The sequence below is a fragment of the Oceanobacillus aidingensis genome, from assembly GCF_042654105.1.
In the GTDB taxonomy this organism is placed as follows: Bacteria; Bacillota; Bacilli; order Bacillales; family Amphibacillaceae; genus Oceanobacillus; species Oceanobacillus oncorhynchi.
Genome location: NZ_JBHSFT010000007.1, coordinates 1 through 230,686, shown reverse-complemented (window position 1 = coordinate 230,686; position 230,686 = coordinate 1). Strand labels below are relative to the sequence as shown.

Annotated in this window: 209 protein-coding genes, 1 pseudogene, 3 riboswitches and 1 other annotated feature (1 of these 214 cut by a window edge); of the genes and pseudogenes, 75 read left to right on the top strand and 135 right to left on the bottom strand. The window is 40.1% G+C overall.

Features of this window, described 5'->3' with window-relative positions:
- From ACFO3P_RS05465 to ACFO3P_RS05435, 7 genes are all read right to left on the bottom strand, one after another.
- On the bottom strand, window positions 1-191 hold the 5' portion of the coding sequence (locus ACFO3P_RS05465) for an acyl-CoA dehydrogenase (protein ID WP_379542226.1). Its footprint begins 949 nt before the window's first position; 191 of the gene's 1,140 nt are visible here — the first part of the coding sequence; it begins with the start codon at window positions 189-191; the stop codon falls past the left edge of the window.
- Window positions 192-193: 2 nt separating this feature from the next.
- The gene (locus ACFO3P_RS05460; protein WP_374705737.1) at window positions 194-1,327 is read right to left on the bottom strand and encodes an acyl-CoA dehydrogenase; all 1,134 of its coding nucleotides are present in this window, start codon (window positions 1,325-1,327) and stop codon (window positions 194-196) included.
- Between the two features lie 19 nt (window positions 1,328-1,346).
- The gene (locus tag ACFO3P_RS05455) at window positions 1,347-2,204 is read right to left on the bottom strand and encodes a 3-hydroxyacyl-CoA dehydrogenase family protein (protein ID WP_368901271.1); all 858 of its coding nucleotides are present in this window, start codon (window positions 2,202-2,204) and stop codon (window positions 1,347-1,349) included.
- A 45-nt stretch (window positions 2,205-2,249) separates the two neighbouring features.
- A complete protein-coding gene (locus ACFO3P_RS05450) occupies window positions 2,250-3,443 on the bottom strand; it encodes an acetyl-CoA C-acetyltransferase (protein ID WP_042529441.1) in 1,194 nt (397 codons plus the stop codon).
- Between the two features lie 88 nt (window positions 3,444-3,531).
- Window positions 3,532-5,640 carry a (Fe-S)-binding protein gene (locus ACFO3P_RS05445; RefSeq protein ID WP_379542225.1) on the bottom strand — a complete coding sequence of 703 codons (2,109 nt, stop codon included), beginning with the start codon at window positions 5,638-5,640 and terminating at the stop codon, window positions 3,532-3,534.
- Between the two features lie 475 nt (window positions 5,641-6,115).
- Window positions 6,116-7,786 carry an arginine--tRNA ligase gene (gene argS / locus ACFO3P_RS05440; protein ID WP_379542224.1) on the bottom strand — a complete coding sequence of 557 codons (1,671 nt, stop codon included), beginning with the start codon at window positions 7,784-7,786 and terminating at the stop codon, window positions 6,116-6,118.
- A gap of 182 nt (window positions 7,787-7,968) precedes the next feature.
- Entirely contained in the window at window positions 7,969-8,400 is a 432-nt protein-coding gene (locus ACFO3P_RS05435; protein WP_379542223.1) for a YwiB family protein, read from the bottom strand.
- 302 nt (window positions 8,401-8,702) lie between these two features.
- Here ACFO3P_RS05435 and ACFO3P_RS05430 point away from each other — a divergent pair, with 302 nt between their 5' ends.
- Window positions 8,703-10,715, top strand: coding sequence for a transglycosylase domain-containing protein (locus ACFO3P_RS05430; protein WP_379542222.1), 2,013 nt, complete (start codon window positions 8,703-8,705; stop codon window positions 10,713-10,715).
- A 63-nt stretch (window positions 10,716-10,778) separates the two neighbouring features.
- Here ACFO3P_RS05430 and ACFO3P_RS05425 read toward each other — a convergent pair whose 3' ends face one another.
- The 10 genes from ACFO3P_RS05425 to ACFO3P_RS05380 form a co-directional block, all read right to left on the bottom strand.
- Entirely contained in the window at window positions 10,779-12,140 is a 1,362-nt protein-coding gene (locus ACFO3P_RS05425) for an MmgE/PrpD family protein (RefSeq protein ID WP_052484872.1), read from the bottom strand.
- Window positions 12,133-13,275 (bottom strand): amidohydrolase, encoded by a 1,143-nt coding sequence (locus tag ACFO3P_RS05420; protein ID WP_042529431.1) that lies wholly within the window; start codon window positions 13,273-13,275, stop codon window positions 12,133-12,135. Before ACFO3P_RS05420 ends, ACFO3P_RS05425 begins: the two co-directional genes overlap by 8 nt.
- On the bottom strand, window positions 13,268-14,017 hold the full coding sequence (locus tag ACFO3P_RS05415) for an amino acid ABC transporter ATP-binding protein (RefSeq protein ID WP_368901265.1): 750 nt from the start codon (window positions 14,015-14,017) through the stop codon (window positions 13,268-13,270). Before ACFO3P_RS05415 ends, ACFO3P_RS05420 begins: the two co-directional genes overlap by 8 nt.
- A gap of 12 nt (window positions 14,018-14,029) precedes the next feature.
- Complete coding sequence (locus tag ACFO3P_RS05410; protein WP_042529427.1) at window positions 14,030-14,707, bottom strand: amino acid ABC transporter permease; 678 nt, start codon at window positions 14,705-14,707, stop codon at window positions 14,030-14,032.
- Between the two features lie 150 nt (window positions 14,708-14,857).
- A complete protein-coding gene (locus ACFO3P_RS05405; RefSeq protein WP_368901264.1) occupies window positions 14,858-15,640 on the bottom strand; it encodes an amino acid ABC transporter substrate-binding protein in 783 nt (260 codons plus the stop codon).
- Between the two features lie 19 nt (window positions 15,641-15,659).
- A complete protein-coding gene (locus tag ACFO3P_RS05400; protein WP_042529423.1) occupies window positions 15,660-16,172 on the bottom strand; it encodes a GNAT family N-acetyltransferase in 513 nt (170 codons plus the stop codon).
- Window positions 16,165-17,529, bottom strand: coding sequence for an adenylosuccinate lyase (gene purB, locus ACFO3P_RS05395; protein ID WP_256705233.1), 1,365 nt, complete (start codon window positions 17,527-17,529; stop codon window positions 16,165-16,167). Before purB ends, ACFO3P_RS05400 begins: the two co-directional genes overlap by 8 nt.
- A gap of 316 nt (window positions 17,530-17,845) precedes the next feature.
- Window positions 17,846-18,355 (bottom strand): YwhD family protein, encoded by a 510-nt coding sequence (locus ACFO3P_RS05390; protein WP_256705234.1) that lies wholly within the window; start codon window positions 18,353-18,355, stop codon window positions 17,846-17,848.
- Window positions 18,356-18,419: 64 nt separating this feature from the next.
- Window positions 18,420-18,926: a YwgA family protein gene (locus ACFO3P_RS05385; RefSeq protein WP_042529382.1), complete on the bottom strand. Its 507-nt coding sequence runs from the start codon at window positions 18,924-18,926 to the stop codon at window positions 18,420-18,422.
- 6 nt (window positions 18,927-18,932) lie between these two features.
- Window positions 18,933-20,234, bottom strand: a complete 1,302-nt coding sequence (locus ACFO3P_RS05380; protein ID WP_042529381.1) for an HD domain-containing protein — start codon at window positions 20,232-20,234, stop codon at window positions 18,933-18,935.
- A gap of 167 nt (window positions 20,235-20,401) precedes the next feature.
- Between ACFO3P_RS05380 and ACFO3P_RS05375 the strand changes: the two genes are divergently transcribed.
- Window positions 20,402-21,241: a lipoate--protein ligase family protein gene (locus tag ACFO3P_RS05375; protein WP_256705235.1), complete on the top strand. Its 840-nt coding sequence runs from the start codon at window positions 20,402-20,404 to the stop codon at window positions 21,239-21,241.
- A gap of 116 nt (window positions 21,242-21,357) precedes the next feature.
- Here ACFO3P_RS05375 and pta read toward each other — a convergent pair whose 3' ends face one another.
- On the bottom strand, window positions 21,358-22,332 hold the full coding sequence (gene pta / locus ACFO3P_RS05370) for a phosphate acetyltransferase (protein WP_042529377.1): 975 nt from the start codon (window positions 22,330-22,332) through the stop codon (window positions 21,358-21,360).
- A gap of 387 nt (window positions 22,333-22,719) precedes the next feature.
- On the opposite strand from pta, the gene hemQ reads away from it, so the two are divergent.
- The 4 genes and pseudogenes from hemQ to ACFO3P_RS05350 all read left to right on the top strand — a co-directional run bounded on the left by hemQ (window position 22,720) and on the right by ACFO3P_RS05350 (window position 24,867).
- Complete coding sequence (gene hemQ, locus ACFO3P_RS05365; protein ID WP_379542221.1) at window positions 22,720-23,469, top strand: hydrogen peroxide-dependent heme synthase; 750 nt, start codon at window positions 22,720-22,722, stop codon at window positions 23,467-23,469.
- A gap of 128 nt (window positions 23,470-23,597) precedes the next feature.
- Window positions 23,598-24,021 (top strand): annotated as a pseudogene (locus ACFO3P_RS05360) (cell wall hydrolase).
- A 63-nt stretch (window positions 24,022-24,084) separates the two neighbouring features.
- Window positions 24,085-24,525 carry a spore coat protein GerQ gene (gerQ, locus tag ACFO3P_RS05355; RefSeq protein WP_379542220.1) on the top strand — a complete coding sequence of 147 codons (441 nt, stop codon included), beginning with the start codon at window positions 24,085-24,087 and terminating at the stop codon, window positions 24,523-24,525.
- A 90-nt stretch (window positions 24,526-24,615) separates the two neighbouring features.
- On the top strand, window positions 24,616-24,867 hold the full coding sequence (locus ACFO3P_RS05350) for a hypothetical protein (protein ID WP_379542219.1): 252 nt from the start codon (window positions 24,616-24,618) through the stop codon (window positions 24,865-24,867).
- 45 nt (window positions 24,868-24,912) lie between these two features.
- On the opposite strand, the gene ACFO3P_RS05345 is transcribed toward ACFO3P_RS05350, so the two are convergent.
- The 6 genes from ACFO3P_RS05345 to ACFO3P_RS05320 all read right to left on the bottom strand — a co-directional run bounded on the left by ACFO3P_RS05345 (window position 24,913) and on the right by ACFO3P_RS05320 (window position 27,602).
- Window positions 24,913-25,284 carry a DUF423 domain-containing protein gene (locus ACFO3P_RS05345; RefSeq protein ID WP_339180464.1) on the bottom strand — a complete coding sequence of 124 codons (372 nt, stop codon included), beginning with the start codon at window positions 25,282-25,284 and terminating at the stop codon, window positions 24,913-24,915.
- Window positions 25,285-25,334: 50 nt separating this feature from the next.
- Complete coding sequence (locus ACFO3P_RS05340) at window positions 25,335-25,652, bottom strand: YwdI family protein (RefSeq protein WP_379542218.1); 318 nt, start codon at window positions 25,650-25,652, stop codon at window positions 25,335-25,337.
- Between the two features lie 104 nt (window positions 25,653-25,756).
- Window positions 25,757-25,912: a hypothetical protein gene (locus tag ACFO3P_RS05335; RefSeq protein WP_175296994.1), complete on the bottom strand. Its 156-nt coding sequence runs from the start codon at window positions 25,910-25,912 to the stop codon at window positions 25,757-25,759.
- 229 nt (window positions 25,913-26,141) lie between these two features.
- Window positions 26,142-26,735, bottom strand: coding sequence for a lysophospholipid acyltransferase family protein (locus ACFO3P_RS05330; protein WP_193064726.1), 594 nt, complete (start codon window positions 26,733-26,735; stop codon window positions 26,142-26,144).
- Between the two features lie 113 nt (window positions 26,736-26,848).
- Window positions 26,849-27,184 carry a CHY zinc finger protein gene (locus tag ACFO3P_RS05325; protein ID WP_042529363.1) on the bottom strand — a complete coding sequence of 112 codons (336 nt, stop codon included), beginning with the start codon at window positions 27,182-27,184 and terminating at the stop codon, window positions 26,849-26,851.
- A gap of 82 nt (window positions 27,185-27,266) precedes the next feature.
- The gene (locus ACFO3P_RS05320; RefSeq protein ID WP_193064738.1) at window positions 27,267-27,602 is read right to left on the bottom strand and encodes a phasin family protein; all 336 of its coding nucleotides are present in this window, start codon (window positions 27,600-27,602) and stop codon (window positions 27,267-27,269) included.
- Between the two features lie 337 nt (window positions 27,603-27,939).
- Here ACFO3P_RS05320 and ACFO3P_RS05315 point away from each other — a divergent pair, with 337 nt between their 5' ends.
- Entirely contained in the window at window positions 27,940-29,283 is a 1,344-nt protein-coding gene (locus tag ACFO3P_RS05315; protein WP_332094103.1) for a YjiH family protein, read from the top strand.
- A 59-nt stretch (window positions 29,284-29,342) separates the two neighbouring features.
- Here the strand turns inward: ACFO3P_RS05315 and ACFO3P_RS05310 are convergent, their stop codons facing one another.
- The 3 genes from ACFO3P_RS05310 to ACFO3P_RS05300 form a co-directional block, all read right to left on the bottom strand.
- Entirely contained in the window at window positions 29,343-30,353 is a 1,011-nt protein-coding gene (locus ACFO3P_RS05310) for an acyltransferase family protein (RefSeq protein ID WP_042529357.1), read from the bottom strand.
- A 245-nt stretch (window positions 30,354-30,598) separates the two neighbouring features.
- A complete protein-coding gene (locus tag ACFO3P_RS05305; protein WP_332094102.1) occupies window positions 30,599-31,048 on the bottom strand; it encodes an OsmC family protein in 450 nt (149 codons plus the stop codon).
- Window positions 31,049-31,200: 152 nt separating this feature from the next.
- Window positions 31,201-32,022 carry a TerC family protein gene (locus ACFO3P_RS05300; RefSeq protein ID WP_042529354.1) on the bottom strand — a complete coding sequence of 274 codons (822 nt, stop codon included), beginning with the start codon at window positions 32,020-32,022 and terminating at the stop codon, window positions 31,201-31,203.
- Window positions 32,023-32,424: 402 nt separating this feature from the next.
- On the opposite strand from ACFO3P_RS05300, the gene ACFO3P_RS05295 reads away from it, so the two are divergent.
- Complete coding sequence (locus ACFO3P_RS05295) at window positions 32,425-33,519, top strand: AI-2E family transporter (protein ID WP_193064731.1); 1,095 nt, start codon at window positions 32,425-32,427, stop codon at window positions 33,517-33,519.
- Window positions 33,520-33,530: 11 nt separating this feature from the next.
- Window positions 33,531-33,716 carry an SE1832 family protein gene (locus tag ACFO3P_RS05290; protein WP_042529350.1) on the top strand — a complete coding sequence of 62 codons (186 nt, stop codon included), beginning with the start codon at window positions 33,531-33,533 and terminating at the stop codon, window positions 33,714-33,716.
- A 135-nt stretch (window positions 33,717-33,851) separates the two neighbouring features.
- Here ACFO3P_RS05290 and ACFO3P_RS05285 read toward each other — a convergent pair whose 3' ends face one another.
- The 4 genes from ACFO3P_RS05285 to ACFO3P_RS05270 all read right to left on the bottom strand — a co-directional run bounded on the left by ACFO3P_RS05285 (window position 33,852) and on the right by ACFO3P_RS05270 (window position 38,826).
- Window positions 33,852-34,913 (bottom strand): dipeptide epimerase, encoded by a 1,062-nt coding sequence (locus tag ACFO3P_RS05285; protein WP_042529348.1) that lies wholly within the window; start codon window positions 34,911-34,913, stop codon window positions 33,852-33,854.
- Between the two features lie 43 nt (window positions 34,914-34,956).
- Window positions 34,957-36,114, bottom strand: coding sequence for a DUF819 family protein (locus tag ACFO3P_RS05280; RefSeq protein WP_379542216.1), 1,158 nt, complete (start codon window positions 36,112-36,114; stop codon window positions 34,957-34,959).
- Window positions 36,115-36,293: 179 nt separating this feature from the next.
- Window positions 36,294-36,623 carry a DUF3870 domain-containing protein gene (locus ACFO3P_RS05275; RefSeq protein WP_042529344.1) on the bottom strand — a complete coding sequence of 110 codons (330 nt, stop codon included), beginning with the start codon at window positions 36,621-36,623 and terminating at the stop codon, window positions 36,294-36,296.
- A gap of 397 nt (window positions 36,624-37,020) precedes the next feature.
- On the bottom strand, window positions 37,021-38,826 hold the full coding sequence (locus tag ACFO3P_RS05270) for a cation:proton antiporter (protein ID WP_042529341.1): 1,806 nt from the start codon (window positions 38,824-38,826) through the stop codon (window positions 37,021-37,023).
- A gap of 520 nt (window positions 38,827-39,346) precedes the next feature.
- Between ACFO3P_RS05270 and recQ the strand changes: the two genes are divergently transcribed.
- The gene (gene recQ / locus ACFO3P_RS05265) at window positions 39,347-41,509 is read left to right on the top strand and encodes a DNA helicase RecQ (RefSeq protein WP_379542215.1); all 2,163 of its coding nucleotides are present in this window, start codon (window positions 39,347-39,349) and stop codon (window positions 41,507-41,509) included.
- Window positions 41,510-41,578: 69 nt separating this feature from the next.
- Here the strand turns inward: recQ and ACFO3P_RS05260 are convergent, their stop codons facing one another.
- Entirely contained in the window at window positions 41,579-42,817 is a 1,239-nt protein-coding gene (locus ACFO3P_RS05260) for an aminopeptidase (RefSeq protein WP_042529336.1), read from the bottom strand.
- Between the two features lie 225 nt (window positions 42,818-43,042).
- Between ACFO3P_RS05260 and ACFO3P_RS05255 the strand changes: the two genes are divergently transcribed.
- The 3 genes from ACFO3P_RS05255 to ACFO3P_RS05245 all read left to right on the top strand — a co-directional run bounded on the left by ACFO3P_RS05255 (window position 43,043) and on the right by ACFO3P_RS05245 (window position 46,048).
- Window positions 43,043-43,375: a winged helix-turn-helix transcriptional regulator gene (locus tag ACFO3P_RS05255; RefSeq protein WP_193064735.1), complete on the top strand. Its 333-nt coding sequence runs from the start codon at window positions 43,043-43,045 to the stop codon at window positions 43,373-43,375.
- A 737-nt stretch (window positions 43,376-44,112) separates the two neighbouring features.
- Window positions 44,113-44,595, top strand: a complete 483-nt coding sequence (locus ACFO3P_RS05250) for a PH domain-containing protein (protein WP_289584446.1) — start codon at window positions 44,113-44,115, stop codon at window positions 44,593-44,595.
- Window positions 44,588-46,048, top strand: coding sequence for a PH domain-containing protein (locus tag ACFO3P_RS05245; protein WP_289584447.1), 1,461 nt, complete (start codon window positions 44,588-44,590; stop codon window positions 46,046-46,048). Before ACFO3P_RS05250 ends, ACFO3P_RS05245 begins: the two co-directional genes overlap by 8 nt.
- 65 nt (window positions 46,049-46,113) lie before the next feature.
- Here ACFO3P_RS05245 and ACFO3P_RS05240 read toward each other — a convergent pair whose 3' ends face one another.
- From ACFO3P_RS05240 to megL, 3 genes are all read right to left on the bottom strand, one after another.
- Window positions 46,114-46,629 carry an acyl-CoA thioesterase gene (locus ACFO3P_RS05240; RefSeq protein WP_042529327.1) on the bottom strand — a complete coding sequence of 172 codons (516 nt, stop codon included), beginning with the start codon at window positions 46,627-46,629 and terminating at the stop codon, window positions 46,114-46,116.
- 29 nt (window positions 46,630-46,658) lie between these two features.
- Complete coding sequence (cls, locus tag ACFO3P_RS05235) at window positions 46,659-48,098, bottom strand: cardiolipin synthase (protein WP_042529325.1); 1,440 nt, start codon at window positions 48,096-48,098, stop codon at window positions 46,659-46,661.
- 186 nt (window positions 48,099-48,284) lie between these two features.
- Entirely contained in the window at window positions 48,285-49,463 is a 1,179-nt protein-coding gene (gene megL / locus ACFO3P_RS05230) for a methionine gamma-lyase (RefSeq protein WP_042529323.1), read from the bottom strand.
- 249 nt (window positions 49,464-49,712) lie between these two features.
- On the opposite strand from megL, the gene rarD reads away from it, so the two are divergent.
- The 4 genes from rarD to ACFO3P_RS05210 all read left to right on the top strand — a co-directional run bounded on the left by rarD (window position 49,713) and on the right by ACFO3P_RS05210 (window position 54,620).
- Window positions 49,713-50,624, top strand: coding sequence for an EamA family transporter RarD (rarD, locus tag ACFO3P_RS05225; RefSeq protein WP_289584448.1), 912 nt, complete (start codon window positions 49,713-49,715; stop codon window positions 50,622-50,624).
- Between the two features lie 196 nt (window positions 50,625-50,820).
- Window positions 50,821-50,919: riboswitch (SAM riboswitch) on the top strand.
- 93 nt (window positions 50,920-51,012) lie between these two features.
- Window positions 51,013-52,671, top strand: a complete 1,659-nt coding sequence (locus ACFO3P_RS05220; RefSeq protein ID WP_042529319.1) for an O-acetylhomoserine aminocarboxypropyltransferase/cysteine synthase family protein — start codon at window positions 51,013-51,015, stop codon at window positions 52,669-52,671.
- Between the two features lie 372 nt (window positions 52,672-53,043).
- Window positions 53,044-53,943 (top strand): SGNH/GDSL hydrolase family protein, encoded by a 900-nt coding sequence (locus ACFO3P_RS05215; protein WP_244882322.1) that lies wholly within the window; start codon window positions 53,044-53,046, stop codon window positions 53,941-53,943.
- Window positions 53,944-53,960: 17 nt separating this feature from the next.
- Window positions 53,961-54,620 carry a YpmS family protein gene (locus ACFO3P_RS05210; protein ID WP_042529315.1) on the top strand — a complete coding sequence of 220 codons (660 nt, stop codon included), beginning with the start codon at window positions 53,961-53,963 and terminating at the stop codon, window positions 54,618-54,620.
- A gap of 65 nt (window positions 54,621-54,685) precedes the next feature.
- Here ACFO3P_RS05210 and ACFO3P_RS05205 read toward each other — a convergent pair whose 3' ends face one another.
- Window positions 54,686-55,264 carry a hypothetical protein gene (locus tag ACFO3P_RS05205; RefSeq protein WP_042529313.1) on the bottom strand — a complete coding sequence of 193 codons (579 nt, stop codon included), beginning with the start codon at window positions 55,262-55,264 and terminating at the stop codon, window positions 54,686-54,688.
- Window positions 55,265-55,953: 689 nt separating this feature from the next.
- On the opposite strand from ACFO3P_RS05205, the gene ACFO3P_RS05200 reads away from it, so the two are divergent.
- On the top strand, window positions 55,954-57,579 hold the full coding sequence (locus ACFO3P_RS05200) for an ABC-F family ATP-binding cassette domain-containing protein (RefSeq protein ID WP_042529311.1): 1,626 nt from the start codon (window positions 55,954-55,956) through the stop codon (window positions 57,577-57,579).
- A 264-nt stretch (window positions 57,580-57,843) separates the two neighbouring features.
- On the opposite strand, the gene ACFO3P_RS05195 is transcribed toward ACFO3P_RS05200, so the two are convergent.
- Complete coding sequence (locus ACFO3P_RS05195) at window positions 57,844-58,992, bottom strand: DUF418 domain-containing protein (RefSeq protein WP_042529308.1); 1,149 nt, start codon at window positions 58,990-58,992, stop codon at window positions 57,844-57,846.
- 205 nt (window positions 58,993-59,197) lie between these two features.
- Here ACFO3P_RS05195 and ACFO3P_RS05190 point away from each other — a divergent pair, with 205 nt between their 5' ends.
- Window positions 59,198-59,785: a TetR/AcrR family transcriptional regulator gene (locus ACFO3P_RS05190; RefSeq protein ID WP_042529306.1), complete on the top strand. Its 588-nt coding sequence runs from the start codon at window positions 59,198-59,200 to the stop codon at window positions 59,783-59,785.
- 154 nt (window positions 59,786-59,939) lie between these two features.
- Here the strand turns inward: ACFO3P_RS05190 and ACFO3P_RS05185 are convergent, their stop codons facing one another.
- Window positions 59,940-60,890 (bottom strand): L-threonine 3-dehydrogenase, encoded by a 951-nt coding sequence (locus ACFO3P_RS05185; RefSeq protein WP_256705242.1) that lies wholly within the window; start codon window positions 60,888-60,890, stop codon window positions 59,940-59,942.
- 545 nt (window positions 60,891-61,435) lie between these two features.
- Window positions 61,436-62,626, bottom strand: coding sequence for a glycine C-acetyltransferase (locus ACFO3P_RS05180; RefSeq protein ID WP_193064778.1), 1,191 nt, complete (start codon window positions 62,624-62,626; stop codon window positions 61,436-61,438).
- 317 nt (window positions 62,627-62,943) lie between these two features.
- On the opposite strand from ACFO3P_RS05180, the gene ACFO3P_RS05175 reads away from it, so the two are divergent.
- A complete protein-coding gene (locus tag ACFO3P_RS05175) occupies window positions 62,944-63,081 on the top strand; it encodes a hypothetical protein (protein WP_175296993.1) in 138 nt (45 codons plus the stop codon).
- A gap of 562 nt (window positions 63,082-63,643) precedes the next feature.
- Here ACFO3P_RS05175 and ACFO3P_RS05170 read toward each other — a convergent pair.
- Complete coding sequence (locus ACFO3P_RS05170) at window positions 63,644-64,540, bottom strand: 3D domain-containing protein (RefSeq protein WP_193064779.1); 897 nt, start codon at window positions 64,538-64,540, stop codon at window positions 63,644-63,646.
- 257 nt (window positions 64,541-64,797) lie between these two features.
- Window positions 64,798-65,679: a DUF1002 domain-containing protein gene (locus ACFO3P_RS05165; protein WP_042529298.1), complete on the bottom strand. Its 882-nt coding sequence runs from the start codon at window positions 65,677-65,679 to the stop codon at window positions 64,798-64,800.
- Between the two features lie 979 nt (window positions 65,680-66,658).
- Here ACFO3P_RS05165 and ACFO3P_RS05160 point away from each other — a divergent pair.
- Together ACFO3P_RS05160 and ACFO3P_RS05155 are read left to right on the top strand one after the other, a co-directional pair.
- Entirely contained in the window at window positions 66,659-67,867 is a 1,209-nt protein-coding gene (locus tag ACFO3P_RS05160) for an MFS transporter (protein WP_193064807.1), read from the top strand.
- A gap of 76 nt (window positions 67,868-67,943) precedes the next feature.
- Window positions 67,944-68,189, top strand: coding sequence for a YuzB family protein (locus tag ACFO3P_RS05155; RefSeq protein WP_042529296.1), 246 nt, complete (start codon window positions 67,944-67,946; stop codon window positions 68,187-68,189).
- A 42-nt stretch (window positions 68,190-68,231) separates the two neighbouring features.
- Here ACFO3P_RS05155 and ACFO3P_RS05150 read toward each other — a convergent pair whose 3' ends face one another.
- The 8 genes from ACFO3P_RS05150 to ACFO3P_RS05115 all read right to left on the bottom strand — a co-directional run bounded on the left by ACFO3P_RS05150 (window position 68,232) and on the right by ACFO3P_RS05115 (window position 76,190).
- Complete coding sequence (locus ACFO3P_RS05150; protein WP_193064780.1) at window positions 68,232-69,401, bottom strand: iron-containing alcohol dehydrogenase; 1,170 nt, start codon at window positions 69,399-69,401, stop codon at window positions 68,232-68,234.
- A gap of 11 nt (window positions 69,402-69,412) precedes the next feature.
- Window positions 69,413-69,790: a RidA family protein gene (locus ACFO3P_RS05145; RefSeq protein WP_042529292.1), complete on the bottom strand. Its 378-nt coding sequence runs from the start codon at window positions 69,788-69,790 to the stop codon at window positions 69,413-69,415.
- A gap of 174 nt (window positions 69,791-69,964) precedes the next feature.
- On the bottom strand, window positions 69,965-70,627 hold the full coding sequence (locus ACFO3P_RS05140) for a lysozyme family protein (protein WP_042529290.1): 663 nt from the start codon (window positions 70,625-70,627) through the stop codon (window positions 69,965-69,967).
- Window positions 70,617-71,048: a hypothetical protein gene (locus ACFO3P_RS05135; RefSeq protein ID WP_289584451.1), complete on the bottom strand. Its 432-nt coding sequence runs from the start codon at window positions 71,046-71,048 to the stop codon at window positions 70,617-70,619. Before ACFO3P_RS05135 ends, ACFO3P_RS05140 begins: the two co-directional genes overlap by 11 nt.
- 17 nt (window positions 71,049-71,065) lie before the next feature.
- Window positions 71,066-72,406, bottom strand: a complete 1,341-nt coding sequence (locus ACFO3P_RS05130) for an MATE family efflux transporter (RefSeq protein ID WP_193064782.1) — start codon at window positions 72,404-72,406, stop codon at window positions 71,066-71,068.
- A 172-nt stretch (window positions 72,407-72,578) separates the two neighbouring features.
- Window positions 72,579-74,573 carry a TRAP transporter permease gene (locus ACFO3P_RS05125; protein ID WP_193064783.1) on the bottom strand — a complete coding sequence of 665 codons (1,995 nt, stop codon included), beginning with the start codon at window positions 74,571-74,573 and terminating at the stop codon, window positions 72,579-72,581.
- Window positions 74,566-75,108: a DUF1850 domain-containing protein gene (locus ACFO3P_RS05120; RefSeq protein WP_042529282.1), complete on the bottom strand. Its 543-nt coding sequence runs from the start codon at window positions 75,106-75,108 to the stop codon at window positions 74,566-74,568. Before ACFO3P_RS05120 ends, ACFO3P_RS05125 begins: the two co-directional genes overlap by 8 nt.
- 92 nt (window positions 75,109-75,200) lie before the next feature.
- Entirely contained in the window at window positions 75,201-76,190 is a 990-nt protein-coding gene (locus tag ACFO3P_RS05115) for a TAXI family TRAP transporter solute-binding subunit (RefSeq protein WP_042529280.1), read from the bottom strand.
- A gap of 271 nt (window positions 76,191-76,461) precedes the next feature.
- Here ACFO3P_RS05115 and ACFO3P_RS05110 point away from each other — a divergent pair, with 271 nt between their 5' ends.
- A complete protein-coding gene (locus ACFO3P_RS05110) occupies window positions 76,462-77,250 on the top strand; it encodes a serine hydrolase (protein WP_289584452.1) in 789 nt (262 codons plus the stop codon).
- 57 nt (window positions 77,251-77,307) lie between these two features.
- Window positions 77,308-78,570: a hypothetical protein gene (locus ACFO3P_RS05105; RefSeq protein WP_289584453.1), complete on the top strand. Its 1,263-nt coding sequence runs from the start codon at window positions 77,308-77,310 to the stop codon at window positions 78,568-78,570.
- A gap of 69 nt (window positions 78,571-78,639) precedes the next feature.
- On the opposite strand, the gene ACFO3P_RS05100 is transcribed toward ACFO3P_RS05105, so the two are convergent.
- The 3 genes from ACFO3P_RS05100 to ACFO3P_RS05090 all read right to left on the bottom strand — a co-directional run bounded on the left by ACFO3P_RS05100 (window position 78,640) and on the right by ACFO3P_RS05090 (window position 83,673).
- Window positions 78,640-81,792, bottom strand: a complete 3,153-nt coding sequence (locus tag ACFO3P_RS05100; RefSeq protein ID WP_289584454.1) for a DEAD/DEAH box helicase — start codon at window positions 81,790-81,792, stop codon at window positions 78,640-78,642.
- 5 nt (window positions 81,793-81,797) lie between these two features.
- Window positions 81,798-82,991 carry an MFS transporter gene (locus tag ACFO3P_RS05095; RefSeq protein WP_139088981.1) on the bottom strand — a complete coding sequence of 398 codons (1,194 nt, stop codon included), beginning with the start codon at window positions 82,989-82,991 and terminating at the stop codon, window positions 81,798-81,800.
- 166 nt (window positions 82,992-83,157) lie between these two features.
- Window positions 83,158-83,673 carry a DoxX family protein gene (locus ACFO3P_RS05090; RefSeq protein WP_289584455.1) on the bottom strand — a complete coding sequence of 172 codons (516 nt, stop codon included), beginning with the start codon at window positions 83,671-83,673 and terminating at the stop codon, window positions 83,158-83,160.
- 673 nt (window positions 83,674-84,346) lie between these two features.
- Between ACFO3P_RS05090 and ACFO3P_RS05085 the strand changes: the two genes are divergently transcribed.
- The 5 genes from ACFO3P_RS05085 to ACFO3P_RS05065 all read left to right on the top strand — a co-directional run bounded on the left by ACFO3P_RS05085 (window position 84,347) and on the right by ACFO3P_RS05065 (window position 90,294).
- Window positions 84,347-85,273 (top strand): ABC transporter ATP-binding protein, encoded by a 927-nt coding sequence (locus ACFO3P_RS05085; protein WP_042529268.1) that lies wholly within the window; start codon window positions 84,347-84,349, stop codon window positions 85,271-85,273.
- Window position 85,274: 1 nt separating this feature from the next.
- On the top strand, window positions 85,275-86,504 hold the full coding sequence (locus ACFO3P_RS05080; protein WP_289584456.1) for an ABC transporter permease: 1,230 nt from the start codon (window positions 85,275-85,277) through the stop codon (window positions 86,502-86,504).
- Window positions 86,505-86,974: 470 nt separating this feature from the next.
- Window positions 86,975-87,517: a flavodoxin family protein gene (locus ACFO3P_RS05075; RefSeq protein WP_042529265.1), complete on the top strand. Its 543-nt coding sequence runs from the start codon at window positions 86,975-86,977 to the stop codon at window positions 87,515-87,517.
- Window positions 87,518-87,756: 239 nt separating this feature from the next.
- A complete protein-coding gene (locus tag ACFO3P_RS05070) occupies window positions 87,757-88,911 on the top strand; it encodes an N-acetylmuramoyl-L-alanine amidase (protein ID WP_379542213.1) in 1,155 nt (384 codons plus the stop codon).
- Between the two features lie 123 nt (window positions 88,912-89,034).
- A complete protein-coding gene (locus ACFO3P_RS05065) occupies window positions 89,035-90,294 on the top strand; it encodes a hypothetical protein (RefSeq protein WP_193064788.1) in 1,260 nt (419 codons plus the stop codon).
- Between the two features lie 90 nt (window positions 90,295-90,384).
- Here the strand turns inward: ACFO3P_RS05065 and ACFO3P_RS05060 are convergent, their stop codons facing one another.
- From ACFO3P_RS05060 to ACFO3P_RS05040, 5 genes are all read right to left on the bottom strand, one after another.
- On the bottom strand, window positions 90,385-91,428 hold the full coding sequence (locus ACFO3P_RS05060; protein WP_042529258.1) for a ribonucleotide-diphosphate reductase subunit beta: 1,044 nt from the start codon (window positions 91,426-91,428) through the stop codon (window positions 90,385-90,387).
- Window positions 91,409-91,855 carry a flavodoxin gene (locus ACFO3P_RS05055; RefSeq protein ID WP_042529256.1) on the bottom strand — a complete coding sequence of 149 codons (447 nt, stop codon included), beginning with the start codon at window positions 91,853-91,855 and terminating at the stop codon, window positions 91,409-91,411. The genes ACFO3P_RS05060 and ACFO3P_RS05055 overlap by 20 nt, the downstream gene beginning before the upstream one ends.
- Window positions 91,840-94,068, bottom strand: coding sequence for a ribonucleoside-diphosphate reductase subunit alpha (locus ACFO3P_RS05050; protein WP_042529254.1), 2,229 nt, complete (start codon window positions 94,066-94,068; stop codon window positions 91,840-91,842). The genes ACFO3P_RS05055 and ACFO3P_RS05050 overlap by 16 nt, the downstream gene beginning before the upstream one ends.
- A 1,220-nt stretch (window positions 94,069-95,288) precedes the next feature.
- A complete protein-coding gene (locus ACFO3P_RS05045; RefSeq protein WP_042529252.1) occupies window positions 95,289-95,813 on the bottom strand; it encodes a hypothetical protein in 525 nt (174 codons plus the stop codon).
- A gap of 12 nt (window positions 95,814-95,825) precedes the next feature.
- Window positions 95,826-96,992, bottom strand: a complete 1,167-nt coding sequence (locus tag ACFO3P_RS05040) for a ParM/StbA family protein (RefSeq protein WP_042529250.1) — start codon at window positions 96,990-96,992, stop codon at window positions 95,826-95,828.
- A gap of 603 nt (window positions 96,993-97,595) precedes the next feature.
- Between ACFO3P_RS05040 and ACFO3P_RS05035 the strand changes: the two genes are divergently transcribed.
- Entirely contained in the window at window positions 97,596-98,843 is a 1,248-nt protein-coding gene (locus ACFO3P_RS05035; protein WP_042529248.1) for a GGDEF domain-containing protein, read from the top strand.
- A 68-nt stretch (window positions 98,844-98,911) separates the two neighbouring features.
- On the opposite strand, the gene ACFO3P_RS05030 is transcribed toward ACFO3P_RS05035, so the two are convergent.
- Together ACFO3P_RS05030 and rlmN are read right to left on the bottom strand one after the other, a co-directional pair.
- Window positions 98,912-99,397 (bottom strand): GNAT family N-acetyltransferase, encoded by a 486-nt coding sequence (locus ACFO3P_RS05030; protein WP_276325289.1) that lies wholly within the window; start codon window positions 99,395-99,397, stop codon window positions 98,912-98,914.
- Window positions 99,398-99,480: 83 nt separating this feature from the next.
- Window positions 99,481-100,548, bottom strand: coding sequence for a dual-specificity RNA methyltransferase RlmN (gene rlmN / locus ACFO3P_RS05025; protein WP_042529247.1), 1,068 nt, complete (start codon window positions 100,546-100,548; stop codon window positions 99,481-99,483).
- A 298-nt stretch (window positions 100,549-100,846) separates the two neighbouring features.
- On the opposite strand from rlmN, the gene ACFO3P_RS05020 reads away from it, so the two are divergent.
- Window positions 100,847-101,866 (top strand): LLM class flavin-dependent oxidoreductase, encoded by a 1,020-nt coding sequence (locus tag ACFO3P_RS05020; protein ID WP_042529245.1) that lies wholly within the window; start codon window positions 100,847-100,849, stop codon window positions 101,864-101,866.
- 124 nt (window positions 101,867-101,990) lie between these two features.
- Here ACFO3P_RS05020 and ACFO3P_RS05015 read toward each other — a convergent pair whose 3' ends face one another.
- The 8 genes from ACFO3P_RS05015 to ACFO3P_RS04980 all read right to left on the bottom strand — a co-directional run bounded on the left by ACFO3P_RS05015 (window position 101,991) and on the right by ACFO3P_RS04980 (window position 109,247).
- A complete protein-coding gene (locus ACFO3P_RS05015) occupies window positions 101,991-103,229 on the bottom strand; it encodes a cytochrome P450 (RefSeq protein ID WP_042529243.1) in 1,239 nt (412 codons plus the stop codon).
- A 113-nt stretch (window positions 103,230-103,342) separates the two neighbouring features.
- Window positions 103,343-103,738 (bottom strand): Na+/H+ antiporter subunit G, encoded by a 396-nt coding sequence (locus ACFO3P_RS05010; RefSeq protein WP_244882410.1) that lies wholly within the window; start codon window positions 103,736-103,738, stop codon window positions 103,343-103,345.
- 19 nt (window positions 103,739-103,757) lie between these two features.
- The gene (locus ACFO3P_RS05005; protein ID WP_042529239.1) at window positions 103,758-104,042 is read right to left on the bottom strand and encodes a Na(+)/H(+) antiporter subunit F1; all 285 of its coding nucleotides are present in this window, start codon (window positions 104,040-104,042) and stop codon (window positions 103,758-103,760) included.
- Complete coding sequence (locus ACFO3P_RS05000) at window positions 104,042-104,524, bottom strand: Na+/H+ antiporter subunit E (protein ID WP_042529237.1); 483 nt, start codon at window positions 104,522-104,524, stop codon at window positions 104,042-104,044. The genes ACFO3P_RS05005 and ACFO3P_RS05000 overlap by 1 nt, the downstream gene beginning before the upstream one ends.
- A 90-nt stretch (window positions 104,525-104,614) precedes the next feature.
- A complete protein-coding gene (locus tag ACFO3P_RS04995; protein WP_289584458.1) occupies window positions 104,615-106,096 on the bottom strand; it encodes a Na+/H+ antiporter subunit D in 1,482 nt (493 codons plus the stop codon).
- Entirely contained in the window at window positions 106,089-106,421 is a 333-nt protein-coding gene (locus ACFO3P_RS04990) for a Na(+)/H(+) antiporter subunit C (RefSeq protein ID WP_042529233.1), read from the bottom strand. Before ACFO3P_RS04990 ends, ACFO3P_RS04995 begins: the two co-directional genes overlap by 8 nt.
- A gap of 2 nt (window positions 106,422-106,423) precedes the next feature.
- On the bottom strand, window positions 106,424-106,846 hold the full coding sequence (locus ACFO3P_RS04985) for a Na(+)/H(+) antiporter subunit B (protein ID WP_193064790.1): 423 nt from the start codon (window positions 106,844-106,846) through the stop codon (window positions 106,424-106,426).
- Window positions 106,833-109,247 carry a Na+/H+ antiporter subunit A gene (locus ACFO3P_RS04980; RefSeq protein ID WP_289584459.1) on the bottom strand — a complete coding sequence of 805 codons (2,415 nt, stop codon included), beginning with the start codon at window positions 109,245-109,247 and terminating at the stop codon, window positions 106,833-106,835. The genes ACFO3P_RS04985 and ACFO3P_RS04980 overlap by 14 nt, the downstream gene beginning before the upstream one ends.
- 1,300 nt (window positions 109,248-110,547) lie before the next feature.
- Between ACFO3P_RS04980 and ACFO3P_RS04975 the strand changes: the two genes are divergently transcribed.
- On the top strand, window positions 110,548-111,240 hold the full coding sequence (locus tag ACFO3P_RS04975; protein ID WP_289584460.1) for a universal stress protein: 693 nt from the start codon (window positions 110,548-110,550) through the stop codon (window positions 111,238-111,240).
- Window positions 111,241-111,330: 90 nt separating this feature from the next.
- Here the strand turns inward: ACFO3P_RS04975 and ACFO3P_RS04970 are convergent, their stop codons facing one another.
- Window positions 111,331-112,125, bottom strand: a complete 795-nt coding sequence (locus ACFO3P_RS04970; RefSeq protein ID WP_289584461.1) for a carbon-nitrogen family hydrolase — start codon at window positions 112,123-112,125, stop codon at window positions 111,331-111,333.
- 204 nt (window positions 112,126-112,329) lie between these two features.
- On the opposite strand from ACFO3P_RS04970, the gene ACFO3P_RS04965 reads away from it, so the two are divergent.
- Window positions 112,330-112,959: an NUDIX hydrolase gene (locus ACFO3P_RS04965; RefSeq protein ID WP_042529223.1), complete on the top strand. Its 630-nt coding sequence runs from the start codon at window positions 112,330-112,332 to the stop codon at window positions 112,957-112,959.
- Between the two features lie 58 nt (window positions 112,960-113,017).
- On the opposite strand, the gene ACFO3P_RS04960 is transcribed toward ACFO3P_RS04965, so the two are convergent.
- Entirely contained in the window at window positions 113,018-114,886 is a 1,869-nt protein-coding gene (locus ACFO3P_RS04960; RefSeq protein WP_193064793.1) for an ATP-dependent DNA helicase, read from the bottom strand.
- A gap of 611 nt (window positions 114,887-115,497) precedes the next feature.
- On the opposite strand from ACFO3P_RS04960, the gene ACFO3P_RS04955 reads away from it, so the two are divergent.
- A complete protein-coding gene (locus tag ACFO3P_RS04955; RefSeq protein ID WP_256705262.1) occupies window positions 115,498-116,559 on the top strand; it encodes an NAD(P)/FAD-dependent oxidoreductase in 1,062 nt (353 codons plus the stop codon).
- 41 nt (window positions 116,560-116,600) lie between these two features.
- Here ACFO3P_RS04955 and ACFO3P_RS04950 read toward each other — a convergent pair whose 3' ends face one another.
- From ACFO3P_RS04950 to ACFO3P_RS04910, 9 genes are all read right to left on the bottom strand, one after another.
- Window positions 116,601-117,467, bottom strand: a complete 867-nt coding sequence (locus tag ACFO3P_RS04950) for a Cof-type HAD-IIB family hydrolase (RefSeq protein ID WP_042529220.1) — start codon at window positions 117,465-117,467, stop codon at window positions 116,601-116,603.
- 119 nt (window positions 117,468-117,586) lie between these two features.
- Window positions 117,587-118,978, bottom strand: a complete 1,392-nt coding sequence (gene argH, locus ACFO3P_RS04945) for an argininosuccinate lyase (RefSeq protein WP_042529218.1) — start codon at window positions 118,976-118,978, stop codon at window positions 117,587-117,589.
- Window positions 118,975-120,228, bottom strand: a complete 1,254-nt coding sequence (locus tag ACFO3P_RS04940; RefSeq protein ID WP_193064796.1) for an argininosuccinate synthase — start codon at window positions 120,226-120,228, stop codon at window positions 118,975-118,977. Before ACFO3P_RS04940 ends, argH begins: the two co-directional genes overlap by 4 nt.
- Window positions 120,229-120,560: 332 nt before the next feature.
- Window positions 120,561-121,208, bottom strand: coding sequence for an SDR family oxidoreductase (locus ACFO3P_RS04935; protein WP_042529214.1), 648 nt, complete (start codon window positions 121,206-121,208; stop codon window positions 120,561-120,563).
- A 92-nt stretch (window positions 121,209-121,300) separates the two neighbouring features.
- The gene (locus ACFO3P_RS04930; RefSeq protein WP_042529212.1) at window positions 121,301-121,561 is read right to left on the bottom strand and encodes a hypothetical protein; all 261 of its coding nucleotides are present in this window, start codon (window positions 121,559-121,561) and stop codon (window positions 121,301-121,303) included.
- Window positions 121,562-122,137: 576 nt separating this feature from the next.
- The gene (pstB, locus tag ACFO3P_RS04925; protein WP_042529210.1) at window positions 122,138-122,971 is read right to left on the bottom strand and encodes a phosphate ABC transporter ATP-binding protein PstB; all 834 of its coding nucleotides are present in this window, start codon (window positions 122,969-122,971) and stop codon (window positions 122,138-122,140) included.
- A gap of 49 nt (window positions 122,972-123,020) precedes the next feature.
- Window positions 123,021-123,911, bottom strand: coding sequence for a phosphate ABC transporter permease PstA (pstA, locus tag ACFO3P_RS04920; RefSeq protein WP_042529208.1), 891 nt, complete (start codon window positions 123,909-123,911; stop codon window positions 123,021-123,023).
- Between the two features lies 1 nt (window position 123,912).
- Complete coding sequence (gene pstC, locus ACFO3P_RS04915) at window positions 123,913-124,857, bottom strand: phosphate ABC transporter permease subunit PstC (protein ID WP_193064798.1); 945 nt, start codon at window positions 124,855-124,857, stop codon at window positions 123,913-123,915.
- An 81-nt stretch (window positions 124,858-124,938) separates the two neighbouring features.
- Window positions 124,939-125,898 carry a PstS family phosphate ABC transporter substrate-binding protein gene (locus ACFO3P_RS04910; RefSeq protein WP_042529204.1) on the bottom strand — a complete coding sequence of 320 codons (960 nt, stop codon included), beginning with the start codon at window positions 125,896-125,898 and terminating at the stop codon, window positions 124,939-124,941.
- 416 nt (window positions 125,899-126,314) lie between these two features.
- Window positions 126,315-126,584: a binding site (T-box leader), on the top strand.
- Between the two features lie 159 nt (window positions 126,585-126,743).
- Here ACFO3P_RS04910 and ACFO3P_RS04905 point away from each other — a divergent pair.
- From ACFO3P_RS04905 to ACFO3P_RS04890, 4 genes are read left to right on the top strand one after another with little or no spacing between them, the layout of a single operon-like run.
- On the top strand, window positions 126,744-127,595 hold the full coding sequence (locus ACFO3P_RS04905) for an SAM hydrolase/SAM-dependent halogenase family protein (RefSeq protein ID WP_042529202.1): 852 nt from the start codon (window positions 126,744-126,746) through the stop codon (window positions 127,593-127,595).
- A gap of 49 nt (window positions 127,596-127,644) precedes the next feature.
- Complete coding sequence (locus ACFO3P_RS04900; protein ID WP_042529200.1) at window positions 127,645-128,199, top strand: ECF-type riboflavin transporter substrate-binding protein; 555 nt, start codon at window positions 127,645-127,647, stop codon at window positions 128,197-128,199.
- A gap of 56 nt (window positions 128,200-128,255) precedes the next feature.
- Window positions 128,256-129,971: an ABC transporter ATP-binding protein gene (locus ACFO3P_RS04895; protein WP_289584464.1), complete on the top strand. Its 1,716-nt coding sequence runs from the start codon at window positions 128,256-128,258 to the stop codon at window positions 129,969-129,971.
- Window positions 129,962-130,792: an energy-coupling factor transporter transmembrane component T family protein gene (locus ACFO3P_RS04890; protein ID WP_042529196.1), complete on the top strand. Its 831-nt coding sequence runs from the start codon at window positions 129,962-129,964 to the stop codon at window positions 130,790-130,792. The genes ACFO3P_RS04895 and ACFO3P_RS04890 overlap by 10 nt, the downstream gene beginning before the upstream one ends.
- 52 nt (window positions 130,793-130,844) lie before the next feature.
- Here ACFO3P_RS04890 and ACFO3P_RS04885 read toward each other — a convergent pair whose 3' ends face one another.
- From ACFO3P_RS04885 to ACFO3P_RS04865, 5 genes are all read right to left on the bottom strand, one after another.
- Window positions 130,845-131,534: an ABC transporter ATP-binding protein gene (locus ACFO3P_RS04885; RefSeq protein ID WP_042529194.1), complete on the bottom strand. Its 690-nt coding sequence runs from the start codon at window positions 131,532-131,534 to the stop codon at window positions 130,845-130,847.
- A gap of 6 nt (window positions 131,535-131,540) precedes the next feature.
- A complete protein-coding gene (locus tag ACFO3P_RS04880; protein WP_042529192.1) occupies window positions 131,541-132,608 on the bottom strand; it encodes an ABC transporter permease in 1,068 nt (355 codons plus the stop codon).
- Window positions 132,609-132,689: 81 nt separating this feature from the next.
- A complete protein-coding gene (locus ACFO3P_RS04875) occupies window positions 132,690-133,628 on the bottom strand; it encodes an aminoglycoside phosphotransferase family protein (protein WP_193064803.1) in 939 nt (312 codons plus the stop codon).
- 32 nt (window positions 133,629-133,660) lie between these two features.
- The gene (gene def, locus ACFO3P_RS04870) at window positions 133,661-134,218 is read right to left on the bottom strand and encodes a peptide deformylase (protein WP_193064804.1); all 558 of its coding nucleotides are present in this window, start codon (window positions 134,216-134,218) and stop codon (window positions 133,661-133,663) included.
- Window positions 134,202-134,402, bottom strand: coding sequence for a helix-turn-helix transcriptional regulator (locus tag ACFO3P_RS04865; protein WP_193064805.1), 201 nt, complete (start codon window positions 134,400-134,402; stop codon window positions 134,202-134,204). The genes def and ACFO3P_RS04865 overlap by 17 nt, the downstream gene beginning before the upstream one ends.
- Before the next feature lie 1,231 nt (window positions 134,403-135,633).
- On the opposite strand from ACFO3P_RS04865, the gene ACFO3P_RS04860 reads away from it, so the two are divergent.
- A complete protein-coding gene (locus ACFO3P_RS04860; protein WP_379542212.1) occupies window positions 135,634-136,746 on the top strand; it encodes a YibE/F family protein in 1,113 nt (370 codons plus the stop codon).
- Window positions 136,743-137,525 carry a YibE/F family protein gene (locus tag ACFO3P_RS04855; RefSeq protein ID WP_042529182.1) on the top strand — a complete coding sequence of 261 codons (783 nt, stop codon included), beginning with the start codon at window positions 136,743-136,745 and terminating at the stop codon, window positions 137,523-137,525. The genes ACFO3P_RS04860 and ACFO3P_RS04855 overlap by 4 nt, the downstream gene beginning before the upstream one ends.
- A 76-nt stretch (window positions 137,526-137,601) precedes the next feature.
- Here the strand turns inward: ACFO3P_RS04855 and ACFO3P_RS04850 are convergent, their stop codons facing one another.
- Window positions 137,602-137,877 (bottom strand): YolD-like family protein, encoded by a 276-nt coding sequence (locus ACFO3P_RS04850; protein WP_042529180.1) that lies wholly within the window; start codon window positions 137,875-137,877, stop codon window positions 137,602-137,604.
- Entirely contained in the window at window positions 137,874-138,089 is a 216-nt protein-coding gene (locus tag ACFO3P_RS04845; protein WP_042529178.1) for a hypothetical protein, read from the bottom strand. Before ACFO3P_RS04845 ends, ACFO3P_RS04850 begins: the two co-directional genes overlap by 4 nt.
- A 252-nt stretch (window positions 138,090-138,341) precedes the next feature.
- A riboswitch (SAM riboswitch) is annotated at window positions 138,342-138,458 on the top strand.
- A gap of 97 nt (window positions 138,459-138,555) precedes the next feature.
- Here ACFO3P_RS04845 and ACFO3P_RS04840 point away from each other — a divergent pair.
- From ACFO3P_RS04840 to ACFO3P_RS04825, 4 genes are all read left to right on the top strand, one after another.
- Window positions 138,556-139,656 (top strand): iron-containing alcohol dehydrogenase family protein, encoded by a 1,101-nt coding sequence (locus tag ACFO3P_RS04840; protein WP_256705268.1) that lies wholly within the window; start codon window positions 138,556-138,558, stop codon window positions 139,654-139,656.
- Between the two features lie 23 nt (window positions 139,657-139,679).
- Complete coding sequence (locus ACFO3P_RS04835; protein ID WP_042529174.1) at window positions 139,680-140,495, top strand: MetQ/NlpA family ABC transporter substrate-binding protein; 816 nt, start codon at window positions 139,680-139,682, stop codon at window positions 140,493-140,495.
- Window positions 140,496-140,552: 57 nt separating this feature from the next.
- Window positions 140,553-142,151 carry a glutathione ABC transporter substrate-binding protein gene (locus ACFO3P_RS04830; protein ID WP_042529173.1) on the top strand — a complete coding sequence of 533 codons (1,599 nt, stop codon included), beginning with the start codon at window positions 140,553-140,555 and terminating at the stop codon, window positions 142,149-142,151.
- Between the two features lie 276 nt (window positions 142,152-142,427).
- On the top strand, window positions 142,428-143,081 hold the full coding sequence (locus ACFO3P_RS04825; protein ID WP_042529171.1) for a lysoplasmalogenase: 654 nt from the start codon (window positions 142,428-142,430) through the stop codon (window positions 143,079-143,081).
- Window positions 143,082-143,324: 243 nt separating this feature from the next.
- Here ACFO3P_RS04825 and ACFO3P_RS04820 read toward each other — a convergent pair whose 3' ends face one another.
- The 3 genes from ACFO3P_RS04820 to alr form a co-directional block, all read right to left on the bottom strand.
- Window positions 143,325-143,882, bottom strand: coding sequence for an NADPH-dependent FMN reductase (locus tag ACFO3P_RS04820; RefSeq protein WP_042529169.1), 558 nt, complete (start codon window positions 143,880-143,882; stop codon window positions 143,325-143,327).
- Window positions 143,883-144,157: 275 nt separating this feature from the next.
- A complete protein-coding gene (locus ACFO3P_RS04815) occupies window positions 144,158-144,466 on the bottom strand; it encodes an MGMT family protein (RefSeq protein WP_193064503.1) in 309 nt (102 codons plus the stop codon).
- A 25-nt stretch (window positions 144,467-144,491) separates the two neighbouring features.
- On the bottom strand, window positions 144,492-145,622 hold the full coding sequence (alr, locus tag ACFO3P_RS04810; RefSeq protein ID WP_289584468.1) for an alanine racemase: 1,131 nt from the start codon (window positions 145,620-145,622) through the stop codon (window positions 144,492-144,494).
- Between the two features lie 277 nt (window positions 145,623-145,899).
- Here alr and ACFO3P_RS04805 point away from each other — a divergent pair, with 277 nt between their 5' ends.
- Window positions 145,900-146,823: a YitT family protein gene (locus ACFO3P_RS04805; RefSeq protein ID WP_052484869.1), complete on the top strand. Its 924-nt coding sequence runs from the start codon at window positions 145,900-145,902 to the stop codon at window positions 146,821-146,823.
- Window positions 146,824-147,030: 207 nt separating this feature from the next.
- On the opposite strand, the gene ACFO3P_RS04800 is transcribed toward ACFO3P_RS04805, so the two are convergent.
- The 5 genes from ACFO3P_RS04800 to htpG form a co-directional block, all read right to left on the bottom strand.
- On the bottom strand, window positions 147,031-147,561 hold the full coding sequence (locus tag ACFO3P_RS04800; RefSeq protein ID WP_379542211.1) for a hypothetical protein: 531 nt from the start codon (window positions 147,559-147,561) through the stop codon (window positions 147,031-147,033).
- 242 nt (window positions 147,562-147,803) lie between these two features.
- Window positions 147,804-148,106, bottom strand: coding sequence for a hypothetical protein (locus tag ACFO3P_RS04795; protein ID WP_042529162.1), 303 nt, complete (start codon window positions 148,104-148,106; stop codon window positions 147,804-147,806).
- 77 nt (window positions 148,107-148,183) lie between these two features.
- Complete coding sequence (locus ACFO3P_RS04790; RefSeq protein ID WP_042529160.1) at window positions 148,184-148,594, bottom strand: Spx/MgsR family RNA polymerase-binding regulatory protein; 411 nt, start codon at window positions 148,592-148,594, stop codon at window positions 148,184-148,186.
- 58 nt (window positions 148,595-148,652) lie between these two features.
- Window positions 148,653-149,276 carry a TetR/AcrR family transcriptional regulator gene (locus tag ACFO3P_RS04785; RefSeq protein WP_042529158.1) on the bottom strand — a complete coding sequence of 208 codons (624 nt, stop codon included), beginning with the start codon at window positions 149,274-149,276 and terminating at the stop codon, window positions 148,653-148,655.
- A gap of 480 nt (window positions 149,277-149,756) precedes the next feature.
- On the bottom strand, window positions 149,757-151,634 hold the full coding sequence (htpG, locus tag ACFO3P_RS04780; protein WP_289584469.1) for a molecular chaperone HtpG: 1,878 nt from the start codon (window positions 151,632-151,634) through the stop codon (window positions 149,757-149,759).
- Window positions 151,635-151,791: 157 nt separating this feature from the next.
- Here htpG and ACFO3P_RS04775 point away from each other — a divergent pair, with 157 nt between their 5' ends.
- Window positions 151,792-152,502, top strand: coding sequence for an NAD-dependent protein deacylase (locus tag ACFO3P_RS04775; RefSeq protein WP_289584470.1), 711 nt, complete (start codon window positions 151,792-151,794; stop codon window positions 152,500-152,502).
- Between the two features lie 116 nt (window positions 152,503-152,618).
- On the opposite strand, the gene ACFO3P_RS04770 is transcribed toward ACFO3P_RS04775, so the two are convergent.
- The 3 genes from ACFO3P_RS04770 to ACFO3P_RS04760 form a co-directional block, all read right to left on the bottom strand.
- Window positions 152,619-153,206 carry a YpjP family protein gene (locus tag ACFO3P_RS04770; protein WP_042529152.1) on the bottom strand — a complete coding sequence of 196 codons (588 nt, stop codon included), beginning with the start codon at window positions 153,204-153,206 and terminating at the stop codon, window positions 152,619-152,621.
- 169 nt (window positions 153,207-153,375) lie between these two features.
- Window positions 153,376-154,044, bottom strand: coding sequence for a thiaminase II (gene tenA / locus ACFO3P_RS04765; protein ID WP_289584471.1), 669 nt, complete (start codon window positions 154,042-154,044; stop codon window positions 153,376-153,378).
- 38 nt (window positions 154,045-154,082) lie between these two features.
- Window positions 154,083-155,351, bottom strand: coding sequence for an acetylornithine deacetylase (locus tag ACFO3P_RS04760; RefSeq protein WP_289584472.1), 1,269 nt, complete (start codon window positions 155,349-155,351; stop codon window positions 154,083-154,085).
- Between the two features lie 81 nt (window positions 155,352-155,432).
- Window positions 155,433-155,536, bottom strand: a riboswitch (TPP riboswitch).
- Window positions 155,537-155,715: 179 nt separating this feature from the next.
- On the opposite strand from ACFO3P_RS04760, the gene ACFO3P_RS04755 reads away from it, so the two are divergent.
- Complete coding sequence (locus ACFO3P_RS04755; protein WP_289584473.1) at window positions 155,716-156,777, top strand: MFS transporter; 1,062 nt, start codon at window positions 155,716-155,718, stop codon at window positions 156,775-156,777.
- A gap of 99 nt (window positions 156,778-156,876) precedes the next feature.
- Here the strand turns inward: ACFO3P_RS04755 and ACFO3P_RS04750 are convergent, their stop codons facing one another.
- On the bottom strand, window positions 156,877-157,701 hold the full coding sequence (locus ACFO3P_RS04750; RefSeq protein WP_289584474.1) for a helix-turn-helix transcriptional regulator: 825 nt from the start codon (window positions 157,699-157,701) through the stop codon (window positions 156,877-156,879).
- Window positions 157,702-157,940: 239 nt separating this feature from the next.
- On the opposite strand from ACFO3P_RS04750, the gene ACFO3P_RS04745 reads away from it, so the two are divergent.
- Genes ACFO3P_RS04745 through ACFO3P_RS04735 form a run of 3 tightly spaced genes read left to right on the top strand, consistent with a single transcriptional unit; the run spans window position 157,941 to window position 159,954 of the window.
- Window positions 157,941-158,198, top strand: a complete 258-nt coding sequence (locus ACFO3P_RS04745; RefSeq protein WP_289584475.1) for a hypothetical protein — start codon at window positions 157,941-157,943, stop codon at window positions 158,196-158,198.
- Between the two features lie 55 nt (window positions 158,199-158,253).
- Window positions 158,254-158,877 (top strand): hypothetical protein, encoded by a 624-nt coding sequence (locus ACFO3P_RS04740; RefSeq protein ID WP_289584477.1) that lies wholly within the window; start codon window positions 158,254-158,256, stop codon window positions 158,875-158,877.
- A 42-nt stretch (window positions 158,878-158,919) separates the two neighbouring features.
- Window positions 158,920-159,954 carry a S66 family peptidase gene (locus ACFO3P_RS04735; protein WP_289584478.1) on the top strand — a complete coding sequence of 345 codons (1,035 nt, stop codon included), beginning with the start codon at window positions 158,920-158,922 and terminating at the stop codon, window positions 159,952-159,954.
- 77 nt (window positions 159,955-160,031) lie between these two features.
- On the opposite strand, the gene ACFO3P_RS04730 is transcribed toward ACFO3P_RS04735, so the two are convergent.
- Entirely contained in the window at window positions 160,032-160,289 is a 258-nt protein-coding gene (locus ACFO3P_RS04730) for an AbrB/MazE/SpoVT family DNA-binding domain-containing protein (RefSeq protein WP_256705271.1), read from the bottom strand.
- Between the two features lie 503 nt (window positions 160,290-160,792).
- Here ACFO3P_RS04730 and ACFO3P_RS04725 point away from each other — a divergent pair.
- Window positions 160,793-161,089: a DUF2653 family protein gene (locus tag ACFO3P_RS04725; RefSeq protein WP_193064488.1), complete on the top strand. Its 297-nt coding sequence runs from the start codon at window positions 160,793-160,795 to the stop codon at window positions 161,087-161,089.
- A 379-nt stretch (window positions 161,090-161,468) separates the two neighbouring features.
- Complete coding sequence (locus ACFO3P_RS04720) at window positions 161,469-162,128, top strand: TerC family protein (RefSeq protein ID WP_289584479.1); 660 nt, start codon at window positions 161,469-161,471, stop codon at window positions 162,126-162,128.
- Window positions 162,129-162,181: 53 nt separating this feature from the next.
- On the opposite strand, the gene ACFO3P_RS04715 is transcribed toward ACFO3P_RS04720, so the two are convergent.
- A complete protein-coding gene (locus ACFO3P_RS04715; protein ID WP_042529136.1) occupies window positions 162,182-163,387 on the bottom strand; it encodes an MFS transporter in 1,206 nt (401 codons plus the stop codon).
- A gap of 166 nt (window positions 163,388-163,553) precedes the next feature.
- On the opposite strand from ACFO3P_RS04715, the gene ACFO3P_RS04710 reads away from it, so the two are divergent.
- Both ACFO3P_RS04710 and ACFO3P_RS04705 read left to right on the top strand, forming a co-directional pair.
- A complete protein-coding gene (locus tag ACFO3P_RS04710; RefSeq protein WP_042529135.1) occupies window positions 163,554-164,135 on the top strand; it encodes a TetR/AcrR family transcriptional regulator in 582 nt (193 codons plus the stop codon).
- A gap of 60 nt (window positions 164,136-164,195) precedes the next feature.
- Window positions 164,196-165,431, top strand: a complete 1,236-nt coding sequence (locus ACFO3P_RS04705; protein WP_368900998.1) for a serpin family protein — start codon at window positions 164,196-164,198, stop codon at window positions 165,429-165,431.
- Window positions 165,432-165,569: 138 nt separating this feature from the next.
- Here the strand turns inward: ACFO3P_RS04705 and csaA are convergent, their stop codons facing one another.
- Window positions 165,570-165,902 (bottom strand): chaperone CsaA, encoded by a 333-nt coding sequence (gene csaA, locus ACFO3P_RS04700; RefSeq protein WP_042529133.1) that lies wholly within the window; start codon window positions 165,900-165,902, stop codon window positions 165,570-165,572.
- 218 nt (window positions 165,903-166,120) lie between these two features.
- On the opposite strand from csaA, the gene ACFO3P_RS04695 reads away from it, so the two are divergent.
- From ACFO3P_RS04695 to ACFO3P_RS04675, 5 genes are all read left to right on the top strand, one after another.
- Window positions 166,121-166,828 (top strand): ABC transporter ATP-binding protein, encoded by a 708-nt coding sequence (locus ACFO3P_RS04695; protein WP_289584481.1) that lies wholly within the window; start codon window positions 166,121-166,123, stop codon window positions 166,826-166,828.
- Window positions 166,825-168,072, top strand: coding sequence for an ABC transporter permease (locus tag ACFO3P_RS04690; protein ID WP_289584482.1), 1,248 nt, complete (start codon window positions 166,825-166,827; stop codon window positions 168,070-168,072). Before ACFO3P_RS04695 ends, ACFO3P_RS04690 begins: the two co-directional genes overlap by 4 nt.
- A gap of 70 nt (window positions 168,073-168,142) precedes the next feature.
- On the top strand, window positions 168,143-168,820 hold the full coding sequence (locus ACFO3P_RS04685; protein ID WP_193064484.1) for a response regulator transcription factor: 678 nt from the start codon (window positions 168,143-168,145) through the stop codon (window positions 168,818-168,820).
- Window positions 168,820-170,205, top strand: a complete 1,386-nt coding sequence (locus tag ACFO3P_RS04680) for a sensor histidine kinase (RefSeq protein ID WP_042529127.1) — start codon at window positions 168,820-168,822, stop codon at window positions 170,203-170,205. Before ACFO3P_RS04685 ends, ACFO3P_RS04680 begins: the two co-directional genes overlap by 1 nt.
- Window positions 170,206-170,276: 71 nt before the next feature.
- Window positions 170,277-170,666 (top strand): hypothetical protein, encoded by a 390-nt coding sequence (locus ACFO3P_RS04675; RefSeq protein ID WP_193064483.1) that lies wholly within the window; start codon window positions 170,277-170,279, stop codon window positions 170,664-170,666.
- Window positions 170,667-170,781: 115 nt separating this feature from the next.
- On the opposite strand, the gene ACFO3P_RS04670 is transcribed toward ACFO3P_RS04675, so the two are convergent.
- A complete protein-coding gene (locus ACFO3P_RS04670) occupies window positions 170,782-172,722 on the bottom strand; it encodes a sucrose-specific PTS transporter subunit IIBC (protein WP_193064482.1) in 1,941 nt (646 codons plus the stop codon).
- Window positions 172,723-172,919: 197 nt separating this feature from the next.
- Between ACFO3P_RS04670 and ACFO3P_RS04665 the strand changes: the two genes are divergently transcribed.
- The 4 genes from ACFO3P_RS04665 to ACFO3P_RS04650 all read left to right on the top strand — a co-directional run bounded on the left by ACFO3P_RS04665 (window position 172,920) and on the right by ACFO3P_RS04650 (window position 177,373).
- Window positions 172,920-174,419: a sucrose-6-phosphate hydrolase gene (locus tag ACFO3P_RS04665; protein WP_289584483.1), complete on the top strand. Its 1,500-nt coding sequence runs from the start codon at window positions 172,920-172,922 to the stop codon at window positions 174,417-174,419.
- Between the two features lie 21 nt (window positions 174,420-174,440).
- On the top strand, window positions 174,441-175,421 hold the full coding sequence (locus tag ACFO3P_RS04660; RefSeq protein ID WP_289584484.1) for a LacI family DNA-binding transcriptional regulator: 981 nt from the start codon (window positions 174,441-174,443) through the stop codon (window positions 175,419-175,421).
- 232 nt (window positions 175,422-175,653) lie between these two features.
- Window positions 175,654-176,682, top strand: coding sequence for an ABC transporter permease (locus ACFO3P_RS04655; RefSeq protein WP_193064480.1), 1,029 nt, complete (start codon window positions 175,654-175,656; stop codon window positions 176,680-176,682).
- 1 nt (window position 176,683) lies between these two features.
- Complete coding sequence (locus ACFO3P_RS04650) at window positions 176,684-177,373, top strand: ABC transporter ATP-binding protein (protein ID WP_289584485.1); 690 nt, start codon at window positions 176,684-176,686, stop codon at window positions 177,371-177,373.
- A 43-nt stretch (window positions 177,374-177,416) separates the two neighbouring features.
- Here ACFO3P_RS04650 and ACFO3P_RS04645 read toward each other — a convergent pair whose 3' ends face one another.
- Window positions 177,417-178,139: a GntR family transcriptional regulator gene (locus ACFO3P_RS04645; protein WP_042529115.1), complete on the bottom strand. Its 723-nt coding sequence runs from the start codon at window positions 178,137-178,139 to the stop codon at window positions 177,417-177,419.
- Between the two features lie 220 nt (window positions 178,140-178,359).
- Here ACFO3P_RS04645 and ACFO3P_RS04640 point away from each other — a divergent pair, with 220 nt between their 5' ends.
- Window positions 178,360-179,805: a processed acidic surface protein gene (locus tag ACFO3P_RS04640; protein ID WP_289584486.1), complete on the top strand. Its 1,446-nt coding sequence runs from the start codon at window positions 178,360-178,362 to the stop codon at window positions 179,803-179,805.
- A gap of 164 nt (window positions 179,806-179,969) precedes the next feature.
- Window positions 179,970-180,332: a DUF488 domain-containing protein gene (locus ACFO3P_RS04635; RefSeq protein ID WP_042529107.1), complete on the top strand. Its 363-nt coding sequence runs from the start codon at window positions 179,970-179,972 to the stop codon at window positions 180,330-180,332.
- A gap of 47 nt (window positions 180,333-180,379) precedes the next feature.
- Here the strand turns inward: ACFO3P_RS04635 and ACFO3P_RS04630 are convergent, their stop codons facing one another.
- The 18 genes from ACFO3P_RS04630 to ACFO3P_RS04545 form a co-directional block, all read right to left on the bottom strand.
- Window positions 180,380-181,087 (bottom strand): GntR family transcriptional regulator, encoded by a 708-nt coding sequence (locus tag ACFO3P_RS04630; protein ID WP_042529105.1) that lies wholly within the window; start codon window positions 181,085-181,087, stop codon window positions 180,380-180,382.
- A 186-nt stretch (window positions 181,088-181,273) separates the two neighbouring features.
- Window positions 181,274-182,392: an amidohydrolase/deacetylase family metallohydrolase gene (locus ACFO3P_RS04625; protein WP_042529103.1), complete on the bottom strand. Its 1,119-nt coding sequence runs from the start codon at window positions 182,390-182,392 to the stop codon at window positions 181,274-181,276.
- Between the two features lie 96 nt (window positions 182,393-182,488).
- On the bottom strand, window positions 182,489-183,103 hold the full coding sequence (locus tag ACFO3P_RS04620) for a YesL family protein (protein WP_289584487.1): 615 nt from the start codon (window positions 183,101-183,103) through the stop codon (window positions 182,489-182,491).
- Between the two features lie 34 nt (window positions 183,104-183,137).
- Window positions 183,138-184,034 carry a carbohydrate ABC transporter permease gene (locus ACFO3P_RS04615; protein WP_042529099.1) on the bottom strand — a complete coding sequence of 299 codons (897 nt, stop codon included), beginning with the start codon at window positions 184,032-184,034 and terminating at the stop codon, window positions 183,138-183,140.
- Window positions 184,035-184,049: 15 nt separating this feature from the next.
- On the bottom strand, window positions 184,050-184,985 hold the full coding sequence (locus ACFO3P_RS04610) for an ABC transporter permease (RefSeq protein ID WP_040978049.1): 936 nt from the start codon (window positions 184,983-184,985) through the stop codon (window positions 184,050-184,052).
- Window positions 184,986-185,162: 177 nt separating this feature from the next.
- Window positions 185,163-186,779 (bottom strand): extracellular solute-binding protein, encoded by a 1,617-nt coding sequence (locus ACFO3P_RS04605; RefSeq protein WP_289584488.1) that lies wholly within the window; start codon window positions 186,777-186,779, stop codon window positions 185,163-185,165.
- Window positions 186,780-187,046: 267 nt separating this feature from the next.
- Entirely contained in the window at window positions 187,047-188,060 is a 1,014-nt protein-coding gene (locus ACFO3P_RS04600; RefSeq protein ID WP_042529095.1) for a lactonase family protein, read from the bottom strand.
- Between the two features lie 12 nt (window positions 188,061-188,072).
- Window positions 188,073-189,980 carry a beta-N-acetylhexosaminidase gene (locus tag ACFO3P_RS04595; RefSeq protein WP_042529093.1) on the bottom strand — a complete coding sequence of 636 codons (1,908 nt, stop codon included), beginning with the start codon at window positions 189,978-189,980 and terminating at the stop codon, window positions 188,073-188,075.
- A 253-nt stretch (window positions 189,981-190,233) separates the two neighbouring features.
- Window positions 190,234-191,481, bottom strand: a complete 1,248-nt coding sequence (locus ACFO3P_RS04590; RefSeq protein WP_193064476.1) for an oligosaccharide MFS transporter — start codon at window positions 191,479-191,481, stop codon at window positions 190,234-190,236.
- A gap of 64 nt (window positions 191,482-191,545) precedes the next feature.
- Window positions 191,546-192,970 (bottom strand): glycoside hydrolase family 32 protein, encoded by a 1,425-nt coding sequence (locus ACFO3P_RS04585; protein ID WP_193064475.1) that lies wholly within the window; start codon window positions 192,968-192,970, stop codon window positions 191,546-191,548.
- Between the two features lie 267 nt (window positions 192,971-193,237).
- Window positions 193,238-194,080: a carbohydrate ABC transporter permease gene (locus ACFO3P_RS04580; RefSeq protein WP_042529088.1), complete on the bottom strand. Its 843-nt coding sequence runs from the start codon at window positions 194,078-194,080 to the stop codon at window positions 193,238-193,240.
- On the bottom strand, window positions 194,080-194,955 hold the full coding sequence (locus ACFO3P_RS04575) for a carbohydrate ABC transporter permease (protein WP_193064474.1): 876 nt from the start codon (window positions 194,953-194,955) through the stop codon (window positions 194,080-194,082). The genes ACFO3P_RS04580 and ACFO3P_RS04575 overlap by 1 nt, the downstream gene beginning before the upstream one ends.
- A gap of 97 nt (window positions 194,956-195,052) precedes the next feature.
- Window positions 195,053-196,333: an ABC transporter substrate-binding protein gene (locus ACFO3P_RS04570; protein WP_193064473.1), complete on the bottom strand. Its 1,281-nt coding sequence runs from the start codon at window positions 196,331-196,333 to the stop codon at window positions 195,053-195,055.
- Between the two features lie 234 nt (window positions 196,334-196,567).
- Window positions 196,568-197,419 carry an ROK family protein gene (locus ACFO3P_RS04565; protein WP_193064472.1) on the bottom strand — a complete coding sequence of 284 codons (852 nt, stop codon included), beginning with the start codon at window positions 197,417-197,419 and terminating at the stop codon, window positions 196,568-196,570.
- A 117-nt stretch (window positions 197,420-197,536) separates the two neighbouring features.
- Entirely contained in the window at window positions 197,537-198,526 is a 990-nt protein-coding gene (locus ACFO3P_RS04560) for a LacI family DNA-binding transcriptional regulator (protein WP_042529080.1), read from the bottom strand.
- Between the two features lie 150 nt (window positions 198,527-198,676).
- Window positions 198,677-199,033 (bottom strand): YxeA family protein, encoded by a 357-nt coding sequence (locus tag ACFO3P_RS04555; RefSeq protein WP_193064471.1) that lies wholly within the window; start codon window positions 199,031-199,033, stop codon window positions 198,677-198,679.
- A 1-nt stretch (window position 199,034) separates the two neighbouring features.
- Window positions 199,035-200,894 (bottom strand): FtsX-like permease family protein, encoded by a 1,860-nt coding sequence (locus tag ACFO3P_RS04550; protein WP_289584545.1) that lies wholly within the window; start codon window positions 200,892-200,894, stop codon window positions 199,035-199,037.
- On the bottom strand, window positions 200,881-201,648 hold the full coding sequence (locus ACFO3P_RS04545; protein WP_256705287.1) for an ABC transporter ATP-binding protein: 768 nt from the start codon (window positions 201,646-201,648) through the stop codon (window positions 200,881-200,883). Before ACFO3P_RS04545 ends, ACFO3P_RS04550 begins: the two co-directional genes overlap by 14 nt.
- Window positions 201,649-201,861: 213 nt before the next feature.
- On the opposite strand from ACFO3P_RS04545, the gene ACFO3P_RS04540 reads away from it, so the two are divergent.
- Window positions 201,862-202,572: a response regulator transcription factor gene (locus ACFO3P_RS04540; RefSeq protein WP_042529071.1), complete on the top strand. Its 711-nt coding sequence runs from the start codon at window positions 201,862-201,864 to the stop codon at window positions 202,570-202,572.
- Window positions 202,573-202,630: 58 nt separating this feature from the next.
- Window positions 202,631-204,004, top strand: a complete 1,374-nt coding sequence (locus tag ACFO3P_RS04535) for a sensor histidine kinase (protein WP_256705288.1) — start codon at window positions 202,631-202,633, stop codon at window positions 204,002-204,004.
- 131 nt (window positions 204,005-204,135) lie between these two features.
- On the opposite strand, the gene ACFO3P_RS04530 is transcribed toward ACFO3P_RS04535, so the two are convergent.
- The 6 genes from ACFO3P_RS04530 to ACFO3P_RS04505 all read right to left on the bottom strand — a co-directional run bounded on the left by ACFO3P_RS04530 (window position 204,136) and on the right by ACFO3P_RS04505 (window position 211,139).
- Entirely contained in the window at window positions 204,136-205,680 is a 1,545-nt protein-coding gene (locus ACFO3P_RS04530) for a solute symporter family protein (RefSeq protein ID WP_289584489.1), read from the bottom strand.
- Window positions 205,677-206,024 (bottom strand): DUF485 domain-containing protein, encoded by a 348-nt coding sequence (locus ACFO3P_RS04525; protein WP_042535655.1) that lies wholly within the window; start codon window positions 206,022-206,024, stop codon window positions 205,677-205,679. Before ACFO3P_RS04525 ends, ACFO3P_RS04530 begins: the two co-directional genes overlap by 4 nt.
- A 416-nt stretch (window positions 206,025-206,440) precedes the next feature.
- Window positions 206,441-207,196, bottom strand: a complete 756-nt coding sequence (locus ACFO3P_RS04520; protein ID WP_332094075.1) for a LytR/AlgR family response regulator transcription factor — start codon at window positions 207,194-207,196, stop codon at window positions 206,441-206,443.
- A complete protein-coding gene (locus ACFO3P_RS04515) occupies window positions 207,193-208,953 on the bottom strand; it encodes a LytS/YhcK type 5TM receptor domain-containing protein (RefSeq protein WP_193064467.1) in 1,761 nt (586 codons plus the stop codon). Before ACFO3P_RS04515 ends, ACFO3P_RS04520 begins: the two co-directional genes overlap by 4 nt.
- The gene (locus ACFO3P_RS04510; RefSeq protein ID WP_289584490.1) at window positions 208,950-210,491 is read right to left on the bottom strand and encodes a solute symporter family protein; all 1,542 of its coding nucleotides are present in this window, start codon (window positions 210,489-210,491) and stop codon (window positions 208,950-208,952) included. Before ACFO3P_RS04510 ends, ACFO3P_RS04515 begins: the two co-directional genes overlap by 4 nt.
- Window positions 210,492-210,749: 258 nt before the next feature.
- Entirely contained in the window at window positions 210,750-211,139 is a 390-nt protein-coding gene (locus ACFO3P_RS04505) for an RDD family protein (RefSeq protein ID WP_042529060.1), read from the bottom strand.
- A gap of 245 nt (window positions 211,140-211,384) precedes the next feature.
- Between ACFO3P_RS04505 and ACFO3P_RS04500 the strand changes: the two genes are divergently transcribed.
- A complete protein-coding gene (locus ACFO3P_RS04500; RefSeq protein WP_042529058.1) occupies window positions 211,385-212,272 on the top strand; it encodes a fructose bisphosphate aldolase in 888 nt (295 codons plus the stop codon).
- 56 nt (window positions 212,273-212,328) lie between these two features.
- Here the strand turns inward: ACFO3P_RS04500 and ACFO3P_RS04495 are convergent, their stop codons facing one another.
- The gene (locus ACFO3P_RS04495) at window positions 212,329-213,768 is read right to left on the bottom strand and encodes a YfcC family protein (protein ID WP_042529056.1); all 1,440 of its coding nucleotides are present in this window, start codon (window positions 213,766-213,768) and stop codon (window positions 212,329-212,331) included.
- Between the two features lie 105 nt (window positions 213,769-213,873).
- Window positions 213,874-215,025 carry a M20 family metallopeptidase gene (locus tag ACFO3P_RS04490; RefSeq protein ID WP_212929254.1) on the bottom strand — a complete coding sequence of 384 codons (1,152 nt, stop codon included), beginning with the start codon at window positions 215,023-215,025 and terminating at the stop codon, window positions 213,874-213,876.
- Between the two features lie 295 nt (window positions 215,026-215,320).
- Between ACFO3P_RS04490 and ACFO3P_RS04485 the strand changes: the two genes are divergently transcribed.
- Entirely contained in the window at window positions 215,321-215,908 is a 588-nt protein-coding gene (locus tag ACFO3P_RS04485; protein WP_212929255.1) for a LysE family translocator, read from the top strand.
- A 185-nt stretch (window positions 215,909-216,093) separates the two neighbouring features.
- Here the strand turns inward: ACFO3P_RS04485 and ACFO3P_RS04480 are convergent, their stop codons facing one another.
- From ACFO3P_RS04480 to ACFO3P_RS04450, 7 genes are all read right to left on the bottom strand, one after another.
- Window positions 216,094-218,001 (bottom strand): PTS fructose transporter subunit IIABC, encoded by a 1,908-nt coding sequence (locus ACFO3P_RS04480; RefSeq protein ID WP_289584491.1) that lies wholly within the window; start codon window positions 217,999-218,001, stop codon window positions 216,094-216,096.
- Between the two features lie 21 nt (window positions 218,002-218,022).
- A complete protein-coding gene (locus tag ACFO3P_RS04475; RefSeq protein ID WP_289584492.1) occupies window positions 218,023-218,892 on the bottom strand; it encodes a ketose-bisphosphate aldolase in 870 nt (289 codons plus the stop codon).
- A 19-nt stretch (window positions 218,893-218,911) separates the two neighbouring features.
- A complete protein-coding gene (locus ACFO3P_RS04470; RefSeq protein ID WP_212929258.1) occupies window positions 218,912-220,753 on the bottom strand; it encodes a BglG family transcription antiterminator in 1,842 nt (613 codons plus the stop codon).
- 463 nt (window positions 220,754-221,216) lie between these two features.
- On the bottom strand, window positions 221,217-222,164 hold the full coding sequence (locus ACFO3P_RS04465) for a nucleoside hydrolase (RefSeq protein WP_289584494.1): 948 nt from the start codon (window positions 222,162-222,164) through the stop codon (window positions 221,217-221,219).
- 1 nt (window position 222,165) lies between these two features.
- Entirely contained in the window at window positions 222,166-223,107 is a 942-nt protein-coding gene (locus ACFO3P_RS04460; RefSeq protein ID WP_212929260.1) for a nucleoside hydrolase, read from the bottom strand.
- 132 nt (window positions 223,108-223,239) lie between these two features.
- Window positions 223,240-224,823 carry a BCCT family transporter gene (locus tag ACFO3P_RS04455; RefSeq protein WP_193064461.1) on the bottom strand — a complete coding sequence of 528 codons (1,584 nt, stop codon included), beginning with the start codon at window positions 224,821-224,823 and terminating at the stop codon, window positions 223,240-223,242.
- Between the two features lie 156 nt (window positions 224,824-224,979).
- Entirely contained in the window at window positions 224,980-225,840 is an 861-nt protein-coding gene (locus tag ACFO3P_RS04450; RefSeq protein ID WP_193064460.1) for an oxidoreductase, read from the bottom strand.
- Window positions 225,841-225,943: 103 nt separating this feature from the next.
- Here ACFO3P_RS04450 and panB point away from each other — a divergent pair, with 103 nt between their 5' ends.
- The 6 genes from panB to ACFO3P_RS04420 all read left to right on the top strand — a co-directional run bounded on the left by panB (window position 225,944) and on the right by ACFO3P_RS04420 (window position 229,372).
- A complete protein-coding gene (gene panB / locus ACFO3P_RS04445; RefSeq protein ID WP_042529042.1) occupies window positions 225,944-226,756 on the top strand; it encodes a 3-methyl-2-oxobutanoate hydroxymethyltransferase in 813 nt (270 codons plus the stop codon).
- Window positions 226,753-227,613, top strand: a complete 861-nt coding sequence (gene panC / locus ACFO3P_RS04440) for a pantoate--beta-alanine ligase (RefSeq protein ID WP_042529040.1) — start codon at window positions 226,753-226,755, stop codon at window positions 227,611-227,613. The genes panB and panC overlap by 4 nt, the downstream gene beginning before the upstream one ends.
- Window positions 227,606-227,989: an aspartate 1-decarboxylase gene (panD, locus tag ACFO3P_RS04435; RefSeq protein WP_193064459.1), complete on the top strand. Its 384-nt coding sequence runs from the start codon at window positions 227,606-227,608 to the stop codon at window positions 227,987-227,989. The genes panC and panD overlap by 8 nt, the downstream gene beginning before the upstream one ends.
- Before the next feature lie 210 nt (window positions 227,990-228,199).
- On the top strand, window positions 228,200-228,574 hold the full coding sequence (locus ACFO3P_RS04430; RefSeq protein WP_244882318.1) for a YbaN family protein: 375 nt from the start codon (window positions 228,200-228,202) through the stop codon (window positions 228,572-228,574).
- Window positions 228,575-228,636: 62 nt separating this feature from the next.
- Window positions 228,637-229,089: a DUF2269 family protein gene (locus tag ACFO3P_RS04425; protein ID WP_042529036.1), complete on the top strand. Its 453-nt coding sequence runs from the start codon at window positions 228,637-228,639 to the stop codon at window positions 229,087-229,089.
- A gap of 109 nt (window positions 229,090-229,198) precedes the next feature.
- Window positions 229,199-229,372: a hypothetical protein gene (locus ACFO3P_RS04420; RefSeq protein ID WP_175296991.1), complete on the top strand. Its 174-nt coding sequence runs from the start codon at window positions 229,199-229,201 to the stop codon at window positions 229,370-229,372.
- The last annotated feature ends 1,314 nt before the right edge of the window (window positions 229,373-230,686 follow it).

Here is a 230,686-nt window from a genome sequence, read left to right as displayed (position 1 = left end):
GCGCCGATTCCGCCGTATTCTTCCGGCCAAGGGATACCTGTTAATCCCAGTGCTGCCATCTGATCAAAAATTGCTCTGTCAAACCGCTCTTCTTCATCTCTTTCTGCAGCTGTCGGCTCTACTTCATTTTCAGCAAAATCCCGAACCATTTTCCGAAGCATTTCCTGTTCTTCCGTTAATTGAAAATCCATTCCTATCTCCCCTTCAAAAGCTCTTTGGATATCACAATATGCTGTATTTCATTTGTTCCTTCATAGATTTCCGTTACTTTGGCATCACGAAATAACCTTTCTACCGGATATTCCTTTGTATAGCCGTATCCCCCGTAGATTTGGACCGCTTCAATGGCATTTTGCATAGCCGTTTTCGTTGCTGTCAGCTTTGCCATCGATGTTTCCTTGATACAGGATTGATTCATTTCAATCCGTTTGGCTGCCTGATAGGTTAATAGTTTCGCCGCTTCTACATTGGTTGCCATCTCAGCCAGCTTAAAAGCTATTCCCTGATTGGCTGCAATCGGCTTGCCAAATTGTTCTCTTTCCTTCGCATAAGCAACAGAATAATCTAAAGCTGCTTCGGCAATACCAAGTCCCTGTGCCGCAATCCCGATCCTTCCGATGTTCAAGTTAGCCATCGCAATTTTAAAACCTTCCCCTTCCATGCCAAGCAGGTTTTCCTGCGGGATACGGCATTGCTCAAAGGTTAATTCCACCGTGCTTGAACCCTTTAAGCCCATCTTCTTTTCATTTTTTCCAATTGACAGACCGGGACTATCCTTTTCCACAATAAAAGCACTGATGTCATCTTTCGATTCACCTGTTCTGGCAAACGTAATAAAGGTATCTGCATATTCTCCATTAGTAATAAATACTTTGGAGCCGTTCAATACATACGTATCATCTACCAGCTTAGCAGTTGTCTTTAACCCGCTTGCATCTGATCCTGAATTCGCTTCTGTCAGAGCAAACGCGCCTAAATATTCGCCAGAAGCAAGCTTCGGAATATATTTTTGTTTCTGCTCCTCTGTTCCGAAATAAAGAATTGGATTGGTGCCGACAGACGTGTGTACCGATAAAATAACACCGACGGTTGCACTAACCTTGGACAGTTCATGAATCACCCGGATATAAGAGCTGAAATCCATGCCCGCTCCTCCATACTCCTCCGGGATAGGAATTCCCATTAAGCCGAGTTCCCCCATTTTCTTGATAATTTCTTCAGGAAACCGGTCTTGTTCTTCCATCCGCTCGACTTCGTTTGCAATTTCATCGCGGGCAAAGTCCTGAACCATTTTCACTAACATTTTTTGTTCTTCTGTTTGTGTGATAATCAACATGCACACCCCTTTAGTCAGTATATGAGTAGAACCCTTTACCCGCCTTTTTCCCAAGTCTTCCTGCCTGCACATACTGTCTCAGGAGCGGACACGGACGATATTTACTGTCTCCAAAGCCTTCATGAAGAATTTCCATAATCGATAAGCAGGTGTCCAAGCCAATGAAATCTGCCAATTGCAGCGGGCCCATCGGATGATTCATCCCCAGCTTCATCACCTGGTCCACATCTTCTATACTGGCAACGCCTTCAAAGACGGTATAGACGGCTTCGTTAATCATTGGCATCAAGATACGGTTGGAAGCAAACCCTGGAAAATCTTTCACTTCCACATCCTGCTTGCCTAATGCTTCCGTCAATTGCTGTACTGTTTGATACGTCGCATCACTCGTTTCTAAGCCCCGAATAATTTCAACCAGCTTCATAACAGGAACAGGGTTCATAAAATGCATGCCGATAAATTGTTCTGCCCTGCCAGTAACAGCTGCAATTTCTGTAATCGGCAAGGAGGAGGTATTAGTTGCAAAAAGGCTATGTGCGGGCGCAAGTTCATCCAGCCTGCGGAATACATCTTTTTTTACTTCCAGCTTCTCTACCACTGCTTCAATAATAAAATCTGCTGTGATTGGATCTGCTTCCAGGTCAACAACAAGCTGCAGGCGATTCAATGCCCGCCTCTTTGTATCCGCTTCCATTTTTCCTTTTGCAACATCCTTCTCAAATATCTTTTCAATATACTGCTTTCCTCTTTTCAATGCCTCAATATCCGCATCATACAGCTTCACCTCATAGCCGGAACGGGCAAAAACGAGTGCGATGCCTGCACCCATTTGCCCTGCTCCGATTACCATTACTTCTTTTACAGTCATGATTATACGCTCCTTTTCAAGGGGTTTTAAACTTATCGTTTAAACTCATGCTTCACTTGACGGTACTTCAATTAGAACTGCGTCTCCTTGACCGCCGCCGCTGCAAATCGCTGCAATACCTTTTCCTCCGCCGCGGCGTTTTAATTCATGAATCAAAGTTAAGATAATCCGGTTACCGCTTGCGCCAATTGGATGCCCCAGTGCTACTGCCCCTCCATTGACGTTGATTTTCTCCTCATCAATATCCGCAATTTGCCCGCTTGCCAGTGCAACTACTGCAAATGCTTCATTGATTTCATAAAGATCAATTTCTTTCTTGGATACACCTGTTTTTTCTAGCAGACGATTGATTACTAAGCCCGGTGTTTGCGGAAAGTCTTTTGCTTCCACTGCTACTTCTGCATGACCTAAAATTGTTGCCAGTGGTGTTTTATTTAATTCCTTTGCTTTTTCATCTGACATCACGACGACAGCACTTGCCCCATCGTTTACGCCAGGTGCGTTTCCTGCTGTAATAGTACCGTCCTTATCAAATGCAGGCCGAAGTGTTGCCAGTTTCTCCACCGTGGTTCCTTTTCTTGGCGTTTCATCATCGCTGACCACAATCGGCTCCCCTTTACGAACAGGAATTTCTACAGGAACAATCTCCTCTGCAAATTTCCCTGATTCGATCGCTTCTACTGCCAGCTGCTGGCTCCGGGCTGCCCATTCATCTTGGCGTTCACGTGTTACTTCAAAGGAAGCAGCTGTGTCATTTCCGTAGCTTCCCATGTGGTTTCCTGTAAAAGTACAGGTAAGACCATCATGAATCATTAAATCCTTCACCGTTTTATCGCCCATGCGATTTCCCCACCTGGCATCAGGTAAGAAGTACGGTGCATTACTCATGCTTTCCATTCCGCCAGCTACAATGACATCCTCTTCCCCTAAGCGAATCAATTGATCAGCCAGCGTCACACTGCGTAATCCAGAGGCACATACCTTATTGATTGTTTCCGTTTTTACTTCCCAAGGGATACCCGCTTCTACAGCAGCCTGTCTGGACGGAATTTGCCCCTGTCCGCCCTGCAGAACCGTTCCCATGATTACCTCATCTACATCTGCTCCGTTAAGATCTGCCCGTTCCAATGCTGCTTTAATTGCTTTTGCCCCCAGATTTACCGCGGTTAACGGCGTTAAAGCCCCTCCAAATTTCCCGAAAGGGGTCCGTGCCCCTGAAACAATAACCGATTTTCTCATTCGATATAGCCTCCCTTATTTATTCGAACGAACGCTCGTTCAATAGACAGTAGAAAATATAGAGAGGGCGTCAATCCTCTCTATACCTTTATGCTGTTTTTTCTTCATTTTCTTCTAAAACAGATAGTGCCAGAATTTCAGCCACATCCATTGTACCAATATCCTCTTCTACTTCTTTCGCTTTTGTCCCATCACTCAGCATCGTTAAGCAGTATGGACAGGCGCTGGAAATCATTGATGGCTGCACTTGTAATGCCTGCTCTGTACGGGCCACATTAATCCGGTTTCCAGTCGTTTCCTCCGTCCACATCAAGCCGCCGCCTGCACCACAGCACATCCCGTTCTCGCGGCTGCGGTTCATTTCTACCAGCTCTAAGCCTGGAATAGCCTTCAAAATTTCCCGTGGCGGATCGTAAACGCCGTTATATCTCCCTAAATAACAGGAGTCATGGTAGGTCAATCTTTCATTGATTGCTTTCTGCGGCTTCAGCTTCCCTGACATGACAAGGTCATAGAGCAGCTGCGTATGATGGTAGACCTCTGCTTCAAATCCAAAGTCAGGATATTCATTCTTAAATATATTGTACGCGTGCGGGTCAATCGTGACAATTTTTGTGACGTCATTCTTGGTAAATTGCTTGATATTTTTCTCGGCAATTTCCTGGAATAAAAACTCATTCCCAATTCGTCTTGCCGTATCGCCAGAATTCGCTTCGGTGTTTCCTAAAATGGCAAAGCTGACGCCAGCCTGGTTCATTAATTTAGCAAAGCTGAGCGCAATTTTCTGGCTGCGGCTGTCGAAGGACCCCATCGAGCTGACCCAGAATAAATACTCAAAGGATTTATCCTCCTTCTTCAGCTCTTTCACTGTCGGAATATAAGCCGATTTATCCTCATCACGCCATTTGATCCGGTCCTTCTTCGATAAGCCCCATGGATTGCCCTGACGTTCAATATTCATGACAGCACGCTGAATTTCAGAATCCATTTTCCCCTCTGTCATGACCAAATAACGGCGCATATCGATAATTGTACCGACATGTTCATTATTGACAGGACAAGCATCCTCACAGTTTCGGCATGTCGTACATCCAGCTAGTTCTTCTTCTGTAATGACATCACCGATCAAGCTCATGCTTTGCACCGATGCAGCTGCTTCCTTGCTTGCAGAAGCCTGGTTGCCGGCAGTTCCGGAAAAGGCATAAGAAGGAACCCACGCCGATTTTCCAGTAACGGCTGCGCCTTTTTCGGTTAAATGATCACGAACCTTAATCATAATATCCATCGGCGAAAGCATTTTTCCTGTTCCGGATGCCGGGCAAACATCCGTACAGCGGCCGCATTCCACGCAAGCATAGAAATCGACCATTTGATGCTGTTTAAAATCCTCTACCTTTCCGACACCAAAAGCAATTTCTTCTTCACTTTCTTCATCCATATCTTCTAAATCAAAATCGATTTTTTCTAATTTACCAGGCACTTTTTTCGTCAAAAAGACATTGATTGGTGCAGCAATTAAGTGTGCGTGTTTGGACTGCGGCACATACACTAAGAAAGTAAGCAATGTTATCGTATGTACCCACCAGGCAATATAGAATAAAACCATTGCTGCCCCTGCTGAAATGCCGCCGAATAACCCGGCAACAGCACTGGCAACCGGCTCCGTCCATGTTAATTCATGTCCATGCCAAATCATTGCCATTCCATTTCCGAACAGCACAGAAATCATCAATGTTCCAATGAAAATAAGGACAAGCCCTGCTTTCAAGCCTCTTTTCAAACGAACGAGCTTCTCCATATAACGGCGGTAAAAAGCCCATACCACCGCCACCAGAATCATTAAGGTAACAAGCTCTTGAAAAAAGACAAATCCCGGGTAAAGCACGCCAAACGGTAGATGATTCCCCGGCGACAGCCCTTTGACAAACATATCAATGGCTCCAAATTGAACCAGAATGAAGCCGTAAAACATCATCACGTGAATCGTACCGGATTTTTTATCTTTTAACAGCTTCGATTGGCCAAATACATTTTTTATAATGCGTTGGATCCGCAGCTTTATCTCGCCGTCAAACTCTGATTTTTTACCGAGTCTGATATAGGCCACTCTTGTTGCGATGATTTTGGCAAATAAGAATAATGCATAGCCTGTTATGGCTATAAATGCTATCCAATTAATCATCAGAAATGTATCCAAGATGATTCCCCCCTCTTTATATTATAATATAAATTGACAGCGTTTTCATATCTGTGTAAAAAATAATTCTATCTCTACTTTAAAACATGAATGAACATTCAGTCAACCTATTTGGAGGAAATTATGATAATTTTTAGCGGTTTATTATGTTTGCCGTTAATAATATCCTTTAGATTGTTGATAGCGTTCATCATAGCTGATAAAAAACAAAAATAATCCTCTCATGATCTTTAGCAGGAGACTGAAAAATTATTTTTTCTCTGGTTACCTGCTCTCTCATAACGAGGACTCGTTTATTGATGACCGTTCCATGAACCAAGCATGAATATTTTTTTAATGAAATAATATAGTTTAATTCATAATGATAATACGATCAATAACTTCCTTTCAGTATACTTTACGAAAATGTTGTTTTTAAAAAATCCCACAAAGAAATCAACCATTTCTCTGCAGGATTTTCATATCATTTTCTTTCTTACATTTTCTCCGGTGCATTCACACCTAAAATACCCAAGCCGTTCGCCAGTGTTTGACGCACTGCTTTCATTAAAGCAATACGCGCGCTGGTACGCTCCGGATTATCTCCATCCAATACTTTTTCTGCATTGTAGAAGCTGTGCAGTGTAGAAGCAAGGTCAAATACATACTGCGTGACTTTATGCGGCATTTGTTTGTCTGCCGCTTCAGCAATCACCTGCGGCAGCTCTCCAACTTTTTTAAGCAGGTCCAGTTCTTTTTCTGCGGTCAATAAGGACGCATCAAAATCCCCATCTGTTGCAAATCCTTTATTCTTCGCCTGTTCCAGCATCGTGCAAATACGTGCATGAGCATATTGAACATAATAAACCGGGTTATCATTGGATTGTGATTTGGCAAGGTCCATATCAAAGTCTAACTGCGAATCATTGGAACGCGCTACGAAATAATAACGGACCGCATCGATTCCTACCTCATCCATCAGCTCTCTTAAGGAGACAGCTTTCCCGGTACGCTTGCTCATTTTTACCTTTTCCCCGGCTTCAAACAGATTAACCATTTGGATAATTTTCACGGAGAATTTCTCAACTGGATAACCTAACGCCTGCAAAGCAGCTCCCATTCTTGGAATATATCCATGATGGTCTGCGCCCCACACATTAATAATTTGGTCAAAACCGCGGTCTAATTTATTTTTATGGTAAGCAATATCTGGTGTTAAATACGTATATGCTCCGTCCTGCTTAATAAGGACGCGGTCTTTATCATCACCAAAAGCAGTCGTCTTAAACCATAATGCACCGTCTTTTTCATACGTATAGCCGCCATCTTCCAATACTTGTAAAGCAGCATCAATCTGGTCGTTTTCAAAAAGAGAACGCTCGGAGAACCAGCTGTCAAATTCAACACGGAAATCCTTTAAATCATTTTCAATATTACGCAGGGAAGCCTTTAAGCCATATTCTTTAAAATAATCGAGACGCTCTTCATGAGATTTCTCCGCCCAGGCATCCCCTTTCTCTTTCACAAGGTTTTTCGCAATATCAATGATTGCCTGCCCATGATAGCCGTCTTCCGGCATATCTACGGACTGCCCTAATTCCTGTAAATAACGTGCCTCTACAGATAAGCCAAGATTGTTGATCTGGTTTCCTGCATCATTAATATAATATTCTCTCTCCACTTCATAGCCTGCAGCTGCAAAAAGATTACATAATACATCCCCGAATGCAGCATTTCGCGCATGGCCTAAGTGAAGGTCACCAGTCGGGTTAACAGAAACAAATTCAACCTGAACCTTTTCTCCGTTCCCGTCTTTTGAAGTGCCGTAAGCATCTCCAGCGTCCAGTACGGTTTCAATGACTTCCCCTAAGAAATCCTGCTTCATATAGAAATTGATAAATCCGGGTCCGGCAATATCAATTTTTTCAACAGACGCTGCCTGCTTATCTAAGTTGGCTGTAATTTCATTTGCAATTTGACGCGGTGCTTTTTTCGCAATTCGAGCCAGCTGCATCGCAATATTGGTGGCAAAATCACCATGTGCTTTATCCTTCGGTGTTTCCAGAATAATATCCGGAATCATATCCTCCGTCGCAAGCTCTGCAGCAAGAACAGCTGTATGAATTTGCGCTTTTAATGTTTCTTCTGTTTGTGCTAGTACATTCATTCCTTATTTCCTCCTTGTTTCTATCCCCGCCGGCAGTTTAAGGAACACGACATACAGGTGGACTGCTCTTATGCCAGAAAGGAATACCACTAACGCTCCGCCACTTCTGTCACGGGGGTACTTTTGGCAATTTCTCTCCCGCTTACCTGCTCCCAATTCCTTAAAGGCGGGAAAATCTTTGCTTATTTTGTTGAAAATTGAAGCTTGAGCTGATGCTTCCGTTCGAGTTGTTCATTCAGCTTCATCGTATAATTCATATCAAGCACCCGCGGCATGGCATCCTCTGTAAATGAAATCGATTCTGTAAAAGTTTCCATATGAATATTGCCATGCATATGCTGATAAATGTTTTCTGTTTTCTGGCCTAATTGAAATTGCTGATTCATTTGGATGACACCCGTTCTCTTAATCGAGACACGCTCCGGCCGAATCATAATCATATTTTGAATCGTTCCGGCTTCTTCATTTACTTCCTCGTATTTAAGTACATCGATGCTGCCTTTCTTCGTCCATTCTCCCGTGAAGGATTGTTCCTGCGTCTCCTGTTCACCGGAATCTACATCATAAATCACTGTCTTCAGCGTAATAGTAACATGTTCGGAATTATGTTGCATACGTACTCCTTTAATCTTGTTTACAAATTTATATTTATAGTGTACTTATTATATCTTTAAAACACCATGATAAGCAATACTCTTGCTGCCTAAAAAACTTTATCACGGCATGATCGTCTGTAATTTCCCCTAACTTATACGGAAAAAATTGTTTAAGATGAGCGGGGAAAAACGGTCCCCTAAATCAAGTTTCGTTTTACACGTTTATAAAAGGCGTTCTTTTTCCATAATAAATAGAGAGAATAAATAAACTCCAGTATCACCATTTTGTAAAGACATATTTATTTTGGAGACGATAAAGGATGAAATCATTAAAAAAGCTGCGTCTAATCTATAAGTTAATTGGCGTCGTTGTGCTGCTGATTATTACTGGTATTTTAGCTGTTTACTTATTAGCCTATCTCATGGGTCCTCCAAGTCTCAACAATCAATCTCCTGCTGTGTTTTACGACCGGGAAGGGAATGAGATTGAGGATACATTTGGAGACTCTTATGAATGGGTCCCTTTAGAAAATATTGATGATTCCGCTGTCCAGGCGAGTCTGGTGATTGAAGACAATCGTTTCTTTGATCATCATGGACTCGATTATTTCCGGATTGCGAAATCACTGTGGAATAATTTTATTTCCGGCTCGTTAAAAGAAGGAGCCAGCACGATTACACAGCAATATGCCAGAAATCTCTATCTATCTGCAGAAAAAACCTGGTCCCGCAAGCTGCAAGAAGCCTTCTATGCCATTCGTTTAGAAATGTTTTATTCCAAGGAAGAAATTCTAGAAGGCTATATGAATACCATTTATTACGGTCACGGAGCACACGGGATTGAAGCGGCAAGCAATTATTTTTTTGGAAAGCCTGCTCATCAGTTAACCCTGGCAGAAGCGAGTATGCTGGCGGGGATTCCAAAGGGACCGACGTATTATTCACCACTCAATAACCTGGAAAATGCGACGGACAGGCAGCAGCTTATCCTCCATCGAATGCTGGACAATGAAATGATTACGGAGACAGAATACGAAGAGGCGATAAATGAAGAATTAGCTTATCAGCAGCAGGCTCCAGCTGAGGAAGAAGCGTCCTATTTTAAGGATGAAGCATTAAAGGAAGCTGCACGGATTTTGGAGAAGGATGTGGAAGAAATAAAGCTCGGCGGTTATCAGCTGCACACGACATTGAACAGCGATTATCAACAAGAAATGGAGGAGGCCGCTGCACAAACCATTAAGGAAGGCAGCGACTTACAGGCTGCCGGTATTTCTATTGTTCCGCAAACTGGTGCAATAACTGCCATGATTGGCGGAACCAATTATAAAGAAAGCAGCTACAACCGGGCGATGGACGCCAAACGGATGCCCGGTTCTACCTTTAAACCTATTTTATATTATGCTGCCTTAGAAAATGGCTATACAGCCAGTACGACCTTAACCAGCGAAGCAACGACTTTTGAGCTTGCAGACGGTTCTGCTTACCAGCCGAGTAATTTTAATGGGTATTATGCAGATGCCCCTATCACGCTTGCGGAGGCAATTGCTCTATCAGATAACATCTACGCCGTGAAAACCGCGCTTTATGTCGGCGGAGAACGATTTATTGAGACAGCAGAAAAATTCGGGATTGAAAGTGACCTGAATAATGTTCCTTCCCTGGCGCTCGGCACTTCTGCTGTATCGGTCATTGAGCTGACGAATGCTTATGCCCGTCTTGCTAATGGAGGAGAAGCAGTCACGCCTTATCTTATTGAAGAAATTACCGATGCAGATGGAAAAACACTTTACTCGCACAGCTCCGAAGAGAGCGAGCCCGTTCTTGATGAAAAAAAAGCGTTTATTCTAACCCAGCTTCTAACCGGAATGTTTGACGAAACATTAAATAGCTACACCAGTGTCACCGGAGCAAGTCTGCAAAATAAGCTTTCCGATATTTATGCCGGCAAATCGGGAACAACGGATTTTGACAGCTGGATGATTGGCTATAGCCCCGTTATCTCTACCGGAATTTGGGTCGGGTATGATGACCACCGGGAAATGACCAATGTAGCGGAAGCAGCCTTTTCAAAAGAGATATGGGCAAATTATATGGAGAATATTGACGAAGACGGAAAAAATGTTTTTCCCATGCCTTCTGGAATCGTCGGTCTTCCAATCGATCCGGTCAGCGGATTACGGGCCGATACCAGCTGTGAAAAAAGCAGAATCATGTTTTACGAAAAAGGCACTGAGCCGCTTGGTTACTGTCATAACGGAAATGTCGATCAGCGGGATGATGTCATCGAGGACACAGGGATTCTTGAGAGATGGTTTGATTTGTTGTTCTAAACGCGGAAAAAGACTGCCGGGCAAGGTCTCAAAAAAACCTTGCCCGGCAGTCCTTTTTCTGGATTAGCTTTCTGCTTTTAACAGCGGAAGCAATTTCTCTAATGTGACTGTTTCTTCTTGCTGAAATACTTCTATAAATGGCATCGCCTTTTGCTGCAGCAGCTTGTCTGCTTTCTCTATCAAATCTTCCCGTCCCAACGGGTTTCCCGGCGAACCATACGGAATATCGCAGCGGGCTTGCTTAATATCCCCATTACGCAGGCTGATTTCTATCATACTATATCGATTCGCCGGATAACTCACAGAGGCAAATGGAATATTCTCATCATACACCCTTGTTATTTTATTCATTAACGCACTGACCTCTTCCGGAATCTCTTCCCCCAAAAAAGCCTCCATGGAAAGCTCTCTTCCGGTTAACAGCAATGCTGCACAATACTCTGCACTAAAACGTCCCTGCTCCCCATTTTTCGGATTTGTATAGATAAGTGCTGCATCACCGTTTTCAGGAAAATAAAGCTGAATCGAAGCGATTTGCTTCAAATCTACTTCCCAGTCCCTCATCAAGGCTTTTGTCGCATCAATTGGATGAGCGTTCGCTGAGCAGCAGGGATACAGCTTAAACCAAAATCCTGGCTTATCAACAGCCCATTCCAGCCCCCATTCATCAAGCAGACTGTCTATACTGCTGTCTTCATTTCCAAACATGGACAACAATCCATTCTCAGCTGTTATTGTATTACCATTACCAGCAACACCCTGTTTAACAAGATGCAGAATCTGCCACGCTTTTTGCGCTGTCAGCCCTGCGTGTAACGGTTTGATAAGCGTTCCAAAATGGCTCCTGGAGCCGCTGATTTGCGAAACACATAGGTCGAGTGCTTGGTTAAATTCTTTTTCTTGTAATGTCATATAATACGCTCCAGCAGCAACGGCTCCATACATTCCCGCTGTGGCTGTCGTATGAAATCCTTTTTCATAATGAGATTTCCCCACTGTTTTGGATATGCGTGTCATCACTTCTACTCCAATTAAATAAGCCTCAAAAAAACGGGCAGTATCTTGCTTCTGTTCTATCAAGGACATTAATAAACTGAGAATAACAGCAGATGGATGCCCGCGGATTTCCGAGTGGACATCGTCCAAGTCTAAGGCATGCGCAGCGTATCCATTCAAAAAACAGGCATCGTAGGGGTGGGCCTTTTCACGTATCCCGATAACCAGTGCGTTCTCGTGAGCTGCATCTGGAAATAATCGAGCATTCCATACGTTGGGAAAATGCGTATCATATGCAACAGTGGTGTAGCAGCAAACAAGATAATCCAATAACCCTTTTTGTAAATTTTCTTTTGTATCCGCTTTTAAATCTTCCCACTTAGGAGCAGAAAAAACCCTCTGAACGAGGGCTTCTGTCATATTATTCATTTTTCAGGACCTTTACAGCTAATGTGGCAAAGAATGCTGCTGCTACTTCAATGGCATCCTCCTGCAAATCAAATTCTGGATGATGCCATTCTTTTGGCCCATCGACTCCCATCCACACAAAGAATCCCGGGATATAATTCTGATAGTAAGCAAAATCTTCTCCGCCAGAGCTTGGTACAGCATCTACGGCTTGATAGCCTGCCTCTACAGCAGCCTCACGCACCGTTTGTTCATACTGAGATGCATTATTTACTACCGGCAAATAGCTTTCCCACTCAAAATCGACTTCGCCGCCATTTCCTTTAGCAGTGGTTTCTGCTAAATTCTGCATAAACTCCGGAATAGCCTGACGTGCTTCCGGCTGAAATGTTCGGACTGTACCTTGCAGCTTCACCTGATCAGGTATGACATTCCACGTATTCCCGCCATTAATGCTTGTAATACTGATGACCGCATTATGGAAAAGATCAATTCTTCTGGCAATAATCGACTGTACATTCGTTACATACTGGGATGCTATCACGATTGGATCAATCGCATTATGCGGAATCCCTGCATGTCCGCCGATACCTTTAAACGTTATTTCAAACTTATCTACGCTGGCCATCAAACCTTCCGATTTCACGCCAATGGTGCCTACTGGCAAATCAGGCTTATTATGCATGCCAAATATACCGCGCACGCCTTCTAAGACACCTTGTTCTACTAGATATTTTGCTCCTTGAGCTACTTCTTCAGCCGGCTGAAAAATAAAACGGACAGTGCCATGTAATTGATTTTTTTGTTCATTCAGCAGAATGGCTGCACCTAAAATAGAAACCATATGGAAATCATGGCCGCATGCATGCATTTTCCCCTCTGTTTCCGATTGGAAAGGCACATCTGTCTCTTCTTTGACCGGCAATGCATCAATATCCGAACGAATAGCGATTGTCGGGCCAGCATGCTCCCCTTTTACTTCTGCAATAACGCCTGTTTTTATATCAAAAGGCAGAATCGTGATTTCATTCTCTTCCAGCCATTTTTTTAAGTGGGCCGACGTATTTATCTCCTCAAACGCAAGCTCTGGGTTCCGATGCAAGTATCTGCGTTTTTCGATTAAATCTTTGACTAGTTCTTCTGTTACCTTAAACATTTTCTTCACCTGCCCCTAATCTTCTTAAAAATTGTTTTGTTCTCGGAGACTGTGGATTATGGAAAAATTCTTTCGGTGTATTTTCCTCAATGATATTTCCATCTGCCATAAAAATAACGCGGTCTGCTACTTCTTCTGCAAATTGCATCTCATGTGTCACGATAATCATCGTTGAGTTCTGCTCCGCAATTTTTTTAATTACCTGGAGCACTTCAGAAATCCATTCCGGGTCAAGTGCCGATGTCGGTTCATCGAACAGAATCGCATACGGGTTCACTGCAAGCGCACGCGCAATACCAACACGCTGCTGTTGTCCTCCAGACAATGTAACCGGATATTGATGTACTTTGTCTCCTAAACCGACTTGATTCAGTATTTCCATTGCAATTTTTTCAGCTTCTGGCTTCTTCATTTTTTTAGCAATTATCAGCGCTTCTGTTACATTTTCCAACGCTGTTTTATTTTTAAATAGGTTATAATGCTGAAAAACCATCGCCGTCTGCTGTCTTAATTGATAGGTTTCTTTGGAAGACATTTTTTTAACGTTTATCTTTTTATCTCCAATAATCAATTCCCCTGCATCGGGTTTTTCTAATAAATTCAAGCAACGCAGCAACGTCGATTTCCCTGAGCCAGATGGTCCGATAATTGCCAGGACCTCCCCTTCTTTTACCTCCAGGTTGATTCCGTCTAACACAACATTAGATCCAAATTGTTTTTTCAAATTTTTTACCGTAATCATATTCGTACTCCCTTATGATTGATATGGCCGTTCCATTCTTTTTTCAAGCGCCTGTTGAATAAACGTATAAATAATAATCATCGCCCAGTATAAGAGCGCCAGGGCTAAATACGTCTCAAAAAAGCGCAGGGAGGAAGCGGCAAGTATTCTCCCTTGTGCGAACAACTCTACAACTCCTAATGTAAACGCCAGGGATGTTTCCTTAATCAATCCAATAAAAATATTTCCTGTTGCAGGCGTAGCATTTCGTACCGCTTGGGGCAAAATAACTCTGCGGAAGCTTTGAACTCTTGTCATTCCAACAGACAGACAAGCTTCCATTTGTCCTTTATCAACAGAAGCGAGTGCGGCACGAAATATTTCTGCTAAATAGGCTGCCTGCTTCAGACTTAAACCAAGGATAGCAGCAGCAATCGCCGTCATTCCGCTTAGAGCAGGAAAAATCTGCGGCAGCCCGTAATAGATTAAGAAAAGTTGGACCAGAGATGGAATTGCCCTAAAAAACGAAACATAGGCGATAGCTAAGTGCGTGAGGACAGGTATACCTGAGCGCAGCACCAGTGCGATACCCATCCCCAAAACAACTGCAATCACCATCGTAACAATCGCTAAAAATAATGTAAGTGGTATAAATGGTAATAAGTCTGGAATCAAACTTATTAAATAAACGAAGTCTATATTAAAATTCATATGTCATCCTCCAGTTAGAAAAACTTCAAAAAACGAAGACCAGCCAAATCATAAAGTGAAAGCCGCTGTCAGAGCTGGGACTGCTTCATCAATCCAGATCAGATGCTTACAGCGGCATTACTTCTGTTTTCGTATGCTCAGCCAAATAAATTATTCTTGTACGGTTATATCCTCTCCGGCAAAATATTTCTCTGAGATTTCTGCCAATGTACCGTCTTCACGAAGCTTTTCTAATTCTTCATCAAATTCTTCACGTAATGCCGCACCTTCCTCATTCTTTGTAAACGGGAAAGAAATATCTTCGTACACAAATGGGTCTCCAACAAATTTAAGAGGTAAATCTCCTAATTCGATTTCTGCTATCAAGGCAGACTTCGAATTCACATAGCCATCGACACGGTTATTGATAGCATCATTCATCGCACCATCACGTGTTTCATACGTTCTTGGCTCAATTTCTGGATCAAAGGCTTCTAGATTTTTAACATTATTGGAACCCAATACCCCAGAAACGGTTCTTCCTTTAAATTGTTCTAAGTCTGTAAAATCGTTATCCTCATGAGTCACAATGGTTGCACCAGCATACGCATAAGGCACCGAAAAGTCATATGATTCAGCTCTTTCCTCTGTTACAGCCACAAAGTTCGCCACGGTATCAATCCGTCCTGTTTCCAGCTGCCCCATAAGCCCTGAAAAATCGGTTGTTACCCATTCGACTTCGTAGCCTAAGTTTTCAGCAGCTGTTTCTAATACTTCTACATCATAGCCTACTAATTCGCCGTTTTCCTCATAGCTATTTGGATAGCTTTGTGCCGTTGTTCCTGCCTGTAGTACGTTATCACCCGAACCTTCTTCAGAGCTGCCGGAATCCCCGCATGCTGCTAGAATGGTTATTAAAATAATGCTTCCTGCTAGCAATATCAATTTTTTCATTTTTCTATAACCCGCCTTCTTATCTCTTTTTATATTCTGTGCCCAATAATAATTTTTCCAAATAAACCGTCTGATGACCCTTTCCAAGATCCGCTTCTCCGACCGGCTGGTAACCACGCTTGATGTACATATCTGCCAGCCAAGGGTGCTCTTTTGCTGTTCCTAGACTCACCGATGGACAATGCAGCTGATGAGCTAAATAATCCTGTTCCACAAAATCAAGAATCTTAGATGCATATCCTTTTCGTTTATATTGCGGATCGACAGCTACCCACCAAATATGCGGAATTTCATAGGGGCCGTGATGCGGACTCCAAGGCATCCGAATGGACGCAGTCGCTACGGTAGCATCCTCATCTTTCATATAAAAACATATATTTTCATTTATATTTTTCTTAACCAGTGCATCATCTGCTGTTGCGGCAGCAAAATGAATGCCAAGGTCGCGAATGGATGCATAAGCTTTTAATGTGAGCTCCTTTATTTCTGATACATTATCTTCAGTAGCTTGATAGAATGCTAGTTTACCCATGTAAAAGAGCTCCTTTTTTTATTTGCGCAATGACTTCTTCTACTTTTTCACTTGCCAAACCGGTATATTGGCTCGGATCCAGTAAATCTTCAATTTGCTCCTCTGATAATACGCTGCTTACCACTTCATTTTCCGTCAGTGTTGTTTTAAACGGAATATTTTCTTCGTAGGATTTCATAGACAGCTCGTATACCAGATGATGAGCGGTCTGCTTGCCGACCTTTTCTGACAACGCAAACATAATTCGTTCGGATAATAATAAGCCGCCTTGCATATTCAAATTACGAAGCATGTTTTCCGGCTTCACAATCAATCCTTTTAATACATTAATTGTGGTTTTAAGCTGAGAAGATAGATATAAACAAATTTCCGGCAACGCTACCCATTCGCTTCTCCAGCTCTTTGCATCCCGTTCATGATCCATAATCAATGATTCATGAAGCAGACTCACACTGTGTAAAACAGGTTTGGTCAAGCTCGCAATTCCTTCAAACAAAGCGGGATTTCGTTTGTGCGGCATGGTTGTCGAACCAACATTTCCAGCTTGAAACGGCTCTTCCAGTTCATCAATCTCTGTCCGCATTAAGTTATAGAATTCATTACCCAGCTTGCCTAATGATCCGCTGACAAGTCCAAGAATGGATCCATACTCCGAAATACGGTCACGAGAGGAATGCCAGCAAATATCTGGTGTAGATAAGCCCAGTTTATCCAATGCCTTCGTCTCTACCTCCGGACCAATACTGCCAAGCGCTGCGTATGTACCTACTCCGCCGGCAAGAACACCTGTAAAAGTACGTGGCTCTGCTTCTTTCAAACGCTGCAGGTGACGGTCAAATTCGCTTAAGACCACTGCCAGCTTAAATCCAAATGTAGTAGGAAGCCCCTGCATGCCATGTGTCCGTGCAGCCATTGGTGTATTTTTATATTTATCTGAAAGTTCAACCAGCAATTGTGCAGTTTCTTTCATATCTCTAAATAGTATCTGATGCGCCTCTTTTAATTGCAGAATGGTTCCGGTATCCGTAATATCCTGGGTAGTAACACCAAAGTGAACAAACTCTCCATACTCACCAGACAGATTCTGCAGTTGATTGACCGTAGCCATTAGCGAGTGCTTTAATTTTACTGCCTCCTGCGCAATATCCTCTACATCAAAATTCTCTATTTTGGCTGCTTCGGCAATCGTTTCTCCCGCTTTTTCCGGAATGACACCAAGTTCACTTTGAGCCAGCGCAAGAGAGGCCTCTGCATCAAGGATTTTCTGTAATCTATTTTCATCATTCCAAATCTGGCGCATTTCCTCTGTGCTAAAATTATTTTGCAACATCCGTAAATCAATAACATGTGATCCCATTTATCTTCTTAATCCTCTTTTCGAAATAAATTATATAATTCTTATCGTTTTAGTGTATTTTATAGCAATAATTGTCGAATTTCAATACCTTTTTTAAATTAATCTGACTTATTTTAAGTTTATATATAGTTCGTCATTTATTATGAAAATAGGACAAAAAAGCGGTTCGTATCGAATTAATTCGATACGAACCGCTTTTTTGTCCTAGTAAACATGAGTTCAGCCCATGTACTCATAGTTTACAAAGGATTTGAGAAAAGTACAAGAATTTCTAAATATGTTCATAATTCATTCACAATTTTGTCATTGTTCTGGTTTAAATATCTAATTGCTCTTTCAGCTCTGCAGTAGAGTTTTCCCACATTTCTGGTTTGAATTCTTTTAAGAAGTCGCCCAGTAATTTTTTAGAATGATCATCCATGTGCTCTACAATAATTTTGCCCTTTAAGGATTTCTCCATATGCTTCACATGCTCTGCCATGGATTTATACGCACGTTTGATTTCCCGGTTCACGCGGATCTCACTGCCGGCAACACCAGCGTAGTAAGGCCCATTTTCTCCTTTTTCCACCGTTACCCAGACAATCCAATACAGCTTTCCGCCTTGCACTTCTTCCCGATCTCTTATCCATTTCACACGGCGCTCTACGGAACTTCTTGCATGCATCGCATCCATATCCACATATGCCTTATTTTCATTCGGATCGACGATAATCGATGACATATTTTCCAGACTGACTGTTCCTGCTCCATAACCGCCGTGCCCGTCCGTTGAATCATCTTTTATAATCGTAAATGTATTCTTCTTTTTATTTTCTTCCGTCATTGTATTCCCCTCCTGACATTCATTCTGACCTTTGTCTCATTCTACCATGTTCTAAAAAGGTTTTTTAGTGAGAAGACTTATTCCGCAGCTCGTCCATAAATCGGAATGCTTCTGTCATCTCCTCATCTGTGTATTTCAGCTTCGACTTTACGGTGTGCACTTTATCAATTATTTCTTCCTTTGACAAATAAGAAAAATATAACATCGTCGAGACCAGCTCTAAAAAGCGGGCGCTGCACTCCTGTAAAAGGTTAATTTGATTCTTGATATCCGGCATGTTCACTTCAAATTGCTTTAAGAAAGTTTCCCCATCTTCCGTGATGGAATAGTGATATTGATGATAATTGCTTTTTTCTTCTTTTTCTTCCTTTAAAAAATGTAAATTGCAAAGTTCCTCGACACGCAACGTTAATTCTTCTGAATAGGGTCCGTAGAAATGAAATTGATATTTTTCTTCAAAGGGAACCCGGCTTTGCTGTAAGATATAAATCATTTTCTGTAATTTCTTTCTTCCTGTCACTTGCCTGGCTTCAGAGAAAAAATAGAGCAGTTTCGCATGGTTGTCTAACACAAATGGTCATTCCTTCCCGTACAATATATCTAAAATTCGTTTCTTCAAATCCGTATCTTCTATTCGCTGTATGCTGTCCTTAGGAAAGTACAGCTTATGGTCCGTCCTTTTCTTACCAGAGATTGCTTCAACAATATCGGAATGCCGGGACAGCTCCTTTAAACCGCCATCAGGCATTAACAGATGGATTGGCAGACGTTCTTCCTCTTCTCCCGGCCGGTAAAAATCATACGGCAAATCGGACGATGAATCCACTACTAAATAATAGTCTGGATCAATCCCTGCCTTTTTAAACAGCTGATACAGCTCCATCCCTGCATTGATTTGCGGGTCCGGGTTGTATTCCACATATTTGAATAAGTGACGGTTGATAAACCGGTAGCTTAAATCAGCCAATATAGCATCCTTTTCTTCCTGCCATTGCTGAAAATAATAATATACAATCATATCATCCAGCTTTAAATAATCCGACAGCTGCACTTTTTCTTCAAAAAAGGAAATAAAGTGTGTCGGCTCCAGCTGAAATTGATACGATTCGTCCTCGTAAAGCACCTTTGCCCGCTGAAAAATTTTTGACAGGATAACCTCTGCACTCCGCGTAACCGGATGAAAATAAACCTGCCAGTACATTTGATACCGGCTCATGATATAATCCTCGACCGCATGCATCCCCGTTGATTTAATCACAACTTGATCATCCATCGGCCGCATGACGCGCAAAATACGCTCCATGTCAAAATGGCCGTAGCTTACCCCGGTAAAATACGCATCGCGCTGCAGGTAATCCATTCGATCCGCATCGATTTGACTCGATATCAGGCTGACAACAAGCTTATCTGAATATGTCTTGGCAATCACATCTGCTACCTTCACAGGAAAATCAGCTGATACTTTTTTCAGGATTTCATTGACCTTCGTGCTCCCTAAGATAATCTGTTGTGTAAACTGCTCATGATCCAGCTTAAACACTTTCTCAAACGAATGCGAGAATGGCCCATGCCCCAAATCATGCAGTAACGCAGCACAAAGACACAGCAGCCGCTGCTCTCTGTCCCATCTTTCCCGGTCTGCAAAATTGGTGGTAATCCTTCTGACTATTTCATAGACGCCCAGCGAATGATTAAAACGGCTGTGCTCTGCACCATGGAAGGTCAGATTCGTCGTTCCCAGCTGCTTTATCCGGCGGAGCCTCTGAAATTCCGGTGTAGCGATCAAATCCCAAATAACCCGATCACGGACATGAATATACCGATGGACCGGATCTTTGAATACCTTTTCTTCTATTAATTGTTCATCTTTATATGCCATATCATTATCTCCATCCGCAGTTTCCTAAAAATTTTCGTATAGTTATCCAGTTAAGTTTCCGTTTATCTCTGTATATTTAAAGAAGCCTCTTATACTTCTTTTCCATATATGCTTTGAATATATTATAATATAGTTAAACAGTTGATGAAAGGTTTAGGATGAACACGATGAAAAATTGGAAAGAAATTATTCGACATAAAACATTTCGTTATATAGACCATTCCACAGCAACAATGGTGGCGGGCAAACCGAATACAGCCCTCGCCTCCTTTGCTATGGATGATGCTCTGGCTATTTCCGTCAGTGAAGCAGCTTCTCCTCCTGTTATCCGTTTATGGGTGCATCCAGATACCATTGTTTTAGGTATCCCGGATTCTCGCCTGCCTCATATTGATGCGGGGATGGCATTTCTAGAAGAAAAAAATTATCAAGGGATTGTCCGCAATTCAGGGGGCCTTGCGGTTGCTCTGGATGAAGGCGTGCTTAATATTTCCCTGATTATCCCCGGCGCAAATGACTTATCCATTTACGATTGTTATGAGGCGATGGTTCAGTTTGTCCAGGCCATGTTTGCAGATCTAACCGATGCTATGGAAGCCTATGAAATTGTCGGCTCCTATTGTCCCGGTGATTATGATTTAAGTATTAACGGAAAAAAATTCGCTGGTATTTCTCAGCGCCGGGTCAAAAAAGGAATCTCCGTACAAATTTATCTAGATATCGAAGGAAACAGTAAGGCACGCGCTTCCTTAATTCGGGAATTTTATCATATTGCCAAACAAAATGAAGAGACTACCTTTACTTATCCAGAGGTGACCCCTGATGTGATGGCTTCCCTTTCTGATTTACTGGGAATTCCTTTAACAGTCGAAGAAGTGAAACAGCGTGTAATGGATACATTAAATGGGCTGACAGAAGAAATCATTACCATGCCGATGCAGGATACAGAGCAGAAAAATTTTGATAAAAGGTACCAGCAAATGATAAAACGGAATGAAAATATTTGAACGAAGTTTCCTTCCGTAAAAGTTTTACAGACGTTTCTACATGATAAGCACATGTTCAAAATGCATACAAAAACAGCCTGACCAACTATTCCGGTCAGGCTGTTTTTATGGATTGATTATTCAGCTGCTGCTTGAGCTGCTGTAATAAGTGCCAGGTTGTACACATCTTCTGAACTGCAGCCTCTGGACAGGTCATTCACGGGTTTGTTCAGCCCTTGCAGGATTGGACCTACTGCTTCAAATCCGCCTAAGCGCTGTGCGATTTTGTAACCAATGTTTCCTGCTTCCAGGCTTGGAAATACAAATACATTAGCATCCCCTTTGATAACAGAATTCGGTGCTTTTTTCTCTGCAACACTTGGAACAAAAGCAGCATCAAATTGGAATTCTCCATCGATTACAAGAGAAGGGTCTTTTTCCTTTGCAATCGTTAAAGCGTCGGTAACCTTTTCTGTTTCTGGCGATTTTGCAGAACCGGCAGTTGAGAAGCTGAGCATAGCAACACGCGGATCCACATCGAATAGCGCTCCTGTTTTCGCACTTTCTACAGCAATCTCTGCTAGATCATTGCTGTCTGGAGCAATATTAATCGCGCAATCAGCAAATACATATTTTTCTTCATCTCTTACCATAATGAATACACCGGAAGTTTTCTGCACGCCTTCTTTTGTTTTAATAATTTGTAATGCCGGGCGTACGGTATCTGCTGTAGAGTGGGCAGCACCGCTTACCAGACCATCTGCTTTATTTAAATAGATGAGCATCGTACCAAAATAGTTTTCATCTAAAAGAATTTTCTTTGCATCTTCTTCGGTTGCTTTTCCTTTTCTTCTTTCTACAAAAGCGTCAACCATTTCCCCGAAGCCTTCATAGCTTGCCGGGTCAATTATTTCTAGTCCAGATGCTTGTACACCAAGATCTGCTGCTTTCTTTTCTACTTCTTCTTTATTGCCAATAACAACAGGTGTCAGCACAGCATCTTCCGCCAGACGTCCTGCTGCTGTTAAGACACGTTCGTCTAACCCTTCTGGAAATACGATACGTTTGCCGTTTCCCTTTACTTTCTCTGTTAATTGTTCAAATAAACCCATGATGAAACCTCCTATAATAATTAACATATTAAAATGATAGTTACGGACTTTTTGTTTGGAAAAAACAATTCGTTTTTTACCTTCAAATTCTCTTTAATGATATACCATTTATCGGCACAAATAAAGCCTTGAACCCCGAAAAATCAATGTAAAGGATTACATCTGTTTTCCTTTCACAGGAGGAAGAACTTCTCCCATTTTTCATCCATCCTCTTCATCCAAGTATGTTCAAAAACTGGTCTTGCACTTCTTTCCAATTTTGACAAACCCTTGACAATACGTAAAATATCATGATTTTGTGCCTTTTTTTATATGATTCCCACCCTCTGGTTATGCTATAGTTAATAGTGATTCAGTATTTAATTTATGTGAAGGAGTGTATGAACGATGGCAGAAGCAGTAGTAACTGTAGATGGCTGGTCCGCATTACATGATACTCGTCAATTTGATTGGACATCTTGGAAATCCATTTCTGAAGACGAAAGAAATAAAGCGATACAAGAGTTTGAAGAACTTATCAAACAATGGGAAACCGTAGAAGAAAATAAAGAAGGCAGTCATAGTATATTCAAAGTTGTCGGAAATAAAGCAGATCTGATGTTTATTTTCTTACGTGAAACAATGGACGAGCTGGAAGAAATCAAAAGAGCTATCAATAAATCGGTATTAGGTGACTTCTTAATCCCTGCTTATTCTTATGTATCCATTATTGAAATGACAATGCACGATCCAATGAAAGCCGGTGAGGATCGCGAGCTTTCTCCATATGTTAAAGAGCGCTTAAGACCGATTATGCCGAAATGGGAGCATGCTTGCTTCTATCCAATGGCAAGACGCCGCGAACCGGAAGCAAACTGGTTTGCTATTGAGAAAGAAGAACGTACCAAACTACTTTATGAGCATGGCATGACCGGACGTAAATATGCCGGTAAAGTAAAAGAAATCATCACTGGCTCGATTGGACTGGATGAATGGGAGTGGGGCGTAACATTATTTGCTCATGACCCGCTGCAGTTTAAGAAAATCGTTTATGAAATGCGTTTTGATGAAGTAACCACAAAATATGCAGAGTTTGGCGATTTCATCATGGGTAATTACTTAGCACCAGATGAGCTTGCTGATTATCTTGCATTATAATCCTATTTATTAAAAGAGGCTGAAACGGCCTCTTTTTTTCGTGAAAAAATAATCATGAAAATACACTCGCCTACATACATATCATTAATGAGCTTGCACCGAAGATTTTCAAGAAATGAGGTCGGTCTATGGCTATTATTGCTCATAATGAAGCAGATGTTGATTTACTTGCCCGATTAATGCGTGCTGAGGCAGAGGGAGATGGCGACCTTGGCATGTTGATGGTAGGTAATACAGGGGTTAACCGTGTTCTTGCGGATTGTTTAGATTTCACGGATATCCGTACCATATCGAATAGGCTTTTTCAGAGTCCTGGAGGATTTGAAGCAACGCAGAAAGGATATTTTTATCAGCGGGCAAGAGAATCGGAAAAACGTCTTGCAAGAAGAGCTCTTCAAGGCGAGATGCAGCATCCTGCTTCCAATTCGCTTTGGTTCTTTATGCCTGAAGGTCCGTGCCCTGATCAGTGGTTGACCAATGGAATACCGGAAGATTCAAATCACATTGCTTTTAGCACCAGATGCAAGTGAATGTCCTGCTGTATATCGTTAGAAAAAATATAAATAAGTTTTTGCATGTATAGCAGCGTTTTTTACTAAAAAGGAGAGTGAATTCATGAGTGGTCAAATGAATCCAAATCAGCCAATGAATAATAATCAGGCTTTCTATCCTAATCCATACTATTATTATCCCCAAGCGACTGGGAACTTTTATCCTGCTTATTCATATAGACAATTTCCACAACCAACAAATGGAAATGGGAATGGGAATGGTCAGTTACCTATGCAGCAATCCTTTATTGAGAATATTTTACGATTAAACATTGGTAAGATAGGCACCTTTTATCTGACATTTGAGGGTCAGCAGCAGACACCATTTCGAGGCTACGTTGAGGCAGCTGGACGGGATCATATTTTGATCCGCGAAGAAGACTCCGAACGACGCTTTTTATTATTAATGGTGTATTTAGATTATGTATTATTTGATGAAGAAATTAATTATGATTATCCATATGACGGCAATCAGAATCAATTATCCAACTACAACCCCAGATGATAAAGTATTTGAAGCAGTAAATAAAGCGTAGACATTCATGACGTCTACGCTTTATTTACCTTAAAATGTGTTTATTGCGAGGAGATTAAAATGAGACACCCTCTGGAAAAATTTATACGCATGGAAATGCTTGCAATAATTGGCGGCCTGTTTGCCGGGATTTTTGCCTGGATAACAGGATGGATGTTCTTTTTATTCCTTGCTTGTTATCTTTTTGTATTCAGCATGCTCAGTAATGTTTTCATTTTGCTGTATACACACAGAGCTTCCGATGCCATGAAACAGGTTATCCGGGCTGTTTTATTGTTTTTATTTCTTACTTCTCTTTTCTTTTATATATAAAAAAAACGTTTTAACCTTAAAAATCAAAGGCTAAAACGCATTTTTTCATACTAATTTCATCGCGCCTATCCCCAAAAGAACCCAGCCTGCCAAAAAGGCCAATCCTCCAATTGGTGTAATCATCGCAAGCGCTTTGACGCCGGTTAAAGCATAGATATATAAACTTCCTGAAAATAAAATAATACCTGCTAAGAACAGCCAGCCGCTGGATGCAAAGAGACTGCTTCCTTCAAATTTTCCTAAAAGAAGCGCAACTGCAACAATGGCTACGGTGTGGAACATTTGATAATCTACCGCTTTGCCCCAATTTGTTAAGGCTCTTTCGGACAGCCTTCCTTCCAGGCCGTGTGCACCGAACGCCCCAAAAGCGACTGCCAGAAATCCAAGGATAGCTCCAATGATTAAAAATAACTTCATCTTTTCATCTCCTAATCATGACATATTATATAAAATACATTTTCCATAACCTAAAAATCAAATATAGAATCTCCATTGGCATCTTCTTCTATCAGCTTATTCTTTTCCGGTACAGCCCCTTTGTCCGCAGGCTGCTTGCCGAGCATTGCCCTCATCTCTGCTTCCGAAATTTGCTCCTCTGTATCTTCTATATTTACTTGCTTCTGACTGGCAACACTGGAATCAGAGCTCCCTGAAAGAAACAGTTCACTTAACAGGTGGATATTTTCCATATGTTTTTTTACTTGATTTTCCTGATGGGCTTTTCTTTTGGCTTCTTCCAGCTCATGAATCATTTTATTGATTATTATTTCATTGCTTACAGCCATACAACCCCTCCTTTTTCTGCATTCATTACGAATTATAGCACAGAAATCCTTTAAACCTGAAAACATAAAAAAAGAGCTTCAGACGATAGCCGTCTCTCTGCTCTTTAACGTAATATACGATTTACGTTCAGCTTTCTTCCCGATATTTCCTCCACGGTATAGCGTTCATACATCCATTTCAAAAATATAACCTCAGATTCTTCTAATTCTCTTCCTAGCTGTGTTGAAGTTTGATGATATAGATGAAAAAAGTTTTTCATTCTTGAAAACTCCCCCTATACTGCGCAGTCAAATATAGAAATATTATAGCATTGTCTATTTTTATCTTCAATAGGAGAATTTTTCAAGTTTTCATTCTAAAGAAAACGCTTTATCTGCTTATTACAGCAAATTTTAACAAGAAAAAGATTCTCCTGACATATTATCTCCTTTAATTACATTGAATATGTCAGAAGAAATTTCTTCCTTTATATCAAGCTATTTATTGTTTTATTTATCCTCTATTGTGGATTGCAAAGCGTATAACTTTTCATTCATTATTTCCATCATCTGGTCCATCGCCTCTTTACGAGGTACATCCTCAGGCAAATAAATCGGATCACCAAAGATAATTTTCGGCTTTTTAAACTTAAACAGCTCTTTAAAATTATTTGGACCTGTGTAAGCTGCAGGAACAATCGGCGCCTTACTGTATGCAGCAATGGTGACAGCCCCTCTTTTTAATGGAACCTGATTCGTTGTTCTTGTGCCGCTGGGGAAAATACCGATGACTTTTCCTTCTTTTAAAAGCTTGCGAGGCACTTTAATCGTGCTGGGTCCTGGGTTATCCCGGTCTACAGGAAATGCATTTAATTTTTTCATCAGCCATCTTAGAGGGCCGGATTGAAATAATTCCTTCTTCGCCATATAGTGGACTTTCGTCGGCAATAGACTGACTCCTAACCACAAAATATCGACCCAGCCTGTATGGGTACATGCGATAATATACCCGTCTGATTGCGGGAGTTTTTCTTTTTGAAATACCTTTACACGTCCAAATAAACTTAATATAACTTTTAATAGATATGCAGCAAAATAATACATGCGTCTCTTCCTTTTTTCAAATTTAGTACCTGGTGCTTATATAAGATACTATTAGAAATAGCGTAAAATTACAAGATGTTTATGATAATTAAATGATGTCAACGACGGATAGGCTATTGTCTTTTACAATCCGCTGTATAATCAAAGTATAAATGATAATGATGTTGGCAGCCTTCATTAAAGGCAGATTCACAACGGAGGCACTTGTCCGTATTTAAATACTGTTTAATCGTATGTTCTGTTTTACAAACACCGCACAAAACCGCCGGCGTATCGAATTCATCTTTCCCCCATACAGCTGCTTTATGATTTTCACATTCTGCGTGACACTGAAAGCATGGATAATATTTCTGGCAGCATTTAAAGTTGATGGCAATAATATCTTTTTGCGTATGATAATGCCTGCATCTTGTCTGATTATCAATCACTGGTCCGTGAACTGTCGGCATGTTATTCCCTCCCCGCGTCAGCAATTATCCAGTAAAAAAGCAGCACACCCTCATTCTATCGAAAGCGTCCTGCTTTTAAACATTAGTTCTGATCTTCTTCTGTGTCAGCTTCTTCTGCCAGGGAAACGCCCAGCTTATCTTCAAGTACAATAATCCTGGCGCGCAGCTCATCGATATCATCTGTCGTTGCCAGTCCAGATTCTCTAGCTAATTCTTTCTTTTTCTCTCTGCTTTTTTCGTCCCACTCGTCTTTTTTAGTGCTGCCTTTTTCCATAAAGTTATCTAAAACAGTTCTTGCCTGCTCTTGTGTCAATTCATTCTTTTCTACTAATTCTTTCACTTTTTGTTCAAATTTCTCTTTCCCGCTTACTGCAGCACCCAGCCCCAGTAAAAATCCTTTACGTAAATAATCACTCATCATTTATACCTCCTATTGTATGCTGTTATGATGATTCCTTAAAACTGGATGAAGCTTGCTTTTTCAGCCTGCCATCCTTACAATACGTGAAACAGGAATGTTCTATACATTATTTGGGTACATATAATAAAATAAACTTTCTTACTACCTATTATATAAAACATTTTGCTGTCACGTAAACGATTTTGGCGCCAAATTTCCCTAATATACTTTTATATTCCCTTTATTTACTATATTTAATCATTATCTAGCTATGCCCTATTGAATAAAATTACGTTTGATTGTATAATCATACAGTTACAATTTTTAGTTTCTATATTATTTAGGAGGAAAATAAATGAAGTCCTATTCCTTTAGTCAGATTATTAAATTCATTATTCCATCTTTATTAGGTTTATTCCTATTTTTATATCCATTACCGACAGAGGAAGGGTTTACCATACCTATTGCCTTTTTAGCCGGTACACTGCAGGATATACTTGAAAGCAATCTGTCTCTTATTATGATGATCGTTATTATCATCACTGCTGGATTCACTGCCTTTGCTAAACTAGCCGGTGAATCAACTTTCAGCAAATCTCCTTTCCTGCATCAATTATTTTATACCACATGGTTCTGGACAATTACACGTCTGTTGGCAGCCGTTTTTGCAATTATGGTTTACTTTCAAATTGGTCCGGAGTTTGTTTACAGCGAAGATACAGGCGGCATGTTGCTGGACAGCCTGCTGCACACCCTGTTTGTTACCTTTTTATTCGCCGGTCTCTTTTTACCTTTCCTGACGAATTTTGGATTGCTGGAGTTTTTCGGAGGTATCATGAGAAATATCATGCGGCCTTTATTCCGTCTCCCGGGCAGAGCTTCTGTCGACAGTTTAGCTTCCTGGGTCGGAGATGCGACAATCGGGGTACTGCTGACAAATAAACAGTATGAGGAAGGTTATTATACAAAGCGGGAAGCAGCTATTATCAGTACAACGTTTTCGGTTGTATCCATTACGTTCACTTTAGTTATTTTACAAGAAGTTCGTTTAGCACATATGTTTTTGCCTTTTTACCTGACTATCCTGATTGCAGGAGGAGCTGCAGCTTTCATTATGCCGCGCATTCCGCCGCTCTCTAAAATGCCAAATACCTATATCAGCGGTAAGGAAAGAACAGACGATGAAAAAATCCCTGCATCGGATAATGTATTTACTCACGGATTCAAAAATGCCGTCAAACGTGCAGAGAAAGAAACGAGCTTCCGTACCTTTTTTATAGACGGCGGAAAAAATATTTTTGATATGTGGTTTGCTGTCACACCTGTTGTGATGGCGTTCGGAACGTTGGCAGTGATTATTGCAGAATATACACCGTTATTCCAGTGGCTCGGAATGCCATTCGTTCCTATTTTAGAACTGATGCAGATTCCATTTGCCCAGGAAGCATCTGAAACCATTCTGATCGGTTTTGCAGATATGTTTCTGCCAGCCATTTTAATTACTGGCGTAGAGGCAGAAATAACACGATTTATTATTGCTGCCTTATCTGTAACACAGCTTATTTTCATGTCTGAAGTCGGCGGACTGATTCTAGGTACTAAAATTCCAGTATCCTTCCGTCACTTAGCTATTATCTTTTTAATGCGTACCGTGATTACACTGCCAATTATCACCCTTATTGCGCATCTGTTATTTTAAAATCAATAAAAAATGCGGAGCCCTTTCCGGGAACTCCGCATTTTTTATTTTACATTTTTTTAAGAAGATGTTCCTTTGTGCCGGTGGTTAAATAATGATTTAACCTTGGCTAAGCGACCTTCAATCAGCGGCTGGGAGATGGTCAAAATAGGCTTGCTGGACAGCGAAATGACAATCAGCGCTGACAAGCCGGCGATTCCGACGACATCAAACCAATGATGAACAGATAATAAATCAAATTCTCGCAGGAACTGAACGATAAAACCATGCAATAAGTAAACATATAATGTTCTTGTTCCAAGGACTGTTACCCAGCCCAGGTTTCTTTTAGGAATCCAGGCTAATATACTGATTGTCATCACTGCTGCAATGGCATAAACAAATAACCGCACGAAGCCGCCGAAACTCTCCACACCTAAATTACTGTATGATTTTGAAGCAAGCAGCCATCCGGTATCGATAACCGGGAATACATAAATTAATACGAACATACTTGCCATCACAGCAATTGAAGCGATCTTCACTTTGCGATGCTTCACCAGCATCATTTGATCGACGGTTAACCAGTAACCAATCAAGAAGAATGGAAAAAACACAAATGTTCTGGATAAGCTGAACGAATGCCCAATTTCTCCAAAATAGCCGACAACGATACCTATCAATATGGATAAAGTAATACTCCACCCAGCAGGTATCTTTTTAAATAACACAAGCAGAATATGCCAGCTGAATAAGCTGAATAAGAACCACAATGACCATTGCGGATAGAAAACTCCAGTCTGCCAATCTGCTTTTCCTATAAAGAAATAATAAATCGTATATAATGTTTGAAAGATAAAATATGGAACAATTAACTTTTTCGTTAAATTCCATATATATTTCTTATTTCCTGAGCCTTTTGCAAAGAAACCGGCTAATAAAATGAACGCCGGCATATGGAAGGTATATATCCATATATAAATTGCTTCTGTCGATTGTGAATCGCTGATAAAAGGTTGAATCATATGACCAAAAACAACGAGAAAAATCAAAAACACTTTCGCATTATCAAAAAATGCATTTCGTTCCATAGACCATCCCTCTATTTCGTACACCATTTTAAAGTTGTATATTCTACTTTACTCGCTTTTATTTAAAAAATCTCCCCAAAAAGGGAATTTTTATCGTTTTGTAATCTATTTGTTAGTGTCTCGAAAAAATGTAACATGAAACAAAACTTTACGGAGTCGGGCTTTTATTTCATTTCCCAGTAAAAAGTCATATGATAACAATTTGAGCTGAAGCTCTCCTTGTTTCATATGACCTTGATACATTCTTACTTTTCTATCTGAACGGTTGGTTCCAGTCCTAATTGAACGTTTCCTTTTATTGCTCTTGAAATCATGCATGATTCTTCTGCTTTTTCAATGAGTTTATTAGTTAAGCGTATCTGCTGCTCTGCCGCCTCTTTTTTTAAGGTAACATGGGGACGGTGGATGATTTTTTCGTAAGTGAAAATGCCATTTGTTACGTCTACCATCCCCTCAGAGGTTATGCTCATGGTATTAACAGGAACTTCTGCACGTTCCAGCATGGCTGCCAATGAAATAATATAGCATGTCGCAGCCGCTCCAAGCAGCATTTCATCTGGATTGGTACCAATACCGGGCCCATCCATTTCTGGCGGGATGGAGATTTTCGTTTGTAAATTCCCGGCGTTGATATACCCTTCGCTGTTACGACCGCCTTGCCATTTCCCTTCTAGATGAAAGTGATGCAATGTCATCCGGATCACTCCTTTTTTTCTTTTCTTTCAATTATGACGCACGGGAAGATTTTTTACAAAAAATAGAATTTTAAAATCTGCTGATTAAAAAAGTCGTGCTGTTCCTATTGCAGGGCAGCACGACTTTCCCTCATAGTACGGGATTATCTCATTTATCTGGACTGTTCTTTATTTCTTTTTAATTTCGGACTAGATGCAAACCAGCCGATTAACGCAATTCCTACAAGAATAATATAGAAGGAAGCTTTCCATAATGTAGAGTGCGGGAAGTGCTCTGGAATCACAGCTAAATCCGGATTGGCTAATACAATAACAGCCAGTTTCACTCCTACCCAGCCCACAATCAGAAATGCGGCGATTTCCAATGTTGGCCGTTTATGCAAGAGACCTACAAAAATATTGGCAGCGAATCGCATAATAATCAAGCCAATCATACCGCCGGCAAATACAACAGCAAATTGACCGGTATCCAAGCTTCCAACATGGCCGAAATCTGTTGGAGGCAATGCTACCGCTAAGGCAACAGCTGCTAAAATGGAATCAACAGCAAATGCTAAATCTGCAAACTCCACCTTCACCACAGTCATCCAAAATTCTTTTTTAGATGCTTGTTCAGGCTCCTGATTTCCTGCCGCACCAGCCTTTTTACCATTTTGTGCCGATGCATCGGAAGTCTCCGGCTCCTTCTTCTTAAACCTGTCATATAAATTCTTTCCTGATATAAATAAAAGATAGGCAGCGCCTAACGCTTGTACAATCCAGAAATCGACCAGGAATGAGATAACAAATAAAGACGCAAAACGCATTACAAATGCCCCGGCTAATCCATAAAATAATGCTCTCTTCCTTTGTTTTTCAGGAAGGTGTCTTACCATGATGGCCAGTACAAGCGCATTATCAGCAGCTAATAAGCCTTCTAATGCAACTAATACAAGCAAGACCCATAAATACTCCAGCAATAGTTCAGTTCCCATGATGTATTCTCCTCTTCTACATGTGTTTTGCAGAAAAGGCCATAAAAATAGACCTTTACCTGCAATCGGTAAAGGTCTCGCTAACAACTTTTCTGGTTGCCACATAAAGCCGGAGACGGTTATCTCGTAATGACGACTTTACGTGTACAGCTACTCCCCTTTAGGAAATAAATGTTTACTAAGCTTTTTTAATATGACGTTCCCAGACAGCAAAAATGTTTCCTTCCTGTCCTTTGCCAGCCATTTATTAAGTATACTTTATTAAAACCTTTTTCATGCTCTTTGTCAATATCTTTTACAGTAACTTTATATTTAAATCGACCGCAGATGTTTATAGCTTTCTGAATTCGGTTAATGTAAAATAATATATAGCATAACTTGGAAAGAAAGTAGTGTGATTCAATGACACAGAAACGCTGGTTTCAATTTTTTATCTTTTTTATTTGTTTGTTTACATTAATTTTTCTCATCTCTATAACGCATTTTATCTTTACACCTGTTCTGCAATTAGTCGGTGCTGTAGCTCTTCCGATTATCGGTGCAGGTATTCTTTATTACTTAACCCGGCCATTGATGAATCTGCTGGTAAGATATAAAGTCCCGCGGATTTTATCTATTATTATCGTATTCCTGGTTATCATCGGGGTCGTTACGCTATTCATTGTATTTATCTGGCCGATCGCCCGTGATCAGTTTGAAAATTTAATGGACAGTATTCCTGGAATGGTTAGTACGGTCGAGAGCTGGATTGGGTATTGGCAGGAAAATATTGCTTTAGTTCCTGACCAGGTAATCGATGCCATCAATAATTTTGCCAATGATATTCCCGGACACATTGAAAGTGTATTGAATAATGTCTTTGGCTTTTTAGGAAGCTTCATTGGTCAATTGGTAAGTATCATTGCCGGCATAATTCTGGTTCCATTCTTCCTTTTCTTCATGTTGAAGGATGGAGAGAAGCTTGTACCTTTTATTCTGCAATTTTTCAGCAAGAAAAAAGCAGAAAACTTACATGGACTATTAAGTAAAATCGATAATGTATTGTCCTCGTTTATCCAAGGACAGTTATTAGTAAGTTTTGCAGTAGGTATCCTCTTGTTAATAGGTTACTTGATTATCGGTTTAGAGTATGCCGTCGTACTTGCTCTATTCGGTATGATGATGAATGTCATCCCATTTTTGGGACCTTATATTGCTGTTGTTCCAGCTATCCTGGTTGCAGGGTTCCAGGATCCAATGAATATCATATGGATAGCTATTATTATGTTTGTTGCACAGCAGCTGGAAAGTGTATTTATTTCTCCTAATGTGATGGGGCAGGCGCTTAATCTGCACCCGCTGACTGTTATCACAGTTATCCTCGCGGCAGGAAGTATTGCCGGATTTTTAGGAATTTTATTCGCTATCCCTGTGTATGCAATAATCCGGACAATTGTAATCCACTTTTACCAAACCTTTGTGGACTCCAGAAAAAATAAAGACGATGCATTGATTTAGGAGGGGTTTTCTTGACAACAAAAGCAGAACTGCAACAAAAGCTCGATGAATTAAAGTCTGATTACATCCGTATCCAAGGAGATTTAGACAAGTTAGAGTTCGTCAAAGGACGTGTCTCCTCTGCCGAAGAACAACTGGTCCGTTTAGAAGGAGAGATTGCTGAGGTAAGAAAAGAATTGGAACAGTATAATAACTGATAGAATAACAAAAAAGCTAAAAAGTTTTCTTTTAGCTTTTTTGTTATTTCTTTTTACAATTCACAACGCTTTCAAGAAAAAAATCCTAAAATGAAATTTTATGACAGCCGGGACTTCTTATCGCCTCTTCTCGTTCTACTTATCTACACCAGAAATCCCCTCACCTGTTGATAGGGAAACCTTCTCTCCCTGATATTCAATCACCTCAGGCTTTTCTGTTAACCATAATGGAGCATCTAAATCATAATATATAACATTTGGATGGGCGGCTGCAAAATGAGCTGCTGCTCCGACAGAATAGCTTGATTCCATCATACTGCCAATCATACATGGAACCTGATTGACCATTGCAAGATCAGCAATGATTAATGCGTTATAGATACCGCCAGATTTCATTAATTTTATATTAATTAAATCTGCGTAATGCCCTTGAATAATCTTAAAAGCATCTTGTGGAGAGAATATACTTTCATCCGCCATTATAGGTGTTTTCACATTATCTGTAACAAATTTAAGACCTTCCAAATCATTTGCTTTTACAGGCTGCTCGATAAATTCAATTCCAGCATTTATACGCTCCATTTCTTGAATTAACTGTACTGCTTGTTTAGGTGTCCATCCTTGATTTGCATCTAATCTAAGCAATATTTCAGAAGGAATGACTTCTCTAATAGCCAGGATTCTATCCATATCAAGCTCTGGTTTTGCACCAACTTTAATTTTCAAACTTGTATAGCCTTTTTCCACCCACTTGTCGGCATCTTTCGCCATTTTTTTTGGGTCATCCACGCCTATTGTCATAGATGTCTTAAGTGATTGATAATCTCCTAATAATTGATAAAGCGGGACCCCCATCCATCTGCTGTATACATCATGTAAAGCAATATCAGCAGCTGCTTTAGCACTTGTATTTCCAATACAACTATTTTGAATAGCAACCAGTAACGATTGAAAATGTCGTATATCCTGCTGCAGAATCGCCTGTTTAATTGGTCCTTCTAATGCTGCTTGAATACTTTCTGATGAATCTCCAGTGATTACCCACGTAGGAGCAGCTTCTCCTCTTCCAGCTAATCCATTTTCTAAATAAATAGTCACAGTAATACTCTCTATATATGTTGCAGTTCTCAGCGCTGTCTTAAATGGTGTATGCAGCGGTATTTTCCTGCGAGAAGTTCTTATATCTTCAATAAACAATTTATATTCTCCTTTTAGTGTCAATTTCGTATCCTATCATTCTTTAAAGCATTTCAAGGATTTTCCCAACAAGCATTCCAAAATAGGTGCCTAAAAACGAACCTATCAATGCCATGATGACCCCCACAGGAATCAGAGTCTTACTATATGCTGCTGCAAGCATCGGTGCCGACGCCATACCTCCAATATTAGCTAAACTAGCTATTCCTAATGTAAACAAATCTAACTTAAATAATTTACCTAGCAGGAGCATAATAATTAAATGAACAAGCATAATTAAGAAACCAGAAATAATATAAATAGGTGCTTGAGCAATTTGTGAGAAATCTGAATGGGAAGCAATTAAAGCTATAATGATATACAGCATGACATTCGAAACATCTAAAGCACCTGGAATTTTAGATAAACGAGTTTGACCAAGTACCAGTCCAACAACAGAAGCGATTAAAATAGTCCATGTTGTAGCACTAAATACATCGCCGAGTTCAGGTAAGTTATCTCCGGCTAGTGTTGCTAATGCTGAAACAAACAGACCGATCCCCAGCAAGTAAATAATATGTTTAAATTCAATCCCCTGATTATCTGATGATGCCTCATTTGTTTCATATTCATTGTCAATCATCGTTATATCTGCTTTGGTCCACCGATTAAATGCACCAGCAAATGGGACCAGCCAAAACATAAACATCACCCAAACAGCATAATTAATTGTATCCATCATTAAAATGTATCCAAAGATATTTTCCGGAACTTGTAAAATATCTTGTAAAGCAACCATATTTGCACTGCCGCCAGTCCAGCTACCTGCCAAGGCCCCAAAAGCGCGCCAAGTATCGGCAGCATATAATTGATTAAATATAAGATAAACAACCGTAAAGCCAATAATTATACTTATTACTGCAACAAAATAACCACCTAACATACGAGGGCCTAATTTAATGATGCTTCGAATATCGCATTTTAATAACATCAACATTAACATAGCGGGTAGTAAAGCATCTTTCACTGCTACATAAGATGATTCTGTAGCCTCATTATCAAATAAACCAATAGTCTGTAACAAAGCTGCACCAATATAAATCAAAACAATACCTGGTATAAATTTAAAAAATCGATTTGAGCTAAATTTACTTTCTATCCCTAACATCAAAGCGGCTAGAGCTACTAAGACGGCAATATAAATAAATCCATCCGTAATCATATTATTCCTCCTCACTTTCATTTAAGATTTTTTTATGATTCTAATCCCCTAATGTTTTCTATATAGCCCCTTTCTTCAAAATTTCCATCCTCACAAATACCAATCTATTGAATCATCCATATTTAGCGAAAAAAAATCCAGTCTAACTAAAATAAAATTTTAGTTAGACTGGATTTCAACTAGGTTTCTTTAGTTAAAGCAGCTTTTACTTGAGTATATTTATATTCAGCATCTCGATAGGCTACGAGCAGGGCTTTTTGTGATGAACCGTGATACCTTTTGCGAATGGACTCTTCTATTAAAGAGTTGCCCATTGCCTCACCAATAAACAGAGATTTAACGAAATGATTCGTTAATTGAATGGTAGACGAACATTCGCAATCCACAATTTCATCTGTTTGAAAGTCTACCACTAGCGCTACAAAAAATTGACTATACTTTTTTGTAATTGGATTATTCTGTGAAGCTTTGGCATCGCCGATAATATAGACTGTATTTGAATGATACAACAGATAAGTCTCCTTTAATACAATGCAGGTAATATAAGGGATCCACGAAGGGTAATCGTAGTTACTCATATCATGCAGGCGCTTTCTTATTTTGTTATTATAATATTTTTAAAATTACAGGTCAACTACTTTTTATAATATCTGCATTTTAAATATTTGACTATTATTTCTTTGTTTTAATTAGTTATAGTTATTTACGTGGAGAACAAGTAATATATTTTAAGCAAAAGCTGCCTTTCTGACTGCTCTATCAGAAAGGCAGCTTTTTACTTATAAAGAAATTATAATATCTTATATCTTTTTTGCACTTTACGAGAGTATAAAAATTTAAGCAATAAAGTATAAGCATAACTGCCAAGGCGACCATGCGCTTTTTTAGCTTGGTTTTCTTTAAAATTTATTTTACTTTTCCTTTGGTCAAACTGACAATCTTATCTCCTGATGCGGGTACAGTACGCATTTCCTCAGAGAAAAACTTCAGCTGTCCGGATGGTTTGATTAAGAATAAATATACCGTCTCCGGATCTTTTGCCTGTTTGTAGTGTTCAAATGTGAATTTATCAGTGAGTGTTGTCTGCCGCACAGTAAACCCATTTTCCGCTTTATCGATTAGATCCTCCAAAGAGAATTTTTTATCAAATAAAATACGGCCGCCAACCTGTGAAACCATACCAGTTGAGTATCCATTATCCTTGAATGTTGTGTACGGACTCACTTTAAACACATTAGTTCTTCCATATTCCGGAAGAAACGTTGTACAGAGGAGCGAGTTATACGATTTATCATGCGTCAGTGTTAATAAATACTCGTATGGAATCGTATCGAGATGATGCTCTGTCTGCTCGGACAACATGCTCCCATGATAAAATTGCAGGCCTTCTTTTCTTGCCAGAGAAAGATTTTCCCACGAAGAATCTACAATGATAGACGGATAATTTGCTTCTTTTAATGATTTAGCCAATTGAATCGTAAATGGATTGCTTCCGACAATAAGCGCTCCCGGATTCCCTTTATTCGACAGATTCAGCTTTTTAGAAAGCCAGCCGATAGAAAATCCATGCGCAATAACCGTAAAGATAACCAGCGCAAAGGTTAATGCCGTCAGAATAGATGCATCCTCATAGCCTGCTTCTGTTAACACCCCGGCAAAATAACCAGAAACCGTTAGTGCAACAATTCCCCGCGGTGCAATCCAGCCAATCAGCACTTTTTCATTAAGGCTAAGCCCAGTTCCAATAGTTGACAAGAAAATAGATAAGGGACGGACAGCAAACATCATCAATAATACGTAGCCAATAATATGAGGGTTAAAAATTTGCATAATCGTTGCCACATCCAGCGAGGCTGTCAGCATAATAAAAATGGTTGAAATCAGCAGTACCGAAATATTTTCTTTGAAATGGCGCATATCCGATACAGAGCGAATCCCCATATTTGCCAAGGTAATTCCCATCGCAGTGACAGATAAAAGTCCCGTCTCATGCATAATGACATCCGCAATGGTAAAACAGAATAAGACAACAACGACAACTGTCGGAGATTTTAGGAATTCAGGCACATGCCCCATTTCGAACATCCAGCCAAGTCCGCGTCCTAATATCCAGCCTAAGAAAACGGCAAATAGAGAGCCTGCGAAGAATAATAAAATCTGACTAGCTTCGGGATTAGATGCGGTGATAAACGTAATAATTTCAAAAGCAAAAACCGCAAGCAACGCTCCAATTGGATCAACAATAATCCCTTCCCACTTTAAAACCTTCGCCGGACGTGCTTTCAGCTTCGCCTGACGTAAAAGAGGCATAATAACGGTCGGACCAGTCACAACAAACAAACCGCCAATCACAAAGGCAACTGCCCAGGATAATCCGGCAATATAATGAGCGGTCAGCGACCCTAAAATCCAGGCAATAAATGCTCCTACCGTAGATATCCGGAAGATTGGTTTTCCAATTCCGCGTAATTCTTTAAAGCTTAAATTTAAGCTTCCTTCAAATAATATAATTGCTACAGCAACAGAGATAAGCGGACTGTACAAGTCCCCAAAATCCTGTTCTGGGTTAATTAATCCGAAAACAGGGCCAATGATTAGTCCTGTAGCAGCCATCACAACGATAGCTGGCATACGAAAGCGCCATGCGACCCATTGGGAAGCGACACCTAATAAGCCAATCAACATTAATTCAAACAGCAAAGAAGGTACCATATATCCTCCTCCTTTTCAAAAAGATATAGCATATTTTAAAGATGAAACAGGGAAATGTAAATTCATATGAAGTTGTCCATCGAAAAATTAACATTTCCTTACGTCATATTTGCTTTTTGACAGCATTTCCAGCTGTTATTTGCCCTTTTTCCTTACTTTACTTTCGGGCTAAAACGTTCTAGGATAGAAAGTAGAATAATGATGTAATTATCTAACATATACAAACTCGAAATAATAAACTCAAGCTATTCTTTCCTATATCAGCAATTCATGCTACAGCGGTTTTAATGGGGCGAGTAATCGTAGCAACGGTTTTAATAGACCGAGTAATCGCAGGTCTCAATGTTGTCAGGTTAATGCGGCCGCTGCGGAAAAAACACTACGCTAGATAGGTTTTATTACTATCTAAATAATATTTAAGAAAATTCATTAACCTGACAACAATGGTAATCCCAGCCCCAGCGGTTTAATGGGATGAATATTCGCATCCTCAACCAACCTCAATAAGGGAGATTTATCTATGGAAAAGTATTTAAATATTTTACAGAATTACTTTGGTTACTCCAGTTTTCGGCCTGGACAAGCTGAAGTTATTGATACAATTGATCAAGGTGAAAATGTCCTTGCTGTGATGCCGACCGGTGGCGGAAAATCACTCTGTTATCAAGTACCCGGGCTTGCGATGAACGGAACAGCAATTATCATTTCACCGCTTATTTCACTGATGAAGGACCAAGTTGACGGACTGCATGCCCTCGGGGCAGCAGCAACTTATATTAACAGCTCCATTTCTGCAGGTGAGCAGTATCAGCGTTTAATGGCGATGCAGCAAAATCGCTATCAATTTGTTTATGTTGCTCCAGAGCGTTTTGAATCAGGGGCTTTTATTCAAGCCTTGCAGCAGACTAATATATCTCTGATTGCCTTTGATGAGGCGCACTGTATATCCCAGTGGGGTCATGATTTCCGTCCAAGCTACCGCTCTATCGTTCCTATTCTCCAGGAGATTGGCGGCAATCCAACGGTTATGGGGCTTACCGCGACAGCGACCCCTGAAGTAATTGAAGACATACAGGCTCTTTTACATATCGCTCCTGCAAATACAGTGCATACTGGCTTTGAAAGAAAAAATCTTTCCTTCTTTATCGAAAAAGGGGTAAATAAAATAGATTATATTCTTTCCTATCTGAAAAAACATCAGGGAGAAGTCGGTATTATTTATGCAGCAACACGAAAACAGGTCGAACATGTCTATGATGTCCTAAAAGGGAAAGGTTATGCTGTATCCAAGTACCACGGCGGATTGTCCGAGCAGGAACGGCAGGCTGCGCAAACGGCCTTTATCTTTGACCAGACAGAGTTGATGGTTGCTACGACTGCATTTGGAATGGGGATTGATAAATCAAATGTCCGCTTTATTATTCATTATGCCATTCCGATGAATATGGAATCGTATTATCAGGAAGCAGGAAGAGCAGGACGCGACGGCGAGCCGAGCAACTGTGTCCTGCTTTTCTCTCCTCAAGATATCCATACTCAAAAATTTTTGATTGAGAAATCCGATTTGGATGAAGAAGGAACACAGCGGGAATATCAAAAATTGAATAAAATGGTGAACTACTGTCGTACACAAAACTGCTTATACAGTTATATTTTAAACTATTTCGAGATGGGGTCGGCCGCATCTTCTGTATCTTGCGGACGCTGCAGCAATTGCCTGAAGCAAGGAGAGTTAGAGGATATTACCGAAGAAGCGCAAATGATTTTATCCTGCGTGAAGCGCATGCGTGAACGCTTTGGCGCTTCCATGACAGCGAAAGTTTTAAAAGGTTCAAAGGATAAAAAGCTGATTCAGTTTGGCTTATCGAAATTATCTACTTACGGCATCTTATCCAAATATACGGAGAAGGAAATTACAGAAAGAATCCACTTCTTAATCGCTGAAGAATGCTTATCCGCAGAGGAAGGGCAGTTTCCTGTTTTAAAACTAAACCGGAAGTCCATGGACATCCTGACCGGAAAAGAGAATGTTACCATGTTTATCCAGGATGTCCCTGCTGTCAGTGAAACAGATTACAGTGATGATCTCTTTGAGTCACTGCGCCAGTTAAGAAGATCGATGTCTCAGGAGCTGGATTTGCCACCTTATGTGCTGTTTTCAGATATGACATTAAAAGAAATGGCCCGCTATCTTCCAGAAGGTAAGGATGAATTCTTACGGTTAAAAGGAGTAGGACAAAAGAAATATGACCTCTATGGAGAATCCTTCCTGGAAGCTGTTGCCGAATGGAAAGAAAAAAACCCGGATTACAAAGCCCCTACTGCCATTCATTATCAAAAGGCTGCGAAAGCAAAGGATGCGGATGACCGGCCGTCCTATCAAATATCATATGAGCTCCTGCAAAAAGGAAAAACGATTCGAGAAATTGCTTCCATCCGGGATTTAAAAGAGCTGACCATCGAATCACATATTTTTCAGGCTTTCCAAAAGGGATATACGCTGAATTGGAATCTATTCTTTAATACCGAGGAAGAAGGCAAAATTTTATCCAAGCACGAAGAAATTGATCCAATTGGATTGAAGGAGCTGAAAGAGGCTCTGCCGGAAGATTACACCTATCGCAAAATCAAAGCAGTTCTAGTAAAGAATGATAAGTTTATGGCGAAAGAAAAAAGCTCTTAAGCCATTAAAAAAGGCAGCAAGATATTTTAAAAAATCTTGCTGCCTTTTTTTGATTACTATTTTGTTTAATTACTTCATATCCAGCGCCCAAGTCCCGTTACGGAAAACCGGCTCTGATTTCCCATCTGCAGTAATTCCGTCAATGTCCATTTTATCTGATCCAATCATAAAATCGACATGGACCAGACTGTCGTTCACGCCATGCTTGTCTAACTCCTCTAAGTCCATTGTAGCTCCGCCTTCGAGATTCGTTGGGTAAGCTTTCCCTAACGCAATATGACAGGATGCATTCTCATCAAATAACGTGTTATAGAAAATAAGCCCGGATTGCGATACTGGAGATTCGTCCGGAACCAGCGCAATTTCCCCCAAACGGCGGGCTCCTTCATCCGAATCCAGTAAATGCTTCAAGACCTCTTCTCCCTGCTCTGCTTGAAAATCAACTACTTTTCCATCCTTAAAGGTTAAGGAGAAGTTATCAATTAAGCTTCCGCCATAGTTTAATGGTTTTGTGCTGGATACGGTACCATTAACCCCATATTTATGCGGTACGGAGAAAACCTCTTCTGTCGGCATATTCGGGTTAAAGGTGACTCCCGTCTCTGCTACGGCCGATCCGCCTTTCCAGATATGCCCCTCCGGCAGCTCCATTTCTAGGTCTGTACCAGGTGCTTGAAAAATTAATTTTTGATAGCTTTTCTTATTTAACACTTCTCTGGCGGTTCTTAATGTTTCATTATGCTTGTCCCATGCTGCAACAGGATCGTCCTGGTCAACACGGACAATTTTTAAGATAGCCTCCCAAAGGCTGGCAACCGCATCCTCTGCTGATTTATCAGGGAAGATTTTCTTTGCCCAATCCTTTGAAGGGATAGAAATAATCGTCCATGGAATCCGGTCATTCATTGTATATTTACGGAAGTTCACCATTGCTTCAGCGGCAGCTTTAGTTGCTTTGGCAACACGGGATGGATCAATATCCTTTAATAAATCCGGATTGGTGGAGCGAATATTTACAACGGCAGCGCCGTCTTCTGCAAATGTATCATGCAATTTCACTTTCCATTCCGGATAATTCGTAATTACTTCATCCGGGGCATTCTCGTATTTTAACAAGGTAAGCTCATCATCCACCCAGTTAATATGGACATCCTTTGCTCCCATTTCATATGCTTTACGGGCAACAATCCGTGTAAATTCTGCTCCTTCAATCGGGGCATTGATCATGACAGCTTGTCCTTTTTGTAAATTAACCCCTTTTTTCAATGTTAATTCTGCATATTTTTCTTGTACCTGTGCCTGAACCATTTATGCGTCCCTCCATATTTACAAATTTATTTTTCTTTCTTATCATACCCTATTATTTCATATCCCTTTGAATATTTCTAAAGAAAACATGGAATTCGTTATCCCCCATTCCGGCTTTCATTTACTACCTCTCCTATTTATGATACCCTATCATTAGATTACTTTTCGTAACTAATGTATATATCACGCATTTTAGATACAAGATTGTTTTATGGGGGTGGAAAAATGAATCAATTATGTCCACGTTTTGAAAAAGCAATGGTCTTATTAAGTACACGCTGGGTCGGTCTTATTTTATTTGAACTATTAAAAGGGGCAAAACGTTTTTCAGAGATGGAAGCAGATCTCCCAATCAGCGGGCGTTTACTATCGGATCGTTTGAAATTACTGGAAAAAGAAGGGATTGTCGAGCGGAATATCTATTCGGAATTTCCAGTTCGTATTGAATACACCTTATCAGAGAAAGGAAAAGCACTGGAGCCTGTTATTAAAGATATTCAGCGCTGGGCGGAAGAATATGTCTCAGCAGATGATGCAGCAGATAACGAAGTGAAGTAAACCTTTCTCTTATATCTAGAAATCTTTTATTTTATAAGAAATACAAGAACACCGCTTTGTCTTTAAATCACTAGTGTTCTTGCCAAAGAGATGTCCGCTCCGGAAAGTCGCTTTCCGCGGGCAACGGATCAGCCTCCTCGGAAGAAAACCACTTCCTGCGGGGTCTTCACCTGTTGCTTTTCCCGCAGGAGTCGACTTCCCTCCGCTCCCATCTTTGAAGAAATATGCTTCATTTGCTTTCTTTCAAAGAAATAACGCAAATTCTAGCGACGGGTTTGATGGGGCGAGTAATCGCAGGTCTCAATGTTAACAGGTTAATGAATTTTATACAGATAGTAATAAAACCTATCTAGCGGAGGAAAAACACGTAGACTCCTATGGGAAAGCGCAGGGTGAAGACCCCGCAGAAAAAAGCGTACTTCTTTTTTTCGAGGAGGCTGAGCGCAAGCCCATGGAAAGCGTAGTGTTTTTCCGCAGCGGTCGCATTAACCTGACAACATTGAAGATTACTCCCTCCATGAAACCCGTTGGAGCGGCTATTTATATAAACATTCTTTTTCTTTTAAAAAATCCAAATGTATGATGAATCTCTGTCCTATACTTCCTAAAGTAATCTCTATGGATAGACGGCGGTTCACTGATATATTTGGATTTTCTTAAGCTATTCTTAAATTTTTTTCTAAACCTCCCCATCTGTTGTATGATAGAAGCAGTCAAAAAACAAGGAGTGGAAATGCATGCGGGAACAGCCTAATGTAAAAATTGCTACAGATGCTATCAAAGCATGGCAGCTTACAGCACATATATATGCACTCATCTTTTTATTGATAACCATTGGAGCAATTGTTGTGTATATTATTTTCGATTTTCTGCCGCTCTGGATTGTTTTCATCATCGCCGGTGTTACCGTGGCGGAATGGATCATCACTGCTTTGATTATTCCAAAATTAAGATGGCGCAGATGGCGTTATCAGGTCTACGATCAGGAGATTTACATACAACATGGGATTCTTATAGTAACGCGGACAATTGTACCAATGATTCGTGTCCAGCATGTCGATACACAGCAAGGGCCCGTCTTGAAAAAATATAAGCTGGCCACCCTGGAAATATCAACGGCAGCGACAACACATCAAATACCTGCTTTATTAGAAGAGGAAGCATATGATTTACGCGATCAAATTTCTGAATTAGCAAGGGTGGAGCAAGATGATGTCTAATCCGAAACGACTGCACCCCGCTGCAGTAATATTTAATATTATTCAATCATTGAAACAATCTATCATTGGGCTTTTACCTATTGCTATTGTCATTATCAGAAACAGTAATACCTTTTATCTGATAATCGGTTTGCTTGTAATCATCGGATTAATTATTTTATTCAGCTTTTTATCATGGCTTCGTTTCACCTATCAATTAGAGGAAGACCAGTTACGTATCGAACGCGGAATTCTCATTCGTAAAAAACGCACGATTTCCAAGCATCGGATTCAGTCTATTGATTTATCACAGAATGTTATTCACCGCATCTTCGGGTTAACCAAAGTAGCCATTGAAACTGCAGGGAATGACTCCTCTACAGATGCCGCGCTGTCTGCGGTCCGTATGGAGGACGGGCGCATGCTGCATGATGAATTAAAATACAAGAAACACGTACCGGAAACCGGGGAGCTGGAAACCGAGGTATCAGATAACGAACAGCAGGAGCAGGATGAAGCTCACCTCCCTAAACGGACAATAACAATTCAAGCCCTGTTGATTACCGGCTCCACCTCAGCAAGCTTCGGAATTTTAATCGGGCTCTTCGGGGTTGCCTTTTCTCAGGTTGAAACTTTGATTCCAGACCAATTTTACGATGATGCGACACGCTGGCTTCTGTCTCTCGGCATGCAAATTATCATTATTTTAGCGATTATCGTTCTCATCTTTCTATGGTTATTAAGTATTCTATATACGGTGATTAAAGATTGGAATTTTACCATTACCCGTTATGAAAAAGAACTATTTATTACCAGAGGGTTATTAGAGAAAAAACAAACAACCATTCCATTAAAAAGAATACAGGCAGTGGGGATGAAGGAATCCCCTATTCATCAACTATTTGGCTTTGCCAGACCTTATGTTGAAATTGCAAGCGGAGAGATAAATAGCAGTCAGGAAGTAAATACGATTATTTTCCCGCTGCTCCGCAAGAAAGAATTTGTAGCTTTTCTAAGTGAATTTTTACCGGAGTATAGCTATCGTACGGAGAATCTGATTCATCCGCCGAAAAAAGCCTTACCTTATTATCTATGGCGGTCCATCAATCTTCCGTTATTAGCTGTTATCATTACAGGTATTTTCTTCGTATCCTATATCTGGATACCTGCAATTATTATGCTGGTCCTCGGGATAATGGGGTTTGCTGTATTCAAATCCATCGGCTATGCGATTGATGAACAGCAGATAACGATTCAGACACGAACAATCAGCAAGGATACTGCGATTATTCCGCATCGAAGGATCCAGGCCTTGCAGCAGAAACAGCATCTGCTTCACCGAAAGCAGTCCCTTGCAACGCTGGACATGGCTATTTTAAATAAAGGCGCAGGACGCCATTTTGTCATTAAAGAGCTGCGAACAGCGGATAGTTATTCAATTGCTGACTGGTATTCTTATCGGGAAAAAGTGTAATACAATATATAAAAAGCCGGTTAAAATCATATGTTGTGATTTTAACCGGCTTTTTACGATCTATCTTATTTTTCTGTTCCATAGACGGTTCCAAAGGTTTCTGCAAGCTGCTTAGATTGCTTTCTCCGCTCCGCACGGCGGTTGGCACGCAGCGGTGCACTTTCATGAAGCATCTTTTCATCGTCGGTTTCCGGATAAACGGATGGCACTTTAATCGGTTTGCCCGCTTCATCAATCGCTACAAACGTCATAAACGCTGTTGTACATGCTGTTCTTTCCCCGGTCCGGATATCTTCGGTGATTGCCCGGATAAATACCTCCATGGAGGTGTGATGTGTCCAGGTCACAAATGCTTCAATCGAAATATATTGGCCAACTTTTACAGGCGCTAAGAAATCTACAGAATCCGTAGAAGCTGTTACCACCGGGCTATTTGCATGCTTTACTGCTGCAATCGCACCGATATCATCAAGATGCGCCATTAATTTTCCGCCAAATAACGTATCATATTGATTCGTATCCGGCGGAAGGATATGTGTTGTTTTTAAAGCTAATGATGCGGAACAAGGTTTTGCTTTCATTTATATTGCCTCCTGCTGTCTAGTTTGTCTTATAAAACTGGTGATATTAAACGCGAGACGGATTCCTTAAAACGAATTCCGATAGAACGTTTGTCATATAACTTTTTCGTCATTTGTGTAGAATGCGCCAAATCTTTGTCGAAATCGACCATCAGCCGACGCACAACTTCAATATCATATAAAAATGCATTGACTTCAAAATTGAGCCGAAAGCTTCTTACATCAATATTTGCCGTACCGACAGAAGCTATTCTTCCATCGACAATAATGGTTTTAGCATGCAGAAATCCATTCTGGTAAATAAAAATCTCTGCACCGGCGCCAAGCAGATCCCCGCAATAATACATGGTTGCCCAGTAAACAAAGGGATGGTCCGGTTTATTGGGAATCATAATTTTGACATCTACTCCGGATAGCACGGCAATACGCAGTGCATCACGCAAGCTTTCATCTGGTATAAAATAAGGTGTCTGAATATAGATATACTCTTCTGCTTCCATAATCATCTTAATATATCCGTTTTTGATTTGCTCATACTCCGAATCGGGTCCGCTGGAGACAATCTGCATCCCTATATTCCCTCCAGAGATGGTTTGAAAATGCTCTTCTTCGTAAGGAATTTTCTGCTTCGAGGCCTGATTCCAATCCAATACAAAGCGTGTCTGCATACTTTGCACTGCATCACCTATCACCCGCAAATGAGTATCACGCCAATAACCAAATTTGCTTTTCATTCCCAGGTATTCATCTCCAACATTAAAACCGCCAATGTATCCGATTTCTCCATCAATAATCGTGAGCTTGCGATGATTCCGGTAATTGATTTTAAAATTAATAATAAATTTCGATGGGAAAAATGCTTCTACCAGAACGCCCGCTTCTTTTAATTTTTTTATGTAGCTTTTCTTAAGTGACCTGGAGCCCATATCATCATACAAAAGCCGGACGCATACCCCCTCTTTTGCTTTTCTTATTAATGCATTCGCAAGCCTGCTCCCTAGCCCGTCACTCCGCATAATATAATATTGTACATGAATATGATGCTTTGCCCGATTGATATCTTCTAAAAGAGCCTCAAATTTTTCATGTCCATCTGTAAAAATATCTACGCCATTATTATCTGTATAAACAGCATTGTCATTACGGAGATGAAGATAGACTAAATCCTGATGTTTTTTTAAATCGTCATGATTTAACAGGAAAGCGTCATCCTCAATGGCATTGATTTGTTTTTGTACAGCCTTCTTCACATCCATCCGGCTCCGCTGATCCCATTTGAATATCCGGCGATTACTGATGGGCCGTCCAAAAATTAAATAAAGAATAAATCCTAAAATAGGGATGAACAGCAATACCATTACCCATGCCCAGGAAGAGGTCGGATCCTTCCTTTCCAGAAAAATAATGGATATAGCTAAAGCAATATTTATAACAAAAATTAATCCAATTATGATTGAGTAAACGCCCATATATCCTGCTCCCATCACTTCTTTTCCAATAAAAAAGGGAATTCTGCTCTTATCATAGCACAAAACGAAACTTCATTCAGCGTGAAAGGGTTAATGAAGTTTCGTTTTACCCATAGCTTGCGTATCTGCTATTTCTTCTATATAAAACGTTCTTTTTCCGGCAAATAACTGAATCCCCTATTTTAATTATGTCAGCGCCTGCTCCAAGTCCTCCCAAATATCCTGCCATGCCTCTATTCCGACAGATAACCGAATCAGAGCGTCTGTTATTCCCATTTTCCGGCGTTGTTCATCAGGAATCACAGCATGTGTCATGGTTGCCGGATGCTGAATCAATGTTTCTGTATCTCCAAGACTGACAGCGATGTTTATAAATTGAAGTTTATTCAGAAAAGTCTGCGCTTCTTTCTTTCCGCCGTCTATCTCAAAAGATAAGGTGCCTCCGCCAGATTTCATTTGTTTTTTCATAATTGAATAGCCTTCCGCATCCGGATCACCCGGATAAAATACATGCTTAATCTTTGGATGCTGCTTTAGTTTTTCTGTAATTTGCAGGGCATTATCCGAATGTTTATCCATTCGGAGCGGCAATGTCTTCATTCCGCGAACAACCAGCCAGGCATCAAACGGCGAAAGCACACCGCCAATATCCTTTTGCGTCGTTGCTGCGATTTGCTCCATTAATTCGTTATTTCCTGCGGCGATGCCCGCAATCACATCACCATGACCGCTTAAATATTTTGTCGCGCTATGCACTACCACATCTGCCCCCAATTCCAACGGACGCTGCAGGTACGGTGTAGAAAATGTATTATCCACCACAACTAAAATATTATGCCGCTTAGCAATATCAATCACTAATTTCAAATCAATTACTTCCATTGTCGGGTTAATCGGCGTCTCAATATAAAATACCTTTGTTTCTGGCCTGATTTTTCCCTCTATACTTTCCGCATCTGTCATAGCTATATAATCTGTCTGGATATTATATTTTTTATCCATCATCGACAACAGTCCAAAGGTACAGCCGTATAGTCCGGACGAGCAAATAATATGGTCATTTGCTTTGGTGAGTGCAATCAAAACGGCAGATATGGCAGCCATCCCCGAGGCAAATGCCAGTCCTTTTTCAGCCTTTTCCAATGCGGCCAGCTTTTGTTCCAGTATTTGCACGGTCGGATTACTGACACGCGTATAGACATGTCCTTCTTCCTCTCCGGCAAAACGTGCCTCCCCCTGCTCCGCTGTGTCAAAGGTAAATGTAGATGTTTGAAAAATGGGCGGTGTTAAACTGCCAAGCAGCTCTTTGGAATCGTACCCTTCGTGAATCATTGCTGTTTCCATATGTTTAAACTTTTTGCTCATTTATATTCTCCCCGATCCTGATAAAGGTAATAATTCAGATAAGTCTCTCTCTTTATGATAAAGTATTCCTGTGCTGTTGGAAATGTTTCCGGCTCAAAAAAATATCTAATATTTCGTACAAAGAAAACAAAGCTCCCGCTCCATGAAGCTTCGTTTTACGGAATACATTATTTAAAAGTTATTGCTTCCTGCCTCATAAAGTTTTAATATTGGTTTTAGTTTAATTTTTTCAGAAGGCAGGAATGGATAATGGAGGATAAATCTTTACAACAGGGAGCGGTTATTACCTTTGCTGCTTATTTATTATGGGGAATCTTTCCAATCTATTGGAAGTTTCTTGAACATGTTCCAGCTGGCGAAGTACTAGCCCACCGGATTGTCTGGAGCTTAATTTTCATGATTTTTTTAGTACTGGTGACAGGTAATTGGCGTGAACTGATTGAAACGGTCCACGAGCTGAAAAAAGATAAAAAGAAAACCATCGCTATCATTACAGCTTCCATCGTTATATCTATTAACTGGTTTCTATTTATTTTTTCGGTTCAGCATGGACATGTGCTGCAGGCCAGCTTAGGGTACTATATCAATCCTTTGATCAGCATTTTATTAGCGGTATTTGTATTGAAAGAAAAGACAACGAAAGGACAGGTCTTATCGTTCATCCTTGCCGGTATCGGCGTACTTTATTTAACACTGAGCTATGGTGTGTTCCCTTGGATTTCGCTGTTATTGGCCATCACCTTTGGCTTTTATGGATTGATTAAAAAAACACTCCATCTGCATGCAATGTATGGACTTACTATTGAAACACTTGTAGTGGCTCCGATTGCTCTATTGTATTTACTATTTGTTCCGTCAGAAGGATCTTTTACTTTTTCTCCTTTGTTTACATCGGACAATCTTTTACTTATAGGCACGGGGGGTGTTACAGCAATACCTTTACTGCTGTTTGCTGCAGGGGCCAAACGGATTCCATTGGCAATGGTTGGCTTTTTACAATATGTGGCACCGACAATTATGTTCTTTCTGGGGGTATTTCTATATAATGAAACCTTTACGGTACATCATATGATTACCTTTGCTTTGATTTGGGCTGCACTTATTATCTATATGGCCAGTATTTACCGGGATGCACCGCGGAGAAAAAGAAGAAAGGCATAGTTTTCAGCCAGTAACGGCCCGATTCGTCCAAAGGCCTTTAGGTCATACTTTTGTGATAATTCCTTCAGTAAGGATGAAAGAAATCCCCGCTGAAGGAAGATTCACTTTATTTCATCTATTAATCCCTAGTAAAACACTTGACTTTTAACCTGTAAAACTATATACTCGCAAGTAATTTCAAAATATTTAGCAGAATCTCTTATGAAGAGCGGCGGAGGGAATAGGCCCTGTGAAGCCCGGCAACTTGAACATTCAGGTGCTCCATCCTACAGATATATCATCTGAAAGATAAGAGAGGGTTCTAAGTCAGTTATCAGAGCTCTCTTCATTATAGAAGAGAGCTTTTTTCAGGTAAAAGAGTGTTTTCAATAAAAAGGGAGGAAATACAATGTCAAACTATCCAGTACAGCAAGACGAAACGATTTTGTTACACGGGGGGCAGGTTCCAGACCCGACAACCGGAGCACGTGCTGTTCCAATCTATCAAACAACCTCTTATGTTTTTCGTGATACAGAGCATGCACAAAACTTATTTGGATTAGCAGAGCCAGGTAATATCTATACTCGAATTATGAATCCGACGGTAGATACATTTGAGCAGCGGATTGCACAATTAGAAGACGGAGTCGGTGCTTTAGGTCTAGCTTCCGGGATGGCAGCTATTACGATGGCGATTTTAAATATCACCCGTGCCGGTGATGAGATTATCGCGGACAGCAATCTATATGGCGGGACGTATAACTTATTTGCCAACACGCTCCCCCGTTATGGAATCAATGTAAAATTTGTAGATGGAACTGACCCGGATGCTATTGAGGCTGCAATTACAGATAAAACAAAAGCAATTTTTGGAGAAATCATCACTAATCCAAGTTTATATGTTTTTGATGTCGAAACGGTGGCTGATATTGCTCATAATCATCGCATTCCTTTAATTATTGATAATACATTTGCCCCTTATTTTGCCAAGCCGTTAACCTGGGGTGCGGATATTGTGGTTCACTCCGCCACGAAATGGATTGGCGGACATGGCACAACCATCGGCGGTGTCGTTGTCGACAGCGGCAGATTTGATTGGAATAATGATAAATTCCCTGATTTTATCGAGCCGGATGAGAGCTATAATGGCTTAAAATATGCGGATTTAGGTCCTGCTGCATTCATTACCAAGCTGCGCGTCCAATTATTACGTGACATCGGACCTGCGCTTAGTCCGCAAAATGCCTTTTTATTACTGCAAGGCCTGGAAACTTTACACTTACGCATCAGGAAGCATAGCGAAAATGCAGAAAAAATAGCAGCTTACCTGGAAAATCACCCTGCTGTAGAATGGATCAACTACCCGGGGCTGGAATCACATCCCTCCCATCAGCTTGCTAAAAAATACTTAAAGGGCGGTTTTGGGTCAGTTATTACATTTGGTATTGAAGGCGGACGAGAAGCAGGCCGTACTCTAATCGATAATGTGCAGCTCTGGTCTCATGTCGCCAATGTGGGGGATGCCAAATCGCTTATTATCCACCCTGCTTCTACAACCCATCAGCAATTGACAGATGAGGACTTGGCAAAAAGCGGTACAACGGAAGAATTGGTCCGTTTATCCATTGGTTTAGAGTCATTTGACGATATTGTAGCTGACTTGGATCAGGCCATTGATAAAGCAACAGGAAAATCACAGGGCAATCAAAAATCAGCCGAGGAAATAGCAGTGCAAAATTTACTTCAATCCCCATTTGACCGCAGCGAAGGTGTCCGCAAAAAGCGGATTATTACTGTCGGCATCGCGGACGAAGAAATTGTTCCTCTCTATAAATTAGGCTATGAGGTAATTCCTGCGGCAGATATCGATGAAGTGACAACAGATATATTAACAGGAGCTGATGCAATATGGCTGCAGGAAGGTAAACAGACACCAGAAGAAAACGCAGCTTATCAGGGCACGATTTTATTCACAGCTTCTGCTCCTGAAGTATCATCTGAAGTGTTTATTCTTTCGACCGTTCAGCCGGCGCAATTTGCTCTTGAATTACGCAGCTCCGGACGTTAAATACAAAAATAACATCCTTCCCCGCCTTTCTTTTATAGAACATTTCCATGTTTTATTGTTAAGAAAGGCGGGTAATTTTATCATGGAGAAAAACAACACTCCCACTGATTGATGTTTCGTTTTATGTTATACTATAATGTGGTTACGTCTTCTAGCTTAAAAATTAGAAGGCGTTTTTCATTTAATCTGTTTAGTATTGATTATCCTTGATTAAAATAAGACTATAAGAAGACGCATATATTCTATGAAACTTTACCAATCCATTTTGCAAATACACATATAACAAATTTAATTTCCTTTTCGTATTCTTAGGTAATTTTATTTGTTCCAACATAAACTAGAAGAAAAGAACACGTAGGTGTGATGATGAAAATGACGAAAAAGAAATGGTTTATTCTCATTAGCTCCACTCTGATTACCGCTATTGCTGTTTTTGCAATTTTACAGCTGCCCTATTTTCAATTAAACTCGGAACAACGGGAAAAAGAAGAAGCATTAAGAGAACAAATTACGCCTGAAGAAACAGAAAATGAGGAAGAAACACCCGAAGAGAGCGAAGAGGTTATGGGGGACGTTGAAGAGCAGGAAAATACTCCAATCGCTGTCGACGAAGATTTAGAAAATACATTTGAATTTGCTTCGGAGGAAGATGTAGATATTGTGGCACTCGGAGACTCCCTGACGCAAGGGGTAGGGGACGATACAGATCAGGGAGGGTATGTCGGGATATTAGACAGAACACTCCAGGTTCTTGATACCAACGTTCATTTTCAAAATTTCGGAAAGCGCGGAAACCGAACGGACCAGCTGCTTCACCGTCTGGAGGAAGAACCTGCATTAGCTGAGGCTTTAGAAGAAGCAGATATGATTATCATAACCATCGGTGCGAATGATATTATGCAAGTACTGAAGGAAAATATCATGGATTTAGAGATCAGCTATTTCAATGAAGAACAAACATCCTATGAAGAACGATTACATGAGATATTTGATACGATCCGTTCCCTTAATGAGGATGCTTCTATTTATCTATTAGGTATATTTAATCCTTTTAAAAATTATTTTGAGGATATCCCGGAATTGGATCAAATCGTTCTGAATTGGAATGATATCGGAAGAGAAATTGTCAGCGAAAATGAAAACAGCACTTTTGTTCCAATTGATGATTTATTTGATGACGATGCTGCAGACTTATTTGCAGAAGATAATTTCCACCCTAATTATGACGGATATTATTTAATGGCTGAACGTATTCTGGAATATTTTAATTAAGTTGGGATGAAAACATAATGAGAATAAAGAACAGACAAATAAAAATCAATAATAAATGGAGGGCCGGGTTTTTCGGTCTCCTCATCTTTAACGGCCTTATCCTGCTGGTTCTGCTGGTACTTATTTTTTGGCCGGTTTCCAATAATGCATTCCCTCCAAATACCATGATAGACGAGCAGGAAAGCTCTGAGTTTTATATTCAGACAACCAAGCAAAACTTAAATAATCTAGTCAATGCTTATATTGAAAAATTACTGGAGGGAACAGAGCATCATTACCGTATTTTGCTTGAAGATGATGTGCATCTGATGGGAGAACTGCCTGTTTTCTCCTCTACGGTGCCTTTATCCGTCCGTTTTGAACCGATTGAACAGGCAAATGGGGATCTTATCCTACAGCAAAAGTCGATATCCGTTGGACTGTTAGAGCTGCCGAACAAAAAAATCATGGAATATATGGATCGCTTTTTGCCAATGCCTGAATGGGTAACTATTGATCCAGACAGCCAGGAAATTTATGTAGCTGTTACTGATATGGAATTACAGGGGAATTTCGATGTTGCTGTACACCATATGGACTTAGAAGCAAATAATATTACCATGAAACTTGTCGTCCCTTATGAAACTCTTGGCATTCAAGATGTCAGCATGGACGCGATGCAGGACTTGTTTGAATGAAACCCAAAAAAGCACAGCGCCTCCAGTGAGACGCTGTGCTTTTTAGATGCCTTATCATGAGACATTTATAAATTAGAAATATAAGATAATGATGGCTGTTCTGTCAGTGATAACGAATCTATGTCTTTATAATGTAATAATACTCCTTCATAGATAAGCTTTAAATTAGGAGCACTCCGAATATCCTCTGGTGTTGTAAAATAAGGATCTTTTGTCAGCGGAAGGCTCGTTACATTTTGTAAAATGGTTGCCACAAACTGTGAGCAAAAAAAGGCTGTCTGCCGTGTAATTTTTATTTTCATCATAACCCCGAACAGACCGATAAAATTATAACGGTATTTCTCTTTATCAATCTCTATATGCTGAATAAAGGTTTTAATATATTCATATTCTTTTTCAGTGACTTTAAGCTCGTAAATTTCACACCTGGACTGATTTAAGTACGGCGAGAAAATATCCTCCTTCACAAAGCCGCCGATAAATGGGTTATTAGGCTGTTTTCTCCCAAAGCTATAAACTTCTGTTAATTCTCTATCTAAAGCTATAGAAACATGGTTTAAAGGCTCATGGGTATACAGATGAATTAATCGTGACAGATAGCTTCCTGTATCGGTAAACAGCAAATAAACCGACTTGCTTTTCATCTACGTGTTCCCCCTCTTTGGACATACCCCTTTTTATTAATATATACAAAAGCTTTTTAATATACAACAGCTGATACAAAAAATTAGGTAAACTAGTAAACCTAACGTTTTTCAGCAAAATTGCTTTTTTCAAATCACTGCATCCTTCATTAATGAGGAAATGTCGTGTTCATTTTTTTCTCTTCTATATAAATTGTTCTTCTACCATTTATTTACGTATTACATTTAAAAAAAGTTTCATTGGCTGTTCTAAATCGGCATGATTTTTTCTTAATATGCTTTCGATACGCCTTGTACTTTTTCATCGCAGCATCAGATTCCTTTCGGTCGCTTGCTTTCATCTATCGATATTTCTTCAGCATGTTCTTATTTCCTAGTATATGAAAATAATCTGAATTGGCATCCCGCTTGTGTACCATTTTTTGCTGGCATTCACACCTCTTTGCTTCCCAACCCGGTTTTAGAGGATAATGAATAACATATTTCCTTAACTTACTTTGATGATACCTGTTATTTTACCTTCCTGTAATAACCCAGCGTCATATTTTTGACTAAGCCTTCCGGTCTATTTCTCTGCTCATCTTAAATTATAGGATACGACATCAATTATTTAACCGTCTTATCTTGCATTGTTATCTCAAATAACGTAAGCTTATTCTGATAACGATTTTTTGGAGGCAATATAAAATATGTTAACAGTAACTAATGTTAGTTTACGATATGGTGATAAGAAGCTTTTTGAAGATGTTAATTTAAAATTCACCCCTGGAAATTGCTATGGTGTGATTGGAGCAAATGGTGCAGGGAAATCTACTTTCCTGAAAATTCTCTCAGGTGAAATCGAGCCGCAATCCGGTAATGTATCACTGACACCCGGACAGCGTCTGACAGTTTTAAAACAGGATCACTATGCTTACGAAGAGCACCCTGTTTTAGAGACTGTCTTGATGGGCCATGAGCGTTTATATAATGTAAAGCAGGAGAAAGATGCAATTTATATGAAAGCAGACTTCAGCGAAGAAGATGGCATTCGTGCTGCTGAGCTGGAAGGTGAATTTGCAGAAATGAACGGATGGGAAGCAGAGTCCGATGCTGCCGTGCTTCTGAAAGGACTTGGTGTAGAAGAATCTGTTCATGATTTAAAAATGGCTGAGATTCCTGAAGAACAAAAGGTAAAAGTATTACTTGCGCAAGCCTTATTCGGCAATCCGGATATTCTTCTTCTGGATGAGCCGACAAACGGATTAGACATTCAGGCAATTCAATGGCTGGAAGAATTTTTGATTCAATTTGAAAATACGGTTATCGTTGTATCCCACGACCGTCACTTTTTAAATAAAGTATGTACGCAAATTGCAGATGTCGATTATGGGAAAATTCAACTTTACGTTGGAAACTATGATTTCTGGTACGAGTCCAGCCAGCTTGCATCCCGTATGGCTCAAGAATCTAATAAGAAAAAAGAAGAGAAAATTAAAGAGTTAAAAGAATTTATCGCCCGTTTTAGTGCGAACGCTTCGAAGTCGAAGCAGGCAACGTCACGTAAGAAAATGCTTGATAATATTACGCTGGACGATATTAAGCCGTCATCTAGAAAATATCCATATATCGCCTTTACCCCAGAGCGTGAAATTGGAAATGATTTATTACAAGTAAAAGATTTATCTAAAACGATTAATGGTGTGAAAGTACTGGATAAGATTAACTTCACACTAAATCCGAATGATAAAGTAGCGCTTGTTGGCAAGGATGATATTGCCAATACCACGCTATTGCAGATTATTGCCGGAGAATTAGAGCCGGACGAAGGTTCTTACAAATGGGGAATCACGACTTCCCAGTCCTATTTCCCGAAAGATAATTCCGAGTTCTTTGACGGTGTAAACTTATCGTTAGTGGATTGGCTGCGTCAATACTCTCCGGAGGACGAAACAGAAACATTTCTGCGCGGTTTCTTAGGTAGAATGTTATTTTCCGGAGAAGAAGCGAAGAAAAAAGCAAATGTACTGTCCGGAGGCGAAAAGGTCCGCTGTATGCTTTCTAAAATGATGCTTTCCGAAGCGAATGTGCTTATTTTGGATGAGCCGACAAACCACCTTGACCTTGAATCCATTCAAGCATTAAATAATGGGCTTGTTAAATTCAAAGGATCTCTTGTCTTTACATCACATGACCATGAATTTATCAACAGTATCGCAAATCGTATTATGGAGATTACTCCGAATGGCATCGTGGATAAAGAAATGGCTTATGATGAATATGTACAGGATAAAAAGCTGCAAAAGCAAGTGAATGAAATGTATACAACGGCATAAATAGAAGCTTGTTATAAGAAACATTAGAAAAGAAACTGCTGCACAATCGATTACATGATTGTGCAGCAGTTTCTTTCTCTTTAGTACATATAAAAGCTGTTATTAGTAAATAACCTCTTATTTTAGAGTTAGAATTTATATGTTTTTCCCCTGCGTTATCCTAAGTAATTCAGGGAGTTAGCGCCCCTGCGTTTAAAGAGTCAACCCATTGCCTCATGTAAACTTTTAGTTATGTTTTGAAATTTGATTGTATAATGGATCACTTTATTTTTTAAATGGAGAATATGATAATTTTCTCCACAAGTATTCCAACGGACCTGTACCTAAATACTTCATAAAAAGTTCAGCAGTTATCATCATCACTATTGTAATAAGAATCCAATAAACAATTACAGTATAAGCGGAAGACACCGGAGCCACCCCTGCCCCCCAGCCATAAAAGATAATTGATGCCACTATATTTTGTAATATATAACAGCTTAATGCAGTTTTTCCTATAGATTCAAATCGATTAATCAGCCATGGAGCTATTTTTATTTTCAGTACCCAAGCGAATAAGCCAATATAGCCTAATGCCAAAATCGGAGCAAATACATACCGGGAGGCAATATCAAAATATCCGCCCGGTACTAACGTAAGTAAATTTAATGGTATTCCAATACCGAGACCATATATCATTAATTTTTTTCGGAGACGCTGCCCATTTTCGTTATTTGAAAATGCACCTGCACGAAATAACCGAATCCCTAAAATATACAAGGTGATATTCATAAAGATTATTAGAATAGCCTCTACCCTTAACCCCCAAAAGTCTCGGATTCTAAATTGTACTTGTTGCCAATAACTCTGATTGGAGTATAAATTACTTGTTTCTTGAGACATTCTCGCCATTTCATTTAGAAATGACGCTTCTTTTATTAAGAAGAACCATGCTATCGACAGCAGCATTACGCCCGTGAGATGAATAATTGCTGATACTATCATCGTTTTCTTCATCATTTCTTCACGATAACGAATAATGAAGGCAACGATCATTCCTGTAATTGCATAACTCATTAGAATGTCGTATTCAAACACAAAAATAAAATGTAATAAACCATCTAAAAACAGCAGAAACATCGTCCATAAATACAGGCGAATCCACGGAAGACCTTCTCTTGCAGCTTTACGATATTTCAACTCCAAACCAATTCCGAACATAATAGTCAATAAGCTTAAAAATTTACCATTAACAAATACAGATAGGAAAGCTTGCAGAAAAGACTCTAAGCTTTCCCACCAATTTGCATTTGAAAAAACAGTCATAATATTCCCCGGCTGAGCAAACAACCAGATATTCGTTCCTAACGTGCCGATAATCGCAAAGCCTCTTAACACATCTAATAATCTTATTCGATTTTCCTGCCCCTTCATCCCATCTGCCCCTTCGCTGTCTAAAGCTTTTTTGGTTGTTCTAAAATTCATTCCATCGTTTGACTTGAGTATTTAGCTAAGCAAACTTTTTTAGTTCAATTGAGCTAAAAAGATTTTATCATAGCTACAAACGAACGCGCAATTTTAATAACTCAATTGAGCGAAAAAATTTTGTTTTTCTCTTTTTATCTGATACAATTATTCTATGCCAAAAAAAGTTGATCATAGCAAACGTCGGGAACAAATAGCAAAATCTACATGGGAAATTATATCTCAAAAGGGGATTGAACATGCAACGACACGAAAAATAGCAGAAGAAACCGGAATTTCTCAATCCACTCTCAGGTACTATTTTCCTACTCGTAAAGAACTTCTTAAATTTGCAATGGAATTATTAAAAGAAAACGTGGGGGTTAGGATTAAAAAAATTATGGAGAAAGATCTGCCAGTTTTAGAAAAATTGGTTCAGCTTCTTATGGAGATAACTCCTTATAATGACATTTCAAGAAAGGAAATGGAGGTTTGGTTTGCCTTTATTACTCATGGTCGAAAAGAGGATGGATTTGATCTCAATTACGATGATGTTTTAAAAGTTATTGAATTAGTTTTAACGACTTTAGAAGAAAATGACTTATTGAAAAAAAATATTTCTAGAGATATTGAATTAGAGAAATTGTATAGTTTACTCGATGGGCTGGCTATCCATGCATTATTTAATCCAGAACGCTATACCCCATCTTACATCCGTAGTATTATTGAAAACCACCTTATGTCCATGGTCGTCATCGATTAACCTGGACATAAGGCGGTTTTTTTAATTATACTGAGATACTTCCTTTACAGCAGTCAAAAAATAGTAAAAAGGCTTCTGATATAAAAGAAGTAGTTTAAATGTTTGAAATATAAGTGCGTCTTTTTACTTGAAAGCCTGGAATCATTTTGTCCTGTTATGCACTATTCTTCTTTATTTTCTCACGAACTTTCTCCAGCATATCCACCGTCATTGCGTCCATATCATATGCTGCTTCAAAATCCCATTCTTCTTTCGCAGCATCTGCATTAATCGAATCCGGCCAGCTCTCTGCAATTCCTTGTCTGACCGGGTCTACCTGATAATCCATTGTAAAATCAGGAATGTGCTTGCGAATTGCTTCTTCAAAATGCTCCGGCGCAGCAGACATCGCAGTTATATTGAAGGCATTGCGATGCTTTAAGCGATCGGAATCTGCTTCCATCAGTTGAATAATTGCTTGTAAAGCATCTGGCATATACATCATATCCATACGCGTTCCTTTTTCTATATAAGAGGTATATGCTCCTGTCCGAAGTGCTTCATAATACACCTCCACCGCGTAGTCTGTCGTGCCGCCTCCTGGAGAAGTTACATAGGAAATTAAACCAGGAAAACGAACACCCCTGGTATCCACCCCAAATCTGGAATAATAGTAATCACAAAGAATTTCTCCTGCTACTTTATTCACCCCATACATCGTCGTCGGACGCTGCAGCGTATCCTGCGGGGTATTATTTTTCGGTGTACTTGGTCCAAAAGCTCCGATTGAGCTTGGTGTGAAAAATTTTAAATCTAATTCCTTCGCAGCTTCCAGTGCATTTACCAGTCCGCCCATATTAATTTCCCAGGCGACTTTTGGAAAAGCCTCTGCCTTCGCAGATAAAAGTGCAGCTAAATGAATAATCGTATCCACCTTGTATTTTTTGGAAATCTCGTAAATTTCCTTTTCCTTTGTCACATCGATTTCTTCAAATATTCCTGATGGCTGCTCCGGTCTCCGGATATCGGAAGCAATGACATTATCCTCGCCGTATGTACTACGAAGCTTCTCCGTTAATTCTGATCCGATTTGGCCTAATGCACCGGTCACTAAAATTTTTTTCATCTCGGAAAACCTCCATTGAGAGGATGTTCAAAAAAGCTGTTGGAAAGATGCTCCGCTCTTCTATCAACCTTTTGAACATGCGCTCTTATTTTTAAATATATAAATTGAAATAAATAGCTACCGCTACAACGGGTTTCATGGGGTGAGTAATCGCAACCCCAGAAAACACTACGCTTTCCGCGGGCCCCGAGCTCATCTCCTTTAAAGAAGACTTGCTGATTGGCAAGCCGACAGGTGCAGACAGAAGCATAGTCGCACTTATGCCCTGCGGGTGAAAAGAAGACTTAGCGATTGGCAAGCCGTCAGGCGCAGACAGAGCTAAAGTCGCACTTATGCCCCGCGCCTTCCCACAACGGACAAGACGTCCTAGTGTCGGTCGTTGGTCACAGGACGTGACTGTTCTTAGTCGACCAGGAGTCTCCGTGTTTTTCTTCTGGGACTGGGACTGCGGTTACTCGCCCCACCAAAAACCGTCGCTAGTTACCGTTTTCAATCATTATTTCGTCATTTTATAAGAAAAATAAAGTGTAATTTATTACTTCAATTTATATAAGTTTTAATTCCTTACCGATTTTTTCATAAATGCCAATAGCTCGATCCAGCATTTCTTTCGTATGCGCAGCTGTCGGCATATTACGAACCCGCCCGGTCCCCCTCGGCACTGTCGGAAACACGATTGCTTTCGCATAAACGCCCTCTTCATACAGTCTTTTACTAAATGTCTGCGCTTGTTTTTCATCACCGATAATACAAGGTGTGATTGGTGTTTCGCTGTCGCCAATATCAAAACCAAGCTTTTTCAAGCCTTCTTTCAAGTAATTCCCATTCTCCCAGAGCTTTTCATTCAGTTCTGTACTCTCCATGAGCATTTCAATTGCTCTTGTGCTTGCAGCTGCATCTGCTGGAGATACCGCTGTAGAAAATAAGAATGGACGGGAACGGACTTTCAACCAATCGATTAATGATTGTTTCCCTGCAACATAACCGCCGATAACACCAATTGCTTTCGACAGCGTACCCATTTGAAAATCTACTTTATCCTGCAACCCAAAATGCTTTACTGTTCCTGCACCGTCACCAGTTACTCCTGAGCCATGCGCATCATCTACATAGGTAATCAAATCAAATTCTTCAGCGATTTCCACTATCTCCGGAAGCTTCGCGATATCTCCATCCATGGAGAATACGCCATCCGTAATTACCATCACTTTATTATATGTCCCTGATTCTGTCGCTTCCTTCGCTTTCGCACGTAAATCCGCCATATCTGAATGCTCAAATCGAATAATCTTCGCCTTCGATAAGCGACAGCCGTCAATAATAGAGGCGTGGTTTAAAGAATCCGATAGAATCGCATCATTTTTATCCATTACAGCCGAAATCGCTGCCATATTACAGTTAAATCCAGATTGATAAGCGATAGCTGCTTCTGTTCCTTTAAATGCAGCAATTCTCTTTTCCAATTCGATATGCAAGTCAAGCGTTCCATTAATCGTGCGGACAGCGCCAGCGCCGGCACCATGGGAATCCACAGCTTGCTTGGCTGCATCTTTTAATTCATGGTGCGTCGCAAGCCCTAAGTAATTATTAGAAGAAAGATTGATTAATGTTTCTCCTTTGATTGTAATTTCCGGGCCATTTGCACCTTCTACAGTATCAATTTCGTTATAGAGACCATTTTCCTTTAAATCATTTATATTTGATTCCAAAAAATGATCTAATTTTCGGCTTGTCATACCCTATTTTCCTCCTTTAAAGCATTGTAAAATGTAACTTTGCACCGCATGGGTCTACGGACAACTCTTTGTCAAAAATGTAATCCCTTTCAAGTATAACATATAAATAACCCAATCCAGTTATTCACAGAATTAGCGAATATATATGAAAATTAATGTTTTTCCTGCTAGCCAATTTGACCATATTGTCCTATACTAAGAGAGTTGAATATTATTAAAAAGGATGTTCAAAAAGTCTCTTAAAAAATGATGCTTCGATAGAGTGAACTTTTTTTGAACACATACTTTAAATATATGATGGAGGGTTGAAAAGAAACATGCGAAAAGTTCTACTTACTTTGTTTATTTTTGTCATTGCTGCAGTAGGAGCTTTAGGCTATTCAAGTGCTCATAACGATAGTAATGAAGAAATTGAACAAAGCCCGGCTGCCACTTCTACCGAATTTCAGAATTAAAGAGGATATTCCAAGGATTTGATAAAGATAACACTGCCGGCTTTCTGGGGTGTAAAATATATCAGCAAATGTTTATTCGTCTTTTTAAAATGTAAAGAAAAAATCAGATGATCGTTGATAATAGATGAAACGCATGTATATCAGAAAAACTCTGCGTGATAACTACGAGATACGGACAGCTAAATATCATGACTTCATGGGGTCTCATGCTTATATAATCAAAAGTATGATGCCTTTTTTATGGCTTTTCACCAAAATCTATGGGTAACATAGTAGATATAAATTTGCTGTAAGCGGCCGCTACGGAAATACACTACGCTTTCCATGGGCTTGTCTTCAGCCTCCTCGAAAAAAGAAGACCACTTTTTCTGCGGGGTCTTCACACTGCGCATTCCCATAGGAGTCTACGTGTATTTCCTTCGCTTGGTAATTGCTATTATCATATTTAATTATATTTTCCAACCATAGATTTTGGTGTTGACCCTTTTTTATTATATTTATTTTCTCAACTAAAAAAAATAGCTTAAGAGTTTTATAGACTCTTAAGCTATTTTTATATGATTTATTCAACGATTGTTACGTTAACTTGTTGTCTTCCAAAGTTTACTGCTTCGTCTTGGGATGGTACGTGAAGGTCAATTTTGTTTCCATTGATTGCACCGCCAGTATCAGCAGCAGTTGCATAGCCATAACCTTCTACATAAACTTCACTTCCCAATGGAATAACATTTGGGTCTACTGCAATTACTTTCGCATTAGGATCTTGATTTAGATCTACACCAGTTGCAGTTACTCCGGAACATCCATTACAATCTGCTGTATATGCAGTCGCTTCTACAGAAATTGTTTCGCCTTGTGGAGAACCATTATCTGAAGATTGTTCTTCTGATTCAGAAGCAGCTGCTTCTTCATTAGAAGTTTGCTCTACAGCAGGTTCGCTTTCCTCTGCAGCCGGCTCTTCAGCTGCCTCTTCTTCTACTGCTGGCTCCTCAGCTGGTTCTTCTGTTGCTTCTTCTTCTGCTGCAGGTTCCTCAGCTGGTTCTTCCTCTACTGCTGGTTGCTCTGCTACAGCTTCTTCAGCTGTTCCATTTATTGATAATTCATTACCGATTACGATAATATCAGATGAAAGGTTATTCCATTCTTTAATATCGCTGACAGATACATTGAATTCTTTAGCAATAGCTGAAAGGGTGTCCCCTTTTTCTACTGTGTATACTGTTTCTTCTCCATCTTCACCAGATTCACTTACCTTAATAACATCTTTCGGGTGAATTACCTCTGATTTAAGATCATTTATATCAAGTAAGTTTTGCACGCTTGTATCATATTGAGCTGCAATCTTCCATAAGCTCTCTCCTGATTCTACCTTGTGTTCATTTGCGTCAGCGGAAACTGTTGTTGCAGCTGTACCGGTTATAATAATTCCAGCAGATAATGCTGCTACGAGTTTTCTCATCTGATAACCTCCTTATGTTTTTTCACAATGACTATCCTATCACAGGAATCAGAAGAATACAGTTACAGAAGGGTTAAGTGTAAATTACAATGATTACATATGCCCTGTTTACTATTACATTTGTAACATATTTGTTATAGAAGAGCGGTAAAGCGTATGCATTATGACAAACCCACGTCGAAAGCTCGTTTCTGTAATATAAAAAAAGAGCCCTCTATGATTAGAGAGCTCTTCGTCAACTGCTTGCCAGTATTCAATTAGCTGCTGAAAAAGTTCGCAATGGAACGGAAGATATCACTAAAGAAGTTCGCCACTCTCTCCCAAAATCCCCTGTCTAAACCTAAATCCTCTGCTCTTTCGACAAGGTCATTTGTAATACTCTCGAGTTGATCTCTCATTGCTCCAAAATCAATTTCTAAATCCCTCATTCGATTTACTAAATCAATAAGCATCTGCCTGTCGGCGTCATTCAGCTGAATGTCCAGATTGTTAAGCTGCTCATTAACGATTTGTTCTACTTCTTCTCTGGTTACTGGATTCTGTTCAGCAATCATTTTTTTGATTTCTGTTAAAAGTGTACTTACGTCTTCATCACTAATATCTTCATTATCTGCTAAATCAGTTGCTACTTCTAGCTCATCGTTAGCTAATTCCATTCGTTCCGGATCTAATTCTACTCCTTCTACATCATAGGCTTTGTATATTCCTGTCAATGCAGAATGACCAGATACTCTGACTGGAGAAACAACATCTACCGTCGCATTTTCCGCTCCGGCTGTTAACAGTGCGTTCATATACATTTCTCTGGTTACTTCCGTAATATTATCGGGTGTTAATATATTCACTTCCAGGCCGGAACCGCTTGACTCCAGCGTAATTCCTGCAGAAGAATACATATTTGCATCTGGATTTCCATTTATAAAATCAGCATAATCTTGTCCTGTAACGTCATGTTCTTCATATGTGTCATCATCTGAGATTTCCAAAGCCTCCCGAACTTCCGCCCGCTGACTGTCACTGAGTTTTTCCCCATAGATAATCGTCGTATTAGAAGCTGCTGAAACTGGCAATAGGATACTAAAAAATAATATGCAGCTTAGTGCCACGTATTTCAGCACGGATACTACCTTTTTATTCATTCTGTTTACTCCTTTTCTTCGTAAGCGTTTTTTAACTCCTACGTTTGATATTTATGATGAGCATCTATCGTCATCTATTATAACCCGAAGGAAAAATGTTTACATGTTTTTAAAACATTAATTTCATCTGCCGGCTAAATACAATCTGCAGAAAAAAACATGCTGCCAGCTCCCGGGCCTTCTAACAGTTGATTTATTTCTATAGGAAAAGCTTGGAACTATATTTTATCATATAGGATTACTGTCTATGTATCCTTGCTGATTCCCTCTCTTTTTTATGATAAAACGTTTTTTTATGACGTTAACTCAACTTTCACACTTAAGAATAAGCATATATATCTTGTATTCCTGGATGAACTTGTTTTCGATTACCACGCTTGCTTTTGGGTTACATATTCGGCCTTTTTGGAATTGATGATGGTGCGTAGCTCCGCTCCGGCCAACCACTCCGCTTTTCGCCGCAGCGGTGCTTTACACTTCACCTTCTATTCTTTGTCAAGGGAGTTATCGAAGGAACGGTCAACCCCTGTTTCTATGGAAATGAAGTTACTTTTTAATGTGCGAAAATGGAAGCATTAAAATAAATCCTTTTTGTAAGCAGATACCTTTTCATTTAGTTCGTGTTAGTGTATATTTGGAGTAACGAAATAAATGTAGGATTATTTATTGGAAATTCGGCACTCCTTTTTTAAGATTGCAGGAATTCCACAGATGGTGATAGCGTAATGCATTTATGCAACTTAAACGGACGGCTGCAGATTGTTTTAGAGAAGGTATGGGTCATTGGCACTTATGCCTTTTTCATATGTACTAAAGGCGCTTATCCCATTTCAAAACGAAAATGCATACAGCAAATTGGGTTTTCCCTGCTGTATGCTTGAATCAATAAGTGTACATGAATCTGCAGTTCTTACAATGTTAGAAAGAAGGTTTGAACGTTATTAATACACACCCAGGAGTAAAACGTAACTTAGTGATTATGTGGTTTGCTAATTTCTTTATTAGCGGAAGCATGACGATGGTTGTGCCTTTTATTTCCTTATATATTCAGTCCATGGGAAACTTTTCTGCGTCCTATGTGCAGACATGGTCTGGATTAACCTTTGCCGTTACTTTCATCAGTGCATTTATCTTTGCCCCGATTTGGGGAAGAGTCGGCGATCGCTTCGGCAGGAAGCGTTTAATGGTGATGTCTGCATTAGGAATCGGAATTTCCGTATTTTTAATGGGATTCGTCACAGCCGTATGGCAGTTATTTCTCTTGCGCTTTTTAATGGGAATCGTCACAGGATTTATTCCAATGTCTCAGGCGTTTATTGCAACCCAGACACCTAAAGAAGTTGCCGGAAAAGTGTTAGGCACCCTGCAGACCGGAACTATCACCGGTTCTTTGATGGGCCCCTTATTAGGCGGGGCGCTGGCAGATGCATTTGGTTATTCCAGCACCTTTAAATGGGTAGCAATCACTATCTTTATCTCCGGATTGCTCGTTATATTTGGAGTGAAAGAAATGAAGGTGACCTTTTCAAAAGAAGAGGATACAAAGAATTATTCCAGGAAGGAAGTATTGCAGTATATCCTGCGTAAACCAATCTTATTGATTGTTTTATTAATGTCTGCACTTGTACAGATTGCTCACTTCAGCGTCCAACCGATTTTATCATTATTTGTTGAAGAAATTCATGGGCCGGTCAATCTGGCATTCTTTGCAGGGATTGCCTTCTCCGCCACAGGGGTAGGAAATTTATTGATGACCAGACGCTGGGGAATGATTGGAGATAAGCACGGTTATACGAAAATATTGATTATCATGCTGTTTGTTTCCGGCTTGGTCTATTTGCCGGGCATGTTCATTACGAGTATTTGGCAATTAGTCATTATGCGATTCTTACTCGGTTTGTTCCTTGGCGGAGTTATCCCGATTCGTGTGGCTTATATCCGGAAAGAAGCACCTCTGTCTACACAAGGAGAAGTGCTTGGCTACGATACAAGTTTACGCTTTTTCGGAAACATTGTCGGTCCCATGCTTGGCGGTACCATCGCTGCAACCTGGGGATTCTCTTCCGTCTTTTTAACAACCGGCCTGCTGCTTATTCTTTGCGGTTTTATCATGCTTGTTGCCTGGTTACGTTATGAACATGAACCGAATACAAAGCATTCTCATTCGCACACTTTCTCATCCAGGTAAAAATATTGATTTGTTTCTATAATTATGCTAAAACTAAAAAAGTAGCGTTAATTATTATAGAAAGAAAGTGATAGCAATGGGTATCGTTGTCGTAGAAATATGTGACGGAAATGCCATCACTACTATAGATATTGAATCCATCTTAGAGAAAGAATTCCCTGAGGTAGCGGTTCTTATGAATGAATGCCTGTCGTTTTGCGGACTTTGTGCCGTTCGGCCGTACGCATTAGTAAATAATAAACGTGTGTTTGGCAAGACACCGGAAGAATGTCTTGATAAAATACGTTTGCAAATTAAAGAAGAGCTTGCAGTTTATGAATAACTGCAAGCTCTTTTACATATTTCAACATCATTTCCCGGGAAATCACAGACTTTCTTTAAAAATCTCCAGGGAATCCTTTTTCGTTAATGCACGATAGTTGCCGAATGTCGGGTTTGCCACCACGGTTTTCTCCGCCATTTCTTCAAGCGTAGACTCGTCAATATCATAATCTGCCAATTTGGAAGGGGCGCCTAGCTCATTCCAAAATTCACGCAGCTTATCAATTCCTTCTAAGGCAACTACTTTATCCGATTTCCCTATGGTATCTACGTCAAAGACCCGGACAGCAAGCTGCTTAAAGCGATGTACATTACTCTCATCCAGCACATACCTCATCCAATTCGGGAATAGGATAGCTAAACCGCCGCCATGCGGAATATCGTGAACAGCAGACACCGCATGCTCTAAATTATGCGTTGCCCAATCACCCCGATAGCCTAAATTCAGCATATTATTTAAGGCCAGTGTTCCTCCCAGCATTGCTGTAGAGCGATAGGCATAATTTTCAGGGTCTGCTAATAGTTTCGGCCCTACATCAATCAGGGTCAACAGAATACCTTCACACCATCTGTCTTGAATCGGTGTATTTTCTTCATGATGAAAATAATGCTCTAATACATGCGACATCATGTCTACCAATCCATAAATCGTTTGATCACGCGGTACAGAGAATGTATGCACAGGATCCAGAATAGAAAATTTTGGATAGGTATACGGAGACCCCCACCCATGCTTTTCGTTGGTTTCCCAATTGGTAATAACAGAGCCCGAATTCATCTCGGAGCCTGTAGCAGCTAAAGTGAGTATCGTTCCAAATGGCAGTGCACCTGCCGGCTTTTCTTTTTTCGTCACTACATCCCACATATCCGCATCCGTTACAGCGCCGGCAGCGATTGCTTTGGTACAGTCAATGGTGCTGCCTCCGCCGATAGCCAAGATAAAATCAATTCTCTGTTCGCGGCAAATACGTACGCCTTCCCGTACTGTAGAAATACGCGGGTTAGGCTCTACACCAGAAAGCTCAAACACCTCCGCATTGATTTTTTTCAATTCTTCCAATACACGATCATAGATGCCATTTCGTTTAATACTTCCTCCGCCATATACAATCAGAATACGGCTTCCGTAAGGCTGAATTTCGCCAGCCAGCCTTTCGATTTGTCCTTTTCCAAAGATAAGTTTCGTTGGATTGTGATAGATAAAATTCTCCATATAATCACTCCTTATGCTTTACGGTATGCTACAATATCCATTTCTACAAGAACGTCTTTCGGAAGACGGCTCACTTCCACACAAGCACGTGCCGGATATGGCTCGGACAACGCTGCTCCATAAATTTCATTCACTGTCGCAAAATCCTCCATGGAATTTAAGAAAATCGTAAATTTCACTGCGTTTGCAAAACTTAAACCTGCTTCATCTAAAATAGCCTGCAAATTCGCTAATACTTGCTTCGTCTGCGCTTCAATTCCTTCTACGACATCCCCTGTTGCCGGATCAATCGGAATTTGTCCCGAAATATAAAGAAAATCTCCTGCTTCAATTGCTTGAGAGTATGGTCCAATTGCTGCTGGTGCATTATTTGTCTGAATAGCTTTCATAAAAAATCATCCTCCGCCTTGTTTTTTTAGTATCCACTGTTGTCATAATCATCAGTTAATTACTTGGAAATATGCATAGTAGAACGATTCTTTTTATGCACAAAAAAGATATGACAACACCTCTGTATGTAAAAGCTGCTCTGAATCAAGAACATTTCACATACTGTTATCATATCAGTTTTCCAGTTCCATTTCTATTGCTTCCTTATAGGACATGACAGAAGAAACATAATAAATGTCTCCATAGCATGCATCTAATTCTTCCGCCTCTTCTCTCCGGCAGGCATAAATGGAAGCCTCTCTTCCCGCTTCTTCATACATATACTGCGAATAAGCAATAGCAGCGTCCTCAGAATAAGGCTCTTCCGTTTCCTGTAGATAGTTAATAAAGCCGGGACCAAAATTATAAGCTTGAACTGCTAAGGCTGTGTCGCCCTCTGCTTGTTCATACACCCAGGCAAAGAAGGATACGCCCTGCTCAATCGAATGCTCTGGATCATCAATACAGCCTATTTCCCCGCACAGGCTTTCCGAGGATTGCATCGGATCGGTACCGCGTCCACCGGATTCCTGCATCATCATGGCAAGAATTGTATTGGTCTGTTCTTCAATTCCATGCTGTTCTGCATATTTTTCAACAATCGGTTTATATTCCCATATTTTCTGGTTCAAGGCTGGCAGGGGACGTGGCCCTGACTCTTCCAGTTCTGGTTCAGATTGCTCTGCAACATAATTGACTAATAAAGAAAGGGAAACTAAACCGAAGAAAAACACAAGACATATAACTATCAAATATTTCAGCAGCTCTGCCAGCTGGCGTTTTTTCCTACGTTTCATATTTTTTCTCCTTTACCCATTCACCTATCCTCAGCATCCCCCATATAGAAATACCATATACCATATGTCCGGCCAGCCAGATAAGCCATGCCTCTATACTGCCTATTTCCGGAGTCCGGTCAGATAGCATCGTTGTCGGGAAAATAAGCAGGCCAATCGCAGCATTACAATATATATAAGACATCAGCTTCTGCTCCAGATGTTTCTTTGTTAATACGCGATAGAGAATCCAGACAATAGCCACAGAAACACCCAAATGGAAGGAAAACTCTACCCAATTAGGAAAATTCATTCCGCCAATTACGGGAAAATAATCTACATTCATCAGCAGGGTGTAAACAGGAATCGCTGCCCATTGCTGCAAAGCATATAAGGAGCCGCCAAGTACAAGGCCGGATACGAAACCGACAATCCAAATCATCCATGATCCTCCCCTGTTTAAGCATCTGCGAATAGCTTCTTCTCTCTCCATTTCCCGAAACGATAATATAGAATAGCAACCGCGCTGCTTAGGATAAAGCTTGCCCCTACACCAATTGCAATGCCAATTTCACCAAACAGGCGAGAGAATAAGGCAGCCAGGGGATAACGCAGTATCCAGAAAGAAATGATATTTAATATAAGAATCGGATACATTGCGCCTGCTGCCCGGACAACACCGTTTAAGATAAAATTAATCCCTAAAAACGGATAGCATAATGCAACAATCTGAAGATATATTGTACCAAATTGGACAGAAGCTTCGTCCTGAATAAACAACCTTACCCCATATTCAGCAAAAATGGCGACGATAATACCGATAAACAGCATAATAAGAAAATTATATATCACCCCAAACTTCGCCACTTCTCTGACTCTTCCCCAGTTTTGTGCACCGATATTCTGCCCAGCCATACTGGAAATGGCAATACTTAAAGCATGTGCAGGCAGCATTAATAAACTATCCAGACGCTGTGCTGCACTATACCCTGAAACAACTGCTTCTCCATGTACAGCCACTACCCCGATAATGGCAGCTGCACCAGCAGAAATCACTGCCATCTGCAGGCTGGATGGGATGCCGATATGCAAAATCAATTTAATTTCTTTCCATTTTGGCAGACTTGGAATCGTAAACGGAGCTAAATCCTTCTTCAGAATATAAAAGAATCCAATTAAAAAGGAAACACCTTGTGATATCACTGTAGCATAGCCTGCGCCATTGATGCCCCAGTCAAATACATGAATAAATAGCGGGTCCAATACGGTATTCAGCAGGACTGCTACTGTTACAAAGTAAAGCGGTGTTTTACTGTCTCCAATGGAACGCAGTACTGTACTGATAAAGTTATAGCCAAACAGTAAAAGAATCCCCATAAAGTTAATCCGCAGATAGGCAGCGGCATCTGCTGCCATTGCTTCCGGTGTTCCCAGCATGGTCAGCAGCACCTCTGCAAAAATATACCCGGAGACGCCAAGTAATAATGCAACCGATGTCATCAGAACAACAAATGCATTCAAATAACGCTTCAGCCCCTCTTCATTCTGCTTCCCCTGCTGCTGCGACAAAATGGTCAGAGCAGCATTATTTAAACCAATAATTAATGAGAGCACCACAAATATAATGCTCCCGGAAATGGCAACTGCACCTAGGGCGTTCGCACCAAGCAAATTTCCGACCCACAAACTGTCTACAAATTGATATGAGGTTTGCAGCAGATTTGCCAAAAGAATGGGTCCGGAAAAATAAAAAAGGCTTTTGCCGATACTTCCTTTTGTAAAATCATATTTCTTAGCCATTGATTTGCACTCCTGATTTTTTCTCACCTTATTCTTTGCTTTTATTATAAAGGGAAAGCATTAGAAAAACCTGTATTTGCTCTTCCACTGTAAAAATTGCTAAAATATCATCCTATAATGTAAAAAAAGAAGCTCTTATCTCAAAGAACTTCTTCCCCATTTTTTTATTTTCTTAACTTACTTGCGTTTTACTGCGCTTCGCATTTTTATCCCTCGACATAAATTGAATCACAAGCTGAATAGCAAATAATACAAAGCCTATTGTATCGGAATACCCTTCCGGATAAATCAGCATCAATCCAGTTGCAATAGCTAAAATACGCTCAAACCATTTGATTCTGCGGTACCAGTAACCAATCATTCCGGCACCAATCGCTATCATCCCGAGGATAGCCGTGAAAAAGGCAAATATAATCTCGAACACGTTCGCATCTATCATAAGGAGTGTCGGATTCAAAACAAACATATACGGAATTATAAATGCTGCGATAGCCAACCTTGCTGCATTTGCTCCGGTACGTATCGGTTCTCCCCCAGAAATCCCGGTTGCCGCGAAGGCAGCTAATGCTACCGGCGGAGTAATATCTGCCACAATTCCAAAATAGAATACAAACATATGTGCAGCCAGAAGCGGAATTGCTACATCCAGATTGTCATTTAGTGCTACAATTGCCGGCAGAGCAATTGTAGACGTGATAATATAGTTGGCGGTTGTCGGTGAGCCCATGCCGATAATAATCGATGTAATCATGGTAAATACCAATGTCAGCATCAATTGAATTTCCGGTGTAGAAGCAATCGTACCAGCAATCGATACTAAACTGTTTCCAAGCTTTAGGCCTAAGCCTGTTCTTGTCACTACCCCTACAATAATACCAGCACATGCTGTTGCAGCAGCAACACCTAATGCTGTTCTGGCCCCTTGTTCCAAGGCAACAATAAATTTAGCCGGTGTAATTCTCGTATCTTTTCGGAACAAGCTGACAATAATCGTCGTTAAAATCCCATAAATAGCTGCTCTCTCAACGCTCACACCGATAAATAAGAAATAGACAATGGCTAAAATCGGCAGCAGCAGATGAATCTTTTTTAAAACGGAGAGTTTACTTGGAATCTCTTCATCCGGGAGACCTGTTAAGCCTGTCCGTTTCGCTTCAAAATGTGTCATGATCCAAATCCCTGCAAAGTATAAAGCTGCGGGAATAACTGCTGCTTTCGCGATATTCCAATAGCTTTCTCCTGCAAATTCAATCATTAAAAAGGCGGCTGCTCCCATAATCGGCGGCATAATTTGACCGCCTGTAGAGGAGGCTGCTTCTACCGCTCCGGCAAAATTCTTCCGATATCCCAGCTTTTTCATCATAGGAATCGTATACGAGCCTGTTGTTACTGTATTTGCAACAGAGCTCCCCGAGATAGTTCCATTTAATGCACTTGAAAAAATAGCTACTTTTGCAGGCCCGCCTACTCTTTTACCGGCGATGGATATAGCTAAATCATTAAAATAATTTCCTACCCCTGTCTGCACTAAAAAAGCGCCAAATAAAAGGAATAAGAATATATATGTAGACGATACCTGCAAAGGAGTTCCTAAAATTCCTTCTGTCGTAAAGAACATCGATTGAATCAACTGCTCCAGCGACAGACCGGCATGCGCAAACATTCCAGGTATATTTGGACCGAGTAGTGCATAGCTAAGAAACAATAGTGCAATAATTGTAATCGGCAGACCTACTGCACGTCTGGCTGCTTCCAACACAAGCAGGATTCCAAGCCCGCCCACGACCATTTGCATGACAGAAATGCCGCCAAACTGCTGAACTAATGTATCATAATACACCGGCCAATAGCCGCAGACAAGAATGGATAACAGCATTAAAATATAATCATACCAAGGGATTTTATCCTTTCTCATTCCACGGGCAGCCGGGAATAATAAGAAAATAAGTGAAAGTGCAAATCCTAAGTGAATGGTTCGTTGAATATAAGCAGTCAGCTGACCAAAAATTCCGGTATATAATTGAAATACAGAAAAGGCAATTAACCCAAGAAAGATAACGTGATATATCTTACCCTTTACATTTCTGGTCTTTGCTTCTGCATCATATTTCTCCAACAACTCCTGCTGTTCTTTTTCTGAAAGCTGATCCTTCTCTTTTTCACTCACTGATTTTCTCTCCTTTCCAATAATCAAGCAATGTTATTTCATCTATTTTTACTCTATACCAATCTCCCGGCACAAAGTAGTCATTAAAAGGAACTTCACAACACTCCTTGATATCCTGATGATCTGCCCAAGCCAGCCGATGATTCGAAACAACTTCTCCATTCCGGATATTTAACGATTCAAATCGATGTTCCATATTTTTTATATGGTATTTTCCATCCTCATAAACAAATTCTTCGCCCTCACCCGCATTATTGGGCATACCAATACCAAACTCTTCATAAATTATTTCATATTGCTCGATCATCAAATCCTCTGTCACCCTGTATTTCTCCACCACATCTGTTAAATGGATCGAGTGAGTGAACGTAATCGAGAAATGGTCATTCTCTTTTAAAGGTAAAAAAGCCGTCAATTCTCCGGATTCGCCGTCGTTAAAAACTAACGCTGTCTGAATCGGATAATTCACGCCAAGTCCAATTCCTCCTCCAATCAAAAGAAATAAAAGAAGGAATTTTACCCACTTTCTCCGCATTTTAGCATCACCTAATTTTACAAGCTGTGCTTAAAAAAAGCCGGCAGCCTATCCCTGCATTCTCTGGGGTGGAGCCGGCTTATTCTATTTATTTATTCAATACCCTCTTCGTCAAAGTACCTCTGTGCACCTGGATGCACTTCAATATCAATTCCGTCTAACGCAGTATCCAGTGTGATGAAGGATGCTTTGTCATGCGCCATCCCTTCTGCATTTTCATAGATTGCTTTGGTCATCTCATAAACAAGGTCTTCAGATAAAGAACTGTTTACAGCCAATGCCGCTAATACAGCAACTGTTTCTACATCTTCACTTAGACTATAAGTACCTTCTTCAATCGTATCTGCAGCATAGTAAGGATATGCTTCCGTCAGCTCCTCAATCTTATCCTGTGCAATCGGAACAATAGCCACATCTACAGAAGCAGCCAACCCTTCTACCGCACCGGTAGGCGTTCCTGAAGTGATAAACGCAGCATCAATATTGCCATCCTGGATTCCTCCGGTAGATTCACCAAAGTCCAGATTTTGAGCATCAATATCGTCTATTGTCATATCGTGAACCTCCAGGATTTGTTCCGCATTGATAAATGTACCTGATCCAGGAGCACCAACGGAAACAGTTTTTCCTGCCAGGTCTTCGACAGATTCAATTCCAGAACCCTCTGTTGTAACGATTTGAACCGTCTCCGGGTATAAAGAACCCATTGCCTGTACATTTTCGACAGGCTCATCAAAAGCATTAATTCCTTCCTCAGCATGTGCTACCACATCTGTTTGTACAAAAGCAATTTCTACATCGCCATTCTCTATGGACAGAACATTTTCTGCTGAAGCATTAGAGGAAATCGCATCCGCTGTTACATCTGTATTACTTGAAATAATGGTTGCCATTTCTCCTCCAAGCGGGTAGTATGTTCCACTTGTTCCGCCGGTAGCAATCTGAATCATTTCCGGATCTGTACCCGGATCTCCAGCTTCCTCGCCGCCATCGTCTGCATTGCCGTCGTCACCGCCGCAGGCTGCTAATAATAACAATAATGCAAAAATAAGTGCCAGTGGGCTTAACCAATTCTTTTTCATCTAAAAGTCCCCCTTTTACAAAAAAGTATCGTACTTGTAATAAGTTTACAATATTAGTAACACAAACGTCAAATTATTCTCAAAACAGGAAACGATTACATAAATAATATTAAAAAAATTCATCACTTTAAACATTCCTTTTACTGTATGCTTTATAGCGCCAAAACATGCTGTATATTCTTTTTTTAAGCGATTTTCAAGTATTTCTTGACTACTTTTTGAATATTCCATAATATTAATGTAACCCACTTTCCAACGAGGTGATAAAACATTGTCATTAAAAATGTTAAAGCATGCTATTTATTCCATAAAACCTTTACCGCCAGTAAAAATATGCTATTTGATCCAATCCGAAGAAAATGAAATTGCTTTTAATGAAAACAAGCCGCTGCGTTCCGCCAGTATTATTAAACTGTTTATCCTTGCCGCTGCCTATTATGAAGAAGAAAAAGAAAATATTGATTTATCTAAACAGGTGCATCTCTCCCCCTCCGATATGGTTGGCGGTGCGGGAGTTATTCCTTATTTATCAGATAAGCAGAACTATACCTATCAGCAGCTCCTTGAATTAATGATCATTGTCTCTGATAATACCGCAACAAATGCATTGATTGATTTCATCGGTTTAGATACTATCCATGCATTTATTCAACAAATAGGCGGAAAGCACACGAAATTAGAGCGAAAACTGATGGATGAAGAAGCCATAAAGCTCGGATTGGAGAATCGGACGAGCTGCTATGATGTCATGCTTCTGCTGGATTTATTGACAGAGCCAAATAACATACTGCCGAAACATCGTCAGGAGCAAATGCTGACTATCTTGGAAAATCAGCAGTTCAACAGCAAACTGACTGCTTTTTCTGCCTATGATTCCTCCATCAAGACATTTCATAAAACCGGGGAACTGACCGGGGCAGAGCATGATGCGGCTATTTTTCAAACAGCTGATAAACAGCTCAAAGCAGTTATGCTGACAGAGGGATGGACGAACAATGGAGAGGGACAGCAATTTCATCAGAGAGCAGGAGCACATATCTATCATTATTTGAAAGGTTAAGCAGCCATGCCTCTCCTTTTCTATAAAAAATACAGGTATCTGTAAGGGGGGAAACAAATGAATATAACACTAGGGGTTTTAGGAGAAAAAACAATCGTTCAAAGAGTACAAGAAATCGCAGAACAATTTCCATCTATCGACGTCCTCCCTTTTGTATTGTCCGAATCATGCAATGCTGCAGTTCGAGCAGAGGGAGCCATGATGTGTGACGCACTTCTTTTCACTGATTACAGTGCCTACAGTGAAGCTTTAAAACAAAAGCGTCAGCAAATCATGCTTTATATCGCTTACGATGAATATAGTATTTTGTCATCTATCTTACGTATCGGACAGCTTTCTAAGAAAAAATGCATATCCATCGATTATCCGGAAGATATCAAGCACATTGATTTCAAGGATGATATCGCCATGACAGAATATGATTTTATTTCAGCCAGCTATACCAAGCAGAGTTATTTCAATGTGCAAATGCTGATTGATTTCCATAAGGATTTATTTTTGCAGAAAAAAATAGATTTAATTCTGACCTCGAGAAGAGATGTCTATAATGGGCTTTTTCAAGAAGCGTTACCTGTTCATTATATTCCAATACCTGATAAACGTATTTACCAGGCATTGGAAAAAGTAGTACGAACACTGGAAGTGCAGAAGGATTCAACCGGACTTGTAGTAACAGGTATTTTATTTTTAAAAGAAAGCCTCCCTATCCATATGCATCATCAAATACATACAGAAGTCAGAAAATATGTCAGTACATTTTGTCAAAAGTATGAGTCGATACTTTTACCGAATAAAGATAATCACTATTTTATCATCGGTACAAGCAAGCTGATTAAAGTGATTAAAGAAAACTATCGCGACTTTCCCTTTATCGAGGAGGTAGAAAAGCTTGCCGGCTGTTCTATTGGACTGGCATTTGGACTGGGATTGAATCCTCTTTCTTCTCAAAAAAATGCGTTTATGGCCCTGGAAGCCTGCCGGAATGATCGGCATAGCCTCAGTTATCTGGTTAATGAATGTCAGGAAATCATTGGTCCTATCGGCCAGCGGAAACATATCGACACCAATAAATTATTTCATGAGCTTGTTCATCAAGCCCGCCTGAACAATGAATTATCTTATCTTTTTATTCAATTTATTGTAGAACGTAATAATGAACCATTCTCATCAAACGATATTGCAATGTTTTATCAGGTCAGCAAGCGCAGTGCCGAACGGACTGTAAAAAAATTGCTGTCCGGAGAGATTATTAAAATTTCCGGCAAGGAAAGTCCCTATTCGAAGGGAAGACCCAGAAAGCTGTTCAGTTTAAATCAATAATGCCAAACAAAAAAGACGGAGCATGGCCGTCTTTTTTGTTATTTAGAAAGGAATATTCTACATTGATGTCTACAAACTTAAAAGTTCTTTAATATCATCCTCGCTTAGAGAAGAAAGCATCGTTTCTCCAGGCTGGATGACCTGATCAATTAATTCTCTTTTCTTTTGCTGCAGCTCATAAATTTTTTCTTCAATCGTGCCTTCTGTCACCAGACGGATAACCTGCACCACATTCTTCTGTCCGAATCGATGCGCTCTCCCAGTCGCTTGGTCTTCTACGGCAGGGTTCCACCATAAATCATATAAAATAACCGTGTCCGCACCAGTCAAATTCAGACCAGTTCCTCCTGCCTTCAGGGAAATAAGAAATATTCCTTTTTCGCCATGATTAAACCGTTCGCTCATTTCGACACGATTTTTAGAAGGTGTTTCGCCACTCAGATAAAAGTAGTCATGCTCTGCTGCCTCTAACCGTTCGCGAATAATGTCTAACATGCTGGTAAATTGGGAAAAGATAAGCAGTCTTTTTCCATTATTAATTGCTGTTTCCACTGTTTCCATCAGCTGCTCCAGCTTGCCGGATCTTCCTTCATAATTTTCGACGAACATGGAAGGATGACAGCAGATCTGGCGAAGTCTCGTTAACCCTGCTAAAATCTTCATTCTATTTTGCTGGAAAGAATCCTCCTGCATGGACACCGCGGCTTCCTGCTGCAGCTTCCTTAAATAACCGACATATAAATCCTTTTGATCATTTGTTAATTCGGAAATATGAACGGATTCGATTTTTTCCGGAAGCTCTTTGAGCACATCCCGCTTCAAACGTCGTAAAATAAATGGTTTTGTAATGGCAGCCACTTTGCTGGAATCAAGCTGCCTAAACGTCTTCTGGTCAGGCATTAATCCAGGCAGGACTACCTGGAAAATGGACCACAGCTCCTCAATTGAATTTTCAATTGGTGTGCCGCTTAACGCAAACCGCCGTGTCGCATGAAGTGTACGGATGGCTTTTGAAGTTTTCGTCTGGTAGTTTTTAATATACTGCGCTTCATCCAGCAATAATGTTTGGAACGTAATCTCCTGATAATAGTCAATATCCTGGCGTAAGGTTGCATAAGAAGTAATCCAGACATCCGTCTCTGCGGCGCTTTCCATTCGCTTATGCCTCTCCGCCGGCTGCCCGGTCAAAATAACCGAGGTTAAGTGCGGAGCAAACTTCTCCAGCTCACTTTTCCAGTTATATACTACAGAAGATGGAACTACAATCAAATGCGGGCCGACAGGATTCCCTTTGGATTCAGACGTAATATAGGCGATACTCTGCAAGGTCTTTCCCAGCCCCATGTCATCTGCCAGAATTCCGCCGAGCTGATACTGGCTAAGGGATTTAAACCATTGATAACCAACCTTCTGATAGGTTCGCAAGGATGCCTGCAGGTTTTCAGGCAGTTCATAAACCTGTTCCTCCGGCGACTTCAAATGGCTTAACAATTCTCTGAAATTCGAATCATACTGTTTTTTTGTATCGAGCAGCTCATCCAGCTGGGCGCCGCGATATACCGGCATCTGTACCTGACCGTTCTGAACGGCATCCTTATCCATTCCCAATCCGTCAAAAAACCGCTGAATGGAAGCAAATTCTTCCGTATCCAAATCCAGCATTTGACCGGAATTCAAACGAAAATAGCGTTTCTTTTCAATCACTGCCTGAAGAACTCGATTAATTTCATTATCATCTACTCCATCAATGGAAAAACCTATTTCTAATAAATTATTTTGCCCCTCCATGCGGACACTCGTGCTCGGCTGCGGATCATAATCAAAGAACAGCCTTTTAAAATCGCTTGACAGAAACAGTTCTACATCCTTATCTAAGGAAGGTAAAATCTTATATAAGAAATAATAGAGGTCTTCTTCATCCACAGACATATAAAGTTCTCTGCCATTATATTTGAAGTTTGCTTCTTCGATATGCTGCATAATCAGACTTTCTTTATCCACGTCCCGGATCAGCATCACATCCGAATCTTTTTTTCCTTGAAATGGATCAATCACATGTGTGCCATAATGATATTCCAGACGGCCAACAATTAAATCCTCCCGCAATTCCAAGTAGCATCTTGCTTTTAACGGCTCCTTGATGACCTCATCTGCAATACGTTCATCTAATTGAACCTGGCCGACTGTCTCCAGCGCCGGCATAATTTCAGAGAGAAAGGTATCTGTCTGTTCAACAGGAACATCAAAGTAAATATTCTCTAAACGAAACATTTCCAATTCCTTCAAAACAGGGACTTGCTCTCGTTTAGGAAAATAGAAAACACCATCTAAAAATAATACATCATAGTTAGGAAAGAATGTCATTTCATTTCCCTGCTGCAGATTAAGCGAGATATGCTGGTCGTTTTTCATAACGTCAAATTGAAAAGGCAGTTCCCCATCAACGATTTGCACCTCTTTATATTCTTCCCGCTCCGTTTTCACAGCCGCTTCCCGTTCCATTAATTTATATAATAAATTTTTTGCAAGCACCGGCGGAATCAGAAGATACCTTTCACTGCTTCTTTTCCCTGCATAATTATAGGAATCATACAGGTCAGCACTCTTGCTTGCCTGATACAGCAGCTCAAAAATCTCTTGATCTGCTTCTTCCACGACATGCTTCCCTGCTTGAAATGTAAACTTTTTAGAGAAATAATGATCTCTTTTTCTAAAATAATTTTCTAAGAAGTCCGCTGCATTCTTTACCACATAGCGGTGCTTCTCACCAATTTTCAATTCTACCTGCAAGTGTCTCAAATAAGACCAGCTTACAATATACTCTACCTTTACCGGGTGCTGATAAGAAGTGTTTTCTGTGACACTTCTCGTTCCTCGGATAGCTTCCATAAAACGATTTAAACGATAGTGATTTACTTTTGGCTTCACATCACTGTTTTCATAGCTTTGAACTGCTAATAAAGCGGCTACGATGTGCTTGCAATAGCCGTACACCTCAAATGCAGGACAATCGCAATGCATGTCGATGGAACCCTGCTGCAAATCATTGGTATTCACTTCTACAAAGTAATCCTCTGTACCCTGGACTGTTGCCGACCAGGTCAACTGATTCGGATTATACATTAAATCCTTTACTTTATTGGTTCTAAAGTAATTCAGACCACGACGGTAAAAATTATCAGGAAACGCATTTTTTATATTGATATCTTTAATTTGTTTCAAATCTGTTAACCCACCTTTATGTTGTCAGATGATTTCCCAAGGGCAGTAAATACATAAATCAGGATGGAAATAACGATAGAGCCTGCTGCTGTTAAATAGATAGATGTATAGTTAAGCATTGCTGCAATCTGCCCGAACAAAATTGCCCCGACGCCGACTCCGAGATCAAAACAGGAAAAGAAGGTCGCATTTGCCATTCCTTTCCGGTCAGCTGGCGCCCGATTGACCGCCCATGCCTGCAGGGCAGGCTGAACTGCCCCAAATCCCAGCCCAAATAAAGCTGCTGCTGTCAATAAAACAGTTATGTTGGGCAGCCAGGCTAAGAGAAGCATAGACAGGAATATAAGCGAAACTGCCGGCAGAAAAATCATTTTATGACCTTTTCTATCGTATAGTCTGCCCGAAAACAGCCGCGAAACCATAATAAATACTGCGAAAATAAAGAAATAGATTTGAATCCCCTCTACGCCTCTTTCCTGCGCATGCAGAGGCAGAAATGTCGCTATTCCGCCAAATGCAAAGGTAATAAAAAATAGCAGAATTGATGGCTGCAGTGCGCTTTTTTCCAGTACGTCAAAGCGCGCAACCTTTGTTTGATGAGCCGGATCAACTTTTTTATAGCGGATGCGCATGGCAAAAAGAAACGCCACTACACCGCAAAATGCACATAGTAAAAAAAGCTGCTGATAGGAGATAAGCACAACCAGTGTCAGGCCTAAACTTGGCCCGAAAGACAACGCAATATTTCCGGATAAACCAAAATAGCCCATTCCTTCCCCTCTCCGCTTTGGCGGGATCAAATCGGTTGCTATTGTTCCTCCGGCTGTTGTTGAAAATCCCCAGCCGATACCTTGAATAATTCGTATTATAATTAAAATTAAAATGCTCGCTGTAAACGCAAATGCTCCTACAGAGAGAACAAAAATCCCTAATCCGATTAAGTAAACAAACCCTCTCCCCTTATTTTCGAGCGCATGCCCGGCATAGGGACGTATCAGGAGGGCAGAAAACGTAAAAATACCTACAATAATACCTACCATTTGGTCGCTTCCGCCAAGATCCTTCACAAATAGCGGTATGGTAGGGATAGTCATTTGAAAACCTAAGAAAATAAAAAAGTTCGCTATCCAAATATATAAAAAATCCCGCGAAAAAATCTTATCATCCTGCGGGACGTTTTGCGCTTGAACCGACGACATAAACATCCTTCTCTCATTTTGTCATTCCTAAGCTATTATACAGGAGTTTCTCAGCAAATAACATGAAAAGAATTTAGAGGAGGTTCTTCCTTCTCATAAAAAATACAGGAGAGCGGGGGTTATCCCGCTCTCCTGTATTTTTTATATTTTTATTTAATCCACTGCTTTAAGCTGCATTGGTTTCAGGTTGTTTTCCTTTTCTTACGCGTTGATTCCAGGTTTCTTTAAGATAAGGCATTACCCAGCGGTCCAGACCATATCTTCCAGCATTTGCACCAGCGATAGCAATGAAGATTCCTAAGATAGCCATTTGCGGGTTTGTAGAGAACGTTCCGCTTAGCAAGAAAGAGAAGTTCATTACAACGCCCATAAGTGCAGCAAGGTTTGTAAAAATACCTAAGATTAGTCCAAATCCAACCAGTACTTCTCCCCACATAACGAATACAGAAAATAGTCCAGCGTTCGGAATTGCTACCGTTTCAAGAAACGTTGCCCACCAGCCCTGTACAGCCGGATTTTCTCCAGTTGTTTGTGCAATAGCACCTTGCAAATAACCACCTGCATCAAATTCACCGCCTACAATTTTGCCCCAGCCAGAGGTCAGCCATCTAAATCCAAGATAAAGTCGAATAATCACCCAAAGCCCCGCAACGTACTTGTTTGTTCTTAAAAAGTTCATCATGTCAATCTCTCCCTTTATTTAATAAAATAATTTGTTTTTAACTTGTTCATTGTTTCACATTTATTTAAAGAGGATATCCTTTAGTACACTTTTATAATATCATGCAGATATGCATCCGTAAATACTAATTTGTGAATTTGTTCACATTTTATTCCGAATATGAACAAATGATGAAGGTAAATTATGGATAATCTGTATTTGTGTGAACACGGATATTTATAGCTCTTTTCTTTTACTTTTCAAACTGAAACACACTCCTCATGAATTTTAAATATGTACATTTCCCTACACCATTTCATAGTAAATTAAAAATACCGCATATTAATGGGCTAACACCAAAATCTATGATTGGAAAATATACTTAAATGTGATAAAAACAACTAGCTAGCGACGGTTTTGACAGGATGAGTAATCGCAGAGGTCGCACTAACCTGGCAACATTGCCGCGATTACTCATTCCATCGAAAAGATTTGTACGTCGGAAAGCGGAGTGGTTGGTTGCAGGAGCTATGCACAATCATCAATTCCAAAAAAGGCAGGAGGATGACGGACAATTCTCCGTAATAAATTACCAGTAATAATTATTTTTTTGAAACCATTCAAACAGTGTTTCCGTACAATAAAATAAGAAGAATTTTCCGTTTTTATAATGGGATGAACGAGGAGTGTTTATATGAAGACCTTATTAACCGTTCAGAACCTTAAAAAATCTTTTAAGGATAAGGAAGCTTTAAAGGGAATTTCCTTTGAAGTAAATCGCGGCGAAATCATGGCTATATTAGGGCCAAACGGGGCAGGTAAATCTACCACGATTCGTAATATTATGGGTATCATGTATCCGGACAGCGGGGAAGTTCACTTCCATCAGCAGTCGGGAGAAGCCATTCCTAAATCTAAAATTGGTTATCTCCCTGAAGAAAGAGGCCTCTATAAAGATGTCAAGGTGATGGATATTCTCTTATACCTTGCTGATTTAAAGAATTACCCTTTAGATAAAGCAAAGGAACGCATCTTAACCTATTTAAAGAAATTTGATTTAGAAGGAAAGGAAAACACCTCTGTCGAAGAGCTCTCCAAAGGAATGAGTCAAAAAGTACAATTTATCGGTTCGATTCTTCATGAACCAGACCTGCTCATTCTGGATGAACCTTTTTCCGGTCTCGATCCAGTCAGTCAAGAGATTTTCAAAGATGAAATCGCTTCTTTAGCTGCAAATGGAACGGCCATTCTGCTTTCATCACATCAAATGAATCTTGTGGAGCAGATGTGTGACCGGCTTTTTATGATACAGCATGGCCAGAAAGTAATTTATGGCACTTTGGACGAAGTTAAAAAGCAATATGCCAATTTCAAATGCATCTTGCATGGTGAGAATCCGCCCGCTCTACTGGAGAAGATCCCTGAAGTCGACCGGATTGAACATCATGGCAGCCGTTCGATTCTCCATCTGCAAAAAGGAGTTATTCCTCATTATTGGCTAAAGCAATTACCTGCAGAATTAGATGTACAAGAGCTACATATTAACCGTATTTCTCTGCACGAAATTTTTATTGATATTGCTACAGATAAGCATCTTCTCTCTCAGGAAGGAGGTGCCTGAAATGCAGAACTCGCTGAAAGTAGCAAAATGGGAAATAAAACGAAATTTAAAAAATAAAACATTTGTCATTGGATTATTTATTACACCGGCTTTATTTATTTTATTCTTCTTCCTCGCCTCTTTATTTTCTTCAGATTCAGATGAAGCTGAAAATATGACAGTCTATGTAAATGATGACATAGGAATATATGAAGACATCGAGGCGGTTAATGAAGAACGTGATTTTGGCTGGGAGCTTCACCCTACTGATACATTAAAATCCGAAGTAACAGAAGTGAATGAGCCTTATACAGCGTATCTGTTTATTAATGAGCAGTCCTTGGAGGAGAACCGAATCGCCACTTATACAAGCGAGGAAGCTAATCCATTATTTCCTGGGCAATTACAGGCGTTAAGCGGACCAGTCCAGGTAATGAAAGCGAAAGACTCTGGTCTCAGTGAACGGGAAATAAACCAGCTGCTTGAGCCTGTGTCCTTTGCAGAGGGCACCAATCAGGATGAAGCAGCGACAAGCGAAGGCAGTGCGATTGCTTCCCTGGAGGATCCTTGGGAAAGTATCCTGCCAGGTGTTTTTGCCGGGGTAATTATGCTTTCCATCACTTTTACAGGGATGGCTATTTTTCAAAGTGCTTCCCAAGAGAAAAAAGATAAGATTGCAGAAATTATTTTATCCTCTCTAACACCATCCGAGCTGATGCAGGGGAAAATTATCGGTTATTTTATCTTAGGTCTTATTCAAGTTACAGTCTATATTGCGGTCCTGCTGCCATTTATTATCTGGCAGACAGATATCCCGATTTTAGAATACCTGCTTGTTCCAAGAACGCTTCTATTTGTATTTATCGCTCTTTTGAGTTATCTGATGTTTGCAGCCATTTTCGTCGGTGTCGGCGCAACCATGTCGGATGTGTCCAGTGCTGGTAATCTGCAAGGGTTTGTAATGATGCTTCCATTTTTGCCATTTATCATTATTGGACCGGTAATCAGTAATCCGGATGGTATCCTTGCTACCGTGAGCACCTACATTCCATTCACAGCACCTTCTGTATTGCTCATGCGGTTGACCATGCTGGATGATTGGCCTTGGATAGAAATTATGATTGCCTTTGCTGTGATTATTTTAAGTATCCTTCTTTTTATGAAGATTGCCGGAAAAATTTTCAAAGTCGGAATTCTTTTATATGGAAAGAACGCCACACCAAAAGAGATCTGGAAATGGATTCGTATGTAGAAGCTAATTTCGAGTTCACTACCATGGCAGCACCCTTTTTCAACGCTAGAACGGAATACAGCCGATTCTAATTAAGAAAGAAATATCACGCGATGATAAAACAGAGACAGAAGCAGTTCATCCTGCTCTCCTGCCTCTGTTTTTTTCGTTCATGCATACACTGACAAGGTCATACATATTCTTTATCATATTGTTTTTTTAAGTGAAAATCTAAAAATCTTCATACTAAATAAATGATAAAATCACTTCCATTCATTGCAAGCTGCTATCTTTAATTCCTCTCCCCCGCTTCTTCATTTATCATGGAGAACTGCCCGTAAACCCCGCCTCACCATAAAGAGTGAATTTAAATTTAATCAAGCGGGAGAGAACAGATATGGACTCCCTGAATCACTCAGGCTAATTCAGCTGGAGAGGAGCAACAACTCCTGCTGCATGAAGTTTCGTTTTATTATAGAAGGAGGATGTTTATGAGTACGATTGTGTTCCATGGATCCACCCGTAAAAACAGTAATACAGAAATATTAACCTATGAAGCTGTCCCTAAAAATCAGGGCACGCACGTTTATTTACGTGATTATATTATTCATCCCATCATTGACCAAAGACATGACAGAAATGGATTCACACCAGTAAATGATGATCATACAAAGCTTATTGATATGCTTTTAGAACATGATACACTTGTTTTTGCCACCCCTATTTATTGGTATAGTATGTCTGCCCTTATGAAGCTGTTTATTGATCGATGGTCACAAATCTTAAGAGATTCCGATTATCCAGATTTCAGAGAAAAACTGTCTCAAAAGAAGGTATATCTAATTATTGTTGGCGGTGACAACCCATTTATTAAAGGACTGCCGCTTATTCAGCAATTTCAATATATATGTGACTTTTATAAAATGCACTTTGCAGGATATGTAATTGGAAAAGCCAGTAAACCCGGTGACATATTATATGATAAAAAAGCTTTTAAAGCTGCTTCCACCCTGCTTTCTTTTACGGATGACTAAGTTTACAATCCTTACCGATTGATGTCTGCAACGGATATTTATCAATCATATATAAATAATTCCCTTAATGAGAGAATTATTATTATTTTCCCAAAATAACTACTTAATCCTAAATGAATCTAAAAATGCTAGTCTTATTTAATTATTTTTTCCTTTCCAGGTTTAAACTCTTCTATGTTTAGGCTATTCTATTAGTATCCAATCATGTAATTCATTTTAGTCATCTAGAGGAGGATTCAATGGAAAAGAAAACAAAGAAGATTTATCTATTGGCTGCAATATTATTTATACTTAGTTTTTTCTTGCCGAATGCAAGCTTGGCAAATGGCGACAGTTATGAAGTAAGTTCTGCTGTGTTAAACATCCGAAGCGAGCCGTCTAACGATGCGTCTCTGGTTGGTCAGTTTACAAAGGGAGATAAGGTGAATGCGTTTGACGAACAGCATGGTTGGGTTCAAACTTATTATGGCGGTGAACCTGTATGGGTCGCCAAACACCATCTGATTTCAACTGGCGACTCGAGTCAGGAAGCAGCTCCAGCTGCAGAAGAAACAGTAAATGAGGAACCGGCTGCAGAGCCTGCTGTAAATTCTTCCGGGTCAGTGACTGTTTCTGCTGACAGCATTTATGTCCGGTCCGGCCCGAGCACATCAGATATCATTATTTCCTATGCTTATCAGGGAGATTCCTTTGATGTCAACGCTGCTTCAGGAGATTGGATTGAGATTTCCTTAGGCAACGGCGAAACAGGATGGATTGCTTCCTGGCTGACAACGGACGGAAGCAGCAATGAAGAAGCAACAGAAAATACTGCTCCAACTGTCGAAGCAGCTCAGACACAGTCCAGCAGCTCTGGTTCTCTATCCGGACACACCATTGTCATTGACCCTGGTCATGGCGGGAAAGATCCGGGAGCCATCGGATTAAATAATATCTATGAAAAAGATGTTGTCACCTCTACAGCAGATTATGTTGTGCAGCAGCTGGAAGAAGCCGGAGCAAATGTAATCGTGACCCGAAATGGTGATTATTTTGTTTCATTAGATGAAAGAGCACGAATCAGTAACAGCTATAATACCGATGCTTTTATCAGTTTACATTATGATAGTTTCTCTGCTGTGCCAGTGAGCGGAGTAACAACTTATTACAATTCTGATTCTGACACTGCTTTAGCCAGCTCACTTAACAGCACTCTGTCTTCTACTGTTTCTCTGCCATCCAGAGGCACACAACAGGCGGGATATAAAGTGCTCGAAAACACAAATGCGCCATCTGTGCTGATTGAACTTGGCTATATTACCAATCCGCATGACCTGACCGTTGTGCAGACGGGTGACTATCAATCTAGCGTAGCCCGCGCAATTACCAATGGACTTATTAATCATTTAAATTAATTAGGATGAAACGGCTTCGAAAATACTTCGAAGCCGTTTTTTCATGCTGATGCATTTCTTTAGAATGAGAAGATAGCATGTTATACTTTAATCAATCTATAAGTCAAAAAGCGAGGTATACCTATGCATCCTGCTGCAAAACAAATAATTGAAACAACACGTGAACAATTTCAACTGACTGATTTTTATTTAGAAAGCTATGATTTCCTTCCACATGAAGCGAATCAGATTCATTTAAGTATGACCTGGATTCCAAACGGCTTAGCAATAACCGATGATTTAAACCCAAATGGAACTGTCGTAATAGCTGTGGATATCAAATCTAAAAAACTGACCGAAATTATTTTTGTAGGGAAAGAAAACCGGTTGTCTGCTGAATTATTTCCACAAGTGGATAACATGGAATCAATGATTGAATGGATAGAAGAGCAGACTCAATTAGAATATGGCAGACAGTTTAAGCTTGTAAATGAAACAAAAGAAAAAATCGTTTTCCACGCTGCTGTGGATAATATCAGACTTTTTCCTGGAGGAACAGTCACGATTTCTTTTAATGAAGAAGGAATGTTATCAAGCTTTTACGTACATGGAATGTTTGCAGATGAATCACAAATTCAATGGGAGCCCTTTAATTTAGTAGATGAGGTTATCTATCCTTTGGCAATGCAGCATTGTAAGCTTATTGAAGTCCCAGACGAATCGACTGCTGCTTGGAAGCCATACTATGTTATATCCAGTTTCCTTGTTTCCAATCAAAATCCGGATACTATTATCTATTTCGATCAAGTAGAGAATAATCTTTCTTATACCCCTCTTGATACAATTTTAACTTGGGAGGAGCCTTCTACAGAGAAATTCGAGAAAAAGGAAATCGATTTAAAACATGTATTTACCGAAGAAGAAGCTTTTCAAAAGGAAAAAGTCACCGATAATAACCTGCCTATTCCAGATGATACCGCAGAGAAAATGGTGATTGAAATCACGAATATGCTGCAGAAGGAGTTTCCAAATGACAGCGGTCGTTGGCGCTTAACTTCTGTAAAACGGGAACGAGGCTATTTATTAGCAAGGTTGGATCCTGCAACACCTACACCAAGGGTTCTTTATCCATCCTTGAAGCTGTTAATTCATCCAGAAACATTACAAGTTGATAATTACGTGGATACAGAGGCGCTATTGGATGCTTTTGATTTCCTTGCAGATGCGGAGGCCGTAAAAGTGGATGTCGAAGCAGCTGCCGGACATTTATGCGAGCATATCGAAGTAGAACCTGTATATGTTTATGATAATCAAACGAAAATGTATCAATTATGCGGAAAGGTAACAAGCGGTTCCTATGCTATCGATGCCGTTACAGGAGAACTATCCACGATAGATGAGTAATGTTGTGAATAAGTTATAACTTTATCCACAGGTTATCTTTCTGAAATACGAAAGAAGCTTTTACGCTATATAACGTAAAAGCTTCTTTTCTTATAAGTCATCAAAACCATTTAAATCACTAGTTTTCGTATATTGACGTGATTTCTGTTCAAAGAAATCCGTTTTTGTTCCATCGACGTTATCCACATATGCACGAATCCATTTCATAGGATTATCCACATGTTCTGGATAAAGTTCTTCTAATCCCATCATACGCAGCATTTTATTAGCACGGTATTTGACATAGCCATCCAGCTCATCCATATCAATTCCTTCCACACCCGCAAGCGCGTAATGTGACCATTCTAATTCTAATTCAACAGATTGATGGAAATGGTCATAAACCCATTGAATGAATTCTTTATTATTATGTTCCGGGTTCTCAGCTAAGGTGGCACGGAACAATTCTGTAATAAAGCGGCCATGCTCCAATTCATCACGGTTGATATAGCTGATCATCGTGGAGGTCCCTACCATTTTATTCTGTCTCGCCAAATTATAGAAGAAAGCAAATCCAGAATAGAAAAACATTCCTTCTAACAGTGAAGTATATACTAATGTTTTAAGGATATTTTCTATTGTCGGATTTTCCACAAACGTATTATATTGCTCTGTTAACAGTTCGTTCCGTTTCATCAATAATTCATCTGTTCTTCCTAATTGGAATGATTCATTCTGTTCATTCCAGGAAACAACAGAGGATAGAACATAAGAATAACTTTCATTATGCACTGCTTCCTGTTGCGCGATAACCGCCATAATTGATTGGACAGAAGCATCTGTTGCATAGAGTGAAATCAACAATGCTGTTCTTGTTTGCGGTGCGTCTAATGTGGATAACAGCCCAATTATTTTCAAATACGCATCCTGCTCTTCTTCAGACAGGGTAGGAAACTGTTTTACGTCACTAGACATATTTATTTCATCGGCCTGCCAATAGTTTCCGACAAGTCGTTTATATATTTTATACCAATGTGGATAAGCAATATCATTCCAATTTAGAATGCCACTTGATTGGCCTCCAAATACGCCGGTTGACTTATTTGGAAAACGCGGTTCTAACGTTTTAGCACGCTCAAGCGTAACTTTTTGCATGATTCAGCACTCCTTCTAACCACTGTTCAATCTTATTCTCCTGTGATCCACGCGGCGATTGTTCGATTTTAAGAGCCGGATAACTGCTTCCATAAAAATGGGCTAATTTATCTGCTGCTTTGCAAAACAAATCATCCCCGCCAAATTGTGTATCTCCAGTTCCGAAAATAACCATATTTTCAGGTTTATATCCTACTTCCAAAACAAAATCCTTTACCTCATCTGGTGTAGCTCCTCTTTCCCAAGTGAAGGTACCCAAAAATACAAGGTCGTAATCAGCAGGATCGCTGAGTGCATCGATGCCGATTCGATGCCACTCAACTGTTATCCCTTCTTTATTTAAATAATCCCCAATATACGCAGCAACCTCTTCTGTATTACCACTGTAGCTTAAATACGCAATGAGAATCCTCAACTTTGACACCACTCACACTCTTCGACATCGTTGGATGTGGAACGGACATAATACGTCGTTTTTAATCCTTCATTCCATGCCTGTAAGTGTAAGTCGAGTAATACAGATGCGCGAATTGTATTCGGTACATAAATATTAAATGATAAACTTTGATCAATATGACGCTGGCGTTTTGCATTCTGGCTCACAGAATAACGCTGGTCTACAATATACGCAGAACGGCGATAAATATTATACGTGTTATGGTCTAAAGCCGGTGCTGTAACAGGTATTTTAAAATCCTTCTTTTCTTCATGATAGAACACTTGGAAAATCGGATCGATACTTGCTGTCGAACCAGCAATCATCGCCGTTGTAGAATTCGGTGCAACAGCCATTAAATAACCATTACGGATACCATTCTCTTTGACTTCTTCTTTTAATGCAGTCCATTTAGAGTCAGTATAGCCTTTTTGGTCAAAATAAGCACCTGTGCTCCATTTACTTCCTTCGTAAACAGAATACGCACCTTTTTCTTTACTTAGCTCCATACTGCTTTTAATCGTTAAATAAGCGATATTTTCGTAAAGCTCATCCGCATATTGAACAGCTTCTTCTGTTTCCCAGCCGATTCCTTTTAGCGCAAGAAGATGATGCCACCCAAACGTTCCTAGACCAATAGCGCGGTATTTTTGGTTTGTAATGGTTGCCTGCATGATCGGCAGTGTATTAATATCGATCACATTATCCAGCATTCTTACCTGAATCGGTATCAGACGCTCTAATACATCATTGGAAACAGCTCTTCCAAGGTTCACCGAGCTCAAATTACAAACCACATAGTCTCCAGCCTGATATTTTCTTACAATGGTATTTTCACTTTCTAAAAACTCTTCAACAAATTCAGTGGGTGACTGATTTTGTGTAATTTCTGTACACAGGTTCGAGCAATAAATCAAACCTTCATGTGAATTTGCATTTTGACGGTTTACTTCATCACGGTAGAACATGAAAGGCGTGCCAGATTCTAACTGAGAACGCATCAAACGCTTCATAATTTCAATCGCCGGTACTTTTTCTTTTGATAAATCTTCATTTGCGACACATTCTTCGTATTTTTGACGCCATGAACCATTTCCTTTTTCTTCATCATAAAAGTCCTCTAGAGAATAGCCCATTACCTGACGTACTTCATGCGGATCAAATAAATACCAATCGCCGCGGTTTTCAACCTGTTCCATAAAGTAGTCCGGCAAGCATACACCAGTGAAGATATCATGCGCACGCATGCGATCATCCCCATTGTTAAGCTTCAAATCAAGGAATGATTCGATATCACGATGCCATACATCTAAATAAATCGCAATCGCACCTTTACGGGTTCCAAGCTGATCCACGCTGACTGCTGTATTGTTTAACTGTTTGATCCATGGCACAACACCGCTGGACATTCCTTTAAATCCTTTGATTGAGCTGCCCCGTGCACGAATTTTACCCATGTAAACACCGATTCCGCCGCCGTTTTTAGAAAGCTTGGCAATATCGGTATTACTGTCATAAATCGCCTGCAGGCTGTCATCTACAGTATCAATAAAGCAGCTGGAAAGCTGGCCATGTGTTTTTCCGGCATTGGTTAAGGTTGGTGTTGCTACAGTCATATATAAATTACTCAACGCCCAGTAAGCTTCCTGAATATATTCCACCCGTTTATTTTGCGGTTCATCCTGCATTAGGTGCATCGCAATAATCAGCCAGCGCTCCTGAGGAAGCTCAAATACACGCTTCTGATGATCCGTTGCTAAATACCGTGTAGCAATGGTATAAATCCCTAAATAATTAAATAATCTATCTCTTTCCGGTACAATCAGGCTTCCAATTTGATCAATTTCTTCTTTTGAGTATTTTTCCAGAAATGAAGGTGTATAAATGCCTTCATCGGTTAACATGTTAATTAAATGATAAAAGGAACCATATTTTTCTCTTTCGTCATAGCCGCGGTTGGCAGCAGCTTCTTTATATAAATTCTCCACGTAAATTCGTGCAGCTGCATACGTCCAATCCGGATTTGCTTCATCTATATTTTCAAGGGCTGTCTGAATAATGGTATCATTCACTTTCGTACTGGAAGTAACCCCCTGTGTCTGCTTTTCTGCTTTTTGAAACCAAGCATCAGCATCTACTTTCAAACCTTCTGATGCACGATTGATTTTTTCTTGAATCGATGTCGGATTAATAATAATGGTCATTTTTATGCCTCCTATAATCATATGTATCTATTTAAAATCAATTTATTTATCATAATAAAAATAAACTTATACTTTTCCAACGGCTTTACTGCTTATTTCTCCAAAATAATAAGCGTCTAGTGAGGTAAATCTGCTGATGAATGAAATGATGAAAAGTAATCTGTTATCCGTACTATATATAGTAGATTACTCCATTTTAAATACAATCAGTTGATGGAGGAAACCAAGGTTACAGCAGGCTTCACCATTTCAGCAATTCAGACATTACCTTGACAAGACACAATATGTAGTGCTAAACGTTTTTCGTTTCGCCTATATCTTGTATTAAACACTATCATAGATTATTCAACTACGCAAGATTTTAATTCGAGATAGGATGTTATAACTAAAATCTGTTTTTGTCCAAAAAAACAGCTGATTTCTGCACTATCTGCTTAAAATAACAAAGGGAAAACAACGTATGGTTAACGTTATTTTTTGAACTGTTCATACTTTCGATTCATTTATCATGATGCGAATAAGTTTTTTTAATTGAATATAACATGATATATTTAGTTGAAATAAAGATTTTGGCTTCTATATTGCACTCTGGAAATACGCTACGCCAGTTAGAGTGCCTCTTTATAGAAAAAATTTATTTTGTCAGATGCAAAAGATAGTTTAAATAATTAAACTTAAATGGACAGATATACAATTTCAATCAAAAATAAAATCCGCTATTTTTTATTAAACTCAAGTTCTCATTATAGCTTAATTTAATAGAAATAAAAGTATTTAGAAACGATTTTTATTGGCAATTTTTTATCCACATTCACCCCTGTGGATAATGTGTAGATAACCAAAAAGTTATCCTTTAGATTTCCACAGGATTATCCCCAGATATGCATAAACAAAAGCGGGTTTTATGAGAGCAAAAAAATCAAGAATACTACCTGGTCTTTAAAATATCGGTATTTTAGCCGAGCAGGCGTCCGCTCCCACCTAAGAAGAAATATAAGTGCGACTATGCTTCTGTCTGCGCCTGTCGGCTTGCCAATCAGCAAATAATCTTCTTTAAAGTAGATGAGTTCGAGGCCTATGAAAAGCGCAGTGTATTTCCGGGGTCTAAGATTACTCTCCCTATGAAACCTGTTGGAGTGGCAATATTCAGCATTTTTTATATACTTTCTTACTCTTATAAAAAAAGAACAGCTCCATATTTCATGGCAGCTGTTCCTTTTTTATTTATTCATACTTGAAAAGAAGTCACCTAATGGGTCGGGTTCTTCTTCCTCTTTCTCCTCTTCTTCAGCAGGATGAATCATTAAATCACCTGCACTTAAATCGTCCATACTCCAATCTTCCTGAAGGCTTTCTTCCTCTATTTCCGGTACAGTGCTGCTTGGTTCTTCTATCTCTTTAAATAGAGTTTCCACTCCGCTGTTCATAGAAGTTAATAGTGCCGTTGCCCGCATAGGATCGGATAATAATTGATATAGAATCGTCCCGATCAGAGCTTCTGAGTGCTCATGCTTTAACCAGCTTTTTTGTTCCTTTGTCAGCTGTCGGGGGAGCGGAATCGTAACCGTCTCCTTTTCCCTTACTGTCATTTCATTGACACCCTTTAGAACGAAGCTCGCAATTTTACTGGAGAAGTTTCTCCGTTCGGTTTCCTTCAATTGCTGCAGTTGTCTTAGTAAGTAGTCAGGAGTATCTGAAGGAATTCGAAATGTGATTGTTTGTCCTCTTTCGATATTCTTTCCCATAGAATAATCACCTTACTTCGTTTTCGTAGTCTTCTCTTCCTTCTCAACCTTTTCGTTCTTCTGCACAAAATCGGTAATTAATTTATAATACGCATTAGCCATCATCCAGATGCTTTCATTCTCATCTTCAAAGAATTCAATATTGTAGCCTTCCAGCTTATTATTGATCGCTTTGATGTAATCTTTCAGCACCGCAGAGCCGCCGCCGACAAAATAGCAAATTTCTGTCTGGGAATTCCTGCTCCATACGTTCCGCAAATAACGATATTCTTTCTTAGCAAGCTCCAACAGAATATGATCTGTTATATCATGGACATTCGTGCGGCTTCCTTTGACCATAATATGATTACGATTATTTTTTCTGGTGATAATATCCACGACATCTCTTCTGCTGTCCAGTTCTACACCGTGTTTTGATCTGATTTCTTCACGAATTTGTTCTAATGATTCGGAAACACCGATATTAAAACCTTGTGCTTTATCGTCATCCACATTTCTATTGCGAATAACAGCAATATCTGTGGATAAACCGCCAATATCTTGAATTAAAATTTGTTTGTCAATTAATTCCTTGTTGATAACTTTTAAGTCATTATCCATAATTAAATTGACGTATGCAGCAAAACCTTCCGGATATACTTTTACTTCATCAAATTTAATATTTACTTTTTTCCCCTGATGCTTTGGAGTAACTAAAAATTCTATCTGATGCACAGAGCCTAATAGACGGGAACGATAACCCACGTCTTTTCCTTCTTTTACTTCTCTAAGCGGTAATCCTGTACCTAATGTATAAAGCGCATCATAAACACCGTTTTTCTCTTTAAATACTTCACTTGATACAGCATCTAATGCTAATGAAGCCAGTAACATAACTAATGTCTGATCCTCTTCTGATTTACTGCTTCCTGGATCAAGTTCCTGAGAGTTGGTTGTTTTTGTAGCCAGATTACCTACTCTGTAAACAAGGTTATTTTCGGATAAGGCAGGGGAATGGATACGGATATGAATATTATCCAGTACTTCCTTCGTATCTAATTCTTCAATTCCAATAACGGGTCTGTCTTCTAGATCAGGAGCTACCACATTGGGTATGTAGTATTCATTTTCTAATTTACCAAAATTCCCCTTTAAGGCATCATTTCCAACATCAATTGCTGCAATTCTTGACTTTGTCATTTTCATTCTCCTTTCAAAATTACGTTTCTTCTATATAATACAACATAAAACGAATGAGCAATCTATCTAGACTTCCATTCTATCTAATAGTTATCTTCTTCGATAAACTATAACTCTAGCATAAACACATCCTCTCCATTCTTCAAGTGTTTTAGCGAAATGTTTACATGTTTGTTTTCTTGTACACTTCAATAAAACCTGTCAAATCAATTTATACACGCTAATGTTTACAAGTAAACATTTTTGTACTCATTGTAAACAATATTGTTTTTTTGTGTACATAATTGTTTACTGATGTTTTCTACCCGTGGCTCTCCCCTGTTTTTACAAAATCAAAAATAATACTTGTTAAATATTACAATTTTCTATAAAATATAACTGCATACATATGAATATTACTGACTTAGAATAAGTAAATATTTGTATTTTATAATCGGTGGGGAAAGTAAAAACATCGTTTATTTACTTATATTTATTTAAACTTACGCAGCTATGATTTTACTTGCCATATAATTAGGTCTAATTCACCGCTTCTTTTTTACTTGGAGTATCAGGCCGGTGGAAAATCCAATTACTATTCTTTGAAATGGAGAGGTTCTTATAATGGTCCGATTATACCTGCGTATAGTGATCCTATCGGTTTTTACCATAGCTGCTTTGCTTTCAGTCAGCTATGGTACCTTGCTTCTGGATGTAAACTCTTATATTTTGATTTATTCTATCTACCTTTTCTTTTCTATCCTTTTTGTCCATTTAAGGACACTTGTTAAGGCCGGAAAAATGAATATTGATTATAGTATTTCCTATAGCTTTTCCTTCGTTTTATTAGCAGGTCCATTAGGCTTATTTCTATTTGAAATTGCAAATCGATTTTATGTGTATTTTCATCGGAAAATCACCGGTACAGCAGATGAGGACGAACTGCTGCATACCTTTTATAATATTGGTGCGCCGACATTATTCTGTACGATTGGATTCTATGGTTTTCACACTATATACCCTGCTGTACAGGGCCTCCCCTTCTCGTTCTGGCTGGTTGTATTCTTGTTAATTATTTTAATGGACGTTATTTCTTCCTGTTTTTTAATATTAATCATGCTTGTTACTAAAAATATACATTCGAAACAGGAAGCATTTGAATTTATTACCGGGCGAAGCATGATTGATTTGCTTAAAACAGCTTTGACAAACGGGCTGCTTTTCACATTTATATCCGAAGGGCAATGGGAAGCAGTGATTGCTATTTTCCTATTGAGTTATATCGTAGGACGCGCAGGGATATTTCATACCAAGCTTTTACTCCAAAAACAGGAAAGCGAACGATTTAAAAAAATGGCCTATACCGATTTTCTGACGAATATTTATAATCGGACCTATCTGAATAAAGTAATGCAGGAGTTAGACGAGAAGGAAGAAGACATCGCCCTGATTATTGGTGATATCGATGCTTTTAAATCTATCAATGATACGTTTAATCATGTTGTCGGCGACAATGTCATCCGACACTTCGCCCAAATACTGCAGAATAGCATAGATTCCTGTGATTATGTATTTCGCACGGGCGGAGAGGAATTTACCATCATTCTACGGAATAAAAACTATGAAGATTGCCAGTCTTTTCTAAATGAACTTAGGGATACTATTTTGGCTGCCCCTGCCCAGACAGAATTCCGGTCTGAAGCTGTCAGCATCCCTTATACCGCCTCATTTGGAATGTATTATATCCATAATGATCGTCTGACGGAGCTTAAGAATGCTTATTTACAAGCTGATGAATTGCTGTTAAAGGCAAAAAACAGCGGGAAAAATCGGATTATTTCTATGGATGGCAGGTTAAATAACAAGAAATAACGTATTACTTTGTGCACCAAGCATAAGAAAGGGCAGCTTCGTTAAAATTGAACGAAGCTGCCCTTTCTCTATAATACCTTGATATACCACCGGTCCATAGCCGAGTGTTCGCTTCCTTCCAAAGGTTTCTCCAAGGATTGAAAGCCATATTTTTCATATAAACTGCTCGCCGCCTCCAATTCATGTCTTGTTTCTAAATAGCATTGTTTAAAATGCACAGAAGCATAGTCCAGAGCCGTTTTCATCAGCTTCCGGGATAAACCCTTGCCTTGAGCTGAAGGAGCCAAATAAAGCTTCTGCAGCTCACAAATAGACTGCTTTTCATTATATATACCTATACCAACACCGCCAACGACTTCCCCATCCAGCTCCATTACCCAATATTTATCCTTTGGCCGTGCTTGATAATAAGAGCTTAGCTCAGCAAGCTGCGGGTCTGTATAAGCTGTCCCTTCATGATCGAGATGATGTTTTTCTAAGGAGCTCTTAATAATCGCTTCCATCGCTTTATCATCCTTTGCTTCGATTTCTCTGATGAGAACTGATTTATCCAATACATAACTCCTCCCCCGGCTATCCGCCCTATTTATAAAGAAAGAAGCTGCCCTGTCTCAGAGCAAGCTCCTTTCACTGTATATTAAACTGCTTTTGTCTTTTTAATTTGCTTACTGCGTAATTGACCGCAGGCTGCATCAATATCCGCACCATTCTCCCAACGGACACCGCATTGAATTCCTTCTGCCTTCAATGTTTCATAAAAGGCCTGGATATTCTCTGAACTGCTGCGCTGATAATCTATATGCTCATCGACCGTATTATATGGAATCAGATTCACGTAAGCTAAATGGCGGTGGTTCCTGATCAGCTTAGCCAGTTCCAATGCTTCCTTCTTGTGATCATTGACATCATGAAGCATGATATACTCATACGTAATCCGGCGATTCTTTTTCTCTAAATAGTAATCCACAGCCTTCATCAGTTTTTCAATTGGGAAGGCACGGTTGATTTTCATAATTTGTGTACGTAATTCATTATTTGGAGCGTGTAAAGAAATAGCCAAATTGACTTGTATCGGATCATCTGCAAATTCATACATTTTATGTGCCAGTCCACTTGTCGAAACCGTAATATGACGTGCACCGATATTTAATCCGCCATCATCATTCACAATGTATAGGAAATCCATTAAATTCTTATAGTTATCCAGCGGCTCGCCAATTCCCATCACTACAATATGGCTGACACGCTCTTCTTCCCCGCGCTCATCCATATGCTTTTGTACATTCATAATCTGCTCGACGATTTCCCCACTGTTTAAATCACGGCTCTTACGCAGCAGCCCGCTTGCACAGAAAGAGCAGCCAATATTACATCCTACCTGTGTTGTCACACAGACAGATAATCCATAATTAAAACGCATCAGGACCGTCTCAATCACATTGCCATCTGCCAGCTTGAATAAAAATTTAATCGTTCCATCCTTTGACTCCTGGCGAATTTCTTCAGCCATTGTATGCAGGACAAAATTTTCCTTTAAAAGATCTATCGTTGACTGATTGACATTATTCATATCTTCAAAGCGGTCAATCCGTTTTTTATATAACCAGTTCCACACTTGCTCAGCACGAAAACGTTTTTCACCATGTTCCATTAACCACGACTGCAATTGTTCATATGTTAATCCGTAAATAGATGAATGACTCATCAAAAATACCCTCATTTCATTTTTTCTGCTTTCCCTATATTACTTGATTACGACCAGGTTAGCAAATAGTTTTCACATTCTTTTCATTAGATGAATCAAGAAAATCACTTGGTTTTTAAAACACCGGATGTTCTTGCCAAGGAGATGTCCGCTGCGACGATATTTGATAGGACGAGTAAACGCAGTCCCCTCCCCTGAATGAAGAGGCAAAAAGTAACTTCTTCTGACGCCATAAGTTTAAACATTGGACGCTGCCCTAAGAAACCTTTATCATTTTTATTAGTGAAGGAGGGGTTTAATGGATACTCAATCATACAAAAAGTTTCAAAATATACCTTTATCTGTACTCGATCTCGCACCAATTATCGAAGAAGGAGATGCTAAACAGGCATTTCAGGAAAGTGTCCGTTTAGCACAGCATGTTGAAAAACTGGGATTTCACCGCTATTGGTTTGCAGAACACCATAACATGAAAGGAATCTCAAGCTCAGCAACCTCTTTATTGATCGGCCATATTGCCGGGCACACCAACTCCATCCGTGTCGGTTCAGGCGGAATCATGCTGCCAAATCATGCCAGTCTGGTCATTGCAGAGCAATTTGGCACACTGGAATCCCTTTATCCGAATCGGATAGACTTAGGATTAGGCCGTGCACCCGGAAGTGACCAGGCAACCGCTTTTGCCCTGCGTCGCACCCTTCATGCCGGCCCCGAGGAATTTCCGATGCAAGTCAATGAATTGCAGGATTATTTTTCAAGCAATCCAGTTTCCCGAGTAAAGGCAATACCTGGACAGGGCTTAGATATTCCGATTTGGCTGCTTGGTTCCAGCGATTTTAGTGCACGATTAGCGGCGGAAAAAGGCTTGCCATTTTCATTTGCCAGCCATTTTGCACCTGCATATACCGTTCCTGCATTAGAGCTTTATCGTGAGCGGTTCCAGCCGTCTGAAGCGCTTGATAAACCGTATGCAATGGTTGCAGTCAATGTCATTGCAGCAGATACTGATGAAGAAGCAGCTTATTTGGCTACCTCTCATCAGATGCAATTCTTAAATCTGCGAAAAGGAATAGAATCTAAACTGCAGCCGCCCGTTGAGAACATGGATGCCGTCTGGTCTCCAGCAGAAAAAGCTGCTGTACAAGAGTCTTTAAGTCCGAAGACAACTATTATCGGCAACAAAGAAACTGTCCGTAAAGGGTTAGAAGCATTCCGTAAAGAAACAGATGCAGATGAAATTATAATCACCTCACAGATCTACGGTATTAAGGAAAGACTTTATTCCTATTCTATCGTAGGCGAATTGATGAGTGAATAATAGATAACGTCAGCCAGCTTGATCAAGAAGTTATTTCTTGTTCAAGCTGGCTTTTTATCGCAATGCAATTGACCGTGAAAAATGTATTTTATTACATCACTGTCCGAGTCAATAAAAACCGCCTTTACATATCCTCTACAAAAGATTGATGGTAAAAATCCAGCGGCATGCCATTTTTTGGCCGTGCCGGAATTTCCGTGCCACTGCAGGTGAAGGTCTGATTCGGAGCTATCCAATCGGTCCGCAGGAGATAAGACAAGCTAACCTTCATGAGCTGCATTGTTATATTCTCATTCGCAGAAGCGAGCTCTTTCGCCGCCCCTTCTCCAAAGTCAGGTAAAATATCTAAAAATCGATCCGGCTGAAATAAGTCCGGCTGAAGCCACTTATCAGGATGATGATTAGCGCCATGTATATCAAATAACACCAATTGATTTTTATCAAAAAACATATCCTTCCAAAAAAGCTGCTCCTGTGTCTTTGCTACGGCAAAAGGTGTGATAGAGTAGTAACGGATAACCTCATGGATAAAGCAGTCAACATATTGATGATCTACTTGCAGCCGATCCCTTAACCCCGGATTTTCAAGCAGTGCTATTTGGCAAAAGACGACCCATCTGCTGGAAGCTGCAAAAGTCCGGATAAGCAATAATAATTCTTGAACCACTTTCCCTGTCTGTAAAATTTGACCTGATTCATCTTCATACCAAGCCAGTTTGGATAGTATCTTTTCTTCATCGACATGGATTCTGCCCGCTCTCAGCTGACGTACTAAAAAGACAAGCCACTTTTCCATTCTATTTTTCGCTTGTTTTCTTTTCCAGCGATTGAATCCATACTTTGAAAATAATTGAACAAACTCCTGAATATCCGTGGTACGCTGCTTTAGATTATTTGCACGAATCGGAATCCCCAGCCAGTTACATACAGCAATTACCCACATCTCTTCCATTTCCGTAACAAAATCAATAGACGGGTTTATTTTCCACGCTTCTATTCTTTCTTCCCAGCGCTGTCGGATAATTGCCTCCAATTCTTCCCGCTTTTCTGCCGAGAAAACTTCTTGAAACCAGGCTTTCTCCTGATGATGATTGATATCTGCCAGATAAAATAAACCATTTTCTTCCCTAAGCAGGCTGGTGGACAATTCAAAAATACTTTTCTCAGGCTTAAACTTAGCCGTGTCCTTTACTAAATCTGCTGCTTCCTCCGCTCGCAGCATCACCAGCTTTCTTCCAAATATACGCGAACCGATAACGTCTTCCTGATACTCGTTCATTCGTTTAGAAAAATAAAAATAACCGTCTCTTAAAAAATCGATGGTATGATCCATTCCTTTATCTTGCACGATTGGTTTCACCATTTTCAAACCCCCTATGTACTTCTCTATCCTACTTCCCTCTTCAACGCTCTTAAAAACCTGTCTCCCTTTTAAAAGTATGCACCGTTATCTTAGAATTATAAACAAAGAGCACTCTATTCAGAATGCTCTTTGTCTGCTTTCTTTTCGTCTTCTATAATGACTTCTCCAGTTTCACTGCGCTCTTTTTCCGCCTCTTCTTTTACTTTATCTGTCACTTCTTTCAATTCATCCTCCACAGTCGTATCAGCCATTTTTACATTCGCCCGGTAAGCCGCACGTGTGATAAGATGCCCTGCAACTGGAGCAGTTAAGAACACAAAAGCAATTCCGAGCAGCAGCCGGACACTGTAAAATCCTTGATTGGAAGCAAAATAAATAAATGCTCCAAGAAGGGTCAATAATACAGCAAGTGTAGAACTTTTTGTACCAGCGTGGGAACGTGTAAAAACATCCGGCAGACGAATAATTCCTATCGCACTGATTAATGCCATAATCGATCCGGCAAGCATAAATAGAGCAGCAATAAATTCAATCGTCGCGTCGATATTCAAGAATGACCCCCCTCTCAATATATTTCGAGAAGGCAATGGTACTGATAAAAGCCAGGATAGCTAAAATCAAGATAACTTCTAAAAATGCAGTGGTTGTCAGCATAACTGATATAATAGCTATGGAGGATACGAGTGTCACACCAACCATATCTAAAGCAACGATACGGTCAGGCAGACTCGGGCCAATAATAATACGAATCACGCTGATACAAATCGATATTCCATAAAACGTTAAAGCAATCGTCAGCATTCCTTGAATCATTAGCGTGTCACCTCCATAATCGCTTTTTCAAAGTTATCAATGGACTTTAACAGGATATCTTTTGACTCTTCCACGTCCATCGCATGAATATAAAATGCATCTCCATCATCTGTCACTTCAATAACAACAGAACCTGGAGTTAATGTTAATAATAGTGCTAAAGCCGTAATTTCCCAATCTCCCTGTAAGACTGTTTCGTATTTAAACAGCCCTGGCTTAATCGAAAGTTTCGGTTTTAAAATTTGCCCAAGAACGAGCTTTGACGACATAATAAGCTCTCTCGTAAAGATAAATATCAGTTTTATTAGCGCTATAAAGCGAGAAAGATAAAATCGTTCTCCAAAAAATCGATGCATTAAAAACACAATACCAATCCCAACGAGATAACCTGCGACAAATGTTGTAAATCGAAGTTCGGATTCATCATTAATCAGGGTCCATAATACAGCAATAAACACATTCAATAAAAACTGTGCCGGCATTCAGCATCACCACCTTGTTTATTAGAAAAACTGCTTCAGAGGTATTCATGCACGCTCCGAGGGCACCCGATAATTCGGATTTCATCCAGACTAATTCCCTCCAAGTACTGCATCAATATAAATTTGCGGGTTTAATAATGTTTCTGCTGCATCTTGAACATAAACAGACATAGATTCAGCGCCTAAGCCCAAAGCAATCGTCCCTAAAGCTAATATACACATTGCAACGCTCCAGCCTTTCTTTGCTGGCGCTTCTTCGTCTTTACTGATAATCGTTTCTCCCCAAAAGCTTGTTAAGAAAATACGCATCAAGGAGTATAGAACAAAGATACTTGAGATAAACGCAAGGGCTAATAAGACATATGCGCCGCCTTCTACAGCACCTTCCCCAACAAGGACTTTACCGATAAATCCGCTTAATGGCGGAATTCCAGCTAAAGATAATGTTGTCAGGAAGAACAGCCAGCCAAGCAGCGGGTGGTTCTTGATCAGACCGCTGATTTCATCCATTTTCGTCTGTCCAGTCACTGCAATCATCGTTCCTACCAGTAAAAATAGGGATGCTTTTATAATAATGTCATGAATCAAATAATAAATAGATCCTTCTATAGCAGCTGGTGTTGCAACAGCCAAGCCAACGAGAATAAAACCAACTGCAATGACCACATTGTAAGAAGCAACTAATCTGAGGTCCTTATAAGCAACTGCTCCAATGCTTCCGCCGATTAAGGTCAGACCTGCTAAAATTCCAATTATCGTGTGCGTCATTTGCGGTTCGTGATAGAAAATCAAGGTAAACATACGGAACATCGCATAAATTCCAACCTTTGTCAGCAGCGCTCCGAACATAGCTGCGACTGGAGTAATTGGAACAGAATAAGAGCCCGGCAGCCAGAAATATAAAAACAGACCTGCTTTTAATGCAAAAACGGTTAAGAAAACTATACTGACAACAGTTAATGTCGCAGTCTGTCCATTTTCTGCAACACGCTCTGCTATATGCGCCATATTTAATGTTCCGACCGATCCATATATATATGCAATAGCTACAAGGAAAATCCAAGAGGAGACAACATTAACAATGACATATTTTATCGACTCGCGAAGCTGTCTTTTTTTGCCGCCAAATACGATTAACACGTAGGAAGCAAGCAGCATAATTTCAAAACAGACAAACAGGTTGAAGATATCCCCAGTCAGAAAGGAACCATTTACCCCTGCGATAAGAAATAAAACAAAAGAATAATAAAAGTTCTTTTCAAAAGATGGTTCCACAGAAGAAAACGAATAGATTAAACATACAGCAGCAACAATACTTGCCGCCAGTACCAGCAGCATGGAAAAACTATCTGCTACAAATAAGATTCCAAAAGGAGGCTCCCAGCCGCCAAAATCAAGACGTAAGACGCCATTTTGCTGAATCAGATGCAGCACATATGCGCTGATTGCGATATTCGCAACAAATACGAGCAATGACAGTCCTCTCTGCACCTTCACATAAGGCCTCAAAAATAAAAGAATAATCCCAAACAGGACCGGCAGTGCCATGGGCATAACAATTAAATTACTCATCCGGCTCCCCCCTCAGCTCATCTAATTTATCTGTTCCAATCTCTTGATATGTTCGATAAGCGAGAACGAGAGACACCGCAGTTACCGCAAAACCGATAACAATTGACGTTAAAATCAATGCCTGCGGGAGTGGATCTACCGGATCCCCTTCGCCGACAATCGGCACTGTTCCCGTTTTTAATTCTGCAAGCACCATAATGAGAAGATGGGCTGCATGGGTCAAAATCGCAGTACCGATAATAACGCGGATCAAACTCTTTGACAGCAAGAGATAAGTTGCTACTGTAACTAATACGCCTGCCAGGATGGTTACTAACGTTTCCATAATTACTCATCCTCACTAATACTTAATAAGATTGTTACCACAACACCGACAACAGCAAGAGCAACGCCAGCTTCAAAAATCGTCACTGTTGTCAGTTCTATTTCCCCGAAAAAAGGGATATCGAAATAATCAAAGGCCTGTGTTAAGAAGTTTGCACCAAACACCAATGCGCCAAACCCAGTGCCCACAGACAAGAATGCACCAAAAGCAGCTACCAATTTAAAATCAATAGGAAGACCTTTTTGAATGGTTTCAATATCGTATACAATAAATAGCAGTACCAGTGCAGATGCAAGTACCAGCCCGCCGCTGAAGCCGCCGCCTGGACTATTATGACCTGCGAAAAATAAATATACTGCAAGCGTCAGAATGATAAAGAAAACAAGCTTGGCCACTGTACGAAGGATGACGTTATTTATCTTCAATCTGATCACTCTCCTTCTTGGCCTTCACCCGGATCATTGTATAGATACCAATCCCTGCAATTAAGAGAACGACTACCTCTAACATCGTATCAAATGCACGGAAGTCCCCTAAGATGGCATTCACCATATTATTTCCTCCAGCAAGTTCATAGGAATTCTCAAAAAATCCGGAAATTGTATCAAATCCTCTGTTCCCTTGAACACCTAATGCTACAGCCGTAAATACGACACCGACACCGATAGAGATAAACAGGTTGATACTCTTCGTTTTCTTCGACGTATTTTCTTTTTCCAGCTCAGGCAAGAAATAATACGCTACAAGGAATAAAACAGTGGTTACTGCTTCAATAACGGTTTGTGTCAGTGCTAAATCAGGTGCACGCAGCAGGACAAAAAGAATCGCAATTCCAAAGCCCAAAATACTATTTAACACAATCGCTGTCAGCCTGGACTGTGCAAATAAAATTGTAATCCCGGTTGCCATCATAGACAGCACAATAAGCCATTCAAAAACCGAAATCGTTGCATTCTCCGGCAGTGTAAATTGGTATGCCTCTGTATAAATAAAAGTTCCGCCGACCACCAAAATAAAGAAAGCAAAAATATACACCATATAATCACGTAAGTAACGCGTCATATATTTATTTGTAATAACTGTTGATTTATCTTCCATCTGGTCTAATACAAATCCATAAAACACATTAATTGATCTTTTCTCTGGAAACAGATTATATATACCTGACCAATATTTTCTCGAGAAGAATAAGAGAGCCCCAAACAGTACGACACCGATGGTCATAAATAATTCAGGTTCAAAGCCATGCCACGCATAAATATCCGTTCCTAAATCTGCACCTTCTGCAGCAAAGGTAGGAAAGATTCCGCTCATCGCAGGTGTAATCAGATTCTTTCCAATCACATTTGGCACAAAGAAAAATATAATTACAAGCAATCCTAATACAATCGGTGAAATCAGCATTCCCGGCTTTGGTTCATGTGCCGGATGCTCCAGCTTTTCTTCTTTATATGGACCAAGGAACGTTTTCACAACGAATACAGTGGAATAAACAAATGTAAAGACACTTGCTATCCAGGCAACAATCGGAATAATAATCCCCCACGTTCCTAAGCCGAAGAAGCTTGCTTCCGTAATATCTAAAGTAGATATAAAGAACATCTCTTTACTCAGAAATCCATTAAACGGAGGTAACCCTGCCATGGACATACTGCCGATTGTTGCAATCGTAAATGTAATAGGCATAAGTGTAATGAGTCCGCCCAGGCGGCGAATATCCCGGGTACCAACACTGTGGTCGACAACACCGACAACCATAAACAATGCGCCTTTAAACGTCGAGTGATTCACTAAATGGAATAACGCCGCAAAGGTTGCCCCTGTATATACCATCGATTCATCGGAATATCCAAGATGAAGCGCTGCGGAACCCATCCCAAACATACTCATAATCATTCCAAGCTGGCTGATGGTTGAATAGGCCAGCAATGCTTTTAAATCGGTCTGACGGACAGCATTAAAGGAGCCCCAGAAAAGCGTAAATATCCCGACACCAGTAACCGCCCAGAACCACACGGCTTCCCCGCCAAAAACCGGTGTGAAACGAGCAACCAGATAAATACCCGCTTTTACCATTGTAGCCGAGTGCAGATAAGCACTAACCGGTGTAGGTGCTTCCATCGCATCCGGAAGCCAGATATGGAACGGAAACTGTGCTGATTTCGTAAATGCTCCAAGCAGCACAAGCAGCAAAGCAGGGATAAATAAAGCATGATCGCTAATTGACGCCACTTCAGCAATTACCTCGCGGATACTCCACGTATTTGCCATGGCACCAATCATGATAAAACCAACCAGCATCGAAATCCCGCCAGAAACCGTGATAATCAATGATTTCTTGGCACCTTCTCTGGAACGCTTTCGCTGATACCAGAATGCGATCAACAGGAAGGAAGAGATACTTGTTAACTCCCAAAATACATACAAAACCAGCATATTGTCTGACATCACAACGCCTAACATTGCTCCCATAAACAGCATAAGGTATGTATAGAACGTACCTATTGGTTCTTTCAACGAAAGGTAATAAATAGAGTAAAGAATTACAAGTGCTCCCACTCCGGAAATCAATAATGCCAAAGTCAGACTAAGTCCATCCAGGTAAGCCGTTATATTGATTCCATAGCTTGGAATCCAGTTTATTGTCTGCACAATTGCTTCTCCGCCCGAAATAGCCGGGATGAGCGAAGCAAGATAAATGAATAAGCCTGTCGGCACCAGAATGACGAACCAGCCTACATGGATGTTTTTTATATACTTATATAAGAAGGGTATAATTGCAGCAGCCAGAAATGGGATAAAAATAGCCAGTACTAAAGTCGACAAACGAGAACCTCCTATCATTTCATTGTTTTTCTTATTTTGTGATTATGTTAGAAAACCTGATGGTTGCCAGGTGTTTAGGCATCAATCAAAGTTTGGGTTCAAGCAGCAAAAAAGGTTAAAATTTCTCACCTGTTTAAAAAGTCCGCACATATTTCCTCCAGACAAGTATGCTATTTACTAACTACCCTTTAAAACGGGGGAGAAAACGACCATTCGAATAGGCGAGATTGCTCGTTCTTTGCCTTCATAAGGATGGGCAGGCCTGGATTTTCGGACACAAGGTAAGGAGCTTTGTGACAGCTTCTTTAAAACTGCGGTTTTTCTTATACTTTCTAAACAAGCAGCATATACAATGGTTATTTTGTCCGTAAAATGCTAATCTAATAATAGAAAGCCTATTATTGGCGAAAGTATATATATAAATAGCTGCAGGGCCCCTTCAGCATATTACGTTACTGAATAGAATAAAGACGATAAAGTGGTTGAACCAATGCGTTAAAAATAGAGAGAAACTCAATTTAATCAAACGGAACATAATCCGCCTGGTTTTTCTTTTCCCCTTGTGAATGGAAGCTTGAGTTAATCAGGAAATGTAGTGACCGTTTTTCCAGCCATAATATTGATAAGGGAGAACCGTTCGTAAAAACTCCCACTGAATCAACGTTTTGTTTTATTATTTCAATACCCTCGCAGGGAATGACGGACACTCATGCTGTGTTAAAACGTGGTAAAATAATAAGCCTTTCATGTAGTAAAAGCAAAGGCATTATGAGGTGTTAAAATGGTTGTTCAAAAAGTCTGACAAAGGCAGTGCATTGCTGCAGCATTTGTCGTTCGGGCATTTTTACAAAGCTTATTGGAACACACACTAAACATGACGTCTTCATAATCACACATAGATATTATACAAGAATTTATCCTTATTTGCATGCATGACGTTGTGACACCCCTATAAAATTTCATTTTGGGGTATTTTCCTATCTCTCTTCAGCAGCGAAGACGTCATTATTAAATTTACTTGCAACTTCTAAGAAATACCTGTATAAAGGACTTTACAGTGAAAAAATCAATATAGAATAAATATTTTTCATCTAGTACTATACGAATCTAAAAATACATGTTAAAATGATACGGTTTAAAGGATATGACTTCCTTCAAAAACCTGTTACAAAAGGGATTAAACCTTCTTCTGACAGGTTAAATTAAAAGTAAAACCATTCTGCTCCTATTCGGATATATATAGATGTTTTAAAAACGAAAGAAAAAGTAAATGACTATTAAAGAAAGGTGCGTAGAAGCGATGAAAAAAATCAGAGGTCGTATGGATGAAAGTATTTTAGTATGTGTTTATTATGGTCCTAATGGAGAACGTCTAATCCGCCGCGGTCATAAATTAGCACAAATGATGGATTGCCCGCTATATGTTTTAACAGTAGATGCCCTTCCTTATGATGAATTTGATGCAGATAAATCTGGCTTTGTTGAACATTGGAAGGAATTGTGCGAGGAATTAGACGTAGAGGAATTTATTATACGTGACAAAGAGAAACGTTCTGTAAAAGCAATTAAAGACGTAGCACATACGTACAATATTACACAAATTATTATTGGGCAAAGCGCACAAAACCGTTGGGAAGAGATTACAAAAGGGTCTTTTGTCAACGTGCTTCTTCGTGAGATTTCTTTTATCGACCTTCACATTGTTTCTGTGGATCGTACATTAAAAAGTACGGATGATACGATTTACGAAAAAGGCGTACGTGCATTTATTCAGGAAGACGGCGAAGTGCCCGGACAATATCGTCTGAAGTTCACTCGTTCCAAGCATAATCTGTACGAGGGAATCTTCTACAAGGAAATTGGTACGGACTTTAATAACGGTGTATTCAAATTCGTAAACAACAAAGGGAAGACTTCCCAAGTGCATATCACAGAAAATGTTTGTACAGGTGAATTAAAAGAACCGCCTAATATTGATAAATCAATTCATTAAAAAAGACTCCCTGCGACGGTGATTATCCCTTGAAAACCGGTTATCTTCCGGTTTTTCAAGGGACGCACTGACAAAGGAGTCTTTTTTATATTACCAGCCTTGATACATTTCCGGCACTCTGCTTCTAAAGACAGGGACTTCCTCACGTATCCGGTCCACATTCGAAGCTGCAATCGTCTCGACCAGTGTTTCTTCCTGATCTTCGGACCCTTCCTGAATAATCGTTCCCCATGGGTCAACAATCAGCGACATTCCACAGAATTCGACACCGTCATACGCTCCTATCCGATTACTGGATATAATATAACATTGATTTTCAATCGCCCGCGCCAGCTGAAGCGCCTTCCAATGATCCTTGCGGGCGGATGGCCATTCTGCAACAATATAAATCACTTCTGCTCCAGCCAGAGCCAACTCCCTTGCTAACTCAGGGAAACGAAGGTCATAGCAGATAATCAGCCCCATTTTGATTCCATCTAACTCAAATACACGCGCCTGTTTTCTTCCGCCTGTTAAATATGCCGGTTCATTCAGCATCGGGACGAGATGGATTTTATCATACGTATAGACCTCTTTCCCCTCGTTATTAACAACAAGCGCTGTATTATAGATTGCATCCTCTACTTTATTCGCAAATGATCCGCCAATAATATGCACCTGATACGTTTTTGCCAGCTCCTTCAAAAAGCTCCTCGTAGGCTCTCCATCCAAATCAGCGATTTGATCTAATTGGTCCAACGTATAGGCTGTCGTCCACATTTCCGGAAGAACAACGATATCAGGTTTATCCTCCTTAACCTGATTTTCCAGCCACGCTTTCACACTTCTGCGATTGCTCTCCGGATCGCCGGGAACAATATCCATTTGATAAATAGCATGTTTCATTGCATACGCACCCTTCTCTTATTTATTCTTATTCTATCAAAAGCGATAACTATTTGAACGTTCTCTATATAATTATCATCCTATCTCTACGAATACGTGTCAACTTACACACATAATCTGTCATGTTAATCGATATACATGACAGTAATCCAAAAGCATACTAGAATTAATATATGACACGAATGATGAAAAGGGAGGATACGCATGCAGATAGAAAATATTCTGAATCATTTAAGGGATCGCACTCCGGCATTAATGGGCCACAAATACTTTAAACGGTCTTCTGTTTTAATTCCTTTGGTTGAATTAAATGGAGAAACCCATATCCTTTTTGAAGTCCGGTCCAAAAACCTAAGAAGCCAGCCTGGAGATGTTTGTTTTCCCGGAGGCCGTGCAGACCAGGATGACAAGCATCCTTCCCACACCGCTATACGGGAAACGACGGAAGAGCTTGGTATTTCAGAACAGGATATTTCCGATCCGATTCCGCTTGATTATGTAGTGAATGACTTAGGAAGAATTATATATCCTTTTATCGGAAGGCTGAAGAGTATAGAAAATATCCAGCCCAGCCCGGATGAAGTGGATCATATTTTCACCGTTCCGCTTTCCTTCTTTTTAGAAAATGAACCAAAAAAATATAAAGTACATTTAGAAATAAAGCCCGAGGATAATTTCCCATACCATTTGATTGTCGGCGGAGAGGACTATGAATGGCATATCAGGACGATGGAGGAGCTTTTCTACCAATATGACGACAATACCATCTGGGGGCTGACTGCGAAGGTTTTGAATCATTTTATAAGCTTAATTGATACGAAAAAGGACCGTTGATACGGGGTTTCTCGTATCAACGGCCCTTTTAAAAACAAATAAAATGCTGATAGAACAGCTAAGCTTTTTTCCAAATATGAACGATTCCTTTATCCTGCTCTGTACGAATCAAACGGCCGATGCCCTGTTTTAACCGAAGTTCCATATAGGGCAAGTCAATTTCATCATACGCGTTCTTTGCATGTTTGCGTTTTGCTTTAAACACAGGATCATCTGGCGGATATGGCAGGGAAGCAATGATGACTTGTGTCAGTGCCTCTCCCGGCACATCGAGCCCTTCCCATAAATGATACGCACAGAGAACAGAGGACTTATTAAACTGGAATTCGCGGACAATTTCGCTGATTTCCTTATCCCCTTCAAACAAGAAATCAAAGGACCAGTCTTGCGTTTCTGCCCATTTCCGGAATGCCTGCATCTCTTCTTCCGAGCGGAATAAAATGAGACTGTGCCCTTCATTCTCCTGAAGCTGGGTGGCAATCCCGAGGTATTTTTCTGCTTCCTCCGAATACCCATGTTCTTTTATGGTACGGACTTCCTCATAATCAAATGGGGATTCAACAGAAAAGAAGTCATATGCATCCACCCCCAGACTCTTCGCAATATATGAAAAATCTCCATTTTGAGAGAGTGTTGCTGAGGAGAAAATAAATGGAATGTTTTTCTGAAATACTTCTTCCCGAAGCACCTCCTCTACCAGTCTCGGCATGATAACCAGACTGCTTTGGTCGCCGTCCTCTTCCAACCAGTAAACTCCCTCATCATCCTTTAAGAAAATTGATAAACCATACGTGAAAAATTCCAAGTACTCTTCAATAATTTTTGTATGGTATGCATCCATGGTGAACAATTCCGCATCAAAAACTAGCTGTTCTAACAGCTCTTGAACCATCTTCTCTAATTGAACTGCCATTTCACGCATTTTCGTATCTGTTGGAATTTCAAGTCGATTGGAGCCTTCTACACGCACAGCTATTTCTGAAATATAATCAAACCAGTCATCATGCAGCGCCATGATATCTTCGGCTAATTGCAGTGATTCTTCCCGCACATCCTGCCCTTGATAGCCAGTTAAGACATTGGTGATATTCTGATAGTTGAAGCGGTAGGTCAATCCTTTTTGGGCTGAAAACTCTAATAAATGCCCTTCATCAAAAACAACCGCACTGGCTTCCGGAAGCAATGGCAGCTGCCCTTCCCTGATTCTTGATTCTTTCGTCCAGACATGCTCCATATAAAAATCATGCGAGCAGATAATCAAATCTTTTGCATGGCGGTAATAATCACGATGCAATGTCTGCGCACTGCGATGTCTAAAATCACAAGTCGCACACTGCTTCAACGGGTCCCAGCCAATCTGTTCCCATTGCTTATCCGAAAGCCATGGATAATCTTTCCTGTCTCCATAAGGATAAAAAGACTGCATCGAGACACCTTGATCGAACACAAAGTCCGGAACAGAGTCATGTACATCAAGAATTTCTTCATCCTCTGTATATTCGGACAACGGATCCAGCTTCTTCATGCACAAATAGTTTTCGCGTGCTTTTGCCAAACGGACGTCTACCTCTAAGCCCAGCGCTTTTTCCAGCTTATCAATATCTCCGCCCTCTTTGACCAGCTGCTCAATCAATGTTTCATCCGCACAGGAAATAATCACAGGCTTTCTCTGATAGCGGGCATAACAAATGGCATATAAGAGATACACGATTGTCTTCCCCGTACCAACTCCTGCTTCTGCAAAAATGGTCTTTTTATGCTTAAAAGCCTGTTCCAGCTGAAACGCCATATAAATCTGTTCATCACGCAGCTCAAAGCCTTGTTCTGGTAAAATATCATAAAAAACATCGCCGATATAATCTCCCAGGCGATCAAAAAAATGCTCATTTTTTGCTACAGTAAATGGGATTGAATTCATTCCTGCCATAGGCAACTCCTTTTCTTTTCTATATCTATGAAAACGAAACTTCATTCAACGGGAGTTATATTTCCCTCCCATAGAATGATTGGTTAAACTTATTGAATAAAAAGCACTCTTAATCGTACCATTATTTCTAAAACTCTAGCAAGCTATTCATTCCGGGCGAAATAATTTAATTTTTTTGAATAAATTATCCTTTTCTCAATTGCAAACTGCTGCCTCAATCTTAATGACATCGCCTTCATAATTTGTTACGCTAGTAAACGAAAGAGAGATTGTTTCAAAATGTCGAAAGTGGAGAACATTTGGAGCTGAACGCGGTTATTTTTAAATGAAAATGCATTCATATTTTACTACCGTTTATCTGGCAGTATAACTTCGATTGCTTTAGGAGTTTTTAGGGAAGCGGCTGCTCGGTCATATCCCCGGGTGCATACCCTTGTGTTACTATCTGCGTTTTGTTGGAGTGATTTATCGCATCATTTTGATGGGGGCGCGTCATCACCGTACCATTCTGTCGGAACATTTCATTTCCTGCAGAGAATCACCCGTAAAAACTCCCGCCGAATGACGTTTCGTTTTATATTTCTTCACAATTTAAATAAGGGGTGTACACAATGAAAAGAGTTGTTCTTGTTGGAGGTGGATACGGCGGTATCAAGACGCTGCTCGGCCTTCTCAGCCAAACATTAGCCGATGATATACATATCACTGTTATCGACCGTAATCCATTTCGCTCGCTAAAAACAGAGTTCTATGCGATTGCTGCAGGAACTTCAGCCGATCATGATGTTCGTGTTGATTTTCCAGCTGATTCCCGGGTGAACTATATTTTTCGGGAAATCATAAAAATCGATACGGAAAATAAACAAATTATTATTCAAGATGAAGATTCCATTGTTCCTTATGATTATTTAATTATCGGCTTAGGCTGTGAAGACAATTACCATGGAATCCCGGGGGCAGCAGAATTCACAGAAAGCGTTCAAACCTTTGCAAAAGCCAGAAAAGCAGGAGTGGCAATAGGAAATTTGAAAGCTTATGGAAAAGTATCTGTTATCGGTGCAGGATTAAGCGGGATTGAGGTGGCTTCAGAAATCCGGGAAAGCCGGCCAGACTTAAACATCCGTCTGCTTGACCGCGGTAATACGGTATTAAAACCACTGGACAGCAAAATTCAATCCTATGTACAAAAATGGCTGACAGAAAACAATGTCGATGTGATACATAATTCAACGGTAGAATATGTAGAACAAGACGGCGTTTGCAATAATGGCGTTTGTTATTTAAATGATGTGACCATCTGGACAGCAGGTGTACAGCCGAATTGGCTTGTACGTGAACTTCCATACAGCAAGGATAATCACGGAAAAGTCGTTGTCAATGATTTTTATCAGGTTCCTGAGGATCCATCTGTGTATGTGCTGGGAGATTGCGCATCCAGTGAACACTCGCCAAGTGCACAGCTGGCCGGCCTGCAGGGAGAACAAATTGCAGAAATTCTGCTTGCTATTTTAAATGAAAAACAGCCGAAAAAACCAAAACCTATTAAACTTAAAGGAACCTTGGGCTCCTTAGGCAAGTCAGATGGTTTTGGAAATATGGCCAAGAAGCCAATGACAGGCTTATTGCCAAGACTCGCAAAATCAGGCGTATTATGGTTAAGTAAACGCCATTAAATAAAAAAATGCCGGGCAAGGTAAAACAGCCCGGCATTTTTCTATTTATTAAACTCCGCCAGCATCTCTTCAATGGCTTTGGCAACACCATCCTGCTCATTTGTCACCGTCTCGTATTGGCATAACTGCTTAATTTTATCTGCAGCATTACCCATCGCGACTCCGCGGCCAGCCATTTCTAACATGCTTGCATCATTCCAATTATCTCCGATTGACATCACATCCTGCATAGACCAGCCGCTGTCTTCTATATACTTTTGAATGGCTAATCCTTTTTGGGCTTTAGGATGATTAAATTCCAGATTCGTCTCTCCGGAAGATGTAATTACAGCCCCTGTCTCATCACGAAGCTTTCTTTTTGCGCCCTCCAGCTGACTCTCCTCAAAAGCAAAAGAAAGGATTTTATAAACTTCCGTATCCTCATCCTTCACTGCTAACTGCAGATTTTCAATAAAAGAAACCTCTTCTAATTGAAACCGCTGCTCTACCATTTCACGCATTTCCCTCTCAGATATATTCGGATGAGTTGTGTGCAGGATATCCATGAGGATATCTAAAAAGTGTTCCCGGCTTTCAGAAAGGACGCCTTTATCTGTAAATAATTCTACATACATCCCCAGTTTGCTGCATTCATCGACAATACGTGCAGCTGCCTGTTTATCCATTGGAATACTATTGATTACTTTTCCATTTTCCTGATAGGTTACTGCGCCATTCAAGCTGATAATGGGACAATTAATCCCGGCAGCTTGAAGCGGCGTATTCGCTGCCTGATAGGACCTGCCTGTTGCAGCAATAAATTCCACGCCTTTATCCATTGCTTTTTTTACTGCTTGTGCATTCGCTTCACTGATTACGCCATTTTCATTAAGCAAGGTTCCATCCATATCTGATGCAATTAATTTCATAATACATTACCGCCTTTACGACATTAGAAAAACTTGAATCTATTGTATTTTTTTTGCGTAAAATAAAGGAACCCATCTGCTGACTCTATGGGCTCCAATCATTTTACTTCTCGTATATACTATACCTTATTTACATCAGATGATTCCAATAATTGCTCTGCCTTTTCAATTTGGTCTAATACACTGTTTTTGGCTGTTCCGCCTGCAGCAGCTCTTGCATTAACCACTGTCTCCGGCTTCAGCGCTTCAAATATATCTTCTTCCACCACATCGGAATATTGTTTGAATTCCGCTAAGCTCAAATCCAGCAGATACTTGCTGGCTTGAATACAGTTTAAAACCACCTGGCCAACAACCGCATGCGATTCACGGAAGGTGAGTCCCTTATTCACCAAATAATCAGCCAGATCCGTCGCGTTGGAATAATCATTCGAAACCGCCTTATACATGCTTTCTTTATTTACTTCCATGGATGCAATCATTCCGGCAAAGAGCTGTAAAGCGCCCTTCAGCGTTTCATGGGAATCAAACATCCCCTCTTTGTCCTCCTGCATGTCTTTATTATATGCGAGAGGCAAGCCTTTTAACGTCGTCAGCATTCCAATCAGATTGCCGTAAAGACGACCTGTCTTGCCGCGGACAAGCTCTGCCACATCTGGATTTTTCTTTTGCGGCATCATGCTGCTTCCCGTTGTATACGAATCATCCAGCTCGACAAAATTAAATTCGGCACTGGACCACTGCACGAGTTCTTCACAAAGACGTGATAAATGCGTACCGATCAACGAGCCATTGGACAGGAATTCGACCACAAAATCACGATCACTGACAGCATCCAGGCTATTTTCACAAATTCCGTCAAAATCAAGCTGCTCTGCTACAAAAGCACGATCAATCGGAAAAGTTGTGCCTGCCAGTGCCCCTGCACCTAATGGCGATTTATTCACACGCTTCAAGCTGTCCTCCAGACGCTCCACATCACGCTGAAACATAAATACGTATGCCATCATATGATGGGCAAATAAAACCGGCTGCGCACGCTGCAGGTGCGTATATCCCGGCATAATGACATCAATGTTTGCCTTCGCCTGCCCGATAAGCGCCTGCTGAACTGATTTCACGAGCACAATCAGCTCAGATACCGCTTCTCTTGCATACAGCCGCATATCCAACGCTACCTGATCGTTTCTGCTGCGCCCAGTATGAAGCTTTCCTCCTACTGGACCAATTTCTTCAATCAGCAGTCTCTCGACATTCATATGGATATCTTCATCTGCTTCTGATAATTCAGCTTCTCCAGCCTCAATTTTGGACAGAACCTTTTTCAATCCTTCGGTAATCTGCTCTGCGTCCTCTGCCGGTATAATATCGCATTTCTTCAGCATTGCAACGTGAGCCAGACTGCCTTTCACATCATATTTCGCTAACTTCTGGTCAAAACGAATCGACGAGGTATACTCGTCGACTAGTTCATTCGTTGGTTTTGTAAATCTTCCACCCCATAATTTCACGGATTAACAGCTTCCTTTACCTCTAGTTTTACTTTCTCAATCGATTTATTTCCTTGAGGGCCGTTGACAGAGGCATGTACCTGCGTCGGCAGTCCCCATAGCTTAATAAATCCTAGTGCTGCATCATGGTCAAAAGCATCAGCTTTGTTATAGGTTGCTAAGTCAAAGTCATATAAGGAATTTGCAGATTCTCTTCCGACAACTTGTGCATGCCCTTTGTACAGCTTCACTTTTACTGTACCAGAAACATGCTCCTGTGTCTTCTCAATAAAGGCCTGCAAGGCTTCTGTCAACGGGGAATACCATAAGCCGTAATAAACTGCCTGTGACAGCTTCTGCTCTACTACCGGTTTAAATTCCGCTACTTCACGAGGTAAAGTTAATGCTTCCAATTCCTGATGTGCATTAATCAACGTCATTGCTGCCGGAGCTTCATAAATTTCTCTTGATTTGATACCTACTAAACGATTCTCCACATGGTCGATTCTGCCAACACCATGTTTACCGGCAATTTCATTTAGTGTTAGAATCAATTCATCTAAATCCAGTTTTTGACCGTCTAATGAGACCGGCTTCCCTTGTTCAAACGTAATCTGCACCGTTTGCGCTTCATCTGGTGCATCCTCTGGTTCTTGGGTTAAATCATATGCATCCTTTGGCGCTTCTGCCCATGGATCCTCTAAAATGCCGCATTCATTACTTCTTCCCCATAGATTCTGGTCAATACTGTATGGACTGTCCTTTTTAATTGGAACCGGAATATTATGCTCTAATGCATATTCAATTTCTTCCTCTCTCGACATTGCCCATTCACGAACTGGCGCAACAATCTTTAATTCAGGGTTTAGCGCTGTAAAGGCAACGTCAAAACGAACCTGGTCATTTCCTTTTCCAGTACAGCCATGCGCTACAGCCACTGCACCTTCTTCTTCAGCGATATCCACCAATATTTTTGCGATCAATGGGCGCGATAATGCCGAAATTAATGGATATTTCCCTTCATAAAGCAAGTTGGCCTTCAATGCCGGCAATACATATTCCTCTGAATAAAGCTTTTTCGCATCAATCACATATGATTTGATAGCACCTACGTCCAATGCTTTTTGCTTCACGAAGTCCAAGTCTTTTCCTTCCCCAACATCCAACGCTACTGCAATCACATCATAATTATATTTATCCTGTAACCATTTCACCGCTACAGATGTATCTAATCCTCCAGAATAAGCTAAAACGATCTTGTCTTTTGCCACTTAAAAAATCCCCTCTCGTAAATGTGCTGTTATCGAATTATTATGCATCATTATGTATAATAATGCAAGAGGTATTTTAAAATTTTTTTATTTTTTTGAGGAATTCCGCTTTTATCCAGTCAAGACACGTAATTTCTAGGTTTTTTATTCGTTTCTGGTAACATAAATAATGGGATAAATGAGCGTTTGTATAGAAAAAGTATCCTTTTGTGTGGAAATGATTATGTATATTTTTTTCACACAAAAAAGACGCTCTTTCTAGAAAAGAACGCCTTTTTTCCACGCTGTTACGGAAAACCATCCGGGAAATTCCCGAAAGCTACAGCTTTATTCTATATTTTCCCTACCGCATCATGAATAGAGTCTACTCCAGTAATTAAATCAAAGCCTTTTTGATACGTATTTTCAGCTTCAAGTGCTTCCACAATGACGGCTGCTACATCTTCACGCGGAATGCTGCCCCGCTCCAAATTTTCTCCTGCCAGAACTTTTCCTGTACCTGGTTCATTCTGTAATCCGCCTGGGCGGACGATGGTATAATCAAGTCCGCTTTGTACCAATGTTTCATCCGCAAAATGTTTTGCCACCATATATGGCTTAATTGGACTGTCTGCCCAGCTGTCCCGGTTATTCGCCTGGAATGCACTCACCATCACAAATCGGTTCACATTGGCTTTTTTCGCAGCTTCAATCGATTTTACTGCACCGTCTAAATCAATGAGCAATGTTTTATCCGGGCCGGTCTTTCCGCCGGAGCCAGCTGTAAATACCACTGCATCTACATCTTTGATAGCACTTTCTAAATCTGAAATACTACCTTCTAAATCCGCTAGAACAGCAGGAATACCTCTATCTTCTAATTCTTTTTTCTGTCCTTCTTTGCGAACCATGGCTGTCACCTCATGCTGTTCATTTGCATGCAGCTGGTTCACCAGATGCTTTCCAATCTGTCCGTTCGCTCCAATGACAAATACCTTCATTTCTCACAACTCCTTTTAATCATTCTTTATATTATCATGTTCCCTTGTATAAAATATCCAAACACGGATTTGTACTTTGAATTTTATTAAGGTTAGGAAGTTATTATGGCTATCATAATTACTATAAAGAGAAGAATGGCTAACATTATTTCGATTGCTCCGTATCGCTTTTTATTTTGATTTATTTTCATGATTCCTTCTATCAATCCTAGAATAGCTAAACCTATGAATACGATTAGGGGCACAATAAGAGATGTTTCTCCATCAGAGTTAAAATTAATCATTAAACTGGAGAATGCAAGAACAATAAAAACGATCCAAGTAATGTACATTCCTCTTGTAATAGAATCCATTTTTATAAAAACCCCCTTTAGCTCATGATTACTCATCGTCTAAAAAGGCTTTTCTATGCTACTATTCTTTACCTTTTTGAGCGGAGAAATAAACATCTACAGATTATAGGCGGTGCTTACAAAACCAAAGAATCAGGTTTTCTCTTTTGTATGAAGGGAAGAATGGTTATATATGAAATTAACTCTAGCAACAGGGGATGGTAACGGTGTCTTCCGCTAAAAAAATTTTTATTGCAAGCGCATTTATTTACTTTTTCATATCTATTTTACATGTGTTCTACTCAACCATTTGGATATATTCCATCAATCTATTGGCTTTAACTGTTTTTATCATTTTATTGTTATTCACCTATACCAGTTTCACGAACAGAAGGTATGTCCATCTGTTTGTAGCTTTGGTTATTCTTGTACCGCCCGCATTTAAAATCATTTATCAATTTATTTCTTAATTCAAGTCTGGCGATAAAAATCCGATATGCTTCTATCATAAAAAAACACTGTCACTTAACACTAAACTCAAATTCTAAAATAAAAAGAATGACCCGGAAAGCCATTCTCTAACGATGTCTTATTCACTTATCCAAATCGTCCAGAAATATAGTCCCCTGTACGCTGATCTGTCGGGTTATTGAAAATGTGGTCAGTTTTATCATATTCAATGATTTCCCCATTTAAGAAAAATGCCGTCTTATCAGAAATACGGGCTGCCTGCTGCATGTTATGCGTTACGATAACAATTGCGTAATCTTTCTTCAATTCCTGTACAAGCTCCTCGATGCGCAAGGTTGATTTTGGATCCAGCGCCGAGGTCGGCTCATCCATTAAAATCACGTTGGGTTCCACTGCCAAACAGCGGGCAATACATAAACGCTGCTGCTGTCCGCCCGATAACCCGTATGCATTATCACCCAGACGGTCCTTTAACTCATCCCAGATAAATGCGCCGCGCAGACTGTTCTCCACAATTTCATCAAGGACCTTCTTATTTTTAATGCCGTGGATTTTAGGTCCATAAGCAATATTTTCATAGATTGATTTCGGAAACGGATTTGCTTTTTGAAAAACCATTCCGACCTGTGTACGCAAATCCTCTACACGAAAGGATTTATCTAAAATATTTTTCCCTTTATACGTTATCTGACCGGATGTTTTCACAATGGGAACCAGTTCCACCATCCGGTTCAATGTTTTCAAATACGTCGATTTCCCACAGCCAGAGGGGCCGATAATCGCTGTCACTTCTTTTTCTTTGATATCCATATTTATATTTTTTAAAGCATGTGTTTCCCCGTACCATAGGTTTAACCCTTTTGTATCATAAACGACCTCTTTTGGCACTTCCGGTTCATATCTTTCATTGGGGTTTCTTACAAGCTTTAAATTAATTTGTTTCTCCATTACCGTACTCATAGAATAATCTCCTCTCTTTATTTAACCAATTTAATTCCGTAATCTCCCATTAGTAGCGCTGCTGAAACTTATTCCGAATCAAAATAGCGATAGAGTTTAGTAAGAACAGTAAAATCAATAACACGATAATCGTTGCTGCTGCCAGATTTGCATATTCTGCTACAAGGGAGGAATCAATCGTCCAATAATAAACTTGCATCGGCAATGCCGTAAATGTATCAAAAACACCGGACGGAAACGGGATTAACAATGCAGGTATACCAAGAACAGTTAACGGAGCTGTTTCTCCAATTGCGCGTGATAATGCTAAAATTGCTCCCGTTAAAATACCAGGTAATGCCGCTGGTAAAATAATACGGCGCACTGTCTGCCATTTTGTTGCTCCCATGCCGTAGGATGCTTCACTAAGCTGTCCCGGCACTGCCCGCAGTGCTTCCTGTGCTGCCACAATAACAATCGGAAGTACAAGCAATGCTAAGGTTAATCCGCCTGCTAAGATAACATTGCCAAATTCGAGAGTACGGACAAATAACGTCAGACCTAACAATCCATACACAATCGACGGGACGCCTGCTAAGTTAGAAATATTTGTTGCAATAAAGGACTGAAGCTTGCCCTTCTTTGCATAAAGCTCCAGATAAATGGCTGTTCCTACCCCGATAATCATAGTTACCGGAATAACTACCACCATCAGCCACGCTGTTCCTAAAATAGCTCCCATAATCCCTGCTCTGCTTGCGTCTGTGGATAGGTGATTCATCAGAAAATCGATATTGATATATTCGATTCCCTGCGTAAAAATACGAACGAGCAATACAGCCAGCACAATCAGACCGAATAATGTGGAGGCAAAGAACAGACCTTTAAAGCCAGTATTTTTTCGTACACGGGATGACATACGTTTCTCAACAAGCACTGCATCCATATATCTCGTAGCCATCTTAGTACTCCTCTCTAAACTTACGTGAAATATATTTTGCTAACAGATTCATCATTAACGTAAAAACAAATAAGGTTAATGCAACGGCATAAAGACTATAATAAATAGTCGTTCCTGCTGCCGCTTCCCCGCCTGCTACCTCTACAATATAAGCAGTCATCGTCTGCATCGACCCAGTAATATCAAACGAGAAATTCTTGGAGCTTCCACTGGCAATAGCTACAATCATCGTTTCCCCTATTGCCCGGGAAATACCAAGCACAAAGGAAGCAATAATCCCTGACAGTGCTGCTGGAATAACTACTTTAAATGTTGTCTCAAGTTTTGTTGAGCCAAGTGCTAGCGCTCCTTCTCTCATCGAGTTTGGAACAGAAGACATGGCATCTTCTGATAACGAAGCAATCATCGGAATAATCATGACGCCCATAATGATTCCCGGGCTAAGAATATTGGTTGCTTCAATAGATGGAAAAATCATTCTTAGTAAAGGCGTTACAAATGTAAAGGCGAAAAATCCATAAACAATTGTCGGTACGCCGGCTAAAATCTCTAATAACGGCTTCAGCACTCTCCGAACATGATCAGGCGCGTATTCACTTAAATAGATTGCCGACATCATCCCGATTGGCCCCGCTACCAGCATTGCTATCACTGTTGAGATAATGGTTCCGTTTAACAACGGCAGTAATCCAAATTCAGGATTTTGGCTTAACGGTTTTAACACAGTCCCTGTAAGAAAATCAAGAATTGGGACATTCCGAAAAAACGCAACCGATTCAGCAAACAGCGTATAAATTATCCCAACTGTGGTAAGAACCGATATCGAAGCAATAATTAATAATAGAATTGGTATGAACCGTTCTAATTGATTAAAAAATTTGCGCTTCTGTTTTTGTTGTTCAATCATTTTACTAACCGACATGCGGTTCTTATTATTTGCAGCCATGATGCTAGAGCCACCTTCCATTTCTTAAAATAAGAGGAAGATGAGAGGTGTTTTTACACACCGCTCATCCGTCTTCTTGTCTTATTCGATTCCTTCTAACTCTTCCAGCTGTGACTGGATTTCTTCATCTGGAATCGGTGCAAAGCCTGTCTCGCCAGCTACATTATTTGTATTTTCTAAAACGTATTTTGCATAGTCAAGCACTTCCGGTTTTTCCTGTGCTTGATTTACATTCAGGTACGTAAATACTGGACGTGTATAGTCTGCATAAGGTCCGTCCTCTGCAATCGTATCTAGAGATGGTTCAACCGCTCCGTCACCAAAGTCAATAGATACAGCGTTGATCGCATCTTGATTACTTTGATAATATCCAAATCCAAAGAATCCAATAGCGTTCTTATCTTCTGAAACCAATGTCACTAATGTCGAGTAATCTTGTTGAAGATCAATTCCACCTACTAAATCTTGTTCTTCTAAAATCTCTTCGTAAAAGAATTCATATGTTCCATGATTTTCATTTGGACCGTACGTTTGAATGTCTTCATTTGGCCAAGAGTCATCAATATCTGACCACTTCGTATATTCACCAAGGAAAATTCCTTGTACCTGCTCTGGTGTTAACTCTGTCGCCCAATCATTATCTGGATGCGTCACAATCGTTAAACCGTCTAATGCAACCTTCAATTCTTGCACTTCCATGCCTAATTCATCTGCTTTTGCCTGTTCTTCCTCTTTTATTTCCCGGGAAGCATCATTGAAGTCCGTTCCATTTTCCACTAAGAATTTTTCAAAACCTGCGCTTGTCCCGGCACGGCTAACCTCTACTGAAACGCCCTGCTGCTCATTTATCATATAATCTTCAGCTAATCTCGCCATTAATGGGTACACCGTACCTGAACCATCAATTGCTACATTACCTGATAATTCTTCACTGCTGCCAGATTCAGAATCACTTGCACTATCTGCATCGCCTGAACCGCATGCTGCCAAGAAAATTAAAATAGAAACAAAAAAGAATAAAGTAAACCGTCTAAAGCTCATTAAAGTGCCCCCTTAAATTTATCTGCATAATAGTTACTGGACATTTCTCCTCTGTCCTCACTTTGAAGTATAGAGAAGAATTATTAATATAGTTTGCTGTTAATGTAAAGAGTATGTAAATTTAAGTTTTTTACTTTAAGAGGGCTATGATTGCGGTACTTTGGAAAAACAAGATAATCCGCCGAGTGGTTTCCCCTTCTCAAGCTTGTCCTATTTCATTAAGAAAAGAATCATTTCCTTCTCTATCTTATTCTATGCACAGATGATCTATTTAGCATTCAAATTTGAAAACTGCCGAAATAGATGATTCCTTTCACAAGCCAGACCTGTTATTTCGACTTTTATCATTTTTCTAAAAATACTTGCTTTTTATATTTCGATTATTTATAATGACATTAATTCGCATAGGTTATTTATGAAAAGCGTGGAAGAGGAAAAGTAAGATTCAACTATTTTTTCACAGAGAACTTCGGCAGCTGAAAAGAAGTAAAAATACGAATCTGAACAATGGCCTCTGAGCTTCGTGCTGAAAATATCGATCGATATGAGTAGGTTCCGACGAGATTTGGTACTCGTTATCAATACCACAGTATCAAAGCTTCTTGCTTTCGTACTTGATGAGGCTGTATGTGTGAGCATACAGTAAAATAAGGTGGTACCACGTATATTCCAACCACGTCCTTATCGTTTATTCGATATGGGCGTGGTTTTTTAATTCCTTAAAAACCAACTGCTCATCGACGAAAATGCAAGCAACACAAAGAGGAGTTTCAAAAGTCCAGCAAAAATGACACAGCGAATTTTTATCGAATTTTTGAGCACATATTATTAAGGAGGAATTTAAAATGGGAAGAAATTTAGTCATTCAAACAGATTTTGGTCTTAGCGACGGAGCAGTCAGTGCCATGTATGGGGTAGCACTTTCTGTAGATTCCAAGCTCCGGGTATTCGACCTGACACACGATATCCCGCAATATAATATTTGGGAAGGCTCCTATCGCCTCTATCAAACGTTACCATATTGGCCAGAGGAAACAGTTTTTATCTCTGTAGTTGATCCAGGAGTTGGTACTGCAAGGCTGAGCGTCGTCGTTAAAACGGTGAATAACCAATATATTGTGACGCCGGATAATGGAACACTTACCCATATTAAAAAGGACATCGGCATTAAGGAAGCCAGAATCATCGATGAGAAAACAAACCGTTTACCTCGCTCAGGGGAATCCTATACGTTTCATGGACGTGACGTTTATGCCTATACAGGAGCAAGATTAGCATCAAATACCATTACCTTTGAAGAAGTCGGAGCCCCTGTTGATGTAAACGATATTGTTGAATTAACAAAACCGGAAGCTTATATAGAAGAAGATATCGTCTACGGTAATATTGATATATTAGATATTCGCTTCGGCAATCTATGGACCAACATCAGCAGAGAGTTGTTTCAAGAAATTAATGTGGCTCACGGAGATGCTTTCGAAGTCACTATCGCCAATAACCGCCAGCAGGTATATAAAAATATCATGACATACCGGCATTCCTTTGCCGAAATTCGCCTCGGAGAGCCTTTGCTGTATGTGAATTCGTTGGATAATTTAGGCGTTGCGATTAACCAGGGCTCCTTTGCCAATGCGTATCACGTAGAAACTGGGCCCCATTGGCAAATTATTATTCGCAAAGCACCGAAAATAAGCTGATTGGTATTTAATAAAATAAGAACATATCATTTAAAGGGGGAATTGGGAATTGAAGAGAAATGGGTTATCTATTAAAACAATTGTAGCAATTGGAATTGGTTCAGCAGTATTTGTTATTTTAGGGCGCTTTGCAGCCATTCCAACCGGGATACCAAATACAACCATTGAAACCGCATATGCCTTTTTAGCTTTAATGAGCGTCGTTTTTGGCCCTATTGCCGGAGGACTGATTGGTTTAATCGGCCACGCCTTAAAGGATGCCGTATTTTATGGTTCTATTTGGTGGAGCTGGGTGTTTGTATCGGTATTTATCGGCTTTTTTATCGGCTTATTCACTAGAAAAATCGATATAGAGTCAGGAATATTTGCCTCCAGACAAATCATTCAGTTCAATGTGGTACAAGCAGGTGTACAAGCGATAGGCTGGTTCTTGATTGCTCCAGCTTTAGACATATTGATTTATGCAGAGCCTGCAAATAAAGTATTTGTACAAGGCGCTTTCGCCGGTATTGCCAATATTATAACCACCGGCATTCTTGGTACGATTCTAATCGCATCTTATACAAAAACCAAAAGTCAAAGCGGGAGTCTTACCAAAGAATAGTATCTGTTGCCGTTATCTGATTTCTGAGAACAGCAGATACTTTAAGGGAGATAAACATGAAACAGCCTATTATCCAGTTTGAAAATGTTACATTTAAATATCGAAGCCAACAGGAACCTACGTTAAAAAATATTGATTTAACCATTCATCAAGGAGAAAAAATATTAATTGCAGGCCCTTCTGGTTCTGGAAAAAGCACACTAGCTCATTGCCTCAATGGGCTGGTGCCTTTCTCGTATAAAGGGGAGATGACAGGAAGCTTGAAAATCCAAGGACAGGAAACAAAAGAGCTCGATATCTTTTCGTTATCCAAAATGGTTGGCACGGTATTGCAGGATCCTGACGGACAATTTATCGGCTTATCTGTCGGCGAGGATATTGCTTTCTCTTTAGAAAATAATGTTACTCCGCATGACACCATGATGAAAAGGGTAGCCGATGTCTCACGCCTTGTAGATATGGATGAATACTTAGATGCTTCTATCCATGCTCTTTCCGGCGGACAAAAGCAGCGGGTCTCTCTCGCTGGAGTCATGGTGGATGACGTAGATATTCTCCTTTTTGATGAACCATTGGCCAATTTGGACCCTGCTACAGGGAGACATGCCATAGATTTAATTGATCAGATTCAAAAGGAGACAAATACGACGGTCGTTATCATTGAGCATCGTTTAGAGGATGTATTATACCGGAATGTGGACAGAATTATCGTTGTTAATGACGGAGACATTGTAAATGATTCCTCTCCCAATGTATTGCTTACCTCCGATGTGTTACAGAGAAATAACATTCGAGAGCCCTTATACATCAAAGCATTAAAATACGCGGGTTGTCTCCTCACTCCGCAGCATGGCTTAGCACACTTGAATACATTGCAAACAGAGGCATTCAAAGACAAGCTTTTACATTGGTTTGAGCAATCTCCGCCCGCAAAAAAGAGAACGCTGACACATCCTGTTTTGCAGCTGGAGGACGTCTCCTTCACATATAGTGGCAAGGAAAATAACATTAAAAAGGTATCCTTTTCCATTGATAAGGGAGAAATGGTAAGCATTGTCGGTAAAAATGGTGCAGGTAAATCAACTTTATCCAAATTAATTTGCGGATTTGAAAAAAATAACCAAGGAAAAATCATCTATCACGAAAAGGATATTACCGGAGACACTATCTATCAGCGTGCTGAACGGATCGGCATGGTGATGCAAAATCCAAATCAAATGATCTCAAAGCATATGATTTATGACGAAGTAGCCTTAGGCCTTGTTATGAAGGGAACTTATTCCGAAGAAGAAATAAGAGAGAGGGTAGAAAACACATTAAAAATATGCGGTCTGTATCCTTTTCGAAATTGGCCGATCTCCGCGTTAAGCTTTGGGCAGAAAAAGAGGGTAACCATCGCTTCTATTTTAGTGCTGAAGCCAGAAATAATTATTCTGGACGAGCCTACTGCCGGGCAGGATTTCTATCACTATACGGAGATGATGGAATTCCTGGCAGATTTAAACGCCCAAGGTATTACCATTATGATGATTACACATGACATGCATTTAATGCTGGAATATACGCAAAGGGCGATTGTCATAGCAGATGGCAAAGTAACTGCAGATGATTCACCTATAAATATCTTAACCAATGAAGCGATTGTGGCGGAAGCTAATTTAAAAGAAACGTCCTTATTTGATTTAGCAGTTCTTACCGGTATTGAGGAACCGGTCGAGTTTGTATCCAGGTTTATTGCCTTCGACAGGGAGGTACGCAAAGCATGGCCGTAGAAATGTTATCTTATATCGAAAAGGAATCCCCTGTCCATCGATTATCAGGGGGCACTAAATTGATTATTTTTATCATGTGGTCCTCCGCTGCAATGCTCACTTATGATACAAGGATTCTATTATTTTTATTCATTATAAGCATGACCATATTCATTGTTTCAAAGGTTCATATCCGGGACATCGCCTTTGTATTAATCTTTATTTTAATTTTTTTACTGTTGAATAATATCGCTATTTACCTGTTTTCACCTCAGGAAGGTGTCCGGATCTATGGTACCAATCATGTACTTTTTGAAATAGCCGGGCGTTATAATATGACACTGGAGCAAATCTTTTATCAATTTAATATTACATTAAAATATTTTGTCGTTATTCCGGCTGCGTTACTATTTATCGTCACTACCCATCCGAGTGAATTCGCTGCTTCTCTCCACCGGATTGGAATCAATTATAAAATCGCTTATTCTGTCTCTTTGGCACTCCGGTATATTCCAGATATCCAACGGGACTTCCGTACTATTGCCCAAGCTCAGCAGGCCCGCGGGATTGATTTATCAAAAAATGAAAAATTAGCTAAGCGGATCAAAAATGCAGGAGCTATTATTCTTCCTTTAATCCTATCCAGTTTGGACAGAATTGAAGTAATCAGTAACGCTATGGAGTTAAGAGGATTTGGGAAAAATAAAAAAAGAACCTGGTACAGCATCAAGCCTTTTAAACGGGCAGATTATATCACGATAGCTGTTGGAGCAGTCATTTTGACCGTATCGTTGATAATCACCTTTCATGATGGCAGCAGGTTTTATAATCCATTTTTGTAACAGAATGAAAAAGGATGCGATGTTCCAGTGAATGGAAATCACATCCTTTTTGTCATACCGTATAACGTTCTTTTTCCTGTAATTCCATGTTCCCATCTGTCATTTGATAGACTTTATCACAATCCTCAATCAGTCGGGTATCATGTGTTACAACGATTGTTGCTGTTTGCTTTTCTTCTGTAATTTCTTTTAACATACGCATCACTTCAAATGCACGGTCAGAGTCAAGTGACGCCGTCGGTTCATCTGCTAAAATAAGACTTGGGTTGGTATAGAGTGCTTTAGCAATCGCTACCCGCTGCCTCTCTCCGCCAGATAAGTCTTTTGGGAAGCTGCAAAGCAAATGATCAATGCCTAACGACTGATAGAGCGCTTCGGATTCTGCTTTAGACATATTCCCTTTCTTTACCTTATCCAGCAGCTGCATCTGCTGTCCAACGTTTAAATAAGGAACCAGATTCGATGCCTGCAAAACAAAGCCGACTTCTTTCAGCCTTAACGCTGCACGCTTTTTTTCCTTTAAATCAGTCAAAGCTGTGCCGTTCATCCTGACTTCTCCCGCTGTGGGTGTCTGCAGCCCTCCGGCGATACTTAAAAACGTACTTTTTCCGGAACCAGAGGGGCCAATAACTGCAACTAATTCGCCTTGTTGCGCCTCAAAATTCGTTTCTTTCATTGCTTCTACTTTTGTTCTGCCAGATCCAAAGGTTTTCTGCACCTTTTTCAATTCTAAAATAGCCATATTCCCTTAACCTCCTATCGCCCGTAATGGGTCAATTCGCACAATGGTCTGTACAGAAATAAATGCTCCAATGACGGATACGGCAATCAGAATCATTCCATAGACCAGCATTTCAATGTAATTAAAGGCTACCGGTACAGCTGCCGGCAGGAATAATCCTGTAACTACAGCAAGAACCAGCCCAATCATCACCCCAGCTAAAGAAAGTAAAAATGTCTGCGCTACAACAGAGCCGGCCAAGTATTGGGAGGATATTCCCTGAGCCTTCATCACCCCGAAAATACTTATCTTCTGAATAGTAAGCACGTAGAGAAAAATCGCCAGGACCACAGCTGAAATAACAAACAGGAAGTATATCATTAATGTCAGCGTCAAGTTCTGCTCTGTATAACCAGGCAGATTCTCTATAAACGTTTCTGTATCAACCACCTGCAATGCTTCATCTGCTTCCACACTGTCTAAGTTATCTGTACGAATAACAAAGGCATTCACTGCATCGTTATCCCCTTCAGCCATTTCCCCATATTGCAATGTTTCCAGCGTATTTAAGTCTGTGAACAGCACTGGCGCTGCATTAAATCTGGCTTTATCCGTAAAGCCAGTGATTTCCAACGTCTCCTCTGTGGAAGATAAGGAAATCTCATCACCAATTTCAAAGCCGTCTTCTTTTAATGTATCATCCGCTATTACTTCTCCCTCATCCGCGAATGCGTTTCCTTCTGTCACATTTGGCATGATAAAGGACGCTTCATCTACAGCAAAGATAAATACATTTTCTTTTTTATCCCCATGACTCGCTATTGCGCTGAGCTGAGATAATTCGGTATATTCATCCACTCCGGCCCCGTCAAAATCATCCGCAGACACGATGGATTGCTGCAGACGTAAATCGGATTCCTCTGTTAGAATAACACCGTCTGCTTCCCATTTATCAACAGCCTCCCGATTAAGCTGCTCCAGTCCATTGGCCAGACCGGATAAAAAGAATACAAGATAAGAAATAAGTACCAGCACACCTATAACTAAGGTGAAACGCAGCTTGTTGTTCTTTATTTCATTCCAAGCTAAAAACATTCCTTCACTTCCCTTGATTTTATTACAAACACCTTTTCTTATTCCCCTTTTAGAGAATGTTTAACCCGGCATCTCAAGCGGTCAATTTGTATCATCTGTTAATTCCCTCAAATAACCGATAATTTCCTCCTTTTCTTGCGCATCCGGTTCTTCATATAATAACTGCTCAGCAAACTCCCAAATATCCTCCAGCCTTCTTCTTAACTGGTAAAAAGCAAGAGCATCTTGATTGATATGATAACTTTCATGATGCTGAAGGTAGACTTCCATAAACTGCTTCCAATAAGGCTTTTCTGTCAGAAACATCATATCTGCTTCAGGAGGAGCCAGTTTCAGTCCTTCCCAATCTATTAATAATAGCTTCTCCCCCTGCATCAAATTCCAATGATGCAAATCTGTATGACATAAGACCATATCGAAGGAAGCAGATTTCAGCTTTTCTGAAAGTTCTTTTATGCTGCTGATCCATGCAGCTATTTTTTCCCGATTTTCACGAAAAAGGGCATGTAGCTCCCCCGGGATATGTTTTTCATTGAAATGAATGACCTCTTCCAATTCTTCTAAAAAAGGCACGTCAAAGTCCTCCTTCAGAGCTTTCGTTGGAAAAGGGATTTCCTTCCCAAATGAGTGGAGTGCGGCTATTATATGTGCAAATTCTGATACCTGCTGCTTGGTTAAGCCTTGTTCACCAATGGTTTCCCCATCAATAAAAGGATACAGCAAATAACTATTTTCTGTGTCTTCACATTGATACTTCCCTTCCTTTGTCTGTAGCGGAACAGGAATTTTTCCTTTTAAATCACTGCTATATGCTAACCACTCCACAATGGGAGCATACTGGTCAATCCACGCGGTCAACTTTGGCGTAGAAGCACGTCTCTTTTCATATACCTTCAAAAAATAAGCAGCATCCTCCGCCTTTATTTCAAAGGCAAGGGACGCCCATCCTCCCTGTTTGGATTGTACGTGAACAGGATGGACTCCATACGCTTCCTGTAATATTGCAGTAAACGGATTCACTGCGATTCCCCCTTCCCTAAAAAGCTTGAATCCTACTGTAAATTCAAAAATGGCCGTTCTTTATTAATCCGGTCAAAAAACATGATGCCATTCAGGTGATCCATTTCATGCTGTACTAAGATAGAGCTATATCCCTTAAAGGTATATGTATGCTCCTCTCCCTCTGTATCAAAGGCCAGCACCTTTATTCTCTCATAACGCGGCACGTGTCCAGATACTTCCCTGTTTACAGACAGGCATCCTTCCCCTTCCGGAAGATAGATTATATTTGCAGCATGGCTGATCAATTTGGGGTTAATCAGCTTTAATTCCATTGTTTCCTCCTTTTCTGTCTGATATCGTATGACAAACATGCTTTTATTGATGCCGACTTGATTTGCTGAAAGCCCTGCTCCCGGCCTCAGCTGATATTTCTTTGCTATCTCAGGATCCTGACTGTTTTTCAAATACGTCATCATGCATTCCAGCTCTGTTTTCGTTTCCTCCGAAACAGGGAGAGATACAGGGTCTAACTGTTTTCTCAAAATAGAATCCCCCTCTTTTTTAATATCTTTCATCGTTACACGGTAGTCTTTATGAAATTTTGTCATACATAAACACCTCTTCTACATTTTTATCAAGCGCTCTGGATATTTTAAATGCCAGTTCTAACGTCGGATCGTATTTATCATTTTCCACACAGTTAATGGTTTGCCTGGAAACACCGCAAAGCTTAGACAATTTTTCTTGTGTCATATTCGATTGCTTCCTTAATTTTTTAATCTTATTCTTCACTAAACTAAGCTCCTTTTTGTCAAAAGCGTTTGACAAAATTGTAGCATGGAATTCCTATAAATGTCCAAAAAGTTGGACGGGTTGAAATACGCACTCCCTTTTGGTACATACTAAAATAAGAAGGTTATGGGTGACTTTTTGTTTTATTGCAATGTAACTGATTGGGACTGGGACTGCGATTACCAATGTTGTCAGGTTAATGAATTTTCTTAAATACTCAACTTTCGCACCTAAGAATAAGCAAATATTTCTTGCTATTCCAAGATGAACATGTTCTTCATTACCATGCTTGCATTTTGGTGAAATATCCGGCCTTTTTGGAATTGATGATGGTGCATAGCTCCGCTCCGGCCAACCACTTCGCTTTCCATGGGGACGGCTTCAGCTAACTTGAAAAGAAAACCGCTTTTCAAGTGGATCTTCAGCTCGCCCTGTTCCCATAGGAGTCTGCGTGGTTGGCCTGCGCTCTGATAGGATTCTACAGCGAATGAAAGAAATAAGATTTTAATGAGCTGAAGGAAATAGCAACTTTCGTCTGAACAACCCAATCATGACAGCATGAATATGAAATACAGGGAATAGCATTTATGCTCAGAAAGTAATCTTGACGGAACATTTTACCATACAGCATGAAAAAGATGTTCTATATGAAAAAGATGTTCTATCTGATTAAACATCTATTTGGTGAGTTGTTTTTTCACGTATAGAATATCCTACTAGCGGAGGCGGACCGTTTTGACTCCTGAGGGATCAGCACCATCTGAAGATCCACTTTTGCCAAGTGCTCTTCTTGGCAAAAGTTAGCTGAAGAGCGTGCCCCTAGGCAGACTAAGGCCGCAACGTCCTGTTGCAACGTCTGCACTAGTACGTCCTGTACGTCGGAAAGCAAAACGGTCCGCCGCAGCGGTCGCATTAACCTGACATCATTGAGACCTGCGATTACTCGGTCTATTAAAACCGTTGCTGCGATTACTCGCCCCATCGAAGGTCTTTTGTATGATGCCCGCTTCAAGCATAGAGAGAAACTGAAAATTCTAAGCAGGAGAACCAACAGCCAATAACGGCCCGGTTGGTTTAATTAACATTTCGCAGGGAATGAAAAGGCCCCCGCGGAATGAAGCTTCCCTTTATTCCCCGAAATTTTGTGATGTTGTATGTATCTCCTTCTTATTAAAAGTGTTATCATAGTATATGTTTTCGGAAATACGAATAGGACAATCCTATTTTTGGAGTGATTATATTGAAGGCATGGTTAAAAAATCGGACCAGGACCGAATATATTACCGTCTGTCTATTACTAATCGGTTTTATCGCATCGATGATATTTATCAATAACAATTATGATTTATATGATAGAACGATTGTTCACATTACCGATGTTCAAGAAATAAATAGAGAAGATCAGCCAGATGAGCATGGCAATCAAGATGAAAAAGTCACCCAGCATATCGTTGGAGAAGTAAAAAATGGTTCAGATAAAGGAGAAATAACTGAATTTGATAATGAATATGTCCAGTCCCTGGCATTGGACTATGAGTTATCTGCAGGCAATGAAATCTTTCTTGCTCAAGACGGAGAAGCAACAGGGGATATTAAACGGGACAAATATTTCGTGTTTGTCGCATGGATATTCCTGATTATTTTATTAGCAGTCGGAAAATCCAGAGGTGCTCTATCCGCACTGAGTTTGTTTGTCAATGCAGCTATTTTGTCATTTGCATTAGATATTTATATACAGAATCCAAGCATCAGTCTTTCTGTTATTACTGCAATCAGTATTATTATTTTCACCATTCTCTCCCTATTGATGGCGACAGGATTTAACGAAAAAACCTATACAGCTATTTTAGCTACATTAATAGGGACCGTAATTTCATTGGTGATTGCTTATGCAGCACTGCATTTCACTGGCGAACAAGGACTGCGCTATGAAGAAATGGCCTTTTTAACCAGGAACCCGGAAACCATCTTTATGGCAGGGTTACTAATCGGTTCCTTAGGAGCTGTAATGGATGTAGCCATTACATTATCAGCTTCCATGTTTGAAATGTATGAGAAAAATAACCGGATTGATTTAAAAACATTAAAAAAAGCAGGTTACGAAGTCGGGAAAGATATCATGGGCACCATGACCAATATTTTATTTTTTGCCTATGTCAGCGGGTCCCTTCCCATGCTGTTAATCTATTTTAAAAATGCAGCACCGTTCGGCTTTACCATATCAATGAACCTTTCCCTTGAATTAACACGTGCTTTAGTCGGCGGAATTGGGATTGTATTGACCATTCCGATTGCCATCTATATTTCCATTTTCTTTATCCGGAGAAAGCAGGCGAAATTATGAATGTACTTGTATTACTGGCAATCATATTATTTGCATTAATGGCTTGGGTCGGCGGTATGAAGGGCGTACGCTCTTTTATTGCCCTCTTTATCAATTTTATCATTGTGCTTATGGCTGTATTCGTCATGAATGACCCGTCCGGGAATCCAATTATTATTACGCTTATTGCATGTGGTTTCATCAGTGCTGTCAGCTTGTTCTTCATCAACCGGGTAAATAATAAAACGATGCTTGCTTTCTTATCTACGATTGCAACAATGGTTATTTTAATCTTTTTCATTATTATTTTAACCGAACAATCCATGATTTATGGACTTGGGGAAGAAGAATCTGGAGAAATCACAGCTTTCAATGTGCATATTGGATTAAATTTCATTCAAATTGCTACAGCTGTGATTATTATGAGCACGATTGGGGCGATTGTAGATACTGCCATTTCAATCACCTCTCCGATGCGTGAAATCCACGACCAGAATCCGGAAATTTCCAGAAAGAATCTATTTTTCGCCGGCATTCGTATTGGCCGTGATATTCTAGGTACAAGCACAAACACGCTATTCTTCGCCTTTTTCGGAGGGTATATGGGACTGCTAATCTGGTTTAAGGATTTAGATTACTCTCTTGGCCAAATTATAAATGCCAAAGTGTTCAATGATGAAATGCTTGGAATCCTTATTTCGGGCCTTGGCATCGCTCTGGTTATTCCGATTGCTTCTCTGATGAGTGCATATTATTTGAAGAAGCAGAAAAAGGACATCGCGTTGGATGAGCAGAAATAGGTAAAAGCAGCCTTACGCTGTTTATGTTTAGAAATAAGCCCGAATGATTCCGCTTGGAATACATTCGGGTTTTTATCTACAATATAAAAACGTCCATTACATCATTAAACTTAATGATTGTAAAATCCTTTTGACCCAGCTTATCAACTATAGCTATGTGCTCGTCTTGATAGTTAATGCTGTCTATATATCCTTTTATATGATGAACATGACAATCCTGATAGCATTTCACTTCAATAAGCAAATTATCTTTATGTGCGATAATTAATTGAAAGCAATTCTGCTTCCGTTGCCGCTCATTTAACATTGTTTTTTCTTTCGTATTCCTTTCTTCCTGTACACCAATATTCAAGCCCCGACGCTCCTTTTTACACACCCTATGGATAAAATATTTTCTATCTTAAAGCTGCGCACCTGTTTTTTATAGTAACAATAAGCAAGAATCCTTTTATCATCTATACCTACGACGCGAATAACACGCTGCGTTACATTGTTATGGCGGTCGATATAATAGATCATGATTTTTTCCTTTTTATCCAGAGAATGATGAAGTAATCCAATCATATTTATTCCTCCAAATAAGAACTTTTGTTCTGAACATTTGTTCTTATTATATCAAAAAATAAGAAAGAGTAAACATGAAATAAATGGATGAATGTGTTTTAAAAGAAACGAGCGATAATCCGTTCAAGTATTTGGATTTTGGGACCAAAAATGGTGCTGATTAACATAATTAGCCCGCCAGCTCCCTTGCATCAAGCTATATTTGACTTTTCTCATATTTCATATTAAAATGTATCCACAGTTACATAAGAACTCTTATTGAGAGTGGCGGAGGGACTGGCCCGATGAAGCCCGGCAACCTTTCTAGAACTCGTTCTAAAAAAGGTGCTAAATCCTGCAAAGTGCATAATGTGCTTTGGAAAATAAGAGAGGACGTTTCGTAAATGAACTTATTCAACCTCTCTAGAACGAAATAGAGAGGTTTTTTATGTAGCATTTAAACACATGTAAAAGGGGTTATCTTACCATGCAAACAGTTACTGTAAAGGGATCGCCCAGCCATTATCAAATCGGTGAAGGTTCTCTGGAATACCTGATAGAAAATCTGAATGACTTGCGGGTGAAGCGGATTGCTGTAGTTGCCGGGCGTACTGCTTGGGAAAAAGCAAAACCATATCTTCCTTCTGCATTGCTGGATCAAATAGAGGAAAAAGATATACATACTGCAGATGGGCATTGCACCGTGGAACGAACTGACAGACTGGCCTCGATTTATGAAGAACAGCAAATAGATGCTGTCATCGGCATCGGCGGGGGAACAGCTCTGGATATTGCCAAAGCAGCGGCTGCCAATGCGCAAATAAAAAGTATCTTAATCCCAACGATTGCCGCCACCTGCGCAGCTTGGACGCCATTAAGCGTCTTTTATCAGGAAGATGGTGCTCATTCTCATTACACTGAGTTTCCTGAATCTAATACACTCGTAGTGGTAGAACCAGCAATTATTGCAGAAGCTCCTGTAAAATACTTAAAAGCAGGCATTGGCGATACGTTAGCCAAATTCTATGAAGCTCGCTCTCTAGTTGAAGCCTTCTACCCTGAAGGCACGCTTCCAGTCTGGCTGCAAATATCTCAATTCGCCGCTCGTGCCTGCAAGGATATTTTGCTGGATGACAGTGAAGCAGCAATCCAAGCTTGTGAGAGTAACCAAGTCACTGATGCTCTTATTCGTGTTATCGAAGCAATTATCGCAACAGGCGGTATGGTTGGCGGCTTCGGCGGAAAAGCTGGACGAATTGCAGGTGCGCATTCCATTCATAATGGGTTAACTGCTGCCCCGCAGATTGCCGATTCACTTCACGGGGAAATTGTATCCTACGGCATTTTAGCTCAGCTTGCTATCGAACAGGATAAAAACGAGCTTACGAAGCTATTAGCTTACTATGATACATGGGGATTCCCGACAAAATTAGCAGACTTCTCCATACATACGGATGATCAGGAGCTGCTGGAAACCATTGCGAAAAAAGTGACACGGGAAGAAGAATCCATTCATTTGATGAAAGAAGAAATTAATGCAAATACCGTTATCGACGCATTTTTACAACTTGAGAGTGTTACTAAATAAAAAAAGAAAGTAGGAAAATCATCATGAAAAAGAAATATTTACTTCTTATTACAGCTTTATTATTCGTTTTCCTCGCTGCTTGCGGAGGAGATGAGGAAGAGAGCGGTTCAGATTTACTTGAAGACGGCGTATTGACAGTAGGTGTAACAGCCGGTCCACATGAAGAAATTGTTGAAAAAATAGCTGAAATTGCAGCAGAAGACGATTTAGAAATTAAAACAGTTGTTTTTAGTGATTATGTGATGCCAAACGTTTCACTGGATGAAGGTGAAATTGACATCAGCAGCTTCCAGACAGAGCCTTTTATGGACAGCATGGTGGAAGAAAGAGGCTTGGATATTGTGAAGGTAGCAGATACCGTTACTTTCCCGATGGGAGTTTATTCCGAATCGGTTGATTCTCTGGAGGACCTTCCTGATGGCGCAACATTAGGGCTCCCTGGCGACCCTACAAACAGCGGACGTGCTTTATTATTATTTGAACAAGCTGGTCTTATCACATTAGAAGAAGGCTTGGGTGTAAATGCAACCGTAAATGATGTAATTGACAATCCGAAAGACCTTGAATTACTGGAATTAGACTCTGCACAAATTCCAAGACAGCTTGGCGAAGTTGATGCAGCAGCAATCAATTCAAACTTTGCAATTGAAGCAGGGCTTTCACCCAATGATGATTCGCTCTTTATCGAGCAGGATTCTACATTCGTTAACTTGATTGCAGCTCGTACAGAAAACCAAGATGATGAAGTCGTTCAGCAATTTATTGATATTTACCATACAGACGAAGTGAAAGAATTTATTGAAGAAAACTTTGATGGCTCTGTTGTTCCAGGCTGGTAAATCTTTATTTTCAGGTAATATACTCAGACTACGATACTTAAAGGAGAAAACAGCATCATGAGAATACAGAAAAAGATATATGTACTTGCATTTATTGCTCTGTTCAGCCTGGTACTTGCCGCCTGTGCCAGTGAACCAGATGACAATGCATCCTCTGACAGCAATACGACAGAGGGAGGATCGCAGGGCGGCGATTTAATTATTACCACACCAGCCGATGCTGTATCGCTTGACCCGGCAGCATCCAATGATACTCCGTCCAGTGATGTACAAAGAAATATCTTTGAAACGCTTGTTACCCAGGACGAGAATATGGAAAATCAGCCTTTGCTGGCAGAGGAGTGGGAACAAATTGATGATACGACATGGGAATTCAAGCTTCGTCAAGATGTGACCTTCCATGACGGCTCTGATTTTAATGCGGACGTTGTAAAGGCAAATATTGACCGTACGCTTGACCCAGAGGTTGGTTCTCCACGGGCAATCATGTACAATATGATTTCCGAGGTAGAAGTTATTGACGATTATACGGTTCATTTTAAAACAGAATATCCTTTTGCAGCGTTACCGGCACACCTTGCTCATCCCGGCGGTGTGATGATTTCAAAAGACCAGATTGAAGAAGACTATGCCGCAATGGAAGATGGCGAAGAGGCAGGTACTGTCATCAGTGCAAACCCGCAAGGCACCGGCCCTTTCAAATACGAAGAATGGAAGCCAGGGCAGCAGGTACGCTTAGTTAACAATGAAGAGTATTGGGGCGAACCGGCACTGCTCGATTCCGTAACTTTCAAAGTAGTTACAGAAGATCTGACCCGTGTCGCAGAATTAGAGACTGGTGCTTCTCAAATCGCTAATTCCCTTAGTCCGTCAGATGTAGCTCAAATTGAAAATTCCGATCATTTATCAGTGCAGTCTCAGGACAGCCTGGCATTATCGTATTTAGGTTTTAACATGGACAAGGAACCGTTTGATGATGAACGTGTCCGTCAGGCAATTGCAAAAGCCATTAATAAAGAGGAAATTCTTTCCGGAATCTATGACGATGTCGGGATCCCCGCACACACACCGATTGCGCCAAGTGTATTCGGATACAGTGAAGATATAGAGGATCACGAATATAATCTGGAAGAGGCCAAAGAGTTACTTGCTGAAGCAGGCTATGAAAATGGGTTTTCTACCACGATTTGGACAAATGATGACCGTCAGCGCATCGATACAGCAACAACAATCCAAGCACAGCTGAAGGAAATTGGTATCAATGCGGAAGTAAGAACGGTGGAATGGGGAACAATGCTGGAACAGACTGCCAACGGGGAACATGATATGTTTGTCTTTGGCTGGACCACTGTTACCGGTGATGCGGACAACGGGCTATATCCTTTATTCCATTCAGATAATTTAGGCGAACCAGGAAATCGCACCTTCACAGAAGATGAAGAACTCGACGATTTATTAGATCAAGCCCGCCAGGAAAGTGATCCAGATGAACGATTAGAGCTTTACCGCCAAACCCAGGAATTACTTGCGGAAATCACGCCAATGGTTTATATCCATCACCAGCAATATTTGTTAGGTGTCGATGACAGCGTAAAAGGGCTGACACAGTCTCCGACACAGCTGTTAAATTTAAAAGATGTTTCTATTGAAGAATAAAGAATCTCCCCTTGTCTATGATGGACAAGGGGAGTTTTTTATTGAATGCTGTTAACAAAGGATTACAGCAGTATTCAGCTTCGTATGTACAAACAATACAAAACAGCCTCCCTATCTTCAACGGAAGCCTCTATCTCTTCCGATGTTAAAAATAGGTTTGAAAAAAGGTTTTCTGTTTATATATCTAGAATTTGTTATCTAAGCATTTTTTTACTATGATGGAACTAAACATGTCTGAAGATTTTTATTTTAACAAGCGAAGGGAATGTACCCATTTTGATACTTTATCGTTTACCCATATTAATTCTGACGACTGGAATTGTTTATATATTTATTTCACCATCTGAGCCATTAGCATTTAGTATTTTCTTCAAGGTGATTCCAATGGTGCTGATTCTGATTTATGCTTTTGAAAAATCGCTGCCAAAACGAAAGTCCACGCATTATTGGATTATTGGCGGTATCAGCTTGTGCTTGATTGGGGATGCGACGCTGCAGTGGTTTTTCATCGGCTTGACCGCGTTTTTTATCGGACATGTACTATATATCGTTGGATTTTTAAAAGAATGGCGTTTTTCTTTGCCAAGAAGTCTTTCTGCGGTTCCGCTTATTCTTTTTGCTGCTTGGATTGGCTATCAGCTTGTGAGTAATCTTCAAACTAACGGGGAGACAGGTTTCATCTTTCCTGTCATTGCCTATATCGGAATTATCACGCTTATGGCGTTCACAGCAATCATGACAGGAAATCGCTGGGCTATTCTCGGCAGCCTTCTATTTATTATTTCTGACAGTGTTCTTGCGTGGAATATGTTTATCACCGGCTTTACAGGAGCTCATGAAGTCATTATGCTTACGTATTATGGTGCTCAATTTCTTATCGCCCACAGCTTGTTTACCATTGATTCGAAGCAAAAAGGAATGGCTTGGTAATCGCTAAGTCTTCTTTTCACCCTCTGGGCATAAGTGCGACTTTAGCTCTGTCTACGCCTGTCGGCTTGCCAATCGCTAAGTCTTCTTTAAAGGAGATGAGCTCGAGGGCGACGGAAAACGGAGTATATTTCTAGGGCCTAAGATTACTCACCCCATGAAACCCGTTGGGCTCCAACTATTTCTTATTTCTTAAATAAAGAAAAGCCCTCTTAAGAAAACAATTTTTCAGTAAGAGGGCTTTTCTTATATAAGCGACGTTAGCTCTGGGTGCTTCTGCATGAGATCTACATAATGAATCAAATCATCTGACAGCTTATTTAAGCGGTCAATGACGTTTTGATTCGAGATTACATAGTTTGTATAATCTTTTTCTTCAACAAATACATATTTCGGAATCACCCATGCGTGCATATAGTGAAGAATCGGCTTCAAATGCTGCTCGGGTACTAAATAATGCTTTGTTGTTCCTGCTGTTGCAATAATAGCAACCACTTTATTCCGAAATGCATCCATTGGCAGAAGGTCGAACAGATTTTTTAATGTTCCTGGAATAGATGCTTGGAAAACAGGCATTCCAAGCAAAATGCCATCAGCCTGCATGATTTTTTCTAATAAGATTTTCGTGTCGCCTGTATAATCTTTATAAGAACGTCCGTCACTAAAAACCATGTCATAATCCTTCAAATCTAACATCTCTGCTTCTACCCCGGTATGTTCTTTTTCAATATATTTCAATGCATGGTCCACAGCGACTCTTGTTTTTGAGCCAATCGTGGAGCCGGAAATTCCAACTATCTTCACGGAGCATCCTCCTATATGGTGGTCTTATTCTGTATTCAGAAGTTTCGATTTTTAGATTCTCTCGTCCGTCTATTCATATATATGAATATGTATTTACGCTGTTTCCTGCTCTGCAAAGACTCGCCTCAAAAGAAGCACGTTTCTGCATTTGGAGAACCTGTAAATATAGGAATGAGAATGTTTCTCAAAACAGTTATTACCTGTATTATACCTAGTTAACTAACAGAAATACAATAAGATGCTTACCCATAGAGGCCTTCCTGAATTGCAGCGCTTCATTCGAGATGCCATTGATATTTTTTTAAATCAACATATCCGCTGGAACTCACCAGGACACCTTCTGCTTCCAGACGTGTGCGCTGCTCCCAATTTCCCTCTTCATTCGGAATAGCTAATTGCCCCTTTGCATTGATCACACGATGCCAGGGCAATTGATGCTTTTTGCTCATGGAATGGAGCACGCGGACAACCTGTCTTGCGGCTCTCGAATTGCCAGCTTCTCTTGCTATTTGACCGTAAGTCATTACTTTTCCAGACGGGATCTCCCGTATTATTTTAATAACTTCTTCCGTAAAAGGTGTCATCCTTTATCATTCCTGTTCCACATTATTATTTCACGTATTTTCTCGGTACCCGTTTGCCAATTAAACAAACCGTTTCATAATGAATGGTCTGCATTTGCTCTGCGACAATACCTAAAGAAATATAGCCCTCACTCGGCTCGCCAAAAATGGTAACAATATCATTCTCATGAACGCCATCTACATCGGACACATCCACCATGGTCTGATCCATACAAATGCGTCCGACAATCAGGCATTCCTTCCCGCGAACGGTCACATGTCCTTGATTGGATAAAAGACGTGAAAAGCCATCGGCATAACCAATCGGCAGGGTTGCAACCTTTGTTTTTTTCGTTGTTGTATAGGTTCTGCCATAGCTGATAGATTGTCCAGCCCGAACATTTTTAATGTAAACCGGCTTTGTTTTTAAGCTCATCACCTGTTTTAATGGCAGGATTTCTGTGAGGTGCGGTTCAGGATAAAGCCCATACAAGCTGACTCCGACGCGTACCATATCCAGATGCATTTCTGGATAGGCAATGGTCCCCGCACTATTACAGCAATGTTTGATTGGAATCTGACAGCCTTTTGCTTCTACTGCCTGATAAATTTTCTGGAAGCTTTCAAATTGCTGATACGTATAAGCACTGGATTCTCCATTGTCGGCTTCCGCAAAATGCGTAAAGATTCCTTCCAGTTCTATTTCTTCCCAGTCTAATGCGCGGCATAAATCCAAAGCTTCTTCTGCGGTACGGACACCGATACGAGTCATTCCGGTATCCACTTTGATATGGACTTTTGCTGTTTTCTGTAAGGTATCTGCAGCCTGACAGATGGCTTCGATTGTCTCTTCTGAATAGACAGTCAGCGTGACATCTTGTTCTACTGCTTTATGAACGGCATGAGCTGGCGTATAGCCCAATAATAATATCGGTGCAGTAATTCCTGCTTCTCTCAAAGACAGCGCTTCATCTAAGATTGCTACTCCAAGACAGTCCGCCCCATTTGCCAGCGCCTCTTCTGCAATCGGCACAGCTCCATGCCCGTATCCATCTGCCTTCACCACTGCCATAAACCGCGCTCCTTCACGGATATGCTGTTTAAATTGTTGTACATTAAACGCTAATGCTTGTAAGGATACTTCTGCCCAAGTATCACGAAAACTGGTTGTTATCATGTGTTTCCCACCTTGTCTAACATCATCATTTTTATTTTTTCGGTCTATTTTTCAGATTAATATAATACATCATATCCATTTTAGCACTTCCATTCTGTGTTGGATAGTTATACTCAGCCTGCTTGACAGACATAGTGAAAGCACGTTTATCTAAAAAGTGCGAGAAGGCAGCATTGAAATATCTTTCCCAATTGCCTTTATTTCTTTACACTAAATATAAATATACGTATGATTCCTATTGTCAGGGAAAACTATTTTATCGATGGAGGTTGAGAACATGAAACAAATCTTTCTGGCGCTGATTGGAACCATTTTATGTGCTCTGGCAACGACCATATTCGCCATGCCAAACCAAATTGCAGATGGAGGCATTCTAGGTATTGCACTTTTACTCTTTTATTCTCTCGGATGGTCGCCCGGGATTGTTACGATGGTTGCTTTTGTCCTATTACAACTCGTCAGTTTTAAATTTCTTCCTAAAAGCATCGTGATAAAAACAATGGTTAATGTCCCTCTTCTATCCTTGTTTATCTTTTTAACGGAAAATATCGTAACACAGCCTCTGGGTGATTCTCTGGTAGCCGCTATTTTTGCAGGCCTCACAATGGGAATCGGGTTTGGTTTGATTATCCAAGCGGGCAGCTCCATTGGAGGTACTTCGACAATAGCTCGTCTGCTCGCACAGCGCTATGAATGGAATGTCGTACTAACCACCTTCATCATGGACGCCGTTATCGTATTAGCCGGGGTTTTCATTATTGGCCCGCTTTACACACTATATACCATTATTGCTTTATCCATAGGGAAGGTCGCCAGCGACTATGTGATTGGCGGTTTTGATTCTAAGAAAGCAGTCACGATTATTTCACCGGAATTTAAAAAAATAGCTCATCAGATTAATACAGTCATGGCGTCTAGTGCAACTTTTATCAATGGCTCTGGATCCTATACAGATCGCCAGCATTATATCCTTTATATTATCGTACCCAGTTACCGCCTCTTAACACTTAAACGAATTATCAGGGAAATCGATTCCAGTTCATTTATCGTTGTCCATAACGTGAAGGATGTATCTGGCGGCACTTTCTTTGCTCCGACGACAGAAGATGAAGCAGCCTTTACCGGATTTGAGGAAGAAGCAATTATTCCTGAACCGGAGGAGGTTTCATCGGATAATACTGCCGATAAAACAGATGTTTGATGATGTACCAATAAAGAAGTGAGCTGCTTCTTAGAAAACAGCTCACTTCTTTATTGTTTCTTTAGAGGACTCTGAGTCCGTGCGGCGGACAACATTCCACTTGCTCCCAAATAATTGAATACTTTTTTCTACCTTTTTTATCACTTCATCTGCTCTTTCATAAATAATGCCCCGCAAATCATGGACCTGCCGTATTAATTTTTCAAGCTATGCTTCCTGCTTATCGAGCCTTTCATGAAGAACAGCCAGTTCCTCTTTTCTTTGATTATCCATTTCATCCAACTTATTTCCTTGTTCTTCCACTTTTTTCTTCACTGCTTCACTTACTTCATCTATTTTTTCAAGCTTAACCTGAATCAATGCCTGGTTGGCTTTGAAGCCATCTTCCTCTTCTTTTGCACTTTCTTGAGCAGCAATAATTTGATTGAGCTGCTTGTTTTCCTTCTTTATATTTTTATCAAGTACATCTAATCGGTTGAATACCTTCTCCTGCATCTGCTGCTGATCTTTTTCATTTTTGTCCATTTCCTTCAAACGTTTCGCAATACGCTCCAATTGCTGATTTTTAGCAAAGGTATCACGCTGCAGCTGCTGCAATACTTCCACAGATTCCCTCTGCATTTCCAACTGTTTTTGTTCTCTTTCACTTGCATATTCATATACAAACGTTTCTTGATTAGACGAAGCTCCTTTTATATCTTCTGCATAAATATGCTTCTCCTGGTTCAGATATACCATTCACATCACCTCTAGAATCAGCTTATGCACAAAGTAAAAAATAGGACGAATTTTGGTTATCTGCCTAATTGGATAGATGAAAAAAACCTAAGCGGTTTAGTCACTCAGGTTTTATTCTTTATTGCTATTTATATTTTGGTAAAGATACCTCGCTCCGGGGAATTCGAGCTGAGGCTTTGTGAGCAGGAGAAGCAACCCGAAGAAAGTGTCTCGCAAAGCTTCGAGCTGTTTCGTTAATTTCTCTAATTTCGATGGGTGGTACTATGTGTTCGAGCTTTAAACGCATCGATAAATTGTTCAGGTGAAGATTTTATAATGTAGGCGTAAACTCCTTTAAGCGTGTGTAAATAAAGCATTCCCTTTGTTTGGTTTCCAGTAAGGCGATACGAAATATCCATTACATTCTCAATTGGAAATTCCCTGTATCTTGTAACGATTTTATCTGCATAAAGATACATATAACGCTGCTCTTCTGTATCCTTTTGTTCTAATGCACTTACTTGACGGACTACTTTTACATACGGTTGTTTGGCAATAAATTGCATTGTCTCCTCCGTTAGTTCAGCTTAAACTTTATATCCCTAAGGGCGGTAAAAAGCGCTTTTGAACATTTTTTTATGGATTAGTTTTCTGCAACGCGCAAATGATTCTTTCTCCATTGCAGCCATTGGCTTTCTCTCGTTTTACGCGGTAAGAACTGACGGATATCCTCTTCATGATATCCTACCTGCAAACGTTTGGCATCGACCATAATCGGGCTTCGTAAAAGACGCGGGTATTCCTGAATAATTTCCAACAGCTCTTGCAGCGGCAATGCTTCAATATCAAGGTCTAAATCTTTATAAATCTTAGAGCGTGTGGAAATGATTTCATCTGTACCTTCCACCGTCATCCGAAGAATATTTTGTAATTCATTTACGGTCAGAGGTTCTCTGATTACATTGCGTTCTGTATATTCAATTCCGTTTTTCATAAACCATTGTTTTGCTTTTCTTGTTGATGAACATGCTGCACCATAAATTGTAACTGTCATTAATCATACCCCATTTATATATAGTTTCTTTCTTCTTACCATCAGAAAAGTTCTATACTTACCTGTCAGCACTTGATAAACCTTTGCTTAACAGATCCATTTCAATACGAAAATTCTCTAGAGCTTCTTCACGAGAAAGATTCCTGGATAGCTGATCCACAATATTTCGAAATGTAACAGACGTTAAAATCTGCATAACATGGAAAAACTCTTGTTTACTATCAATATTCAGTTTATTAAAATCAACTAAATCTTTTACTTGATTCATTGCATCTACTTCATTATGCTTTCCTAGGAATAACTCTGTAAATGAATCCTCCACTTCATGTGTCACATTCAATACGGCATTCTTTAAAAACTGCAAATGCTTCTCTTCTGACAGCTCTATCAGTGTTACCCGAAAAACCTTATCCATGGAAGCCATCAAATCTCCATCTGTTTCACGCAGCAGGCTTAAAAAATAAGCACGGCGTTTATCTGTATGAAGCTTTAATAAATAATAAAAAGCATCTTCTTTGCCGTCAAAATATTGATAAAAACTTCCTCTTGAAACACCTGCAAGCTTTACAATATTCGCAATGGAGGCCTGCGATAACGGTGCTCTTGCAAATTCTTTTTCAACCGCTTGCAATAATTTTGCCCGTTTGGAATCGTTTAAATTAAAAAATGTTGATGTAGGCATATTCTTGCTCCTCCATAACCTATTGTGACACAATGTCATGTCCTATAATTCTATATTAAGTGACACGATGTCATAAGTCAATTATTTTTATGACATCGTGTCACTTTTTTTATGAAATGTGACGATTCTATGGCAGGCAAACGATTGCTTTTTCATTAGTGTACACTTTTCCTCCCTCTGCTAAACACCTTTAGTTAAAAATGCTTCTTTCCCAGCTTCATTTAACTGCCGACCTAATCATTGTATTCCTTCACTATGCTATTTCATAACCTTAAAAATTAAACAAGATAGGAAAATTTCTAAAAGTTATCAGCTTAAAAAATAAGAATGTTTATAAAGATAGCTGAAAATAGCCGCTCCGGAAAAACACTACGCTAGATAGGTTTTATTGCTATCTGTATCAAAATTAATAAAATTCACTATCCTTTAAACAAAAGAACACCGCATAGAAGGCTATGCCTTCCACACGATGCTTTTTCATCAAACCATAATCTTACTCATATCATTCGTAAATGCCACTGGATCTTCAATCGGCAGCCCTTCAATCAATAACGCCTGATTGTAAAGCAGGTTGGTATATAACGCTAGTTTATCCTGATCATTCCCCTGCGCTGCTTCGAGTGCTTTAAAAATACTGTGGTCTACATTGATTTCCAGCACTTTATCTGCCTGAATCTGCTGATTATCCGGCATCGCATTAATAATTTTCTCCATTTCCAGAGAAATATCACCATCTGCAGAAAGCACGACCGGATGGGATTTCAGACGCTTGGAAGCCCGAACATCCTTCACTTTATCACCAAGCACCTCTTTCATTGCTGTAAACAGCTCATTATGACTTTCTGTTTCTTCCTTCTCTTCCTCTTTTTCATCGGCTTCAATTCCTAAATCACCGCTGGAAACGGAACGGAATTCCTTATCCTGATATTGCATCAGCATTTTAATCGCAAATTCATCCACTTCATCTGTGAAATAAAGAATTTCATAGCCTTTATCTGCAACAATTTCCGTTTGCGGAAGCTTTTCAATACGCTCATTGGAATCTCCAGAAGCATAATAGATATATTTTTGGTCTTCCGGCATACGTGATACATATTCCTCTAACGTTACCAGCTTTTTCTCTGTAGAAGAATAGAATAGAAGCAAGTCTTGCAGTTCTTCTTTATGCTGGCCGAAATCACTGTACACGCCAAATTTGATTTGCTGACCGAATGCTTTAAAGAATGTTTCATATTTTTCACGTTCATCGCGAAGCAGGCTTAACAGCTGCTGTTTTATTTTCTTATGAATATTTTTCGCAATGATTTTCAGCTGACGGTCATGCTGTAGCATTTCCCTGGAAATATTTAAGGATAAATCTTCTGAGTCGACCATTCCTTTTACAAAGCTGAAGTAATCAGGCAGTAAATCTGCACATTTTTCCATAATCAAAACACCGTTTGAATAAAGCTCTAAGCCTTTTTCGTACTCCCTGGAGTAATAATTAAACGGCGTTTGCTCTGGAATAAATAGAATTGCATTATAACGGACTGCTCCATCTACATTGATATGAATATGGCGCAACGGCTGATCAAATCCGTACCGTTTCTCCTGATAGAAATTGGTATATTCTTCGTCTGTTAATTCGCTCTTATTTTTCTTCCAAATAGGAACCATTGTGTTCAGCGTCTGCTCTTCAATTACATCCTCATACTCATCTTCTGTTCCTTCTTTTAACTTGCTTTCCGTAACATCCATTTTAATTGGATAGCGGATAAAGTCAGAGTATTTCTTGACGATTTGTTTTAAAGTAGCTTCTTCTAAAAACGTATCATAATTGTCTTCTTCTTCGTTTTCTTTTATTTCAAGGATAATCTCTGTGCCAACTTCTTCGCGGTCAATCGGCGTAATCGTATAGCCGTCTGATCCCTGTGAAACCCATTGATATCCTTCTTCACTGTCAATCGATTTTGTTAATACGGTCACTTTATCCGCAACCATAAACGCTGCATAAAAGCCGACACCAAATTGACCAATAATATCATGGCCGTCTTTAATTTCATTTTCTGATTTAAACGTATGTGAACCACTCTTAGCAATCACACCGAGGTTATCTTCCAGCTCTTCCTTTGTCATTCCAATTCCCGTATCTACTACAGTCAACGTACGTTTTTCTTTATTAGGAATCAGTTTGATATAGTAATTGCTTTGATCGAATGTTAAAGCATCATCCGTTAATGCTTTATAATAAATCTTGTCAATAGCATCACTTGCGTTAGAGATTAATTCACGCAAGAAAATCTCCCGTTGTGAATAAATGGAGTGGATGACCATATCTAATAATTTCTGTGATTCTGCTTTAAACTCGTGCTTTGCCATAATGCGCTCTCTCCTTTTTCTGTTTTTAGCACTCTCTCTCACAGAGTGCTAAACCTCTATTACATGAATACCATATTCTATTTTAACTGTCAATATTAGTCGCATATAGCCTAAACAACATGTATAATAGAAAATATATAGAAGAGGAGGGGTCTCGATGCTTCATGAATGGTTAAAAGATTCCAAACATACCGTCGTTTTCACTGGCGCAGGAATGTCTACAGAGAGTGGGCTGCCTGACTTTCGTTCCACAAACCGGGGACTTTGGAGAAAGAAAGACCCAAGCAAAATCGCAAGTGTAGATGCTTTAAATCATCACGTAGAGGATTTTATCGAATTTTATCGGGAGCGCGTCCTGGGCGTCAAAGAAGTTGGTCCGCATAAAGGACATCACATTCTTGCCGATTGGGAAAATAATGGACTGATCCAATCGATTATTACCCAAAATGTGGACGGTTTTCATCAGGCTGCAGGCAGCAGACACGTTCATGAGCTTCATGGAACCCTGCAAGAGCTGCATTGCCAAAGCTGCGGGAAAATCTACGACAGTTCTGCTTATTTAAATGAAGACTATCACTGTTCCTGCGGCGGAATACTCAGACCTTCTATTGTATTATTTGGGGAAATGCTCCCTGAGGATGCCTTTTCTGCTGCGTTTGAGCATGCAAAGAAAGCCGATTTATTTATCGTGCTAGGTTCCTCTCTATCGGTTACGCCAGCCAACCAATTCCCGGAAATCGCAAAACAAAGCGGCGCCAAACTTGTCATTGTCAACCAGGAGAAAACACCATTAGATGAGTTTGCAGATGAAGTTGTTTTTGACCGGAAGATTGGGGCTTATTTAGAAGAAACGGATCAATTATTATAAAACAGATAAAAGGCAAGGAAGCGCTGCACGCTTCCTTGCCTTTCTTGATGGATTAAAATAAATATGGCGGCAAATGTTTTAAGCGGGGCGAGTAACCGCAGCCCCAAATTTCGGTCTTAGGCCATCCATTTAGGCGGTGTATTCTTATTCCAATAAATATCCCCGATATGATAATGCTTTTGGAATCCATCCTCACTTAAATGGTAATGAAAATTAAAATAATACCCTTCCAATGGCCGGTTTTCCCGGCGGACATGAAACTTTGCCAATGTTTTGCTGGTGCTGTTATTGGAAACATTGAAAATCCGCTCTCCATAGCCGTCTGAAGGTTTTTCGGTAATCGCTATATCCTTATATATGTCAGAATGCTCGACAAGATCAGACAGCACCAATTCCATCTGCGGTAAAATCATAGCAGAAAATTCATCCTCAACCTTCCCCGCGATCCTCGTTCCAAATTTTTCGATACTCAATTTTTTCGCCTCTTCATGAAGGTGGCCAAGAAAAGCTTCCCTTGGATCTTCTACATTGTATGATTGGGTGGTTTCCTCGATAACAGATGTTGTTTCGAGATCCGATGAAGAAGACACACTGCTGTCATCCCGCTTATTGGCGTCGACTTCCAAAAGATTTGTTGGCGTATAGATACCCAATGTTAAAATTGTTATAAATACGACTGCTATTTTTCTCCACCAGAGCTTCATCTGCTTCACCCATTTTCCGTATCCGTTTTCTTTATTTTACCATGAATCCATTTCTTGTCTATCCAACCATTCTACTTTTTTGAATATTGGAAGAAAATAATTTGTTATACGGAACATTCTGTTTATACATTTTTTTACAACTCAAGAAATCATATAGGGTGATTTTACCTTATACCGGCCAGCCCTCACGCTTATATGCCATATCCCAAAACATATATTCATAGCGGCTCGTATTCAGAAAAATAGCTTCTAAATGATCCAGTTCTGCTTCCGAACAGCCTTCCGCAAGCTCGTCTAATTTTTCAATCAGCCACTTGCCAATGGAGCCAAATTCATCCGAGCTGTACATTTTCACCCATTCCCCATACTGTTCATGCTCCAGCGCACCCGGCTTTTTTGCCAGCTCCAGACCAATTTCATAATAACTCCAGGCACACGGCAGAATCGCTGCAATCAATGTTGCTAAAGAACCTTTCTGTGCCTCTGCAATCATATTACTGCTGTAGGCCAGCGTTACAGGCCCTGGAACCGTAGATTCTAGTTCCTCCCTGGAAATACCGAGACGCTCGGCATACTGACGATGAAGCTCCATTTCGAAATTCAGGGTTTCATCCAGCGATTTAGCAAAGCCGGACATGGTATCTAAATCTTTTGCAAGCACCGTTCCCATCGCAATTACTTTTGAGTACTCTATCAAATACTTGTAATCCTGACACATGTAGAATTTAAATGACTCCATATCGAGTGTTCCATTACCAATCCCCTGTACAAATGGATGCTGGTGGCTTTTCTCCCAAATCGAATCTGCTGTCTTGCGAATACGTTCTGTAAATTTCATGTATATGCGCTCCCTTTTCCATCATTTTTATAAATGCCTTATTTCTGTTTTTCTGTTTGACACCATTTCAAAATAAATTGCAGCAGGGACACTGTATAATCTACTAACTCGTCGATGTTTACCTGCTCATCCACGGCATGGGCGTGCTTCAATTCACCAGGTCCATAGCAGACCGTCGGAATCCCGTATGCTGCAAGCCAGCCGCCATCAGTTACTGTTTCAGACATTCGGACTTTCGCTTCCTCGCCAAAAGCTTTGCTATGACTCTCCTGTAACATCGCAAAAGCAGCATGTTCTTTATCTACGGAGAAAGACGGGAAAATTTCACCGCGATCCACAATCATCGATTCGCCTCCCCATTCAAAGGCGGGTGGATTATCCCGCATCCAGACATCCGCTTCAGCCGTCTTGCGTAAATGGGACTCAATTTCTGCAGCAACCTGCTCAGAAGTCTCATCGGGATAATAATGAACGGTAATCCATAGGCGGCATTCATCAGCAATAAAAGCAGCATGTCTGCCTCCTTCAATCACTGCCGGGTTGATGGTATTGGTTCCTGGGGGAAAGCCTGGATAGGATTTGGTCACTGCCCAATGTCGCTCCAGCTCCTGCAACGCAATAAGGAGCTTATTCATCTTTTCAATGGCGCTGGCTCCTTTCATCCCGCCGCCTGCATGAATGAGCTGGCGACGTGTACCATCATGGTGCGTGATTGGACTTTTCACTGTGATCCAGCCGGTAATAACGCCTCCTTGCCCATGTATTTCACAATGACTTGTATCTGCAACGATGGCATAATCCGCTGTATACCCGCGTTCTCCACATTGCTTCGTCCCTGCTTCCCCAACCTCTTCCCCAATGACGGACTGCAGAATAACATCCCCGCCAAGGCGAATCTGGTGGTCATGCAATATGCGCATCGCAAATAAACACGCTGCCAGACCGCCTTTCATATCTGCTGCACCCCGCCCAAATAATGTACGTCCTTCCACTGCTGGCTGAAATGGCGCATGCTTCCAGTTTTCACCTTCCTCTATAGAAGCGACATCCACATGCCCATTAAGAATCAAGCTGTTGTATGTATCGGAAGCAGTTCCACGTAAACAGCCGACGACATTCGGGTCACCGGGATAAACCTCCCATTGTTCTGTTTCAAAATTCATTTCCTTCAAGTAGTTCGCAATGTAAGCTTGGATAGCCTCTGTATTTCTTGCAGGCGGGGCTGGTGTTTCAAAACGAATCAAATCACTGACAAGCGCTATTAATTCGTCTTCTCGATTTCGAATCTCCTGAATTACCCTCTCCATTCAAAAACCTCCTTTTCAGCACGCAAAAAAAACCGCCTCCTGATTTAGAGAGCGGCAGAAAAGTTTGGTTCATTTGCCTAAAGGCATATCCGCCCACTTCCCTCCGCTAGTACGAACTAGATCAGGTTGGTAAGGGTCAAGACAATATGCCTCTCTCAGCTTAATAAGCACCCCTAGTGGATCCATTGCGTATGTATTTATCCCTTTTAGATTACCATACGAATTTGTAAGCGTAAAGCAGAATTTAAGAAAGGATGATTCTATACCCGCTTGTCTGCATACATATTGCTGTTTTTTTGCGCAATATCAATACAGATGAAATCCAGAATACGTTGTAACCTTCTTACAAAGGAGGTTACAGCTAGTGTACATAACTATCATAAAAAAAAATAAACGTGTCCGAAACTATCTGCTTGCTACTGCCAGTTCCAATTTGGGGAATGTGATGACTGGCATGGCTCTTTTATTTCTTGCTTATGATTTAACTGCTTCTAATGCGTATACCACAGGGATTGCTATCGCTCAAGTTGCTCCTTATCTGCTGTTCGGATTGATTGGAGGAGTTATTGCTGACTGGATTTCTAAAATGAAATGGTTAATTCGTATCGATTTATTTCGTTCTCCACTTCTCATCGGGTTAGTTTTGTTAGACTTCTCCAATCAGCTTGCTTACTGGCATCTAATTATTGTAAGCATCTTGATTCATTTATGCGGATGCTTATATAATCCGGCGCATCGGGCAATCATCCCGCTTATCACGAGTGAAAGGGAGAGGCCCGCAGTAAATAGTTTAACGGACACTGTTACAAGGGGTATGACTGTTTTAGGACCTGTTTTCAGCATTATCTTCATGAATACCATTGGTGTAATCCACTTTTTCACGCTGGATGCACTCAGCTATCTATTGAGCGCGCTTTTTCTATCATTCATTCCCTTAAAGGAAGAGCAGACAGATAAAAAGCATTTTAATATATTCACAGCCATCCGGGAATTTGCTATATGGCTCCGTTCTCATAAAACCATCCGTTCCTTATTTGAGATGACAGCTTTTATTGTTTTCTTTAACACCTGGGTTTGGCAGGTTGGGCTGTTATTACTGTTACAAGAAACGATGGCGAATGCAGAAGTATGGTACAGCGTTGTAACAGGATGGTTTGGAATTATTGTTATTATTGTGAATCTGATTATTCCCTATATCTTTAAACAATTTACGCTAAAAACCTACCTTCTCAGCTCCCTTATCTGGGGGACAGGCATTTTATTCTTAGGAGGTTTACCAGCTGTCCCCCTGCTTTTTTTGGGAATTATCTGGGTAGCAGTCGGATTGCCGCTGTCTGGATTATCCAGGGTTACTGCAAAAGTATATTCCGCCAGACATGCTGGGAAGAGGTTTCAGTTTCAATGCCGTCCTGCTTTATTTTTCTAATTTTATTTCTTTAGGTTTCTTCGGACTTGTATCTTATTGGGTCTCCATACACCTGATTTTTATCATCTGCGGGGCATGTATGATGATTCTGGCTGGAGTTTATGTATTGCTTAACCTGCGAAAATAGCTTGGCCTCATACCATACAGTTTCTTGAATAGACGATTATAGACAGAAACAGAAGAAAATCCCGAATCCATCGCAACCTGCAATATCGTCGTATCGGTAAATTGCAGTTTATCCAAACTGCGTTGAATACGATAGATTTGCAGCCATGAAAATGGCGAAACACCCACCTTCTCTTTAAATACATGTGAGAGCCGGTACTTATCTAACTGGGCAATTGCAGCCATATCATCTAATGTCCAGTTAGATGTATAACTTTCCTTCATTGCCTCCAGCACTTTATAAATTGGGAAACCTGCAGCAGTGTATGCTTCCGGCTGAACATCCTGATAATAACTGTTTACACTTCCTTTCATCAGAAGGATTGCTAACTGCGTAAAGCTGTTATCAAGGAATACCTTCATACTCGCATCCATTACCCCATTACTTACATCAATATAATCCAGAATAAATGCCACCCACTTCTTTATTTGCAGCGATTGCTGCGGCATTTGTGCAAATTGAATATCTGCTGAATGATGATTCATCAAATTTTTGGCAGCTTGATTTATCAATCCTGGATTTAATTCGATTAAAAATTTATGATGCGCTACCTCTAATTGCCGATGGGGGTCATAAGGATTCAAAAGCAGCATTTGATCCGCATGAAAAGTCAAATCCTGATGAGGCAGCTGATATGTCATGTCTCCGCCAAGCGAGTAAATGAATTTATAACAATTATCTGACCGCCGGATACTTTCCTGTTCAAATTCCGTTTTAAATAAGAATAGGCCTTGATCCGTTGAAAGTATTTTATTCATCGATTTCCCTTCCTTATTTTGCTTATTTCTGTAATAAATCATTAATATTCTTAAGGATATTTAAATTCTATCATATGAACAGCCTTCATGATTTTAAAATGCTGTTCAAATTCCCCTAAGCATTGTATAAATTGAAATAGTAAAATTTTCACACAGGAAAAATAATCCTGCAGCAAATACTTTTTAATCTTAAAATGCTACAATGCATTTTGGAACCCCGCAAGATAAGGATGGGACACATGGAACGATTAAAAAAAATAGGTGCGTATGCAATTGGGATTTTTATTTTCTGCGTCTTAGTTACAGGCATAGTCGATGAATCAAAGAATCTGTATCAGCTGTTACAAGATAAAGGTGGACACGAAAAGGAGGTTACTGTTGTTGGTAAAACGGTATCCAGTGATTTATTCGGTAAATTGAAATACTATGTTAGAAGAGGAAGCATTATCGCAATTAACTCAGAAGATGTCTACTCAAGAAACTTCCTTAATAAGTAAAAAGGAATTTGAACAGCTTAATGCCGGGGATACAATTAGGAAGAACGATTCTTATATGACAGATAAGGATAAAAAATCACAGATTATCGAGCATCTTATTGTCATCGTCGTCTTTAGTATCTACCCATTCGGTTTCATTGCTTATAATCTCGAACATATACCACTGCTAAAAAAATTAGACGATAAAGCAGCTTCACTGTTTCTCTTTTCTCTATTGGGAATCATTTGCTTGGTATTTTTAATGGCATATGTCTTTATGGGAAAATCTATCGTTAGTATTGTGCAGTCCCATAGCGGAGACCAAATAGAAACCGAAGCCTATATTTCGGATAGGGAATATGACTATAATGCCGGACGCTATAGCACAAGTTCATACTATTTGCATTTATCTTTCTACGCAGAAGACATAAACAAGGAGGTTATGTCTTCCAAAGAAGTATCTTCTCGTATATTTTCTCAGGCTAACCATGTCATTGATGTTCAATATCCTGAAGGACAGCCTTATAAAGCACACATAGCAGGGACTAAATTTAGAGATTTTTTCGGATCCAGCTTGATTATTTATAGTTGCGTTCTCATCGTTACGGCTTTATTAATATATTCAGCTGTTTTAATGCGAAGAAAGAAGAAAACAGGCTCTTTTTATAGGAAACAGAAAAAGGATTTCTCCAATAAATAACGAATACATAAGATATACCATTTTCAGAGAGGAGTATTTCTTATGCTTATGCAGCCGGCAAAATTATCTCCAGGAGATAAGGCAGCGACTGTCAGCCTCTCCTGGGGCGGAGCAGGTGAGCCCTCCTTAAGCTGGCGCTACCAGCAGGGTGTGGAACGCTTAGAGAGCGTGTTTGGGCTTGAAGTCGTTCCAATGCCTAACAGCTTAAAAGGACAAACTTATATAGATGAACATCCCGAGGCACGGGCCGAAGATTTAATGACTGCATTCAAAGACCCTGAAATCAAAGCGATTATCTCTAATATTGGCGGTGATGACAGTATTCGTCTGCTTCCCTATATCGATTTTGAGATTATCCGTCAAAATCCAAAGATTTTCATGGGATTTTCTGATACGACGATTGCTCATTTATTCTGCTTCCATGCTGGTTTATCCTCCTTCTACGGACCAGCAATCATGACAGATTTTGCAGAAAATGTGGCGATGGATGATTATACGGTGCAAGCCATTCAAAGCATGCTTTTTGAAGCAGAAGCGGTCGGCGGCATCCCTGCACCGGAAAAGTGGACAAGTGAATTTTTAGAGTGGGATATTTCCAATAAGTCTATTGCCAGAACAATGCACCCTAATCAGGGTTACGAACTGCTGCAAGGAAACGGTATCGCAAAAGGGAACCTCATCGGCGGCTGTATCGAAGTACTTGAATTTGCTAAAGGAACAGCCATTTGGCCGCAGCAGGAAGCATGGCAAAACAGCATTCTCTTTTTTGAAACATCAGAGGAAAAAACGGATCCAGAATTAATTAAAAGATGGCTTCGAAATTATGCCGCTCAGGGGATTCTACACCAAGCGAATGGAATGATTGTTGCCAAGCCTTATGGGGAAGTACATTACGAGGCGTACAAGGAAGTTATTCTATCTGTTTTAGCAGAAAACGGGCTGAATGACCTCCCAGTGTTATATGGGGTTTCTTTTGGACATACCGAACCAAAAACGCCCATTCCATATGGAAGATTAGCACGAATTGATTGTAATCAGGTATCCTTTTCAATTTTGGAAGCAGCTGTGACAGATTAAATCCGGCTGCTTTTCTTTGCCAAAAATAAAAGGAGACATATTGCGTCTCCCTTCCGTTTCAATCTTTCTGTTTCACATCAAAGATATTCTTTAAGAATTTCTTTTCCTTTTTGACTTACATATAATCCGCCTGGCAGCTGTATATTATCATCATTGACTTCTCCTGTGATAAAACAAGTCTTTTCAGCTTCGTATTTCCGTATGATAATTCGGTCTTCCTCTACGAATATTTCCATCGGATCCCGCTCTTGTATGTTCAAACTTCTTCGCAATTCCTTAGGTATAACAATCCGGCCCAGTTCGTCCACTTTTCTAACGATACCAGTGCTTTTCATTCTGCACGCTCCTTTTTTATATTTCTTAAGATAACTGTCTATATCATCCCCTCTACCCTTTTTTGGAAATGTATAAACAACAAAGGAACTTATTAACAGTGTGAAAAAGCGGCAGCAGTAATCGATATCACTATCCATAAATACGGTGAGAAACGGTGATTGGTTAAAATATACTGCGTTTTATATAAGCTGTAGCAGATTTGAAGTCGCTCTTATTATTAAATCAATTGAGACAGTGATATACTATCCATATAATCCTTTTTAGAAACGTTTGTTACACAAAGTAAAAAGTAAGCTCTTTCACCCGCATTTTTCTTTTTCCAAAAAGATTTACAACTTACCTGGACGGAAAAAGAAACGGTCGAAAAGAAGCCAGGGAAAGTTTATGCCCCTATAACTACTTCTTACTTCATGCAAATAGGGAGTTTGTAGTAGAATAGAGTAAGCATCATTACTGGAAGCTGAAAATAAGCTTCCAACCATATGCAGGAGGAATTTGAGGTATGCAAAAACTTATTATTCCTGAAGAGGATATTGTGCTTGCTATATGTATGTACATTGCTGAAGAACAGAAAATGAGTGCAGATGACGTCCAAGTAGAGTTATTTTATGATGATTACACTGGATTTTCAGCAGAAGTCGTGACATCATCTGGAAAACAGGAATGGATGACCAAGCAAATTATTGCTGCATTAAGAAAATGGATCAAAGAAAATCTCCACGCCGATCCGTATGCAGGCTTAAAATTGGATTTAGACAGACGAAACGGCATTTATGCACGTCTTCGATACAATAGTTAATAGTTCACAAAGCTTTCATCCTATTTTTCATTTTTAAGTTTCTTTACATATTTTTGAAGATACAGGAGCAGTAGCCTCCGCTTCTATGAATAGCGTATTTATTTTCATTATTTTATTTTTAACTGGATGAACACTTCTTTTAAGATGGTTTAAAAAGCTTAAGAAACGTTTCTAAACATGTATGTACATAATAGCCAAAAAATCCTTATTTTCTTTATGAATGAAGAAAATAAGGATTTTGAGTTTGATAATGAATCCTCTGTAAAAGAGAATTATTGTTCTATTTGTTTTCTGCTCCATTTTTTCCTCCCGCCTGTTCTGATTTCTCGTACAAGCTCATATACTTAACCAATGACTTGATGAGGAAAGGAGAGATATGTTGGAGTTTATACAGACCATCGGACAGATTCTCCTGATTAATATTTTACTGAGTGGAGATAACGCGATTGTCATTGCAATGGCGAGCCGGAATCTTCCGGAACATCTTCAGGCACGCGCTATTCGCTGGGGAACGTTCGGCGCAATCGCACTTCGGATTCTCTTTGTATTTATTATGATTTACCTGCTGCAGCTTCCTTTTATCCAATTAATTGGCGGATGTCTCCTATTGTATGTAGCATATAAATTACTGGTGGATAAGCAGGACCACAGCCAGATGAAAAGCGGGAATTCCCTGCGGGAAGCCATTACGATTATTATCTTTGCTGATGTGATTATGAGCTTGGATAATGTACTAGCCATCGCCGCCATTGCTGATAGTGATTTACTTCTGATTATTGCCGGGATTATTTTAAGCATCCCGATTATCTTAACAGCCAGTGAATTGATTTTGAAGCTCATTGAGAAATTTCCGATTATCATTTACATTGGTGCCGGCCTGCTTGCCTGGACAGCCGGAAAAATGCTGTTAGAAGAAGCATTGGTACAGCACCTTTTTGCTTCGCTGAAATATGGACAGCTTATCTTCCTTAACATTCTTACCCTTGCCGTTCTTTTTATTGGGAAATGGCGCAGAAATCAATTAGAAATGACGGTATAAAAAAACCTCTTATGGGCCTTAACGTCACATAAGAGGTTTTTAACTCTGCAGATTTAAATGCTTTTGTAGGTTTTTGCTTTTGTAAATAACACTGCTGTAATAATCAAGCCAAGCATTCCAAAACCAAGCAGAATAGCTTGAATTGGGATATTAGCAGCTGATAACCCGGAAACAAGGGCGTAAGAAATCGGATCGAATCCATTCATAGCCAGGAAAATAATACTCATGACCCTTCCCATAATATAATCTTCCGCCTGTTCCTGAGCAGCAGTAAAGAATGGGATGAATACAAATGACATGGAAAACCCGATAAAGAACACAACTATTGTCAGCATCGTTAAATTAGGAACAAGTGCAAAAATGACATATGCGATTAATGCTCCCAATAATCCAAATAAGGAGGTCCTCCCTTTCTTCTTGACTAAGACAGAGCTGAGTATCCCTGTGCCAGCCACCAGACCAATCCCCAGACTGGCTTCCATATAACTTAGATTAAGCGGGGTTCCGCCATAGCTTTCCACCAGGAAAGGAATCGCAATATGCAATGTTCCAAACACAAAGAAGTTAAGTGTAATAAGTACAACTAACCCCGTCATAAGAAAGCTTGAATTGCGAATATACGCCAGACCTTCCTTGATTTCTTTGATTGGCTTCTGCTTTTCCTGCAACGAAACCGGCCCTTCATTAATGAAGCGCGGATAAATAATGACCGCAGAAAGCAAAGCCAAAATCATTGCTACAAAATAACTGCCGCCGACACCGATAGATTCCATTAATACACCGGCAACAATCGGACCTGCTACAAATGAAATCTGATCGACACCCTGGAATAAAGCATTGGCACGCTGCAGCTGGCTTTTCTCAACAATCTTAGGAATCATCGATGAACTTGCCGGCCCGAAAAAGGCATCCAGCATCCCAAATCCCGCAGCAATCAATAGAAGCAAAGTAAGTGATAATGCATCATTTTTTATCAGTATATATAACACAAGCAAAAGAATAGCCTGCACAAAATTCGCTAAAAACATAATCGTCGTCTTCTTGTAACGGTCCGCTACCACTCCTCCGAAAATCATCATCGAAATTCTCGGGACGGTTGCAGCAATTAATACAAGTCCTAACGAGCTGGCTGATCCGCTATCACTGATAACAAACCATGTCGTTGTTGTCAAAAACATACTGAAGCTGACAACACCAAAGATCCCAGCAACAAACAACAACACAAACGTACGATTTTTAAATAAAGGCTGTGCTTCCATACTATCTTTCCTCCGGCTTTTTTATTGATGAAACAAAGCGTTTTGTTTATTTTCACATGACAGGCAGGGATATATGCTTTATAATAAGAAATAACATAACCTACCGACCGTTCGTTTCTAGAGAAATTTTACCTCACCATCATTACTTTGTCAAAGGAGAATCATCATGCATACAAAAGAAAAAATTTTACTCGAAGGAATGGAGCTTTTTGCAACGCTTGGCTATAATGGGACCTCCATGACAAAAATCGCCGATCGAGTTGGCCTGCAGAAATCTTCTCTCTACGCACATTACAACAGTAAAGAAGAATTATTTTTCGATGTAACCACAAAAATCGCTGCGGATTACGTGGATTTTGTGAAGTCCGCCTTTAAAAATGAGGGGAAAACAGCGCAGGAAAAATTGTATCTTTCTTTCCAGGCACATGTGAAGGACATGGCAAATCACGACAGCAGTATTGAATTTTATAATCGTTTTTCCTCTTATCCTCCTAAAGGTTTAAAGGACAAAGTTTTAGAAATATTGCGTGACAGCGAGGAGCAGGCACGGGCGTCCTTTAAAGAAGAGATAAAAAAAGCACAGGCAGATGGTGCTGTTACAGAAGAAGTTTCTCCAGAAGAAGCTGCTCGCGCTTTTTATGGTTTATTGGACGGTCTATCGTATGAAACAAACTATTATGAAATGGATGTTATTGAAAGTCATGGGGAGTCGATGTGGAAGGTATTTTGGCGCGGGGTTCAGGCATAGTTGTTCCCCCCTTTCATGTATGATATGTTTAACAAAATCATATAAGGAGATGCTGATAAAATGATGAAAAAATTACTTTGTCTTTGTATCGTTCTTATTTTAACCGCTTGCAATTCCTCTGATTCTGAAGAAAATCCATCGCCTGCCGATATAGAATCGCCAGACGATGCTTCCAAAGAAACCGTACAGGCAGGATTAAACCAGCTTGGGTTTGAAGCACTCTCCGGATTAGACAAGAACGAGGATGGTAATGTATTTATTTCGCCTATCAGTATTTGGACAGCACTGAACATGACCTATCACGGCGCAGATGGGAAAACAAAAGCAGAAATGGAAGAAGTGCTTGGCCTGGAAAACATCGACTCGGATGCCTTGCTTTCTGCCGACCACGATTTGTTAATGGAGCAAGCAGCAGATAATCAGGAGGTAGAACTGTATCTCGCCAATGCTGTATGGTTCAGGGAGGACATGGAAATAAATGCTGCGTATCAAGAAGCACTGGAAACATATTATCAGGCAAAAATAGACCCTTTAACAACTGCTGATGCCATCAATGATTGGGTTGCTGAACAGACCAATGACCGGATTGATCATATGGCAGATGATATTTCTCCTGATTTAATTTTATTCTTGCTTAATGCCGTTTACTTTCAAGGAGATTGGACGTATCCCTTCGATGAAACCTTAACAGAAGAACAGGAATTTTCTTTAGAAGATGGCTCCACTATAGAAACACCGATGATGACTTTGTATAAGAAAGACTTACATTATTGGGAAGATGAGAATGTCCAGGTTGTTTCCTTGCCTTATGAAGAGGAAGAAACCATACAAATGCAGATTTTCCTGCCAAGTGAGGACACGAGCTTTTCTAATTTCCGAGAAGACTTTTCTTTGGAAAAATGGCAAGAAAGCATGGATGCGTTAGAGCAGCAAATAGGAACGGTATTACTTCCATCCTTCACGCTGGAATATGAATCGGAGCTCAATGACTTTTTCATTCATCTTGGCATGGAACAGGCCTTTGACCCGAATCAGGCTGATTTATCCAACATGTTTGAGGGAACGGATGCTTCAGACGCTTATATCAGCAGAATTTTTCATAAAACATTTATCGACGTCGATGAAGAAGGAACAGAAGCTGCCGGCGCTACTTCAGTGGAGGTAGAAGAAACTTCTGCTGTATTGGAAGATACGTTTACCATGAATATCAACCGTCCATTTCTATTCACCATCACCAATACAGAAGAGGATATTATTTTATTTATGGGAAGTATCGAACAGCCGGTACAAGAATAAAATAAATCTTTATTCAGTGGAATCCGCACAGCCAGTTTACTGCGAAAAAAAGAACTTTCCACGCATCTTTGAACAAACCGTTGCAAAGGTCCGTTCAAGATAGATGGACAGTTCTTTTTTGATTTTAAACTTAGCGCTTCACGAAATTTTCGTCCCGTTTGTTACTTGCTCATCCGGACGAAGCAAAACGACATCTCCCTCTTCTTCTACGCCGCCAACGACAAGCACCTCTGATTTAAAGCCGGCAATTCGACGCGGCGGAAAATTAACGACCGCAACAACCTGACGTCCTATCAAATCCTCTGGTGTATAGCGCTTTGTAATTTGTGCCGATGATTGCTTTTCACCAAGCTCCTCGCCAAAATCAATCCGTAATTTAATCGCCGGAACACGCGCCTTTTCGAGCGGTTCTGCATGCAATACCGTACCTACACGTAAATCGATCTTCATAAACTCTTCAAACGTTGCCATTCTATCTTCCTCCTGCGAACAAATTTTCAAATTATTTCTATTATATCTATCTTAATGGAAAGGCATACTTGAAAGCAAACAGATAAAATGAATATAGCTTTGGAAAGCCGCTGTTTCTTATTAAAACGAAACCTTTTTCCTGATTTACCGTATTTCTATTATAGAATAATTCATTTACTTAAATAGAAACACACTCTATAACTCAGGGAGGAGATTCTGTGCTGCAGGTACATATCGATTCAGCAGGTTATCAGCAAAAGGAACCTTATCTGCAAAACATTCATTTCACCATCTGTCCCGGTGAAATTGTCGGTTTAATCGGAGCAAATGGCGCCGGGAAAAGTACAACAATCAAATCAATCATCGGCACCATGGAGCATGTACATGGAAATATTGAATTAGAAAAAGACAAACAGCTGGCCTACATCCCCGAAGAGCCGATTCTCTATGATCGCCTTACGCTCTGGGAGCATTTACGGCTTGCTGCGACGTCTTATGAAATGCCCCAAACTATTTGGGAGCCCCGCGCAAAGGATCTTCTCAAGAAATTTTCGCTTACGGGTAAAGAACATGAACTGCCTATTCATTTTTCCAAAGGAATGCGGCAAAAAACATTGATTTGTCTAAGCTTTATGACAGAAGCGGACATTTATATCATTGATGAACCTTTTATTGGATTAGATCCAATCGCAACAAAGCATTTGATTAACCTGCTGTATCAGGAAAAAGAACGCGGAGCCGCTTTGTTGATGTCTACACATGTCCTGGATTCCGCAGAGAAACTCTGTGACCGGTTCATTCTTTTAAACGAAGGAAACACGATTTTCCAAGGAGATTTACTGGAGTTACAAAAAGAAACAAATCAGTCCGCTGGCACTTCTCTTTTAGATTGTTTTTATGAATTATTAGAGGAGGACGTATCATGAATGGAACTGCACGCACGCTGTTCCTCAAACGGCTCCAGTCCGATTATAAAAATCTATGGGAAGCCAGCAAGCTGATACTGGATTGGACCTTATTTATCTATATCTTGATTCCCGGGATTGCTATTGGTGCTTTTTTCTACATGGAATGGCTGCAGGATATCCCCTTTCTATTAAATTTCATTGGCTGGTATGGCTGGATGATGATATTGGTAATAAGCTTTTTCTTCCATCATATCAAATTATTTACTTATCTGGCGGACCAGCTTTTCTTAAGCAGAAATATTCCCTTGCTGCGGCGCATCTCTCAATATGCAATCGTCTATTCAACTAGTATGATGCTACTTACCGCAACGTTGTTTTTTATCATTGCTGCACCTTTTCTAAGCAAACTATTCTCTTTATCTCTGCTTTCTTTGGGATATTTATGGCTTTACTATCTCTCAGGCGTATGTTTGCTAACCCTATGGAAAAAATATGCACAGATTCATATCTCCTCTTTTATTATTCGTTCGATATCCATTATTCTAATCCTTATATTGTGGATAAGTTTATCACAGGGTATCTTATTACATTTACCTCTGTGGATAATGTGGATAACCTTAAGTGTTATCGCTATTACTTTTGTATCTGACAAGCTTGCTTATCATGGAACCCATTTTTTAAAAATTGCTGAAATGGATGAACAAACAAGAGGAAAATGGGTTAATCTTTTATTTACCAATGTCCGGCAGCAAGGGTACAAACCTCCTTCTGCAAAACCAATCAGGCTCTGGAAGGAATCACAGGTTATGTTTCAAAAGCAAAGCAGTGAAATGATATTCACCGATGCCTATTTTAAATCCTTCTTCCGCAATTTACCGGTGCTGATGCCGCTTGTTCAGCTTACAGGACTCCTAATTGCGGTGCTGATTGTATCTGCACCGCATTGGACTGGCTATCTATTTTGGCTGGCTTCGATCTATATCATTGTGGATATTACTAAAACAGGCTGGCTTGGCTTTCGATTTAACTCCTTTATTGAGCTTTTCTCATGGAGAGAATCCATGCTGCGAGGATCTCTGGAGACAAGCGTACGACGGCTGAGTTCGCCTATCCTATTCGTTATTGGACTCCTTTTCGGATATTTTAAATTTGGTCTTTTCGGGATGCTGATTTTCTCTATTATCAGTGTGTTGTCGGGAATAGGGCTGGTGTATTGGCATATTCGTTATGTTCCGGTTAATCACGTAAGCATCGAAGAATAATTTGGCAGCTTGCTATCATTTGCTGTAAGCTTAAACTAAGTATGAACTAGTATGAATGGAGACTACCCATATGCAAAGAATCTTAATTGTTGATGATGATACCCGCATTTTACAGCTTGTCCGGATCCAGCTTGAAAAGGAAGGTTTTCTCGTTGCAGAAGCCAAGGATGGTGCAAATGCTTTATCTCTCTTAAATAAAACCAGCTGTGATTTAGCCGTCGTCGATGTAATGATGCCATTTATGGACGGTTTTCAGCTGACAAAAGAAATTCGTAAGCAATACGATATTCCGATTATTTTACTCACAGCCAAAGGGCAAATTGAGGATAAGGAAGAAGGCTTTCTGGCGGGAACAGATGATTATCTAGTAAAACCATTTGAACCGCGTGAACTCAGCTTCCGTATTCATGCTTTACTGCGCCGCTACCATCAGGAGAACGATACGCATATCATACGATTGGGAGATACCGAAATTAATCTGGATAGTTATGAGGTAAAGATTGGGGATAAAACCCTGTTACTTCCCTTAAAGGAATTTGAATTATTAGCATTATTGGCAACTTATCCACAAAATGTGTTTACCCGCTCACAACTGATTGAAAAAGTGTGGGGAATCGATTATGAAGGTGATGACCGTACCGTAGATGTTCATGTCAAACGACTGCGGGAGCGTTTTTCTTCCTTGACTTCTGCTTTTTCCATTAAAACTGTCCGAGGTGTTGGCTATTGTCTGGAGTCAGCAGAATAATGCGGTCACTATATGTTAAATTTGCTGCTGTCACTATTGGTATCATGCTGCTTAGTGGTGTGATTGCCTTTTTCATATCGAATACCTATTACCAGCATTCTCTGAAGCCCCAAAACGATGCAAAAAATACAGAAATCGCCTTAGATATGGCTGCGTTTATTGAAAATAATCCAGAAATCGATATCAGCGACTATTTATCAAATATAGCAGATGTCGGTTATCAACTATACCTTGTGGATAACTCAAGTCAAGAACAGTTCTTCGGAGCAGCCTTCCGGGAAAATAATCTGGAATCAGCTGTCGTGGAAAATGTGCTGAACGGGGAAGTTTACCATGGCATGCTCCATTTCCCTCAGGAAACCTTTGTAACAGGTTTTTTTGCCAATGAGCTGAAGAATTCCATTGGGGTGCCGCTTACGTATCAGGGAGAGAGCTTCGCACTATTTATCCGACCAGACATCAAGCTGCTCTTCAACGAAATGCATTTATTATTTGGAGTGCTCTTTGCTTTAACAATTATCCTTAGTATTTTGTTTGTTCTTTTTAGCACAAATTACCTTATCAAACCCATTTCCCGGCTTAGTGATGCTACTAAACAGCTGGCTAAAGGAGATTTCCAGGTGAATGCCTTGAGCACGAAACGAAAGGATGAGCTTGGAGAGTTATCCTCAAGTTTCTCACAGATGGCGAAACAAATTGTGGAAAACGAACAAGTACGCAAAGAATTTGTTTCTAATATCTCGCACGATATTCAATCTCCATTATCTAATATCAAAGGGTATACGAACTTGCTGGAGGATAACGAATTAACAGAAAAAGACAGGCAGCAGTATATCTCAATTATTAATGAAGAAACCGGACGTTTATCCACCATGACGGACCAATTGCTGCTGCTTGCTTCGCTTGATCATGAAAAGCACATTGTAAAAAAGAAGCATTTTAACGTCAGCAGTCAATTAAAAAACCTATTAAAAAGTTATCAATGGCTGATTCATGAAAAAGAAATCATGCTGAGCTACACACTCCCTGACTTGGAAATTTACGGCGACCCTTCACTGTTAAATACGGTTTGGGATAATTTGCTTTCCAACGCATTAAAATATAATCAATCAGGCGGCAGTATTGATATTCAATTCACATATACAAATGAGCAATGCTCTATTTCTTTTACAGACACGGGAATTGGTATTTCTGAAGAGGAAGCAGAACGTATTTTTGACCGTTTTTATCGGGCGGATGCTTCCCGTACAAGGAGTGTAAAAGGCACAGGATTGGGCTTATCCATTGTGGCTACAATCATAGATTTACACGGCGGTACTGTCATAGCCAGACCTGGTGAAACTGCCGGAACTATCTTTATTGTTACTTTGCCGATTTCTAACTAAGTTTTTCTCCTTATTCACAATGCGTTCATATTCATTCGTTACGATGAAGCAAAAGAAATAAGGAGGACATTATGATTAAAAATCCAAGTCGTTTGTTATTAATCTTATCAGGAGTTTTCGGTCTCATCGGTGCCATTCTGGGCGCACATATGGCAGGTTCAGGATCATATGCATTCCGCCCTGTTCATGCCCACAGTCTGGTAGTCGGCTGGCTGTCCCTATTTTGCTGGGCAATATTCTATAAAGTTTTTCAGCCAAAATCACCTTTCTTAACAGCCCTCCATGTATGGAGTGCAGCAGCAGGATCCATTGGTTTAACGCTTGGAATGTGGTTGTATATGGTACAGCCATTTGAGCTGCCGCAGCTGCTTACACTTATTCTTTATATTGGAGGCGGAGTCACACTTCTAATCAGCTTTGCCTGCTTTTTTATTCTTACCCTGTTCACAGAAACAAACTAAAATAAAGAGTTAATCCAACGTGAAAAAGAGAAGGATGACAAAATGTCCCTTCTCTTTTTCAGATTATTAATATACTGTCTGAAACCAATCTTCCTCTTGTAGGGAGATAGACTGTTTATCTATTTAAATGCAGTAAATTATCGCCTTCCGTAACTGCTTTCTGATTTACAGGAAATACTTCCGCATAATCACCCGTATTGGTGATAATGATCATTACCGTTGGATCATAACCGGCATTTTTTATTCCATCGATGTTGAATGCTCCTAAAATATCGCCTTTTTTCACTTGCTGTTCTTGGCTTACTTTGCAATCAAAGCCTTCTCCATTCAGATTTACAGTATCAATACCGATATGGATTAAGATTTCTGCTCCTTGATCCGTACGAATTCCAAAAGCGTGCCCAGAATCATAAGTGACGGTAATCGTCCCATCTGCCGGAGCTACAATCAGCTGTTTTTCAGGATAAATAGCTATCCCTTTCCCCATCATCTCTGATGAAAACACCTGATCATTCACTTCCTGTAACGGAATAAGCTTTCCAGTAAGCGGGGAGCTGATTGTTACTTCGCCTGCTTGAACAGAAGTAGCTTCCGTATTCGTTTCATTTGCCGGTTCTTCCGGGCTTTTATCATTTTCTGGCGCAGCTAATTTTCGCTTTCCATAGATAAAGGTTAACGTAAAAGCAACTACCATACTAATGACAATACCAATCAGAAACATTGGAATCGAATTAGGTGCAATGGAAATGAAACCAATCACACTCGCCGGTCCCATTGCTACTGCAAGCACATGGAAAAAGCCGATAAATGCAGAAGCAATGCCTGCCCCAATCATTCCACAAATGAATGGAAATTTCAGTTTTAAGTTCACCCCGAAAATCGCCGGTTCTGTAATACCCAGCATCGCAGATACACTTGCAGAAGACGCCAGACCTTTTTGCTTTTTATTCTTTGTAACAAAGAAGATTGCCAGACATGCCGCACCCTGGGCTACGTTTGCCATGGAAGCAACCGGGAAAATAAAGGAACCGCCAGTGTTTGCTACATCCGCAAGCAGCATCGTTTCAATCGTCGGGAAGCTTTGGTGCAGCCCCGTGATAACAATTGCAGAATAGAACGTTCCGAAGATCCCTAAGCCAAATCCTCCTGTGGTCTGGTATAACCACACAAGACCGTCTGTTAATCCGTCAGACAAGGAACGCATCAGTGGTCCGACAAAAATAAACGTTAAAAATCCAGTAATAATTACCGCAAACATTGGTGTAAAGGTAAAATCAAATGCATTCGCCAGCCGTTTATGGAAGAACTTCTCAATGTTAGCCAAAATCCATGACACTGCCAAGACTGGCAATACAGACCCTTGATACCCAGCTTGTGCTACGTCCAGACCAAAAATGTTCCAGTAGCTCATTGTTCCGTCCTCAATCGCATTTGCTACCGCATAGCCATTGACTAAATCCGGCATAACCATGGCCATCGCCATTGCAGCACCTAAGTACGGATTACCGCCAAATCGCTTCGTGGCGGAGTAACCAATCAGAATTGGTAAAAAGGCAAATGGCGCAGAAGAAAGCAGATTAATAATACTGGCTACATCTTCAATGGCAGGAAACATTTCTACAACCGACTGCGGGCCGAATAAATCCGGAGATGTCAGCACATTATTTAAAGCCATCAATAAACCGCCCGCTACTAAGGCCGGAATAATCGGCACGAAGATGTCAGACAGTAATTTAATAAATGACATGATTGGATTCGGTTTTTTCTCTTCCTCCGATATTGCTTTCAAATCGTCTTTGGATACTTCTTGAATGCCTGTTGCATCTGTTAATTCTTTATACACTTTATTTACATCACCAGGACCGATAATAATCTGGAACTGACCATTTTGTTTAAACGTTCCTTTAATATCTGGATGATTATCTAATCCTTGCTGGTCAATATTTTCATCATCTTTTAAGACTAAACGTAAACGAGTTGCACAATGAGCGGCAGCTTGTATATTATCTTCGCCAAGCATTTTCAGGATATCTTCTGCAACCTGCTTATGATTCATGATTTCTTCCTCCCTGTAACCGTTTTTTTTATCATACAAACAAAAAACCAATATGTCAATCGTTTATCATATATTTCACTAATCATTTATATAAATGCTTTTAATTTAGATAATATTATGTTATACGTTTGACATATTAATGATTATTGCATATGTTCTATATAAGAAGTTTAATAGATATAAGGAGTTGAAAAAGTATGGAATTAATAACAGAATGGACGACACCTTTGCGTTATAAACCTTATCACCAATGGTCTAAAAGCTATCAGGATATGCTTGCGGCAGAGTTAGAGCAGTCCGGATGGAAGCTGGCATTTCATATTCAACCGAAAACCGGCCTCTTAAATGATCCGAACGGTTTCTCATTCTACAATGAGAAGTGGCATTTATTTTATCAGGCCTATCCATTTGGACCTGTGCACGGCGTGAAGTCCTGGTATCATATGGTATCGGATAATTTAGTTGATTGGGAGCAGCATGATTACGTTTTATTACCCGATTCTCCTTATGATAGTCATGGGGTTTATTCAGGCTCAGCGATGACAGTAGAAGACAAGCTATTTTTAATGTATACAGGAAATGTGCGTAACGAGGAGTGGGAGCGTCATTCTTATCAGCTGGGTGCTTGGATGAACACGGAAATGGAAGTAGAAAAAATAACGGAACCCTTAATCGATAGTCCGCCGGCAGGCTATACACATGAATTTCGGGACCCGCAGGTATTTCGTTATCAGAATCATTACCTGATGATGATTGGTGCCCAAACAAAAAATGAAAAAGGTGCGGTATTAGCTTACCAAAGCAGCAATCTGACAGATTGGGAATTGCTTGGTGAATTAGATTATACAACAGAAGAAATGGGCTTTATGGTGGAATGCCCTAATTTCGTTTTGGTAGACGGTCAGCCTGTGCTGCTGTTCTGCCCACAGGGTTTAGACAAAGACATTTCCTCTTATCAAAATATCTATCCAAATATGTATGTCATCGGTTCCTCATTTAATAAAGAGACGGTATCGATCGAAAACACGTCTGATTTAATCAACCTTGATGAAGGCTTTGATATCTATGCAACACAAGCATTCCAGGCACCGGATGGCCGTGTATTGAGCGTTGGCTGGATTGGGCTGCCGGAAATTGATTATCCTACCTTTGAAGAAGGATGGGCGCATTGCCTCAGTATCGTGAAAGAATTGTCCATCAAGGAAAATCATCTGTACCAAAAACCAGTTGCAGAAATGCAGGAATTACGGCAGAATCATCAGGAATTGCAGGGTTCTGCACAAGCATCCGATACGTTATTAAGCTCACCTGACAGCAATGTTTATGAATTAAAGCTCGAATTAAATGCAGGTACATCCGGCTCTTTATATTTATTTGCAGATAAGCAGAATAAAGAAGGTCTGAAGATTTCTTTCGATGCAAAACATGATACAATAAGCATGGACCGCAGTAAGGCAGGTATCCCTTTTGGAGAGTCCTATGGTTCCACTAGAACTGCTGCACTCAAAAGACAGGATAAGCTGACATTGCATATTTTTGCAGATCGTTCTGTCTGCGAGGTTTTTGTTAATGATGGCTATCGCGTCATCACGAGCCGTGTTTTTGTGAAAGACCCGCAGCAGACGCATATCTTCCTTCAAGGGTTTGAAGGGGATTATACGGGAGATTTCTGGACCTTACGCGAAATGAATGAGTAATAAGTAAAGGGTGAGAGCATCATGGGAGTTAAATTGACAGATGTAGCGAAAAGGGCAGGCGTTTCAGCAACAACCGTTTCACGGGTAATTAATCATTATGGCTACCTAAGCCAGAAAACCATCGATAAGGTACACAAAGCGATGGAAGAATTAAATTACCAGCCGAACTCGATGGCCCGCTCGCTGCAGGGAAAAGATACACAATTGATTGGTCTGATCTTCCCTACTGTATCTCACCCTTTTTTTGGCGAATTAGCATCCAAAATGGAGACAAAGCTATTTGAAAAAGGATATAAAACGATTCTTTGTGACAGCGCCAATAACAAGGAGAAAGAACGGGACTACTTAAAAATGCTCGCTGCTAACAAAGTAGATGGTATTATTGCAGGAGCGCATAATCTGGGAATTCCGGAATATGAAAATGTGGGGCTGCCTATTATTTCATTTGACCGTCATCTGGCAGAAGGTATTCCTATTGTCTCCAGCGACAGCTATCAAGGCGGCCGTCTGGCAACGGAGCAGCTCTATCAAAGAGGCGGCAGAAAAATTGCCATCCTCACAGGGACGAATGAATCCGATTCACCGACAAACAAGCGTCTGGAAGGCTATTTATCTGTATTAAAGGAGCATCAGTTAGAACCAATGGTTTACCACTTCCCCTTGGAGCATTCTCCATTTTTAAAAGCTACGGAAATTCGCCAGATATTATCCAAAGAGGATATAGACAGTATTTTTTGTACGGATGATTTAACAGCCATTTTGGTTCTTAACAAAGCGCAGGAATTAGGGATTGATATCCCGGGAGATTTAAAAGTAATTGGTTATGACGGGACGGAATTTATCCAAAACTATTTTCCGCAGCTGTCGACCATCTTACAGCCGATTGATCAATTTGTCGATCTCTTGATTGATTTACTGATGAAACGGATAAATAATGCAGATGTGGAGCTGGATAGTCTTTATCAATTACCTGTTAGATTTATGCAAGGCCAGACCAGCTGATTGTTTATGTAAATCGTTTCGCAGCTAATTAATTCCATAGATTATGAAACATAGTCGATATTCTTTCATTTATTTTGAATCTTTCCATTCAAACTTAAGTGACAGAAATCGGCTTTTTTATTTCCCTCTTAAAATACTTGCAACACCTCTGTTGACATTTCCTGTTCATATTGCGTTCATATTCGCCCTATATACTTCTGGATATACGAAACATTCAGGAGGTTAGAGCAAGATGAAAATGGCATGGAAAGAAATGAAGAAGAATAAATTACGTTATACCATCCTGGGCTCGATTGTTTTTTTAATCAGCTTATTAACTTTTATTATATCCGGCCTGGCAAATGGGCTCTCGCAGGACAATGCTTCACTGATTAAAAATTTGCCGGGCGGGACGTTTTATATGGAGGAAGAAGCAGACGAAACCTACAGCTTCTCCAGTCTGTCAGAAGAGCAGCAGCAAGAAATAACAGAAGAACAGCCTGAGACCACGTTTTTCTCAATCCAGATGGGGAATTTTATCGACACTGCAGATAAACAGCGCAGCGTTGCTTATGTAGCAGCAACGGACAGCACCTATTTTCCAGAGGTCAACGCTGGCGATGTTATTTTAGATGCATCACTGGAAGAAGAAGGAATCGCGGTAGGAGATGAAATAACAAATGAACAGTGGGAACAGACATTGACGGTAGCAGGATTTGTAGAACATGAAAAATACAGTCACTCACCGGCGGCATTTATCAACCCGGATGATTTTCAAACGTTCTTCCATACCGACTCGATGCAGCTCGCATTTATCACGGGGGATGCACCAGCCTTCGAAAATCTGCAGGCTTTTTCAAATAGTGAATTTTTAAATACGATCCCGAGCTACAGTGCCGAACAGATGTCACTGAATATGATTGTCATCTTCCTGCTGGTTATCAGCGGGATGTTGTTTGCCATCTTTTTCTATATGATCAACGTTCAAAAGCTGGGTATTTACGGCATATTAAAGGCATTAGGTGTTAAGACAGGAAAGCTGTTTCAAATGATGTGGGCGCAGATGCTTATCATCTCTGTGATCTCGCTGATTTTATCTATTGTCATTAGCCAGACTTTCCAAGTACTGGCGCCAAGCGGAATGCCTTTTCATTTAACATGGCAGGCAACAGGACTGCTCTCTCTCGTTTTTATCATCATTGGATTTATCGGAGCCACGTTGTCCGGGATTCAAATTAAGCGTGTCGAGCCAATGCAGGCTATACAGCAAGGAGAGATGTAAAATGAGTTTATTTACGATGAAAAACGTGCAAAAAACATTTACTCACGGAGAGGTGAAAGAAGAGATATTAAAAGGGATTGATGTTACCCTGCCAGAAGGAAAAATTACTGCCTTAACCGGTGCTTCCGGTTCAGGCAAGAGTACCCTGCTGACCATTGCAGCAGGATTGCAGACAGCATCTGATGGGCAGATTTCCTTCGAGCAGCAACAGCTGACATCGATGCGAAGGGAAGAGCTCCGTCAAATTCGGGCGAAACAGTTTGGGTTTATTTTTCAATTTGCGCATCTGGTTCCCTTTTTAACCGTCCAGGAACAACTGTCTCTGATGCTGGAGACTGCGGAAACCCCTCTTTCCAAGCAAACGCAGAAAAAGGAAATCAGAGAGATTTTAGAACTGGTCGATATGTGGAAACGAAAAGATGCTTATCCGGCCTCTTTATCTGGAGGAGAAAAGCAGCGCATCGCTGTAGCAAGAGCGATTATTCACAGCCCTAAAATGCTTTTTGCCGATGAGCCTACTGCCAGCCTTGATTCCAAACGCTCTAAAGAAGTAATGACACTTATCCAAAGGCTCGCAAAGGAACGAAATATTACGGTTTTAATGGTTACACATGATATGGACATGTTGACCTTTGCCGATCATATCATTGAAATGCAAGATGGAAAAATCGTCCAAGATAAAACAATTTGAAGATAATGGCAGCAAGCTATTTTATATTAAAATAGCTTGCTGCCTATTCTTTTGCACTATATTCTCTTACCGTCTTCATCATCTCTTCCTCTGTCCAGATAGGTTCTACTTGATTGTGCACATCATGAAAGTTTCTCTCAAAAGCCAGGTCCACTAAATTCTTTTCCTTTTTATCAATGGCTTCCACGATAAGCTCATGGTTATAAAGAACACGTTCAAAATCTTTTTCATCCGTTATCATCCGGTAGCGCATCGATAAAATAATCAGGCATTCCAAAACAGGTCTTAAATTCGTCCACAGCATCATAATATGATGATGGTCAATGTATTTAATAACCGTTTCGTGAAATTCCAGATCTAGAAAAGAAAATTGATCTACATCTTTGTATTTGATTGCAATTTCCATCATCTCTAACGTTTTCCTTAATTCTTGAACCAGTGCATCTGTCTGCATTTTCAATAGACGTTCAAACGTAAAGGATTCCACCATTAAGCGGACATCATAAATTTCTTCAATATTTTTTTCAGAGATACCGACAACAACTGCACCCATCCGCTCGGATCGCACAAGATTTTCACTGGCCAGCACACGCAGTGCTTCTCGCACCGGAGAGCGGCTGACATCAAATAAAGCCCCCAGTTGATTTTCTGATAGTACCGTTCCTGCCTTGACTTCGCGGGAAATAATCCTCATTCTTAATTCTGCAAGCACTTGCTCACCCTTAGATTCCTTACTCAGCTGTTTCTTCGGATAAAATGTCTTCATGCGGCATATCTCCTTTATCAATCGATGAATACTTGTATACTAATAGTGACATAACCTTTATATTTTGTAAACGTTTCCTGATGTAATCCTTCTTTTGACAGTGTGAAATCTCTATACTTTTTAAATTTGAAAAATATTTCAAAAAATAGATTGCCAGAAAGGGATTTCAAGGCTATAATTTTCTCATTGAGCTAGTTATTTTAATCGAAAAGGAGAAGAAATGAGGAAATCGACACAAATTTTTGCATTATTCTTATTTTTGTTTGTCGTTTTACCTGGGACTGCAGATGCGCAATCAAACAGCTTTCAAAAAGATTTGGAGAATTATTTAACGGAAATTAGTGAAGTACGCGGCTTTACAGTTACCAAAGAGGATATCGCATTTTCGTTGTCGCTTTATGATTTCTATCTAGAGGACTTTGATACCGTCACCGATTTAAAAGACTTCTTAGGAGAGGTCATCCATCAAGATGGTAACAATTTAAAACAGATTTATAGTGATTATAATATTGACCAGAGTACCCTCCGGGCAACCCTGGCTGAGTTTGGCGAAACCTTAGAGGATTATATTTTTTTAGATGATCTTTATATGAACACGGACTATTACTTATACAATTTAACACCCAGAGAGCCTGATTTTGACCAAAAACTTGCAGATTATCTGGCCGAAGCAACAGCAATCCGGGGCTTTCAAGTTACTTCTGACCATGTTGAAAATGCATTAGCTCTTTACGGATCTGAGTTAAATGATTTTAAGACGGTCGACGAGCTGTCCGACTTTTTAGGAGAAATCATCCATAAAGATTTGAGCAATGTCGGTCCTTATTTTGAAATGGCCACAGAAGATGTTCTGCAGCTTATCTCTGATAACGGGCTAGACATCCATAGCTATGTTTTCTTAGATGATTTATTCAACGATTTAGACGGCGAAATTATTTGGGAGGAGGATTTCTTTGATTTAAGCTTTTTTATGGAGGAGTTCGATTTAACAGAGGATGAACTGCTTCGTTTGGAAGAGCATATTCGGAGTATTCCAGACATCACCAGTGATGAAACAATTGCTAGAATGCTCAATTTAGCAGAACGCATGATGGCTTTTTCCGATTTTGAGAAAGCGACAGAATTAACGCCTGGACAAGCTACGGAGCTATTATCTATTTTCCATGAATTGATTGATATCTTTCAGTTCCATGTAGAATTTGTTCTTGTTACAGATGAAGGAGAAGAGCCGATCACCCTGCAGACACTATTCAGCTTAACAAAGCTCGAAAATACGGACTTGAAGGCGAATATTTATAACCTGCAAGGAGACTTTCTTGCTGACTTGATTATTTCCGGGGAAATAGTTGACGCTGATACGATTATAGATACTGGAAATGCGATTCAAAAGGAAGCAGACAAGAAAACAGAGCCTTCCGTCATCACAAGCCCGGACAAAGAACCTCCGGCAACAGAGGAGACTTCTTATGTGAAGGAATCTCCAAAAACAGCGGAAGCTGACGTGGACATGGAAGCAGCCTCAACAGTTGAAAGCGATAGGGATAAAAAGAAAAAGCTCCCTGATACTGCTTCTAATTATGCAGAAAAAGGAATCTGGGGACTGGCATTTATTGCAGCAGGCGGGTTCCTGCTGTTTTTAGCAAGAAGGCGCAAGCAAACCGTATAAATATTAATCAACATTTGCACATTAAAAAAGTAAGATATATTTGCTTATTCTTAGGTGCGAAAGTTGAGATATAATTATTCCAGCCTGAACCAATCCATAGAAACCAAATCGCATAAATGATAAACTTAAAGAGAAATCAACTGGTTGGAAAGGCGGAATAATCAATGTCTATCAAACTGCAACGTATCTATGAAAAATCTAACGACTCTGGATATCGTGTATTAGTGGACTTAGTCTGGCCGCGGGGAATTTCCAAAAAAGACGCAGAGCTCGATGATTGGGCCAAAGAAGTAACACCTACGCCAGAATTACGAAAATGGTTTAACCATGACCCTGAAAAATTTGCAGATTTTAAATCAGCATATAAAAAAGAACTGCTAAATGATGATGAAAAATTAAAGAAATTAGCTGAACTCCAGAAACTGCAAAAGCAGCAGACACTTATTTTATTGTATGCTGCCAAAGATAAAGAACACAATCATGCCCTGGTATTAAAGGAAGTACTGGAAAGCAAACTCCCAAAATAATGCTATAAGCACAGCAAAAGCGTACCTTACTTCAGGTACGCTTTTCGCTATACATTAAAATTAACAATATACTTATGGATATCTGTCCGGTAATAAGCAACCGAATATTCTACCAGCCTGTCACGCTCGTCATAAGAAAAACGTTCCCGCTGCAGTAACGGCTGCAGCTCCATTTCCAGCATCTCTGCAACAGCCGGCTCCGGGATAGCCACGCTGAATTCATCCTTGAACCGAAAGAAGCGGATTCCCTCCTGATAGAGCATATCGTATAATGAATTGACAAAGACATTGGGATCATTTGGCAGGGAAATCGATGATGGAATATAATGCCTGAAATGAATGTAGGGCTTATCGTCTAATGTATAGAGACGTTCTACACAATAAGCGCCTTCCCCAGCTAAATCATGGATAGCAGGCAGGATAGCGTCTACTTTTTCCACCTCGATCAGCTTTTTACCTAATTGATGACCTTCCCCAATCAGATATTCAGAAAAACGCTGTCCTTTGGAAAGCTTCGAAACAGCCTGGTTCGCCAGTACTGTCGTCCCAATGCCGCTTTTTTTCTCCACATATCCTTCCTGAGCTAATTGTTCCACCGCCCGGCGAATCGTAATTTTACTCACTTCGAATTCTTTTTCTAATTCCGGTTCAGAAGGAATTAAGCTGTTTTTGGGATATTGTCCGTTAATTATTCGTTCCTTCAATATCTCCTTCACCTGTAAGTATAAGGATCCCTGTCTTAAATTTAGCTTCATTGTCATCTCTACCTTTCTATATCCAAATCCACTGTATGCGTGCCCGTCATTCCCCTTACTTTCACACTGTATCTCCTGATGAACGCATGCCCATGCTTGTTATATCTTTTTCTACTTTCTTATTATACCAAGAATCCTGCTCATACTAAAATTTGTAGTCAACCGGAAAGGGGTCCCTTCCCCCTGCTATTCATAGGAATAATGCTTTTCCAATTCAATATATTCATTACCGAGATAAACAGCCTGCGGTTTAATCACTTGGTTTGTGATGATTTCATTTCCCATCGAGTCAACCAGCGTTTTTTGTTGATGCTCGACAGTAAAAAAAGTAAATTCTGCATAAGAACCGCGGTGAAAATTACCTAGCTTCGGCTGCTTTAAAACCTGTGCCGGGATTTCTGTTACCGCACGGATAACCGCTTCCAATGAATAACCCAATGCCAGGAATTTCGTCAATGTTGCTGCTATGCTGTACACGGGGCCATTTATTTGATTTTCCTCATAAATATCCGTACTGATTGTATCAAAAGATATTCCTGATTCCATTGCTTTTTTGGCTACAGAAAAGGAAAAGCTTGATTTCCCATGCCCTACATCAAGATAGATACCTCTTTGGACGGCTTCCGCTAAAGCCGAGGCAACTTCTCCTCCAGGCTTTAGAATATGATTGGCGTGTTTCCCATGATAACAGTGTGTGAGAATATCCCCTTTCTTTAACAAAGGCAGTATCTCCTCCAGCATGGGCGGGGCGCTGCCTACATGGACCATGAGCGGCTTCCTGAGCGCTTTGCTGTACTTTACTGCCAGTTGCAGCGGTTTTAACCCATTATCCCCCACCACGCTGGCACTCATCCTCGCTTTTAACCCAATAATGAAAAAAGGATAATCAGCTGCCGTATTTTGTATTGCGTTCCAGGAAATATTATTTATATCTGCTAATTCATCCATTTGTTTTAAACCAATCCTTGAGATATTCAGAAAAGCAAGCACCCTGGTTTTTGCCGCTTTTGCAATCTGGTGGAATTCCTCTATCGTATCTGCTCCGCTGCTTCCCGCATCGACTACAGTGGTTACTCCTGTTTGATAACCAATTTTATCAGGGACAGCGCAATAAGGCTTATATTTTGGAAAAGCATGTGTATGTAGATCAATCCACCCAGGCGAAACATACATCCCTTCTGCATCTGCCAGAACTGGATAAAAGCTGCCTGCATCTGCGACAACATCCTTGATTCGCCCATTTTCAATTAAAATATCTGCCTTTTGCCCATTCGTAAGTAATGCATTTTTAATCACCTGTACCATCGCCCGTCCCCCTCTGTCCATGCTTTTCTTTTATCACGGAAAACCGCCTGTAAAACTCCCGCTTCATGACGCTTCGTTTTATCTATTTTATTATTTCTAGACTGCCGCTTCATACTTTGCAAATGTTTTAGACACCCCCCACGTAATCAAGTAAGCGGAAAGGCTGCCTCCGAAAAAGAAAAGCACTGCCGGAAATGCTTGAAATATTAAATAACCGCCTGCACCAATACAAACCAGTAAAAATACCGTGAGTATCGGATGAACAATCGCAATAATTAGCGGCCATTTTAAGTACTGTATGGTTCGCAGCTTAAAATGGACATAGACCGGAAATAAATAAACCAAGAATACAGCCAGCAGCGCAAAGGCGATCACAACGGAAAATTGGGCCATTTGATAGACTAAGGCGCTTTGTGCACCAAGTATTTGAAATTGTACCGAAAACAAGTAGCCAAGCGCGAACAATATAATACCAAGACCGTTCGCTTTCCAAAATTCCTGCCGGTAGATTTCCCAGAATACTGCAAACATCCGAACTTCCTCCTCGTCCCGCTGCCACTTGCGGACAACAGCGAACATCGCGACCGTTGCAGGCATAACTCCAAAGAAAAGAAGACCTGCCATCGTAAATAGAATCCATAATATATTCAGATAAGCAAAACGTGTTATCCAAATCGCAACGCTATAATATCCGCGAGCTACCTCTGCCATCATTACCTCTCCTTTCCTTTGTGTATGTGTACTGTTATTCCTTCACAGACCCTATCAATACTCCTTTTACAAAGAAACGCTGCAGGAACGGGTAAACAATCAGCAGCGGCAGTGCAGATACGATAATCACCGCATATTTCACAAGGGAAGCTGTCTTTATTTGATCTGCAAAGGACTGCGCGCTTCCGGCAGCACTGGACGCACTGTCTGCACTCACTTCATTCAGGATGAGAATTTGCCGTAAGATAAGCTGGAGCGGAAATTTATCTTCACTCCGCAAATAAATCAGCGCATTGAAATATTGATTCCATAACGCAACGCCGTGAAATAATGCCATAACAGCAATGATTGGCATCGATAACGGCAAGACGACTTTAAAAAATAAATAAATATCACTGGCTCCATCGATTTTAGCTGCTTCCACCAGCTGATCGGGAATCGTCTGCTGAAAAAAGGTCCGCGCTACGAGAATCGACCAGGCACCGACTACTCCGGGAATCACAATCGCCCACATCGTATCCAGCATCTGCAGATTGCGGACGACCAAATACGTAGGAATTAATCCGCCATTGAATAGCATCGTAAATAAGATAAACCAAAGCCAGGCTTTTTTGCCCATTAATTCTTTCCGCGATAACGCATACGATGCCGGCAGGAGGACAAACAAGTGAATAATGACGCCGACTGCTGTATATAGAATGGTGTTTTTGTATCCTGTCCAAATCGCATCATTCTGAAATACACGCTGGAAACCCTCAAACGTCAAATCTACCGGCCATAGCCACATCTTCCCTGTGTTTACAGCATGAGGATCACTGATGGACGCACTAATCACAAATATCAGCGGATAAATAATGATTAACGTCACAAGCAAAACAAATATTAAATTGAGCCGGTCAAAGGCTTTATCCGACAAACTGAACCTGGACATCACGCATCTCCCTCCTTACCATAGGCTGTTCTCGCTAACTTTCCGTGCAATTTGGTTCACAGTAATCAAAAGCACGATATTAATAGCTGACTCAAATAACCCGACAGCGGCAGCAAAGCTGTATTGTCCTTCCAATATCCCTGTCTCATATACAAAGGTTTGAATAACGTCCGACGTCTCTGAATTCAGCGTATTCTGCATTAAGAGTACCTTTTCAAACCCGATTTGCATGAAATTACCGATATTCAAAATAAACAAGATAACGATTGTCGGCATAATACTTGGAATATTAATCCTTGTAATCCGCTGCATCCGTGTCGCACCATCTACTTTAGCCGCCTCATGTAATTCCGGGTTCACGCCTGCCAGTGCAGCAAGGTAAATAATCGTGCTCCATCCCAGCGTCTGCCATTGACCGGACCATACAAAGATATGGCGGAACCAGTCTGGACTGGTCAAAAACGGAATCGTATCCATTCCAAGCGCACGTAATAAGTGATTTATCAAGCCTGTATTCGGGTCCAGAAAAGCTACCAGCATCCCGACAACAACGACAACCGATATAAAATGCGGTGCATAGGTCAGCGTCTGTGTCCATTTTTTAAATGCACCATTTCGGAGCTCATTAAATGCTAACGCTAAAATAATCGGCAATGGGAACAAGACCAGCATATACAGGTTTAAAATAATGGTGTTTTTGAGCAGTCTCCAAAAATAATAGGAGCTGAAGAAACGTTCAAAATGCTCAAACCCGACCCATTCGCTTCCCCAAATGCCAAGTGTTGCAAAATAATCCTTAAAGGCAATCTGCACACCGTACATTGGTATATAATGAAATATAAAAAAGTACAAAAAGACTGGCATCATGAAAAGGTATAACTGCCAGTTGCGCAGAAAATTCTTTTTGATAACGGCTCCTCTACCCTTTTGTATGGATTGATTTTTTGCCATCTTTCCGTTATCCCCCTTTTTTCTATGGAATTTCCCTGCTAAATGAAACACAGCAGCAGCGAAAATCCATTCTTGTTTCTTATGTAATCCATCTCATGATGTACCCACTTGTAAAAAAAGAGAGGGCATGAGATCTACTGCCCTCTCGATGTGAATGAACCTTTTTAAACCTCTGCTTTAATTAGATTGATAGCGGTCATATGCAGCCTGGTAAACCTCCTGCAATTCTTCCATTCCCATTTGCTCGATCGTTTGGATATAGCTATCCCAGTTATCTAAATCTTCATCACCTGTAATAAACTTGTCGCGCATTTCTTCTACATACTTATTAATGTCCTCACCTGTTGATTGCAGAATACGGTTTTCCTCTTCTGTGAAAGTAAACCTCGGCCATACCTCATCAATGACTTGCGGCTCAATTTTTTCAGCTGCTTCCATTGATTGCGGTGCGGTTTCTCCTCCTTGGAAGTAATCTGCTTTAATAATTCCGCTGATGGAACCAAGCCAGGTTAAATCCTGGGCAATCGCCTGTTCAAATGTCATGTCACCCTCCGGATTCAAAATATGATCACTATAAACGGCTTCTCCATCTTCTATTTCAAATGTTTCTCCTTCTACACCCATATAGTAAAGCTCTGCACCTTCATCTCCATAGAAATGATCCATCCAGCGGACCGTTGCAGCCGGGTTCGGGTTTTCACTGGTAATCACCAGGTTATCTGGAGTCCATACAGAGGATGAAAGTTTATTATAAGACTGATGCCCGTCTGGACCTTCTAAAGCTGCTAAACTATTATATTGCGAGCCAATCTCTTCCCCGAATAATTCAATTGGATCATAGAAAATCATACTTCCATATAGATTATCCGATGCATTGGCAAGGAACTGGCCCCATTCAATGGTAAAAATGCTTTGATCAATTAATCCTTCTTCGTACAGCATATGGATGTATTCCAGCATCTCTCTATATTCATCAGCGGTTGCATAGTAGCGCACCTTCGAGTCATCATTCGGATCTAAATCCAAGTTTGTGTTGGAGGCACCATGGTTCATTACGCCGAACGATCCAGACAGCCATTGAACAAGCTCCGCAATGTCTGTACCTCCATAAGGAATCGTATCCCCATTTCCTACTGGATCAAGTTCTTTTACTGCCTTTAAATATTCATAAAAATCTCCTGTCGTTTCCGGAATATCCATATCCAGCTCATTCAGCCAATTCTCATTCACCCAAGGTCTTGCACTGAGCCGTAAAGAGAGAAAATCATCTTCAATGAGCGATGGCATGGAGTAGATATTACCATCAGGGAAAGTAATTGCTTTTTCAATTGTTGGGTCATTTTCCATTAAAGCTTTTAAATTTGGTGCATATTCATCAATCAAATCATTTAATGGCAGGAACGCCCCTTGGGAACCGTATCGTAATAAATCCGTATTTGACAGCTCTGCAAGGAAGAATGCATCTGGCAGGTCACCACTGCCCAATGCCAGGTTTCTATTCTCCTCCAGAGCATCCGGGCTTACGGAATTCCAATTCACATTAATGTTTGTTAAATCTCTGTACGTATTCCAGATTAAAATATCATTCCAGTCATTGCCTTCATTTTGTGCGGGCTTGTTCGCAAAGATAGTGAGCTCTAATTCCTCTTCTACGATTGGAAACCCTGTCGCATTGACATTATCGCCGCCCGCTGCTTCGCCTTCCTTACTATCACCGTCATTTCCGCTGCTGCACGCATATAAAGCGCTTACAAAAACAAGTGTTGCGATGAAGAAAAACCATTTCTTTAACATAATGAACCCCCTTTTAAGTAGGTAAAAATGTAAAACAAACTTTTTCTAACAAACAACTGCCATCTTCATTTTTTAATTTAGTTCCTTCCCCCTTTAATCAAATAATGTCTAAGATGTCATACGGATTATTTTGCTTATTCAAAATAGTACCACTATTATCCCAAAACGTCAACATAACATTATAATGATTAATATAAATCTTTTGTCTTTATTTGTCGGACGGCTTATTTTCTCACCAATTTGTTCTTTTAGAATGGATTCAAAATGCTATAAAGCAACAATACAAACTGGAGACTGTATAGAAAATGTATTATCTATCATGGAATAGGTACCATTCATTTGTTTGAAAACAGCCAGGTTGTTACTGTGCTGGTGGCAAACAAATAATTGATTATCTACCCATTGGTTACTACAAAAATGTCTTGGCCATTCGCCGCCTGCAGAAATAGAGCCTTCCTTTTCCAATGACCCATTTTCAGTTACTTTAAAAAGACTCAATGTATCTGATCCCCGATTAGAGGTAATCACCTTGCCATCCAAAAATTGAATTTCTGCTCCATAATTTCTTATTTCACGAACTGTTTCCACCGTTTGAATGCACTGTAAAGAGTCCGACGGAACCGCATATTGATAGACAGATACGGTGGATTTGTATTCATTGACCACATATACGATTGGCTTCTCCGGGTGAAAAGCTACATGCCTCGGTCCTGCTTTTTCCGGGACTGTCAAGCTTTGAAAGGGAAGTAAACTCCTCCGCTCTTCATCCCATTGATACAGATAGATGTTGCTTTTACCAATATCCGTCAGCAGGAAAAGGGACGTTTCTGGAATTTGCCGAACGGTATGGATACGGGAAGCCTGCCTGTTTTCAGAGACAAAAGCAATATGCTCTGCTTCTTCCTGCAGATCTCCGTTATCATCCAGTGCAAAAACAACAACACCTGCATTCGAATAATTACTGATAAATAAATACTTTCCGCAGGCACTCACCTCCGCGTAGCACGGACCGCCATGTGTCGGCAAACGCCTTCTTTCCTTCAGACGATGGGCTTCATAGTCCAGTTCATAGCAAACTACCTCTCCATCCGCTGCTTCACTGATGGCATACACACGGTTTTTCACCGGATGCTTCACTAAAAAGGATGGATTAGCAATTCCGGCTTGTTCCCCCAGAGGTGTCACTTCACCTGATTCAGCATGTATATTCAACCAATGAATACATGCCAAATCTACTTCTCCATAGCAGCCGACAAGTACTTCTGTATTCCGTTTATCCATGAGGCATCCTCCTTAATAAATTGGCAATACATGAAAAAATACGTTAGGGGAAGCCATCCGATAATAGTAGCTGCACCAGCCCAAACCGCTGGACTCCTCCACATTCGGAGAGAAATATAACCGCTCCTGCTCCAGTTCATCGATTGCCTCTAAATCTCCTCTTACATACTCCTCGATTCTTAAGCGGGCAGTATCTAAACGCTGTAATAATCCTCCATAACGAATATCTATTACTTCCCACCCAAAAGGTTTATTCAACGACAGCCACTGCTTCCGATGCGCAGCATGCAATTCCTTCACACGCCCTGTCACTTCCGGGATAACCTGTCGGGCAATTTCCTGCAGCTTTTCCTGATTCCCTGCATCATAAGCTGCTTTCAGTTCGACACCGATATCCCCTTTTTTAGCTAAGACCCAACACAGCTTCTCCGGCACATCAAAAAAGCGCTCTGACGCCTGCTGGTTATACTGCTGGATTTCCTCCGCCAGCTTCTTATAGAAATTTCCGACAGGATTTTTTTCGACATGTTTATCAAATAATCCCAGCAGCACATCCTGCCATAGCAGGAATTTAGAAGGGTTCGTCTGTAAGGTGTTCCCTTCGTCTACCCCTGGCGGCTGATCCATTTTATTCAAGGCCAAAAGCGCTTCTGGATCCATACCTGTACAAAATAACGTACGTTCCTTCACACGGGTTATATCGATTTCGGTATGATACGCATGCTCAGCATAGAATTGCAGTCCATAAAGTGCATGGTACACATTGCTCTCATAGCCATCGTCTCCCCAAAGCGTTACAAATACATCGCCTACACCTTCCTCCTTGCAGACAGCAAGTGCCGGCTCACTTGCAGTCAGAGAGATTTGATAATTCGGGGCAAAGGTATTCCACACCCACATTCCCCCTGCAAATGCCGGTGTACTGCCAAACCGTTTTAATTGCTGCAGCATCCGCTGATAATGCTCCCTATCTGCTTGAGCATACTGCCAATACATATACTGCACGTTATCTGGCAGCTGATTCACGATATACTCTGGTAAATCTGTGGTTTTGTCATAGCTGTCCCCCGTTTCGGAAGCCAGCTTTAAAAACATATCGCTCCACATCACCACACGCAGCTGATACTTATCCGTTATTTCCACGATTTTATCCAGATGTGCTTTCATCAGTTCAAAACGATCCTTGAAACCATGGATATTTAAATATCTGCCTCGTCCCACCTCTTCCGCTTCGTCCATACCAATATGAATGCGATTGCTACGGAAGGGCCTGGTTGCAGAAGCAATCATCCGGTCCAGCAAATCATACGTAGCATTACTCTCTAATAACAGCGCACCCCGCGTATCCTTATAGGTATAAGCCGCATCCCATTTCAGAAATTCCTCTAAATGCGCCAACGTCTGGATACAAGGAATCAGCTCGATACCAAATAGATTTGCATAATTATCCAGTTCCCGCAGCTCTTGTTCACTATAACGCCCGCGCATATAACCAAAATAAGGCTCTCCGTCTACTTCATACGTGTCCTCCATGTACAGCATTGCCGTATTATGTCCCATCACCGCTAATTTCCGGATGAAGTCCTTTAGCGTAGACAGCTTCATCGTCATATTACGCGATAAATCAAACATAGGCCCTACACTGGAGAATTGCATCGTCTCTTGAATATGGATTTGTTTATTTCCCTTATTCCACTGTTCTAAAATCAAGCCAAGCGCTCTGAAAAAATGGCATGGCTCATGGTAGGTAACCGTGCCGCCCCCTTCATCAAAAGTTATTATTAACCCGTTGATACGCTCATCCTGCCTCCCGGTCAGTACAATGCCGCCCTGTTCTGCAAGACGGAATGCATAGACCTCCTGCAATTCTACAATTCCTGCGTGTAAGCTCACTGCATCCCCTTTAATTGAAATTTCCATTTATCATCACCCCTTCATATCTATGCTGTTCCCCTTTAAATCATAACGTTATAATGTATTATTTGATAACAAATCTCTTTTAAAGAGAACAGCAGCATTCTAATTTATTGTTTTGAAAACCCTTTCAAGTAGTTAATTTCGACTTTTTTTTGGAAACTCCTTCTTTTTCAACAACATTTTTCTTATCTATTTTTTACAGCATCAGAAAAAGCAATGAACTATATGTATTTCAACACAGCTCATTGCTCTTTATTTATTCCTTTGCCATCGCAAATTCATGCTCATCTAATTTTTGTTCTTTATCATTGTTATTCAATGCAAAAATCGAGAAGATAACAAATAATACTACAATGGAGCCTAATATATAGAAGGTCGTTTCGTAGTTAGTCAAATCATAAATCCAGCCGACTAATGCAGAGAAAATGATAACCCCAATTTCACTGGAGACCTTAAAGCCGATGAGATAAACCGTTGCAGATAACCGCACATCGAAGTTTGCAGCAATATATTTAAATACCGCAATCAATAAAATCGGTAATTCCACTGCGTGAAGCATTTTCATGAATGAAATACCAAATCCGCCTGTTACCATGGCGGAACCAATGATACGAAAAGCCATGATACTTCCTGCCAATACAAGCGAGCGCTTAATTCCGACTTTGTTCACAATAAATGGTGCCAGGAATAAGAAAATCGCTTCGACAAATACTTGTATAGAGTTCAGAATTCCGTAAACGGTGTTCCCATCCGTACCTGCCCCGGAGAATAGGCTTACAAAGTAAACTGGGAAAAGCTGCTGATCATATACCGTATAAATACATACGGTTCCAAACAGATAAATAATTAAAAACCAAAATACTTTATTTGAAACTAAAAAGCGAATATCTTTCATTGATATATTGGAGACACTTTTTTCTTCTGTTTTCGTAACCTCCACTTTAAAAAACACATTAATCAAAAGAAAGATAATTCCTGTTCCCGATGCAATCCAGAAATTAATATGTGGATTAATACTCATTAATGCCCCTGCGCCAATAGCAGAAACAGCGTAGCCTAATGAACCCCACATCCGTGCTTTACCAAATTCAAAATCGTATTTACGGCTGAGTTTTTCTGTAAAGGATTCCAAAAATCCTGCGCCTGCTATAAACCCTGCGCCTAAATAAATAGCACCCAAAGCTGCTCCTAAGTAAAAATTATTCAAAAGTAATGGCTCATAGACATAAATAACAAATGGTGCAATAAGAACAAGTACCACACTCTGTATCCAGACAAGATTTTTCTTCGTCCCCAATTTATCCTGCATATATCCATAAAGAATCATGAAGAATAAAGAAAAGAATGAGTTAAACGAGTAGATTGTTCCGACTTGTGCTCCTGTTAGTCCAAGACTGTTATTCAACCAAATCGCATAGAAAGACCACCAGATAGACCATGTGATAAAGAAGAAAAATAGATAGCCAGATGAGAACCAATATTTACCATTTTTTAAAAAATCCATATTTATTAAATCCTTTCTTTGTAAAGCAAGGAGGAGCTTTTCTTACTCCTCCATTCAGTTATGTTTATTTCCAAATAGAATGCAGCTTTGTCCATGTGACAGTGTCTAATTGCAGCGTTTCATTTACTGTAGAAATTTCCAGCTTTGTTACTGTTCCTTCTGGATAAATCAAGTTTGTTGATACAGTTAAACCATCATTTAAAAAGATTTCTGCAGATGATCTGTCAATAATTACTTTCAGATTCTGAACATCCATTCCATGTAAACTGCCTTTTATTTCTTTCGGAAAATCTGCTGAAAAGTCAACCAGCCCATCCGTACGATAGAATGTATAAGCATCTTCTTTATAGTCTAATTCTAATCGGAACGCTTCATCTTGATCTGTAACTAATTGCACGCTCCACTTCGTACTAGCTGATGCTGTTGAAACCTGCAAATCTACTTGAGCAGTATCACTAATTTCGTAGCTTTCCGGCTTACCAGGATGAACAGTTTCATCTTTATAAGAAACCTCTTCCCTGCTATTATCTGCGGTGATGGCCTCTTGCTTTAATAAGAGACTTCCATCTTTTTCAAATAAGGAAAGCTTCCGCGCCAGACTCATTGCGCTGCGCCATGGCGAGACCGGGACAACTCCCGCATACTGCCAGTTATTCATCCAGCCGACCCAGTAAGTATCCTCTGTATTGTCCCAGCTGACAGCTGCATAAAAATCTTTTCCTGCATCTGCCCATTTCAGTTCATCTTGCGGTGTTTCATTCGGGTGAAATTCTTTCCCATCAAAACTTCCAGTAAAATAATACACTGCGGAACCGCCGTTAGGCCCGTCTGCATTGATGCTTACAATAAGTATCCATTCTTTTTTAGAACTGTTCTCTACTGGTAAATAAAGCAGGTCCGGACACTCCCAGACACCGATATAGGAAGGATATTCTTTTCCAAATGAAGATAGATAGGTCCAATCAATTAGATTTGGCGAGCCATAAAACTGGATATGGTCCCCACAAGCCAATACCATGACCCATTGCTTGCTTTCTTCATGCCAGGAAACCTTTGGATCACGAAAATCTTTTATTTCTGTGTTTGGAATAACTGGGTTCCCTTCATACTTTATCCACGTTCTTCCCTTGTCCTCACTGTAAGCGATACTTTGCTGCTGACTTGCACCATCATGTGTGAAGATGGCGACTAATCCGCCGGCATCGCTTTCAAACAAACCACTCGTATTATTTTTATCTACGACTGCAGAGCCTGAGAAAATCGTTCCCAATTCATCTGGTGCTAACGCAACCCCATGCTCTTCCCAATGATACAGGTCTGTACTTGTTGCATGTCCCCAGTTCATATTTGCGTGGTCATTGCCATGTGGATTGTACTGGTAAAATAAATGATACTCTTCTTCGTAATAAACGAGGCCATTTGGGTCATTCATCCAATTTTCCTTTGGTGTGAAATGTAATTGCGGACGATGTTTTTCTTGATATAGCATGTAAATCTCCCTCTCTTTAGAAATGTTATTCTTATGAAACTGTGAAATAATATTTGTTGTTCTATGTAGTATTAACTTATACTTTGAATATAATGTCAACCGGTTGACATTATATTCATAAATATCTTTGATTTAAAACTTATAATGTAAAATATCTCTAAAAAAGAACAATTTAACTGGCATAACTATGTGAAATCCAGTTATAAAAGCTGGATTTCACATAGTTTGAATGAATTCATTAGCAAACGTTTATTCCAGTTATTTCTATTATTTAATTCCTGTTCCAGACCCGCCAAGACCCTGCAGAATATATTTTTGCGCCAGAATATATACAATGATTAACGGAATCGTAGATATCGTTAAAATCGACATAACCTGATTCGTAAAAACCGGTTCGGTTGTATTAATATTTGTTATTGCTACTTGTAACGGGAATTTCGACGTATCTGTCAAGACCATCAATGGCCATAAATAGTCATTCCAGCTGGCGATAAAAGAAAGTGTACCAACTGTTGCAATGGCTGGTTTGGACATAGGCAGCACAATTCTCCAAAAAATGGTCCAGTTGTTTCCCCCATCAATCTTAACAGATTCAATAACCTCTTCAGGCACCGCTTTAAAGAAATTCCTAAATAAGTAGATAAAGAATATATTTGCAATTAACGGCAGGATTACTGCTAACCGTGTATTTAAAATTCCTAAACTATGAGCTACGGTAAACTGTGTAATAATAATCGTTTCCACTGGTACAATCAACAGTGCAAGCATTAATGCAAAAAGAATTTTCTTTCCCCGGAAATGGAACCGGGCAAAAGCATATCCAGCCATAGCATTGACAACAATGGATCCGCCTGTAATCACTACTGCATAAATAACACTGTTAAAAATATATTGTACAATATCGAATCGGTTAAATAGTTCTTTATAAGACTGCAGCCAATCAGATGGATTAAGCGACGGGAGCAATGCTTTAATTCCGTTCATATCTGTATAGATACTGGCTTCAGGCTTCAATGAGGAGACAATCATCCAAATTAAAGGAAATACAAAGATACATGCGATTAATATAAGTACTGTATATTCGATAATTCTTCTAATTGGTTTTTTCATTAGTTATCGTCCTCCCTTGAAACTCTGCTTTGGATAAGAGTAACAATTCCGATTACAATCCCAAAGATAACAGTCATCGCACTGGCGTAACCTATCATCCGATCAGAGAAACCAGATTGATAGATATAGTAAACAGGCGTCATGGTTGCATTCATTGGTCCGCCTTGTGTCATGACCATCGGCTGTATAATCAGCTTAAAGGCAGATATTAATGTCGTAATCATAATCAATATAGATGTAGGCTTTAATAAAGGCAATGTAATGTAGTAGAATTTCTGCCATTTATTCACTCCATCTATTTTTCCTGCTTCATATACCTCTCCAGGAATATTCTGAAGCCCCGCTAAAAAAATAAGCATTTGATAACCAGCCCCCTGCCAAGCAGATACGAATACAATAGTAACCATAGCTTGGGTCGGACTGCTTAAAAATGGTTGCGGATCTATTCCTACATTAAGAAGTATATTATTAATCAAACCTTCTGAAGGATTTAATAAATATAACCAAAGGACAGAAATAACAACGAGCGACAAAACAACTGGCGAGAAGAAAGCAACTTTAAAGAAGATATTTCCTTTACGCTGTTTGTTAATCAATAAAGCCAGGCCAAGTGCTGCCCCAACTTGAATTGGAATAACAAGTACTACAAATAAGGCAATGTTCTTTAAACTTTGTATGAAAACAGGATCTTTAAAGATTGCTATAAAATTTTCAAGCCAAACAAAATTAATATCATTTGGTGTTAATAAATAGTAATCTGTAAATGAATAATAGATTGCTAATAACGATGGATAAACTAGAAATAGCCCTAGTAATATTAATGCTGGCGCTAAAAAAATATAAGCTGCTAAATTCTCCTTCTTTTTAATATTCATTTCCTAAACCCCTTTTAAATATTTCAGCTTAGTAAAATACTAAGCTGAAATATTCTTAATATAATTCGGTCTAACGTTCTTCCTGTAATTTTCTAGATTAATCTAATGCACTCTGAATTTGTGCTGCCTTGTCATCAAGCAACGCTTGAATGTCACTATTTTCTTCATAATAAGTTGTGTCGCTTATTGTATCCTGAAAAATACGGCTTACTTGCGGGTAATTAGGCAGAAGCGGACGAGCTTGTGCAGACGCTGCGTTCTGTTCAATTAAAACATTCATTTCATCACTTACTTCATCTGTAATTTCATCAATTGCCGAGTAAGATGCCGGCAGAACACTATTTGCTAATGACATTTCTGATAATGATTCCGTAGATACCATAAAATCAATTAATGCTCCTGCTGCTTCCTGTTTTTCAGAAGAAGCAGACATTGCATATTGCCAGCTTCCTGATGGTGATACAAGTTCACCTGTATCTGGAGACGTTGGATATGGCATCACACCGTATTCAATATCTGGATATTCTTCAAGCTCTGCAATTGTCCATGAGCCGCCAAGCTTCATTGCGTATTCTCCAGTATGGAACCCTTTTTCCACCGGTGTAATCGTACTGTAACCATTTTTCACCATATCCTGGATAAATGTGAACGCTTTGACGCCATTCTCGTCGTTTAAAACGCCTTCAGCTGTTGTGCCGTCTTCAGAAACGACATCTCCACCTTGCGACCATAAGAAAGGAGTAAATGCGTACATTAACCATTCGCTCTTATCGTCGAATCCCATATCAATAACTGGCTTGTCAAATTCATTATGCAATGTTTCATTCAGTTCTATGAATTGATCCCAATCCCACGGCTCGTCCACTGTCGGCAACGTTTCCAAGTCTATTCCCGCTTGTTCAAACATTTGCTTATTATAGAAAATACCTACTCCAGATTCTGAAAAGCCGACTCCATACATCTGGTCATCGTACGTACCTTGTTCAATAATGCTCGGCAGTAAATCATCTTTGTTGGTGAGATATTCATCGACTGGAGCAATAATTCCAGATTCTGCATATGCTGCTGTATTCGGACCATCTAATGTTAAGACATCGGGTAAAGTATCTGTTGTTAATGCTGCATTAATTTTATCTTCATATCCTCCACCACTTCCGCTGCGGGGAACAAATTCTGCTGTTGCTGTATATTCTCCTTCATATTCTTCATTGAAACGGTCAATTGTATTTTGCATTGCTTCTCCTTCAGGCGTTTCTAATGAAGTATGGAACCAAACAACTATCTCATTATCATTTGCTTCAGAGCTTCCTCCACTGCCACAAGCTGCTAAGAACAAAACTGCACACACGACACCGACAAGTACAGATAACTTTTTCATTACTAATCCCCTTTTCATTTTCAGTTTATTGTAACTGCTTACAAAAGATTATATGACAACCGGTTTCATATGTCAACCGGTTGTCATATACTTTTTAAAATTTTTACAAGCTTATGGCATATTGTTAATGTCTTATTACAGGCAAGTCTCTTACGTTTAAATTTATCTATAATAGCAAAAAGAGATGAACCCAGGCTGGCTAATCACCACCTCCGATTCATCTCTTTTTTTCATCTATTTTTTCATCGCTAATGCAATACAGCCTTTTACCCCTTGATCGTCATCTAATCCCGGGGCTACAATCAACTCATCTACATTCTCTACTTCTATATAGCCGTTCAACAATTCCATAAATTTTTCACGAATCATTGGATAGAGCTTTTTCTGCTTCATTACTCCGCCGCCAAGAATAATTTTTTCTGGAGAAAGAATAACAAAATAATCCAATATAGCCTGTGCAAGGTAATATGCTTCTATTTCCCAAACATGATCCTCATCAGCTAATTCCGCTCCCTTGCGTCCATAACGCGCTTCGATTGCCGGTCCTGCAGCTAATCCTTCTAAGCAGGCTCCATGGCTTGGGCATGCTCCTTCAAAATCATCTTCCGGATGTTTTTTTAATATAACATGGCCCATTTCCGAATGGTTTCTTCCTTGAAACGGTTTGCCATCTTGAACAAGCCCAGCCCCAATACCTGTACCTACTGTTATGTAAAGACAGCTGGAGGCATCTTTTCCAATACCGTATTCATACTCTCCCATACTCGATGCAATAACATCTGTATTAATAGCTACCGGTATATTAAAACGTTTTTCTAATTCTTCCAAAAGAGGATAATAACGCCAAGGAACTTTCGGGGTGTTTTCAATCGCGCCATAGTTTTCACTGTCTGCCCGTAAATTGATTGGTCCAAAAGCTCCTACTCCCATTTTTTCAATCGAATACTTAGAAAAAAATTCTTCCACCCGTGCTAATGTTTCTTCAGGTGTTGTTGTCGGAAAAGCAGTTCGATCTAAAATGGTTCCGTCCGGATTACCTACTGCACATACAAACTTTGTTCCACCTGCTTCAATTGCTCCTATCATTTTGAAAACACTCCTTATCTATCACTCTTATTGTTTGATTATTATAGCAGATTTTTCTCATTGGGATATTATTTCATCCTTTTTTCTCCGTCTAAATAGGAATAAACATATTGTTCTTCATGTTACATGACCTGTTGTTTTCCCTTTCCACAGGGAAACCGGGAATGTTTTTTCTTTCAAATCATGGGGCTTCCCATCAATCTCCTGAATCAATGTTTCCACAGCATTTTCTGCAATTTGATATGTAGGCTGAATAATCGTCGATAAATCAGGATAAATCGAACGAATCAGACCTGTTCCATCATAACCAATAATTTTTAAATCCTCAGGTATTTTATAACCCAAACTTTCAGCATACTGTAAAGTACGAATAGCTAATAAATCATCACTGGCAAATATACCATCCACATCTGGATTTTCCTTAAAAAGCTGTTTTATAATATCAATATTGCTTTCTAAATAAGCAACATTCGGTACATGATACGTTAAAGGTATTCTTCCTGCATCATGCATCACTTTTTCATAAGCGTATTGTCTTTCATTTGCTGGTGTTTCCAAATTCACATCTCCATTAATATGAATGATATTTTCACATCCGGCTTCTATCAACTCTTTCGTTGCCATTTCTCCGCCTTGAAAGTTATCTGAGCTGACAACATGAATATTTTCCGATAGATAATGATCAATCACAACTGCAGGAAATTGCTGCTCCTTATCAACTAAGCCGCGATTATACGTGACAACAATTACCCCATCTACTTGATTACGCTGCAGCATGTCCCAATATTTTTTTTCTTTTTCTGCCTCTTGCAAACTGTTGCATAACAAAACTTTATATCCTTTGTCATTACATATTCTCTCAATATTATCCACTAGCTCACCAAAAAAAGGATGGTTAGTAGAAGGTACGATAACACCAATCAAGTAGGTACGCTTATTATACAGTGAACGTGCAAGGTCATTCGGTATATAATTGATTTCCTTCATCGCTGCAAACACTTTTTCTTTCGTTTTGCTGCTGATGTATCCTCTATCGTTCAGTACACGAGAAACTGTTGTTGGAGATACTCCAGCAACTTTCGCGACATCCTGAATCTTAGGTTTCATAAAAATCTTCTCCTTTTGGCCCGCTTTCATTTATCTATTCTTAATCATATAGTCTTTCTGTCTCAACGTAAAGAATGGGTGTTAAACTGCACAAAAACAGCCTGATAAGATATAAATGTTTTATACCTTACCAGGCTGTTAGCTGCTAAACTACAACGCTTCCTTCACCTCATCCGGCAATTCCGCTTCACTTACTTCATCATACGAAGAAACTTCATTATCCTTATTCACGTAGAGCATCAGATATGCTCCCTGGCGCAATTCCTTCTGGGCGGAAAATTCAACCTGAATTTCTTCCCCATCCTCTGTATAAGCCGGCTGCTCATACCAATACGTCTTCATTACTTCACCATTATCCAGCTTATCTTCTTCCGTATATGCTGATTCGTCGATTTGAACGTAAGCATTATCCTTCCCTGTCCGATTAAAGTCTACCGTCATCAACACTACAACCGCAGCAACAAATAAAACTACAACACCAATTACTAAAGCCATTATTTTCTTCATTTTACCCCTCCTGTGCGGCGGGCTGGGTAATTGTTTTATTAAATCCCCGAACCGTAACCACGTAATATAAAATATAAATCAATGTATAGGCAGCCATCCAAATAATAACCGGCTCCCATAAGTTCATATCTAATAAATTAGAAAACGCCATTAAAGCAACAGCTCCATGCATCAGACCTAATACCAGCGGTGCTAAGAAAATAAGACCGACTTGATAACGGACGGTTTTTTTCATTTCTTTTTTAGACACGCCGATTTTATATAGAACGGTATATTTACCCTTATCTTCTTCCGCTTCCGTCATCATTTTAAAGAAGATAATGCTGCCTGTAGCCACTAAAAATACCAGCCCCAAAAAGCTGCCGACAAATAACATCGCCCCCGATGATTCGATGGAATCCTGATAACTTTGGACAGCACTGGAGAAATGCTCTGTTTTTGCTTCCAGCTCTTTGGAAAGCTCTAAATGGTCCTTATAATCAGCGGTTTGCACGGCCTGATAAGTGCCTTCCTCGCCGTCCAGCTCTTGAAATGACGCATCATCCATCACTAAAGTTATTCCGGGCAGGGTTTGAATATTAAACAGCGGTTGTTCAAAAAACTGATCCACCGCTTTCACGTCATTACCTACTTCTACCGTTGCTGCTTTCTCTTCCAACCGTTCATCATAAAAGGGATCAGCCATGATGACTTCATCTTTTGCTAAATCAACATTTTCTACATCCCAGCCGAGCGCTTCTGTCAGCTTCATAAACGTTTCTTCGTCAATGACATAATAGGATTGGTCATATACTTCCCCTTCTATGGTAATGTCCTTCGCTTCAAAGCTGACCGCGTCTTCTACTATGCCCGAATCGATGTCCTGTTCCTCTCCCTCCCACATAAAGGAGAAGGGTGTAAATTGTTCTACATTTTTTTCGGTATTATAATACGTCCCGAATATTGCTCCGCCTGCCGTAATCGTTGTCGCACTCAACGTCGCAATAATCGTTAATGTTTTCGCATTCCCTCGAATCCGGTAAAGAAGCTGGGAGGAGGTCATCAGATTAAGCCCTTTCCAAGCCCAGTTCTTACTCTTTTTCAATAGATTTAAAACATAAACGAGCACACTGTTAAATAAAAGATAAGACCCTAAAATCGTGAAACCGATGATTATAAGCGGCATCGCTAAGCCGAAAATCCGCCAGGCAGAAGAGGTCATTAAATCCTGAAGCGCCAGCCAATAGGCCCCAGCTAGAGCGAGTACACCAATCAGCGCAGAAAGGATGCGTGCTTTTGGCTGTGCTTCCCCTTTTTTCTCGGCTTGGAATAAATCAATGAGCTTAAATTTATAAATCACCCGATAGCCTAATAGAGAAGTAACTAAAAAGATCAGGAAGAAGACCACTACTGTCTCAATCACTGCCTGCATGGAGAACGCAAAACCGACAGATAATGATAAGCCCATTAATTTTAATAATAGAGCTAGTAAGGCTTGCGACAATAAGAAGCCTAGGCCCACCCCGATAACTAATGCAATCAGCCCAATCACGATATTTTCAAAGAATAGTAAAAAACCAATCGATCGTTTACGTACCCCTAATAAGGAATACAGAGCAACTTCTTTTTTCCTTTTTTTCATAAAAAAGGAATTGGAATACAGAATAAATATAGCCACAAAAATCATCAGTACAAATGCGGAAGCGCTCATCACCGCCTGCATTTGTTTCGAAGTCTCTGCCAATCCGCTGATATCGTCACTATGCTTCAGCATGGCAAAGGTAAAATAAATAATAATCGAGAAAATCGTGGAACCAATATATAATCCATAGCTCTTCATGTTTCTGCGAATATTTTTTAATGCTAAATCAAACAAGGTCATTCCCGTCACCGCCTGCTCCTGCCAATTCATCTAAAATCATCTGGAAGAATTCCTTTCGTGTATGCGTGCCGCGAATAAGCTCCTGCGACAGACCTCCATCTCTTATAAACAGAATACGTCTGCAAAAGCTTGCTGCATAAGCATCATGTGTTACCATCATCACCGTTGTTTCATGCGCTTCATTCAAATTGCTTAAGCTCTCCAGCAAATCGGTAGCTGACTTGGAATCAAGCGCTCCTGTCGGTTCATCCGCAAAAATAAGCTTCGGGTTCGACACGAGTGCACGACAGGAAGCAGTACGCTGCTTTTGTCCCCCGGAAATTTGATACGGATATTTATCCAATAAATCCTCGATGCCAAACGAACGGGAAATGGCATTTACCTTCTCTTCAATTTCCTTCGCCGGCTGTTTGGCAATCGCTAACGGCAGCAGAATATTTTCCTTTACCGTTAAGGAATCTAATAAATTATAATCCTGAAAAATAAAGCCTAAATGATCGCGGCGAAAATCTGCCAGCTTATCCTCTTTCATCTTGGCAATATTGTCTGCCTCTACATAAATATCCCCTTTTGTCGGTGTATCGATCGTTGCGAGTACATTAAGAAGCGTTGATTTTCCTGCTCCAGAAGGTCCCATCACTCCGACAAATTCACCATGATCAATGGTAAAGGATATGTCTTTCAGCGCTTGAAATGTATTAGCGCCTTTTCCATATATTTTTTCAACACCATCTACTTTTAATAAATGCTCCATTATTTTTGCACCTCTTTTATATATTCCCTGTGAACGTTCTATATTTTTACTATAGACCTTCATCCTTAAACAGCCATCAATCTAACCTTACAAAATGTTTAAATCTCACTCATAGTTGACGAATTCCTGTTAAGATAGTAATAATTCAACTTTTTAGTAAATGATAAAAGAAAACCTCACTTTATATATAAATAAGAAAGGCGGGAACACAGCATGGAAAAGCCAAAAATTTTAATCGTGGATGACGAACAGGACTTATGTCAGTTAATGAAAACAGCTCTGCAAAAAGAGGGGATGACCGAAATTGCAACAGCCGGCTCTATCCGGGAAGGATGGCAGCAATTTGTTAAATTTGAGCCCGATTTGGCGATATTGGATGTGATGCTTCCGGACGGCGAAGGCTATGATTTATGCCGGAAAATCCGTGAAATATCACGTATTCCAATTCTATTTTTGTCCGCGAAATCAGATGAAATCGATAAAATACTCGGACTTGCTATTGGCGGAGATGATTATATTACGAAGCCTTTCAGTCCTAAAGAAATGGCTTACCGTGTGAAAGCGCAGCTGCGCCGGGCAGGTATCTATTCCATGGAAGCTTCCAGCTCGCACGCCCCAGCGCAAGCAGATAAAAATATTGGCGAATTTACGATTAATGGGGATGAAACAGAAATAAGCAAGGATGGCAGGGTGTTAGAGCTGACGGCGAAGGAAGTCGGCTTAATGGCGTGCTTTATGCGCAACCCGAAGCATATTTTAAGTAAGGAAACCTTATTCGAAACCGTATGGGGCGAAGACTTTTACGGAGCAGATAATACATTGATGGTGCATATCCGCAGACTGCGGGAGAAAATTGAAGAAAATCCTTCAGAACCCGCCTACATTGTTACGGTAAAAGGACTCGGCTATCGCTTTAACCCATAAACTGCTTCTATGTTTACATGATGAAGAGATTTTTATTTGATAAAGGAGAAAGTGCACCATGAAATGGAAACTCACCATTCGCTACCTTATTTCCATTCTCAGTATTGTTTTTATCGTCAGCATTGTGAATACCGTTATTCTGCTTGCGTTGATATTGTCTCAGCACAATGAGGATCCAGAAGATATCATTCATGATACAGGAGAAAACTTTACCCGTTCCTTCTTTTACTATTTGTCTATGGAAGACGGCGAACCTGTTGTATCCGAAGAAGGAAAGGATGCACTGACCCGATTTGGAGCCTGGCTGCAAATATTAGACGAAAATGGAAATGTGTTATCCGATGAATTCGCACCAGATAATGCGGCTACACACTATACACCGATTGATTTAGTTCATAAATATAAATATATGGATGATGATTTAAATACCTACTTTATCGGAGAATATGAGGGCTTCAGCTATATCATTGGTGTTCCGGATTCCAAGCAGCAACGGACCATTATTATGGCTGACCCGCAACAGTTTCTGACATACGCTTCCCAATTCCTAGGTGCGATTATTATAGTCGATTTAATTATCGCCTTTATTGTCGGATTTCTATTCAGTACCGTGCTGACCAAACCAGTCTCGCGCATCATAGAACGAATCAGCGAGCTGAAGGAAAGAAAGTTTGAACCGAAGAAAATGAAGCGTCCAGGGGTATTTAAACGCGTTTTCTCCAACTTAAACGATGTATCTGAAACCTTGCAGGCTCATGAAAACGAACGGCAAAAACTGGAACAGATGCGTAATGAATGGATCAGCAACGTTTCACATGATATTAAAACACCGCTCGCATCCATCCGAGGTTATGCGGAGCTGCTAAGCAATGAGGATATCTCTGCAGAAGAACGCTTAGAATATGCCGAAGTCATTGAACGGCAATCACTCTATATGAAAGAGCTGCTGGATGATTTTAATTTAACGATGCGGCTAAGAAACCAGGAAATGACATTGAATCTTCAGGAAATCCGGGTAGAAGGCTTTGTCCGAAAAATGATTATTGATTTACTAAATGACCCGCAATTCCAAACACGTGACATTGACTTTAGCAGCTACGCACCCGAGTTAATTTGGAATATCGATCAGCATTTAATGAAAAGAGCTATACTGAACTTTATTTTCAATGCCTTGATTCATAATGATGAGAACGTCAAAGTAACCGTAGAAGTACAAGAAGACGGTATTATCATCCGCGATGATGGGAAAGGGATCAAGAAAGAAGAACAGGCACAAATTTTTGATCGTTATTACCGCGGCACGAATACGACTTCACGCGGAACCGGTCTGGGTCTGGCTATTTCAAGAGATATCATTCAGGCGCACGGCGGCATGGTGGAAATGGAGAGTGAAGTTGGGAAAGGGACGATGTTTAAGATTCGGATGCAATAGCTTTATCATAGAGCAGTTCAATGGAGTTATTGTTAACTATCAAAGCGATAAATCAACTTATGGGTTACTTTTTTTGAAACACATAAATAATGCCTGCAGAAAAATTTCTGCAGGCATTTTTAATACACTCTTTAGTGGCTTACACCGCTGCGCTTATATCCCGTATTTGCTTTCACTTTCACTTCTGCATAACGCTTCATATCCGTCTCCTTCGATAGAATCGTACCTAGATAACCACCCAGGAAGCCGAGCGGAACCGAAACAAGTGCCGGATTCGTCAGCGGGAAGATAGGCTCTCCTACAAATAAGGCCGCCCCTTCTACCGGTGAAAATACGCTGGGACTAATGGACACAAGGATTAATGCAGAGAATAACCCCGTCAGCATGGCCGTCACTGCTCCTGCCGTATTGAATCGTTTCCAATAGATGGTGTACAAAATAACCGGTAGATTGGCACTGGCCGCAATACAAAAGGCAAGCGAGACAAGAAAAGCCACATTTAAATATTGAGCAAATAGAGCTAAAACAATGGACAGAACAGATACAGCCAAGGATGCGTAACGGGCGGCTCTCACCTGCTCTCTTTCTGTTGCCTTTCCCTTTTTAATAATCTGTCCGTATAAATCATGTGCAAATGCGGAAGCTCCTGAAAGAACAAGTCCAGCTACTACCGCTAAAATCGTTGCGAATGCAACTGCTGAGATAAAGGCAAACAGGATGTCCCCTCCAATCACTTGAGCAAGCAATGGGGCAGCCATATTTCCTCCCGGATTTGCAGCTAATATGTTTTCATATCCAACGAATGCTGCTGCTCCGAAGCCTAAGAATAATGTCAACACATAGAAGATGCCGATAACCCATGTTGCGATAACAACAGAGCTTCTAGCCGTCGGCGCATCCCGCACAGTAAAAAACCGCATTAAAATATGAGGCAGCCCCGCAGTTCCAAGTACTAACGCCAGCATAAGCGATATCGTACTGAGCGGTTCTGTATATTGCAATCCCGGCATTAAGTATGCTTCTCCATGCGCTGTTACAGACTTCACATCCGTAAACATTTGCCCGATATTAAAATTAAATTTTAACAGGACAAGAAACGTCATAACGACCATCCCGGCCATCAGCAGAACTGCTTTGACAATTTGTACCCAGCTTGTAGCAATCATCCCGCCGAATAAAACGTAAATCGTCATCATCACACCAACAATCAGTACTGCCGCCCAATATGGAATACCAAATAATAGCTGAATCAAAGCTCCAGCTCCTACAAGCTGGGCTATCATATAAAAGGTGCTGATTGTTATCGTATTCAGCGCCGCTGCTCCCCGAACCTTACTGGCGTTAAAACGGGAATTAATCATATCAGCCAGTGTAAACTTGCCGAGGTTACGCAGCGGTTCGGCTACAAGGAAGAGAACCACTAAATATGCAATCAAAAACCCGATGCTGTAGAAAAATCCATCAAATCCATATAAAGCAATAGCACCTGCAATCCCTAAAAAAGAGGCTGCAGATAAATAATCACCGGCAATCGCCAGTCCATTCTGCATTCCTGTAAGTCCTCCGCCGGCAGTATAAAAATCTCCTGCTGTCTGCGTCTTTCTTGCAGCAAAGAACGTGATCACAAGTGTTAATATAACAATTGCCAAGAAGAGGATAACAACCGTCGCACTCATCGTCCTTCCCCTCCTTCTTCCATTTCTTTTATAATTTCATCTGCCTGTTTATCAAAAACAGCTGCTTTTTTTACATAAACCGTACATAATACCCATGTCATGATAAATTGGGCTAATGCAAACAGCCACACCCAAGAAATATCGCCAATCGCCGGCGTATTTAAAAATGTGGTATACGAAGTCAAAACCGGAAGTAAGAAATAAAATACCAGGAAAAAGATTGTTAATGGCACAATAAATTTTTTTCGATCGTGCATCAGCTTTTTAAAAGACTTGCTTTCTGTTACTTGCACGTAGTCAATCTCTTTTGCAGGGTTCTGCTTATATTCTTTTTCTGCACCCATCTGCATCCTCCTCGAAAATCGGAAAAAAAGGTTTTCTGACCGCTGCCCCTCTGTTAAAGAAAACTTAGTTGCACTTATGCAGGAAGTATACACTTTCTTAACTGCCAAAAAACCTTTTATCACCTTTAAGTCGTTAACCAGCTTCTTTCTATCTGAATCAATTACCGCTTCTCTGCCTTTTTCTTCATATCCCTTCAGCAGCTGCAATTGTCTCCTTGGACTGGCATTCCTCCTTCAATCCTTTTTAATCCCTTTTTGTAAACGCTTTCTAAATTATAAAGGAAGATGCTTATGTGCGTATGTATATTTGCTTCAACGGTTTAAATAAATGATTGAATGGTTGGAATCTTGTGATGAATGGTTCATTTCAAAAAAACCTTAGCTACACTTATGCAGCTAAGAAAGCCTTTCCTTTCCTAGCTGCCAAATAACTCAAACAGATGCTTTCTTGCAGTCCGGCTGACGGGAATCGTTGTCTGCTTTTTATCACGTAATGTGATATTGCTCGCGCCATTAAACCATGGTGTGATCTCCTGAATATGATTTAAATTAACCAGATAACTGCGGTGCGTTCTGAAAAAAGCATGACCTTGCAGTTTCTTTTCCAGCTCCTGCAATGACATTCTGCTGTAAATCACTTTGTCCTCTGTATGAATTTCCAACACCCGATTATGTGGCATAGCATAATAAATCGCATCCGGAGACAGAACGATTGTCCGGTCATCATTGTCGATCAAAAGCTTTGCTGAGGAAGTCATCCCTTGGTTGGACGGTCCCTCCTCTTTGCTTTTCAATTGCTGCATGCGTTTGCGGAGCCGGTTCATCGCCATTTGAAACCTTTCTGTATCATATGGCTTCAGCATATAATCTACTGCCTCTATTTCAAATGCTTCCACAGCATAATCCTCGTATGCCGTAGTAAAAATAAATAACGGCGCTCTGATGTAGGCAAGCTCCATTATTTTCTTGGCTGCAGCTACACCGCGCATGCCTGGCATATGCACATCCAGAAAAATAACATCCGGTTCATACTCCTTATACAATTCAACCAGCTGTTTTCCTGTCTCGGCACTCGGCAGAAGCTTGACGTCTTTTTCCTTTTCCAATAAATAAATCAATTCTTCCCGTGCCAATTGCTCATCTTCCGCAATCATCGTATGAATTTTCATCATAAATCATCTTCCTTTCTAGTGTTCACGGCTGGAATGGTAAAATGGACCTCACTCCCGCCACCAGGTAAATTCCGCACATGCAGCCTCGATTCTTCCCCAAGCAGATTGATTAAACGCTGATTCACATTATACAAACCCGTTCCGCCATGCGGCTTCCCTGTCAGCACTTTCTCTCCTGCCTGCAGTAAAATTGAATCTGGAAACCCTTGACCATTATCCTGGACACTTATTTTTATCCATTTGCCGACCTGCTCCATCTTCACATCCACTCTTCCCCCCTCGGAAACATGTTCTAATCCATGTCTGACACTATTTTCAACAAGCGGCTGAATCGATGACGGCGGAATCAGCAGATGTGACATTTCCTCCGGCTGTATAAAATGGATTTGCATCCTCCCTGTAAAACGGGTCTGGATAATCTCGATATACGCTTTTACATGCTCTGTTTCCTTTTCCAATGGGACAAGCTGTGTTGATACAAGCTTTAAGTTAAAGCGCATAAAATGTGCCAATTGCACTGTAATATGCCGTGCTTTTTCAGGTTCCTTGCGAAATAAGGCAGCTATCATATGCAGGGTATTAAATAGAAAATGCGGATTGATTTGTGCTTGCAAATTGCTTAATTCTGCATCACGTGTATGCAGTTCAAGACGTTCTGCTTTGATTGTTTTTAATTGATTAGCAATCAATTGACCGAGACCCTCCGCCAGCATTAGCTCGACCGGACGGATATGCTGGGGTTTGCGAAAATATAATTTGATCAGCCCAATCGTTTGCTGTGCTTCCCAGATTGGAATAATAATCACAGCCTCTAATGGGCATTTTTTATGCGTACATTGAATTTCTGCTTGGGAATAAGCGACCAATATCTCTTTGGATTCTAAGGCTTGATGTGAAATTTGAGTGATTAACGGATTTCCAATTCGATGATGATCGCCTCCGAGCCCTTTATGCGCCATTACTTCTTTATCATTTGTTACGGTAACAGCAGCTAATTTCAAACGCGCATAAAATAAATCAGCAATCCCTTCTGCCTTCTTCTGAAAGGATTCTTCTTTTAAAAAAGGCAACGCCTCCTCCGCAATCGTTAATGCCTGCCTCGTTGCAAAGGCAGCTTCATTTTCCTGCTCTCTGAGGACAATTGCAATCATTGCTGTAAAAATAGCAATGGCTATACTGTTGGATAAAACCACCGGTAAACCAATCGTGTTGATCAGCTCTACCATGGTTCGATCCTGTGAATCAAAAATAAGCAATAAATGCATCAATAAAATTGGAGGAAATATTCCAATGAACAAAGCTTTTATCGGTGATATAACACGCTCCTGCGAGAAAAACCGTGCGGTAAATCCAGCAAGCAGACCGGTCAGCGGATTTACAAGACTATTAGCCATAAAACCAATCCCGCCCAGGAAAAACAAATGCGTACCAGCAATAATTCCTGCTCCCAGACCAACCGCCGGGCCCCCTAGCAGCCCCGCCATGACAATGGCAACTAAGCTGGAGCTTACCACCATCTGGTCTGCTTCCACTTCCCAGACAAAAGCATGCGTTACCGTAAAGTCACTGCCGATAACGACACCTGTTAATGTTCCGGCAATTCCAAAAATACCAAACACACACGCATGAATTCCTGCCATTTTAAAACTGAATTCGCGGTAAAGCAGCGACCGGAAGCCCGGAATGCGTGTAAGAACAAAGGCAATGACCAACAATAGACCTAAACGTTCGAATAAAACCATTGTCAAATCCATCATGAACGATTTCTCCTTCCTTCTATCCCGGTTTGGGCCTGCAGGTAGAAGGATGCAAATGGAACGGTATTTTCCTTATTCCGTGATAAAACAGCTCCCAAATACGCCCCTAAAAATCCGGCAGGAATCGCAATAATCCCTGGATTATAAAGAGGGACAACAGCCTCAGCAGCTATCCATCCGCCATCCGGATTCATCACATGCGGACCTAAGAATAAGAGTATCAGAGACACAGTCAGCCCTGAGAGCATCCCCGAGATTGCTCCTGTTTGATTGAAGCGCCGCCAGTAAATCGTGAATAAAAGGACGGGCAGATTGCTGGAAGCTGCCACGATAAATGTTAACGAAACCAAAAACGTTACATTCATATTCCGCAATCCAAGTGCAAGCAGTGTAGACAGCAGACCGATAAAAAATGCGGTCCAGCGCGCAGCACGTAGACGTTTCTTTTCCGAAGTGTTTCCTCTTTTTAAGATATGGAAATAAATATCATGAGAGAACGCAGTCGTCGCAGAGATAACCAAACCAGCTACCACAGCAACAATTGTAGTAAACGCAATGGCTGCGATAAACGCCATTAAAAAATCTCCGCCTAAGCTCTCCGCTAATAATGGCGCAGCTAAATTTCCAAATGGATCGAGTAGCACCAATTCTTCAAACCCTACCAAAGCAACAGCGCCAAGACCTAAAACGAGTGCAATTAAATAAAATGCACCAATAATCCAGCTTGCCGTTAAAAGAGATTTCCGCACTTCTACGGTATTTCTGACAGTAAATAAGCGGATTAAAATATGCGGAAGCCCGGCAGTGCCCAGTATTAACGCAAGATGTAAGGAAAGCGTTTCCAATGGATTGTTAAATAAATGCCCCGGCAATGAAAATTGATCTCCTAAGGGCGATCCAAGTGTAACCTGCTCTAAAAGATTCCGGATACTCCAGTTAAATCGCGAAAATACAATCAGTGCCAACAAAAATGTACCGGACAAAAGCAGCACTGTTTTAACAATTTGTACCCAGGAAGTAGCGAACATTCCACCGAAAACAACATAAATCGTCATTAATATTCCGATGATCAGAACGGAAGCGGAATAATTAATATCTAACAATAATCGAATCAACAGCCCGGCGGCCACTAATTGCGGAATCATATAAAAGATGGAGATAATTAAAGCTCCGACAGCCATAATCCCCCGCATTTTATAGCTTGGAAAACGTGCGCAAATAACATCTCCTAATGAATACTTTCCCAAACGATGTACCGGCTCCGCAATAAAAAATAAAACAATTAAATAGGAAACTAAAAAACCAATCGCATACAAAAAGCCATCAAAGCCGTTAATCGCAATCGTTCCGACAATACCCAAAAAGGAAGCAGCACTGATATAATCTCCTGCAATCGCCATCCCGTTTTGCGTCCCTGTTAAACTGCCGGCAGCAATATAGAACTGATTGGTCGTTTTGCTTTGCCTCGCCGCCCAATAGGTAATAATCAGGGTGCAAATAACAATGCAGAGAAAGAAGAGCAGATAGGTAATGTTCATAGATTCACCTTCCATTTTCAAGGTAGCTATTTCACAGAATGACTCTATTGCTAACCTGATTGGTAACGTTTCAAAATATGTAAAAATTGTTTAAATTTCATCTTTTCATTTACTATAAATTGTATATTATGCGAGAAGAGAAGTAAAGGTGTGCTTATCGGCTGATAACGTGTATTTTATTCAAATAAAAACCCAATAATATCCGCTTATTTCAAGCTTTATTATCGGGCTTTCACTCTATATTTTTTGTTCAAATAACTATACTTCCTTCATCTTGACTCCAGCCGAATGGTCATAAGGAAATTGACTGCCATCCTTTCCTTCAAACTTTTCCCGATTCTTCCAATATCCGAATGTGCCCACCGTATCACGATACGCCATCCGTTTGATAATCTGACTTCCAGTTAAATCCCCGCCGTCTGTACGCTCCAGCTTTACCCCGGCTGCCCTGTGGCCCAGCGTCTGCCCGCCGCATTTTAACTGTGCGTATTCCAATGACCACATAATCAGCGTCGGGTTGACTAAATTAAAGAATACCGGGCTCTTGATTTTCTTTTCCAATAGACTCTCTGTTGCCAAAGTAACTGTTGTGGATACGGTTAAATCAATTAGATAAGCTTTCAACCTTTTTTTCGTGATAGCCTGCATCTTAACCACCTCTTTTCTTTTTATCCTATTAAAAGACTTGGAAGGTGTCTATTTTTAACTCCATTGCTGGCCTTCAAGAAAAAATATATGTTATTTTTGATAGCGTAAAGCTCCTTCTTATGCCTTTCCTTTCACGCAAAATACTATAATCTATCATTAATTAGTGCTACAATAGAAATTGAGAGTTACTTCAGACTATTTTTTAATAGCCGATTATTGGCTCAACTAAAAAAGGAGTGAAAGTGATGCAGCAAAATCAATTAGAAAGAATGAAAAATGACAAAGGATTTATAGCAGCACTGGATCAAAGTGGAGGAAGTACACCAAAGGCTTTGGCTGCCTATGGAATCCCGGAAAACGCCTATCAGGGCGAAGATGAAATGTTTGACCTGGTTCACGAAATGCGGACAAGAATTATTACATCACCTTCCTTTAATGCCGATCAAATTATTGGCGCGATTCTTTTTGAACAAACGATGGACCGTAAAATCGAAGGAAAGTACACCGGCGATTATCTCGCTGAGGAAAAAGGAATTGTCCCATTCTTAAAAGTCGACAAAGGCCTTGCAGAAGAAGCAGACGGCGTTCAGCTGATGAAGCCAATCGATAATTTACAAGAAACATTAGAGCGTGCCAACGATCGTCATATTTTTGGTACAAAAATGCGCTCTGTGATTAAAGAGGATAACCGGGAAGGTATTAAAAAAGTGGTCGACCAGCAATTTGAAATTGGAAAACAAATCATTGCTGCCGGACTGGTACCGATTATTGAACCGGAAGTAGACATTCACAGTCCTTCTAAAGAAGACAGCGAAGAAATTTTAAAAGCAGAGATTTTAGAGCATTTAAACCAGCTTGATTCGGATCAGTTGGTTATGCTTAAGTTATCCATTCCAACACAGAATAATTTATATAGAGAATTAATTGATCACCCGAATGTTGTCCGGGTTGTTGCATTATCTGGCGGTTATTCTACAGATGATGCAAATGCGAAGCTAAAAGACAATAAAGGACTTATTGCCAGCTTCTCCAGAGCATTAAGTCAGGATCTAAACGCAAATCAATCTCAAGAAGAATTTGATGCAGCATTGAAAAAAGCGGTTGATTCTATCTATGAAGCTTCTATTTCTTAAGAATTAAAAAAAGGTTATGAGCAGACATTTTAGTTAACTGCTCATAGCCTTTTTTATTAACTCGTCCAAATAAACATATGCACGATGGTAAGAATAATCCCGCCGGCAAGATAGGATAGGAGGACCCATGGAATAATCCAGCGGAACCAAGTAGTCCATGGAATTTTAGCAATTGCCAAGGAAGCCATCAATACTCCCGATGTAGGCGTAATCGAGTTGGATATCCCATCCCCCAATTGGAAGGCCATTACCGCAGTCTGTCTGCTTACCCCGGTAAGGTCGGATAATGGTGTCATAATCGGCATGGTTAAAGCAGCCTGTCCGCTCCCTGATGGCACTAAGAAGTTTAGAATACTCTGGAATACATACATCCCTATCGCAGAAAAAGCCGTAGGAAGCTGGCTTACCAGATTGGATGCCGCAAATAGAATCGTATCAATCGTATTACTTTCCTCTAAAACAACTAAAATCCCGTAAGCAAAACCGACAACTAACGCTCCGACAATCAGCTCTTTACAGCCGTTGATAAAGGATTCGGCGATTTGATTCACACGCAGCTTGCCGACAAAACCGGCAATCACTCCCATAATTAAGAACAGCGAAGCAATCTCCAGAATAAACCAGTCAAAATAAATTACTCCGATAGCCAAAATAATAATCGTTGCTACTAATAATCCAATAATAACAGCTTGTCTGCCTGTCAGTTTTTTATATTGTCCATCTAAAGAATCATCCAAATTTCTTTGTTTATCAATCTTGTACATTAAGCTTTTCTCTGGATTTTTCTTTACTTTTTTCGCATAAATCATAACAAAAGCTATACTAAATGCAACAAAAATAATCCACATAGCAAAGCGTATCCCCATGCCAGAGAATGTCGGCAGCTCGGCAATCCCTTGTGCTACCCCGACTGTAAATGGATTCATAAAGGATGCTGTAAAACCTGCGCCAGAGCCGATAATAACCATAGCCGCTCCAGTTAAAGAATCAAAGCCTAATTTCATTGCTAATGGAACTAAAATCATAATAAATGGAATCGTTTCTTCTGACATCCCAAACGTCCCGCCGCCCAAAGCAAATAGCGTCATGATAACAGGAATCAGATATATTTCTTTATCCGCCATCTTCATTGATAGATTGGCGAGCCCTGTTTCGATTGCTTTCGTTGCATTTAAAATACCAAAAGCACCGCCCACAATAAAAATAAAGAAAATAATGTCTGCGCTTTGCGTCATTCCTTTATGTACCGTTTGAAAGACTTCAAAGAATCCAGTCGGGCTTCCTTCTGCTTCATGATATGTGTCATTAATAACAACCGTTCTTTCAGTCCCATTGACGACAGTTGTTTCCCGTTCGTATTCTCCAGCTGGAATAAAGTATGTCATTACCGCTGTAATAATAATCAGCCCAAACATGAGAGCAAAAACATGCGGAAATTCCCATTTTTTCTTCTGCTTCTGAGAGTTCTCCTCCGCCGTATTTACATTTCCGCTCATAGTAACCTCTCCTTTTGCCTGTTTTTAAAATAAAAAACAGGCAGTTTACTACTTTGTTAAAGAAATAAACTACCTGTTACAATGAGACCTTACCTCATTCTACCCTTACCGATTTTCAAATTCTTGTTTAATCGCATGTAGTAAATCTTTGTTGACTATAATATCATACCCAGTATGTGCCAAAGCCAGTACTGCATCATGAATTGCTGCTTCCCCATCTGGCGTGATTGTTTTTTCTGCAAACTCCTTCGTATGAAAAACAAGACCCGGCTCATTTAAACCGGCAAACGGATGGATCGATGGAACAACCTGACTGACATTCCCCATATCTGCTGACCCTGTCGCCGGAACAGCCGGATATACAGGATTCACACTATACGACTTCATATGCTTCGTAAATGTGTCTGACAGCGCTTGGTTTGTAATCATATTATCGTAGCTTAGCTCATAGTTGGAAATCTCTACCGAAGCGCCTGTCATCAAGCAAGCTCCTTCCGCAATATTTCTTACCTTCTCTCCAAGCTCATCCACCAGCTTCCGTTCATTGGCACGGATATAAAATTGTGCTGTAGCTTCTGCAGGTACGATGCCTGCTGCTTCTCCGCCTTTCGTGATAATGCCATGGATTCGCACATCATCCGGCACATGCTCCCGAAGCGCGTTTATCCCATTAAATAATTGAATCACAGCATCAAGAGCATTGATTCCCTGCTCCGGGGATGCCGCTGCATGGGCTGCTTTTCCTGTAAAATCAAACTGAAGGGCATCCATGGCCAGCATCGGACCGCTTTCAGAGGATACATCGGCGCCATGCACCATCATCGCGACATCAATATCTTCAAACGTCCCCTGCTCGCTCATCGGCACTTTTGCACCGCTTGTTTCCTCTGCAGGCGTGCCTAAGACAACGACCTTCCCGCCAATTTCTTCTATATGCTGACGTAGTATGACACCAGCTCCTACAGCAAACGCAGCAATTAAATTATGCCCGCAGCCATGTCCGATGCCAGGCAGCGCATCATACTCTGCCAAGTAAGCAACGGTCGGCCCCGGCTTACTGCTTGTATACTCTGCGCGAAAAGCAGTCGGGCGATCAACAATGCCTGTCTCTACTTCAAAATCATACGTCTTTAAATAATTAACCAGTAACTTCATCGATTCAAATTCTTGATCTCCCAGCTCTGGATTCTCATATAATTGATTGCTGATTTGATTCAGCTCTTCTTGGATAGCTTCATAGTTTTTCTCTAATGACATTTGCTGATAAACCTCCTCATACTGAAAAAATAATTATATCACAAATGTATTTTCATGCAAAAATATGCGTTGTTATGCATTATAACATAGTTCAAAAAGGAATGGTCGAAAAACAGAGAAATAGGCTGTTTATTTTTTATTATTTTTAAAGAGAAGCCGTGCTCTGATTATGTTTATTCAAGAAACAGTCCATAGAGGAACCTTTCCAAAATATGCAATAAAAGCCTGTATTTTTTGATTTTAATTATGTATAATAAGTTTTATTCTGACTCATTTTTAAAGGAGCTTTTCATCCATGCCTATTTTGCCTTTTCTTACATTTGTTTTTGTCAGCAGCTTTACCCCTGGTCCAAATAATTTTATGGCCATCTCTTTCGCAAACCGCTACGGATTTAGAAATACCATATCCTTTTGTATAGGGGTAGGAGCAGGCTTCTTTCTTATCGCTTTACTTTGCAGCTTTTTCAATCGAGCACTTATTGAAGTCCTGCCAGTTATTGAAACACCGTTAAAATTCGCGGGTGTATTCTATATGCTCTATTTAGCTTATAAAACATTTACCAGTTCAGGAAGCAAGCAGGAATCTTCAGCCAAAGCAGATAAAAATCTGTTTATCATTGGTACACTGATGCAATTTATAAATCCCAAAGCGATTCTCTATGGCATTGCCGTTGTGTCTACATTTCTGCTGCCCTATTACCAATCCTATTTCAGCTATATCCTATTCTGTCTTTTCTTAGGGATTGTCGGTATTTGCAGCTCAATTACCTGGAGCCTGTTTGGTTCTGTTCTTCACAATTTCTTAGACCGTTATCAGAAGGTCTTTAACATAGTTATGGGCTTATTGCTTGTATATAGTGCTTTTGCTATTTTGATAGGGTGACTATTTTCTTCAAAAAGATTAATTAAAACTTAAGAAGGAACCTTGTGCCCTCCTTATTAATTCTGTTTATTTTTTATAATATCTTTTTCAAATTTCTCCTCTGCAACATGGAAGGAAATTTTAAAAATTAAAAAAGCTAAGTAACATTTAGATTTAACGTTACTTAGCTTTTCATCTATTTACTATTAAAAGATGGAACTCATTTCTTTCCCTTTTTTCCTGTCTTCGTCCGATAAAGGTTTTTTCAAGAAACCTAAAATAAAACAGGTAATAATTGAACCTAACAGAATACATCCAATATATAATAGAGGTTTATTACTGGCTATCGGGATTACAAAAATCCCTCCATGCGGTGCTCTTAAAGAGATATCCAATGCCATACAAAGCCCCCCACCTATAGCAGCTCCAATGATATTTGCTGGTATAACTCTTAGAGGGTCTGCTGCAGCAAACGGTATTGCTCCTTCAGTTATAAAACTGGCTCCAAGTACATAACTAGCTTTTCCAGCCTCTATCTCTTGACCAGTAAATCTATTCTTAAAAATTGAAGTTGCCAGGGCAATTCCAATTGGAGGAACCATTCCACCAACCATTAATGCAGCTGAAGGCTCAAAAATATTTGCTGCAAACATTGCTAAACCAAATGCTGATGCTGTTTTATTGATAGGCCCTCCCATGTCGGAAGCCATCATTCCTGCTAATAATGCTCCTAAAATTGCAGCATTAACTCCAGTCAATCCTCTTAACCAACCCTCTAAAAATTCATTTAATGCTGACATCGGTGTATTTAAAACGAAAAACATAAAAGCTCCGACAATTAATGTACTTAATAAAGGCACAACTAATATAGATATTAACCCTTGAAATGACTTTGGTATTTTCCTCATAGACTTAGCAATTAATTTTGCAGCGAAACCTCCTACAAAACCGGCAATCATTCCTCCAAGGAATCCTGCCTCCCCTATATTTGCCATCATTCCACCAATCATTGCAGGTGCTAATCCCAGCTTACCAGCAATACTATAGCCTATAAATCCCGCTAAAATTGGAACCATTAATGCAAAGGCTGCTTCTCCTCCAACTTGGCTAAAGAAATGTGCAATAACATTATACTGTTCACTATCCGGATCTGCGGCATAAATTCCAAACATAAAGGATATAGCTATAAATATTCCGCCAACAACAACGAATGGAATCATGTAGGAAACGCCGCTCATAATATGCTTATAAAATTGTAATCCACCCTTATCACCAGAATCTTCTGCCTTTTCTTGTACAACTTCTGCATCATTTTCACGCATTTCTTTTATATTATATGACAGCGCTTGATCAATTAACTCATCTGCATGGTTAATAGCTTTTTTTACAGTCGCATCTACATACTTCTTTTCTTTAAATATAGAAGTATCCACATTCACATCATGCGCCAATACAATAGCATCTGCATCTTGAACATCCTTCAAAGTTAATCTATTTTCAGGTCCATTGGCACCATTCGTCTGTATTTTCGCTTTCATTCCTCTTTTTCGGGCTGCTTCTTTTAACGCTTCTGCTGCCATATACGTATGTGCAATGCCCGTCATACATCCCGTAATCCCGATTAAATATTTATCGCTATCATTTTTATCTATATTTTCGCTCTTTTTTTGTTGTTCATATTCTGTTATAACTTGAATGATTTCCTCTGTAGATATTGCAACCAGCAACTTCGCCCGAAAGGTTTCATCCATCAAGAAAGTGGATAGCCTTGATAACAATTCAAGATGATCATCAGAAGCATTTTCAGGTGCAGCAATCATAAATATAAGATTCGTATGCTGACCTCCGTAATCTATCCCTTCTAGTGTTCTACCAAATATAATAGCAGGCTTTGAAATTGTTTTGCTTTTAGCATGAGGAATTGCGACACTGTATCCAACAGCTGTAGATATTTCTCCTTCTCTTTTATAGATTGCCTGTTTAAATTCTTCTGGATTACTAGTAAGGTTATTGTCAGCCAATCTTCCTACCAATTCATCAATTACTTCATTTTGATTTTTCCCATTTATATTTAAAATGATATTATCTTTCGTGAGAATATCAATAAATTTCATTACTCTCCCTCGCTCTACTATTTATTTATAATAAAGGTTCGCATGATTTGTAGAATTAAATAAATCCATTTTTTTCTTTACAACTTCTTTTGCTGCACTACGAGCGCCCGGCATAATCACATCTGGTTCATAAGCACCTTGATTACTAGTTAAGAAGTTGCGCATTTCTTGGAAAAAAGCATTTTTCATATCTGTTGAAAGATTGATTTTTGAAACACCATGTAAATACGTCTGAGAGATTTCTTCATCTTTATTGTCACTTCCCCCATGAAGAACCAAAGGAATTGCTACTTGCTGATAAATTTCTTTTAGCAATTCTAATTTTAATTCTGGTTTTCCAGCATGTTTATATTGCCCATGAGAAGTTCCAATAGCCACAGCTAACGTGTCAACTCCTGTTTCCTCGACAAATGTTTTTGCATCCTGAGGATCGGTATACAAGATTTCATCTGCTCCACCCTCTGAACTATTATCATTGGATCCAATTGTTCCTAATTCAGCCTCCACGGATACATCCACAGCATGTGCCAACTGCACCACTTCTTTTGTAATCGCTATATTATCCTCAAAAGAAGCATGAGAAGCGTCTATCATCACAGAGGTAAAGCCATTTCTAATAGCTCGCATCACATCTTGAACGGAAGCGCCGTGATCTAAATGAATAGCTATCGGTATAGAGGTGCGCTGACAAACCTCCCTAACATAAGCAGTAAATTCATCTCCTAGCAATTCTATTTCGTTAGGATGAATTTGTATGATAGCAGGTGCCTTTTTTTCCTCAGCTGCTTTTATCACTACTCTTACAAACTCACTATTAGCTACATTATAAGATCCTACTGCAAATTGATTTTCATAAGCTGTTTTTAATAAATTTTTCATATTTAATAACATTTTCATCACTCCAAGTTTTTTAAATTTGATTCCAACAATTTACGAATTCCTCTTTTGTCTTCATTTGAACAAGCTTCTTAACATCAGTTATGTTTTTCGTTTTCTGAAAGAACTCCGTAAATATATATTCATTTCTTTCTACATCATTAGAAGGTAAATAAATAATAATTAACTGAACAAATTCGCTTCCCCATTCAATTGCTTTCTGATTTATACCAATGATTACCTCCTCTTTATATTCCTGTATCTCAAAATAAGGATGCGGAATAGCTACTAAATTACCCATAGATGTATAAGACATTTTTTCTCTTTTCATAACAGCTTCAATAAAATCTTCTCGCTGATTGCTTTTAAGCAGTTTTTGAATCACTTGATCTAGATTATTTTCGTCTATCCAATATATATTGGCACGTTCTATAATAGAATTTTGAGATTCAAGAAAAAATCGAATCTTTTTTATCTCTCCATTTTGAAGCCCGTTTTGAACCATAATAACTTCCTTTTCAGTTTTTGGAGTAAATGCTAAATCGATGCCGATATACAAACAGTTCTCATTAAAAGCATAGTCTTGAGTACATTTCTCTATTTTATAGATTTCCAATTCGTTAAAATAAGTTGCTATTTTTGATGAAAGAAGTTTTGTACGCTCGTAATTTCTGTTGTATAAAATAATTGTCTTTATTCTTTTCTTATCTTGAGATTCGAAAATATTTTGAATATGATAAGCTAAATAGGCTATTTCACTATCATGAATTTCAACATTGAATTCTTTTTCAATCTCCAATGCAATATTCGAAGCGATGCTAAATGAGAAAAAATACTCTGATTTTGTTTCCTTCACAAACGGATTATAGATAAGCAGGTTATGTGATACCGGATAAATAATTCGGTAAATATGATTTAAAATATTAGTTTTAAACTTCTTTTGAGAATAGGTTGGTACTTGGTAAACCTGCTCTATATTGAATAATATCTTTTCAATCTTTTTTACAGTATGCAGGTCTTTGTTCTCTATCCTAGGCTCTTCCAAGTCTAAGTGTAGCGACATTAAATAATTTGTTAAATAAATGCATTCATTTTCTGAAGCGATGGCATATTTGAGAATACCGTTACAAAAAGCTCTTGCCACTTCAAATTCTTTGAATTCTTTAAACTCTGTTTCCTCACTTAATTCAATAGCAGCATGGTTGCCGCGTTCTATTCGTGAAATCATAATAATCAATTGAACGGAGATCTTTTTATACATCAAAAACTCTAAGTTTAAATCAAATTTTATATTAATTTCTTCTACTAAGTTTAAAACACGTTCTATAACATCTTCATGAATCCAATCACAGAAGTTCTGTGTTAAAAAGTCTTTGTAGACCTCCTTCTTTACAGAAATAGAAGTGAAAAGTTTTTCCAATAAAACACGTTTTTGTATTTCTGTGCCGACCAACACAATACCTTTAAATACTTTTGTATCTATTGCAACATCAATTCCCAGCTTATCCATATCTATTGTTAATTTCTGAATTCTGCTTCGAATTGTTTGGGGTGAATAGAAGAATTTATCCGCAATTTCATCATAAGTAGTATAATCATCTCTATTCATTAGAAATTGGATAATTTCAAAATCCAGCAACGTCTCTTCCAAATCAGTTTCATTAACTGTCAACATGTTTATATCATCCGTTTGAAGCTTATAGCCTTCCGGGGAAGAAACAATAGAAATTTGATTAAATTTTTCATTTATCTCCTTGATATAATTTCGAATCGTTCGATCTGTTACTCCAATAGCTTCAGCGATTTTCACAGCTGGTATATACTCTTGTTCCTGAGTTGATAGAAAGTTAATTAATTGATTGTGCTTCTTACTCACCTTAATCCCAACCTTCCTATACATCTAATTTATAATATAATTTTAGTAGTCGCTATATTAGGTAAATTTCCTATAAGGGAGGAAATTTATACTGTAGGCGTTTTCATTAAAATGGATTTTGTTTGTTTTTCTCAAAATAATTTTTGCAGAAATAAGAGGATTTATCACAGGAAGAATGAAAACTTTTACAGACGGATCTTTGGTTGCTATCTAATAATTAAAAATCCTGATCCAAACCATTACCAGCCTTGCATCATCTTCTCTCTTTAGTACAATGATAGTAAGAACATACATCAGAGCGAGGAGAATGATTATGAAAAGAGCTATCCGGCTTATTTTGGGCTTCTCACTGGGAGTACTGATCTATTTTTTAATTTTTAATTAACCGCCCTTGTACATCGTTTTTACTGTAATGAAAAAGCCACGTCTCTCTCCTGAAAGACGTGGCTTTTTCATTACTTATCTACTTAATCGTCCCTAAAACATTTAACAAATTCTTCTTAAATCGTTCACGATCCACTGCTTCACAAACACGGACATTGGGCGCTTTCTCCATACGGTTATTGATATCCACCAGACTGTAACCTCTGGTAAGCTCACCCTTTGTTTCGACATCTACATAATAATCATGCGCTTCCGTCATAATACGCTCATCTGCCGCAATCGCCACTAACAATGTATCCGGATGCGTTGTCCCATTCAGCCGGTGTACAGATTTATTAAACTGCATCACCACTTGATTAATATCTATAAAAAATTGGGAACCAGCTGTTTCCAGACCGGCAATTTCCGCATGGTCCTCGTCATCCATGATGGAATAATCGATACACATATCCCAGCCAACCATTGTAATCGGAATGCCTGAATGCAGGACAAGTCTTGCCGCTTCCGGATCCACATAGAAATTATACTCCGCTGCCGGTGTGATATTCCCTAATGTATTATTCGTACCGCCCATGATATAAATATGCGGAATATCCTTGATAATCGAAGGGTCCTTCTTGATGGCCATTGCAATATTCGTTAGCGGCGCAATCGCTAATAAACTCACTTCTCCCGGATATTCTTTTACTTTCTCAATGATAAAATCAACCGCATGTCCTTCCTCCGGACGCTGTGCTGCCTTTGGAAAATGCGCACCGCCCATGCCATCATCGCCATGAACGTCTTCTACAGTCCGGTGCTTTTCCTGCCCTGTTGCAAGCAACGGCCGTTCCAGACCTTTATAGACAGGAACCTTCTCTTCCGGATTAGCGACCTGAATCGTATACAGCGCATTTTCCACCTCTTGATTAAACTCCACATTTCCGCCGGTTATCGTTACACCCTCCACTTTAAAATGATGCATTGCGGTCAAAAGGGCAATCGTGTCATCCCCGGCTGTATCAGTATCAATAATGATTTTTCTCATCTTATTTCTCCTGTCTGGCTAATGCTGTAATATAATCAAAGAACGCATCCCGGTCCACTTCATAAACAAACTGAACAGGGCGTCCAGCCTCTGAAATTTCTGTTTTTCCCTGACTGGCTCCGTTCGGGTGAACAATACTCTTCACTTCTTTTTTCTTCACCAGATCCGGTTTTCCAATCGTTGCAGTCGTCAGAACATCCCACAGGAAGTAAGTTGAATTTGTTTGAAAATGCACGAGCGGTGGTACCATTGCATAGCACTGTCCAAGGAAATCAATCCCGATATCCCGGCGTTCAGCAGCCCAATTATCTCTGACATCGGTCGTCAGCGGAACCATATTCGTGCTTTCCAAAGCAATTAAGTCAATCTCAATCGAGCTGTCCCATACCTTTTTCACAGCCTCTGGATCCCAGAAGGCATTCCATTCGGCAGTTCCATCATGCTCCGGCTCTTCCACATTTCCATTTTCTAAGAATGTTCCGCCCATCCAGACAAGCTTCTCAATTTTTTCTTCGATATCTGGAGCGATTTCCAAAGCTCTTGCTAAATCGGTCAATGGGCCGACAAACACAAGCGTTACTTTTTCATCACTTTTACGAAGCACATTCACCAAATGCTCGTGTGCCGCTTCTTCCGCAAGCTTTGCTTCTATCTTTCCAGACTCGTTTAATAGAGGCAGGGCATCTACAAAGAATGCATGCATGCGCCAGTCTTTAGGAAAGGGATTTTTGCCGCGGGAAGTGGATGCAGCCACTTCTACATTCTGTCCTTTTCCAAAACGGTCAATAATTTTACGGCTTGCATATACAGCAGGCTCTAAATAGCAGTCAGCCGGAATAACGCCAACGCCAGCCAGCTCCACATCTTCCATCTGTAATAATAGAAACAAGGAAATTAAATCATCTACTCCACCGTCATGATTTAAATAAACTTTCTTTTTCATAGATAAACTCCTCTTCGACTAAAGTTTCAAGAGCAACCAACGTACCCAAGCTCTTTACCACCTAGCATACCATGACTGAACAAAAGATAATATTTTTTTGAAGAGCCGATTCGTACATTTTCTCCTTGGTGGTTAATCCTTTTGATGGGTGGAAGAATACCTTGCTTTCCGGACATTTTTCACCCAGGCGCGGTCCTCGTCCATCATTTTCTTTGCTGCAAAGACTGTCAGAATCTGAATAATAATAATCGGTATTCCCATCAGTCCCGAAAGCACTTCCAGCGGAGATAAGCCGCCTACACTCATCAGCGTCAAAGCAAGAACCGTAATCAGCACTGCTACTAAGATTCGTAATGATTTATACGGTGTAGACTTTGACATATCCTGATTAGACATATAGGTTGCTACGGTATAGGTTGTTGAATCTAATGTAGTAATCAGGAATATCGTCGCGATAACCGTAAAAAGAATCAGAACAATCGCTGAAATCGGCAGCGAACTTAAGACAGCCGGAATCGATGCCTCAATTCCTTGATTCTGCACAATATCCAGCACTGGCAAGGTATCTGTCACTTGTCTGTGAACACTTAATCCGCCGAGAACTCCTGTTGCAAGCCAAGATAACAGCATAGGCGCCATCAGATATGTCAAAATCATTTCTTTTATCGTTCTGCCTTTCGACACAATCGCTGCAAATACACCGTGAAGCATAGCCCAGGTTGCATTATAAGCAAACCAGAAAACAGTATGACTCTCAATATGTGTCCCGCCTTCTAAATCCAGCGAATTCGTATATAGTGAAAAATTCATATAATTAGAGATTAAATAGCGTAAGGAATCTGAAAAGAAATTCATGATAAAGATTCCCGGTCCAATGACAATAATCAGGACAGCAAAAGCTCCTGCCAGATACATATTCCATGTGCTTAATCGTTTGATGCCTTTATCAATCCCGACATAAGCACTGATGGAGAAGCCCAAGACCCATACCAATGTAACAATAAGAGTAAAAGGAAAGGTGACGTCGATATTCAATAGTTCTGCCAGGTTATACGTAACAATCGGTGTACCAAGACCTAAGGTCACTGCACCTCCGGCCAAAATACTGACTAAGAAAAGAACGTCAAGGACAATACCGCCAATTCCGTCTGTAAATTTGTCACCGAATATCACGCGGCACGCTTCTGAAATACGCATTCTCGGTTTCTTCCGGACATACAGCAGATACCCCATTGCCGGGGCTACCATCACAAAGACGGCAAAGGTCTGGAAGGTCCATAAAAACATACTGTAGGAATTCCCGGCAAGAATCGCTTCCATCGATCCCGCATCCAGACCAAACGGCGGATCATTCGCAACCTCGCTCCATTGCGTCAAACCTGTCCGCATAACGGTTGAACCAAGACCCATGGCAATTAAAATAGATGCATATTCAAATAAGCTGTATCTCGGTTTCTGTGCCGGATCACCTAAAACTACTTTTCCATACTTAGAAAATGAAAATAACAATGCAGCTATCACAATGAGAAAGGCGTACCATAAATACCCCCACTTAAAGGTATCCACTAATGTATTAAAAATATTATCCAATAATTCCATGGACTCGCTCGTGTACATTGCAAATAAGGCACTGATAATCGCTATAATTACGATAGAAGGGATAACAATTTTCTTCTCAACGAAGCTTTTTTTCTTCTGCCGTTTCGGCACGTCCATTTTAATTTCTCCTCTCTGTTACTTTTTGATTAGAAATATATTTATTAAGATGGCGTTTGCGTTCACGTCTATGTAATTCCACAGAAGAAAAATTCCAAAACCTACGTATGGCAAAAAAATCACGTTACCATATTTTGGTTAATATATTGATTCATTTTACCCCCTCATCTCACTTGCCAGCAATAAACTGTATACTGCATCTAAACAGGGTGTATCCAAGCCGTACGTTTGACTTTTTTCATATAAATACCCTTGTATATAAGCTGTCTCCATTGTTTTTCCGGCTATAATATCATAGTACATACTTGTCCCCATATACGGCGGGTATCCGGCATAGATGCGCATGATTTCCTCTGTAATTCCCTCTTGAAAATGGATCCCCTCTGCCACAGCAATAGCTACGCCTTCCTGGATCAATCGTTTACATAAGAGCTGTATTTTTTCCTCTTCTAAAATAAGCGCTGTATTTCTGCTTAGTGCAGTAACAGAGTTGATTGCGAGATTCACGAGGAGCTTATACCAAACCTCATAACGATAATCCGGGCTTAATCGGATGTCGAGGTCACTTGCGGCAATCACCTCTTTTAATTTTTTCGTCACTGGATTTTCCGGTAAAATCAAGATTCTGTCACGAAAATGCGTAACAACCTGCTCTTTCTTCTGTCCGCTAATATAGACAACCGCCTGGTATGCATTGGGGATGTGAAATTTATCTAACTGTCCATAACCATTTTGACAAAGAATACAGACTGTATTTTCATGCGTCAGCTTATCTAAATAAGGCATAAACCCCTCCAGCTGTGTTCCTTTCACAGTGATAAATAAATAGTCAAACACTGTCTCCGCTTCAGAAATAGCTTCGACAGGAAAAGCAGCCGTTTCCGATGCGGACGCTCTTTCTATATAAACTTCCCCTGCTTTCCTGCCCAAAAAAGTCACCTGATAGCCGCTGGTATGTAATGATTCCCCGATAACAGAACCAACGGCACCTGGACCAATAACTCCAAATGTATCCATTTTTAATCCTCCACCTTTTCCTCAAGCTAATAACTTGCCATTGTGAATCTATACAGATAATTTTATAATAAGAAGAACAATAAAAATAGTAGGTGATTTAGAAGTGAAATTCCTTCATGATTTCATGAACATGAAAAGTAACGGAGAAAAAATGACAATGCTTACAGCGTACGACTACCCAAGCGCGAAGCAGGCAGAGCAGGCTGGAATAGAGACGATTCTTGTCGGAGACTCTCTCGGCATGACCGTCCTTGGCTATGAAAGCACCGTCCAGGTGACGATGCAGGACATGAAACACCACGCGAAAGCCGTACGCAGAGGCGCAAGAGATACCTTTATGGTCGTAGATATGCCCTTTGGAACAGTTGGTGTAGATGATAAAACAGATATGGAAAATGCAGTGGAATTATATCAAGAAACAAATGCGAATGCATTGAAAATGGAAGGAGCTCATACTGCTCCCTTAATCAAAAGATGCACCCAAAGCGGCATCCCGGTCGTTGCTCATCTCGGACTGACGCCGCAGAGCTTCGGTATCACCGGCTATAAGCTTCAGGCAGCATCCAAAGAAGCAGCTGAGGAGCTTATTGCAGATGCCAAGCTGATGGAACAAAGCGGAGCCGTGATGCTGGTATTAGAAGCTATCCCAAGTGACCTGGCAGCGACCATCACAAAAACGTTATCCATTCCAGTTATCGGCATTGGCGCCGGGGCAGATACAGATGGACAGGTCCTTGTTTATCATGATGTGTTAAACTATGGCGTCGACCGCAAACCAAAATTTGTGAAGCGTTATGGAGACTTTACAACAGGTGTAGATGCATTAAAAGCTTATCATGAAGAAGTAAAAGCAGGATTGTTCCCTTCCCCTGAATTTACGTATAAGAAACAAATTATGGATGAGGTAGACGCATGACGCAACGAATTACAACAATACAAGAAATGAACGCTATCATACGAACATTAAAAAAAGAACAAAAGCAAATCGGTCTGGTACCTACAATGGGCGCCCTACATGATGGCCATTTAACGATGGTAAAAACCTCGTTGAAAAACAATGATGTCACCGTCGTCAGTGTATTTGTAAACCCGCTTCAATTTGGCCCGAATGAAGATTTTGATGCCTATCCCAGAGATATCGAGAGTGACCAGGCAAAACTAGAACCGCTTAGTGTTGATTATGTATTTTATCCAAGTGTAGAGGAGATGTATCCGGACCCGCTGGCTATTTCCTTAAAGGTAAACCGCATGGCTGAAGTGCTGGAAGGAGCAAATCGTCCAGGACATTTCGACGGCGTTGTAACGGTCGTCAATAAGCTGTTCAATATCATTCGTCCCGATTTCGCTTATTTTGGTAAAAAGGATGCCCAGCAGCTTGCCATTATTGAAAAAATGGTTGCCGACTTTAATCACCCCATCGAAGTTATCGGTATTGATACGATACGGGAAGCAGACGGTCTTGCCAAAAGCTCCCGCAATGTCTATTTAACCGAACAGGAACGAAAAGAGGCCGTTCACTTATACCAAAGCTTAATCAAAGCAAAAGAATTGTATGACACCGGCGAAAGAAACAGCGCGGTTTTGATTAATACCATCCAAGCCCATCTAACCAAAAACACTTCTGGGAATGTAGAGGATATTGCTGTCTACAGTTACCCGGAGTTAGTGGAGCAGCCGCAAATCACCGGTCAGATTTTTATATCCCTGGCTGTGAAATTTTCCAAAGCCAGATTGATTGATAACATTATTTTAAAAGGAGACAACCATGATTAGAACAATGATGAATGGCAAGATTCACCGCGCACGCGTGACCGAAGCCAACTTAAATTATGTCGGCAGCATCACGATTGATGCCGACATTTTAGATGCTGTTGATATCCTGCCAAATGAAAAAGTGGCTATTGTAAACAATAACAATGGGGCACGCTTGGAGACCTATGTCATTGCCGGCGAACGCGGGAGCGGAAAAATCTGCTTGAACGGTGCAGCAGCCCGGCTCGTACAGATTGATGATGTGATTATTATTATCTCTTATGTGCAGTTAGATCAGGATGAAGTAAAAACACATACACCTAAAGTGGCTGTGATGAATGAGAAGAATGAAATTGTGGAATTGATTGAAGAGAAGGAAAATCAGCTGGTTTTATAATTGCTGCTTTGAAGGATTTGCCGATTGGTAAGTCCTTTTTTTGCAGTTACTTCACATTTCCCAGAGTCCTCTAGAATCTACACAAATTAGTCATTTTATTTTCCTTCACAGGCAGGAATTATATTGTAAAATAGAAGTAATCTCTTATGAAAAAACGTATTGGCTGCTTTTCTTGGCAGCATTTCATTTAAAGCTGAAGTAGGTGTTATGATGAAAAAAGCATTTTTTGTCAGCTGCGGATCCTTATCACTGGGACTGGGTATCATCGGTATAATTTTACCCCTATTACCTACGACACCATTTTTATTATTATCTGCAGCATGTTACGCGAAAAGCTCAGAAAGATTATATCATTGGCTGCTTGAAAATAAATATTTTGGCTCTTATATCAAAAATTACCGTGCAGGAAAAGGCATCCCATTAAAAGTAAAAATCACTGCTGTATCGGTTTTATGGTTATCCTTATCCTTTACCATCGTTTTTGTTGTTCCACTCGTTGCCGTAAAAATCCTGCTTGCACTGATTGGAGCCTACTTTACAGGATTTATCCTGAAACAAAAAACACTTCAAAAGCATGCTGTCTAGAAATGGCGTACCTGTTGCCATAAAGGATGGCATGCTGTTTGTATTTGGAGGTGACGGACAGTATGACATTTTATGAAATACTCGTATTTATACATATCTTTTCTGCCATTTTAGGGATGGGACCTGGTTTTGTGATGACGCCAATTGCTAAAAAGGCTTCTAACATGACAGAACTGCGGCATGCGTATGCCCTCCGTAACAAATTGCATCAATTCGTCATGATTGGCGGTACCTTGTTACTCGTTACCGGATTATGGATGGGGTTTTTAAATACATACCTCTTTCAGCAAGGATGGTTTTGGATCAGCCTCATTCTTTTTTTACTTGCTCTCGTGTCTGGTCCGACGGTATTAGTTTCCAGCTCTAAGCCGATTAAGGCATTGTTGAAGGAGCATAAAGGAGAAGACATTCCAGCAGAATACTTCATTTTGTCTAAACGGCTATTTTTCTATGAGCATCTTATCAATACGCTGTTTTTAATTATTATTGCATTGATGATTACCAAGCCTTTTTGAGTTTTATGGAAAAGGGGGTATTTTTCTATCTGACTGGGATTTCCTCAGTCTTTTTTCATGTTTGAAAAAGGAAAGATGCGGGGTACTTTTATATAAAAGGAGGTATATAGTGGGAAAAAGTATAAAGATAACTCTATCCGCTGTCATTTTAATTGGAATCATCGGCGCCGTTTATTATTTCTTTTACTACACTTCAAACATGACAATGGATGAAGTCATTTATGAAGAAAGCATCGACAGTAATGAAGACGGTCTGGATATGGAAGCAGGATGGTTTGATTAAAAACTTTAAAGCCATGGGGCATAACCGTAGTGCTTTAAATATGTATAACATCAAAAGAAGAAAATAATCTTAAATACTTCTTTTGATTGGGTTTGTATATATTAATAAAGGGAAGTAAATAAAAAGGATTAATTTAAAGAGGGAACATGTATCGCCTATTTAAGGACGCTTGCAAAAATATTATGCGGTGCAATCATAGGATTTACATTACTTCTCATCTATCATTGGTTGACTGACCTGGCGCTTGCTCTTCAAGACACAGTAACGACCGGGATTATTGCTATAGTTTTAATTTCTATTATAGGAATAATTTATACATTTATAAAAAATAAAGTTACTGATTAGCTTTTTTCATGAATTTCCCAATAGTTAATGTAAATGAATAAAAATTTAATTTTAAGACTGTAAACTCCAACTCTATTTACACCTATTCTTTTTAAATCACCAACTATTAAATTTTCATGAATTAAGAAGGAACTGCTACACAATCGGTTACCCTGATTATGCAAAAGCCCCTTCTTCTAAAAATAATTCTACAGTCGCTTTAACAATTCCGCCGGTTCCACCAGTTACAATAGCAATTTTCCCATCTAGTTTACCACTCATTTGGATGCCTCCATAAAATGATTCCTATCGTTTCACCGTAACACTTCACAAATATTCCTACAAATAGTAAGGGTTCTATCAGCTTCATCTTGAGCAAGTATCATCTTGAATGAAATGCAATCAATTTACAGAGAATAATTAGAGGGTATACAATAAAAATAGGAAAACATTTAACTTCTTGGACAAAGTTATAACGAATCACTTGAATAGGAGAGGATTTCACATGAAGTCTACTTCAGAAAATAAATTACAAGGAAGCAACAATCGCTCCTTTCTGCTCTATTTCATCATAACGGGATTTATCACCACCATCTTATCTTTCTTTTTCATGGGGAGAGCTATTGCTGAGGGAGATAATGATTATTTTGGCCTGAATTTCTTTTTACTCATTGCTGTCTGGGGTTTGGGAGCAATTTTATACTATTTATTTAAAATTAAAAGAGTCGGCCTCTTTATTTCAATCCTTCCCATTGTTTTTTATATATGCAGGTTTATACTCTCTTTTTTCATATAAAGTGAAACTGCAATCAGCGGGGTTTTCTTTTCATCCCCCACTGCGATAAAATATACCGTCGACTTTATAAAGGAAAAGCAGCGTACTCTCTGATATGCTCCCTTTATAGTAGACAGAGAAATAATAAAAATTCTCTCCTACTAGGAAGGGAGTATTTTTAATGTCTAAAAGAATAACCAAACATACGCTAGAAG

Coding starts and splice junctions, on each gene's coding strand:
- ACFO3P_RS04890 (WP_042529196.1), top strand. CDS start 129,962: ATGGCCGTAGAAATGTTATCTTATATCGAAAAGGAATCCCCTGTCCAT.
- ACFO3P_RS05070 (WP_379542213.1), top strand. CDS start 87,757: ATGGAAAAGAAAACAAAGAAGATTTATCTATTGGCTGCAATATTATTT.
- ACFO3P_RS05085 (WP_042529268.1), top strand. CDS start 84,347: ATGAAGACCTTATTAACCGTTCAGAACCTTAAAAAATCTTTTAAGGAT.
- ACFO3P_RS04785 (WP_042529158.1), bottom strand. CDS start 149,276: ATGCCTACATCAACATTTTTTAATTTAAACGATTCCAAACGGGCAAAA.
- ACFO3P_RS04690 (WP_289584482.1), top strand. CDS start 166,825: ATGAATGGAACTGCACGCACGCTGTTCCTCAAACGGCTCCAGTCCGAT.
- ACFO3P_RS04645 (WP_042529115.1), bottom strand. CDS start 178,139: ATGAAGACATTTTATCCGAAGAAACAGCTGAGTAAGGAATCTAAGGGT.
- ACFO3P_RS05005 (WP_042529239.1), bottom strand. CDS start 104,042: ATGATTCAAGGAATGCTGACGATTGCTTTAACGTTTTATGGAATATCG.
- ACFO3P_RS05400 (WP_042529423.1), bottom strand. CDS start 16,172: ATGGGTAAACTAGCATTCTATCAAGCTACTGAAGATAATGTATCAGAA.
- ACFO3P_RS05300 (WP_042529354.1), bottom strand. CDS start 32,022: ATGGGAACTGAACTATTGCTGGAGTATTTATGGGTCTTGCTTGTATTA.
- ACFO3P_RS04845 (WP_042529178.1), bottom strand. CDS start 138,089: ATGATTGGATTACTTCATCATTCTCTGGATAAAAAGGAAAAAATCATG.
- pstC (WP_193064798.1), bottom strand. CDS start 124,857: ATGGCTGCAAATAATAAGAACCGCATGTCGGTTAGTAAAATGATTGAA.
- ACFO3P_RS05010 (WP_244882410.1), bottom strand. CDS start 103,738: ATGCTTGCCGGATCGATTATGGCATTAATCAGTGCGATAGGAATTATT.
- ACFO3P_RS05200 (WP_042529311.1), top strand. CDS start 55,954: ATGTTAACAGTAACTAATGTTAGTTTACGATATGGTGATAAGAAGCTT.
- rlmN (WP_042529247.1), bottom strand. CDS start 100,548: ATGAGTCATTCATCTATTTACGGATTAACATATGAACAATTGCAGTCG.
- ACFO3P_RS04510 (WP_289584490.1), bottom strand. CDS start 210,491: ATGAACATTACCTATCTGCTCTTCTTTCTCTGCATTGTTATTTGCACC.
- ACFO3P_RS04580 (WP_042529088.1), bottom strand. CDS start 194,080: ATGAAAAAACCAATTAGAAGAATTATCGAATATACAGTACTTATATTA.
- ACFO3P_RS05215 (WP_244882322.1), top strand. CDS start 53,044: ATGACGAAAAAGAAATGGTTTATTCTCATTAGCTCCACTCTGATTACC.
- ACFO3P_RS04745 (WP_289584475.1), top strand. CDS start 157,941: ATGGAACGATTAAAAAAAATAGGTGCGTATGCAATTGGGATTTTTATT.
- ACFO3P_RS05405 (WP_368901264.1), bottom strand. CDS start 15,640: ATGAAAAAATTGATATTGCTAGCAGGAAGCATTATTTTAATAACCATT.
- ACFO3P_RS04795 (WP_042529162.1), bottom strand. CDS start 148,106: ATGCAATTTATTGCCAAACAACCGTATGTAAAAGTAGTCCGTCAAGTA.
- ACFO3P_RS05325 (WP_042529363.1), bottom strand. CDS start 27,184: ATGCCGACAGTTCACGGACCAGTGATTGATAATCAGACAAGATGCAGG.
- ACFO3P_RS04660 (WP_289584484.1), top strand. CDS start 174,441: ATGGGAGTTAAATTGACAGATGTAGCGAAAAGGGCAGGCGTTTCAGCA.
- ACFO3P_RS04630 (WP_042529105.1), bottom strand. CDS start 181,087: ATGAAGCTAAATTTAAGACAGGGATCCTTATACTTACAGGTGAAGGAG.
- ACFO3P_RS05120 (WP_042529282.1), bottom strand. CDS start 75,108: ATGCGGAGAAAGTGGGTAAAATTCCTTCTTTTATTTCTTTTGATTGGA.
- ACFO3P_RS04840 (WP_256705268.1), top strand. CDS start 138,556: ATGCAAACAGTTACTGTAAAGGGATCGCCCAGCCATTATCAAATCGGT.
- ACFO3P_RS04485 (WP_212929255.1), top strand. CDS start 215,321: ATGCCTATTTTGCCTTTTCTTACATTTGTTTTTGTCAGCAGCTTTACC.
- ACFO3P_RS04475 (WP_289584492.1), bottom strand. CDS start 218,892: ATGTTATTAAATATGAAAAATTTATTAAAAACAGCTTATGAAAATCAA.
- ACFO3P_RS05340 (WP_379542218.1), bottom strand. CDS start 25,652: ATGGCTGTAAGCAATGAAATAATAATCAATAAAATGATTCATGAGCTG.
- ACFO3P_RS04680 (WP_042529127.1), top strand. CDS start 168,820: ATGCGGTCACTATATGTTAAATTTGCTGCTGTCACTATTGGTATCATG.
- ACFO3P_RS04605 (WP_289584488.1), bottom strand. CDS start 186,779: ATGTTAAAGAAATGGTTTTTCTTCATCGCAACACTTGTTTTTGTAAGC.
- ACFO3P_RS05210 (WP_042529315.1), top strand. CDS start 53,961: ATGAGAATAAAGAACAGACAAATAAAAATCAATAATAAATGGAGGGCC.
- ACFO3P_RS05195 (WP_042529308.1), bottom strand. CDS start 58,992: ATGAAGGGGCAGGAAAATCGAATAAGATTATTAGATGTGTTAAGAGGC.
- ACFO3P_RS04455 (WP_193064461.1), bottom strand. CDS start 224,823: ATGGACGTGCCGAAACGGCAGAAGAAAAAAAGCTTCGTTGAGAAGAAA.
- ACFO3P_RS05390 (WP_256705234.1), bottom strand. CDS start 18,355: ATGACGGAAGAAAATAAAAAGAAGAATACATTTACGATTATAAAAGAT.
- ACFO3P_RS04525 (WP_042535655.1), bottom strand. CDS start 206,024: ATGGGTGCAGAAAAAGAATATAAGCAGAACCCTGCAAAAGAGATTGAC.
- ACFO3P_RS04670 (WP_193064482.1), bottom strand. CDS start 172,722: ATGAATCATAAGCAGGTTGCAGAAGATATCCTGAAAATGCTTGGCGAA.
- ACFO3P_RS04880 (WP_042529192.1), bottom strand. CDS start 132,608: ATGTTTTTAGCTTGGAATGAAATAAAGAACAACAAGCTGCGTTTCACC.
- pstA (WP_042529208.1), bottom strand. CDS start 123,911: ATGGCTACGAGATATATGGATGCAGTGCTTGTTGAGAAACGTATGTCA.
- ACFO3P_RS05040 (WP_042529250.1), bottom strand. CDS start 96,992: ATGACAAAGTCAAGAATTGCAGCAATTGATGTTGGAAATGATGCCTTA.
- ACFO3P_RS04615 (WP_042529099.1), bottom strand. CDS start 184,034: ATGTCCAGGTTCAGTTTGTCGGATAAAGCCTTTGACCGGCTCAATTTA.
- ACFO3P_RS04620 (WP_289584487.1), bottom strand. CDS start 183,103: ATGGCAGAGGTAGCTCGCGGATATTATAGCGTTGCGATTTGGATAACA.
- panC (WP_042529040.1), top strand. CDS start 226,753: ATGACGCAACGAATTACAACAATACAAGAAATGAACGCTATCATACGA.
- ACFO3P_RS04650 (WP_289584485.1), top strand. CDS start 176,684: ATGAGTTTATTTACGATGAAAAACGTGCAAAAAACATTTACTCACGGA.
- ACFO3P_RS05415 (WP_368901265.1), bottom strand. CDS start 14,017: ATGATTACGGTAAAAAATTTGAAAAAACAATTTGGATCTAATGTTGTG.
- ACFO3P_RS05420 (WP_042529431.1), bottom strand. CDS start 13,275: ATGTTTAAGGTAACAGAAGAACTAGTCAAAGATTTAATCGAAAAACGC.
- ACFO3P_RS05280 (WP_379542216.1), bottom strand. CDS start 36,114: ATGATTACGGATGGATTTATTTATATTGCCGTCTTAGTAGCTCTAGCC.
- ACFO3P_RS05160 (WP_193064807.1), top strand. CDS start 66,659: ATGTGGTTTGCTAATTTCTTTATTAGCGGAAGCATGACGATGGTTGTG.
- ACFO3P_RS04995 (WP_289584458.1), bottom strand. CDS start 106,096: ATGAGTAATTTAATTGTTATGCCCATGGCACTGCCGGTCCTGTTTGGG.
- ACFO3P_RS05430 (WP_379542222.1), top strand. CDS start 8,703: ATGAAATCATTAAAAAAGCTGCGTCTAATCTATAAGTTAATTGGCGTC.
- ACFO3P_RS05140 (WP_042529290.1), bottom strand. CDS start 70,627: ATGAAACGTAGGAAAAAACGCCAGCTGGCAGAGCTGCTGAAATATTTG.
- ACFO3P_RS04550 (WP_289584545.1), bottom strand. CDS start 200,894: ATGACCTTGTTTGATTTAGCATTAAAAAATATTCGCAGAAACATGAAG.
- ACFO3P_RS04565 (WP_193064472.1), bottom strand. CDS start 197,419: ATGATAGGAGCAATTGAAGCAGGTGGAACAAAGTTTGTATGTGCAGTA.
- ACFO3P_RS04465 (WP_289584494.1), bottom strand. CDS start 222,164: ATGAGAAAAATCATTATTGATACTGATACAGCCGGGGATGACACGATT.
- ACFO3P_RS05305 (WP_332094102.1), bottom strand. CDS start 31,048: ATGACATTGCATCACTTTCATCTAGAAGGGAAATGGCAAGGCGGTCGT.
- ACFO3P_RS04520 (WP_332094075.1), bottom strand. CDS start 207,196: ATGATGAAAATTCATACGATGATTGCGGAAGATGAGCAATTGGCACGG.
- ACFO3P_RS04990 (WP_042529233.1), bottom strand. CDS start 106,421: ATGGAAACGTTAGTAACCATCCTGGCAGGCGTATTAGTTACAGTAGCA.
- ACFO3P_RS04655 (WP_193064480.1), top strand. CDS start 175,654: ATGAAAATGGCATGGAAAGAAATGAAGAAGAATAAATTACGTTATACC.
- csaA (WP_042529133.1), bottom strand. CDS start 165,902: ATGGCAACGTTTGAAGAGTTTATGAAGATCGATTTACGTGTAGGTACG.
- ACFO3P_RS04975 (WP_289584460.1), top strand. CDS start 110,548: ATGAAAAAAATCAGAGGTCGTATGGATGAAAGTATTTTAGTATGTGTT.
- ACFO3P_RS05410 (WP_042529427.1), bottom strand. CDS start 14,707: ATGAATTTTAATATAGACTTCGTTTATTTAATAAGTTTGATTCCAGAC.
- ACFO3P_RS05095 (WP_139088981.1), bottom strand. CDS start 82,991: ATGTCGTCGGTTCAAGCGCAAAACGTCCCGCAGGATGATAAGATTTTT.
- ACFO3P_RS05045 (WP_042529252.1), bottom strand. CDS start 95,813: ATGGGAAAGAATATCGAAAGAGGACAAACAATCACATTTCGAATTCCT.
- ACFO3P_RS05345 (WP_339180464.1), bottom strand. CDS start 25,284: ATGAAGTTATTTTTAATCATTGGAGCTATCCTTGGATTTCTGGCAGTC.
- ACFO3P_RS04535 (WP_256705288.1), top strand. CDS start 202,631: ATGAAATGGAAACTCACCATTCGCTACCTTATTTCCATTCTCAGTATT.
- ACFO3P_RS04545 (WP_256705287.1), bottom strand. CDS start 201,648: ATGGAGCATTTATTAAAAGTAGATGGTGTTGAAAAAATATATGGAAAA.
- ACFO3P_RS05080 (WP_289584456.1), top strand. CDS start 85,275: ATGCAGAACTCGCTGAAAGTAGCAAAATGGGAAATAAAACGAAATTTA.
- ACFO3P_RS04515 (WP_193064467.1), bottom strand. CDS start 208,953: ATGATGGATTTGACAATGGTTTTATTCGAACGTTTAGGTCTATTGTTG.
- ACFO3P_RS05015 (WP_042529243.1), bottom strand. CDS start 103,229: ATGGTGAAACCAATCGTGCAAGATAAAGGAATGGATCATACCATCGAT.
- ACFO3P_RS04430 (WP_244882318.1), top strand. CDS start 228,200: ATGAAAAAAGCATTTTTTGTCAGCTGCGGATCCTTATCACTGGGACTG.
- ACFO3P_RS04885 (WP_042529194.1), bottom strand. CDS start 131,534: ATGGCTATTTTAGAATTGAAAAAGGTGCAGAAAACCTTTGGATCTGGC.
- ACFO3P_RS05155 (WP_042529296.1), top strand. CDS start 67,944: ATGGGTATCGTTGTCGTAGAAATATGTGACGGAAATGCCATCACTACT.
- ACFO3P_RS04460 (WP_212929260.1), bottom strand. CDS start 223,107: ATGAAAAAGAAAGTTTATTTAAATCATGACGGTGGAGTAGATGATTTA.
- ACFO3P_RS05250 (WP_289584446.1), top strand. CDS start 44,113: ATGCGGGAACAGCCTAATGTAAAAATTGCTACAGATGCTATCAAAGCA.
- ACFO3P_RS04930 (WP_042529212.1), bottom strand. CDS start 121,561: ATGGATTCTATTACAAGAGGAATGTACATTACTTGGATCGTTTTTATT.
- ACFO3P_RS05075 (WP_042529265.1), top strand. CDS start 86,975: ATGAGTACGATTGTGTTCCATGGATCCACCCGTAAAAACAGTAATACA.
- ACFO3P_RS04725 (WP_193064488.1), top strand. CDS start 160,793: ATGCAAAAACTTATTATTCCTGAAGAGGATATTGTGCTTGCTATATGT.
- ACFO3P_RS04575 (WP_193064474.1), bottom strand. CDS start 194,955: ATGAATATTAAAAAGAAGGAGAATTTAGCAGCTTATATTTTTTTAGCG.
- argS (WP_379542224.1), bottom strand. CDS start 7,786: ATGAATGTACTAGCACAAACAGAAGAAACATTAAAAGCGCAAATTCAT.
- ACFO3P_RS05425 (WP_052484872.1), bottom strand. CDS start 12,140: ATGAATAATATGACAGAAGCCCTCGTTCAGAGGGTTTTTTCTGCTCCT.
- ACFO3P_RS04675 (WP_193064483.1), top strand. CDS start 170,277: ATGATTAAAAATCCAAGTCGTTTGTTATTAATCTTATCAGGAGTTTTC.
- pstB (WP_042529210.1), bottom strand. CDS start 122,971: ATGAGTACGGTAATGGAGAAACAAATTAATTTAAAGCTTGTAAGAAAC.
- def (WP_193064804.1), bottom strand. CDS start 134,218: ATGACAAAATTTCATAAAGACTACCGTGTAACGATGAAAGATATTAAA.
- ACFO3P_RS04625 (WP_042529103.1), bottom strand. CDS start 182,392: ATGGTACAGGTGATTAAAAATGCATTACTTACGAATGGGCAAAAGGCA.
- alr (WP_289584468.1), bottom strand. CDS start 145,622: ATGATAACAACCAGTTTTCGTGATACTTGGGCAGAAGTATCCTTACAA.
- ACFO3P_RS04775 (WP_289584470.1), top strand. CDS start 151,792: ATGCTTCATGAATGGTTAAAAGATTCCAAACATACCGTCGTTTTCACT.
- ACFO3P_RS04490 (WP_212929254.1), bottom strand. CDS start 215,025: ATGTCATTAGAGAAAAACTATGAAGCTATCCAAGAAGAGCTGAATCAA.
- ACFO3P_RS05335 (WP_175296994.1), bottom strand. CDS start 25,912: ATGAAAAACTTTTTTCATCTATATCATCAAACTTCAACACAGCTAGGA.
- purB (WP_256705233.1), bottom strand. CDS start 17,529: ATGGGATCACATGTTATTGATTTACGGATGTTGCAAAATAATTTTAGC.
- ACFO3P_RS05115 (WP_042529280.1), bottom strand. CDS start 76,190: ATGAAAAAGAATTGGTTAAGCCCACTGGCACTTATTTTTGCATTATTG.
- hemQ (WP_379542221.1), top strand. CDS start 22,720: ATGGCAGAAGCAGTAGTAACTGTAGATGGCTGGTCCGCATTACATGAT.
- ACFO3P_RS04760 (WP_289584472.1), bottom strand. CDS start 155,351: ATGGAGAGGGTAATTCAGGAGATTCGAAATCGAGAAGACGAATTAATA.
- ACFO3P_RS05020 (WP_042529245.1), top strand. CDS start 100,847: ATGGATACTCAATCATACAAAAAGTTTCAAAATATACCTTTATCTGTA.
- ACFO3P_RS04730 (WP_256705271.1), bottom strand. CDS start 160,289: ATGAAAAGCACTGGTATCGTTAGAAAAGTGGACGAACTGGGCCGGATT.
- ACFO3P_RS04600 (WP_042529095.1), bottom strand. CDS start 188,060: ATGGATAAACGGAATACAGAAGTACTTGTCGGCTGCTATGGAGAAGTA.
- ACFO3P_RS05310 (WP_042529357.1), bottom strand. CDS start 30,353: ATGGAACGAAATGCATTTTTTGATAATGCGAAAGTGTTTTTGATTTTT.
- pta (WP_042529377.1), bottom strand. CDS start 22,332: ATGGGTTTATTTGAACAATTAACAGAGAAAGTAAAGGGAAACGGCAAA.
- ACFO3P_RS04950 (WP_042529220.1), bottom strand. CDS start 117,467: ATGAAATTAATTGCATCAGATATGGATGGAACCTTGCTTAATGAAAAT.
- ACFO3P_RS04910 (WP_042529204.1), bottom strand. CDS start 125,898: ATGAGCTTTAGACGGTTTACTTTATTCTTTTTTGTTTCTATTTTAATT.
- ACFO3P_RS05170 (WP_193064779.1), bottom strand. CDS start 64,540: ATGAGAAAACTCGTAGCAGCATTATCTGCTGGAATTATTATAACCGGT.
- cls (WP_042529325.1), bottom strand. CDS start 48,098: ATGGGCGTTTACTCAATCATAATTGGATTAATTTTTGTTATAAATATT.
- ACFO3P_RS05165 (WP_042529298.1), bottom strand. CDS start 65,679: ATGAATAAAAAGGTAGTATCCGTGCTGAAATACGTGGCACTAAGCTGC.
- ACFO3P_RS04540 (WP_042529071.1), top strand. CDS start 201,862: ATGGAAAAGCCAAAAATTTTAATCGTGGATGACGAACAGGACTTATGT.
- ACFO3P_RS04905 (WP_042529202.1), top strand. CDS start 126,744: ATGGGAAGAAATTTAGTCATTCAAACAGATTTTGGTCTTAGCGACGGA.
- ACFO3P_RS04555 (WP_193064471.1), bottom strand. CDS start 199,033: ATGAAGAAAATAATGGCTTTAGTAATTGGTGTTGTAGTTTTATTTGTT.
- ACFO3P_RS04610 (WP_040978049.1), bottom strand. CDS start 184,985: ATGGCAAAAAATCAATCCATACAAAAGGGTAGAGGAGCCGTTATCAAA.
- ACFO3P_RS04710 (WP_042529135.1), top strand. CDS start 163,554: ATGCATACAAAAGAAAAAATTTTACTCGAAGGAATGGAGCTTTTTGCA.
- ACFO3P_RS05000 (WP_042529237.1), bottom strand. CDS start 104,524: ATGCCGGCACAGTTTTTATTGAATGTGTTTATTGCTGTATTATGGACC.
- htpG (WP_289584469.1), bottom strand. CDS start 151,634: ATGGCAAAGCACGAGTTTAAAGCAGAATCACAGAAATTATTAGATATG.
- ACFO3P_RS04715 (WP_042529136.1), bottom strand. CDS start 163,387: ATGGAAGCACAGCCTTTATTTAAAAATCGTACGTTTGTGTTGTTGTTT.
- ACFO3P_RS04800 (WP_379542211.1), bottom strand. CDS start 147,561: ATGGTATATCTGAACCAGGAGAAGCATATTTATGCAGAAGATATAAAA.
- ACFO3P_RS04530 (WP_289584489.1), bottom strand. CDS start 205,680: ATGAGTGCGACGGTTGTTATCCTCTTCTTGGCAATTGTTATATTAACA.
- ACFO3P_RS05255 (WP_193064735.1), top strand. CDS start 43,043: ATGAATCAATTATGTCCACGTTTTGAAAAAGCAATGGTCTTATTAAGT.
- ACFO3P_RS04750 (WP_289584474.1), bottom strand. CDS start 157,701: ATGAATAAAATACTTTCAACGGATCAAGGCCTATTCTTATTTAAAACG.
- ACFO3P_RS04450 (WP_193064460.1), bottom strand. CDS start 225,840: ATGGATACATTTGGAGTTATTGGTCCAGGTGCCGTTGGTTCTGTTATC.
- ACFO3P_RS04895 (WP_289584464.1), top strand. CDS start 128,256: ATGAAACAGCCTATTATCCAGTTTGAAAATGTTACATTTAAATATCGA.
- ACFO3P_RS04935 (WP_042529214.1), bottom strand. CDS start 121,208: ATGAAGGTATTTGTCATTGGAGCGAACGGACAGATTGGAAAGCATCTG.
- ACFO3P_RS04965 (WP_042529223.1), top strand. CDS start 112,330: ATGCAGATAGAAAATATTCTGAATCATTTAAGGGATCGCACTCCGGCA.
- gerQ (WP_379542220.1), top strand. CDS start 24,085: ATGAGTGGTCAAATGAATCCAAATCAGCCAATGAATAATAATCAGGCT.
- ACFO3P_RS04585 (WP_193064475.1), bottom strand. CDS start 192,970: ATGCTATATCAAGAAAAACATCGTCCGCAATTACATTTCACACCAAAG.
- ACFO3P_RS04790 (WP_042529160.1), bottom strand. CDS start 148,594: ATGACAGTTACAATTTATGGTGCAGCATGTTCATCAACAAGAAAAGCA.
- ACFO3P_RS05135 (WP_289584451.1), bottom strand. CDS start 71,048: ATGATTTGGATTGTCGGTTTCGTATCCGGCCTTGTACTTGGCGGCTCC.
- ACFO3P_RS04685 (WP_193064484.1), top strand. CDS start 168,143: ATGCAAAGAATCTTAATTGTTGATGATGATACCCGCATTTTACAGCTT.
- ACFO3P_RS04560 (WP_042529080.1), bottom strand. CDS start 198,526: ATGAAACCTAAGATTCAGGATGTCGCGAAAGTTGCTGGAGTATCTCCA.
- ACFO3P_RS04960 (WP_193064793.1), bottom strand. CDS start 114,886: ATGGCAGGAATGAATTCAATCCCATTTACTGTAGCAAAAAATGAGCAT.
- ACFO3P_RS04855 (WP_042529182.1), top strand. CDS start 136,743: ATGAATGTACTTGTATTACTGGCAATCATATTATTTGCATTAATGGCT.
- ACFO3P_RS05050 (WP_042529254.1), bottom strand. CDS start 94,068: ATGACCATTATTATTAATCCGACATCGATTCAAGAAAAAATCAATCGT.
- ACFO3P_RS05190 (WP_042529306.1), top strand. CDS start 59,198: ATGCCAAAAAAAGTTGATCATAGCAAACGTCGGGAACAAATAGCAAAA.
- ACFO3P_RS05350 (WP_379542219.1), top strand. CDS start 24,616: ATGAGACACCCTCTGGAAAAATTTATACGCATGGAAATGCTTGCAATA.
- ACFO3P_RS04735 (WP_289584478.1), top strand. CDS start 158,920: ATGCTTATGCAGCCGGCAAAATTATCTCCAGGAGATAAGGCAGCGACT.
- ACFO3P_RS05175 (WP_175296993.1), top strand. CDS start 62,944: ATGCGAAAAGTTCTACTTACTTTGTTTATTTTTGTCATTGCTGCAGTA.
- ACFO3P_RS04570 (WP_193064473.1), bottom strand. CDS start 196,333: ATGAAAAAGTTATCTGTACTTGTCGGTGTCGTGTGTGCAGTTTTGTTC.
- ACFO3P_RS05295 (WP_193064731.1), top strand. CDS start 32,425: ATGACACAGAAACGCTGGTTTCAATTTTTTATCTTTTTTATTTGTTTG.
- ACFO3P_RS05105 (WP_289584453.1), top strand. CDS start 77,308: ATGAATATAACACTAGGGGTTTTAGGAGAAAAAACAATCGTTCAAAGA.
- panD (WP_193064459.1), top strand. CDS start 227,606: ATGATTAGAACAATGATGAATGGCAAGATTCACCGCGCACGCGTGACC.
- ACFO3P_RS05330 (WP_193064726.1), bottom strand. CDS start 26,735: ATGTATTATTTTGCTGCATATCTATTAAAAGTTATATTAAGTTTATTT.
- ACFO3P_RS04635 (WP_042529107.1), top strand. CDS start 179,970: ATGTCTATCAAACTGCAACGTATCTATGAAAAATCTAACGACTCTGGA.
- ACFO3P_RS04705 (WP_368900998.1), top strand. CDS start 164,196: ATGATGAAAAAATTACTTTGTCTTTGTATCGTTCTTATTTTAACCGCT.
- ACFO3P_RS05380 (WP_042529381.1), bottom strand. CDS start 20,234: ATGGCATATAAAGATGAACAATTAATAGAAGAAAAGGTATTCAAAGAT.
- ACFO3P_RS04815 (WP_193064503.1), bottom strand. CDS start 144,466: ATGACACCTTTTACGGAAGAAGTTATTAAAATAATACGGGAGATCCCG.
- ACFO3P_RS04770 (WP_042529152.1), bottom strand. CDS start 153,206: ATGAAGCTCTGGTGGAGAAAAATAGCAGTCGTATTTATAACAATTTTA.
- ACFO3P_RS05060 (WP_042529258.1), bottom strand. CDS start 91,428: ATGCAAAAAGTTACGCTTGAGCGTGCTAAAACGTTAGAACCGCGTTTT.
- ACFO3P_RS05270 (WP_042529341.1), bottom strand. CDS start 38,826: ATGGTACCTTCTTTGCTGTTTGAATTAATGTTGATTGGCTTATTAGGT.
- ACFO3P_RS04590 (WP_193064476.1), bottom strand. CDS start 191,481: ATGGATTTTTTAAAAAATGGTAAATATTGGTTCTCATCTGGCTATCTA.
- ACFO3P_RS05260 (WP_042529336.1), bottom strand. CDS start 42,817: ATGGTTCAGGCACAGGTACAAGAAAAATATGCAGAATTAACATTGAAA.
- ACFO3P_RS04495 (WP_042529056.1), bottom strand. CDS start 213,768: ATGAGCGGAAATGTAAATACGGCGGAGGAGAACTCTCAGAAGCAGAAG.
- ACFO3P_RS04425 (WP_042529036.1), top strand. CDS start 228,637: ATGACATTTTATGAAATACTCGTATTTATACATATCTTTTCTGCCATT.
- ACFO3P_RS05205 (WP_042529313.1), bottom strand. CDS start 55,264: ATGAAAAGCAAGTCGGTTTATTTGCTGTTTACCGATACAGGAAGCTAT.
- ACFO3P_RS04505 (WP_042529060.1), bottom strand. CDS start 211,139: ATGCAGGCTATCACGAAAAAAAGGTTGAAAGCTTATCTAATTGATTTA.
- ACFO3P_RS04835 (WP_042529174.1), top strand. CDS start 139,680: ATGAAAAAGAAATATTTACTTCTTATTACAGCTTTATTATTCGTTTTC.
- ACFO3P_RS05065 (WP_193064788.1), top strand. CDS start 89,035: ATGCATCCTGCTGCAAAACAAATAATTGAAACAACACGTGAACAATTT.
- ACFO3P_RS04595 (WP_042529093.1), bottom strand. CDS start 189,980: ATGGAAATTTCAATTAAAGGGGATGCAGTGAGCTTACACGCAGGAATT.
- ACFO3P_RS05240 (WP_042529327.1), bottom strand. CDS start 46,629: ATGAAAGCAAAACCTTGTTCCGCATCATTAGCTTTAAAAACAACACAT.
- ACFO3P_RS05435 (WP_379542223.1), bottom strand. CDS start 8,400: ATGCAACATAATTCCGAACATGTTACTATTACGCTGAAGACAGTGATT.
- ACFO3P_RS05145 (WP_042529292.1), bottom strand. CDS start 69,790: ATGAAAGCTATTCAGACAAATAATGCACCAGCAGCAATTGGACCATAC.
- recQ (WP_379542215.1), top strand. CDS start 39,347: ATGGAAAAGTATTTAAATATTTTACAGAATTACTTTGGTTACTCCAGT.
- ACFO3P_RS05320 (WP_193064738.1), bottom strand. CDS start 27,602: ATGAGTGATTATTTACGTAAAGGATTTTTACTGGGGCTGGGTGCTGCA.
- rarD (WP_289584448.1), top strand. CDS start 49,713: ATGGAGGATAAATCTTTACAACAGGGAGCGGTTATTACCTTTGCTGCT.
- ACFO3P_RS05375 (WP_256705235.1), top strand. CDS start 20,402: ATGAAAAATTGGAAAGAAATTATTCGACATAAAACATTTCGTTATATA.
- ACFO3P_RS04805 (WP_052484869.1), top strand. CDS start 145,900: ATGAAACAAATCTTTCTGGCGCTGATTGGAACCATTTTATGTGCTCTG.
- ACFO3P_RS04500 (WP_042529058.1), top strand. CDS start 211,385: ATGCAGCAAAATCAATTAGAAAGAATGAAAAATGACAAAGGATTTATA.
- tenA (WP_289584471.1), bottom strand. CDS start 154,044: ATGAAATTTACAGAACGTATTCGCAAGACAGCAGATTCGATTTGGGAG.
- ACFO3P_RS05130 (WP_193064782.1), bottom strand. CDS start 72,406: ATGGCTAAGAAATATGATTTTACAAAAGGAAGTATCGGCAAAAGCCTT.
- ACFO3P_RS04480 (WP_289584491.1), bottom strand. CDS start 218,001: ATGAAATTTATTGATATTCTCACGAAAGATAATATCATTTTAAATATA.
- ACFO3P_RS04640 (WP_289584486.1), top strand. CDS start 178,360: ATGAGGAAATCGACACAAATTTTTGCATTATTCTTATTTTTGTTTGTC.
- ACFO3P_RS05185 (WP_256705242.1), bottom strand. CDS start 60,890: ATGAAAAAAATTTTAGTGACCGGTGCATTAGGCCAAATCGGATCAGAA.
- ACFO3P_RS05450 (WP_042529441.1), bottom strand. CDS start 3,443: ATGAGAAAATCGGTTATTGTTTCAGGGGCACGGACCCCTTTCGGGAAA.
- ACFO3P_RS04665 (WP_289584483.1), top strand. CDS start 172,920: ATGGAATTAATAACAGAATGGACGACACCTTTGCGTTATAAACCTTAT.
- ACFO3P_RS05245 (WP_289584447.1), top strand. CDS start 44,588: ATGTCTAATCCGAAACGACTGCACCCCGCTGCAGTAATATTTAATATT.
- ACFO3P_RS05090 (WP_289584455.1), bottom strand. CDS start 83,673: ATGATGAACTTTTTAAGAACAAACAAGTACGTTGCGGGGCTTTGGGTG.
- ACFO3P_RS04740 (WP_289584477.1), top strand. CDS start 158,254: ATGACAGATAAGGATAAAAAATCACAGATTATCGAGCATCTTATTGTC.
- ACFO3P_RS04970 (WP_289584461.1), bottom strand. CDS start 112,125: ATGAAACATGCTATTTATCAAATGGATATTGTTCCCGGCGATCCGGAG.
- ACFO3P_RS05035 (WP_042529248.1), top strand. CDS start 97,596: ATGGTCCGATTATACCTGCGTATAGTGATCCTATCGGTTTTTACCATA.
- ACFO3P_RS04955 (WP_256705262.1), top strand. CDS start 115,498: ATGAAAAGAGTTGTTCTTGTTGGAGGTGGATACGGCGGTATCAAGACG.
- ACFO3P_RS05315 (WP_332094103.1), top strand. CDS start 27,940: ATGAAGTCCTATTCCTTTAGTCAGATTATTAAATTCATTATTCCATCT.
- megL (WP_042529323.1), bottom strand. CDS start 49,463: ATGAGCAAAAAGTTTAAACATATGGAAACAGCAATGATTCACGAAGGG.
- ACFO3P_RS05220 (WP_042529319.1), top strand. CDS start 51,013: ATGTCAAACTATCCAGTACAGCAAGACGAAACGATTTTGTTACACGGG.
- ACFO3P_RS05455 (WP_368901271.1), bottom strand. CDS start 2,204: ATGACTGTAAAAGAAGTAATGGTAATCGGAGCAGGGCAAATGGGTGCA.
- ACFO3P_RS04830 (WP_042529173.1), top strand. CDS start 140,553: ATGAGAATACAGAAAAAGATATATGTACTTGCATTTATTGCTCTGTTC.
- ACFO3P_RS05180 (WP_193064778.1), bottom strand. CDS start 62,626: ATGACAAGCCGAAAATTAGATCATTTTTTGGAATCAAATATAAATGAT.
- ACFO3P_RS05150 (WP_193064780.1), bottom strand. CDS start 69,401: ATGGAGAATTTTATCTATCACAATCCAACGAAACTTATCTTTGGAAAA.